235 protein-coding genes, 2 tRNA genes, 1 other RNA gene and 1 pseudogene (2 of these 239 only partly in view) are annotated in these 222004 nt (G+C 63.1%); 138 read left to right on the top strand and 101 right to left on the bottom strand.

The window, feature by feature from the left end; all coding sequences use genetic code 11:
- The 3 genes in view from AB433_RS03785 to AB433_RS03775 are tightly spaced (each overlapping or abutting the next) and all read right to left on the bottom strand, a layout consistent with a single transcriptional unit that may run on beyond the window.
- Positions 1-363, bottom strand: partial view of a RidA family protein gene (locus tag AB433_RS03785; protein ID WP_047819989.1) — the 5' portion only. The gene continues 99 nt to the left of window position 1, outside the view; 363 of the gene's 462 nt are visible here — the first part of the coding sequence; the start codon lies at positions 361-363; its stop codon lies beyond the left edge, outside the window.
- Positions 324-986, bottom strand: coding sequence for a hypothetical protein (locus tag AB433_RS03780; protein WP_047819988.1), 663 nt, complete (start codon positions 984-986; stop codon positions 324-326). Before AB433_RS03780 ends, AB433_RS03785 begins: the two co-directional genes overlap by 40 nt.
- Positions 983-1276, bottom strand: coding sequence for a DUF3572 domain-containing protein (locus AB433_RS03775; protein WP_047819987.1), 294 nt, complete (start codon positions 1274-1276; stop codon positions 983-985). Before AB433_RS03775 ends, AB433_RS03780 begins: the two co-directional genes overlap by 4 nt.
- A 72-nt stretch (positions 1277-1348) precedes the next feature.
- Between AB433_RS03775 and AB433_RS03770 the strand changes: the two genes are divergently transcribed.
- Complete coding sequence (locus tag AB433_RS03770; protein WP_047819986.1) at positions 1349-1729, top strand: response regulator; 381 nt, start codon at positions 1349-1351, stop codon at positions 1727-1729.
- Between the two features lie 3 nt (positions 1730-1732).
- On the opposite strand, the gene AB433_RS03765 is transcribed toward AB433_RS03770, so the two are convergent.
- A complete protein-coding gene (locus tag AB433_RS03765; protein ID WP_047819985.1) occupies positions 1733-2290 on the bottom strand; it encodes a Pycsar system effector family protein in 558 nt (185 codons plus the stop codon).
- Positions 2291-2488: 198 nt separating this feature from the next.
- Between AB433_RS03765 and AB433_RS03760 the strand changes: the two genes are divergently transcribed.
- The 3 genes from AB433_RS03760 (at position 2489) to AB433_RS03750 (ending at position 5660) form a co-directional block, all read left to right on the top strand.
- Complete coding sequence (locus AB433_RS03760) at positions 2489-2728, top strand: acyl carrier protein (protein WP_047823248.1); 240 nt, start codon at positions 2489-2491, stop codon at positions 2726-2728.
- A gap of 2 nt (positions 2729-2730) precedes the next feature.
- Positions 2731-3987 carry a serine palmitoyltransferase gene (gene spt, locus AB433_RS03755; protein ID WP_047819984.1) on the top strand — a complete coding sequence of 419 codons (1257 nt, stop codon included), beginning with the start codon at positions 2731-2733 and terminating at the stop codon, positions 3985-3987.
- Positions 3988-4049: 62 nt separating this feature from the next.
- Positions 4050-5660 (top strand): hypothetical protein, encoded by a 1611-nt coding sequence (locus AB433_RS03750; RefSeq protein ID WP_053058965.1) that lies wholly within the window; start codon positions 4050-4052, stop codon positions 5658-5660.
- Here the strand turns inward: AB433_RS03750 and AB433_RS03745 are convergent.
- Positions 5657-5926 (bottom strand): usg protein, encoded by a 270-nt coding sequence (locus AB433_RS03745; RefSeq protein ID WP_047819983.1) that lies wholly within the window; start codon positions 5924-5926, stop codon positions 5657-5659. The genes AB433_RS03750 and AB433_RS03745 overlap by 4 nt on opposite strands.
- Before the next feature lie 90 nt (positions 5927-6016).
- Complete coding sequence (locus tag AB433_RS03740) at positions 6017-6655, bottom strand: YqaA family protein (protein ID WP_047819982.1); 639 nt, start codon at positions 6653-6655, stop codon at positions 6017-6019.
- A 238-nt stretch (positions 6656-6893) separates the two neighbouring features.
- Between AB433_RS03740 and AB433_RS03735 the strand changes: the two genes are divergently transcribed.
- The 19 genes from AB433_RS03735 (at position 6894) to AB433_RS03650 (ending at position 22434) form a co-directional block, all read left to right on the top strand.
- Complete coding sequence (locus AB433_RS03735; protein ID WP_053058964.1) at positions 6894-7400, top strand: hypothetical protein; 507 nt, start codon at positions 6894-6896, stop codon at positions 7398-7400.
- Positions 7401-7426: 26 nt separating this feature from the next.
- Positions 7427-8728, top strand: a complete 1302-nt coding sequence (locus tag AB433_RS03730; RefSeq protein ID WP_047823242.1) for a DNA-packaging protein — start codon at positions 7427-7429, stop codon at positions 8726-8728.
- Between the two features lie 71 nt (positions 8729-8799).
- Complete coding sequence (locus AB433_RS03725) at positions 8800-10014, top strand: phage portal protein (RefSeq protein ID WP_047819981.1); 1215 nt, start codon at positions 8800-8802, stop codon at positions 10012-10014.
- On the top strand, positions 10011-10319 hold the full coding sequence (locus tag AB433_RS03720; protein ID WP_047819980.1) for a DUF6127 family protein: 309 nt from the start codon (positions 10011-10013) through the stop codon (positions 10317-10319). The genes AB433_RS03725 and AB433_RS03720 overlap by 4 nt, the downstream gene beginning before the upstream one ends.
- The gene (locus AB433_RS03715; RefSeq protein ID WP_245626573.1) at positions 10316-10768 is read left to right on the top strand and encodes an HK97 family phage prohead protease; all 453 of its coding nucleotides are present in this window, start codon (positions 10316-10318) and stop codon (positions 10766-10768) included. Before AB433_RS03720 ends, AB433_RS03715 begins: the two co-directional genes overlap by 4 nt.
- A gap of 118 nt (positions 10769-10886) precedes the next feature.
- Entirely contained in the window at positions 10887-12062 is a 1176-nt protein-coding gene (locus AB433_RS03710) for a phage major capsid protein (RefSeq protein WP_047819978.1), read from the top strand.
- Between the two features lie 190 nt (positions 12063-12252).
- On the top strand, positions 12253-12819 hold the full coding sequence (locus AB433_RS03705; RefSeq protein ID WP_047819977.1) for a head-tail connector protein: 567 nt from the start codon (positions 12253-12255) through the stop codon (positions 12817-12819).
- Positions 12816-12986, top strand: a complete 171-nt coding sequence (locus tag AB433_RS20340) for a hypothetical protein (RefSeq protein ID WP_169749297.1) — start codon at positions 12816-12818, stop codon at positions 12984-12986. Before AB433_RS03705 ends, AB433_RS20340 begins: the two co-directional genes overlap by 4 nt.
- A gap of 5 nt (positions 12987-12991) precedes the next feature.
- Positions 12992-13381, top strand: coding sequence for a DUF3168 domain-containing protein (locus tag AB433_RS03700; protein WP_047819976.1), 390 nt, complete (start codon positions 12992-12994; stop codon positions 13379-13381).
- A 33-nt stretch (positions 13382-13414) separates the two neighbouring features.
- Positions 13415-13828 carry a phage major tail protein, TP901-1 family gene (locus AB433_RS03695; RefSeq protein ID WP_047819975.1) on the top strand — a complete coding sequence of 138 codons (414 nt, stop codon included), beginning with the start codon at positions 13415-13417 and terminating at the stop codon, positions 13826-13828.
- The gene (locus tag AB433_RS03690; protein WP_047819974.1) at positions 13825-14142 is read left to right on the top strand and encodes a gene transfer agent family protein; all 318 of its coding nucleotides are present in this window, start codon (positions 13825-13827) and stop codon (positions 14140-14142) included. The genes AB433_RS03695 and AB433_RS03690 overlap by 4 nt, the downstream gene beginning before the upstream one ends.
- Positions 14135-14344: a phage tail assembly chaperone gene (locus AB433_RS03685; RefSeq protein ID WP_047819973.1), complete on the top strand. Its 210-nt coding sequence runs from the start codon at positions 14135-14137 to the stop codon at positions 14342-14344. Before AB433_RS03690 ends, AB433_RS03685 begins: the two co-directional genes overlap by 8 nt.
- Complete coding sequence (locus AB433_RS03680) at positions 14337-14897, top strand: hypothetical protein (protein WP_047819972.1); 561 nt, start codon at positions 14337-14339, stop codon at positions 14895-14897. The genes AB433_RS03685 and AB433_RS03680 overlap by 8 nt, the downstream gene beginning before the upstream one ends.
- Before the next feature lie 20 nt (positions 14898-14917).
- On the top strand, positions 14918-17251 hold the full coding sequence (locus tag AB433_RS03675; protein WP_047819971.1) for a DUF2460 domain-containing protein: 2334 nt from the start codon (positions 14918-14920) through the stop codon (positions 17249-17251).
- Positions 17248-18066, top strand: a complete 819-nt coding sequence (locus AB433_RS03670; RefSeq protein ID WP_047819970.1) for a DUF2163 domain-containing protein — start codon at positions 17248-17250, stop codon at positions 18064-18066. Before AB433_RS03675 ends, AB433_RS03670 begins: the two co-directional genes overlap by 4 nt.
- On the top strand, positions 18063-18467 hold the full coding sequence (locus tag AB433_RS20335; RefSeq protein WP_156170660.1) for an NlpC/P60 family protein: 405 nt from the start codon (positions 18063-18065) through the stop codon (positions 18465-18467). The genes AB433_RS03670 and AB433_RS20335 overlap by 4 nt, the downstream gene beginning before the upstream one ends.
- 16 nt (positions 18468-18483) lie before the next feature.
- On the top strand, positions 18484-20685 hold the full coding sequence (locus tag AB433_RS03660) for a GTA baseplate fiber-binding domain-containing protein (RefSeq protein WP_047819968.1): 2202 nt from the start codon (positions 18484-18486) through the stop codon (positions 20683-20685).
- Between the two features lie 3 nt (positions 20686-20688).
- Positions 20689-21138: a DUF2793 domain-containing protein gene (locus AB433_RS03655; RefSeq protein ID WP_047819967.1), complete on the top strand. Its 450-nt coding sequence runs from the start codon at positions 20689-20691 to the stop codon at positions 21136-21138.
- Positions 21139-21369: 231 nt separating this feature from the next.
- Positions 21370-22434 carry an OmpA family protein gene (locus AB433_RS03650; RefSeq protein WP_047819966.1) on the top strand — a complete coding sequence of 355 codons (1065 nt, stop codon included), beginning with the start codon at positions 21370-21372 and terminating at the stop codon, positions 22432-22434.
- A 79-nt stretch (positions 22435-22513) separates the two neighbouring features.
- Here the strand turns inward: AB433_RS03650 and queC are convergent, their stop codons facing one another.
- The 5 genes from queC to AB433_RS21510 all read right to left on the bottom strand — a co-directional run bounded on the left by queC (position 22514) and on the right by AB433_RS21510 (position 27161).
- Positions 22514-23200 (bottom strand): 7-cyano-7-deazaguanine synthase QueC, encoded by a 687-nt coding sequence (queC, locus tag AB433_RS03645; protein WP_047819965.1) that lies wholly within the window; start codon positions 23198-23200, stop codon positions 22514-22516.
- A gap of 47 nt (positions 23201-23247) precedes the next feature.
- The gene (hslO, locus tag AB433_RS03640; protein ID WP_047819964.1) at positions 23248-24144 is read right to left on the bottom strand and encodes an Hsp33 family molecular chaperone HslO; all 897 of its coding nucleotides are present in this window, start codon (positions 24142-24144) and stop codon (positions 23248-23250) included.
- 11 nt (positions 24145-24155) lie between these two features.
- A complete protein-coding gene (gene argF / locus AB433_RS03635; protein WP_047819963.1) occupies positions 24156-25085 on the bottom strand; it encodes an ornithine carbamoyltransferase in 930 nt (309 codons plus the stop codon).
- Positions 25082-26260 (bottom strand): aspartate aminotransferase family protein, encoded by a 1179-nt coding sequence (locus AB433_RS03630; RefSeq protein WP_047819962.1) that lies wholly within the window; start codon positions 26258-26260, stop codon positions 25082-25084. The genes argF and AB433_RS03630 overlap by 4 nt, the downstream gene beginning before the upstream one ends.
- A gap of 124 nt (positions 26261-26384) precedes the next feature.
- Positions 26385-27161: a cold-shock protein gene (locus tag AB433_RS21510; protein ID WP_047819961.1), complete on the bottom strand. Its 777-nt coding sequence runs from the start codon at positions 27159-27161 to the stop codon at positions 26385-26387.
- A 419-nt stretch (positions 27162-27580) separates the two neighbouring features.
- Between AB433_RS21510 and AB433_RS03620 the strand changes: the two genes are divergently transcribed.
- Positions 27581-28015, top strand: coding sequence for a protein tyrosine phosphatase family protein (locus AB433_RS03620; RefSeq protein WP_047819960.1), 435 nt, complete (start codon positions 27581-27583; stop codon positions 28013-28015).
- Between the two features lie 76 nt (positions 28016-28091).
- Here the strand turns inward: AB433_RS03620 and AB433_RS03615 are convergent, their stop codons facing one another.
- The 12 genes from AB433_RS03615 to AB433_RS03560 form a co-directional block, all read right to left on the bottom strand.
- Positions 28092-29429 carry an ammonium transporter gene (locus tag AB433_RS03615; RefSeq protein ID WP_047819959.1) on the bottom strand — a complete coding sequence of 446 codons (1338 nt, stop codon included), beginning with the start codon at positions 29427-29429 and terminating at the stop codon, positions 28092-28094.
- A gap of 26 nt (positions 29430-29455) precedes the next feature.
- Positions 29456-29794: a P-II family nitrogen regulator gene (locus tag AB433_RS03610; RefSeq protein ID WP_047819958.1), complete on the bottom strand. Its 339-nt coding sequence runs from the start codon at positions 29792-29794 to the stop codon at positions 29456-29458.
- Positions 29795-30029: 235 nt separating this feature from the next.
- Positions 30030-31361, bottom strand: coding sequence for an ammonium transporter (locus tag AB433_RS03605; RefSeq protein ID WP_047819957.1), 1332 nt, complete (start codon positions 31359-31361; stop codon positions 30030-30032).
- A 17-nt stretch (positions 31362-31378) separates the two neighbouring features.
- Entirely contained in the window at positions 31379-31717 is a 339-nt protein-coding gene (locus AB433_RS03600; RefSeq protein WP_047823241.1) for a P-II family nitrogen regulator, read from the bottom strand.
- 190 nt (positions 31718-31907) lie between these two features.
- A complete protein-coding gene (locus tag AB433_RS03595; protein WP_047823240.1) occupies positions 31908-32603 on the bottom strand; it encodes an endonuclease/exonuclease/phosphatase family protein in 696 nt (231 codons plus the stop codon).
- A 45-nt stretch (positions 32604-32648) separates the two neighbouring features.
- Positions 32649-33128 carry a YtoQ family protein gene (locus AB433_RS03590; RefSeq protein ID WP_047819956.1) on the bottom strand — a complete coding sequence of 160 codons (480 nt, stop codon included), beginning with the start codon at positions 33126-33128 and terminating at the stop codon, positions 32649-32651.
- Positions 33128-34651: a peptide chain release factor 3 gene (locus AB433_RS03585; protein WP_047819955.1), complete on the bottom strand. Its 1524-nt coding sequence runs from the start codon at positions 34649-34651 to the stop codon at positions 33128-33130. Before AB433_RS03585 ends, AB433_RS03590 begins: the two co-directional genes overlap by 1 nt.
- Before the next feature lie 5 nt (positions 34652-34656).
- Complete coding sequence (locus tag AB433_RS03580; RefSeq protein ID WP_047819954.1) at positions 34657-35406, bottom strand: SDR family NAD(P)-dependent oxidoreductase; 750 nt, start codon at positions 35404-35406, stop codon at positions 34657-34659.
- A gap of 4 nt (positions 35407-35410) precedes the next feature.
- Positions 35411-36316 (bottom strand): aldose 1-epimerase family protein, encoded by a 906-nt coding sequence (locus AB433_RS03575; RefSeq protein WP_047819953.1) that lies wholly within the window; start codon positions 36314-36316, stop codon positions 35411-35413.
- A gap of 10 nt (positions 36317-36326) precedes the next feature.
- Positions 36327-38726 carry a phenylalanine--tRNA ligase subunit beta gene (gene pheT / locus AB433_RS03570; RefSeq protein WP_047819952.1) on the bottom strand — a complete coding sequence of 800 codons (2400 nt, stop codon included), beginning with the start codon at positions 38724-38726 and terminating at the stop codon, positions 36327-36329.
- A complete protein-coding gene (pheS, locus tag AB433_RS03565) occupies positions 38723-39823 on the bottom strand; it encodes a phenylalanine--tRNA ligase subunit alpha (protein ID WP_047819951.1) in 1101 nt (366 codons plus the stop codon). The genes pheT and pheS overlap by 4 nt, the downstream gene beginning before the upstream one ends.
- 488 nt (positions 39824-40311) lie before the next feature.
- Positions 40312-41901, bottom strand: coding sequence for a phosphoenolpyruvate carboxykinase (locus tag AB433_RS03560; RefSeq protein ID WP_047819950.1), 1590 nt, complete (start codon positions 41899-41901; stop codon positions 40312-40314).
- Between the two features lie 290 nt (positions 41902-42191).
- Here AB433_RS03560 and AB433_RS19845 point away from each other — a divergent pair.
- The 8 genes from AB433_RS19845 to AB433_RS03515 all read left to right on the top strand — a co-directional run bounded on the left by AB433_RS19845 (position 42192) and on the right by AB433_RS03515 (position 48448).
- A protein-coding gene (locus AB433_RS19845) for an IS5 family transposase (RefSeq protein WP_156170621.1) occupies positions 42192-42964 on the top strand; the annotation gives its coding sequence in 2 pieces (ribosomal slippage) (positions 42192-42510 and positions 42510-42964; 774 coding nt in all).
- A 143-nt stretch (positions 42965-43107) separates the two neighbouring features.
- Positions 43108-43818: a response regulator transcription factor gene (locus AB433_RS03545; protein WP_047823237.1), complete on the top strand. Its 711-nt coding sequence runs from the start codon at positions 43108-43110 to the stop codon at positions 43816-43818.
- Positions 43805-45457, top strand: coding sequence for a sensor histidine kinase (locus AB433_RS03540; protein ID WP_245626572.1), 1653 nt, complete (start codon positions 43805-43807; stop codon positions 45455-45457). The genes AB433_RS03545 and AB433_RS03540 overlap by 14 nt, the downstream gene beginning before the upstream one ends.
- Positions 45454-45876 (top strand): HPr kinase/phosphorylase, encoded by a 423-nt coding sequence (locus AB433_RS03535; protein WP_047819949.1) that lies wholly within the window; start codon positions 45454-45456, stop codon positions 45874-45876. Before AB433_RS03540 ends, AB433_RS03535 begins: the two co-directional genes overlap by 4 nt.
- A 28-nt stretch (positions 45877-45904) precedes the next feature.
- Complete coding sequence (gene rapZ, locus AB433_RS03530; RefSeq protein WP_047819948.1) at positions 45905-46831, top strand: RNase adapter RapZ; 927 nt, start codon at positions 45905-45907, stop codon at positions 46829-46831.
- A 106-nt stretch (positions 46832-46937) separates the two neighbouring features.
- Positions 46938-47342, top strand: a complete 405-nt coding sequence (locus tag AB433_RS03525) for a PTS sugar transporter subunit IIA (protein WP_047819947.1) — start codon at positions 46938-46940, stop codon at positions 47340-47342.
- Positions 47339-47635 carry an HPr family phosphocarrier protein gene (locus AB433_RS03520; protein ID WP_047819946.1) on the top strand — a complete coding sequence of 99 codons (297 nt, stop codon included), beginning with the start codon at positions 47339-47341 and terminating at the stop codon, positions 47633-47635. The genes AB433_RS03525 and AB433_RS03520 overlap by 4 nt, the downstream gene beginning before the upstream one ends.
- 18 nt (positions 47636-47653) lie before the next feature.
- Positions 47654-48448, top strand: a complete 795-nt coding sequence (locus tag AB433_RS03515; RefSeq protein ID WP_047819945.1) for a TrmH family RNA methyltransferase — start codon at positions 47654-47656, stop codon at positions 48446-48448.
- Positions 48449-48451: 3 nt separating this feature from the next.
- On the opposite strand, the gene AB433_RS03510 is transcribed toward AB433_RS03515, so the two are convergent.
- Together AB433_RS03510 and AB433_RS03505 are read right to left on the bottom strand one after the other, a co-directional pair.
- Positions 48452-49132, bottom strand: a complete 681-nt coding sequence (locus tag AB433_RS03510) for a hypothetical protein (protein ID WP_156170658.1) — start codon at positions 49130-49132, stop codon at positions 48452-48454.
- Positions 49133-49163: 31 nt separating this feature from the next.
- Entirely contained in the window at positions 49164-50615 is a 1452-nt protein-coding gene (locus tag AB433_RS03505) for a DNA recombination protein RmuC (protein WP_047819943.1), read from the bottom strand.
- Positions 50616-50719: 104 nt separating this feature from the next.
- Between AB433_RS03505 and AB433_RS03500 the strand changes: the two genes are divergently transcribed.
- Positions 50720-51127, top strand: coding sequence for a four-helix bundle copper-binding protein (locus tag AB433_RS03500; RefSeq protein WP_047819942.1), 408 nt, complete (start codon positions 50720-50722; stop codon positions 51125-51127).
- 144 nt (positions 51128-51271) lie between these two features.
- On the opposite strand, the gene def is transcribed toward AB433_RS03500, so the two are convergent.
- Together def and recR are read right to left on the bottom strand one after the other, a co-directional pair.
- Positions 51272-51835 (bottom strand): peptide deformylase, encoded by a 564-nt coding sequence (def, locus tag AB433_RS03495; protein WP_047819941.1) that lies wholly within the window; start codon positions 51833-51835, stop codon positions 51272-51274.
- A gap of 55 nt (positions 51836-51890) precedes the next feature.
- A complete protein-coding gene (gene recR / locus AB433_RS03490) occupies positions 51891-52499 on the bottom strand; it encodes a recombination mediator RecR (RefSeq protein ID WP_047819940.1) in 609 nt (202 codons plus the stop codon).
- Positions 52500-52559: 60 nt separating this feature from the next.
- On the opposite strand from recR, the gene fmt reads away from it, so the two are divergent.
- Genes fmt through AB433_RS03475 form a run of 3 tightly spaced genes read left to right on the top strand, consistent with a single transcriptional unit; the run spans position 52560 to position 55352 of the window.
- Complete coding sequence (gene fmt, locus AB433_RS03485) at positions 52560-53465, top strand: methionyl-tRNA formyltransferase (RefSeq protein WP_047819939.1); 906 nt, start codon at positions 52560-52562, stop codon at positions 53463-53465.
- A gap of 10 nt (positions 53466-53475) precedes the next feature.
- Positions 53476-54240 (top strand): tRNA pseudouridine(38-40) synthase TruA, encoded by a 765-nt coding sequence (truA, locus tag AB433_RS03480; protein ID WP_047819938.1) that lies wholly within the window; start codon positions 53476-53478, stop codon positions 54238-54240.
- On the top strand, positions 54237-55352 hold the full coding sequence (locus tag AB433_RS03475; RefSeq protein WP_375782397.1) for a zinc-binding dehydrogenase: 1116 nt from the start codon (positions 54237-54239) through the stop codon (positions 55350-55352). Before truA ends, AB433_RS03475 begins: the two co-directional genes overlap by 4 nt.
- A 7-nt stretch (positions 55353-55359) precedes the next feature.
- Here AB433_RS03475 and AB433_RS03470 read toward each other — a convergent pair whose 3' ends face one another.
- The 3 genes from AB433_RS03470 to AB433_RS03460 all read right to left on the bottom strand — a co-directional run bounded on the left by AB433_RS03470 (position 55360) and on the right by AB433_RS03460 (position 57381).
- Positions 55360-55569: a dodecin gene (locus AB433_RS03470; RefSeq protein WP_047819937.1), complete on the bottom strand. Its 210-nt coding sequence runs from the start codon at positions 55567-55569 to the stop codon at positions 55360-55362.
- A gap of 71 nt (positions 55570-55640) precedes the next feature.
- Complete coding sequence (cobS, locus tag AB433_RS03465) at positions 55641-56618, bottom strand: cobaltochelatase subunit CobS (protein ID WP_047819936.1); 978 nt, start codon at positions 56616-56618, stop codon at positions 55641-55643.
- A 52-nt stretch (positions 56619-56670) separates the two neighbouring features.
- Positions 56671-57381: a winged helix-turn-helix transcriptional regulator gene (locus AB433_RS03460; RefSeq protein ID WP_047819935.1), complete on the bottom strand. Its 711-nt coding sequence runs from the start codon at positions 57379-57381 to the stop codon at positions 56671-56673.
- Between the two features lie 89 nt (positions 57382-57470).
- On the opposite strand from AB433_RS03460, the gene AB433_RS03455 reads away from it, so the two are divergent.
- Genes AB433_RS03455 through AB433_RS03410 form a run of 10 tightly spaced genes read left to right on the top strand, consistent with a single transcriptional unit; the run spans position 57471 to position 63155 of the window.
- The gene (locus AB433_RS03455; protein ID WP_311735619.1) at positions 57471-57890 is read left to right on the top strand and encodes a VOC family protein; all 420 of its coding nucleotides are present in this window, start codon (positions 57471-57473) and stop codon (positions 57888-57890) included.
- Positions 57891-57902: 12 nt separating this feature from the next.
- Positions 57903-58580 (top strand): glutathione S-transferase family protein, encoded by a 678-nt coding sequence (locus tag AB433_RS03450; RefSeq protein WP_047819933.1) that lies wholly within the window; start codon positions 57903-57905, stop codon positions 58578-58580.
- Positions 58581-58583: 3 nt separating this feature from the next.
- A complete protein-coding gene (locus AB433_RS03445; protein WP_047819932.1) occupies positions 58584-58931 on the top strand; it encodes a DUF1428 domain-containing protein in 348 nt (115 codons plus the stop codon).
- A 26-nt stretch (positions 58932-58957) separates the two neighbouring features.
- Positions 58958-59776, top strand: coding sequence for a VOC family protein (locus AB433_RS03440; protein ID WP_047819931.1), 819 nt, complete (start codon positions 58958-58960; stop codon positions 59774-59776).
- A 4-nt stretch (positions 59777-59780) separates the two neighbouring features.
- Complete coding sequence (locus AB433_RS03435; RefSeq protein WP_047819930.1) at positions 59781-60398, top strand: glutathione S-transferase family protein; 618 nt, start codon at positions 59781-59783, stop codon at positions 60396-60398.
- Positions 60395-60886, top strand: a complete 492-nt coding sequence (locus tag AB433_RS03430; RefSeq protein WP_047819929.1) for a VOC family protein — start codon at positions 60395-60397, stop codon at positions 60884-60886. The genes AB433_RS03435 and AB433_RS03430 overlap by 4 nt, the downstream gene beginning before the upstream one ends.
- Complete coding sequence (locus tag AB433_RS03425) at positions 60883-61548, top strand: dihydrofolate reductase family protein (protein WP_047819928.1); 666 nt, start codon at positions 60883-60885, stop codon at positions 61546-61548. The genes AB433_RS03430 and AB433_RS03425 overlap by 4 nt, the downstream gene beginning before the upstream one ends.
- The gene (locus AB433_RS03420) at positions 61548-62192 is read left to right on the top strand and encodes a glutathione S-transferase family protein (protein WP_047819927.1); all 645 of its coding nucleotides are present in this window, start codon (positions 61548-61550) and stop codon (positions 62190-62192) included. Before AB433_RS03425 ends, AB433_RS03420 begins: the two co-directional genes overlap by 1 nt.
- 19 nt (positions 62193-62211) lie before the next feature.
- Positions 62212-62658: an SRPBCC domain-containing protein gene (locus AB433_RS03415; protein WP_047819926.1), complete on the top strand. Its 447-nt coding sequence runs from the start codon at positions 62212-62214 to the stop codon at positions 62656-62658.
- A gap of 20 nt (positions 62659-62678) precedes the next feature.
- Positions 62679-63155: a GFA family protein gene (locus AB433_RS03410; RefSeq protein WP_047819925.1), complete on the top strand. Its 477-nt coding sequence runs from the start codon at positions 62679-62681 to the stop codon at positions 63153-63155.
- A 1-nt stretch (position 63156) separates the two neighbouring features.
- Here AB433_RS03410 and AB433_RS03405 read toward each other — a convergent pair whose 3' ends face one another.
- Positions 63157-63753: a J domain-containing protein gene (locus AB433_RS03405; RefSeq protein WP_047819924.1), complete on the bottom strand. Its 597-nt coding sequence runs from the start codon at positions 63751-63753 to the stop codon at positions 63157-63159.
- Between the two features lie 62 nt (positions 63754-63815).
- Between AB433_RS03405 and AB433_RS03400 the strand changes: the two genes are divergently transcribed.
- Positions 63816-64124, top strand: coding sequence for a BolA family protein (locus AB433_RS03400; RefSeq protein ID WP_047819923.1), 309 nt, complete (start codon positions 63816-63818; stop codon positions 64122-64124).
- A 7-nt stretch (positions 64125-64131) separates the two neighbouring features.
- On the opposite strand, the gene AB433_RS03395 is transcribed toward AB433_RS03400, so the two are convergent.
- Positions 64132-65364 carry an MATE family efflux transporter gene (locus tag AB433_RS03395; protein WP_156170657.1) on the bottom strand — a complete coding sequence of 411 codons (1233 nt, stop codon included), beginning with the start codon at positions 65362-65364 and terminating at the stop codon, positions 64132-64134.
- A gap of 56 nt (positions 65365-65420) precedes the next feature.
- Between AB433_RS03395 and AB433_RS03390 the strand changes: the two genes are divergently transcribed.
- Positions 65421-66524, top strand: coding sequence for a glycosyltransferase family 4 protein (locus AB433_RS03390; RefSeq protein WP_047819921.1), 1104 nt, complete (start codon positions 65421-65423; stop codon positions 66522-66524).
- On the opposite strand, the gene AB433_RS03385 is transcribed toward AB433_RS03390, so the two are convergent.
- Positions 66500-67603 (bottom strand): glycosyltransferase family 4 protein, encoded by a 1104-nt coding sequence (locus AB433_RS03385; protein ID WP_047819920.1) that lies wholly within the window; start codon positions 67601-67603, stop codon positions 66500-66502. The two genes, AB433_RS03390 and AB433_RS03385, sit on opposite strands and share 25 nt — an antisense overlap.
- 127 nt (positions 67604-67730) lie before the next feature.
- Here AB433_RS03385 and AB433_RS03380 point away from each other — a divergent pair, with 127 nt between their 5' ends.
- From AB433_RS03380 to AB433_RS03370, 3 genes are all read left to right on the top strand, one after another.
- Entirely contained in the window at positions 67731-67994 is a 264-nt protein-coding gene (locus tag AB433_RS03380; protein WP_047819919.1) for a spike base protein, RCAP_Rcc01079 family, read from the top strand.
- A 5-nt stretch (positions 67995-67999) separates the two neighbouring features.
- On the top strand, positions 68000-69442 hold the full coding sequence (locus AB433_RS03375) for a hypothetical protein (RefSeq protein WP_047819918.1): 1443 nt from the start codon (positions 68000-68002) through the stop codon (positions 69440-69442).
- A gap of 62 nt (positions 69443-69504) precedes the next feature.
- On the top strand, positions 69505-70818 hold the full coding sequence (locus tag AB433_RS03370; protein ID WP_047819917.1) for a hypothetical protein: 1314 nt from the start codon (positions 69505-69507) through the stop codon (positions 70816-70818).
- Here the strand turns inward: AB433_RS03370 and AB433_RS03365 are convergent.
- From AB433_RS03365 to AB433_RS03345, 5 genes are all read right to left on the bottom strand, one after another.
- Positions 70787-71818 carry a hypothetical protein gene (locus AB433_RS03365; RefSeq protein ID WP_047819916.1) on the bottom strand — a complete coding sequence of 344 codons (1032 nt, stop codon included), beginning with the start codon at positions 71816-71818 and terminating at the stop codon, positions 70787-70789. The two genes, AB433_RS03370 and AB433_RS03365, sit on opposite strands and share 32 nt — an antisense overlap.
- 28 nt (positions 71819-71846) lie before the next feature.
- Positions 71847-74030, bottom strand: coding sequence for a GumC family protein (locus tag AB433_RS03360; protein ID WP_053058962.1), 2184 nt, complete (start codon positions 74028-74030; stop codon positions 71847-71849).
- 1 nt (position 74031) lies between these two features.
- Positions 74032-74715 carry a polysaccharide biosynthesis/export family protein gene (locus AB433_RS03355; protein ID WP_218916915.1) on the bottom strand — a complete coding sequence of 228 codons (684 nt, stop codon included), beginning with the start codon at positions 74713-74715 and terminating at the stop codon, positions 74032-74034.
- 4 nt (positions 74716-74719) lie between these two features.
- Positions 74720-76081 (bottom strand): O-antigen ligase family protein, encoded by a 1362-nt coding sequence (locus AB433_RS03350; protein ID WP_047819914.1) that lies wholly within the window; start codon positions 76079-76081, stop codon positions 74720-74722.
- Between the two features lie 78 nt (positions 76082-76159).
- On the bottom strand, positions 76160-76417 hold the full coding sequence (locus AB433_RS03345) for a hypothetical protein (protein WP_047819913.1): 258 nt from the start codon (positions 76415-76417) through the stop codon (positions 76160-76162).
- Between the two features lie 194 nt (positions 76418-76611).
- Here AB433_RS03345 and AB433_RS03340 point away from each other — a divergent pair, with 194 nt between their 5' ends.
- Together AB433_RS03340 and AB433_RS03335 are read left to right on the top strand one after the other, a co-directional pair.
- Positions 76612-77805 (top strand): glycosyltransferase family 4 protein, encoded by a 1194-nt coding sequence (locus AB433_RS03340; RefSeq protein ID WP_053058961.1) that lies wholly within the window; start codon positions 76612-76614, stop codon positions 77803-77805.
- Positions 77806-77807: 2 nt separating this feature from the next.
- Complete coding sequence (locus AB433_RS03335) at positions 77808-78371, top strand: serine O-acetyltransferase (protein ID WP_053058960.1); 564 nt, start codon at positions 77808-77810, stop codon at positions 78369-78371.
- 1 nt (position 78372) lies between these two features.
- On the opposite strand, the gene AB433_RS03330 is transcribed toward AB433_RS03335, so the two are convergent.
- On the bottom strand, positions 78373-79776 hold the full coding sequence (locus tag AB433_RS03330; RefSeq protein WP_053058959.1) for an exopolysaccharide biosynthesis polyprenyl glycosylphosphotransferase: 1404 nt from the start codon (positions 79774-79776) through the stop codon (positions 78373-78375).
- Between the two features lie 200 nt (positions 79777-79976).
- Here AB433_RS03330 and AB433_RS03325 point away from each other — a divergent pair, with 200 nt between their 5' ends.
- The 8 genes from AB433_RS03325 to AB433_RS03290 all read left to right on the top strand — a co-directional run bounded on the left by AB433_RS03325 (position 79977) and on the right by AB433_RS03290 (position 88093).
- Positions 79977-80876, top strand: coding sequence for a pirin family protein (locus AB433_RS03325; RefSeq protein WP_047819912.1), 900 nt, complete (start codon positions 79977-79979; stop codon positions 80874-80876).
- Between the two features lie 63 nt (positions 80877-80939).
- Complete coding sequence (gene hisG / locus AB433_RS03320; RefSeq protein ID WP_047819911.1) at positions 80940-81599, top strand: ATP phosphoribosyltransferase; 660 nt, start codon at positions 80940-80942, stop codon at positions 81597-81599.
- On the top strand, positions 81599-82903 hold the full coding sequence (gene hisD / locus AB433_RS03315) for a histidinol dehydrogenase (RefSeq protein ID WP_047819910.1): 1305 nt from the start codon (positions 81599-81601) through the stop codon (positions 82901-82903). The genes hisG and hisD overlap by 1 nt, the downstream gene beginning before the upstream one ends.
- 4 nt (positions 82904-82907) lie before the next feature.
- Complete coding sequence (locus tag AB433_RS03310; RefSeq protein WP_047819909.1) at positions 82908-83435, top strand: DUF1993 domain-containing protein; 528 nt, start codon at positions 82908-82910, stop codon at positions 83433-83435.
- A complete protein-coding gene (gene nusB, locus AB433_RS03305) occupies positions 83432-83899 on the top strand; it encodes a transcription antitermination factor NusB (protein ID WP_047819908.1) in 468 nt (155 codons plus the stop codon). The genes AB433_RS03310 and nusB overlap by 4 nt, the downstream gene beginning before the upstream one ends.
- Positions 83896-84807: a thiamine-phosphate kinase gene (gene thiL, locus AB433_RS03300; protein ID WP_047819907.1), complete on the top strand. Its 912-nt coding sequence runs from the start codon at positions 83896-83898 to the stop codon at positions 84805-84807. Before nusB ends, thiL begins: the two co-directional genes overlap by 4 nt.
- 106 nt (positions 84808-84913) lie before the next feature.
- Entirely contained in the window at positions 84914-87067 is a 2154-nt protein-coding gene (locus tag AB433_RS03295) for a sodium-translocating pyrophosphatase (RefSeq protein ID WP_047819906.1), read from the top strand.
- Positions 87068-87178: 111 nt separating this feature from the next.
- Entirely contained in the window at positions 87179-88093 is a 915-nt protein-coding gene (locus AB433_RS03290; protein WP_047819905.1) for an acyl-CoA thioesterase, read from the top strand.
- 67 nt (positions 88094-88160) lie between these two features.
- On the opposite strand, the gene AB433_RS03285 is transcribed toward AB433_RS03290, so the two are convergent.
- Genes AB433_RS03285 through AB433_RS03275 form a run of 3 tightly spaced genes read right to left on the bottom strand, consistent with a single transcriptional unit; the run spans position 88161 to position 90990 of the window.
- The gene (locus AB433_RS03285; protein ID WP_156170656.1) at positions 88161-89519 is read right to left on the bottom strand and encodes an SPOR domain-containing protein; all 1359 of its coding nucleotides are present in this window, start codon (positions 89517-89519) and stop codon (positions 88161-88163) included.
- 22 nt (positions 89520-89541) lie between these two features.
- Entirely contained in the window at positions 89542-90258 is a 717-nt protein-coding gene (locus AB433_RS20920) for a hypothetical protein (RefSeq protein ID WP_047819903.1), read from the bottom strand.
- 15 nt (positions 90259-90273) lie between these two features.
- Complete coding sequence (locus AB433_RS03275) at positions 90274-90990, bottom strand: ParA family protein (RefSeq protein WP_047819902.1); 717 nt, start codon at positions 90988-90990, stop codon at positions 90274-90276.
- Between the two features lie 109 nt (positions 90991-91099).
- On the opposite strand from AB433_RS03275, the gene AB433_RS03270 reads away from it, so the two are divergent.
- The 3 genes from AB433_RS03270 (at position 91100) to bfr (ending at position 93212) form a co-directional block, all read left to right on the top strand.
- On the top strand, positions 91100-92359 hold the full coding sequence (locus AB433_RS03270; RefSeq protein ID WP_047823216.1) for a DUF418 domain-containing protein: 1260 nt from the start codon (positions 91100-91102) through the stop codon (positions 92357-92359).
- Positions 92360-92439: 80 nt separating this feature from the next.
- Positions 92440-92613: a (2Fe-2S)-binding protein gene (locus AB433_RS03265; protein ID WP_047819901.1), complete on the top strand. Its 174-nt coding sequence runs from the start codon at positions 92440-92442 to the stop codon at positions 92611-92613.
- A 116-nt stretch (positions 92614-92729) separates the two neighbouring features.
- Positions 92730-93212, top strand: coding sequence for a bacterioferritin (gene bfr, locus AB433_RS03260; protein ID WP_047819900.1), 483 nt, complete (start codon positions 92730-92732; stop codon positions 93210-93212).
- A 20-nt stretch (positions 93213-93232) separates the two neighbouring features.
- Here the strand turns inward: bfr and AB433_RS03255 are convergent, their stop codons facing one another.
- Together AB433_RS03255 and acs are read right to left on the bottom strand one after the other, a co-directional pair.
- Entirely contained in the window at positions 93233-93874 is a 642-nt protein-coding gene (locus AB433_RS03255; RefSeq protein WP_047819899.1) for a response regulator, read from the bottom strand.
- Between the two features lie 54 nt (positions 93875-93928).
- Positions 93929-95881, bottom strand: coding sequence for an acetate--CoA ligase (gene acs, locus AB433_RS03250; protein ID WP_047819898.1), 1953 nt, complete (start codon positions 95879-95881; stop codon positions 93929-93931).
- A 190-nt stretch (positions 95882-96071) separates the two neighbouring features.
- On the opposite strand from acs, the gene AB433_RS03245 reads away from it, so the two are divergent.
- On the top strand, positions 96072-97445 hold the full coding sequence (locus AB433_RS03245; RefSeq protein WP_047819897.1) for a DcaP family trimeric outer membrane transporter: 1374 nt from the start codon (positions 96072-96074) through the stop codon (positions 97443-97445).
- A 138-nt stretch (positions 97446-97583) separates the two neighbouring features.
- A complete protein-coding gene (locus AB433_RS03240; protein ID WP_179944954.1) occupies positions 97584-99455 on the top strand; it encodes an AMP-binding protein in 1872 nt (623 codons plus the stop codon).
- Here AB433_RS03240 and AB433_RS03235 read toward each other — a convergent pair.
- Positions 99440-101983, bottom strand: a complete 2544-nt coding sequence (locus tag AB433_RS03235; RefSeq protein ID WP_047819895.1) for a DUF2339 domain-containing protein — start codon at positions 101981-101983, stop codon at positions 99440-99442. The two genes, AB433_RS03240 and AB433_RS03235, sit on opposite strands and share 16 nt — an antisense overlap.
- A 101-nt stretch (positions 101984-102084) precedes the next feature.
- Here AB433_RS03235 and AB433_RS03230 point away from each other — a divergent pair, with 101 nt between their 5' ends.
- Entirely contained in the window at positions 102085-102693 is a 609-nt protein-coding gene (locus tag AB433_RS03230; protein ID WP_047819894.1) for a TetR/AcrR family transcriptional regulator, read from the top strand.
- Here the strand turns inward: AB433_RS03230 and folE are convergent.
- The 4 genes from folE to AB433_RS03210 form a co-directional block, all read right to left on the bottom strand.
- Entirely contained in the window at positions 102687-103295 is a 609-nt protein-coding gene (gene folE / locus AB433_RS03225) for a GTP cyclohydrolase I FolE (protein ID WP_047819893.1), read from the bottom strand. The genes AB433_RS03230 and folE overlap by 7 nt on opposite strands.
- 80 nt (positions 103296-103375) lie before the next feature.
- A complete protein-coding gene (uvrC, locus tag AB433_RS03220; RefSeq protein WP_047823215.1) occupies positions 103376-105331 on the bottom strand; it encodes an excinuclease ABC subunit UvrC in 1956 nt (651 codons plus the stop codon).
- A gap of 49 nt (positions 105332-105380) precedes the next feature.
- Positions 105381-107678, bottom strand: a complete 2298-nt coding sequence (locus AB433_RS03215; RefSeq protein WP_053059256.1) for a TonB-dependent receptor — start codon at positions 107676-107678, stop codon at positions 105381-105383.
- A gap of 79 nt (positions 107679-107757) precedes the next feature.
- Complete coding sequence (locus AB433_RS03210; RefSeq protein ID WP_169749295.1) at positions 107758-110229, bottom strand: TonB-dependent receptor plug domain-containing protein; 2472 nt, start codon at positions 110227-110229, stop codon at positions 107758-107760.
- 201 nt (positions 110230-110430) lie between these two features.
- On the opposite strand from AB433_RS03210, the gene infA reads away from it, so the two are divergent.
- From infA to AB433_RS03160, 11 genes are all read left to right on the top strand, one after another.
- On the top strand, positions 110431-110676 hold the full coding sequence (gene infA / locus AB433_RS20325) for a translation initiation factor IF-1 (protein ID WP_047819892.1): 246 nt from the start codon (positions 110431-110433) through the stop codon (positions 110674-110676).
- Positions 110677-110682: 6 nt separating this feature from the next.
- On the top strand, positions 110683-111288 hold the full coding sequence (locus AB433_RS03200; RefSeq protein WP_047819891.1) for a Maf family protein: 606 nt from the start codon (positions 110683-110685) through the stop codon (positions 111286-111288).
- Positions 111281-112255, top strand: coding sequence for a ribonuclease E/G family protein (locus tag AB433_RS03195; RefSeq protein WP_047819890.1), 975 nt, complete (start codon positions 111281-111283; stop codon positions 112253-112255). Before AB433_RS03200 ends, AB433_RS03195 begins: the two co-directional genes overlap by 8 nt.
- Entirely contained in the window at positions 112252-112425 is a 174-nt protein-coding gene (gene yacG, locus AB433_RS19840; protein ID WP_082134772.1) for a DNA gyrase inhibitor YacG, read from the top strand. The genes AB433_RS03195 and yacG overlap by 4 nt, the downstream gene beginning before the upstream one ends.
- 112 nt (positions 112426-112537) lie before the next feature.
- Positions 112538-112613: transfer RNA gene (locus AB433_RS03190), tRNA-Phe, on the top strand.
- Between the two features lie 167 nt (positions 112614-112780).
- On the top strand, positions 112781-113563 hold the full coding sequence (gene purC / locus AB433_RS03185) for a phosphoribosylaminoimidazolesuccinocarboxamide synthase (RefSeq protein WP_047819889.1): 783 nt from the start codon (positions 112781-112783) through the stop codon (positions 113561-113563).
- A 17-nt stretch (positions 113564-113580) separates the two neighbouring features.
- The gene (locus tag AB433_RS03180) at positions 113581-116490 is read left to right on the top strand and encodes a M16 family metallopeptidase (protein ID WP_082134771.1); all 2910 of its coding nucleotides are present in this window, start codon (positions 113581-113583) and stop codon (positions 116488-116490) included.
- Between the two features lie 280 nt (positions 116491-116770).
- Entirely contained in the window at positions 116771-117211 is a 441-nt protein-coding gene (locus tag AB433_RS03175) for a DUF4168 domain-containing protein (protein ID WP_053058955.1), read from the top strand.
- Positions 117212-117379: 168 nt separating this feature from the next.
- Positions 117380-117613: a phosphoribosylformylglycinamidine synthase subunit PurS gene (gene purS / locus AB433_RS03170; protein WP_047819887.1), complete on the top strand. Its 234-nt coding sequence runs from the start codon at positions 117380-117382 to the stop codon at positions 117611-117613.
- A 1-nt stretch (position 117614) separates the two neighbouring features.
- Positions 117615-118292 carry a phosphoribosylformylglycinamidine synthase subunit PurQ gene (purQ, locus tag AB433_RS03165; RefSeq protein ID WP_047819886.1) on the top strand — a complete coding sequence of 226 codons (678 nt, stop codon included), beginning with the start codon at positions 117615-117617 and terminating at the stop codon, positions 118290-118292.
- Positions 118293-118396: 104 nt separating this feature from the next.
- Positions 118397-119428 (top strand): calcium:cation antiporter, encoded by a 1032-nt coding sequence (locus tag AB433_RS03160; protein WP_245626571.1) that lies wholly within the window; start codon positions 118397-118399, stop codon positions 119426-119428.
- Between the two features lie 14 nt (positions 119429-119442).
- On the opposite strand, the gene AB433_RS03155 is transcribed toward AB433_RS03160, so the two are convergent.
- The 4 genes from AB433_RS03155 to glmU form a co-directional block, all read right to left on the bottom strand.
- Positions 119443-121839, bottom strand: a complete 2397-nt coding sequence (locus AB433_RS03155; RefSeq protein WP_245626570.1) for a putative bifunctional diguanylate cyclase/phosphodiesterase — start codon at positions 121837-121839, stop codon at positions 119443-119445.
- 73 nt (positions 121840-121912) lie between these two features.
- Positions 121913-123736, bottom strand: a complete 1824-nt coding sequence (gene glmS / locus AB433_RS03150; RefSeq protein WP_047819885.1) for a glutamine--fructose-6-phosphate transaminase (isomerizing) — start codon at positions 123734-123736, stop codon at positions 121913-121915.
- 24 nt (positions 123737-123760) lie between these two features.
- Positions 123761-124072, bottom strand: coding sequence for a hypothetical protein (locus AB433_RS03145; protein WP_047819884.1), 312 nt, complete (start codon positions 124070-124072; stop codon positions 123761-123763).
- On the bottom strand, positions 124069-125421 hold the full coding sequence (gene glmU / locus AB433_RS03140) for a bifunctional UDP-N-acetylglucosamine diphosphorylase/glucosamine-1-phosphate N-acetyltransferase GlmU (protein WP_047819883.1): 1353 nt from the start codon (positions 125419-125421) through the stop codon (positions 124069-124071). The genes AB433_RS03145 and glmU overlap by 4 nt, the downstream gene beginning before the upstream one ends.
- Before the next feature lie 91 nt (positions 125422-125512).
- On the opposite strand from glmU, the gene AB433_RS03135 reads away from it, so the two are divergent.
- From AB433_RS03135 to AB433_RS03125, 3 genes are all read left to right on the top strand, one after another.
- A complete protein-coding gene (locus AB433_RS03135; RefSeq protein WP_082134770.1) occupies positions 125513-126262 on the top strand; it encodes an HAD-IA family hydrolase in 750 nt (249 codons plus the stop codon).
- A gap of 147 nt (positions 126263-126409) precedes the next feature.
- Entirely contained in the window at positions 126410-127213 is an 804-nt protein-coding gene (locus AB433_RS03130) for a lysozyme (protein ID WP_245626569.1), read from the top strand.
- Between the two features lie 61 nt (positions 127214-127274).
- On the top strand, positions 127275-128330 hold the full coding sequence (locus AB433_RS03125; RefSeq protein WP_047819882.1) for a hypothetical protein: 1056 nt from the start codon (positions 127275-127277) through the stop codon (positions 128328-128330).
- Here AB433_RS03125 and AB433_RS03120 read toward each other — a convergent pair.
- From AB433_RS03120 to AB433_RS03105, 4 genes are all read right to left on the bottom strand, one after another.
- The gene (locus AB433_RS03120; RefSeq protein ID WP_047819881.1) at positions 128317-128661 is read right to left on the bottom strand and encodes a DUF2794 domain-containing protein; all 345 of its coding nucleotides are present in this window, start codon (positions 128659-128661) and stop codon (positions 128317-128319) included. The genes AB433_RS03125 and AB433_RS03120 overlap by 14 nt on opposite strands.
- 10 nt (positions 128662-128671) lie before the next feature.
- Complete coding sequence (gene epsC / locus AB433_RS03115; protein WP_047819880.1) at positions 128672-129397, bottom strand: serine O-acetyltransferase EpsC; 726 nt, start codon at positions 129395-129397, stop codon at positions 128672-128674.
- Between the two features lie 67 nt (positions 129398-129464).
- Positions 129465-130097 (bottom strand): P-loop NTPase family protein, encoded by a 633-nt coding sequence (locus AB433_RS03110; RefSeq protein ID WP_047819879.1) that lies wholly within the window; start codon positions 130095-130097, stop codon positions 129465-129467.
- 12 nt (positions 130098-130109) lie between these two features.
- Positions 130110-131405 carry a hypothetical protein gene (locus AB433_RS03105; protein WP_047819878.1) on the bottom strand — a complete coding sequence of 432 codons (1296 nt, stop codon included), beginning with the start codon at positions 131403-131405 and terminating at the stop codon, positions 130110-130112.
- A gap of 121 nt (positions 131406-131526) precedes the next feature.
- Between AB433_RS03105 and purM the strand changes: the two genes are divergently transcribed.
- Entirely contained in the window at positions 131527-132648 is a 1122-nt protein-coding gene (purM, locus tag AB433_RS03100; protein WP_047819877.1) for a phosphoribosylformylglycinamidine cyclo-ligase, read from the top strand.
- Between the two features lie 23 nt (positions 132649-132671).
- On the opposite strand, the gene AB433_RS03095 is transcribed toward purM, so the two are convergent.
- Positions 132672-133817: an AI-2E family transporter gene (locus tag AB433_RS03095; protein ID WP_169749294.1), complete on the bottom strand. Its 1146-nt coding sequence runs from the start codon at positions 133815-133817 to the stop codon at positions 132672-132674.
- Positions 133818-133885: 68 nt separating this feature from the next.
- Here AB433_RS03095 and purN point away from each other — a divergent pair, with 68 nt between their 5' ends.
- Positions 133886-134848 carry a phosphoribosylglycinamide formyltransferase gene (gene purN, locus AB433_RS03090; RefSeq protein ID WP_047823200.1) on the top strand — a complete coding sequence of 321 codons (963 nt, stop codon included), beginning with the start codon at positions 133886-133888 and terminating at the stop codon, positions 134846-134848.
- Positions 134849-134852: 4 nt separating this feature from the next.
- Here purN and AB433_RS03085 read toward each other — a convergent pair whose 3' ends face one another.
- From AB433_RS03085 to AB433_RS03055, 7 genes are all read right to left on the bottom strand, one after another.
- A complete protein-coding gene (locus tag AB433_RS03085; protein WP_047819875.1) occupies positions 134853-135098 on the bottom strand; it encodes a hypothetical protein in 246 nt (81 codons plus the stop codon).
- A gap of 11 nt (positions 135099-135109) precedes the next feature.
- Entirely contained in the window at positions 135110-135811 is a 702-nt protein-coding gene (locus AB433_RS03080; protein ID WP_053058953.1) for an MliC family protein, read from the bottom strand.
- 5 nt (positions 135812-135816) lie between these two features.
- Entirely contained in the window at positions 135817-136074 is a 258-nt protein-coding gene (locus AB433_RS03075) for an SCO4225 family membrane protein (protein WP_047819874.1), read from the bottom strand.
- 117 nt (positions 136075-136191) lie between these two features.
- Complete coding sequence (gene ndk, locus AB433_RS03070; RefSeq protein ID WP_047819873.1) at positions 136192-136614, bottom strand: nucleoside-diphosphate kinase; 423 nt, start codon at positions 136612-136614, stop codon at positions 136192-136194.
- A gap of 143 nt (positions 136615-136757) precedes the next feature.
- A complete protein-coding gene (locus tag AB433_RS03065; protein WP_053058952.1) occupies positions 136758-137255 on the bottom strand; it encodes a hypothetical protein in 498 nt (165 codons plus the stop codon).
- A gap of 39 nt (positions 137256-137294) precedes the next feature.
- Positions 137295-137729, bottom strand: a complete 435-nt coding sequence (locus tag AB433_RS03060; RefSeq protein WP_047819872.1) for a DNA polymerase III subunit chi — start codon at positions 137727-137729, stop codon at positions 137295-137297.
- 42 nt (positions 137730-137771) lie between these two features.
- Positions 137772-139232, bottom strand: coding sequence for a leucyl aminopeptidase (locus tag AB433_RS03055; protein ID WP_047819871.1), 1461 nt, complete (start codon positions 139230-139232; stop codon positions 137772-137774).
- Between the two features lie 174 nt (positions 139233-139406).
- Here AB433_RS03055 and AB433_RS03050 point away from each other — a divergent pair, with 174 nt between their 5' ends.
- The 4 genes from AB433_RS03050 to rsmA all read left to right on the top strand — a co-directional run bounded on the left by AB433_RS03050 (position 139407) and on the right by rsmA (position 145225).
- A complete protein-coding gene (locus AB433_RS03050; RefSeq protein ID WP_053058951.1) occupies positions 139407-141761 on the top strand; it encodes an LPS-assembly protein LptD in 2355 nt (784 codons plus the stop codon).
- Between the two features lie 233 nt (positions 141762-141994).
- Positions 141995-143383 (top strand): peptidylprolyl isomerase, encoded by a 1389-nt coding sequence (locus AB433_RS03045; RefSeq protein WP_047823187.1) that lies wholly within the window; start codon positions 141995-141997, stop codon positions 143381-143383.
- 4 nt (positions 143384-143387) lie between these two features.
- A complete protein-coding gene (gene pdxA / locus AB433_RS03040; protein WP_047819870.1) occupies positions 143388-144389 on the top strand; it encodes a 4-hydroxythreonine-4-phosphate dehydrogenase PdxA in 1002 nt (333 codons plus the stop codon).
- Entirely contained in the window at positions 144386-145225 is an 840-nt protein-coding gene (rsmA, locus tag AB433_RS03035; protein ID WP_375782398.1) for a 16S rRNA (adenine(1518)-N(6)/adenine(1519)-N(6))-dimethyltransferase RsmA, read from the top strand. The genes pdxA and rsmA overlap by 4 nt, the downstream gene beginning before the upstream one ends.
- Here rsmA and AB433_RS03030 read toward each other — a convergent pair whose 3' ends face one another.
- On the bottom strand, positions 145226-146236 hold the full coding sequence (locus AB433_RS03030; RefSeq protein WP_047819869.1) for a sensor histidine kinase: 1011 nt from the start codon (positions 146234-146236) through the stop codon (positions 145226-145228).
- Positions 146237-146365: 129 nt separating this feature from the next.
- A complete protein-coding gene (locus tag AB433_RS03025; protein WP_047819868.1) occupies positions 146366-148468 on the bottom strand; it encodes a malate synthase G in 2103 nt (700 codons plus the stop codon).
- 205 nt (positions 148469-148673) lie between these two features.
- Here AB433_RS03025 and AB433_RS03020 point away from each other — a divergent pair, with 205 nt between their 5' ends.
- From AB433_RS03020 to AB433_RS03005, 4 genes are all read left to right on the top strand, one after another.
- A complete protein-coding gene (locus AB433_RS03020; RefSeq protein WP_053059252.1) occupies positions 148674-149888 on the top strand; it encodes a hydrolase in 1215 nt (404 codons plus the stop codon).
- Between the two features lie 17 nt (positions 149889-149905).
- Positions 149906-150922, top strand: a complete 1017-nt coding sequence (locus tag AB433_RS03015; RefSeq protein WP_047819867.1) for an arginine N-succinyltransferase — start codon at positions 149906-149908, stop codon at positions 150920-150922.
- Positions 150922-152166 carry an N-succinylarginine dihydrolase gene (locus tag AB433_RS03010; protein WP_047819866.1) on the top strand — a complete coding sequence of 415 codons (1245 nt, stop codon included), beginning with the start codon at positions 150922-150924 and terminating at the stop codon, positions 152164-152166. The genes AB433_RS03015 and AB433_RS03010 overlap by 1 nt, the downstream gene beginning before the upstream one ends.
- A 170-nt stretch (positions 152167-152336) precedes the next feature.
- Positions 152337-152531, top strand: a complete 195-nt coding sequence (locus tag AB433_RS03005; protein ID WP_047823182.1) for a hypothetical protein — start codon at positions 152337-152339, stop codon at positions 152529-152531.
- An 82-nt stretch (positions 152532-152613) separates the two neighbouring features.
- On the opposite strand, the gene AB433_RS03000 is transcribed toward AB433_RS03005, so the two are convergent.
- From AB433_RS03000 to mscL, 3 genes are all read right to left on the bottom strand, one after another.
- Positions 152614-152817 (bottom strand): hypothetical protein, encoded by a 204-nt coding sequence (locus AB433_RS03000; protein WP_047819865.1) that lies wholly within the window; start codon positions 152815-152817, stop codon positions 152614-152616.
- Between the two features lie 192 nt (positions 152818-153009).
- Positions 153010-153353: a transfer-messenger RNA gene (ssrA, locus tag AB433_RS19835) on the bottom strand.
- Positions 153354-153359: 6 nt separating this feature from the next.
- Positions 153360-153800: a large conductance mechanosensitive channel protein MscL gene (mscL, locus tag AB433_RS02995; RefSeq protein WP_047819864.1), complete on the bottom strand. Its 441-nt coding sequence runs from the start codon at positions 153798-153800 to the stop codon at positions 153360-153362.
- 210 nt (positions 153801-154010) lie between these two features.
- Between mscL and AB433_RS02990 the strand changes: the two genes are divergently transcribed.
- From AB433_RS02990 to AB433_RS02975, 4 genes are read left to right on the top strand one after another with little or no spacing between them, the layout of a single operon-like run.
- Complete coding sequence (locus AB433_RS02990; RefSeq protein ID WP_047819863.1) at positions 154011-154685, top strand: LemA family protein; 675 nt, start codon at positions 154011-154013, stop codon at positions 154683-154685.
- A gap of 14 nt (positions 154686-154699) precedes the next feature.
- Positions 154700-155539 carry a TPM domain-containing protein gene (locus tag AB433_RS02985; RefSeq protein WP_047819862.1) on the top strand — a complete coding sequence of 280 codons (840 nt, stop codon included), beginning with the start codon at positions 154700-154702 and terminating at the stop codon, positions 155537-155539.
- Positions 155539-156222, top strand: coding sequence for a TPM domain-containing protein (locus tag AB433_RS02980; protein ID WP_047819861.1), 684 nt, complete (start codon positions 155539-155541; stop codon positions 156220-156222). The genes AB433_RS02985 and AB433_RS02980 overlap by 1 nt, the downstream gene beginning before the upstream one ends.
- Entirely contained in the window at positions 156219-156767 is a 549-nt protein-coding gene (locus AB433_RS02975; RefSeq protein WP_047819860.1) for an NUDIX hydrolase, read from the top strand. Before AB433_RS02980 ends, AB433_RS02975 begins: the two co-directional genes overlap by 4 nt.
- Here the strand turns inward: AB433_RS02975 and AB433_RS02970 are convergent.
- Together AB433_RS02970 and AB433_RS02965 are read right to left on the bottom strand one after the other, a co-directional pair.
- Positions 156764-157324: a YqgE/AlgH family protein gene (locus tag AB433_RS02970; protein ID WP_047819859.1), complete on the bottom strand. Its 561-nt coding sequence runs from the start codon at positions 157322-157324 to the stop codon at positions 156764-156766. The genes AB433_RS02975 and AB433_RS02970 overlap by 4 nt on opposite strands.
- Positions 157325-157368: 44 nt before the next feature.
- Entirely contained in the window at positions 157369-158310 is a 942-nt protein-coding gene (locus AB433_RS02965; protein ID WP_375782399.1) for an ABC transporter ATP-binding protein, read from the bottom strand.
- Positions 158311-158402: 92 nt separating this feature from the next.
- Here AB433_RS02965 and AB433_RS02960 point away from each other — a divergent pair, with 92 nt between their 5' ends.
- The 3 genes from AB433_RS02960 (at position 158403) to AB433_RS02950 (ending at position 160615) form a co-directional block, all read left to right on the top strand.
- On the top strand, positions 158403-158639 hold the full coding sequence (locus AB433_RS02960) for a zinc-finger domain-containing protein (RefSeq protein ID WP_047819857.1): 237 nt from the start codon (positions 158403-158405) through the stop codon (positions 158637-158639).
- Between the two features lie 79 nt (positions 158640-158718).
- Positions 158719-160152, top strand: coding sequence for a metalloprotease TldD (gene tldD, locus AB433_RS02955; RefSeq protein ID WP_375782400.1), 1434 nt, complete (start codon positions 158719-158721; stop codon positions 160150-160152).
- 73 nt (positions 160153-160225) lie between these two features.
- Entirely contained in the window at positions 160226-160615 is a 390-nt protein-coding gene (locus tag AB433_RS02950) for a hypothetical protein (protein ID WP_047819856.1), read from the top strand.
- 24 nt (positions 160616-160639) lie between these two features.
- Here AB433_RS02950 and AB433_RS02945 read toward each other — a convergent pair whose 3' ends face one another.
- A complete protein-coding gene (locus AB433_RS02945) occupies positions 160640-161554 on the bottom strand; it encodes a hypothetical protein (RefSeq protein WP_047819855.1) in 915 nt (304 codons plus the stop codon).
- A 7-nt stretch (positions 161555-161561) separates the two neighbouring features.
- Positions 161562-162611 (bottom strand): diacylglycerol/lipid kinase family protein, encoded by a 1050-nt coding sequence (locus tag AB433_RS02940; protein WP_053058950.1) that lies wholly within the window; start codon positions 162609-162611, stop codon positions 161562-161564.
- Positions 162612-162781: 170 nt separating this feature from the next.
- Between AB433_RS02940 and AB433_RS02935 the strand changes: the two genes are divergently transcribed.
- From AB433_RS02935 to AB433_RS02875, 13 genes are all read left to right on the top strand, one after another.
- On the top strand, positions 162782-163198 hold the full coding sequence (locus AB433_RS02935) for a secondary thiamine-phosphate synthase enzyme YjbQ (protein WP_047823175.1): 417 nt from the start codon (positions 162782-162784) through the stop codon (positions 163196-163198).
- A gap of 95 nt (positions 163199-163293) precedes the next feature.
- A complete protein-coding gene (locus AB433_RS02930; protein WP_047819854.1) occupies positions 163294-164094 on the top strand; it encodes a transglutaminase-like domain-containing protein in 801 nt (266 codons plus the stop codon).
- A gap of 202 nt (positions 164095-164296) precedes the next feature.
- Positions 164297-165760, top strand: a complete 1464-nt coding sequence (gene zwf / locus AB433_RS02925; RefSeq protein WP_047823174.1) for a glucose-6-phosphate dehydrogenase — start codon at positions 164297-164299, stop codon at positions 165758-165760.
- Positions 165761-165884: 124 nt separating this feature from the next.
- Positions 165885-167714: a phosphogluconate dehydratase gene (gene edd / locus AB433_RS02920; protein WP_047819853.1), complete on the top strand. Its 1830-nt coding sequence runs from the start codon at positions 165885-165887 to the stop codon at positions 167712-167714.
- Between the two features lie 9 nt (positions 167715-167723).
- Positions 167724-168332 carry a bifunctional 4-hydroxy-2-oxoglutarate aldolase/2-dehydro-3-deoxy-phosphogluconate aldolase gene (gene eda, locus AB433_RS02915; RefSeq protein WP_047819852.1) on the top strand — a complete coding sequence of 203 codons (609 nt, stop codon included), beginning with the start codon at positions 167724-167726 and terminating at the stop codon, positions 168330-168332.
- Between the two features lie 10 nt (positions 168333-168342).
- Positions 168343-171126 carry a phosphoenolpyruvate carboxylase gene (locus AB433_RS02910; protein ID WP_047819851.1) on the top strand — a complete coding sequence of 928 codons (2784 nt, stop codon included), beginning with the start codon at positions 168343-168345 and terminating at the stop codon, positions 171124-171126.
- A 32-nt stretch (positions 171127-171158) separates the two neighbouring features.
- Positions 171159-172139: a bile acid:sodium symporter family protein gene (locus AB433_RS02905; RefSeq protein WP_047819850.1), complete on the top strand. Its 981-nt coding sequence runs from the start codon at positions 171159-171161 to the stop codon at positions 172137-172139.
- Between the two features lie 20 nt (positions 172140-172159).
- Positions 172160-173083, top strand: coding sequence for an acetylglutamate kinase (argB, locus tag AB433_RS02900; protein WP_047819849.1), 924 nt, complete (start codon positions 172160-172162; stop codon positions 173081-173083).
- Entirely contained in the window at positions 173083-173577 is a 495-nt protein-coding gene (locus AB433_RS02895; RefSeq protein ID WP_053058949.1) for a hypothetical protein, read from the top strand. Before argB ends, AB433_RS02895 begins: the two co-directional genes overlap by 1 nt.
- 98 nt (positions 173578-173675) lie before the next feature.
- Positions 173676-173969 (top strand): YggT family protein, encoded by a 294-nt coding sequence (locus tag AB433_RS02890; protein ID WP_047819848.1) that lies wholly within the window; start codon positions 173676-173678, stop codon positions 173967-173969.
- Between the two features lies 1 nt (position 173970).
- A complete protein-coding gene (gene folD / locus AB433_RS02885) occupies positions 173971-174843 on the top strand; it encodes a bifunctional methylenetetrahydrofolate dehydrogenase/methenyltetrahydrofolate cyclohydrolase FolD (protein ID WP_047819847.1) in 873 nt (290 codons plus the stop codon).
- A complete protein-coding gene (locus AB433_RS02880) occupies positions 174843-175538 on the top strand; it encodes a Cif family virulence factor (RefSeq protein ID WP_053058948.1) in 696 nt (231 codons plus the stop codon). The genes folD and AB433_RS02880 overlap by 1 nt, the downstream gene beginning before the upstream one ends.
- A 5-nt stretch (positions 175539-175543) precedes the next feature.
- Entirely contained in the window at positions 175544-176167 is a 624-nt protein-coding gene (locus AB433_RS02875) for a MarC family protein (protein ID WP_047823171.1), read from the top strand.
- Between the two features lie 4 nt (positions 176168-176171).
- On the opposite strand, the gene AB433_RS02870 is transcribed toward AB433_RS02875, so the two are convergent.
- Both AB433_RS02870 and AB433_RS02865 read right to left on the bottom strand, forming a co-directional pair.
- Positions 176172-176798 (bottom strand): LON peptidase substrate-binding domain-containing protein, encoded by a 627-nt coding sequence (locus tag AB433_RS02870; RefSeq protein WP_047819845.1) that lies wholly within the window; start codon positions 176796-176798, stop codon positions 176172-176174.
- Between the two features lie 7 nt (positions 176799-176805).
- Positions 176806-177714: a tetratricopeptide repeat protein gene (locus tag AB433_RS02865; RefSeq protein WP_047819844.1), complete on the bottom strand. Its 909-nt coding sequence runs from the start codon at positions 177712-177714 to the stop codon at positions 176806-176808.
- 233 nt (positions 177715-177947) lie between these two features.
- Here AB433_RS02865 and AB433_RS02860 point away from each other — a divergent pair.
- From AB433_RS02860 to AB433_RS02845, 4 genes are all read left to right on the top strand, one after another.
- Positions 177948-178022 (top strand) — tRNA-Gly (locus AB433_RS02860).
- A gap of 471 nt (positions 178023-178493) precedes the next feature.
- Positions 178494-178949, top strand: coding sequence for a DUF6932 family protein (locus AB433_RS02855; RefSeq protein WP_218916913.1), 456 nt, complete (start codon positions 178494-178496; stop codon positions 178947-178949).
- Positions 178946-180211: an XRE family transcriptional regulator gene (locus AB433_RS02850; RefSeq protein ID WP_047819842.1), complete on the top strand. Its 1266-nt coding sequence runs from the start codon at positions 178946-178948 to the stop codon at positions 180209-180211. The genes AB433_RS02855 and AB433_RS02850 overlap by 4 nt, the downstream gene beginning before the upstream one ends.
- Positions 180212-180222: 11 nt before the next feature.
- The gene (locus AB433_RS02845; protein ID WP_047819841.1) at positions 180223-181305 is read left to right on the top strand and encodes a beta family protein; all 1083 of its coding nucleotides are present in this window, start codon (positions 180223-180225) and stop codon (positions 181303-181305) included.
- On the opposite strand, the gene AB433_RS02840 is transcribed toward AB433_RS02845, so the two are convergent.
- The 4 genes from AB433_RS02840 to AB433_RS02825 form a co-directional block, all read right to left on the bottom strand.
- Positions 181262-181858 (bottom strand): sce7726 family protein, encoded by a 597-nt coding sequence (locus AB433_RS02840; protein ID WP_047819840.1) that lies wholly within the window; start codon positions 181856-181858, stop codon positions 181262-181264. The genes AB433_RS02845 and AB433_RS02840 overlap by 44 nt on opposite strands.
- 66 nt (positions 181859-181924) lie before the next feature.
- A complete protein-coding gene (locus AB433_RS02835; protein WP_047819839.1) occupies positions 181925-182761 on the bottom strand; it encodes a TIGR02391 family protein in 837 nt (278 codons plus the stop codon).
- Positions 182722-184137, bottom strand: a complete 1416-nt coding sequence (locus AB433_RS02830) for a competence protein CoiA family protein (RefSeq protein ID WP_156170654.1) — start codon at positions 184135-184137, stop codon at positions 182722-182724. Before AB433_RS02830 ends, AB433_RS02835 begins: the two co-directional genes overlap by 40 nt.
- Positions 184138-184286: 149 nt before the next feature.
- Complete coding sequence (locus AB433_RS02825) at positions 184287-185072, bottom strand: sulfite exporter TauE/SafE family protein (protein WP_047819837.1); 786 nt, start codon at positions 185070-185072, stop codon at positions 184287-184289.
- A 179-nt stretch (positions 185073-185251) separates the two neighbouring features.
- On the opposite strand from AB433_RS02825, the gene AB433_RS02820 reads away from it, so the two are divergent.
- From AB433_RS02820 to arsB, 3 genes are read left to right on the top strand one after another with little or no spacing between them, the layout of a single operon-like run.
- Positions 185252-185596 (top strand): ArsR/SmtB family transcription factor, encoded by a 345-nt coding sequence (locus tag AB433_RS02820; protein WP_047819836.1) that lies wholly within the window; start codon positions 185252-185254, stop codon positions 185594-185596.
- Positions 185597-185614: 18 nt separating this feature from the next.
- Positions 185615-186115, top strand: a complete 501-nt coding sequence (locus AB433_RS02815; protein WP_047819835.1) for an arsenate reductase ArsC — start codon at positions 185615-185617, stop codon at positions 186113-186115.
- Positions 186112-187182: an ACR3 family arsenite efflux transporter gene (gene arsB / locus AB433_RS02810; protein ID WP_047819834.1), complete on the top strand. Its 1071-nt coding sequence runs from the start codon at positions 186112-186114 to the stop codon at positions 187180-187182. The genes AB433_RS02815 and arsB overlap by 4 nt, the downstream gene beginning before the upstream one ends.
- A 279-nt stretch (positions 187183-187461) precedes the next feature.
- On the opposite strand, the gene AB433_RS02805 is transcribed toward arsB, so the two are convergent.
- Positions 187462-188831, bottom strand: a protein-coding gene (locus AB433_RS02805) for an IS3 family transposase (protein ID WP_148650901.1) whose coding sequence is annotated in 2 segments (ribosomal slippage) — positions 187462-188481 and positions 188484-188831 — 1368 coding nt in all. Because the reading frame shifts where the segments join, the coding sequence is not laid out codon by codon here.
- A 94-nt stretch (positions 188832-188925) separates the two neighbouring features.
- Between AB433_RS02805 and AB433_RS02795 the strand changes: the two genes are divergently transcribed.
- The 4 genes from AB433_RS02795 to AB433_RS02780 all read left to right on the top strand — a co-directional run bounded on the left by AB433_RS02795 (position 188926) and on the right by AB433_RS02780 (position 190757).
- Complete coding sequence (locus tag AB433_RS02795) at positions 188926-189330, top strand: MarR family winged helix-turn-helix transcriptional regulator (RefSeq protein ID WP_047819833.1); 405 nt, start codon at positions 188926-188928, stop codon at positions 189328-189330.
- A 57-nt stretch (positions 189331-189387) separates the two neighbouring features.
- Positions 189388-190110, top strand: coding sequence for an aquaporin Z (gene aqpZ, locus AB433_RS02790; protein WP_047819832.1), 723 nt, complete (start codon positions 189388-189390; stop codon positions 190108-190110).
- 94 nt (positions 190111-190204) lie between these two features.
- On the top strand, positions 190205-190528 hold the full coding sequence (locus AB433_RS02785) for a hypothetical protein (RefSeq protein ID WP_047819831.1): 324 nt from the start codon (positions 190205-190207) through the stop codon (positions 190526-190528).
- 52 nt (positions 190529-190580) lie between these two features.
- Entirely contained in the window at positions 190581-190757 is a 177-nt protein-coding gene (locus tag AB433_RS02780; RefSeq protein ID WP_082135014.1) for a YegP family protein, read from the top strand.
- 106 nt (positions 190758-190863) lie between these two features.
- Here the strand turns inward: AB433_RS02780 and AB433_RS02775 are convergent, their stop codons facing one another.
- Positions 190864-191403 carry a helix-turn-helix transcriptional regulator gene (locus tag AB433_RS02775; RefSeq protein WP_082134769.1) on the bottom strand — a complete coding sequence of 180 codons (540 nt, stop codon included), beginning with the start codon at positions 191401-191403 and terminating at the stop codon, positions 190864-190866.
- Positions 191404-192025: 622 nt separating this feature from the next.
- Between AB433_RS02775 and ccoN the strand changes: the two genes are divergently transcribed.
- The 8 genes from ccoN to AB433_RS02735 all read left to right on the top strand — a co-directional run bounded on the left by ccoN (position 192026) and on the right by AB433_RS02735 (position 199301).
- Complete coding sequence (gene ccoN / locus AB433_RS02770; RefSeq protein WP_047819828.1) at positions 192026-193672, top strand: cytochrome-c oxidase, cbb3-type subunit I; 1647 nt, start codon at positions 192026-192028, stop codon at positions 193670-193672.
- Positions 193673-193678: 6 nt separating this feature from the next.
- Positions 193679-194398, top strand: coding sequence for a cytochrome-c oxidase, cbb3-type subunit II (gene ccoO / locus AB433_RS02765; RefSeq protein ID WP_047819827.1), 720 nt, complete (start codon positions 193679-193681; stop codon positions 194396-194398).
- Positions 194399-194403: 5 nt separating this feature from the next.
- Positions 194404-194574, top strand: a complete 171-nt coding sequence (locus AB433_RS02760; RefSeq protein ID WP_047819826.1) for a cbb3-type cytochrome c oxidase subunit 3 — start codon at positions 194404-194406, stop codon at positions 194572-194574.
- A 26-nt stretch (positions 194575-194600) separates the two neighbouring features.
- Positions 194601-195443, top strand: a complete 843-nt coding sequence (ccoP, locus tag AB433_RS02755; RefSeq protein ID WP_221403604.1) for a cytochrome-c oxidase, cbb3-type subunit III — start codon at positions 194601-194603, stop codon at positions 195441-195443.
- A gap of 203 nt (positions 195444-195646) precedes the next feature.
- Entirely contained in the window at positions 195647-196429 is a 783-nt protein-coding gene (locus tag AB433_RS02750) for a DUF2189 domain-containing protein (RefSeq protein ID WP_047819824.1), read from the top strand.
- Complete coding sequence (locus AB433_RS02745) at positions 196407-198638, top strand: heavy metal translocating P-type ATPase (protein ID WP_179944953.1); 2232 nt, start codon at positions 196407-196409, stop codon at positions 198636-198638. The genes AB433_RS02750 and AB433_RS02745 overlap by 23 nt, the downstream gene beginning before the upstream one ends.
- Complete coding sequence (gene ccoS / locus AB433_RS02740; protein WP_047819823.1) at positions 198635-198784, top strand: cbb3-type cytochrome oxidase assembly protein CcoS; 150 nt, start codon at positions 198635-198637, stop codon at positions 198782-198784. Before AB433_RS02745 ends, ccoS begins: the two co-directional genes overlap by 4 nt.
- Before the next feature lie 73 nt (positions 198785-198857).
- Entirely contained in the window at positions 198858-199301 is a 444-nt protein-coding gene (locus AB433_RS02735) for an Rrf2 family transcriptional regulator (RefSeq protein ID WP_047823167.1), read from the top strand.
- 359 nt (positions 199302-199660) lie between these two features.
- On the opposite strand, the pseudogene AB433_RS19825 reads toward AB433_RS02735, so the two are convergent.
- From AB433_RS19825 to AB433_RS21155, 5 genes and pseudogenes are all read right to left on the bottom strand, one after another.
- A pseudogene (locus AB433_RS19825) lies at positions 199661-199867 on the bottom strand (DUF983 domain-containing protein); the annotation flags it as partial.
- Positions 199868-199898: 31 nt separating this feature from the next.
- Positions 199899-201563 carry an IS66 family transposase gene (gene tnpC / locus AB433_RS02730; protein ID WP_047819822.1) on the bottom strand — a complete coding sequence of 555 codons (1665 nt, stop codon included), beginning with the start codon at positions 201561-201563 and terminating at the stop codon, positions 199899-199901.
- 61 nt (positions 201564-201624) lie between these two features.
- Positions 201625-201966: an IS66 family insertion sequence element accessory protein TnpB gene (tnpB, locus tag AB433_RS02725; protein ID WP_047819821.1), complete on the bottom strand. Its 342-nt coding sequence runs from the start codon at positions 201964-201966 to the stop codon at positions 201625-201627.
- Positions 201963-202331: an IS66-like element accessory protein TnpA gene (gene tnpA, locus AB433_RS02720; RefSeq protein ID WP_047819820.1), complete on the bottom strand. Its 369-nt coding sequence runs from the start codon at positions 202329-202331 to the stop codon at positions 201963-201965. The genes tnpB and tnpA overlap by 4 nt, the downstream gene beginning before the upstream one ends.
- Positions 202332-202386: 55 nt before the next feature.
- The gene (locus AB433_RS21155; protein ID WP_245626712.1) at positions 202387-202506 is read right to left on the bottom strand and encodes a DUF983 domain-containing protein; all 120 of its coding nucleotides are present in this window, start codon (positions 202504-202506) and stop codon (positions 202387-202389) included.
- Here AB433_RS21155 and AB433_RS21150 point away from each other — a divergent pair.
- On the top strand, positions 202453-202629 hold the full coding sequence (locus tag AB433_RS21150) for a hypothetical protein (protein WP_245626740.1): 177 nt from the start codon (positions 202453-202455) through the stop codon (positions 202627-202629). The genes AB433_RS21155 and AB433_RS21150 overlap by 54 nt on opposite strands.
- A gap of 88 nt (positions 202630-202717) precedes the next feature.
- Here AB433_RS21150 and AB433_RS02715 read toward each other — a convergent pair whose 3' ends face one another.
- Positions 202718-204316 (bottom strand): phosphoenolpyruvate carboxykinase, encoded by a 1599-nt coding sequence (locus tag AB433_RS02715; protein WP_047819819.1) that lies wholly within the window; start codon positions 204314-204316, stop codon positions 202718-202720.
- Between the two features lie 141 nt (positions 204317-204457).
- On the opposite strand from AB433_RS02715, the gene AB433_RS02710 reads away from it, so the two are divergent.
- From AB433_RS02710 to AB433_RS02700, 3 genes are read left to right on the top strand one after another with little or no spacing between them, the layout of a single operon-like run.
- On the top strand, positions 204458-204778 hold the full coding sequence (locus tag AB433_RS02710) for a helix-turn-helix domain-containing protein (RefSeq protein WP_047819818.1): 321 nt from the start codon (positions 204458-204460) through the stop codon (positions 204776-204778).
- Positions 204775-206448, top strand: a complete 1674-nt coding sequence (locus AB433_RS02705) for a SulP family inorganic anion transporter (RefSeq protein ID WP_047819817.1) — start codon at positions 204775-204777, stop codon at positions 206446-206448. The genes AB433_RS02710 and AB433_RS02705 overlap by 4 nt, the downstream gene beginning before the upstream one ends.
- Before the next feature lie 44 nt (positions 206449-206492).
- Entirely contained in the window at positions 206493-206798 is a 306-nt protein-coding gene (locus AB433_RS02700; RefSeq protein ID WP_047819816.1) for an alkylphosphonate utilization protein, read from the top strand.
- 189 nt (positions 206799-206987) lie between these two features.
- Here AB433_RS02700 and AB433_RS02690 read toward each other — a convergent pair whose 3' ends face one another.
- The 12 genes from AB433_RS02690 to AB433_RS02635 all read right to left on the bottom strand — a co-directional run bounded on the left by AB433_RS02690 (position 206988) and on the right by AB433_RS02635 (position 217219).
- Positions 206988-207452, bottom strand: a complete 465-nt coding sequence (locus AB433_RS02690) for a hypothetical protein (RefSeq protein WP_047819815.1) — start codon at positions 207450-207452, stop codon at positions 206988-206990.
- A gap of 8 nt (positions 207453-207460) precedes the next feature.
- The gene (gene hmpA / locus AB433_RS02685; protein ID WP_047819814.1) at positions 207461-208672 is read right to left on the bottom strand and encodes an NO-inducible flavohemoprotein; all 1212 of its coding nucleotides are present in this window, start codon (positions 208670-208672) and stop codon (positions 207461-207463) included.
- A gap of 13 nt (positions 208673-208685) precedes the next feature.
- Positions 208686-208994 carry a TehB family protein gene (locus AB433_RS02680; protein ID WP_047819813.1) on the bottom strand — a complete coding sequence of 103 codons (309 nt, stop codon included), beginning with the start codon at positions 208992-208994 and terminating at the stop codon, positions 208686-208688.
- On the bottom strand, positions 208991-209389 hold the full coding sequence (locus AB433_RS02675; protein ID WP_047819812.1) for a group III truncated hemoglobin: 399 nt from the start codon (positions 209387-209389) through the stop codon (positions 208991-208993). The genes AB433_RS02680 and AB433_RS02675 overlap by 4 nt, the downstream gene beginning before the upstream one ends.
- Before the next feature lie 374 nt (positions 209390-209763).
- Entirely contained in the window at positions 209764-210150 is a 387-nt protein-coding gene (locus AB433_RS02670) for a DUF488 domain-containing protein (RefSeq protein WP_047819811.1), read from the bottom strand.
- On the bottom strand, positions 210150-210629 hold the full coding sequence (locus AB433_RS02665) for a redoxin domain-containing protein (RefSeq protein WP_047819810.1): 480 nt from the start codon (positions 210627-210629) through the stop codon (positions 210150-210152). The genes AB433_RS02670 and AB433_RS02665 overlap by 1 nt, the downstream gene beginning before the upstream one ends.
- Before the next feature lie 9 nt (positions 210630-210638).
- Positions 210639-210872, bottom strand: a complete 234-nt coding sequence (locus tag AB433_RS02660; RefSeq protein ID WP_156170653.1) for a hypothetical protein — start codon at positions 210870-210872, stop codon at positions 210639-210641.
- A 34-nt stretch (positions 210873-210906) separates the two neighbouring features.
- Positions 210907-212079: a cystathionine gamma-synthase gene (gene metB / locus AB433_RS02655; RefSeq protein ID WP_047819808.1), complete on the bottom strand. Its 1173-nt coding sequence runs from the start codon at positions 212077-212079 to the stop codon at positions 210907-210909.
- Positions 212072-213787, bottom strand: coding sequence for an NADPH-dependent assimilatory sulfite reductase hemoprotein subunit (locus tag AB433_RS02650; protein WP_047819807.1), 1716 nt, complete (start codon positions 213785-213787; stop codon positions 212072-212074). The genes metB and AB433_RS02650 overlap by 8 nt, the downstream gene beginning before the upstream one ends.
- Before the next feature lie 11 nt (positions 213788-213798).
- Complete coding sequence (locus AB433_RS02645) at positions 213799-215595, bottom strand: assimilatory sulfite reductase (NADPH) flavoprotein subunit (RefSeq protein WP_047819806.1); 1797 nt, start codon at positions 215593-215595, stop codon at positions 213799-213801.
- Between the two features lie 290 nt (positions 215596-215885).
- On the bottom strand, positions 215886-216374 hold the full coding sequence (locus AB433_RS02640; protein ID WP_047819805.1) for a DUF6306 domain-containing protein: 489 nt from the start codon (positions 216372-216374) through the stop codon (positions 215886-215888).
- The gene (locus AB433_RS02635) at positions 216371-217219 is read right to left on the bottom strand and encodes a LysR family transcriptional regulator (RefSeq protein WP_047819804.1); all 849 of its coding nucleotides are present in this window, start codon (positions 217217-217219) and stop codon (positions 216371-216373) included. Before AB433_RS02635 ends, AB433_RS02640 begins: the two co-directional genes overlap by 4 nt.
- Before the next feature lie 270 nt (positions 217220-217489).
- Between AB433_RS02635 and AB433_RS02630 the strand changes: the two genes are divergently transcribed.
- Positions 217490-218131 (top strand): peroxiredoxin, encoded by a 642-nt coding sequence (locus AB433_RS02630; RefSeq protein ID WP_047819803.1) that lies wholly within the window; start codon positions 217490-217492, stop codon positions 218129-218131.
- 49 nt (positions 218132-218180) lie between these two features.
- On the top strand, positions 218181-218600 hold the full coding sequence (locus tag AB433_RS02625; RefSeq protein WP_245626567.1) for a hypothetical protein: 420 nt from the start codon (positions 218181-218183) through the stop codon (positions 218598-218600).
- Between the two features lie 87 nt (positions 218601-218687).
- Here the strand turns inward: AB433_RS02625 and AB433_RS02620 are convergent, their stop codons facing one another.
- Positions 218688-219773, bottom strand: coding sequence for a hypothetical protein (locus tag AB433_RS02620; RefSeq protein WP_245626566.1), 1086 nt, complete (start codon positions 219771-219773; stop codon positions 218688-218690).
- Between the two features lie 153 nt (positions 219774-219926).
- On the opposite strand from AB433_RS02620, the gene AB433_RS02615 reads away from it, so the two are divergent.
- Both AB433_RS02615 and AB433_RS02610 read left to right on the top strand, forming a co-directional pair.
- Positions 219927-221171, top strand: a complete 1245-nt coding sequence (locus AB433_RS02615; RefSeq protein WP_082134766.1) for a surface lipoprotein assembly modifier — start codon at positions 219927-219929, stop codon at positions 221169-221171.
- A 14-nt stretch (positions 221172-221185) separates the two neighbouring features.
- Positions 221186-222004, top strand: partial view of a hypothetical protein gene (locus tag AB433_RS02610; RefSeq protein WP_047819801.1) — the beginning only. It continues 4095 nt past the right edge of the window; the window shows 819 of its 4914 coding nt (coding positions 1-819); the start codon lies at positions 221186-221188; its stop codon lies beyond the right edge, outside the window.

Genomic DNA, 222004 nt, shown 5'->3' with positions numbered 1-222004 from the left:
GAACACTGCCAGCATCAGGTCCGACGCACCGTTCACCACCTTTGGCTGATCGGTGAAGGCGCCGGTCGAATTGACGAACCCGCCCAGCTTTACGACCCGGGCCACGCGGTCCAGCGAACCCAGTGCCTGTTTCGCCTGCGCAAGGATCATCACGCCGCAGGCCTGCGCCGCTTCGATCCCCAGTTCCAGCGAAACGTCCTCGCCCAGCCGCCCGGTCACCAGCTTGCCGCCGATAAAGGGAAGCTGGCCGGAAATGTGCAGCAGGCCACCTGCTTCTACTGCCGGGACATAGCTGGCCACCGGCGCGGCGGGTTCGGGAAGGGTTAGGCCCAGTTCTGAAAGCCGGGCTTCGATCGCACACATTTCTCTACTCCAAGACGGTCTAACAGCCAGGGCACCGCCTCTGGCCAGTGGTCGATACGGGCATGTGCGTGCCCCGCGACCAAAGCGCAAGGTGCATGGGGCGCGACACCGGGCTCTCCGACGAAATGCAGACGTCCGACGTGCGGTGCTTCGTCCGCCACCGAGCCGATATGCACTGCCAGATCGTCGATGAAGATCGCAGGCCGGTCCGCGCCGCGCTCGTCCAGAATTCGCCTTAGCGCGGGCCCTTTCGGCCCCTGATTGGTATAGACCGGCAGGTCGAGACCAAAGCCGCGCAGCTGCGCCACGCGGTCGTCGCGGCGGTGGTCCTCCAGATTTGTCAAAACCACGACATCGGCATGTTCAGCCAGCCGCCCCATCGCCTCGACCGCGCCGGGGATCGGGTCTTGCCGATGCATCTCGGCATCGAAGAACAGGCCGAGCAGTCGCCACATCTCGCGCACACTCATCGGTTTGTTCTCGCCCCGACGGCGCATTCCTTCGGCAAAGCCCTGCGACAGTTCCAGTTCGACATCGTGCGCCTCGCCCAGCCAGTCACGGAAATGCACGACCATGCGCAGTAGCACTTCGTCACAATCGGTGATGATCAGGGGGCGGGTCATAGCCATTCATTCCTGCCGAAAAGGTTGTCGCGGGCCGCCACGATCCGCTCTGGCGCAAGGCCCAACGTATCGGCGGCGGCAATCAGGTCGCCCTCATTCCCGGCAAGGAAATCGAGCACCGCCCCCTGTACTTCTCGGGTGCCGATTCCGGTTCGAAGCGAGTGGGGCGAAAAGCCGGTCAGCGCCAGAAACCGATCCGCAAGCGATTGATCTTGCAGGATCCACGACAGTGCCATCAATGCCACAGTGGCATCGTCCGGTTCGGGCGAATTAGCGAAGCCTGTTGTCAAATCTGAAACCAACTTTATACCCAATTGCAATTGGCGGGGTAACGGGAAGACCACGCCAGGGGGTAGATTGCAGTGACTGAACGTGTGCTCGTTGTCGAGGACAACGATCTCAATCGGAAGCTTTTTTGCGACCTGCTGCGCGCCAACGGGCTCGTTGTGGAACCCTGCTCCGACGGCCGCGAATTCATCGAAATCGCCCTGCGCTTCGATCCGCAAGTCGTCGTCATGGACATTCAGCTGCCGCACGTTTCGGGCCTTTCGCTGATCGAAGCGATGAAGGGCAACGACCTGCTGCGGCATATCCCGATCCTTGCGGTCACCGCCTATGCGGGCAAAGGTGACGAGGAACGGATTCGCGACGCCGGGGCAGAGGGGTACCTGTCCAAGCCGGTGTCGATCCAGCCGTTCATGGCAGCGGTCAACGCGCTGCTAGATCGCCGCGCCGCAGCCTGATCGTCAGCCCGACCCCAGAACGAACCGTTCCAATACGAACACCGCAGACGTGGTGCAAAGCCCGCCAATGAACAGGCGATAGGCATAGCCCAGAAACCGATACTTCTTGCGTTGCAAAACCTGCCCGTTCTGGTGAATATCGCGCAGCATCGTGCGATAAACCGTCTCGTCCGTGGCCAGCCGGTCGAGCATCCGCTCGGTCCACTCGTCCTCCGACAGGCCCGAGAAATTCCCGAAAAACAGGTCGTTGGTATGGGCATCCGGCCGCTGGTGCTTGCCCCGCGTCGACGGCAGCACGGCCATCACCGCGCAGATCGCCGAGGCGAAAGCGAAGATTGCAAGGATCGTCAGCGAAATCGGCAGCACGCCGCGCCCCGCCTGTCCAACCGCGATGGTAAATACCACGAATGTCGCACCCATCAGGATCGAGGCCTTCTGGTCCGCCATCTGCGAGAGCGCGAGATTGTTGGTTTGCGACGTGCGGACAAGGTGGATCGCCTGTGGTGAAAAATGGCGCTCGGTCGGAGCAGCCTCACCCGCGTTCACCCCCCGATCTTCCATATCTTCAGCCCCCACCAGTCACCCGAACGGGATGACACGTTGCCCAGCCGCTGACAAGCGTACGAAACCGATGCGCGCGGTCCACAATCCGCCGTCATGCACAGGCCCCCTACCCCGCAAAACTTGACAGCGCCGCCCCACCCCGCTTTGCCCCGCAACAGCAATATCGCCAGTTTCGCGAAGGACGAAGGCACCCCGATGGACCGTGACGACACCAAGGCCCGGATCGACACCCTGATCGAGCCGTTCAACAAGAAGGGCGTCGCAATTACCGAAAGCACGACCTTTGCGGGCGACCTTGAATGGGACAGCCTGACCGTCATGGACTTCGTCGCCGCGATCGAGGACGAATTCGACATCATCATCAGCATGAACCAGCAGGCCGAGATCGAAACCTATGGCCAGCTGATCGACGCCGTAACGAAGCTGCGCGCCTGACCATGAGCGAAGGCATCGAAACGCCGGACAAGCCCGGAACGCCCCCCGTCGGCCACAACTCCGGCGACCTTTTCAGCAAGTTCGACGGCATCATCAAACAGCGGCAGGACCTGCTCGACAGCGGTCTGGAAGATCCGTTCGGGCTGGTGATGGAAAAGGTTCTCAGCCCCGTCACCGCGGTGTGCAACGGGCGTGAGACGATCCTGCTTGGCACCTATAACTACATGGGCATGACCTTCGATCCCGACGTGGTCGAAGCGGGCAAGCAGGCGCTGGACGACTTCGGTTCGGGCACCACCGGCAGCCGCGTGCTGAACGGCACATATGCCGGGCACAGGGACGTAGAGGCCGCACTGCGCGAATTCTACGGCACCAAGCACGCGATGGTGTTTTCGACCGGGTATCAGGCGAACCTCGGCATCATTTCGACGATCGCGGGCAAGGGCGACTATATCGTCCTCGACATCGACAGCCACGCCAGCATCTGGGACGGCTGCGCGATGGGCAATGCCGAAGTCGTGCCGTTCAAGCACAACGACCTCGAGGCGATGGAAAAGCGCCTGAAGCGCATTCCGGAAGGCGCGGGCAAGCTGGTCGTGCTGGAGGGCGTCTACTCGATGCTGGGCGACATCGCCCCGCTGAAGGAGATGATCGCGATTGCCAAGCGCCATGGCGCGATGGTGCTGGTGGACGAAGCGCATTCGATGGGCTTCATCGGCCCCAACGGTCGCGGCGTTGCCGAGGATCAGGGCGTGATGGACGATGTCGATTTCATCATCGGCACGTTCTCCAAATCGGTCGGCACCGTCGGCGGCTTCTGCGTGTCGAACCACCCCAAGTTCGAAGTGATGCGGCTTGTCTGCCGCCCTTATGTCTTCACCGCCAGCCTGCCGCCCAGTGTGGTCGCGACCGCCGCCACCTCCATCCGAAAGCTGATCCACGCTGGCAACAAGCGCGAACACCTGTGGGAGAATTCCAAGCGGCTCCACGCGGGGCTCAAGGAACTGGGCTTCGACCTTGGCACCGATACGCCGCAAAGCGCGATCATCGCGGTTCTGATGCCCGATCTGGAACGCGGTGCTGCGATGTGGGAGGCGCTGCTGAAGGAAGGGCTATACGTGAACCTGGCCCGCCCGCCCGCAACGCCTGCGAACATGACCCTGCTGCGCTGCTCGCTCTGTGCCGAACATAGCGAAGAACAAGTCGGTCAGATCCTGCAGATGTTCGAGAACGCCGGGAAGGCCGTCGGCATAATCTGATCGGGGCTTGCCTTCACGGGCTGGCGGACTGACAATGCGGCCCTCGCATCATGGGGGCTGTCATGCGGTACGTTTCGTTCATAACTGCCATTTCGCTCGCGCTGATCGGCGCGCCAGCTTTCGCGCAGGAAAGTGACGGCGCGGGAACCGTGCCCGATGGATCGCATTCCGAAGCAGGCGTTAGCGCGTCCGAAGAACCGAGTGCTGGTCATGCAATGCATGGGGAACGGGCCGACGGCCCGCCTGACTTGCTCCCGCATGTCGGAAACGGCGGCTTCCCGATCGCGACCGAGGTGCCCGAGGCGCAGGCCTTCTTCGACAACGGCATGGCGCTCTACATGGCGTTCTCGCACGACGAAGCCACGGCGGCGATGGCTGAGGCGGTTCGACTCGATCCGGCCTGCGCGATGTGTCGGTGGGGTCACGCGCTTTCGCTGGGGCCGACGCTGAATTATGGGCGCGATGCGGATGCGCGTGTTGCTGCCTATGCAGAGGTGGTCGAAGGGCAAAAGCTTGCCAAATCGGGCGGCGATGCGTTTGAGGCCGCGATGCTCGATACGCTGGCCATGCGGTTCAAGCCCAAAGGCGACGTCGAGCAGCGCGACAAGGCCTATGCCCAAGCGATGACCGCGCTGGCCGCGCGCTGGCCGGATCGCGATACGCTGCAGGTTCTGGCCGCCGATGCCCTGATGGTCGCGACCGATTGGGACGATCCCGACATGAGCCAGCCGATCGCGCTGATCGAGCCTGTGCTGGCGCGCAACCCGGACGATACCGGGGCAATCCACTTCTATATCCACGCCACCGAAATTGCAGGCACGCCCGAACTGGCCGCACCCTATGCCGACCGGCTGGATGCGATGCGCCTGAACGCAAGTCACCTGGTCCATATGCCGTCGCACACGTGGTATTGGATCGGGCGTTATCAGGACGCCGCCGACGCCAATCGCCGCGCGGTTATGATTGGGGAACATCAGGCGATGACCCTGCCGCCCGATACCGAGGGCGGGGTCTGGACCATCCCCTATCACGCCCACAACGTGATCTTCGGGCTGGGCGGCGCAATGATGGCCGGGGATTCGCGCACCGCGCTGATGCTGGGCCGCCCGCTTGTCGAGTATTCGCAGGGGCAGGAAAAGGGCAGCCCTGTGCGTCAATTGCTCTCGGCCGCAGGCTATTTCGCGCTGGGCCGGTTTGAAGACCCCAAGGTCGTTCTCTCCTTGCCGGAGCCAAAACTGCCATATCTGGCCGCCGCCCGCCACTATGCGCGAGGCGAGGCTTATGCGTTTTTGAACGACCTTGCTGGGATGCGGACCGAGATCGCCGCAATTCCTCCGATCGTGAAAGAGCGTGAGAGCGATGAAGAGTTGTCTGCACCAGAGCAGATGTTGACCATTACGCGGGCGGTGCTGATGGGGCGACTTGCCATGTTGGAGGGCCGTTATCGCGACGCGGCGGCGGCCTTTGCCGAAGCTGCGATAGTCGAAGAGACCGAGGACTTCAGCCAGTTCAGCGACCCGCCCGCGTTTTGGTATCCGGTGCGGCGCGATCTGGCGCTTGCCTTGCAGGCGGCGGGCGACAGTGATGGCGCAATCCGAGAGGCGAGGAAAACGCTGGAAATCCGACCGCTCGATCCGGTCGCAACCGAATTGCTGGCTGATTTGGGTGGTTAGTTGATCGTGATAACCCCATCGACGGCGTGCCACTCGGTCGGTCCGATGAGCTGGTTGTGCGCGACGCTGACGGAATGAAGAACCGCCTCGATATCGGTGCGCCAGAAATCCAGGAATTGGCTTAACCGCGGATAGCGCGGGGCGACATCGTACTGCTGAAATAGGAATTGCTGAAGCAGCGACCGGTGATCGGGCATCCAGAAATGCACCATAACGGTCGTCAGACCGTACCCTTGCATCTGCAACTGAAAATCACTGTCCGCCATCGCTCCTCCGAAGCGCTGCCTTCACTCAATGACAGTGCCATAATTCGGTAAAGAAACGCTTTCGTCAATGAAAATTGTGCGGCGCAGCAATCAGGCTGCGGCGACCGTTGTGGCAAGGTCGCAAGCGGACTTCGCCTCGTCCCCGTGCCCGCCAAGGAACGTCAAGACCACGAACCCGGCCACGACCAGTAGGATAAACGCCGTCGTTACCAAGCCGAGATAGCGGTCGATGAAAGACTTTATCGGCGCGCCGAACAGGCGGAACAGGATGCCCACCGTCATGAAGATCAAGCCGCGCCCGGCAATGCTGGCAAGGATGAACGGCACCAACGCCATGTGGATGAACCCGGCGGTGATGGTGAGCAGCTTGAACGGTACCGGCGTAGACCCGGCAACAAGAATGACCTCCACATCGAATTCGCGCAGGTAACAGGCCGCCTTTGGGAATGCCTCTTGCAAGCCGAGCGCGCCGATCAGCCACTGCCCGATCGTGTCGTAAAGGAAATAGCCGATCGCATAGCCGAACAGCCCGCCCAGCACCGAAGCGATCGTCGTAATCAGGGCATAGCGCACCGCCTTCTTGGGGTTGGCGAGGCACATCAGACCCAGCAACGGGTGCGGTGGAATCGGAAAGAACGACGATTCGACGAAAGAGATGCCCGCCAGCCACCGTTCGGCATGGCGGTGCTGCGCCTTTTCCATCGTCCAGTCGTACAGCTTGCGAAGCATCGATGCGTCCCTTCATGTGCCCACGCGAAATGGGCAATGACCGCGCTTGTGGCTGCAGTCGCGACGTTACGCAAGCGCTCACAAACTCCAATACAATTAACCTATTTGGTAATTATATATTGACATCGTCACGCTCTTTGGTTAGACGAGTTGAACATCGCGATAGAGCGAGTCGCCGCCCCGAGATGCGGCGGAGGCGCTCTCGCGATGTCATGTTCGAAAAATCAGGGAGGTAAGCATGGCGAAGGGTCGCTCGCAGGACGACATGCCCCCGCCCGACAACTGGCGTGAGGTGTTTCTTGAACATCTTGCCCAGACGTCGAATGTTTCCGGCGCTGCGCGGGCAGCGAAGATAAAGCCGGGAACGATCTATCGAGCGCGCCGCAACGATCCCGAATTCGCGCAGGCCTGGTTCGAAGCGCTTTGCGAAGGGTACGATCTTCTGGAGCTGGATCTGCTCCGCCGCTTGCGGATGGGTGATAACGACAGCCCGACTGCGAAGCGCAAGCGCAAATACGACAACGCCACCTCTTTTCGTCTGCTGTCGGCCCACCGCGCGACGGTCAGCCAGATGCGCGCCGATCAGCAGCAGCTTAGCGAGGACGAGGTTATCGCCTCGATCAATGACAAGCTCGACCGGATGCGCGAACGGATGCGCGCCGCTGAAGAGGAAGCACCACCGGTCCTGCCCGCGCCGACAGACTCGAGTAACGACGACGAACACGAACCCGGCGAACAGACGTGACGACCGACGCACGGCTTGCCTGGCTGATGGCGCTGGGCGAAGTGGAGCGCAGTGCGATACTGGCAGGCTTCAGCAAGGCAGAGCGCGACGGACTTCGTTATCATTGGGAGCTTTGGGCACGAACGCGGCAACTGCCGCCACCGGGGGACTGGCGGGTTTGGCTGATCTGCGCCGGTCGCGGTTTCGGCAAAACGAGGGCGGGTTCGGAATGGGTGCGGCACATTGCGCGCAGCGATCCGAATGCGCGGATCGCGCTGATCGGCGCATCGTTGGCCGAAACGCGGGCGGTCATGGTCGAGGGCGAGAGTGGCATCCTCGCCTGTTGCCCGCCGCGCAACAAGCCGCGCTACGAACCGTCGTTACGCCGCCTTACCTTTCCGAACGGAGCAAGCGCAACGCTCTATTCGGCCAGTGAGCCGGACAGTTTGCGGGGGCCGCAACATAGCCACGCGTGGTGCGATGAAGCCGCGAAATGGGAAGTAGCGGGCGAACGCGCGGGCAAGGCGTGGGACAATATGCTGATGGGCCTGCGCCTTGGCGAAATGCCGCGCGTGCTCGTCACGACGACGCCGCGCGCAGTGCCGCTGATGCGCAAACTGATGGCAGGTGATGCTGACGGTAAAACAGTCATCGTGCGTGGTCAGAGCAAGGACAACGCCAGCAACCTGCCCACGCGGTTCCTGCACGATATGGAGCGCGACTATGGCGGCACTGCGCTCGGGCGTCAGGAACTGGACGGAGAATTGCTGTTGGATGTCGACGGCGCGCTATGGACGCGCAGCCTGATCGAGAGGTGCCGCGCCAAGGACGAGGGCGGCGATCTCAGCCGTGTGGTCGTCGGCGTCGATCCCCCTGCCAGCGCGCGGGGCGATGCCTGCGGGATCGTCGTCGCGGCGCTTGGGTCGGATGGCGTGGCACGGGTCATGGCGGATTGCTCGGTCACGAAACCGACGCCGGAACGCTGGGCCCGCGCGGCGGCTGCCGCTGCGGCGGCCTGGCATGCGGATCGAATCGTTGCCGAGGCGAACCAGGGCGGTGCGATGGTGGAATCCGTCCTGCGCGCAGTCGACGTGAACTTGCCGGTCAGGCTGGTACACGCCAGCCGTGGCAAGGTCGCGCGGGCCGAACCGGTCGCCGCGCTCTACGAAGCGGGACGCGTCCTGCATGTCGGGGCTTTCCCCGAACTGGAGGACGAGCTTGCCGGACTTAGCATCGGCGGCGAATACAACGGCCCCGGACGTTCGCCCGACAGGGCCGATGCGCTGGTCTGGGCGCTAACCGAACTGATGCTGGGTGCGCAGGGTCGTCCCCGCGTCTGGATGCAGTAATCCGCTGCACCTGAAGCCAACCGCGTGCCTTGCGGCACCGACGCGCAATTGCGTGACTACAGGAGAACAAGATGTCGTTTCTCGAAACGCTGGGCGCCGCCTTCAAGGGCAGCGCCCCGGCGGAGCGACCGCCGCTCGCGCGTCCCTTCGCCTCGCCGTGGCTGTTTGCCGATGGCGGGATCGGCGCCCTACCCTATGAATACCGCGGTGCGGTAGGGCGCGCCTATCTCGACAACCCGGTTGCCCAGCGCGCGGTGCGCATGGTGGCAGAAGGCGTGGCCAGCGCGCCGCTGAAGCCGTGCGATCCCGATCTGGTCAAGCTGGTGACGGCGACCAGCGCCGGGCAGTCGCTGCTAGAGACGTTGGCTGCGCAGGTCCTGCTGCACGGCAATGGTTATATCCAGATCATCAAGGATGCATCGGGGAAGCCGGTTGAACTCTTCGCCCTGCGCCCCGAACGTATCAGTGTCGATCCCGGCCCCGATGGTTGGCCCGCTGCCTATCGCTATCGCGTTGGCGAGAGCGTTATCACGCTGCCTATCGAGGACGATGCGCAGTACCCGAACATCGTTCACATCAAGGGTTTCCACCCCGGTGACGACCACTACGGTGCCGGATGCCTGTCCGCCGCGAACGAGTCGGTCGCGATCCACAACGCGGCGGCGCGCTGGAACCGGGTGTTGCTGGAAAACGCCGCGCGGCCTTCGGGTGCCCTTGTTTACGAGGCGGGCGACGGCGCGACGCTGACCAATGACCAGTTCGAGCGGCTGAAGGCCGAATTGGCTACCGCGTTTCAAGGGTCTGGCAATGCCGGACGCCCGATGCTGCTGGAAGGTGGGCTGAAGTGGCAATCGCTGTCGATGTCGCCCGCCGACATGGACTTCGCTACGTTGAAATCCGCCGCTGCGCGCGACATCGCGCTGGCCTTTGGCGTGCCTCCGATGCTGCTGGGCCTGCCGGGGGACAACACCTATTCGAATTACCGCGAGGCGAACCGCGCTTTGTGGCGACTGACGCTGTTGCCGCTTGCGGGCAAGATCCTGTCGGCGCTGACCGAGGGACTGGCGATCTGGTTCCGCGAGGCCAACCTTACCGTCGATCTCGACCGGGTGCCCGCGCTGGCCGAGGACCGTGAAAAGCTGTGGTCGCAGCTCAGCGACGCCGACTTCCTGTCCGACGACGAAAAGCGCGCAATGCTCGGCTTGCCGCCGCGTCCAAAGCCGGAACCGGAAACAAAACCCGAAGACAAACCGGTGAAGGTCAAACCCAAGGAGAAGCGCCCATGAGCCGCGAAGACCTTCTTGCCCGACTACTGGCCCAGGCCGAAGACGGTGGTGGCGATTTCGTCACCCTGCGCGCCATCGTTGAAGAGGCAAGCGAACTGGGCGCGGCGCGCGTCCTGAGCCGCATGGGCCTCGACGACGATAACGCGCACGATGACGTAGCCGAACTGCGCGAACTGCTCCGCGCGTGGCGCGATGCCAAGCGCAGCGCTTGGAAGGCGGCGATCGACTGGATGGTCCGTGGCCTGCTCGCCCTGCTGATTTTCGCAATCGCCCTACGCTTCGGTTTCGGAGACCTCGTACGATGAAAATGGAAAACAAGTTCAAGACCGGCTTCGATGCCGTCCACTTTGCCGGATACGCCGCGCTGTTCGACCAGCCGGACGCTGGCCGCGACGTAATCCGCCCCGGCGCTTTCGACGCATCCTTGCGGGAAAAGCGCGTCGCCAACGAAGCCATCCCACTGCTGTGGCAGCATCGCCCGGAACAGCAGATCGGCTGGGTCGAACGCGTCGGCGAGGACGAGCGCGGCCTGCGCGTGATCGCCCGCATCGACAACCCGGACAGCGCCGCAGCCCGCCTGTTGAAAGACGGCAAGCTCTCCGGCCTGTCGTTTGGTTACCGCGCCCGCGCTTCCAAGCCGGTGACGCTGACGGACGGCCGACAGGGCCGCGAACTGGCGCAGGTCGACCTGTTCGAAGTCAGCCTCGTCCACCGCCCGATGCAGAACGGCGCACGCGTCCACTTCGTGCGTTGAACCACCCCATTTGTCGCGCTTCGCAAGAGGGGCGCGTGCAAGACGGCTGCCCCTGGCAGCATTCGAACGGCCGCCTGGATGGGGCGGCCTTTTTCATGTGTGAAAGGTAAATTGCCCCATGAATATGGAAACCAAGATGGAAGGTCTCGACGCTTCCTTCGATATCGTAGCGCGCCAGGACGCCGCCGATGAGGCGATCAAGGGCCTGCGTCGCGACGTCGAAGAGGTGAAGGGCCGCCTCGAAAAAGTCAGCCGCGCCGCATCCCGCCCGGTAATCGACGGCGGACAGTCGGCGATGGGAGCGCTTAACGGTTCGCTGTCCAGCCCGATGATGAGTGCGGAGGTCAAGGGCTTCGTCAACGGATATCTGCGTCAGGGCCGCGAGACTGAGCTGAAGTCGATCAGCGGCGCGGTCGCCAGCGACGGCGGCTATGCGGTGCCCCGCGAACTCGACGCGATGATCGCCCGTTCGCTGAAGGACATCAGCCCAATTCGCCAGATCGCGCAGGTCGTCCAGACCGGCAGCGCCGGCTATCGCAAGCTGGTGACCGGCGCGGGCACCTCCTCCGGCTGGGTCAGTGATGCTGCCGCCCGTCCGGAAACCGCGACGCCGACCTTCCACGAGATCGCCCCGCCGACCGGTGAGCTTTACGCCAACCCGGCGGCAAGCCAGGCGATGCTGGATGATGCAGGCTTCGATCTGGAAGCATGGCTGGCCGAGGAAATCGCGACCGAGTTCGCCCGCGCCGAGGGCAGCGCCTTTGTCAACGGAACCGGCGTGAACCAGCCGCTCGGCTTCCTGCAGACGTCGCAGTCCACCGCCGATGACGGCGCGCGCACCTTCGGTTCGCTGCAATATGTCGGTTCGGGCAATGCCAGCGGCTTCGACACCGCGCCCGAGGCGAAGCTGATCGATCTCGTCCACACGCTCAAGTCTTCGCATCGTCAGGGCGCAAGCTGGGTGATGAATTCTGCCACGATGGCTTCGGTTCGCAAGCTGAAGACCAGCGACGGCGCGTTCCTGTGGCAGCCGGGCCTGATCGAAGGCCAGCCGGATCGTCTGCTTGGCTATCCGATTATCGAGGCCGAGGACATGCCCGACATCGCCGCGGGCACGACCCCGATCGCCTTCGGCAACTTCCGCGCCGGGTATCTGATCGCGGAACGATCGGCAACGTCGATCCTGCGCGATCCGTTCACCAACAAGCCCTTCGTCCACTTCTACGCGACGAAGCGGATCGGCGGCCAGGTGCTCGACAGCGACGCGATCAAGCTCCTCAAGATCGAGGCCTGATCCGCACCTGAAAAAGCCGGGATCCGCCCCGCCCTAAGCGTTTGGCGCAGGGCAGGTTGGCCTCCCGCCGGGACGCGCGCTTTCGCCCCTCGGCGCGCGTCCCGCCCTTTGGCGCGTCAGCATCGGTCTTCTCTGCCGATGCGGACGCGCCCCCTTGTTCACGGCATCTGACAGGAAAGGCAGCATAACGATGAAGCGCGCCGTCCTTGCCCCAGCCGACCTTCCCGCTTCGGCCATTGCCGAGCTGAAGGTATGGCTGGGCATCAATACCACGCGCGAAGACGCGCTGCTGGGTTCCCTCCTTTCCGCCTCGCTCGACATTTGCGAGGCTTATACCGGCGTCAGGCCGATCCTTGCCACCTGCGAGGAAGTCTGGCCCGTTCGCCCGATCGCATTCACCGTCACCGGCTGGCAAAGCCTGTCCACCCGGCCTATCGAAACTATCGAAGCGGTGGATGCCATCGCCCTTGACGGCACGCGCACCGCGCTTTCGGAAGAAGCCTATGAGATCGACCTAGACGCCGACGGCACGGGCCGGTTTCGCATGGTCGATGTCGGGTCTGCCAGACGCGTCGCCGTCCGCTTTACCGCTGGCCTTGCGAACGACTGGGACAGCCTGCCCGACGCGATCCGGCAAGGCGTGATGCGGCTTGCCGCGCATCATCACCGGATGCGCGACACGGGCGGTGGCGATACGGTTCCTCCGCGCGCGGTCGTCGCCCTGTGGCAACCGTGGCGCCGGATGCGCATCGCATGATCGAGGCGCGCGTAACCGGCACCGGCTTTGCCGCCCGCATGGCTGCGGCAATCGACCGCAAGCTTTCGATCCGGCGGAGGCGCACCCGCGTCGATGCCGACCCATCCGCGAACTGGCGCCGAGCCGACTGGCTCTGGCCCGACTTCGCGCCCCGTTTCAAGGACTGACCGAAATGGAAATCGCCCTTCGCGCCGCGCTGCTCGGCTACCTAAGCAACCACCCTCGACTTAGCACCGAACTGAACGCCATCAGCGAAGAGGCCCCCCTGCGCGCAAGCCTGCCATGGCTTGCCATCGTTGCCAGCGCGAGTTCGGACTGGAGCCACAAGACCGGATCGGGCCGAGAGGTCCGCATCGCGATAGAGCTTCAGGCGCGCGGCGACGATCCCGAAACAGCCGGACAGCTCGTTGCGGAGATCGAGAAAGCGGTCGAGGACCTGCCGCACGATCAGACCGGCTTTCGCATCGCCAATATCCAGTTTCTGCGCGCCCGCACCGAACAGCGCGGCGGCACGATCCGTGCCGTCCTCCTCGAATACCGGTTCCGCATCCTTGCGAACTGAACGCCCTCAACCTGACAATCGGAGACTCCCCCAATGAGCGCCCAGAAAGGCAGTGCCTTCCTCCTCAAGATCGGTGACGGCGGGTCGCCGGCCACTTTCAGCACGGTTGCCGGTCTACGCACGACGCAAATGTCGATCACTGGCGATGCCGTCGTCGTGACCACCAAGGAATCAGGCGGCTGGCGCGAACTGTTGTCGGGCGCAGGCGTTCGGCAGGTGTCGGTCAGCGCGGCTGGCATCTTCCTTGGTTCAGCGGCAGAAACCGGAATTCGCGCCCATGCGCTGGCTGGCACGATTGCCGAATACGAGCTCAGCTTTGAAGATGGCGAACGGATGCGCGGCCAATTTCTGGTTCAGCGGCTCGACTACGCCGGGGATTTCAATGGTGAGCGCAATTACACGCTGACGCTGGAAAGCTCCGGCCCGGTCGCTCCGGTGGTGGCATGAGCGAAGGTCTAGCCAACCCGGCACGGGGCGAGGCCGCGATCCAGATCGGCGACCGCAAACGTCGTCTGCGTCCGACTTTTGCCGCCCTTGTCGCGGCCGAGGAGGAACTGGGCTCGCTGTTCACACTGGTCGAGCGTGCGGGCGCGGGCCGCCTGAAATTGTCGGAAATGACGGCGCTATTCTGGCACTGTCTTGCCGACCGGGCCGACTTGACTCGCGACGACGTAGGCGAGGCGGTTGCGGCGCAGGGTCTTGCCGCCAGCGCGCCTTCCTTGCGGGCCGTCCTTCGACAGGTGCTGCAGGGGCATGAATAACGATCGACCAGACAGCTTTACGACTGACGCAGCACGCCTTTGTGGGCAGTGCGCGCTGATAATGGGGTGGCGACCGGACGAGTTCTGGGCTGCCACCCCAGCGGAAATCGCGTCGATTTTCAACGCATTCCAAGCCCCGAAGCAAAACGCGAGCGTCAGCCGCGCCGATCTAGACCGATTGATGGAGCAGGATCATGGATAGCGAAATCGAAACCCTGATGATCGAGGTGCGCGCCAGCACCGACGGCTTTGCGGCAGACATCCAGCAAATGCGCGACCAGTTCGACACGACGCTGGTCGACGGATTTTCGAAGGCGGGCAACATTCTTGAAACCAGCCTGCTGGGCGCGGTGCGGCGCGGCAGCCTTGGGTTCGAGGATCTGAAACGAACCGCACTGCGTGTGTTGGACGAGATTGCATCATCAGCCCTGAAAGGCGGCATCGTGCAGATGGGCGGCCTGCTCGGCGGCGGCGGAATTGGCGGGATGATCGGCGGCCTGTTCGGCCTTCCGGGGCGAGCGACGGGCGGCAATGTCGCGCCGGGATCGCCTTATATCGTCGGTGAAAGCGGTCCCGAATTGTTCGTTCCGACTAGCGCGGGCCGCGTAGAAACCGGGCTTGGCGGATCGGGCCCACGCGACGTTCGCGTGTCGATAAACCTGCACGTGCCGCCGGGCAGTTCCTCTGCTGAAAGCCTGCAACGATCCAGCCGCCAGGTCGCCAGCGCCGTGCGCCGCGCGCTCAACAGCCACTGACAGCATACGGGATAGCCAAAATGGCCTACTGGCTCGCCAAGACCCGCAAGGGACAGCGAAGCGACTGGATTCAGCGCTTCGATCCGCGTTTCTGGACCGTGAATTTCCCGCGCCCGATGATGGCGGCTGTTACGACAACCGCCCCGGATGCGCTGCGGGTGGATTGTGTCTTTTATCGCCACAACGATCTGGCCGGGTTGATCTGGGATAGCACCGACAGGCTCGATCACCCGCTTACCTCATACGAGACAAATCGCGACTATCGCCGCCTGACCGTGAAGTTCCGATGGAGGTCAGGCGGTGTAATCGCGCTGGATGCGGTGAACGGCCCGACCCTGACTATTGAGGGCCGCGATGCCGACGGCAATCCGCGCACCTGGTACGTCCGGCTTTGGAACTATGCCGAAGGGTCGCCGAACGACGCTGTCGTGGAACTGCCCTTCTCAAGCCTCGATGGGGGATATTTCCTGCCTTACGAAGCCGATCCGGTCTATGCCGGGGACGTCGATCGGATGTTCGTCTCGATCGTTCCGCCCGGCTACAGCGGATCGGATACCGCATTGAATGCGCCTGCTGAAGGGTGGGTCGAACTGCGCGATATCAAGGCCGATGGACAGGGCGCGATGCTTGCTGTCGGCGATGTGCTGGTCCCGCCGCATGGCGTCGGAATGTGCACGGCCTTCGACGATAGCGGCACACAAACCCCCGCCCGCCTGCTGCGGAATATTCGTGCGCTGGGCTACCGTGGAGAGATCGTCCACTATCTCGGCATGAGCCACTATTATTCGCTGCGCTCGGAAGGTGAAGACTTTGTCGTCGACAAGAATGCCCCCGCCTTCAACGTAGCGGCAGAGGCATGGCATCGCGACTATTTTAGTAAGTGTCGCGAGATGGGTTTCGAGCCCATTGCCTCGCTATCCTACGAATTGCTGGCCATGCATTGCCCGCAAGATTGGACTCAGCGCGACCTGCAAGGCCAACCGGCCCTGACAGGATGGGATCCGCCTTCCAACTTGCTGTCTCCGGCCAATGCGGAAGCCATGGCGTACCTTCAGAAGATCGGTCGCGCCTCTATAGGCCTGATGCGGGATGCAGGGGTCGCGGCCAGGTTCCAGATCGGCGAGCCGTGGTGGTGGACTTATCAGGACGGACGAATTTGCCTCTACGACGATGCAGCGAGGGAGGCGTTTGGCGGCAGTCCGGTTGCGATCCCGTCTCTGCGCGATGCACTCGATACGTCCCAGACCAACCTATTGAGTCTGGCTGGAACGATTTTGGCGCAATCGACGCTCAGCTTGCGCGATGCCGTTCGGGATCAGGCATTGCCGGAGGCTTGCGATGTTAGACTACTGGCGTTTCTTCCGACGTTGCTCGATCCGGCGACACCGGAAGCGCGCCGCGCCAACCTGCCGATGGAATGGTCGGCACCGGCTTTCGACCGCCTGCAAGTCGAAGACTACGACTGGCTGACCGGCGGGCAAGATGGCGCGCGAATGTCGGCCTATGCCGCCGTGAACGATCGGCTCGCCTATCCCATCGAAGCGCAGGACTATCTGTCCGGCTTCGTCCTGCGACCCCAAGACGCATCCGAGTTCTGGTCGCGCATCGACAAGGGTCTGGATGAGGCGGGTCGTCGCGGCGTGCCCCGCCGGTTCGTGTGGGCCAGTCCGCATGTGATGCGCGACGGTTATGTCCGTTTGCCGCAACCCGATGAAGAGGACACCATGCAATCTTTCGACGACGTTTCCTACCCGCTTGCCCTCGGACGCGGATCGGCGGTCGTTCCTGAATTTTCGACGACGATCGTCATCACTGCCTCGGGCCACGAACATCGCAATTCAGTCTGGTCGGACGCGCGCCTGAGATTTGACGTCGGGCCCGGTATCCGGTCGGAAGCCGAATTGGGTGTCCTGCTCGCCTTCTTCAGGGCGCGGCGAGGCGCGGCGCGTGGGTTCAGACTGCGCGACACCAATGACTTCAGCTCAAACGGAATGATCGAAGAGCCAACACCCTTTGATCAGCTGTTGGGTATCGGCGATGGCGCGACTGTGGCCTACCCGCTGGTCAAGCACTACGGTTCCGGCGGCGACGCTCAGCGAAGGCGTATCACCCGGCCCGATCCTGCGAGTATCAAGGTCTCGGTCGATGGTATTGAAACCGCCGACTGGTCGTTTGAGGAATATGGCGTCATTCGCTTGAGCGATGCCCCAATACAAGGAGCGGACATCAGGGCCGGTTTCCTCTTCGATGTGCCGGTCCGGTTTGCCGAAGATCGCCTAGAAATCTCGAGCGCAGTTTTTGCGGCTGGTGAAGCCCCCAGCGTACCCTTGATCGAATTGAGAGAAGATCGATGAGCCGGGACTGGTTCACCGAAGAGCTGGAGACGGTCGCAACATGGTGGCGCGTATATCGCCGCGACGGAGTGACGGTGGGGCTAACCAGCCACGACCGCGACCTGGTTTTTGACGACATTCGTCATCAAACGGCGCCTGGCATGGTGCCATCCGCGATCCGGCTCAGCGCAGATTTTGAACCGGACAGCGCCGAAGTGACAGGTGCTTTCGATCACCATGCCATAACCGCCGAGGATTTGGCCGCAGGCCGGTTCGACGGCGCGCGGGTAGAGATGGGCGTCGTGGACTGGGAAACGCGCGAGACCGAAATGATCTATTCCGGTACGATCGGCCGGGTGGAAGAGGACGGACCCAGCTTTTCCGCAGAATTGCAGTCGGAAAAGGCGCGCCTTTCGGTAGATCTGATACCGCGCACCAGCCCTACCTGTCGCGCCGATTTCTGCGGCCCGGAATGTGGACTTTCTTCAGCGCTGTTCACTCATGAAACAACGGTCTCGAAGATCGATTTCGAGGACAATGCCATCACGCTTTCAGCAGGGCCGTCTGCGGCCGACCTGCTGGACGGATCCGTGACATGGATCGACGGGAAGACCGCAGGCTTGTCGCACCGAATTGCGGCAGTCGACGGCAACCGCCTGATACTCGACCCTTTCATTCGAAACTTTGAGAATGTCGACGCGCGCGTGTCAGTGCGCCAGGGTTGCGATCATCGCTGGCAGACCTGCGCGGATCGGTTCGACAATGCCGTGAACTTCAGGGGCGAACCGTTCTTACCCGGCAATGATCTGCTGACCCGGTACCCCAAGGCGAAATGATCGGAGATCGCATTGCCGCAGCGGCATCCGACCTAATCGGCGCTCCCTTTCGACTGCACGGCAGGGACGCAAATACAGGGCTCGATTGTCTGGGCCTGATCGGCTTGGCCCTCGAACGGGTGGGTCGAGAATGCCGGTTGCCCCAGAGGTACGCCCTGCGCAATCGTGACATTGCGCAGCCTCTGCACTTCGCCACGCTCAACGGTTTTATCCCCTGTACAGGACTTTGGAAGGCTGGCGATTTGCTGCTTTTCACTTTGCCAGGCGCCCAAAACCACATGGCAATCGCATGCGATCGAAACGTGATCGTCCACGCCCATGCAGGACTAGGCCGCGTCGTTCGCGGGCCTGCCGAGGGCGATTGGTCAGAGACTGCGCATTGGCGCTGCTCCGAAGAATGAATGGAGGGACTTAAGAATGGCTACCCTCGTCCTATCTGCTGTCGGTACAGCTTTGGGCGGTCCGCTTGGCGGCGCGCTGGGTTCGTTTGCCGGACGCATGATCGACGGCAAGATCATAGGCACGCCCAGTCAAAAGGGGCCTCGGCTCAAGGAACTGGATGTCACTACCTCCAGCTATGGCACACCGCTGCCTCGGCACTACGGACAGGTCCGTTCCGCTGGCAGCGTGATCTGGGCGACCGACCTGAAGGAACACAAAAAGAAGTCTGGTGGCGGTAAGGGGAAGCCCAAGGTCACGACTTACACCTATTCAATGTCCTTTGCCGTTGCTCTGGCCAGCAGGCCGATTCAAGGGATCGGACGCATCTGGGCCGATGGCAATCTTCTAATGGGCTCAGAAGGCGACCTGAAGGCAGGCGGCAAGTATCGGCTTTACACCGGCACTGAGGATCAGCGACCCGATCGTCTAATCGCTTCAGATATCGGTCCGAGCGCACCCGCGTTTCGCGGAATCGCCTACATCGTCTTCGAGAGTCTTCAGCTAGCCGATTTCGGCAATCGCATCCCCGCGCTGACCTTCGAAATCTTTGCCGATGAAAGCCAACCGCGCCTTGTCGATATCCTAGACATGGTGCCCGATGTCGCCACCGGAATGGAATTGGACGGCCTGTTGGGCTTTACGCATGATGCGGGGAGTCAGATCGACGTTCTTGCCATCATCGATGAAGCCTACCCAATGGCTTGCGACGGCAGCACGGGGAATCTCTCGATAACTGCAGGCCAGCCAGCCTCCGGTATGCCCGTCACCGATCTGCCGCCTGCCGTAACCGGGACCGACGGCGAATTTGCCCGAATGATAGGCACCAGCCGTTCTCGCAGCGCGGGCGAGAAGAGCGCAACAGTCAGCTTGCGGTACTACGACCTAGACCGGGATTATCAGCCCGGTCTGCAAAGGAGCCGAGCCCGCCCCGGACCCGGATCGGTCGACGGGGTCGAGTTTCCGGCAAGCCTGCGCGCGTCGGATGCACGACTGTTGGCTGAAAAGATCGCCACGAGGCGCGAGAGCAACAGAGATACGCTGTCATATCGCGTAGCGTCACTTTCGCGGCGCTATCGCCCGGGCGCACTCGTCCGACCAGCGGGCGAGCGCGGCGTGTTTCAGGTTCGAAGCTGGGAGTGGCGCGCCAAGGGCGTGGAACTTGAGCTACAGGCGATCAGCCCATCTCTTTCGATTGGCTTGGCATCGCCCGGCGATCCTGGCACCGCCAACCCACCTGTCGACCGACAAAACGGCCCGACCATCATCAAAGCATTCGAACTGCCTTGGGATGGAATAGGCAGCGGAAACGAACGCCTCATCTATGCGGCGGCCTCATCTGCTGCGGATGGATGGGATGGCGCAAGCCTATATGTCGACCGTGGGGATGGCATGCTGATCGATGCCGGGGTCGCCGACCGGGACCGGGCGACCATCGGCACCGCCGCGTCGACTCTCCCCCCCGCCAGTCCGCATGTCGTCGACCGCTCGAGCACAGTCATCGTTCAACTTGCGAACGCTTCCGATGCGCTGCTTCCAACAGACGTCAACGGACTTCTCCAGGGCGCGAACCAGGCCCGCCTCGGATCGGAGATCATCCAGTTCACAGAAGCCAAGGCGCTGGGCGGCGGTCGGTGGCAATTATCCGGCTTGCTGAGGGGGCGTGGTGGGACCGAATTCGCAATCGGCCTTCACGGAATTGGCGAAAGCTTCACGCTGCTCGACGAACAGCTGACGCCAATCGATATCGCTGCCATCGGAAATGCGACCAAGCCGTCGATAGTCGCACTTGGCAATGCCGATATCGATCCGGCAGTCGCGATTCTGGAGGATGTAGGAGCCAGCCTACGCCCCCTTACTCCGGTTTGCGCGAAGGTCGCGCACGATCAGAATGGCGCGCTCGATATCCAGTGGATCAGGCGCGCCCGTGGTGCATGGCTTTGGGCCGAAGGCGTCGACGCGCCGCTGGTAGAACCAGCCGAAACTTACGAAGTGCGCTTTATCGACGCATCTGGCGATCAGACTATCTGGAACGTGAACAGCGCGAAACTCACGATATCGCCCGCACAATGGGCAAGCCTCACCATGCGACCCGGTCCGGCACGATTTGAAATCCGGCAAATAGGGTCCGGCGCTGTCTCTCTTCCACTCAGCCTGCCAATCCAAGACATTCTGGAGTAGCCAATGACCGAACCCGTCACCTTTAGCGACAGCACGCCGCGCTTTGCCATTCCCATGCTTTACGTGGCGCAAGCACAAAAGGAGATCAGCCTGAATGAAGCGCATTCACGCATTGACGCCCTGTTGCATCCCGTTGTCGAGGGCATGTTGAGTGCTGAACCTTCCGCACCGGAAAATGGCCAGAGCTGGATTGTCGGGCCCGATGGCTCTGACGCATTTTCCGGCCGATCCGATTGCCTCGCAAGCTTTCAGGAAGGGCAATGGCAATTTTTCGAACCGCGAGCGGGCATGACCGTATTTGACCTGTCCACGGGCCTTTCGACGATGTTCTTCAACGGCTGGATGCAGCCGGTCACCGTTAGTGAGCCGGCAGGTGGACCGGTCGTCGATCAGCAAGCCCGCGACGCCATAGCCGGCATACTCGCGGCTCTGAAAATTGCCGGTCTGCAATAGCTGCGAACTTTTTCCATCTAATTGTAACCAGACGGGAACCTAGCCACCCCACATGAGTTAAGGCAGGAACGTGAGGGAAATATATTTGCGAATTCTACGAAAGCTCGGACATCATTGATGCAATTTGGCAACAATGTCTGCGCCCTTCCGCGCTTGCGCGGGTGTAGGACAAGGGATAGAACTCACCTCCGTGGCCTCGATCAATAGAATGGAAAGTAAGGGGAAACGCTAATGCGTAAACTGGTGATTGGAATGGCGATGGCCTCTACGGTCCTCGCTACACCTGCACTGGCACGCGACGACACGTGGTACATCGAACTCGACGGCGGCGTCATGCTGGCCGAAGACGCTGATGTAGATATCGCTGACGTCGAAGATGCCGCTCAGATCGATTGGGATTACGGGTACGATTTCGGTGGCCTCGTCGGCTACGATTTCGGCGCGTTCCGTCTGGAAGCTGAAGCTGCCTACAAGGGCACTGATGACGACGGTCTGACCCTGTTCGACGAATCGTTCGAAGATGAAGACGTCAAGGCGAAGTTCAACACGCTTAGCTTCATGCTCAACGGTCTTCTCGACTTCGGTCCTGACGATGGTCTTCAGGGCTTTGTCGGTGGCGGTGTCGGCGTTGCCCGCACCAAGACCGAAGTTGATGATATCCTCGACGATTCCGACACCGGCTTCGCTTGGCAGGTTCTTGCGGGTATCCGCGCGCCGCTGACCGACAACTGGGACGTCGGTCTGAAGTATCGCTACTTCCGTCATGATGATGTGGATCTGGTTTCGGCCGATGGCTTCGATGTGTCGCACGACGTGCGGACGCACTCGCTGATGGGTACGATTGCGTACAACTTCGGTGCTGCTCCGCCGCCGCCCCCGCCGCCGCCGCCGCCGCCGCCTCCGCCCCCGCCGCCGCCTCCGCCGCCCCCGCCGCCGGAAGCAGTCTGCAACACGGGTCCGTACATCGTGTTCTTCGACTGGGATTCGGCAGAAATCACGCCGGAAGCAGCGAGCATTCTCGACAGCGCCATCGCGGCATATGCCGATTGCGACAGCGTTCCGATCATGCTGGCCGGTTACACGGACCGTTCGGGTTCGGTGCAGTACAACATGGGCCTGTCGGAGCGTCGCAACGACTCGGTCACTGCGTACCTCACGGCCCGCAGCATCCCCGCCTCGGCGATCACGAGCGAAGCTTTCGGCGAAAGCAACCCGCGCGTGCCCACCGCAGACGGTGTCCGCGAACTCCAGAACCGCCGGGTGGAAATCACCTACGGTCCGGGTTCGGGCATGTAAGCTTCGGCTTCAGGCAATACGAAAAGGGGGGTCGGAGAAATCCGGCCCCTTTTTTGTTTTAGGCGATCAGGTGCCCAACTCAGGTTTGTCTATAGCTCACTGGATCGGTGTGCTGAGCAGCCGCGAACCCTGCCAAACGCAGGCGACAGCTATCGCATAGGCCGCATGCGGATCCGTCCAACTCCGGATCGTAGCACGACCAGCTCATCCCCGGGTCGAGGTCCAATCGGTAGGCTTCCTTGACGATCTCCGCCTTGCCCAGATGCTGGAGCGGAGCGTGGATCGTGAATTGATGCCCTTCCGCTCCTGCTTTCGTCGCCAATCGAGCCAATTCCTGAAAGGCCTCGATGAATTCGGGCCTACAGTCAGGATATCCAGAATAATCGAGCGCATTGACGCCAATGAAGATGTCCCGCGCACCGATCGCTTCGGCCCAGCTGAGCGTCAGTGAGAGAAAAACCAGGTTCCGCGCTGGTACGTAGGTAACCGGAATGTCATTCCCTACCCCCCCCTTCGGCACATCGATGGAATCTGTTAGCGCCGACCCGCCGAATGCGCGCAGATCAAGCGGCAAGAGCAGATGCCTATCGACCTCGAGTGCAACAGCAATAGTCTTGGCACTTTGAATTTCCCGCGCGTGACGCTGATTATAGTCGATGGTCAGCGCGTTCAGCGCATATCCCTTCTCGCGCGCGATCCCGGCAGTAACCATCGAATCGAGCCCACCGGAGAGCAGGACAACGGCCTTCTTCTGCGATTTTTCCATATCGGTGCGTTAAGACTAGCGCGAGACGCTGGCAAGCGCGGCCAAAGCTACATGTCGAGTTCGAACACCTTCGAACAGAACGCGCAATCCACGTGGACCAAGCCATCTGGCTGGCGCATCTCCAATCGATCGTTTTCGGAAAAGCGCGACAGCACTTCGCGATAGTGCTCCACCGAGCAACGACACCCACGGAAAACTGGTTCGCCTTGCGCAACGCGGAGCTCGTCTTCTTCGTGGAATAGCCGCCAGAGCATCGCCTCAAGCGTCAGGGATGGATCGATCAGTTCGCCGTGCCGCACGCTTCCGCCCATGACCGCGACATGTTCCCAATCCGGGTCGTCATAGCGGACATGGAGGCGTTCGCGCCCTTCCTCTCCATCCGGCAGATGCTGAATCAACATCCCACCCGCGATCGTGTGCGGCCCATCCGACGATATTGCGACGCGCAAGATCGATGGCACTTGCTCGGACTGGCGGAAATAATGTTCGCACGCTTCGCTTAGCGTGGCGCCGTCGAACGGCACGATTCCCTGATATCGCTGACCGGTGACGGACAAGTCGAAAGTCACTGCAAGAAAAGCATCTTCACCAAACAGCGCCCCTAGTTGCGGGTTGGCGCCCAAACCCTCGACGCGCTCCGTGTTGTGGCGCACGTAGCCCCTCAACTCCCCGCCGCGATAATCGCAGACCAAGAGCTCAATCGGCCCCGCATTGGACTGCGCCTGCATCGTGAGCTGACCCTCGTCCTTTACGAGAGAACCCATGAGCGTGCACAGCACCAACGCTTCCGACAGCAGATTGCGAACTGCGGCTGGATATTCGTGAGCCGAAAGAATCGTATCGAGCGTCGGCCCCAATCGGACGCATCGCCCACGAGCATCTCGATCGGGAATCGTAAACGACAGAACCCGGTCGAAGCCCGTCTCGCCGATCGCCTCGGGCATTTGCGCGTCGCTCACAACTGGCCGAATGCCCAGCGAAGGACGGACTTTTGCGCGTGGATGCGGTTCTCGGCTTCGTCCCAAACGACGGACTGCGCGCTCTCGAACACTCCTTCGCTCACCTCGTCCCCGACATGGGCCGGAAGGCAGTGCAGGAAAAGCGCGTCCGGGTTGGCGAACGTCATCAGGGCTTCATTGACTTGATAGGGACGCATTGCGGCGAGCTTACCGGCCGCCTCGGGCTGTCCCATCGAAACCCAGGTGTCCGTCACCAGCACGTCGGCCCCCTCAGCCGCCTCTTCCGCGCTGCGGGTCAGCGTGACTTTCACACCCCCCGCTTCCGCAAAACGTACGAATTCCGGCTCCGGCTCGTACCCATCGGGTACGGCATAGCGCACGTTGAACTTCAGCAATGCCGCCGCCTCAAGGAACGAATGCAGCACGTTATTGCCATCGCCGAACCACGCGACCTCCAGCCCCGGCAGCGCCTTGCCGTGTTCGACCAAAGTCAAAAGATCGGCAACGATCTGGCAAGGGTGCGAACGGTCTGTCAGGCCATTGATCACCGGGACCGTCGCGTGATGTGCCAGTTCCTCGATCTTCGAATGATCGTCGGTCCGGATCATGATCGCATCGACCATCCTCGAAAGAACGCGCGCGGTATCGGCAACGCTTTCCCCACGACCAAGCTGCATGGTGCCGGCTTGCATCACCATCGCGTTACCGCCGAGTTGACGCATCGCCATGTCGAACGAAACACGGGTCCTGGTCGAATTCTTTTCGAAGATCATCGCCAGCGTCCGCCCCGCCAGTGGAGCGTCGGCATCGACCAAGCCTTTCGGTTGACCCTTGCGAGCCTCCTTGCGGTCGATCGCATCGCCGATCATAGCCGCCAGCGCATCGCCTCCCGCGTCGGACAGGTCCAGGAAATGCCGCACAGTCATGGCGCGTAGTCTGCGGCACCAGCCGACAGCTTCGTCATGAATTCCTCGACATGCTCCGGCTCAATCACCAGCGGCGGCAGAATGCGCAGGACATTGTCGCCCGCTGCTACAGCCAACAGTCCGTGATGATCGCGCAAGTGCGCGACGAAAGGCCGACTTTCGACCTTCATCTTCACGCCCAACATCAGGCCCATGCCCCGGACTTCTTCGAAAAGGTCGGGGTAATTGCCGATGAACTGTTCCAGCCGGCCGCGGATCATGTCCCCCATCTCACGCACATGCGCCAGAAACGCATCATTCGCGACCGCATCCAGCACAGCATTACCTGCGGCCATGGCCAGCGGGTTGCCGCCATAGGTGCTGCCATGCGTACCGGCGACCATACCGCGCGCTGCCCTCTCGGTAGCGAGACAGGCGCCCATCGGGAATCCGCCGCCGATGCCCTTGGCGGTCGCAAGAATGTCCGGTTCGATCCCGAACTGTTCATAGGCATAGAGCGTGCCGGTGCGGGCAACGCCGCATTGCACTTCGTCTAGGATGAGCATCAGGTCATGCTCATCGGCAAGATCGCGCAGACCCTGCATGAACTCCTGAGTAGCAACGCGAATGCCGCCCTCGCCCTGGACCGGTTCGACCATAAAGCCTGCGGTGTGCGGCCCGATTGCCGCCTTCGCGCCTTCAAGGTCGTTGAACTCGACGTACTTGAACCCCTCCAGCATGGGCATGAAGCCCTTGTGCATCTTCTCTTGGCTCGACGCGCTGATCGTCGCCATCGTGCGGCCGTGGAATGCGTTGTTGAAGGTAATGATCTCGTACCGGGTCGTGTCGCCTTGATGCTGGTGATAGGCGCGCGCGGTTTTCATTGCCGCCTCGACAGCCTCTGCGCCAGAGTTCGTGAAGAACACCGTATCCGCAAAAGTCTTGTCGACCAGGCGCTGCGCCAAAACCTCGCCCTGCGGGCTGCCGTAAAGGTTCGAGACGTGCATCAATGTCTCGGCCTGCTTCTGGATCGCGTCGATCAGACCCGCGTGCGAGTGGCCCAACAGGTTCACCGCGATGCCGCTGGCGAAGTCCAGGAATCGACGACCGTCCTCCGACACCAAGTGGCAATTTTCGCCACGCACCGGCCGCACGTCGCAGCGCGGGTAAACGGGCATCAGGGGGGTTATCGACATCGTCAGGTCCTTTAACGGAAATTCAAAACGAGAAATGGCGGCCCCACGGGGAGCCGCCATTTGTGCCCATGTATGGCAAGTGCGAGGCCGGGTCAATCGACCGGCCGCGCCCCTGCTCCGCTGGTCAGCCCTGTACGGGCACGAGGTTGACCGCGGAATATTTGCCGCGTCGGTCCACCTCTAGATCGAATTCAAGCCGGTCGCCTTCGTTCAGGCCAGACAGGCCGGAACGTTCGACCGCGCTGAGGTGCACGAACGCATCCTGTTCGCCATCGTCGCGGGTGATGAAGCCAAAGCCCTTCATCGAATTGAAGAACTTCACCGTGCCGACAGCCTTCTCACCAGTCAGCTCGCGCTGCGGCGTTTCGCGCTTTTTCTCGGCAGGGACGATGTCACCCACGACCTGAAGGTCGCTGGCCGAAATCTTGCCGCCGCGATCGACGAGGTTGAATTCCAGTTCCTGACCTTCGCCAAGGCTTTCTAGCCCGGCGCGTTCCACGGCGCTGATGTGAACGAAAACGTCTTCGCCGCCGTCATCACGCTGAATGAAGCCGAAACCCTTGTTGGCGTTGAAGAACTTTACGACTCCCTTGCCGGTTCCGACGACCTGCGGGGGCATACGGCCACCTCCGCCGCCACCGCCGCGGAAACCGCCGCCGCCACCGCCACTGCGGAAACCACCGCCGCCGCCACGGTCATCGCCGCCAAAGCCGCCGCCGCGGTTATAACCACCGCCGCCGCCACCGCCGCGATTGTAGCCACCGCCACCACCGCCGCCGCGATCGTCGAATCCACCCTGTTCGTAGCCGAATCCGCCCTGCGAGAAGGGATCGTAGCCTTCTTCGCCAAAACCATCGCGCTTGTCGCGGCCCCGACCGCGCCGACCTCTGTCATAACCCATAAAACGAAGCGTACCTTAACTCTCGCCCTTCACTAGATCGTCGCGGCCTGCGGGCGGACAGTTACCTGACGAATCCGGGCGCAGAAGTCTGCCGCCACGCCCGATTACAGAGGGCGTTATAGAAGATTTGAGTCGGCTTGGCGAATTATTTACGCGAGACGCAGGATTTTGCAGTCGGGCGTGGCACTCTTGCCATGCCCGGACCATGAAATGTTAATGGCAATCCCGCCATTTCGGACGCCCTGTAGATGTTACAAGGTACCATGACCAGCGGCCATTGTGGCTTTTCCGCACGATTTTCAAATGACCGGATCAGCCATAAGGGCTGCGGTGCGTAGCCCTTTACCGGCGACGCCGAACGTCTAAATGGGTGCCAGCGCATATGCCGCGACAGTCGCGGCGCAGGTGGAGCACGAGCCATGAGCGACTTTCGGCAAATCGACGACAATCTCTATGCCAGCCCTCAGATCACCGTTGCCGACGTCGCAACCGCGAAGGACCTTGGCGTAACGCTGATCGTCAACAACCGTCCCGAAGACGAAAGCCCGGACCAGACGCCGGGCTCGGAAATCGAGACCGCGGCCAAGGCGGCCGGGATCGATTACGTCGCAATTCCCATCACGCACGCCGGGTTCGGCCCTGGTCAGGTCGACGCCATGCGCGCTGCCATCGACAACTCGGAAGGCCCGATCCTCGCCTATTGCCGGTCGGGCACGCGGTCCACTTTGCTCTGGGCGCTGGCTGAGGCCAAGGCGGGCAAGAACCCATCGGTCATCGCATCCAAAGCGGCTGGCGGCGGATACGACATCTCGCCGATCCGCCAGATGGTCGAGATGTTGAGCGCGGGCGGCTGACCCTGTTGCCATTTCGAACCAAAGAAAAAGGCCGGGATCATTCCCGGCCTTTCTCGTTTCACGCTGTCCGATAGGATCAGTCGTTGTAGGCGCGTTCGCCGTGTTCGCCGATGTCCAGACCGGCAAGCTCGGTCTCTTCGGAGACGCGCAGGCCGACGGTGAACTTGACGATCAGGCCGACGATCAGGGTGCCGATGGCAGCCCATGCGATCGCGACCAGAACCGCGACGACTTGGATGCCAACCTGATCCATCATCGATGCCGCGTCGCCATTGCCCGGTCCGTTGAACATGGTGTTCACGAAACCGGTGCCGACTGCGCCGATGATGCCGCCGATGCCGTGGATGCCGAAAGCGTCCAGCGAATCGTCGTAGCCCATCGCAGGCTTGATCTTCGCCACCATGAAATAGCAAACCAGCGAGGCGACGATGCCCAGCACGACCGCACCGAACGGGCCGGAGTTACCCGCCGCAGGCGTAACCGCGACAAGACCGGCAATGATGCCCGAGCAGAAGCCCAGCGCCGACCCCTTGTGACCGGCGATCTTTTCCATGACCATCCAGGCCAGGCCACCCGCCGCCGTGGCGACGAAGGTGTTGATCATCGCAAGGCCCGCAAAACCGTCGGCTTCCAGTTCCGAACCGGCGTTGAAGCCGAACCAGCCCACCCACAGCAGGCCAGTGCCGACCATCGTCAGCGTCAGCGAGTGCGGCGGCATCGGCTCGGTCGGGTAACCCTTGCGCTTGCCCAGCAGGTAGGCGAGCACCAGGCCCGAGACGCCGGCGTTGATGTGAACGACGGTACCGCCCGCAAAGTCCAGAGCACCCATCTCGAACAGGAGGCCGCCACCGGCCCACACCATATGCGCAATCGGGAAGTAGACCACCGTCAGCCACAGCACGGTAAACAGCATCGTGGCCGAGAACTTCATACGCTCCGCCGTCGCACCCAGAACCAGCGCGGCGGTGATCGCCGCGAAAGTCATCTGGAAGCTGACGAAGACATATTCGCTGATCACTTCATCAGAGAAGGTCGCAGCGGTCGTATCCGGTGTAACGCTCGACAGGAAGTAGCTGCCGGTCGAGACGAAAGCCTCTAGCCCGCCGACCGCTTCCGGTCCGAACGCCATCGAATAGCCCCACATGATCCACACCAGCATCGCCAGCGCGGCGGTCGCGCCGATCTGGGTCATGGTGGAGAGCATGTTCTTCGACCGGGTCAGACCGCCATAGAACAGCGCGAGGCCCGGCAGGATCATCATCATGACCAGCACGGTGGCCGTCATCATCCATGCGTTGTTGCCGGGATTGGCGACAGGCGCAGCCGCCTCGGCAGCCTCCTGCGCAAAGGCGACGGCGGGAAGCAGCAGCGAAGCTGCCACGGTTCCGGCGCCGCAAAGAACCTTGCGGATCATTGAATTTCCCCTTTTCAAAGACCGCCTTAAAGGGCGGTATCGCCCGTTTCGCCGGTACGGATGCGGACCGCCGATGCCAGATCGAGGACGAAGACCTTACCGTCGCCGATCGCATCGCTGTTTGCGGAGTTCTGGATCGTTTCCACGATCTGCGGCGCAAGCGCGTCGCTGGCCGCGATCTCGATCTTTACCTTGGGAACCATGTTTACCGAGTATTCTGCACCACGGTAGATTTCGGTCTGTCCCTTCTGCCGCCCAAAGCCCTTGACCTCGGACGCCGTCATTCCCGCCACGCCAAGCGAACCCAGTGCCTCTCGCACTTCGTCCAGCTTGTGCGGCTTTATGATCGCGATGATATATTTCATCGAAAAAGCCCCTCCTGATGACAATTTCCGGGAACATTCCGGACGGCGCAGTGATGCATGATTTGCTGCACTGCGCAAGAGAATGGTCGGCAATATGTCGCAAAAGCGAAAAAAAGGGACCGGAAAGCGGCTGGCTTTCCGGTCCCCTAAAGTCACGTTCGCAGGAGGAACGCTGGTTTGGCGGGGTGGGGAGAGGAGAGGAGGAACCACCCCGCCAAATTGGGTGTGGAAGTCGTCAGGTGTTGACGAATTCCGGATAGGCTTCGACGCCGACCTCGACCTTGTCGAGACCCGTCAGTTCGTCCTCGGCCGACGGGCGCAGGCCCATGACCATCTTCAGGATGAACCAGACGATGCCAGCGGCGATCGAAACGAAGACGCCCGTGGCGATCACGCCGGTCAGCTGTGCGATGAACGGAACGTCGCCGTTGGTCAGGCAGACCGCGAGGGTGCCCCAGATACCCGCGAACAGGTGGACCGGGATCGCGCCGACAACGTCGTCGATCTTCAGCTTGTCGAGCATCGGGACCGCAAAGACCACGATCACGCCGCCGATGCCGCCGATCAGCATCGCCATCGGGACCGACGGGGTCAGCGGCTCAGCCGTGATCGAGACGAGGCCGGCCAGTGCGCCATTCAGCGCCATGGTCACGTCGACCTTCTTGTAGATGATCTGCGTCAGGATGATCGCGACGACCACGCCGGCGCAAGCCGCCATGTTCGTGTTCACGAAAATCTTCGACACGTCCGAAACGTCGCCCACGGTGCCCATCGCCAGCTGCGAAGCGCCGTTGAAACCGAACCAGCCGAGCCACAGGATGAAAGTACCCAGCGTGGCGAGCGGAATGTTCGTGCCCGGGAAGACGTTGACGCGGCCATCGGGACCATAGCGGCCCGCACGAGCGCCGAGGATGATCGCACCGACAAGCGCGGCCCAGCCACCGGTCGAGTGGACCAGCGTCGAACCCGCGAAGTCGGAGAAGCCCATCTGGTCAAGGAAGCCAGCGCCCCATTCCCAGCTGACCACAACCGGGTAAATCACGCCGGTAAGGACAACGGTGAAGATGAGGAACGGCCAAAGCTTGATGCGCTCTGCCAAGGTGCCCGAAACGATTGAGGCGGTGGTGGCGCAGAAGACCATCTGGAAGAACCAGTCCGACGCGACCGAATAGCCGGTGTCGGTGTCCGCTTCGCCAACGCCCTGCATCGGGTAAGTGATACCCGACAGACCGAAATAGCCGTTGAAGTCGCCCGGATAGGCGATGTTGTAGCCGATGACCCAGAACATGATGCCCGCGATCGAGTAGAGCGCGATATTCTTCAGGCACTGCATCGACACGTTCTTGGAACGGACGAGGCCTGCTTCCAACATGGCGAAGCCCGCCGCCATCCACATGACGAGGAAGCCGCCGATGAGGAACAGCAGGGTGTTGAGAATGTAGGCCGTGCCGCCGCCGACCATTTCGGCAGCTGCGGGTGCCTCGTCCTGAGCGAAAGCCGCGACGGGCGCGACCAGGGCGGCCGTGGCAATGGCCCGGGCGCCCCATTTAATGGTGTTACGATCCATTTTCAGATCCCCCTTAATCAAAGCGCCGTGTCGCCGGCTTCGCCGGTGCGGATGCGCACCGCGCTGGCCAAGTCCATCACGAAGATCTTGCCGTCACCGATGGCTTCGGTGCTGGCCGTCTGCTGGATGGATTCGATGATCTGCGGCGCAAGCGCGTCGCTTGCGGCGATCTCGATCTTCACCTTCGGCAGCATGTTGGTGGAATATTCCGCACCGCGGTAAATTTCGGTCTGGCCCTTCTGGCGTCCGAAACCCTTAACCTCGGTAACCGTCATGCCGGCCACGCCCAGCGTGCCCAGGGCATCGCGAACTTCGTCCAGCTTGAACGGCTTTATAATGGCGATGATGAACTTCATCTCAGCCCCCTTTTGCCTACCGGCCCGTCTGCCGGTCGTCAGCATACAAGCAAAGGGCGTGCCAATTTGATGAGACGAGCCAGAATCGCGGAAAAGCGCCGAGTCGCATTCGTAACGAAGCGTTAGGACTTACGCTTCGATTCTGTGCAGGTGCAGCATCGTGCCTAATTTTTAGGCACCGAGAATGCCTCTATCGAAGCACCAGCGATGCCCAGACGGGCAGATGATCCGACGCGCGCGATGCCAGAAAGCTGTGATGCACGCCGCTATCCGCATGGTGCCAATCGCGGCTGGCGAAGATGCGGTCGAGCCGTGCGAGCGGACGCCGCGTGGGAAAACTGGGGCCGCATTCGGCGCAGTTCCAATCGTCGCGGAACACGCGGAGCATACCCCCGGTGCGTGACCATTCGTTGGTATCGCCCATGACGACCGTCGGGCAAGTGCCATCGCAGGCGTCCAGATGCTTTAACAGCGCCACGGCCTGTTCCCGCCGCCGAAAGCCTGACAGGTCGAGGTGCATACCCACCGCCCGCACCCGCTTCCCTTCATGCTCGATATCGAGGCGCACCGCACCGCGCGGCTCCAGCGTGGGCAGGCTCAGCGGCTCGGCCTCGATGATGTCGAGGTGCTTTTTCACGAGGAACGTGTTCCCGTGCCAGCCAAGGCTGCCTGGCCGGATGCCTAGCGTGATGGGGCGATATGCCGAATCCTCGATCCGCGCGCGGGGCAAGACGCTTTCGCGCTGGCCGAAGCGGCGGTCGCATTCCTGCAACGCCACCACGTCCGCATCGATTTCGTGCAAGACAGACAGGATACGGTCGGGATCGCGGCGTCGGTCGAGGCCGACTGCCTTGTGAATGTTGTAGCTGGCGAACTTCAGTTCCACGAACAACCTAACCCCGAAACGCGATCCGGTTCCGCGCGTATGGTGTCAGCGGTCGGTATATCCGGCAAGCCGACCCGTGATTGCGTAATCCAGTATGTCCACGATCTGGGCCGGGGTTTCGGCAACCGCCATCGCAGCGGCATCCACTTCCTTCAACGGGTGAACGATGCTGTCGTCATGGTTGACGATGATCGGCTTACCCAGCGCGGCGGCATAGCCCGCGTCGAAGGCGGCGTTCCATTGCTTGTACTTGTCGCCAAAGCGGACGACGACGATGTCGGCATCCTTGATCAGCGTCTGAGTGCGGATCGCGTTAACCTGCGCCCCCTTGCGATCGTGCCAGAACTTGTTCTCCTCCGCACCAAGGATCGCGACACCGCAATCGTCGGATGCGGGGTGGTCGGTCACGGGGGCAGAGAACCGGATCGGCAAGCCTCGATGCTTCGCCGCGTCCATGATCTCTACGCGCCAGTTCGTGTGGATCTCGCCAGACAGATAGACGGTCCAGATGCGTTCGCTGGTCATTATCGCTCCTTGGTCGCGCCGAAGGTCAGGTCAGGGTTCTTTTCCTGCTGATAGCCGACATCCCACGGCGACTTGGCGAGGAACACCGAGTCCCCGTCGCGGTCTTTCGCCATGTTGGCGCGGTTGAACCCGGCGAATTCCTCGATCTTCTTGTCGTCACCTTTTACCCACCGCGCGGTGGCAAAGGGCGCGGGTTCAAGGTTCGCCTCGACCTTGTATTCCGCCGCAAGCCGGCTGATCAGCACATCGAGCTGAAGCTGACCGACCACGCCGATTACCCACTGGCTGCCGATTTCGGGGTAGAACACCTGGATCACGCCTTCTTCCGACAGGTCGTCCAGCGCCTTGCGCAGTTGCTTGGTCTTGGTCGGATCGACCAACGCCACACGGCGCAGGATTTCGGGCGCGAAGTTGGGCAGGCCGGTAAACCGGATGTCGTTCCGCTCTGACAGGCTGTCCCCCACGCGCAGGGTGCCATGGTTCGGAATGCCGATGATATCGCCGGGTTCGGCGGTATCGGCAATCTCTCGATCCTGTGCGAAGAACATGATCGGCGAATGCACAGCAATCGGCTTCCCAAGGCCCGATGGCGTCAGCTTCATGCCGCGCTTGAACGTGCCCGACACCAGCCGCATGAAGGCGATGCGGTCGCGGTGCTGCGGATCCATATTGGCCTGCACCTTGAAGATGAAGCCCGATACTTCGTCCTTGCCCGGCTCGACCGGACCGCTCTCGCTCGGCTGCGGGCGCGGCGGCGGGGCGTGCTGGGCAATCGCCTCGATCAGTTGCACCACGCCAAAGTTCTTGAGCGCCGACCCGAAATAGACCGGCGTCAGGTCGCCGCCGCGATAGGCTTCGACGTCGAATTCCGGATAGCCCGCCTGCGCCAGTTCGGCCTGCTCTGAAAACTCATCGGGGATCGTCGCATTTTCATCGACTTTACCGAGAAACTCCTTCGACCTACCTTCGGGCCGGGCGACGGCACCGGTGGCGAGGTCGAGAATACCCTCGAACCGTCCGCCCATGCCGACCGGCCAAGTCATCGGGCAGACGTCCAGCGCCAGCATGTCGGCCACTTCGTCCAGCAGTTCGAACGGTTCGCGCCCTTCGCGGTCTACCTTGTTGACGAAAGTGATAATCGGCACGCTGCGCAACCGACAGACCTCGAACAGCTTGCGGGTCTGCGGTTCGATACCCTTGGCGGCGTCGATCACCATGATCGCGGAATCGACCGCTGTCAGCGTGCGATAGGTATCTTCGGAAAAATCCTCGTGCCCCGGCGTGTCGAGCAGGTTGAACGTCATGCCATCGCGCTCGAACGTCATCACGCTGGAGGTGACGGAGATGCCGCGCTGCTGCTCAATCTTCATCCAGTCCGACCGGGCACGCCGCGCCTGCCCGCGCGCCTTCACCTCCCCAGCCAGGTGAATCGCGCCGCCGGTCAACAGCAGCTTTTCGGTCAGCGTGGTCTTACCCGCGTCGGGGTGCGAGATGATCGCGAATGTACGGCGTTCGGATGACATGCGGGTCAGTCTTGTTGGCGGGCAACCTGAAATCCGGCAAAGCTCTGGCTTACCGGCATCAGTTCCAGCGTGTTGATGTTGAGGTGCGGCGGCAAAGTCGCAACCCACAGGATGGTTTCGGCGATATCCTCTCCGGTCATCGGGTTCGATCCGGCGTAGAGATTGTCGCTCGCCTGCTGGTTGCCGCCGGTGCGGATGACGGTGAACTCTGTCTCGACCATGCCCGGTTCTATCGAGGTGACGCGCACGCCGGTGCCTTGCAGGTCGGATCGGAGGCCAAGACTGAACTGGCGCACGAACGCCTTGGTCCCGCCGTAGACGTTGCCGCCGGTATAGGGATAAGTCGCCGCGACCGAAGACAGGTTGATGATCGCGCCCTTTGCCTCGATCAGCGCGGGCAAGAGCTTGCGCGTCAGCGAAACCAGCGCGACGACGTTGGTGTCGATCATCGTCTTCCACTGATCGATATCGGCTTCCTGCGCGGGCGACGTACCCAGCGCCAGTCCCGCATTGTTCACCAGGCAATCGATCTGCGCGAAAGGCCCCTCCAACGCATTTAGCGCCGCATCGCGGGCATCCTCGTCGCAAACGTCGAACGCTGCGGGGCAGAACCGTTCACCCAGTTCCTTACGCAGCGCATCCAGCCGGTCCACGCGGCGGCCGGTGCCGACGACGTGCCAGCCAGCCGCCACGAATTCGCGCGCACAGGCCGCGCCAATGCCCGAAGTCGCTCCGGTTACGAGTGCTGTCGGCATGATCTCAGTCTCCTGTCTGCGCGGGGCGAATGGCGATGGTCACGCGGAACGCACGTTCGGCACCGGGTTCGAGTTCCATCACGCCCGGTTTGTCGCGAAAGTCGCCGTCGAACCCGACCGGATCGGCATGTCCCGCCCACGGTTCGAGGCAGATAAAGTCCGCCCCCGGTTTTTGCCAGATGCCCAGCATCGGGCAATCGGGAAAGGCGATGTCGATAGCGGCGGGGCTGCCCTCACCCTCCGGCATTTCCCCTTCGTAGCGCAAGCCGCGGCTGTTCAATTGATCCCAGATCAACGCATCGGCCCGGAACAGGCCCGAATGCAGCGCAATGCGGCGATCGACGACGGGCGTGTCTTCGAAAAAGCACAGCAGACCGTCGCCGTTAAGCCTGCGGATCGGTCCGGCCTCGCGCTCCATAAAGCGCACCGCGTGCGCCTGCTTTTCACCCCCGCCAGGCAGCGGCCATGCGAAACCGGGGTGAAAACCGATGCTGAACGGCATCGCGCCATCGCCGGTGTTGCGGACCGTGGCGGTCATCGTCAGCATCGCATCCCGGGCCGCGTAGTGGAGGTCGAGTTCGAAGGCGAAGGGATAGACCGCCCGCGTCTCGGCATCGTCGGACAGGCGAAACAGCGCGGTTTCGGCATCGTGCGCGACGCAATCGAACGCGCGCTTGCGGGCAAACCCGTGCCGCGCGAGATCGTATTCCGCGCCGTCCAGCCGCATCTTGCCCTCGGCCAGTTCGCCCACGATCGGGAACAGGATCGGCGAACGGCCCGACCAAACCGCTGGATCGCCATCGGTCATCCACTCGGCACCCTTGGCATCGGCGATCGAGACCAGCTCGGCCCCAAGCGACGCGATGCGCGCGGTCAGTGCACCCGATCCGATGGTAATGCTGTCGCTCATCCCCGCCCGATCATCCGCGCAGCGTTGCGCCCTGCTTGGCCGCGGCGGCGGTGACCGCATCGCTGACCGCTTTCAGGTCCGCATCGGTGAACGTCGCCTCGATGGGCTGCATCGTCACTTCGATGGCCAGCGACTTCTGCCCCTCTGGCACGCCCTGCCCGGTGAATACGTCGAACAGGCGGGCATCGACGATCCGCTTCTTGTCCGCACCCTTGACCACGCGGACAAGGTCGCCAGCGGGAAGGTCTGCGGGAACGAGAAACGCGAAGTCACGTGATACGGCCTGAAGCGAGGGCGGCGTATAGCTGGCCCGCGTGAACGTGGCCGCGCCCTTCTTGGCCGGGATGGCTTCCAGATCGATTTCGGCCACGACGACGGGGCCATCGATGTCGAACTGCTTGGCAACCGCCGGGTGCAGCGTGCCGAAGCGTGCCAGCACGTTTTTCGGCCCAAGCCGCAGCGTCGCCGACTGGCCGGGGTGATACTGTGCGCCCGCTTCGTTCATCACCATCAGGTTGCCGACCGGCGCTCCGGCAGCTTCCAACAGCGCCATAACCTCGGCCTTGGCGTCGAACGCATCGAAGCCCTGCGCCTTGCCCTGCTGCCACGAACGCGGCGTGCGCTCGCCCGCCAGCACGACGCCCAGCGTCAGGCGCTCGTCGCTCGCACCGCCCTTGCCACGCAGATAGCGCCGGCCAAGCTCGAACAGCCGAACCGAGGATGCCCCGCGTGCCATGTTGCGCTGGGCGGCCATCAACAGGCCGGGGATAAGCGAGGGGCGCATGGCCTTCATGTCCTCGCTGATCGGATTGGCCAAAACCCACAGCGGTTCGTCGGCGAAGGCTTCAGCCTCGGCCATCGGCAGGAACGACCACGTGATCGCCTCGTGCAGCCCCCGCGCGGCGGCGGCGCGGCGCACGCGGCGCTCGCGGCTCTGCAACGGGGTCGCGGTCGGCTTGGCAACGCCTTCGGCGCGCGGCAATGCGACCGAGGGCACGTCGTCCAGCCCGTGGATGCGGATCACTTCCTCAACGATGTCGGGCGCGCCGTCGACGTCGGGACGCCAGCTTGGCACGGTGACCGCCCAGTGGTCCTCGACCTCGGCAATCTCGAAGCCCAGCGCGGCCAGAATGCGCTTCTGCTCATCCTCGCGCACGGAAACACCGCCTAGGGTTTCGGCCAGCGCGGGTTCGTAACGTACGACCTTGCCACCTGCTGGCGGCGCGCCGACGTGCACGGCCTCGCTGGCCTCGCCACCGCAGATGTCGAGGATCAGACCGGTCAGGATTTCGAGACCGGTACCAAGGAAATCGGTATCCACCCCGCGTTCGAACCGGCTGCGCGCATCACTGGTCAGCGTCAGGGCGCGGCCCGTGTGGGCGATGCGTTCGGGGTCGAAATAGGCAACCTCCAGCAGGACATCGGTCGTATCCGCGCCGCAGCCCGAATGCTCCCCGCCCATGATGCCCGCGATGTCGTGCACACCATTGTCGTCGGCGATAACGGTCATGCTGTCGTCGAGCAGGTAGTGCTTTTCATTAAGCGCAGTCACGCCCTCGCCCGGCTTGGCCCGCCGCGCGACGATCGCGCCGGCCAGCTTGGCGATGTCATAGGCATGGCTGGGGCGGCCATAAGTCAGCATCACGTAGTTGGTGATGTCGACAAGAGCCGAGATCGGACGTTGGCCCGCCGACTTCAGCCGAGCCTGCATCCACGCGGGACTTTCGCCGTTGGTCACGCCCTTGATGACGCGCCCGAAGAACGCAGGACAACCTTCGCGGTCGTCGCTGCGGATCTCGACCGGACAGGGGTAGCTGCCCGCGTGGACCGCATCGGCAACCGGCTTCAAGGTGCCAAGCCCAGCCGCCGCCAGATCGCGGGCGATGCCATAGACGCCCATGCAATCCGGGCGGTTCGGGGTGATCGAGAGGTCGAAGACCGGATCGTCGAGGTCGGCGAAAGTCGCAAACTCGGTGCCGATCGGCGCATCGGCGGGAAGCTCGATGATGCCATCGTGGTCGTCGCCAAGGTCCAGCTCGCGGCTGGAGCACATCATGCCGTTCGATTCGACGCCGCGGATCGCCGCCTTGCGCATTTCCATCCCGTTCGACGGCACGACCGCGCCCGGCGTTCCCAGCACGCCGACAAGGCCCGCCCGCGCGTTCGGCGCGCCGCAGACGACCTGCAGCGGCTGTCCGTCACCCAGATCGACCGACAGCACTTGCAGCTTGTCCGCATCGGGATGCCTTTGCGCCGTCAGCACTTTCGCCACGCGGAAACCAGCAAGCGCCTCCGCCGGGTTCTCCATGCCTTCGACCTCAAGCCCGATAGCATTCAGCTTCGCCGCGATTTCCGTGGACGTAGCTTCGGTGTCGAGGTGGTCCTTCAACCAGGAGAGCGAGAGCTTCATGCGCCCACTCCCACGCCGCCCGACAGGGTGGGCACGTCGAGCGCCGCGAATCCATAATGCTTCATCCAGCGCAGATCGCCGTCGAAGAAGGCGCGCAAGTCGTCCATGCCGTATTTCAGCATGGCAAGCCGGTCCACGCCGGTGCCGAAGGCAAAGCCCTGCCACTCGTCGGGGTCCAGCCCGCCGAATTCGATCACCTTGCGATTGACCATGCCGCTGCCCAGCACTTCCATCCACGCGTGACCTTCATCGTCGCCCGATCCGCCGACGACACGGCGTCCCTTTTCCATCGAATACCCGACGTCGACTTCGACAGAAGGTTCGGTGAAGGGGAAATAGCTGGGACGCAGGCGCAGGACGATGTCGTCCCGCTCAAAAAAAGCTTTCAGGAACGTCTCGAGCGTCCATTTCAGGCGGCCAAGGTGAATGCCCTTGTCGATGACGAGACCCTCGATCTGGTGGAACATCGGCGTGTGCGTCGCGTCGCTGTCGCTGCGATAGACCCGCCCCGGCGCGATGATGCGCAGCGGTGCGCCTTCGTTCAACATCGAACGGATTTGCACCGGCGAGGTATGAGTCCTGAGCAACATGGACCGGCCATGCTCATCGGTATCGGGAAAATAGAACGTATCGTGCATCGCGCGCGCCGGATGGCTTTCCGGCATGTTGAGCGCGGTGAAGTTGTGCCAATCGTCCTCGATCTCCGGGCCGGTCGCGACGGCAAAACCCATGTCTGCGAAAATCTCGGCCAGTTCGTCCATCACTTGGCTAACCGGATGAACCGACCCGGTCGGCGCATCTGGCGCGGGGAGCGAAAGGTCGAGCGTTTCCGACGCCAGCTTCGCCTCCAGCGCAGCAGCCTCCAGACCCGCCTTGCGCGTTGCCAGCGCTTCGGCAACCTCGTTCCGCAATGCGTTGAACTTCGCGCCCGCCTCGGACCGTTCCTCCGGGCTCATTCCGCCCAGCGTCTTCATCAGGCCCGAAATACTGCCCTTCTTGCCCAGAAACGCGACCCGGTGCTGCTCCAGCGTGTCGAGCGTGTCGGCCTCGGCAATGCGCGCGAGGGCATCGGCGCGGAGCGAATCGGTATCGGGCATGGGTCCTTGGCGTTCCTGAAAATCTGAAAGTTGTGCGGTCTTTTCCGGCTGGATGCGCTCTCTAGGCAGGACAGGGCATAACCGCAATGCCCCGGCGCGGCACAGCTTTGGATCGGTTCCATGACAAGGTCGTCAAGGTTATTACAAACCTTGTTCGAATCTGAACAAAAGCTTGCAGATGGCGCGATCGCGGGCAAGGCTGTGCGCGAAATCACTGCCAGTCGCTGCCCACCCTGGCAATCAGGAGCGGCACCGACCAAGCAGTCGGGAATACACCGGGTGGGTCGCAGACCCGGTGAAGCTCGGAAAGTCGGGCCGTCGGTTGGGGGACTGTGCGGACTGGCAATTCGGGGGCAATGAAGGCGCGGGAGGAAACTCTCGCGCCTTTTTGTATGCCGGCAGGACCAGTCGCAAAGCAAAACGCCCCGAACCGCGAAGGTCCGGGGCGTTCTTATATGCGGTAGATTCGCGGGTTAGGCCCGCTGAAATCACGCAGAAGTCGGAGCCGCTTGCCGAACGCCTTCATCGACGTGTTCTTCGAAGACCGCGAAATTGTCGACGAACAGCTGCACCAGCTTCTGCGCCGTGCGGTCGAACTCTTCCTTGTCGGCCCACGTCGCACGCGGATCGAGGATCGTGCTGTCGACACCCGGCACCGCCACCGGGACCTCGAAACCGAAGTTCGCGTCCTTGCGGAACTCGACATTGTTCAGCGAACCGTCGAGCGCGGCGTTCAGCAGCGCGCGGGTCACCTTGATCGGCATGCGGCTGCCGGTGCCGTACTGGCCGCCGGTCCAGCCGGTGTTGACCAGCCAGCACTGCGCGCCGCCTTGTGCGATGCGTTCTTTAAGAAGATTGCCGTAGACGCTGGGGTGACGCGGCATGAAGGGCGCACCGAAGCAGGTCGAGAACGTCGCCTGCGGCTCGGTCACGCCGATCTCGGTTCCGGCAACTTTCGCTGTGTAACCGGATAGGAAATAATACATCGCCTGATCGGGCGTAAGGCGCGCGATCGGGGGCAGAACGCCGAACGCGTCGGCGGTCAGCATGATGACGTTCGACGGAACCGGACCAAGGTTCTTTTCCGAGGTGTTCGGGATGAACTCAATCGGATAGGCGCCGCGGGTGTTTTCGGTCTTCGAGGTATCGGTAAAGTCGATCTCGCGCGTTTCCTCGTCCATGGCGACATTTTCGAGGATGGTGCCGAACATCTTGGTCGTGGCGTAGATTTCGGGCTCTCCCTCTGCCGAGAGGTCGATCATCTTGGCATAGCAGCCGCCTTCGAAGTTGAAGACTGCCGAATCCGACCAGCCATGTTCATCGTCGCCGATCAGCGTGCGGCTGGCATCGGCCGAAAGCGTGGTCTTGCCGGTGCCCGACAGACCGAAGAAGATCGCGGTCTTGCCGTCTGCGCCGACATTGGCCGAGCAGTGCATCGGCATCACGCCTTGTTCGGGCAGGAGATAGTTCAGAAGGCCGAAAACGCCCTTCTTCATCTCGCCCGAATATTCGGTGTTGGCAATCAGGATCAGCTTCTCGCTGAAGCTTACCGCGATTATCGTATCCGAAACACTTCCGTGGCGGGCCGGATCGGCCTTGAAGCTGGGCAGGTTGATGATGGTGTATTCGGGCACGAAATCCGCCAGCTCTTCAGCGGTCGGGCGGACCAACAGGGTGCGGATGAACAGATTGTGCCATGCCATCTGGTTGATGACGCGTACGTTGACGCGATACTCGGGCTGAGAACCCCCGAACAGGTCGGCGACGTAAAGCTCGTCCTGACTTTTTAACGCTTCCATGAAGTCAGCCTTGAGATTTGCGAAATGCTCTTCGCTCATCGGCTGGTTGATCTTGCCCCAGTTGATCGTGTCGGCCGTGATCGCATCCTTGACGACGAACTTGTCCTTGACGCTGCGACCGGTGAACCGGCCGGTGTCGACAACCAGCGGGCCATGCGCGGCGAGGCGGCCTTCGCCACGGGCCAGCGCCTGTTCGACAAGGGCGGCGGTTCCAAGATTTGCGTGAATTTTTGCCCCGGTCTCAATCCCTTGGGCGGCAAGCGGCGTGTTGAGCGACACATTACTCTCCTGTCAGCGCCCCGGTCACGCGCGGACTTCGCGTTTCCCATAGGCGGCGCCACTTTCGCGGCGGCTTTAAAGTCCTCGAACCATCGAGCGGGATGATCGGCCAATCGCGCTCCCAGCGATTGGCCGCCCTGCCGGTTTTACACCGGAACCGGTGCCGCGCATAGTCGAGCGCGCAATTTGCGTCAAACCGACAAGGAGATGACTATACTAGGCCGTAAACTCATAAACTGACTTGCGCGGCGCGGGCGCGGTTGATTCAAGGCTTCGGGAAGGAGCTTTGGATGACGCGTCGTAGATTTGAACTGACCGATGATGAGTGGCTGGTGATCGAGCCGTTGTTGCCGAACAAGCCTCGCGGGGTTCCGCGTGTGGATGACCGGCGGGTCATCGACGGGATATTGTGGCGCTTTCGCACGGGCAGTCCTTGGGCTGATATTCCCGAGCGCTATGGCCCACATACCACCTGCTACAACCGTTTCGTGCGCTGGCGCAAAGCCGGTGTGTGGGACCGCCTTCTCGAAGCGGTGAGCCAAGCCTTCGACGGCGAGTTGGTCATGATCGACAGTTCTTCCATCCGGGTCCACCAGCACGGTGCGACCCTAAAAAGGGGGACCCAAATCGCTGCATGGGACGTTCCCGGGGCGGTTTGACAACCAAGATCCATGCCCTGGTTGATGGTCGCGGCCTGCCGATCCAACTGCATCTGTCCGAAGGCCAGGCGAGCGATTGCCGTGAGGCCGAGAGGCTGCTGGCCGCCGTGCCGAACGCCACCACCTTTCTCGCCGATAAGGCTTATGACAGCGATGCCATTCGCAGTCAGATCACCGCGCAGGGTGGCTTCGCCAACATCCCAGTCAAGCGCAATCGTCGCAAAGGCTTCGCGTTCAGCAGCTTCCTGTATCGCTACCGTAATCTGGTCGAGCGTTTCTTCGGGAAACTCAAAAACGCCAGAGGCTTGGCCACCAGATACGACAAACGAAGCGATAACTTCCTCGCTGCCATCAAGCTCTTCTGCACACGCCTATGGATCGCCGCTAATGAGTCTACGCCCTAAATCGCTAATCTAGACCGCCGCGCAGCAATTTACCGCACCTGCACGGGGGACGGATGCGCCGTTGGATTGGCGAATCCATCGACTATTGTCTAAGCGATGGGGATAAATCCGGGCGGCATGGCCGCTCCGCCGAAAGGAAATCTATGGCGCAGGTGATCGCGCTGGTCGACGATGACCGCAATATTCTGACAGGCCTGTCGATCGCGTTGCAGGCCGAAGGGTTCGACACGCGGGTCTATTCCGACGGCTCCGCCGCGCTGGAGGCACTGGTGGAAAATCCGCCGGACCTCGCCGTGTGCGACATCAAGATGCCGAAGATGGACGGGCTGGAACTGCTGCGCCGCTTGCGGGAAAAGAGCGCGCTGCCGGTGATTTTCCTGACCAGCAAGACCGACGAGCAGGACGAGGCGATCGGCCTTGCCATGGGCGCGGACGACTATATCGCAAAGCCGTTCAGCCAGCGCCTGCTGGTCGCCCGCATCCGCGCGCTCTTGCGGCGTGAGGAAATGGTGCGCAATCGCCTGTCGGGCACCGGCGACGAACCGCCCGCGCAGATCGTCACGCGCGGTCGCCTGACGATGGAGCCCGAACGCCACCGTGTAACGTGGGACGGGCAGCCCGTGTCGTTGACCGTGACCGAGTTCCTGATCCTTGAGGCTCTCGCCCAGCGTCCCGGCGTGGTGAAGACGCGCAACCAGTTGATGGACGCCGCCTATCAGGACGACGTCTTCGTCGACGACCGCACGATCGACAGTCACATCAAGCGCCTGCGCCGCAAATTCCGCGAAACCGATCGCACATTCTCTGGCATCTCCACGCTCTATGGCGCGGGCTACAGCTTTGCCGGAGACTGACCCGGACCGGCGCGACGACTCTCGCGATCAGGATTTGATCGAGACCGAGACCGTCGCCGCCGATCCGGTTGCCGATGCGCCCGACCGCCTGTTCTGGACGCGGGGCTTTTCGCTGACCACGCGCATCCTTGCGGTCAACGTGCTTCTGGTCGGCCTCGTGCTGGGCGGGCTGTTCTTTCTCGACACCTATCGCAAGCAGCTGATCGCAGAGCGGTTCAAGCTGGCCCGCTCGGAAGTGGAGATCATCGCCAACGCGCTGGCCGAAGCACCGTCGAGCGAACACGCCGCATTGTTAGCGCGCATCGGCGCGGAACAGCGGTTGCGGCTCCGCACTTTCAACGCGGTGGGCAAGTTGCAAACCGACAGCTTCGTAGTCGGCCAGCCCGCCTTCACCTTCGTCGATCCGGAAAGCGAGACATGGGTGCAGGATTTCGCCCGCTGGCTCGACCGCAGCGTCGACTTCCTCGTGGGTGCGCCGCCTGTGCCGCCCTACAATCCCGCCGATGACGAGGAGCCGGCGGTGAAATCGGAATGGCCCGAAATATTCGTGTCAGAACAGGCGGGGCAAGGTGCGGTCATGCTGCGCTATGCACCCGACAGGACCCCGGTTATCACCGCTGCCGCGCCCTATGGGCCGCAAGGCGAAACCTTGATGACGATGCGCAACGCGGTCGACATCACGCAATCGGTCCGCTCGGCGCGGACCTCGCTACTGGTTCTGCTGACGCTGGGCATACTTATATCGATCCAGGTTTCGCTGTTCCTTGCCCGCACCATCGTGCTGCCCTTGCGCCTGCTGTCGCGCGCTGCCGCCCGCGTCCGACTGGGTCGTGACCGCGAGGTTGTCGTCCCCCGCCTGCCGGAGCGTGGTGACGAGATCGGCACGCTGGCCCGCGCCCTGTCGGACATGACCGCCGCCCTGCGCGACCGGATCGACGCGGGCGAGGCCTTTGCCGCCGACGTCAGTCACGAGTTGAAGAACCCCCTCGCATCCTTGCGCACCGCGCTCGATACGATGGAAACGGTCGACGATCCGAAGCTGCGCGACCAGCTGCTCGACATCGCCAAGGCCGACGTGCGGCGGTTGGACCGGCTGGTGACAGAGATCGCCGAAATCACCCGTGTCGATGCCGAACTGTCGCGCACCGCGTTCAAGCCCGTCGATCTCTACGCGCTGGCCGAGGGCGTGATCGGCGGGCGCACGATGGCCGCGCGGATCGGGGAAGAACGCGACCTGCACTTCACCGTCGAAAGCGCGCCTACGTCCGCCACGATGATTGCGGGTGACGCGGCGCAGCTGGAGCGCGTGCTGGAAAACCTGATCGACAATGCCGCCAGCTTCTCCCCCCACGGGGGATACGTCACTATCGGATTCGCCGACCTTGGCGACAACACGGTCGAGATGACCGTGACCGACGACGGCCCCGGCATCCCGGAAGATCAGCGCGACAAGGTGTTCCAGCGCTTCCATTCGGACCGCCCAGAGGCCGATTTCGGATCGCACAGCGGCCTTGGCCTTGCCATCGCGCGCTCCATCGTCAGCGGGCATGATGGCAAACTGACCGTGCGCGAACGCGCCGACGGCAAGTCGGGCGCGGTCATGGCGATCACCCTGCCCGCGCTGGATTCGGCAGCATGACCGCCACCACGCATCAGGCCACCTGCGTCGCCATTGATGGGCGCGCCATCCTGATCGAGGGCGAACCGGGCATCGGCAAGACCAGCCTCGCTCTCGCGCTGATCGACCGGGGGGCCAGCCTTGTCGGCGACGATGGCGTCCTGCTCGAACAGCGCGACGGACGGCTTTGGGCTATGCCACACCCCAACACACGCGGCTTGATCGAAGTGCGCAACCTCGGCCTGCTCACCATGCCTTGCATAGAGGCCCCCGTCGCATTGGTGCTGGACCTGACACACAGCGCCCCGCGCCATGTCGAGAGCGCCAACACGATCCAGCGCGCCGGCGTCGCCCTGCCCTGCCTTGCCTTCTGGCCCGACAGCCCGGTCGCCGCGATCCGTGCCGAATTGGCGCTGTCTCTACACGGGCTGGCCAGTTGAAGGCACCCGCGCCTAGAAGGGCCGTCCAATGCTGAGCGACTCGCCCGATCGTCCGACCCGTGTCTTGCTCGTCACCGGCTTGTCGGGTGCCGGGAAAACCACCGCCCTGCGCGCGCTGGAAGATCTGGGGTGGGAGCCGGTCGACAATTTTCCTGTCCGCTTGATCGGTCGCCTGCTGCACACCGCCCCCGGCGCTGGGCAGGACGGCGACAGCGGGCCGCTTGCCATCGGTTTCGATTCGCGCACCCGCGGCTTCGATCCGCACGCGGTGATGGCGGAGATCGAGGGACTGGCCAAGGCCGAGGACTTCGCCTTTTCCACCCTGTTCCTCGACTGCGGCGCGGAAGAGCTTGAGCGGCGCTACAACGAAACCCGCCGCCGCCACCCACTGGCCGCCGACCGCCCCGCCGCCGCCGGCATCGCGGCAGAGCGCGAGTTGATGGAACCGCTGCGCCGCTGGGCCGACGTGGTCATTTCCACCACCGATTTTTCGAGCAACGATCTGCTGCGCACGATTCGCGAGCTGTTCGCGCCGACCGCGCCGCAGGACATGACGGTCACCGTGTCCAGCTTCGGCTTTGCGCGCGGCATGGTGCCGACAGCGGACCTCGTCTTCGACATGCGCTTCCTCGACAACCCGCATTGGGACGAGAACCTGCGCCCGTTGACAGGCCGCGATGCGCCGGTTGCAGAGCGTATTCAGGGCGACCCGGCCTGGGCCGAAGCCTTTGAACGCATTCGCGATCTCGTGATCTTCCTGCTCCCCCGGTACGAGGCGCAGGGCAAGGCCTATGTGAACATCGCGTTCGGGTGCACCGGGGGCAAACACCGTTCGGTCTTCGCGGCGGAAGCACTGGCCGCGGCGCTTCGCGGATTGGGACACAATCCCACCCTTCTGCATCGCAACCTTGACTCGAACGCCGCCGATGGTGTGGAAGGCGCGGCCCGCGCATGACCTGCGGCGAGTCTTCCCCCACGGACCGTCAGCAGCCTGAACGGCAGAGCCACCTGTGGTTCATCCCGAATATTGCAGCGTGGGTCGGACGAAACTTGGGAACCTCATGATCGGCCTCATCCTCGTTACCCACGGCAATCTTGCGGAAGAATTCGTTCGCGCGATGGAACACGTCGTCGGCCCGCAAGAAGACGTGATCCCCGTCTGCATCGGCCCGAACGACGACATGGAACAGCGTCGTACGGAGATCAGCGACGCGATCGCCAAGGCGAATTCGGGCAAGGGGGTCATTGTCCTGACCGACCTGTTCGGCGGCACGCCCTCCAACCTTGCCATCTCGCTGCTGCGCGCGGGCGAGGTCGAGGTGATTGCGGGGATCAACCTGCCAATGCTGATCCGTCTTGCGGGTGCGCGGACGGAAATGTCGGTCACGCAGGCGGTGTCCGCTGCGCGCGATGCGGGTCGCAACTATATCACCGTGGCATCCGAATTTCTGGGGCAGGACGCATGAGCGGGACCGAAGTGAGCGACACCTTTGCCCGCACGGTCCTGATCACCAACCAGCGCGGACTGCACGCGCGGGCCAGCGCGAAGTTCGTCGGGCTTGTCGCCGGATTGCCGGAAGGCAACAAGGTCCGCGTGGTGCGCGAAGGGTCCGAAGCCGCAGGCGGCTCGATCCTCGGCCTGATGATGTTGGGCGCTGCCAAGGGCGACGAGATCCAGATCGCCGTGACCGGCCCCGATGCTGCCAGCGCGCTGGATCAGCTTTGTGCTTTGGTAGAGGACAAGTTCGGCGAGGAGTGATCCTTTTCGGGCTATTCGATGCGCCAGATAACCGGCCTTTCCAATCCGACCGTCAAATACCTGCGCTCGCTGCGCGACAAGAAGCACCGTCGGCGTGAGCAACGCTTTATGGCGGAAGGCCTGCGGCTGCTGACCGATGCGCGCGAAACCGGGCACCTGCCCGAAATTCTGGCGATGGCAGAGGGGCGCGAACGGCATCCGCTACTCGATGAGTTGGTAGCCGCGACCGAAGCGGCAGGCGGCGACGTGATCGAGGTGTCGCAAGACGCGCTGACCAAGATTACCGGTAAAGACAATCCGCAGGCCGTCTGCGGCGTGTTTGCCGAACTTGATACGGCCCTGACGCGGATCAGCCGCGATGGCGCGCCGCTGGTTCTGGTGGCGCAGGCAATGCGCGATCCGGGCAACCTCGGCACGATGCTGCGCACCGCCGATGCGGTTGGCGCGGGCGGGCTGGTGCTGATCGACGATTGCGCCGATCCGTTCAGTGTCGAAGCGGTGCGGGCCAGCATGGGTGCGATCTTCACCGTACCGCTGGCGCAAGCACGGTGGGAGGAGTTTCGCAAATGGCTGCGCGAAGGGCCGGGGCAATTGGTCGCCGCATCCTTGCGCGATCCGCATGATTATCGCGATGCGCCCTATGCCGCGCCGTGCTTCGTGATGGTCGGCAACGAGTCGCGGGGGCTGCCCGAAGAGTACGAGGCAGAGTGCGACTTGCGCGTCACGATCCCGATGCTGGGCCGCGCTGACAGTTTGAATGCTTCGATTGCCGGGGCGGTGCTGGCGTACGAGGTGCTGGCCAAGCTGCGCTAACGGTCAGCCGTCGGCCAGAAACATGTCGATGGACCAGCCGTTCGGTCCGCGCGTCATGAACAACCGGTAATCACCCAGTTCGCGCAGATCGGCGGCTTTAACATAACCGATCTGTCCGGATTGGGTCGCAATCTTGCGAAATCCCTTGGTGTCACCGCCCATCATCTCTACCAGATCGCGATCGAGCTTGGCGAGTTGCGGCGCGTTGTCCGTGCCCGAAACGCGCAGCGGGACGGAGTTGTCCGTTACCCAGAACGTCGTATCGGGATCGTGATCGGACCCGCTTCTCGCGGCGATCCACGGCATCACGGCGTCGGTCCCGCCGTCGCTGGCACAGCCCAGTTCCTTCAACTCTGCCAGTTCGAGCCAGAGCGTGTCGTCAGCGTCCAGCCGTCGCCGAAATTCGTCGATTCCCGCCCCGCCATCCATGTCGAGTTCGATGCCGGGGTGCGACAAGGCGATCAGTTGATCGGCATCGCGCGCGTCGATTGCCGTCATCAGCGCGGACCGGAATGCTGCGAAGCCAGGCAGATAGGCGCATTCGTCTTTGGGCGCATAAGGACCGGTCGCCACCGTGCCATCGACCATGACCGGTTCGGCCCTGATCGCCGCGGGTTCCTCTGCCTCTGCCGGACCGCGCGAAAATCCCATCAGGGCCACGCCCGCGAGCGCAATAGCCGCCACGCCGGGGATCATGGCCCCGATGCGGCTACTATCAGCCTGTCTTGCGCGTCTCCGTCTGATCATCGCTTATGGAAAGCCGCGCAACGTCCTTCGGTTCCCCGGCGGCTGTATCGTCCGACCCATAACGCGGTGCGGCTTCGACCAGCGGCACGTCCTCGATCTCGCGCTTGCCGATTTCGATGCCCTTTTCGGCCAGCCGCTTGCCCGAAGACAGCACGTTGCGTTCGAAGCTGCCGACGAACTTGTTGTAGTTGTTGACCGCCGTTTCCAACCCGCCGCCAACGCGCTTCAAATGCTCCGCCGCAACGGCAAGCCGGTCGTAGAGTTCGGATCCAGCCTTGCCAATCGCAACGGCTTCGCGCGCGATGGTGTCCTGCCGCCACACCTGCGCAACCGTCCGCGCGATGGCGACAAGGTTCGTGGGCGTCGCCAGCAGCACCTTGTTGCGGAAGGCAAAATCCCACAGCTCCGGATCATGCTCCAGCGCGGCGGCGACAAAATGCTCGCCCGGCACGAACATCACCACATAATCCGGCGCATCCTCGAACTGGCTCTGATAGCCCTTGGACCCCAGCGTCTGGACATGGTTGCGCATCGACCGCGCATGCAGGTCCATATGCCGCTGCCGCTCTTCGCCATCCTCGGCCTCGAACGCGGCCTGATAGGCGTTCAAAGACACCTTGGCGTCGATGACCAGCTTCTTCTGGCCCGGCACGTTGACGATCGCATCGGGGCGCAACCGCCCTTCGCTGGTATCCATCGAATGTTCGAGGTGGAAATCGGTATGCTCGGCAAGGCCGCACTGTTCGAGGACGTTCTGCAACGCCCGCTCGCCCCAGCGACCGCGGGCCTTCGGCGCATTGGTCAGCGAGTTGCCCAGCCGCTGCGCCTCGCGCCGAACCTCTTCCTGACCCAGCCGCATCTGTTCGATCACGCCGGCAAGGCTGCCGAAGTCCTTGACCCGCTTTTCCTCCAGCGCGGCGACCTGCTCCTCATAGGCTTTCAGCCGCGAACCCACCGGTTCCAGCAAGGCCTTGATCCGCGCCGCATTGGTCTTCTCGCTCTCGGAAAACCGCTCGTTCGCGCGTTCCAGAAAGCGGGCCTGCGCGCCTTCCAGCGCCTTGTTGCCCATCGCCTCGAACTGCTTGCCCAGCTCCTCGCGCGCTTCCTTCAGCAGAACCTCGCGCTCGGCAAGATTGGCGCGGTCCTTGTTCAGTTCCGCCACCGACACCCGCAGCGCCTCGACCTGCGCACGCGATTCGCGCAACTGATCCTCGATCGCTCCGGCCCGGTCGGCCCGCTCGCTCATCGTCGCGAGTTCGGCGATGGCAGCGCGGAATTTCTCGTCCTTCTCTTTGAGATCGGCCTCAACCCCGGAGTGCCGCGCACGCCAGTCGGCGACGGGCCGCGATCCGAAGAACCATCCGGCAACAAGGCCGACGACAAGCGCGACCACGGCGAAAACAAGCGCAAGGATATCCATTCGCAAGAACATACATCGAACATCGTGCAGGGCAAGCGCCCTGTCGGACCGTTTCGGAACTTCTCCCCAGTGCCGACCGTCAGTCGGGTAGAAGGAGTTTCAAAATGTCTATCCAGAAGATGATTTCCGAGCATCCCGCCGTAGGTTCCGACTACAACGAGACCCTCGGCCTTGCGGTCAAGCACGCCATGTATTGCGCGGCGATCTGCAATTCCTGCGTCGATGCCTGCGCCGCCGAGGACATGGACATGAGCCGGTGCATGCGCCTGTGCAGCGATTGCAGCGACATCTGCACCGCCACCTATCGCGTGGCCAGCCGCCGAACGGATGAAAACCGATCGGTCATCCGCGCGATGCTGGCACTATGCGTCAAGGCCTGCGAGACTTGTGCCGAGGAATGCGAGAAGCACGACAACCCGCACTGCAAACGCTGTGCCCAGATGTGCCGCGAATGTGCGCGCGACTGCAAGGCCGCCATGGAAGACCTGCATGACGAGGCCGTAGCAGCGTAAGGCAAGCTAACGCCGGGGACCCGGGGCGCGAAGCGACACCCGCAAGCGCGAACGCGCGCCCGAGCTTATGCGAGGAAGCCAAGCCGGGCGGATGCCCGGCGCCCGGCGTCTGAGGGGTCCGGCTCAAGGAGCCGGACCAACAAACTACGCAGCCCGCAGCTTCTGCAGCTTTTTCAGCGCCATGTTGCGCTTCAGCCGCGACAGGTGGTCGATAAACACAACGCCGTTCAGGTGGTCCATCTCGTGCTGGATCACCACCGCCATCAGGTCGTCCATGGCCTCTTCGTGGGTGTTTCCGTCGAGATCCTGATACCGCACGCGGCAGGTGGCGGGGCGGTCGACCTCTGCATAGATGTCGGGGACCGAGAGGCAGCCTTCCTGATAGGCCTTGGTCTCTTCCGAAGGATCCAGAATTTCCGGGTTCACATAAACCCGCGGTTCCTTCTTCGTCGGCTGGTGATGGTGATCGTGCCCGTCGTGATTGCACGCCACCGGCTCTGCATCGGGGTCTTCAGGCTGAAGGTCGATCACCAGCACGCGCAGCGGCACGCCGACCTGAATCGCGGCAAGGCCGATGCCGGGGGCGTCGTACATCGTCTCGAACATATCTTCGACAAGCGTTTTCAGCTCGTCGTCGAACGTCTCGACGGGCTTTGATACCTGCTTCAGCAGCGGATCGGGAACTTCGATGATTTCGCGGATAGCCATGCGCCCCATTTAGGGATGCCGCGCGATTCCGGCAAGCTGCGTCAGGATGCCCGGATCAGGACACTGGCCTGCGCGCCCGCAAAGCCTGCGCCAAGGTGCCTTCGTCCATGTAGTCCAGCTCTCCGCCCACCGGCAGACCGTGGGCAAGCTGTGTGACGCGGACGGGCATGCCCTCCAGCCGCTCTGCGATGTAGTGCGAAGTCGTCTGCCCCTCCAGCGTGGCGTTCATCGCGAGGACGACCTCGTCCACGCCCGCCTCAACCCGCGTCAGCAATTGGCCGATCGTCAGATCCTCCGGCCCCACGCCGTCGAGCGCCGACAAGCGCCCGCCCAGCACGTGGTAACGTCCGTTATACAGCTTGGCCCGATCCAGCGCCCAAAGGTCCGCCACGTCCTCTACCACGCAGATCGAGCGGGCATCGCGGCGCGGATCGGTGCAGACATGGCAGGGGTTGGCGGTATCGACGTTGCCGCAAGTCTCGCACTCGACAAGACTGTCTCGCACCGCGGTCAGAGAAGCGAGCAATTCGACCAGAGCGTCCTCTCGCCGCTTCACCAGCCACAGCACCGCGCGCCGGGCCGAACGGGGGCCAAGCCCCGGCAAGCGGGCCAGCGCCGAAGCCAGCCGCTCTATTTCGTTTCCACCTGAACCTTGTGAAGCCATCGGGGCGAAGATAGGGACTGGCGCGCCGCTCAGGAAGAGCGAAGGCAGGATGATAAACAGATGCGCGTGATCTTCATGGGAACCCCCGACTTCGCGGTGCCGACGCTGCGCGCGATCGTCGATGCGGGGCACGAAGTCGTCGCCGCATACTCGCAGCCGCCACGTCCGGCAGGCCGGGGCAAGAAATTGCAGCCCTCTCCCGTGCATCTCGCCGCCCAGGAATTGGGGATCGAGGTGCGCACCCCGCCCAGCCTTAAGCCGCAGGAGGAGAAGGACGCCTTCGCCGCGCTGAATGCCGATGTCGGTGTGGTCGCGGCCTATGGCCTGCTGCTGCCGGTCGCAGTGCTGGAGGCACCGACGCACGGTTGCCTCAACGTCCACGGGTCGATCCTGCCGCGTTGGCGTGGGGCGGCGCCGGTGCAGCGCGCGATCCTTGCAGGCGATGCGACGACGGGCGTGACGATCATGCAGATGGAGAAGGGCCTCGATACCGGGCCGATGCTGCTCAAACGCACCACCCGGATCGAACGCAAGACCGCTGGCGAACTGACCGACGAAATCGCCGCGATGGGGGCTGAGGCGATGGTCGAAGTGCTATCTCGCCTGCCCCACGTTCGCCCCGAAAAACAGCCGCTGGAGGGCGTGACCTATGCCCACAAGATCGACAAGGCCGAAGCGCGGATCGACTTCACCAAGGGCGCGGAATTCATCGAACGGCAGGTCCGCGCCTTCGCCCCGCGCCCCGGCGCGTTCTTCGAACTGGAGGGCGAACGCATCCGCGTGCTGGATGCCGACGTAATCGGGCGCGAGGGCGCGACCGCTACGGTTCTGGACGACGAACTGACCATCGCCTGCGGTTATGGCGCGATCCGGCCCACCTTGGTGCAGCGCGCGGGCAAGCCAGCCATGGCGACCGAGGCGATGCTGCGCGGCAAACCGATCCCGGCGGGCACCGAGATCCGGTGAACCCCCCAAGATGACCCGATTTGCGCTGACCCTGGAATTCGACGGCGGCCCGTTCATGGGCCTGCAACGGCAGGACCATGGCCCATCGGTTCAACAGTCGGTCGAGGAAGCGGTCGAGGCCATCACTGGCGAAGCGGTGCGGATGCACGCCGCCGGGCGCACCGACACCGGCGTCCATGCCTTGGCCATGCGGGCCCATGTAGATATCGAGAAAGACATCGATGCCTTCCGCCTGATGGAGGGCGTCAACGCCAAGCTGCGCCCCGACCCCATCGCGGTGACCGCGTGCGAAGTCGTGCCGGACGACTGGCACGCCCGCTTTTCCTGCGTCGGTCGCGCCTATGTCTATCGCATCGCCAACCGCCGCGCGCCGCTGACGCTGGAGCGAGGGCGTATGTGGCAGGTCGCCGCGCCACTGGATGCAGCGGCGATGCATAGCGCGGCGCAGCACCTTGTTGGTTGCCACGATTTCACCACCTTCCGCTCTGCCCATTGCCAGGCACAATCACCATTGAAGACGCTGGATCGGCTGGACGTGGAACGCGCCGAGGGAACCGGGGGCAGCGAAGTCCGTATCCATGCCGAGGCGCGCAGCTTCCTGCACCACCAGGTCCGCTCGATGGTCGGCTGCCTTGCGCTGGTCGGGATGGGCCGGTGGAGCGAGGACGATATGCGGCAGGCGCTGGAGGCGTGCGACAGACAAGCGCTGGGTTTGAATGCGCCGCCCGACGGGCTCTATTTCGTAAAGGCCCGCTATGAAGGAGAGGCACCGTGACCGAATTCGCCAACGAAATGATAACTTCGACCGCGCACGCGGATGGCAGGTTGGTGGTCGAACTGGTCAAATCCACGATGCGCGATCCGGGCCCCAACGAAGTCGTCATCGAGATAGAGGCGGCCCCGATCAACCCGTCAGACCTTGGCCTGCTGTTCGGCGCAGCCGACGTTGCGAATGCCGAATATTCGGACCGCAAGATCGTCGCGTCTATATCGCAAGGGGTCGTCGCATCAATGGGAAAGCGGCTCGGCCAAGCGATGCCCGTCGGCAACGAGGGCGCTGGCCGGGTCGTCGCAGCGGGGGATAGCGAGGCGGCGCAAGCCTTGCTCGGTAAACGGGTCGCCTGTCTGGCGTTCGGAACCTACGCCCGCTATTGTATAGCGCCGGTCGGCGCCTGTATGCCGCTGTCCGACGACATCAATGCAGAGGAAGGCGCCGCCGCTTTCGTCAATCCGCTGACCGCGCTGGGCTTTGTGGAAACGATGAAGCGCGATGGGGCCAAGGCGATCATCCATACCGCCGCCGCGTCGAACCTTGGCCAAATGCTGCTGCGCATCTGTCAGGAAGACGGGATCGACATCGTCAACATCGTTCGTTCCGACGAACAGGTCGCCCTGCTGCGCGGGCTTGGCGCGAAGCATGCGCTGAACATGAAAGACGACGATTACGAGGCGCAACTGGTCGCCGCGATTGCGGAGACCGAAGCCTATGTCGCCTTCGATCCGATCAGCGGCGGCAACCAGTTAGGCCGCATCCTGAACGCGATGGAAACGGTCGCCTCGCGCGATGAAGGCTTCACCCCCTATGGGTCGAATACGATGAAGCGCGGCTATATTTACGGGTTGCTCGATACAGGGCCGGTCGTCATCGACCGCTTCTTCGGGTTCAGCTGGCAGGTCGGCGGGTGGCTACTGTTTCCATTCCTGCAATCCGCCGAACCGGGAATGCGCGAACGGCTTCAGGCGCGGATCATGGCCGGGCTGAAAACCACGTTCGCCAGCCATTATTCACAGCGCGTAACCCTGCGCGAAATGCTCAGCCGCGATGCGGTAATGGCCTATAACGCGCGGCGGACGGGGGAGAAATTCCTCGTCACGCCGCAGGGCTGAACTTCGCTCAATCGTCGAGTGCGAAACCGACCTTGATCACCACCTGGTGCTGCACGGTGCCGTCATCTTCGACGAAGCCACGCTGGCTGACGACTTCGTACCATTTCACGTTGCGGATAGTCGATTGCGCGCGCTTTAGCGCGGCGCGGATCGCGGCGTCGCTGCCTTCGTGAGATGTGCCCACGATTTCGCTTAGCTTGAATACATGATCGGTCATGGCATCCTCCTATTCCTGACTATACAGGAAAACGGGAGAAACGACGCATGTGTTCCGATAAAGTCTGGCCTTCAGGCTTTACCGACGACGCTCTCGGGTAAGTCGGTGCCGAACACGCGCTGGTAGTATTCTGCCACCAGCATCCGTTCCGTCTCGTCACACTTGTTCAGGAACGAGAGGCGGAAGGCGAAGCCGATGTCGTGCAGGATCTGTGTGTTCTGCGCCCAACTGATCACCGTGCGGGGGCTCATGACCGTGGAAATATCGCCGTTGATGAAGCCCTGTCGCGACAGGTCTGCGGTGCGGACCATCTTGGTGATCGTCGCCTCGTCCATCTCGGGCACCTTTGCCTTGACGATCTCGACCTCGGTCGCCTCTGGTAGATAGTTCAGGCCGACGACGATGTTCCAGCGGTCCATCTGGCCCTGGTTGATCGCCTGAGTTCCGTGATAAAGCCCGCTGGTATCGCCAAGGCCGACCGTATTGGCCGTCGCGAACAGGCGGAAATACGGGTTCGGGCGAATAACGCGGTTCTGGTCCAGCAGGGTCAGCTTGCCTGCAGTTTCCAGAACGCGCTGAATCACGAACATCACATCGGGGCGGCCCGCGTCGTATTCGTCGAACACCAGCGCAGTCGGCGTCTGCAGCGCCCACGGCAGCAGGCCTTCGCGGAATTCGGTCACCTGCAACCCGTCGCGCAGCACGATCGCGTCACGACCGACAAGGTCGATTCGGCTGATATGCGCGTCAAGGTTGATGCGCACACAAGGCCAGTTCAGCCGCGCGGCGACCTGTTCGATATGGGTCGACTTACCCGTTCCGTGATAGCCCTGCACCATCACGCGGCGGTTGTGGGCAAAACCGGCCAGAATCGCCAGCGTCGTATCCGGGTCAAACACGTAGGCGGGATCGACGTCGGGCACGCGCTCGTCCGCCTTCGAAAAGGCCGGTACCTTCATGTCGATATCGATCCCGAAGGTTTCGCGCACGTCGACTTCGGTATCGGGCGCGGCAAGGACGGTCTGGTGGCTGTTGGTCATGTCGTTCATCGTGTGCGGTCGGTAAACGCCGAGGCGCTGCGCTGCAACAGCCTAATGCGGATCAACTGACCTTGGGCGGCAGGGCGAAGAGCGAGCAGAACCGGTCGGCCAGATCGCGGTCGCCAAAGACCGAGAGGCCGAAGTCGCGTTCCACATCGGCCAGCGGACGCTTGCCGTAGAAATATGGCAGGACCGCATTGGGCGACGCCGCCGCGAACGTAAGGTCGGCAGTACCGTCCGGTTCGACCAGACGCTGAAACGTCAGTTCCCCGTTCTTCAGCGTTCCGCGAAACTGGTCGGTGGCGAACAGAAAATCGACGGTTGCGTCAAAATCCGCCCGAACCCGCAACATTGTCCGCAGAGACAGCATCGCCGATACCGGCGTCAACGGCAGAGTCGGATCGTGCGCCCGCGACCGGACCGACCAACGCCCAAGCGCCTTCATCACCTCCTCCGCCTCGTACCCCCAAGGCGTCAGTTCGTAGACCTGCACAGAGGCAGGCGGCGGCAACATGCGGCGGACGACAACGCCAGCCTGCCCCAGCTTTTCCAGTCGCTCGGTCAGAACCTTGGCGCTGATGCCGGGCAGGTTCGCGCGGATCTGCGAAAAGCGCAGCGGCCCCATCATCAGCTCGCGCATTACATGCAGCGACCAGCGTTCGCCCATCAGCTCCATGGCAAACGACGCGCCGCAGGCGTCGCCATACCACCGTCCGTGCAGAGGCTCTTGGGCTCGGTCCGTCGCCTCTATAGTTCCATTTAGAGACTTCATGGTTGCATTTTGTAACCACTCTGCGCACGAATCGCAAGCGAGAGGCGACTCGAGTCGTTCGATCGAAGTGGAGAAGTGCGTTGCAGAAGATGATTTTCATAAACCTGCCGGTCGCCGATTTGCCGCGGTCGATGGCGTTCTATGCCGCGCTTGGATTTACGAACGAGCCGAAGTTCACAGACGAAACTGCTGCCTGCATGGTCTGGTCCGAAACGATCTACGTCATGCTGCTGACCCACGCGAAGTGGCAGAGCTTTACCGATCGCCCGATCACGACGGACGGTTCGTCCGCCCTGCGCCTCTGCCTCAGCCTGGAATCGCGCGAAGCGGTGGAAACGATGAACCGCGTTGCCGGGGAAAGTGGCGGAACCGCCGATGCCGATCCGGCGACCGATTATGGGTTCATGACGACGCGTTCCTTTGCCGACCCTGACGGTCACATCTGGGAACCCATGTGGATGGATCCCGCCGCCGCAGAGCAAGGCCCGCCCGCCGAAGTCAACGCCTGAAGGAGAGCAACGATGCCGCAAGTTTCCGACAGTGAAATCGTCATCACCGGTTTCGAATGGGTGCCGCCCTTCGCCAAGGGTTTCGTCCGCGACCTGCGCGCCCGATGGGCGTGCGAGGAAGGCGGGATCGATTATTCCACCCGCCTGATCAGCGCAATGAAGCGCCCCGAATGGTTCTATGCCGAACAGCCTTGGGGCCAGGTGCCCGTGCTGCAGGATGGCGAACTGACCCTGTTTGAAAGCGGCGCGATCCTTGTCCACCTTGGCGAGAAATGCGGCCTGCTGCCAGCATCGGGTCAGGCACGGGCCGATGCGCTATCGTGGACCTTTGCCGGTCTCAACTCGATCGAACCGACGATCTTCGAACTGAGCAACGTGAACACGTTTTCCAAGGGCGAGGAATGGGCCGACCTGCGCCGCCCTTCGCTGGAGGAAAACGCCGCCAAACGGTTCGACCGTCTGGCGACCGCGATGGAGGGGCGCGAATGGCTGGCGGGGGACTTTTCCATCGCCGACATTACCATCGCCACCGTGCTGAGAGAGGCCGATGGGAACGGATTGGTGCAGTCCCGCCCCGTTCTTTCCGCCTATCTCGACCGCGCGGTGTCGCGCCCTGCCTTCAAGGCCGCGCTGGATGCGCAACTGGCCGATTTCGACGACACCCTTGCACCCCAGAAAACGGAGGCCTGAACGATGTATATTCAAGGTTTTTTGATCCCCGTCCCCGCCGACAAGAAAGAGGCCTATCGCGACATGGCAGCCGAGGCAGCCGATTATTTCAAGTCGCTGGGCGCGACCGAGATCGTGGAGGCCTGGGAGGACAATGTCGCCGACGGCAAGACCACCGATTTCCGCATGGCCGTAAAGGCGACCGCTGACGAGAAGATCGTTTTTTCGTGGATCGTCTGGCCAGACCGGGCGACCTGCGACGCAGCATCCGAGAAAATGGAGGCCGAAATGGAAATGCCCGAAGAGATGCCGTTCGATGGCAAGCGGATGATCTTCGGCGGGTTCGAGCCGATTTTTACGATGGGCCGCTAATCGAGCCGATTGCCGGGAGAAAGAGGATGGCAAATCAGGCGGGCGAACCGATCTGGTATGAATTGTTGAGCGACGACTTGTCGAAGGTTGCGCCATTTTACGAGGCGGTCGTCGGGTGGTCGATTGAAAAGGCCCACATGGCAGCCGAAGGCGGCACCGATTATTACTTTCTGAAACGCGCTGACAACGATGCGACCGGCGGCGCCATGACGCTGGCCGACAGCATGAAATCCTGCGGGATGAAGCCCCGCTGGCTGGCCTATTTCGCGACGCCCGATGTCGATACCTCTGTCGCGAAACTCAAAGAGCTTGGCGGATCGGTAACAATGGACCCGTTCGACCTGCCCGGCGTGGGCCGCATGGCCTATGTCGCCGATCCGCAGGGCATTCCATTTTATCTGATGACCGGTGCTAGCCCCGAGCGCAGCGAGGTGTTCGCCGGCGAGGACCGTAACGATTTCGGCAAGTGCGGCTGGAACGAATTGCTGACCAGCGATGCCGAGGGCGCGATCGCATTCTATGGGGCCTTGACGGGTATGGCAGTCAACGAACGCATGCCTATGGGCGAAATGGGCGACTACTCCTTTCTGGACGTCAACGACCTGCGCATCGGTGCGGTCATGAAAGCCGTGCCGGAAGGTCCGATGGCGCAGTTCCCGATCGGACCGCACTGCTGGCACTTCTATTTCCGCGTACCCAACGTCACCGCCGCGAAGGCCGCGATAGAAAGCAACGGAGGCACCGTCCTGATGGGTCCGATGGAGGTGCCGGGCGGCGAGCATATCGTCGTCGCGCTCGATCCGGACGGGGCCAATTTCGGCCTTGTCGGACCCTTGGGAGAATAAATCGATGGCCGAAATCACGTTCTTTCACAACTCGATGAGCCGGGGTCAGATCGTCCGCTGGGCGCTTGAGGAGGTCGGTGCAGATTACGATGTCTTGCCAGTCGCCTGGGATGCCAAGCCTCAAGCGCTGCTTGATGCGAACCCGATGGGCAAAATCCCGACGATCATCCATCACACCACGTCTGGCGACCGGGTGGTAACCGAAGTTCCAGCTATCTCTCACTACCTTGCCGAGATCCATCCTGACGCCGAGCTCTTGCCGAGAGAGGGGGAAAAGGCAGATTATTTTCGCTGGCTGTTCTTTGCCGCAGGGCCGGTCGAACAGGCGATCATGAGCAGAACGTTGAACTTCGAACCCGACAAGGACCAGCAACGCACGGTCGGTTTTGGCAGCGTCGAGCGCACCGTCGATACACTCGATGGCTGGTTGAAAGAACACGCCTTCGTATGCGGCGACCGTTTCACCATGGCCGATGTCTATGTCGGAAGCCACGTGGACTGGGGCATCACGTTCGAAATGCTGCCCTATCGAGACAGCTTCAAGGATTACGCGAACCGTCTGCGCACGCGTCCCGCCTATCGCAAGAGCAAGCAAATGGATGGCGTCGAGGTTCCCGCATGAGCAATCCCGTCACCTTATGCCTTTGGTACGACGGCGCGGCAGAGGAAGCGGCGCGGTTCTATGCCGATACATTCCCGGACAGCACCGTCGGCACGGTTTACCGCGTCCCCTCCGACTATCCCGACGGCAAGGAAGGCGATGCGCTGACGGTGGAATTCACCGTGCTGGGCCTGTCCTGCATCGGCCTTAACGGCGGCGATCAGTTCAAACCGAACGAAAGCTTTTCGTTTCAGGTGCAGACCAACTCGCAGGAAGAAACCGACCGTTTCTGGAACGCCATCGTCGGCAACGGCGGGCAGGAATCGGCCTGCGGCTGGTGCAAGGACAAATGGGGCCATTCGTGGCAGATCACGCCCAGGCAGCTGGCCGACGGCATGGCCGATCCCGATCCAGCCGCCCGAAAGCGCGTGTTCGAGGCGATGATGACGATGGGCAAGATCGACATCGCCGCGATCGAAGCGGCACGCGCAGGGTCGGGCGGGGAATGAGCCGTGAGATCATTGGCGGCGCCTTCGTCTCGCTCGACGGGGTGATGCAGGCGCCGGGCGCGGCGGAAGAGGATCGCAGCGGCGGCTTCGCCCACGGCGGCTGGATCGCGGCGGTGGGCGACGAGGGGCTGGGCAACCAGATCAACGCCCTGCTCAACCCGCCGTTCGACCTGCTTCTGGGGCGGCGGACATATGACATCTTCGCCGCCTACTGGCCCTATATGCCCGAAAGCGATTCCATCTCCGCCCGCTTTGCCGCGTGCCGCAAATACGTGATGACGCACGGCGACCAGCCGCTCGACTGGGTGGGCAGCGAACGGGTGGACAGCATGGACGCCCTGCGCGCGATCAAGCAAGGCGACGGCCCGCCGCTGGTCATTCAGGGCAGCACCACGCTCTATCCGCAACTGCTGGCAGAGAGGTTGCTGGACAAGCTGGTGCTGATGATGGCGCCGGTGGTGCTGGGCAAGGGCAAGCGCATGTTTGCGGATGGTACACCGCCGCTCGCCATGCGACAGGTAGAGGCGCGAGTCACTTCGGGCGGATTCGTCCTGGCCACTTACGTGCCGGACGGGCCCGCACAGGTCGGCTCGTTCGGGCCGGATAATCCGAGCGAGGCCGAAAAGGTCCGCCGGCGGCGCGTATTGGAGGATACCTGGTAATGCTCGAACTCTACGGTCACCCGTTTTCGTCCTACACGTGGAAGGCGCAGATCGCGCTTCATGCCGCGGATCTCGACTACAAGCTGCACGTCATCGATCCGGGGCACCCCGACAACATGGCATTCGTTGCCAAGCATGGCGGGCCGTTCGGGAAATTCCCGGTGCTGGACGACGACGGAACCGTGGTGTTCGAAGCGACCTCGATCATCGAGCATCTGGCCGCACATCACCAGCGCGCATCGGGCCTGATCCCTTCGGGCCGGGCGGAAAAGCTGCGTAATCTGGACCGGGTGTTCGACAACTATGTCATGAACGTGATGAACATCGCGGTTTATGAGCAAATGCGGGCACCCGATGCGCCCGACACCGCACGTCAGGACGAGGCACGCGCGCAATTGCGCACCGTCTATGCATGGCTGGAATCGCGCGCCGATGCGCTGTGCCGCGAACATATCACCTTGGTCGACTGCGCCGCCGCGCCCTCGCTGTTCTACGCGGACTGGGTGGAACCGATCGGTGACGATTGCCCCGACCTTCAGGCCCTGCGCGCCCGCCTTCTGGCCCTGCCCGAAGTCGTGAAGTGCGTCGACGCCGCCTACCCCTATCGCCAATACTTCCCGCTCGGCGCGCCCGACCGGGACTGACATCCAAGGAGTCGCAATCATGTACGAACTGACGATCACTCGCCTGATCGACGCGCCGGTCGAAAAATGCTGGGATGTCCTCGCCAACCGTCAGGAGGAGTGGTGGTGCCCCGCCCCGTGGCGCATCGAAATGGTCGCGCAGGAACGCCACGCCGGTGGCCGCAGTGCGATGGTCATGAAGGGACCGGAGGGCGAGGAAATGCCGCAGGAAGGCGTGTTCCTCAGCTGGGAAGACGGCACGCGCTTCGTCACCACCGATGCCGTGTCGCTGGCCGATGGTATCTATACCCCAAGCGACCCCTTCATGATCGGCATCTGGGAAGTCGTGCCAGAGGGCGACGGCACCCGCTATAGCGCCAGCGCGCGGCACTGGACCGAAGAGGCGATGTTGCAGCATAAGGAGATAGGGTTCGAACAGGGCTGGGGCGCGGTTGCCGACCAGTTCGTCGCGCTTTGCGAAGGATAGATAACAACGGAGAGGCAGGAATGGGCTATCAGGGCGGATGCGAGTGCGGCGCGGTGCGTTATCGGCTGGAGGACAGGCCATTCGCGGTCCATTGCTGCCACTGCCGATCCTGTCAGCGCGAAAGCGGCGCGGCCTTTGCCCTGAACGGCCTGATCGAGGCGGAGAAGGTCACCATCCTGCAAGGCGAGCCGGAACGGGTACAGACCCCGTCAGACAGCGGCAAGGGCCAGTCGGTCGCCCGCTGCCCGACCTGCAAGGTCGCGGTATGGAGCCATTATGGCGGCATGGGCGAGAAAGGCAGTTTCGTGCGGATCGGCACGCTGGACGATCCGAATTCCTGCCCGCCCGACCTACATATCTTTACCCGCAGCAAGCAGGACTGGGTCAACCTGTCGGACGGTGCGCCTGCTTACGATGTCTATTACAGCAAGTCCGAATACGACACGCTGTTCGGCCCCGACCGCGCCGCGCGGTATCGGAAGCTACGCGGGGTTTAGCCTAGGCAAAGCGCTGTGCTTTGCGCAGGTGCTGGTAGGCATCGACAACGCGCTGCAGGCGATGTTCGTGCGTCCGGTCGCCGCCATTACGGTCGGGGTGATAGCGGCGCACCAGTGCCGAGTACCGCTGGCGAAGCGCCTTGCGGTCGGCGTCGTAACCAAGCCCCAGCTCGTCCAGCGCACGGCGATCCTCTGATCCAAGCCCGCGTTGCCGCGCCTCGGCGTCCTGCTGCCATTGCCGTTCCCGTTCGCCCCGGATGTTGCGCGCGCGGGCGGAAATCGCATCGAGCGGATCTTCGAAATCGGCCCAGCGCGGACCGTCGTTCCCCATACCCGAATAGACCCGCGCGGTGTTGCGCCAGCCGTGAACCGGGCTCTGCGCGTCCAAGATTTCCTCCGCGCTCATCCCTTCGAAGAAATCGTAGCCCGCGTTGAAGGCGCGGACATGGTCGAGGCAGAACCAGCGCCAGTCGCCCGGCCCGTCGAAACTGGGTCCGCGCGAACCGGGCGCGCGGAATTCTCCCGCCTCGTCGCATCCCGGCGCCTCGCACCCGCGCCCCGTGCTTTCGAACCGTCCGTGAAACCTGTCATGCCGCATTGCGCCCCAAAGGATAGGGATCGACTTTGCAATTGGAACCCCCGTGACCCATATGGCGGCGCATGGACAGCACTTCTCACCCCGCCCCCGAATCCGATACCGGCCCGGTCGAGGCCGAAATCCGTTCGATCCTGCAGGTCACGTTTTCGCCGGAACTGCTGGACGTCAGCAACGACAGCGCGATGCACCGCGGCCATTCGGGCGATGACGGCACAGGCGAATCGCACTTCACGGTGACCATCGTGGCCGATGCCTTTCGCGGCGTTTCGCGGCTGGAGAGGCAGCGGATGGTGAACCGCGCGCTGGGCGACCTGCCGGGCCAACGCGTTCACGCGCTGGCGATCAAGGCGAAAGCGCCGGGCGAAGTTTAAGCTGGACCTAAACGCGGACGACGGCGCGGACTTTCAACGCGTCGAAGACCAGCGCGACGATCAGGCTGGCGACGACTGCGCCGATGACACCGCCGGTCAATGCCCCTATCAGCACGCCCAGCATCAGCACCCCGGCAAACGCGATGTTCAGCGTGGAATAAGCCCGAACCGCCCCGGCGCTGTTGAGCACGGTCGACAGGTAATCGCCGCAATAGATCGCCAGTATCGCCGCGAAGATCGCCACGGCAAGCGGGCCGTCCCAAGGGAAGTCGCCCTGCGGCACATAGGCGTGTCCGGCCCAGACGAACGCCAGCATTCCCGCCGAAGCTGTCGCCCCCACCAGCGGTATCGCGATGCCCAGCCGCCGTGCGGCGGCCAGCCAGCTTGCCCTGTCGACCCGGTTCAATTCGATCAGGCGCGGCAAGGCCGGGGTGACCACCGATGACTGCATCAGCGTCCTGATCATGTTGGCGAAGGTCCAGAAAAAGACATAGGCGCCCAATGCCGCTTCACCGACAATTGCCGCAAGAATGAAACGGTCGCCGTAGGAAATCAGGACGAGGGCCACGTCGCTGGGCCATATCTGCACCGCGCCTTTCCGCGTTCTGCCCAGCCAGCCGGTCGGCGGGTCGTCGCGCCAGCGGGGCCAAAGCCCGCGCGCATGCAAAGTGCGGTACAGCAGCGCGAAATTGGCGACATGCCCGCCCAGCCAGCAGGCATAGACGAAGTCCAGCGTCCGCAAGTCGGGCGCCAGCCAGCCGCCCGCGATGGCAATAGGCACCCACGCCGCCGTGCGCAGCAGAACGCCGACGTTCGCCAGAACGTTCATGCGCAGCCCGGTCAGCGCAAGATACGCATCCATCGCCAGCGCCTCCGCCCAAAGGATCGCCACGACGACAAGGACGATCCAGTCGGGCCGACCGAGGACCAGCCACCATCCCCCCAGCCCCAGGGTGGCGGCCAGCGCCGCCATACGCATCGACCAAGCCAGACGGTCGCGAACGATTGCGATGCGGCCGGCCGGATCGCCGCCCACGACATCGCGGCACATGTGAAAGTTGTACCCCATCCCGATCACCGCCGGGACTAAGGCGCTAAGGCCCTGAACGATGCCCAGCCTGCCCATGTCGGCAAGGCCGAGCAGCGCCGTGACGTAAACGGCAAGCGCAAAGCGCAAGCCGAGCGTCGCAATACGCAATCCGAAAATGGTCCCGCCCGTCAGCCACATGGCAAGTGCCACCGATATGGAGCCTGCTTTGCTTGATCGAACACCGCGGGCTGCCTAACCCCTTGCCTATGTTTGGCAATATCGCCAACCACATTGGGGGCCGCTTGATCCATCTGAATGCCCGTTTCACCGGCCAGCCGATGACCGGCGTCCAGCGCGTCGCCTATGAACTTGGGCGTCGGCTGATCACGACGCGCACCGATGCGGTGACGGTCGCGCCAGAACCGCCACGACCCGATTACGCGATGCCGGTAGAGGTCGTGCCCGGCCTTTCGGGGCACTTGTGGGAACAGGTGACGCTGCGTCGCCATCTCGGCCCGCAGGACGTTCTTGTCGGGTTGGGCGGTACCGGACCGGTCGGGCTGCGGCGGCAGATCGTGATGATCCACGATGTGAACTATCTGCTCGGCCCGGATGGATTTTCGCGGCGCTTTCGCGTTGCCTATCGCGTGTTGCAAGGCGCGCTGGCGCGGCAGGCGACGATCTGCACCGTCTCGCATTGGTCGGCAAGAGAGATCGCGCGGGCCTTCGGCATCGACGCCAGCCGGATCGAGGTGATTTACAACGCCGCCGATCATATCCTTGAGGTCGAACCCGACCGCAGCGCCCCAGAACGCCTTGGCATCGCGGCACGGCCCTATGCGCTGTGCGTCGGCAGCGCGAACCCGAACAAAAATTTCGCCACCGCGCTTGCCGCCTATGCCGCGCTGGACAATCCCGCGTTCGACCTCGTCATTGTCGGCGGCGGCGATCCGCGCATTTTCGGCGATGAGATCGGTATGGCCAAGCACCCGCGCCTGCACCGACTGTCGCGCATCAATGACGCCGAACTGCGCGCGGTGATTGAAGGGGCGGCGGCATTTCTGATGCCCTCGCTGCTCGAAGGGTTCGGCATTCCAGCGATTGAGGCAATGGCGCTGGGCACCCCGGTGATCGCCGCAAAAGCCTCCGCCCTGCCCGAAGTTTGCGGCGAGGCCGCGTTGCTGGTCGACCCGCTCGATGTAGGGGAGATGGGGTGCGCAATGCTGGCGGTCACCGGCGATGCGCAATTGGCCCAACGGATGATCGCCAAGGGTCGGTTGCAGGCCGCCAGCTATGCCTGGGATCGGTCCGCGCGGCGACTTTCGGGACTGGTCGACCGGGTCGCTCAAGGCGCAACGACCTCTCGATAGACATCCCAGATTTCGCGCACCATGCGATCATGGCGAAAATCGCACTCGATCCGCGCCCGACCCGCCGCGCCCATCCGCACCAGATCGGCGCGTGTGACCCCCTCCAGCGCTCGGGCGAGGAAACCGGGCCGGTCGATATCCAGCCGCAAACCGCTCACCCCATGCTCGACAATGGACCGGAACGCACTCCGGTCGCTGGACAGCACGGCCCGCCCCGCCCGCATCGCCTCCAGCGCGGCAAGCGGCATACCCTCCCACCGAGAAGGCATGATCAGCGCATCGGCCCATCCCAGCTGGCGTTGCACCTCTGCATGATCGACCCAGCCGAGGAATTCGACATTGGGCAGCGGGCGATACCCGGCTCCACCGCCGCCCTTCATCGCCGTTCCTGCCACGCGCACATGCAGGTTGCCCGGCGCAGCCTCGACCAGTTCGGGCCACAGCAGATCGAAGCCCTTTTGCGGATCGAGCCTGCCGACGAATAACAGCCGCAACGGCCCATCGCCGCCGACGGGCGCTGGCGAAGTTCGCATCGCGGCATTCCCAAGACCCGTCAGCACCAGCCGCATCCGATCCGCCGGAAACCCCATCTCGCCCAAAAACGCCATCTCGTGCGGAGAGATATTGATCACCGCATCGCACCGCCGCGCCAAGGCCCGCTCGGTCGCGATCATCGCGGGGCGAAACCGCGCTGGCCGGTCGGGATCGATGGCCCAACCATGCGCGGTGTACACCGTCGCCACCCCGGTGCCGATCAGCCGCCCGACCAGCCCCGCAAAGCTGCTGTGCAAGTGAACGACATCGGGCCGAAACTCCAACACCGTTCGCCGCAAGGCCCGCGCCAGCGATGCCAGCCCTCCAACTCCGCGCTGCGCCTGCCGATAGCCGAAATACCGCACCGCCGGATCGGGCGCCATCGTATCCAGCTGCCCCTCCGGCCCCAGCACCGCCACTTGCCCCGGCCCGGCGTCTGCCGCCTGCGCCCGCGACAACTCGTCGATATAGCGCCCGACCCCGCCGGGCAGCACCTCGCTGACATGCAGCACGCGCGGCCAATGTTCCTGCTCGTCCCGAACCATGGCCGGCGACCCTGAAACCGATGCGTCAACCAAACCGGTATGGGCATTTAGGTGAATTCGCATAATCCACTTTCCTACAAGCTGCGATCCTGCATAAGAGGCTGGCTCCATAGAACGGAGCAAGAACATGGATCGATTCGAATCCTTTCAGGACAGCGCGAATTCGCCGTCCCGTGCGCCCTTCGCGATTCAACCCGACGACAATGCCAGCCTGCCCGCGATTCCCAAGGGCATCTACGTCGGAAGCGGAGGGGACGTGACCCTGCGCGGCATGGATAGCGATGCCGATGTGACCTATCGCAACCTTCCCGACGCCAGCTACATCGCCGTGCGCGCCAGCCATGTGCGCGCGACCGGGACGACGGCGACTGACCTGATCGCGGAGGGCTGAGCAAAATGCACCATTCCGGATCAATCGGCGGCGTCAGCCGCTCCGCCCTTGCCGGTTTCGGCGTCGCGATGGACGAAGCCGTGCGCGCGGACATCCCCGCCGACTGGCGCGCGGCGTGGACCGTCGCCGAGTGGGAACCAAACGTCGCGCTGTCCAGCCATGCCGACGGCACCGTCGCCACGCTGGACAAGTCGCCTGCCGAGATTTTCGACCTGTTCTCGACCGCGCGCTCGGCCCCGGCAAACACCTATTACGTCTCTCCCACGGGCAGCGACAACGACGGCCAAGGCACCGAATCGCTGCCATGGCGCTCAATCTGGAAAGCGGTCGAGGCGGCGAACGCCAGCGGGCAACCGGCCAAGGTGATCGTCCGCGCGGGCGAGTACGGCAAGCCCACGAACCCTTCGATGTTCATCGCCATGCGCCCCACCGTGGACATCGCCTTTATCGCCAAGGGCGGACGGGTGGTGACGGGCACTTGGGACGATTACGCCAACCCGCCGAAGGATGGCACGCAGACCAATTGCTACGGCTGGTCAGTGGCGACGGTGGACCGGGTGATCGACCTGTCGCGCCACGATGCCGATGGCTTTCACCCCGATCTGCTGCGCGTCGACACCGCCGCGATCTGCAATCGCACGCCGGGCAGCTGGGCCTTTGTAAACGGCAAGATCTACGTCAACCGGCACGACGGCAAGGCGGTGACCAACCGCAACGTCCGCGTCCTGCGTTCAGGCGGCGGCACATGGCGGTTCGATGCCCCGACCAGCGTGTATCTGGGCGCGGACGACACGATTTCGGGCTTCGATACGATCGGCGGCAGCGCCTCTGCCGGCTTTCATTATCAGCCGACCGCAAAGCCCGGATCGATGAAGGCAGTCGTGGTTGAGCGCAGCACCTTCAACTATTGCGGCAGCGATGCGATCAATGCCAACGGCACCATCATCGGCGACCTGCACGGACTGGCGCTGTTCGTCGATTGCGACGCCAGCAACAATGCGAAGGACGGCTTTTCGGGCAGCAATTATGGCGGGCTGGATACCGATTGCCACCTTGTCACCGTCAACTGCCGGTCCATCCTGTGCGGACGCAATGCGGCGCTCAGCTGCAACAGCTTTACCCTGCACGAGGACGTCGTCGGCGCGGATTTCGCGGGTGAGTTCGGGCGGACCAACGGCGGCACGATCCGCTGTGTCGCGCAATCGCTGACATGGCTGGCGGGCACTCGGATTTTTGCCGACCGTGGTGACATCGTGTTGGGCGGTACGACCCCGCCGGGCGCGATCGTGGCGAACGAGTCGGCGCAGATCTGGGCCGACCGGGTGCGTATCGCGATGCCGCCCGCCACCACCCATGCCCACGCCGACAACGCCGCCGCCGTCCACTTGCGCGCGATGCCGCCACTGCGGTCCGCGCCGCAAGGAACCGGTTTGGTGGACAATTGGTAATTGCATCGGGGCCGGATCAACCTGATCTGGCCCCGCTTTTCCCGCGATGATAACCCTTTGGCATGGGACAGTTTCAGGGGGCCTTGCCCGCCGCCGCGCGGTGGGATCGGGCCGAGACACCATCGCTGGATACCGTTCGCCTGATCGGTCTTGTCGCCGGGGCGGCGCACCTGCTGCGCGATGCCTTTGCCGCACCGGTGCGGTGGTGGCTCGATCTGGGCGGGCTGGGTCTTGCCTGGTTCGCGGTCGATCTGATCGGGGTCGTCGCGCTGGCTGCCTTCGCGTGGGAATTCGGACTGCGGCGGAGGGCTCCGTTTGCACTCTATGCGCTGGCGCTCTTGCCGATTTCCTTGTTCATTGCCGCTGCGACCGTGGGGCCGGCCCCGGCCTTTCTGGGCGCGGCATTCAAGATGTTCGTGCCGATCTATGCCGGCTGGCTGCTGGCCGGGGTCGATCTGCCCGCCTTGTCGCGGATGCGCAGGCTGTTGGTTATGGTCTGCCTATTGACCATCGCGGGTGTCGTGATCGACCAGTTCGTGACCTATCCGTGGTCCGGCCTTGCCATCGAACAGTTTGGGCAGGAAAAGACGGTCGACCGCGTCTGGTGGATTCAATCGGTCACGCGGTTCGGCGGGTTTTCCGGGGAATCGACGACGGCGGCGATGATCGCTTTGCTCACGCTGCTGCTCGTCCACCGCAAGCTGAGCCCTACCGCCGCCATCGCGCTGGGGCTGGGCGTGATCGCGACGTGCTGGATCGCGACGAGCCGGACGGCACTGGTCGTTTCGATCATGGCGACGGTGTTTATCGCGGTGCAGGCCTATTTCCTTGCCCCTTTGCGGACACGCGAAGCGCATCGCGTGCTGGCGGTGGGGTCGTTCCTGCTGGTACTCGTGCCGCTGGTGATGGTGGTTGCGGCATCGTCGATCCGGTTTGAGGAAATCAGTCCGAACCTTGCCAGCTTTCAACAGCGCGTGCGCGAAAGCTGGCAATTTCCCTTCGTTTTTCTGGCCGATCGGTCGCCCCAATCGCTGGTGTTCGGGTGCGGACTTGGCTGCCTGACCTTTCCGGCGCGCTATTCGGAATGGGCATCGCTGTTGCGGCCTATCGACAATTTCTATCTTACCAGCTTCGCGATGTTCGGCCTGTGTTTCGTGCCGCTGGTCGCCGGGATGGTGCTGGCCGCACTGAAAGAGCAGGACCGGACCAAGCTGCTGCTGATCGCGGCGATCAATCTCTACGTCCTGTCGGTAGAGGCCTATTCGCCGGCTTTCGCGCTGTTCGTCATCGGCTATGCGACCAGCGGGATGCACCTGATCCGGCTGGGCAGAGAGGAAGCGCCCGTCAGTCGATCCGCTCTATCGATGGCTGGCTGAGCCAGCTCTGGCTCGGCCCGGATGACGGCGCGAATACACGAATCCGGACTGCGCGGCAGTCTTCAGGCACGGTGATTGTGCGCGCGAATTCATCGGCATGTTGCTGGATGCGCGCGTTTTCCAGCGCACGGGCGGGAAATGCACAGACCGCGTGCAACGACAATGGTTCATTGCCCGAAGCATGCCAGGTCAGACGGTATCTGCCCGGTGCGACCACGGCGGTTATGGCAGCGACATGGGCGGGTGTGTGGGCGGTTCGCTTTACGTTCAGCCGCCCCTTGGCGCTGGACAGCGCAACACCCGCAGCTGGCATTCGCGCCCATTCGAAAGGGGTGACCTGATCGCGCGGCAATTTCACTGCGGCGAACGCCGCATCCCACAGTCCGGTGCGAGCCAGATCGCGCGGCCCTGCCAAGGCGGCGAGCAGGTCTTGTCCAAGCGCCGGATCGCGCTGAGCCGCCCTACCGACCGCATCGACCAACCCTGCGCGCGCGGGCAGGTAGCCGGATCGGCGGGCTTCTCGAGCTAACGGCACCAACCCCGGCGAACCCTGCTCCGCCAACATCGGCAGCACGGCATCGCTCCACGGCTCGCCAATGGTCATCCGTTTCGCCAAGGCCCGGCGTGCGTCGCCATCTGCCGTCACGCTTGCCAACACCGGCGCGGCCAAGGCGCTTTCAGGTGCTGCCCGCAGCAGCGCCTCCATCCGCTCCGCCGCGATGTTCGGATGCCCCGACACGAGCGCCTGCTGCACCGCCCAGCTTTGCGCCAGCGGATCGCGCCAGCCCTGCATCGCGGCGGCCCGTATCACTAGGCCCGACGCCGCCTCTCGACCCTCCGCCTGCAGAGCCAAGGCGGCCAGCGCCATCGCCCCCGGTTGCAACGGACGGGCCAGCGCGGCCTCAACCGGGTCGCGCTGAAATATTTTGGCCCGCTCAGCGCCGGACCCACCGGTCAGAACCGCCAGTCCCGCCAGCACCCCGGTTGCGGCAAGCCGCACCGGTCTGCCCCAGGGCCGGGGCACCCGATCAGGCACCGTAGTTGTAATAGGTGTACCCCCGCCCATATTCGTGGCCCAGCCCAAGGCGACGTGCCTCTGCAAAGTCGAAGCGGGACATGACCGCGCCGATCACGTCGGCATTGGTATCGCGCAGCCGCGCCAGCGCGCTTTTTGCCGCAGCCCGGTGCGTTCTTCCGGCCTCAACCACGAACAATGTCGCAACGCCCGGCAAGTTGGCAAGGATCGGCGCATCGGCCAGCCCCAGCACCGGTGGGGCATCCAAAACGATCGTGTCAAACCGTTCGCCAAACCGCGACAACAGCGCCATCATCTGGGCCGATCCGATTAAATCGGTCGGCACAGCGGGCCGCGCGCCGCTGGTCATCACGAACAGGTTCGCGATTTCGCTCTGTTCGATGGCGCTGCCGACCGCCCCCGGCGTCGCCAGCGCTCCGGTCAGGCCCACGGTGTTCCGAACACCTGTGATGTCGGCGATAGCCGGGCGGCGCAGATCGCAATCGATCAACAACACGCGCGCGCCGCCGTCCGCGACCGAACGCGCAATACCGTATGCGGTGGACGACTTCCCTTCTGCAGCCTCGGTAGAAGTAAGCATCAACAGGCGCGGAAGGCCGACAGGTGTCGCGAACTGCAAGGCGGTGCGTAGCGATGCAAACGATTCGGCCAGCGGCGAGGCAGGCTCGGCCAGCACCGCCACCGGATCGGCATCGCCCTTCAGCTTTGGGGTAATGCCCAGCAGTTTCAGCCCCAGCCTCTCGGCAATATCCGATGGACGGCGCAGCCGATCGTCGCCCTGCTCGCGCAGGAACACGACCACCGCCGCCACGGCCAGTCCCAGCAGGCCGGCCAGCGCAAGGTTCAGCAACAGGCGCGGCGACGATGGCCGCACCGGCGGCATCGCGCGGTCGATCTGCTGCACGTTGTTGCTGGTGATGTTCGCCTCTGCGCTCGTCTCGCGATAACGCTGCAACAATGCGTCATAGAGCTGGCGGCTGGTGTCCACCTCGCGCATCAGGGTGTTGAGCTGCACGCTCTCGTCCCGTTCCTGCTGCGTCGCGGTTTTGAGGCCGTTGACGCGGCCCTGCAGTTCCTGCTCGCGCTGAACCGCCATCAGGTAATCGTCGCGCACCGAACGGCGAATACCTTCGGCCAGCGAAGCGATCTGCGCATCGTATTCTTCCAGCTGATTGCGCAAGGGTGCGACCGCCGGATGCGCGGCCTGCTTGTTGGCCAGTTGCGCCTGAAGTTGCGCATGTACGGCGGCGCGCGCTGCGATCAGTTGCTGCATCGCCTGGTTCGAGATCGCATCGCCGATGGCGATATCGGGCGCACCCGCCACGCGGTTCCACTTGCTCTGCGCCGCGATCCGCTCTGTCCGCGCCTCTGCCAGCGCGCCGTTATAGGCCCCCAGATCGACGGCGGTCAGAGTCGATTCGGGCAGGCCCGGCGCAGTAGAGGGTGTGCGGACCAGCCCGACGGTGCGGGCATAGTTGTTGGCATCCTGCTCGGCGCGTTCCAATCGGTCGCGCGCTTCGGACAGCTGGCGCGACAGGAAGTCGCGGGCGTATTCGGTATTCTCCACCCGCCGGTCCACATTGTACCGCGCATAGCTGTCGGCAAAAGTATTGGCGAAACGCGCGGCGAATTGCGGATCGGGGCTGGTGAAGGCGATGCTCACCACCCGCGAATCGCCGGGCAGGTGAATGTCGAGATTGTCGGCGATCACGCGCAGCACTTTCTCGCGCCTGGCCAGATCGGGATCGCCCAGCCCGGCCTTGGGCGGGTCGACCTGCATCGTGGCAAAAAACGCGTCGGCATCGTCGAACAGGTCCAGCTCGCCCGCAACGCGTTCGGCCATGCGGCGGCTGCGCAGCACGTCGACGTGGGTTTGCAGGAACCGGTCGGCATCCTGCCACGCGCTGCTGGACGCCTCGTCCTGCGAATCGAGGATGCGTTGCGCTTCCTGATCGATCTGCAAACTGGCGCTGGCGGTATATTCCGGCGTCAGAAGCATCGTGATGGCCAGACCCAGCAGCAATGCGCCAAGGAACAGGCCCGCGATCAGCAGGCGATAGTGCCAGACGATCCCGCCGACGCGGCCCATGTTCAGGACCGGAGCGTTCTCGATCGGATCGGGCGCAAAGTCGGGTCGATAAGTGCCGATGGCGGCGATGGACGAATGCCTGTTCATATCAGAACGCCTGAAACACGTTGAAGAACGGCGCGGTCAGCAGGAAGTCGCGGAACGCGCCCTTCACCGCCGAATTGCCGACGACGACGATATCGCCGCCGCGCAGCGCGGGGTTGTCCGCCGCGCCGCGCCGGATTTCGGCAAGGTTGAAGACCGCGCCCATGCGCTGGCCATCCTCCATGCGGAACACCATCACCTGGTCCAGCTTGGCCGTACGCGTCGGGCTTTTCGCCTGCGCGATCATTTCCAGCAGGGTCGCGCGGCCGTTGGGCAGTTGATAGCGGCCCGGTTCGGTCACAGACCCTTCGACCGTCACGAACTGGCTGGCAGAGCTGTTGACGAAGACCGTGACGCGCGCGTCGTTATAGAACGCGTCATCGAGACGGCCCTTGATCTGCCGCGTCAGTTCGCCGCTGGTAAGGCCCGCGGCGGTAACCGTGCCGATCAACGGATATTCGAACTGCCCCTCGGCATCGACGGGCAGGTCGGTGTAGGACAGCGAGGGATCGTCGTAAACAGAGATCGTCAGCCGGTCGAACGGGCCGATGCGATAGGCGCCCATCGACTGTGCGTCCTGCGGCGCGAGTACCTGATAGGCGGCGGGTCCACGCGCCATCGATGCGTCCGGCACCGACTGGCAGCCGCCTAGCGCGGCTGCGACGAAGATGGCTGCGCCAACGCGCATCCCGTTAAACCTGAGCATGAGCGCGACCCCCCGGCTTTTGTCCGAAATATCCAAGCGCAATGGCCGTCACCACTGCCAGCGAAATGGAGCGAAGTGGATAATCCACGAGCGAATGCGTGGCGACGAGCGCCATGATCGAGACCATCGACGAATCTCCGTACATGAAGCCTTCGCGCCATTTGCGAAGCGTGGTGCGAACCAGAAAAGCGCCCAGCCCCGCCAACAGCAGGATCGCCGGAAGCCCGCCCTCGATCGCGAATTCCAGCCAGTCGCAGTGGGCACGGTTGGCGAGGGTCGTGTCGACGACCGATAACCGTTCGACCATGGGGAAAACCTGCGGGAAAGTGCCGATCCCGGTGCCGAAGGGGAACGCGACCCCGGCAAGGTGAAGGGCATCGGGCCAGATCGCGGTCAGCCGCCCGTCTGCGCCCAATGCAAAACGGTCCAGCACGGTGGCAATGGCGGTTGCATCACGGGCCAGGGCAAGGAAGGTCGCCAGCGCGGCAATCGGCAGCATGGCGAAGGTGATTGACCGGCGGGACAGGCCCACGCGCAAGTTCAAGATCGCGTAGAGCCCCAGCGGAACCGCCAACAGCGCAATCGCGGCGCGCGAGCCGGTTAGCAAGACGCAGAGCGCCAGAAACGCCACGATCAGCAGCACAAGCGGGCGAAACCATGCGAGCGCAGCATCCTTGGGAGACGAAAGAAAGATCGCCGCGATCATGCCGATCAGCAGGAAATCGCCCTGCGAGTTCTGGTTCGCGAACAAGCCGCCGGAGCCGGTCCCGGCAGAGCGCGCATAGATGGCAAAGGTCGCGCCGCCCACACGCTCCAAACCCGCCAGCACCCCGGATAGAACCGCAAGCGCGACCAGCGCCAGCATGATCCGCATCACCCCCTGCCGATCAAGTCGCGATGCCAGAACCAGCGCGACCAAGGGCGGGATCAATGACAACAGACCCCACCGCGTGGCCGCCGGGTCCATCGTCAACGGATGCAGCACGGGCGACACGCCCAGCGCATCGTAGGCCGCAGCCAGCGGCGCGCGCAGCGGCAGCGCAAAGACCGCCGATGCTGGCAAGGGCAATAATTGCAAAAGGGCCAGCCCCGGCAAAGCGACCGCCAGCATCAGCAGACCGGACGCTAATCCGGCAGCCTTGTCACGCATTCGCAAAAGAGCCCAGGCGCCTGCGGCCAAGGCGCAAAGGATTGCCATGGTTTCGCCCAAGGGCGCGGGCGTGCCGCCTCCGCCGAAAAAGATCGCTCCGCCCAGCAAGAGCATCAGCGGACGCTCCGCACCGACCGCCGGTAAGGCCGGCCGAACCGCCGGATCGGCCGGAAAAGCAAGGCGAAGCGGATTGGGCACGTGTGGTTGGCGAACCTTCAGAATGTTAGGAAAAAGGCTGCGGATGCGCGTGGCGGTCGCAATGCCGCAAGCGGGCGGCTAGCCGTTGCTATCGGACGATCCGGAAGCAACCACTGTAGCTGCGACTACCGCCCCGCCGACGGCGATGACCGCCAGCACCGTGCCAAGCCCGACGATCTGCGATTCGTCCTCTGGCTTGGCCGAAGCACGTTTCGGAAGTTCCTGCCCAGCAGGCGCCCTTACCGGAGCTGCGACACTGATCGACGTCAACATCGGTGACACGGCCAGCGCCAAGGCTCCGGTCACGGCAAGCGGATTGGCAATTTTAGATTTCATAGTCCGGTATCTCCTGCTCGATCTGTGACACGACGTTCGCCATGGTCATGTCAGCGTTCAGCGATGGCAGGGAGGGGGTTTCGGAACCGTTCCGGTGCTGCTCCGGGAAAACCCCTCCAATATGGATCAGAAACGCGGAAAATCAGCGTATTCGCGCGTGACTGGTTCGGCGCATTGCCGCATTCACGGCCGCAATGCGGATCGCGATTCTCAACACGCTTTATCCACCCTCCACCGTCGGCGGTGCGGAGCGTAGCGTTGCCGTGCTGGCCCAAGGGCTGGTCGCAGCGGGGCATCAGGTGGACGCCATCGTGCTGCACGATGGCGCTGAGATGACGACCGAGAGCGTAGATGGCGTGACCGTGCATCGGCTGCCCCATGCGCAAACCTATTGGCCCTATGACGGGCAGGAACGCGGCGCGGCTTCACGGCTGGGCTGGCACTGGCGGGCGCGGGGACTCTGGGCCGGGATGGATGGTCTGGCGCGCCTTTTGGAAAGTATTGCGCCCGATGCGGTGCATACCAACAACCTGACGGGCTTTGGATCCGACGTAATCCCTATGCTGCGCGCGATGAACCTGCCAGTCGTGCATACGCTGCGCGATTTCGGGCTGGTCTGCGCGCGGGCCGGATTGTTCCGCGATGGCAAGGATTGCACACCGCGCTGCCTGTCTTGCCGCGTATTGACCCGCCGCCGAATAAAGAACGCAGGTGGCGTGGGCATGGTGGTCGGCAACAGCCAGTTCATGATCGACCGGCACCGACAGGAAGGCCTGTTCGCCGATACGCCGTCGCGCACGATCTTCAACGCGGTACCGGGGATCGGGGTGCCGCCCGAACCCACTCCGCGCAAAGCGGGACAGCCCCTACGGATCGGATTTGCCGGGATGGTAAAGGCGGAAAAGGGGATCGAGACTTTGCTCTCGGCTTGCCGCCCGCTGCCAAACGACGCTTGGACGCTGACCGTCGCCGGACGGGGTGAGCAATCCTATGTCGAGGGGCTGAAAGCCGCAAGCGCCGACCTGCCGGTCGCGTGGCCGGGGTTCGTGCCGATCGACCGGTTTTTTGCGGAACTGGACCTGATCGTCATCCCCTCGATCTGGCCCGAACCGATGCCGCGCGTCTTGATAGAGGCGATGGCCGCCGGGCTGCCGGTGATCGTTTCCGACGCCGGGGGATCGGCGGAAGTGGCGGGGCTTTACCCCCATGCCCGATTGTACGATCGCGGCGATGTCGGTGCGCTGACCGGTGCGTTGCAGGACGCAATCCGGCAGGGCCCGAAACGGCATCGGCCCAGCAAGGCCCTGCTGGCACGGTTCTCGGTCGAGCGGCTGGTTGACGATTACCTCGATGCCTATCGCACCGTGATCGCGGCGCAGGGGGCATAGGGTTGGCGGATTGCGAGCCAGTTACGAGCGGCGGCCTGCGCGCCCTGATCGCCGCCGATGTCGCCGCCTATGCGCAGAGAATAGGCAAGCATCCCGGTTGGGGCTTTTGGCTGCGGCATCTGGCGTTGATGCCGGGGTTCAATTTCGTGCTGGGCCATCGGCTGGTGCGCGCCGTTTGCAAAGTGCCGATCATTGGCCGTCCGATGGCGCGGATTGGGCTGTTCATGCTGGAAATGAGCTATTCGAGCGAAGTCGCGATTTCGGCGAAAATCGGCGGCGGGTTCTATGTGCCGCATCCGTTTGGAATCGTGATCGGGTCGGACATTGCGATCGGACGCAATGTCATGATCCTGCAGAACGTAACGCTGGGCCGCCGCGCATCCGGCGATACGCGCACGCCGACGATTGGCGATGGCGTCACCATTGGGGCGGGTGCGGTGGTCGTCGGGCCGATAGCGATTGGCAACAATGCGACCGTCGCCGCCAACGCGCTGGTGCTGGACGATGTGCCGAAAGGCGGACGCGCCATCGGCAATCCCGCGCGCATCCTTCCGCCGAAAGACTAGGTCAGAACGCCTGCGGGTGGACCAGCACTTTGGCTGTCGCCGCGACGATGCGGAGATCGCGCCAGATCGACCAGCCGTTCAGATACTCCAGATCCGCCTGAAGCCGATTGCGCAAGTGATCCTCATGATCGGTCGCACCACGATGGCCGCGCACTTGCGCCAGCCCTGTCAGCCCCGGCTTTAATGCGTGGCGTTCCCAGTATCGCCGGTCGACTTGCCAGTAGAGCTTGTCCCCCGCCTTCGCCATGGCCGCGTGGGGGCGCGGGCCAACGATGCTCATCTGGCCCAGCAGGACGTTAACCAGTTGGGGCAGTTCGTCGATTGAGGTCGCGCGGATAAACCGCCCCACGCGCGTGACGCGCGGATCGCCACGCTGGGTCAGGCGGTTCGCGGCATCATCGCACTGGGCCAGGCGCATGGAGCGGAACTTGAGCATCCGAAAGCTGCGGTTCCCTTGCCCTACGCGGTTTTGGCGAAAGAACACCGGGCCGCGATCCTCGACCACGATGGCTAGTGCGACCACGGCGAAGATCGGCAGCGCCGCGATCAACGCCGCAGCTGCAAAGGCAATGTCGAACCCGCGCTTCAAAACCTGATTATACAGCGCCAGCGGATGCGCCGCGACGATCAGCGTGCCATGCGCCCCGGCGCGACCGGCACCGATAACGCCCAGCCGATCGACCGTCTCGTCGACGATCTCTGCCTGAACGTCGAAGCCCTTCAAGACGCGTGCCCACGCGGTGCGCCGGTCCGGCTGGCAACAAACGATCACCCGGTCCATCCGGTGGACCAGCGTACCGATCCGGTCCAGCATGTCCGGGCTATCGCCATCGGGTACGATCCCCATGTGCATCGCATCGGCATGGCGCGCCCACGCGATGTCGCGGCTGGGGCGACCATCCTCGATCACCAGAATGCGCTCGACTTGCCCCCGCGTTGCGGAACGCACCTGCATTGCCAGAAACATCCGCGCCGCGGCGATCGCCGCCAGCGCAAGGATCACCCAGAGCAGCGAGGCGATGCGCGACACTTCGTCGCTTTCCTTGATGACGAACAGCACCAGCATGATCGTGGCCGCCGCATAGAGCAAAGCCCGCCCGCCCCGCGCCGCCGAAACGACCGGCCGCAACAGGATCGAGCGGTCATAGGCCCCGGTGAACAGCGCCAGCACCACGCAGAGCGGCGGCAAGAGCACCGCAAAATCCATTGTCCGGTGATCCAAGGGAATGCCATGCAACCCACAGGCGATCACCGCCGCAGCATAAACGAACACCGCGTCGATCAGCGCCATGCCGCCTTGCACGATCAGGCGTTCACCCTGACCCAGTCCGGCCCGCCGCTGCCGATGGCAAACGGGATCGGCGGCAATGGCCGGATCCGCGATAATCGTGCTGAAAGCGTTCATGTCTACGCGTCGCAGCCCCGGCATTCGTCGTCGGCGGCAGCGTCCTCTGTATGGTTAAGGCGTGACGCAGTCCTGTCGCTTGCCGCGTGTAAGTCCGCAGAAGTTGCCACTAGGGATTTTCCCGTGGATCGCGCAGAGTAAGGTCGGAATCGGAACCAAATCCCGTCCGAAACATCCGGTCTGGAGGAAGCGAGTTTGCCATGACCCAAGAAACCCCCTTCACCACCACCGTCGTCCCGGTCAGCCACGACCTTGGCGGATTTGCCGTCCGACGCGCGGTGCCCAGCGCGCAATGCCGCATGGTCGGCCCTTTCGTATTCGTTGACGAGTTCGGCCCGGCGCGGCTGGATGCGGGATCGGCGATGGACGTGCGCCCGCACCCGCATATCGGTCTGGCGACAGTGACTTATCTGGTCGAGGGCGCGATCGATCACCGCGATTCCCTGGGCACCTTCGCGACGATCCGGCCCGGTGCGGTGAACCTGATGACGGCAGGCAGCGGGATCGTCCATTCCGAACGCACGCCGCAGCGGGAGCGTGAGACTGGCTTCGACCTGTTCGGGATGCAGACATGGCTCGCCCTGCCCGAACGGCTGGAAGAGACCGACCCCGCGTTCGAGAGCGTCGCGGCTCAGGACTTGCCGGTTTTGACCGATAACGGGGCAGAGGCGCGGGTCATCATGGGCACTCTGTGGGGCAAGACCGCCCCGACGACCTGCCATGCAGAGACGATCTATGCCGATGTCGCGCTGGCTGCGGGCGGTTCGGTGCCCATGGATGCCGATGCCGACGAACGCGCGGTCATGCTGATCGCGGGCGAGGCGAGCGCCGATGGCGAGCCGCTGGAGCTATACGCACTGCATGTCCTGAAACCGGGCCGCGCCGCGACCCTGACCAGCGCCAATGGCGGGCGGGTCATGCTGCTTGGCGGAGAGACGATGGGGCCGCGCCGGGTGTGGTGGAACTTCGTGTCCAGCCGCATGGAGCGTATCGAACAGGCCAAGGAAGACTGGCGCGAAGGCCGCTTTCCGGTGGTTCCCGGCGACGAGGAGGAGTTCATTCCGATCCCCGAAAAGCCCAAAACGGTCAGCTACCCCTGATTCCTTGGCCGTCAACATTTGGCCTAGCCTTGCGGGCCGGTGCGGCCTATCTGCCCGCCTGTCATGACCGCCAAGCTAACCTTCGCCGTGCCCAAGGGCCGCATCCTGGAAGAGGCGCTGCCCCTGATGGCGCGCGCCGGCATCGTTCCGGATGCCGGTTTCCACGACAAGAAGAACCGCTCGCTTTCGTTCGATTGTGAGGACGGGCAGACCCGCGTGATCCGCGTGCGCGCCTTCGACGTCGCCACTTTCGTCGCGCACGGCGCGGCGCAGGCCGGGATCGTCGGGTCCGACGTGATCGAGGAATTCGACTACCCCGATCTCTATGCGCCGGTCGATCTGGACATCGGGCACTGCCGCCTATCCATCGCAGAGCCGAAGGATGCTGCAGAGAACGAGGATAAAGCCAGCCACCTGCGCGTCGCGACGAAGTACCCGAACCTCACCCGCCGCTGGTTTGAGGCGCGCGGTATTCAGGCCGAGTGTGTGAAGCTGAACGGCGCGATGGAACTGGCCCCTTCGCTGGGCCTCGCCACGCGGATCGTCGATCTGGTTTCCACCGGCACGACGCTGCGCGAGAACGGGCTTGTCGAAACCGCCAAGTTGCTGCCGGTATCGGCGCGCCTGATCGTCAACCGTGCCGCGCTGAAGACCGATCCGGAACGGCTGGGCAATCTGATCGAACAGTTCCGCGCGCTCGCCGCCGAAGCCAAGGCGGCCTGATGAAGCGGCTGGTCTCCTCCGACCCGGGCTTTGCCAAGGCCTTCGCCCGCGTGGTCGCCGACCGGCGCGAGGCGGACGACGATGTCAGCCGCGATGTGCGCCGCATCCTCGAACGCGTGAAGGCAGAGGGCGACGAGGCCATCGCCGACTATACCGAGCGGTTCGATCACTGGAAACTGGCCGACGATGCCGACTGGCGCATCGGGGCGGAAACGTGCGAAGCCGCCTACCACGCACTCGACGGCGTGCTGCGCGATGCGCTGGAATTGGCAGCAGAGCGCGTGCGCAGATACCATCAGGCGCAGCTGCCCGAACGCCGCGACTATCGCGACGAACAGGGCGTGCGTCTGGGCGCGATCTGGCGGCCGGTCGATGCCGCCGGGCTTTACGTGCCGGGCGGACGCGCGGCCTATCCGTCATCGCTGCTGATGAACGCGATTCCCGCCAAGGTCGCAGGTGTAGAGCGGCTGGCCGTCGTTACGCCCACGCCGCGCGGCGATACCAATCCGCTGGTCCTTGCCGCCGCGCATATCGCGGGCGTGGACGAAATCTGGCGCATTGGCGGCGCGCAGGCCGTTGCCGCCCTTGCCTATGGCACCGACCGCATCGCGCCGGTCGATGTCATCACCGGCCCCGGCAATGCCTGGGTGGCCGAAGCCAAGCGCCAGCTTTACGGCACCGTCGGGATCGACATGGTCGCGGGGCCGAGCGAAATTCTGGTTATCGCCGACAAGGACAATGACGCCGGATTCATTGCCGCCGACTTGCTGTCTCAGGCAGAGCACGACCCCGATGCGCAATCGATCCTTATCACGGACGATCCCGAATTCGCCGACCTTGTCGCCGATCGCGTCGGGGTGGAACTGGCAACGCTTGCCACGCGCAAGGTGGCGGAACAATCGTGGAAGGACCACGGGTTGATCATCGAAGTCGGCTCGCTGGACGAGGTGCCTGCGCTGGCCAATGCTCTGGCGGCTGAACACGTAGAACTGGCCGTCGCGAACCCCGAACCGCTACTGGAATCGATCCGCCATGCCGGGTCGGTCTTCATCGGACGCCACGCTCCAGAGGCGGTGGGCGATTACGTTGCGGGACCGAACCACGTCCTGCCCACCGGGCGCCGCGCGCGGTTTGCCAGCGGCTTGTCGGTGCTCGATTTCATGAAACGCACCAGCTTTATAGAGCTGGATGCCGATGCGCTGACCGCCATCGGCCCCGCCGCCGTCGCGCTGGCAGAGGCAGAGGGGCTGCCCGCCCATGCCCGCTCGGTCGCCGTACGGCTCAACCGCCGTAGAGAGGATTAACTCCATGCCGATTTCGCTCCACGCCGCTTTCGTGCCCAGCTGCCTGCAACTGATTGCGGCAACCGGCACCCTGATCGACAAAGCCGCAGCGGCATGCGCCGAACAGGGCAAGGATTTCAGCAGCGTCGCCGATGCGCGCCTTGCGCCCGACATGTTCGATTTCTGCTATCAGGTGAAATCGATGCGTGTCCATTCGATCGGCGCGATCGAAGGCGTGCGGGCCGGTACGTTCTCACCTGATCTCAGCGAAGCGCCGCGTGATGCCGACGGCCTGAAGCAGGTGCTCGACGATGCGCGCCAAAAGCTTGAAGCGGTGACTGTCGAAGAGATGGAGAGCTTCGTCGGTGCGCCCGCAGAGTTCCGCTTCAAGGACTTCGTCATGCCGTTCAAGGCGGAGGACTTTCTGCTCTCGTTCTCTCAGCCCAACTTCTATTTTCACGCGACGACCGCCTATGACCTGGTCCGCGCACAGGGTATTGCCATCGGAAAGCGCGACTACTTGGGCACGCCCCGCATGACGGCGCCGCAATGACCGCACGATCCCAATCCCGCTCCGCCGCCCGCCTTGCCGCGGTGCAGGCGCTTTACCAGATGGACATGGAAAAGACGCCGCTGGCGCGCCTGCTCGATGAATTCCACCAGCATCGCCTCGGTCGAGAGATCGAGGACGCGCAATATGCAGAGGCCGAGGTCGCATTTTTCGACGACATCGTGTCGGGCGTCGATGCCCGGCGTGAGGAAATCGACACGCTGATCGCGAACAAGCTGGCCGAGGGGTGGTCGCTGTCGCGGCTGGACCGCACGATGCTGCAGATCCTGCGTTGCGGCACGTACGAACTGCTGGCACGGGTCGATGTGCCCAAGAACGCGGCGATCAGCGAATATGTCGACGTCGCCCACGCCTTTTTCGAGGCGCGCGAGGCGAAGTTCGTGAACGGGCTGCTCGACGCGATTTCGAAGGCGGGACGAGACCCGAAGGCGCAAACCCCCGAATGACGGGCCAAAGCGCGGAGGAAGGCTTTATCGCCGCCCTGCGCGCCATTGCCCGCGATCCCGGCGCACGCGGTCTGACCGACGATGCGGCGGAACTGAGCGTCAGCGCATCGACGCTGGTCATCACTCACGACATGATGGTGGAGGGCGTGCATTGGCTGCCCCGACAGGACCCCGCCGACGTGGCGTGGAAACTGGTGGCGGCGAACCTGTCGGATCTTGCCGCCAAAGGCGCGCAGCCGCTGGCGCTGGTCATGGGCTATATGCTGGGCGATGCCGCGTGGAATGCGCGGTTTGTCGAGGGACTGGACGAGGCGGTGGTTCGGTTCGGCGTGGCCTTGCTGGGCGGCGACACGGTGAGCACGCCGCAAGGGTCGGCCCGCTCCATCGGGATCACCGCTATCGGTCAGCCACAGGTCGTGCCCTCTCCTTCCCGCGCCGACGCGAAGCCGGGACAAGCGCTGTGGATCACCGGCACTGTGGGCGGGGCGCTTGCCGGGTTCGAGGCCCTGCGAGCGGGCAGCACCGATGAAGCCCTGACCGCTCCGTTCCGCCGCCCCGAACCGCATGTCGCGGCGGGTGAGGCACTGGCGAAGCATGTCGGCGCGATGATGGACGTATCGGACGGGTTGCTGCTCGACGCGACCCGCATGGCGCAGGCCAGCGGCACGACCATCGCCATCGACAGCAGCGCCGTACCCGTCGTGCCCGCCCTTGCCGACCGCCGTGACGAGGCGATGCGCTGGGGCGACGATTACAACCTGCTGTTCACCCTGTCCGAAGGGTCGACTCCGCCGGTCGCGGCGACCCGCATCGGCACGGTAATGGCCGGGAGCGATCGCCCACTGCTGATCGACGGTACCCCGCCAGACAGTCCTGACAAGCTCGGCTACCTGCACCGTCAACCCTGAATTCCACCCTGTGCACAGCGCGCTTGCGCCGCGCCCGATACCGTGTAGCTTCCCCGCCACGACATCCCGGAAAATAGGGGTGCGAGACATAGGAGGGGATTCCAACGTGGATCTAGTTACGATCGCCATCGTGCTGGGGCTGCTTGCCGTCGTGTACGGTTTCGTCACCAGTCGCCAGGTTCTGGGCGCTGCCGCGGGCAGCGAAAGAATGCAGGAAATCGCCGCCGCTGTTCAGGAAGGGGCTCAGGCCTACTTGAAGCGGCAATATACCACCATCGCCATCGTCGGCGTCATCGTCGCCATTCTGGTCGCGGTCTTCCTTGGCCCGATCAGCGCAGTCGGCTTTGCCATCGGCGCGATCCTTTCGGGCGTCGCGGGCTTTATCGGGATGAACATCTCGGTCCGCGCCAATGTAAGGACGGCAGCTGCGGCGCAGACGGGTTTGCAGGAGGGCCTGACGCTGGCTTTCCGCGCAGGCGCGATTACCGGCATGCTGGTGGCGGGTCTCGCCCTGCTGGCGATTGCGGTGTTCTACTACTACCTGACGGCAATCGCCGGGTACGAAGTGGGCGGTGAGAACCGCACGGTGGTTGACGCACTCATCGCGCTGGCCTTCGGCGCCTCGCTGATCTCGATCTTCGCGCGTCTGGGCGGCGGGATCTTTACCAAGGCTGCCGATGTCGGCGCCGACCTTGTCGGCAAGGTCGAGGCCGGTATCCCCGAGGACGATCCGCGCAACCCCGCCGTGATCGCGGACAATGTGGGCGACAACGTCGGCGACTGCGCAGGCATGGCCGCCGACTTGTTCGAGACTTACGTCGTGACCGTCGGTGCCACGATGGTGCTGACCGCGCTGCTGCTGTCGCAAGTGCCGCAACTGGAAGGCCTGATGGCCCTACCGCTGCTGATCGGCGGGGCTTGCGTCGTTACCTCGATCATCGGCACCTACTTCGTCCGTCTCGGCGCGAAGCAGTCGATCATGGGCGCGATGTACAAGGGCTTCCTCGTCACCGCGATCCTGTCGATCCCGGCGATCTACTTCGTCACGCAGCTCGCGCTGGGCGACATGAACGCACCCATCGGCGGTATGGTCGAGAACGTCGATCCGGGCATGCCCCTGTCGGAAGAAGGTACCTCGACGCAAGTCGGCGGCTTTACCGGCATGGACCTGTTCTATTGCTCGCTGCTGGGCCTTGCCATCACCGGCCTGATCATCTGGATCACAGAGTACTACACCGGCACGAACTTCCGACCGGTAAAGTCTATCGCCAAGTCGTCGGAAACCGGCCACGGCACCAACGTGATCCAGGGCCTTGCCATCAGCATGGAGGCGACCGCGCTTCCCACCCTGGTCATCGTGGCAGGCATCATCATCGCGTACCAGTTGGCTGGCCTGATCGGCATCGCCTATGGCGCGACCGCGATGCTGGCGTTGGCCGGTATGGTCGTGGCCCTCGATGCGTACGGTCCGGTGACGGACAACGCGGGCGGCATTGCCGAAATGGCCGACATGGACGCATCGGTGCGTGAAAAGACCGATGCATTGGACGCCGTGGGCAATACGACCAAGGCGGTGACGAAGGGTTACGCGATCGGATCGGCGGGCCTTGCCGCGCTGGTCCTGTTCGCCGCCTATACGACCGACCTTGCCCACTTCTTCCCCAAACTCGACGTCGATTTCAGTCTTGAAAATCCATACGTCATCGTAGGGCTGCTGCTCGGCGCGTTGCTACCCTACCTGTTCGGGTCGATGGGCATGACGGCGGTGGGCCGCGCGGCGGGCGACGTGGTGAAAGACGTGCGCGATCAGTTCGCCAAGGATCCGGGCATCATGGCCGGCACAAGCAAGCCGGACTATGCCCGCACGGTCGACCTTGTGACCAAGGCCGCCATCAAGGAAATGATCATCCCGTCGCTGCTGCCGGTGCTGGCGCCGATCGTGGTGTACTTCGTGATCACCCTGATTGCCGGGCAGCAGAACGGCTTTGCGGCGCTGGGCGCGCTGCTGCTTGGCGTGATCGTCGGCGGGCTGTTCGTCGCGCTTTCCATGACCGCCGGTGGCGGTGCGTGGGACAACGCCAAGAAGTACATCGAAGACGGCAACCACGGCGGCAAGGGCTCTGACGCCCACCACGCCGCGGTAACGGGCGATACCGTGGGCGATCCGTATAAGGATACAGCGGGTCCGGCCGTGAACCCGATGATCAAGATCACCAACATCGTGGCGCTTCTGCTGCTGGCGGCTCTCGCCGCAGGCTGAGGTTTCACGAGCATGGGGGGAAAGGCCCTGCCCGCACCGCCGGGCGGGGCCTTTTGCTATGCGGGCCGTAGCGGAATTGACGCGGACGGGATCGGGCTGCATGGCCGGTGCATGACTGAATCGCGCCGCTCCCTTGTCGAAGGGTCCGATCGGGACCGCGTAGACATCCTCAGCCGCCTGCTCCGGGTCGATCCCGTTGCCCATGACATCTTCATCGCATCGCGCATGCCCGACGGTAATGGCCGCATCTTCGGCGGGCAGGTCGTGGCGCAGGCGTTGGCGGCGGCGCAGGCGACTGTGGACGATGGGCGCAATCCGCACTCGCTTCACGCCTATTTCCTGCGCGGCGGGAACGAGGAATTTCCGATCGAGCTGCGGGTAGAGCGCGACTTCGACGGCGGCAGTTTTTCCAACCGCCGCGTCATCGCCTCGCAGAACGGCACCCCGATCCTGAATCTGACCGCGTCGTTTCAGCGCAAGTCCGCCGCGCCGCACTGGCCGATCAAAATGCCCGACGTGCCCGGACCGGAAGAACTGATCGACGAACTGGACGTGCCAGAGCGCTATCAGGCGATCGATAGGGACCGCCCGGTGCCCGCGCTGTTGCGCCACCGCGCGTTCGAAATGCGGGCAAGCGAAGCGCAGTGGCGCAAACAGGTCGATCCGGCGACGCCAAGCGTTTACTGGTTCCGGCTCGTTGCCACACTTGGCGATGACATGGCGCTGCACCGCTTGGCGCTCACGTATCTCAGCGACTACGGCCTGCTCGGCACGGCTCTACTGCGGCGCGGGTTGCAAATGGCGTTTCACGAGGCGCGGATTGCCAGCCTGGACCATGCGCTCTGGTTTCACAGCGATGCTCGGGTCGACGAATGGTTCGCCTTCGTCACCGATTCGCCGTTTCTGGGCGGCGGGCGTGGGCTAACGCAGGGGTATTTCTTCACCCGCGACGGTCGCCTGTTCGCCACGGCTTCGCAGGAAGGCATGATCCGCCTGCCCGAAGGCAGCTATACCCCGCCCTCGTAACGAGAAGGGGCGGCGCCCTGCGGCACCGCCCCTCTACCCCCTCCGCTGCGACGGAGCGTTTGTTTCGTCAGTCGGCCTTGGCGACGCGGACCTTGGCATCGGCCTTTGCCGTGCTCTTGGCGATGGGGAGACAGCCGTGGCCACCGGCCTTCACCGCCGCGCACATTGCGTTCGCACCCTTGGCGTCAAAACCACCGGCGGCGACGCGCCAGTAATCCTTGCCATCGACATTGGCCTTGGTGATGACCGGGCTCTGCCCCTTCAGGTTGGCATAGCGCGACTGGAACACCTTCCAACCGGCCTGCGCCTGCGATTCCGATCCGTATGAGCCGAGCTGGGCGATGTGCGTGCCCGCAGCGCCTGGCGTCGGCAGCGCCGGGGCCGCCTTCTTGACCGGGACGGGCTTGGCCGAAGTCGTAACCGCAGCGGCCTTGACCGGCGTGGCCTTGGCCTCTGCCTTTTTCGCAGGGGTCGGCTGGATCACCGCCATCTGCATCGTCTGGGGCGCAGCGTTCGATGCCGGAACTGCGGCGGTCTTTACCGGGGCAGGTTCGGCCAGCGCGGCAACGACGACGGGCTTGGCAGCAGGCTTTTCAGGCGCCGCGACAACAGCGGGCTTGACCGAGGCGGTTTGGGCCGGAGCGACCGGCTCTGCCTTCGCCATCTGGACCGGCGCGGCGGGCTTTGCCGCCGGGGCCGGAGCCGGGAAGTTCGACAGGGCCAGTGCACGCGGCATGCCCTGATCGTCCGCCAGTTCGGTGCCGACCAGCGCGGCAACGCGTTGCCCGACCTGATCGGGGCGCGATGTCGTCGCCCATTCGGTGATCCGCTGATCAAGCATGTTGGCCGGAACGTCCTGCGCCGCCATCAGGCGCGCCTCGCGCCAGCGACCGTCAAGGGCGAAGGCATAGGCAAGGTTCTGGCGATTCTTGGGCGTGTTGTTGCCAATGCGGATATCGGCAGAAATGATTTCCACGCCGCGCGCAGTTTCACCGGCCAGCGCAAAGGCAAGGCCGCGGTCCGCCGCCGGGATCGCATTGCCCTGCATGGCCAGCGCCGAAACACCGGCGCGCGGATTGCCCGCACCGATTTCGGCCAGCGCCAGCATCAGCGCGGTGCGCGGGCTGTTGTCGCCAAGGCTCACCGCTTCTGCCAGCGCAGACCGCGCAGAATAGATGCGGCCGGCGCGCAGGTAAGTACGGCCCAGCAGCGCACGACGCGCGGCATCGCGCGGCTCGCTCTCAACCGCATCTTCGGCATAGCGCACGGCCTTGCCCAGTTCGTTTTCCTGAAGCGCCTCGGCCGCCTTGGCCACCGATCCGTCACCCGCCATCGCAGGCTGAACGGCAACGACACCCGCCATCATCGAACCGGCAAGCATCATGGCCGCCAGGCCCTTGCGATTCGCGAAAAGGTTCTTGCTCATCGGTTGCATCCCTTGCTCTCGATTAGGACCACGACGAAGATGTCGCGGAGTTAGCACCTTTTGACGCCAGCGCGCCAAGATATTGTTCGATCGCCCTTTCCGCGACGATCGCATCGTCCACACCCTGCCGATAGGCGGCATTGCGAAGCTGTTCGCGCAGCGCCGGGTCGAGGTGCAGCACGGTTACCGGGCCGCGACCCACGATCAGAGAAACGAAGCGAGCCCAAGCCGCGCGGATCGAGCCGAACAGGCCGACGGGGATCTCGTCCGCCGCCTCAAGTTCCAGCGGTTCTTCGGCATAGGCTTCGGCGGGAGCGGCAGTCGCGGCCTGAAGCCGTTCCTGCATCGCGCCGACCGGATTGGCTGCAGGTGCTGGCGTTACCGGGGCGGTCCATGCCGCCGGTGCGTTCCAGTCGCCCGCATCGTCGTCGTAACTATCCGCTTCGTCCCAGTCGGCATCGTCGGGCGATGCGTTGACATAGAGCGATTCGGGCGAATTGGTCATGGCCGTGAGGCCGATGGCGCTGCGCGTGCCGTAATTCGGCTTTGCACCCTCGCCCATGTCGTTCCAGCCGCAGTCGTCTTCCGCGCCGGTCAGCCAGCCCGAAAGGGCACCGCCGCCGCCGTTGCCGCCAAAGCCGGTCTGCTGGATCTGGGACTGGCGACGCATGGCGGGACGCGCCGCGCCCTTCTTGGCCAGCAAGCCGCCTGTGTCCGGTCCGATCGATGTACCTGCCATCACAGCCAAGCCTCCTTATGCGCCAGTGGCGCGGCGGCCGAAGCCTCCGCTGGGGCGAGTGCCGACACCGGCACCGGCCTGCTTGGAACCGGCAAAGACGTTGCGGCGGAAGTTCTTTTCAAGACGCTCTGCCAGATAGGCCCAGAGCTGCTCCATCTCTTGCGCGGAGCGGCCGTAGGGATCGATCTCCATCACGGTGCGACCGTCGATCATCGAAGCGGCAAAGTCGGTGCGGTGATGCAGCACGACCGGGGCGACCGTGCCGTACTGGGCCAGCGCGGCTGCGGCTTCTGACGTGATGCGCGCCTTCGACAGCGCAGAGTTCACCACGAAGACCAGCGGCTTGTTGGCGCGGGCGCAGATGTCCACGGTGGCGCCGACAGCGCGAAGATCGTGGGGCGAAGGACGCGTCGGCACAACGACAAGGTCGGCCACGCTGATGACCGACTGGATCGCCATGGTGATCGCGGGCGGCGTGTCGATGACCGCCATCTTGAAGCCCTGTTCACGCAGCGTCACGAGGTCCTGCGCCAGACGCGCGACGGCGGTCTGGGCAAATGCGGGAAATTCGTCCTCACGCTCGTTCCACCAGTCGGCGAGCGAGCCCTGCGGGTCGATGTCGATAAGTACGACCGGCCCCGCGCCGGCGCGCTGGGCCTGAACGGCCAAGTGGCCAGACAGCGTGGTCTTCCCCGATCCACCCTTCTGTGAAGCCAATGCGAGTACGCGCACCGATGATCCCCTTCGCGTCACACTAAAATGCTGTGCGCCACTCTTGCGGGACAACCCTAATTTTGCGTTAAGCCTGCCCTTCGAACCCGAGAAAAAGGCGATTTTTCCGATGGCGGATGACCCGCTTTCCCCGCAAGCGACTGAACGAACAGGCCGAATCGCCACGCTGGATCTGGCACGCGGGTTCGCGGTCTTGGGTATTCTGGCGATTAACGTGACGACGATCGCCGGTCCGGGCCTCGCGACGGCCAATCCGGATTGGCACGGCCAGGCTCAATCTGCGGACTGGGTGGCCTTTGGCGTTTCGTGGATCGTCTTCGAAGGCAAGATGCGCGCGATGTTCGCGACGCTGTTCGGGGTCAGCCTCGTGCTGTTCCTGTCGCGCGGGGAAGAAGTTTCGCGGGTGGTGGAGCAAGTGCGGCGACTGCTGTGGCTGGCGGTGTTCGGGTATCTGCACTTCGCGCTGTTCTGGTGGGGGGACATCCTGCTCACTTATGCCATTGCGGGCATGATTGCGCTGTTCTTCAAGGATTTGCGGGCGGGAAGCCTGTTCGTGCTCGGCCTTGGCGGGCTGGCCTATCTGTCGGTCGCCGGGGCACTGGAAGGCGCATGGGGCATGCATCTTGGCGCGGTTAGCGCGAGCGGTGTCGGTAGCCCCTCCGACCTCGCCGCTGCTGCCGAGACCGAGGCCGCCATTCAGGCGCGCGTTGCCGAGAAGATGGCTGAATACGCGATGGGGTTCTGGGAAGCGATCCGCTACCGCCTGACCGTCACGCCAGATGCGCCCTTGCGGATGGCGGCCTTTGCCGTGCTGGAGGCGCTGCCGCTGATGTTGTGCGGCATGGGATTGGGCAAGAGCGGGTTCTTTACCGGCGGCTGGTCGCGCCGGGCGCTGTTGTGGGCCGCTGGCTGCGGGCTGGTGATTGGCGTAGCGTGGTATGGCGCGATGCTGGCCTATGCCGCGTCGGTCCAGTTCTCGTCGATTACCACGGAATTGCTCCCCTATCGCTATGGCATCGTGGGGCGCGTGGCGATGGTGGCGGGGTATCTGGCTCTGCTCGCGCTGTTCGGCGCGGCGATCGCGCGGTCGGGGCCGGGCGCGCGGATTGCGGCGGCGGGGCGGATGGCGTTCAGCAACTATCTCGGCACCACCGTCGTGATGACGTTCATTTTCCACGGATGGGGATTGAACCTCGGCGCGTACGAATATGGGCAGGCGACGCTCGTACTGTTCGTGCTGCTAGGCTGGACGCTGATGCTCGGCTGGTCACGGCCATGGTTGGCGCGGTTCGGGATCGGGCCGCTGGAATGGCTGTGGCGCAAGCTGGCCGGGATGGGCATCAGGCGGGCCGCACTAGTTGCACGGTAGGACGACATATTGCGGGGTTTGCTTTTGCAAGCAATTCGCATTAACAAGAGCGAAGAGGCAACGAGAGGGCCGATTCGAGCATGTACCTGTGCATCTGCAATGCGATCCGCGAAAAGGATTTCCGCGCTCTGGCGCCGGTCTGCGCGGGCACGGCCGAACACATCTACGCCGAACTGGGCCACCAGCCGCAATGCCGCCAGTGTCTGGACGAGGCTGAGGAAATCCTCGACGAATTTCGCTGCTGCGCGGCCTGATTACCAGCGCCGCTGCCCAGCGTCCTGCAAGGCATTAGCAACTACTCGAAATTCCTTGCCCCGGCGCGCTGCGTGCCCCTAGGTGGGCGTGCAATCCCAGCGACAGGAGGCCTGCGATGAAGGGCGACGCGAAAGTCATCGAGTACCTGAACAAGGCGCTCACCAACGAACTGACCGCCGTCAACCAATACTGGCTGCACTATCGCATGCTGGACAACTGGGGCGTGGCCAAGCTGGCCGAGTTCGAGCGGCACGAATCCATCGACGAGATGAAGCATGCCGATAAGCTGGCGGACCGCATCCTGTTCCTTGACGGGCTTCCCAATTTTCAGGCGCTGCACAAGCTGAAGATCGGCGAGAATGTCGAGGAAATCCTGAGGGCCGACCTCGCGCTGGAGGAAGAGGCCATTCCGCTGCTGCGCGACGCGATCGCCCATTGCGAAACCGTGCGCGATTACATCAGCCGCGAATTGTTCGAGAGCATCCTCGAAAGCGAGGAAGAGCATGTCGACCACCTTGAAAAGCAGTTCGACCTGATCGCCCGCATGGGGATCGAGAACTACATCCAGCTCAATTCAAAGTCGGTCCACGACGAATAAGTCTGGCTGTTCGCCGCTTGTCACACCTCGGCAGGCGGCAATCCGGCGGCGTCCAGTTCCTTCGCAATCAGCACCGCCTGAGTCCGGTTGACGACGCCCAGGCGCCGGAAAATTGCCGTCATGTGCGCCTTCACCGTCGCTTCCGATATATCCATCTCATGCGCGATCTGCTTGTTGAGCTTACCCTCGGACACCAGCGTCAGGATGCGGCGCTGAGCCGGGGTCAGCCGAGCCAGCTTCTCGATATTGCCTTCGTCCTCGGCCTCGTCCTCAACACCGTTCGGAAACCAGACATCTCCCTCTGCCACGGCGGTCAGAGCCGCGCGCATTTCGGGTAGCGGTGCACTTTTTGGGATGAATGCCGCGGCGCCCAGTTCCTGCGCGCCGCGCCGAATCCGCGACTCCTCGCTAGCCGAAACGATGGCGACGGGCATGTCGGGAAAATCCTGACGGAACGCCATCAATGTCTGCAATCCGTTGCTGTCCGCCATATGCAGGTCGAGCGTCAGCAGCTCTACTCCGCCCTTCGCCGCCTCGGCGCGGGCAGAGGCGGCATCGGCCACCTCCACCACTTCGCGGCCGGGCCACGCCTGTTCAACACAGCCGCGAATGGCCGCGCGCAGCAGCGGGTGATCATCGGCAATAACGACACGTCCGGACATAAGGGGACTCCCTTCCCCAAAAACCGACCCTTGGATAAGGCTTTAGCGGTGACCTTAGCGATTCAGGCGCCCTTCGATAAGCCCGTCAACCAACGAAGGATCGGCCAGCGTCGAAGTATCGCCCAGCGAACCGAAGTCGTTCTCTGCAATCTTGCGCAGGATGCGGCGCATGATCTTGCCCGAACGGGTCTTGGGCAGGCCGGGCGTAAAGTGCAGGTGATCGGGCGTTGCGATCGGCCCGATCTCTGTCCGCACCCACTGGCGCAGGGTCTTGGCCAGATCGTCGTTCGCCTCAATCCCCGCATTCAGCGTGACGTAGCAATAGATGCCCTGCCCCTTGATGTCGTGCGGGAACCCGACGACCGCGGCCTCTGCCACCATCTCGTGCAGCACCAGAGCCGATTCGACCTCAGCCGTGCCCATGCGGTGGCCCGATACGTTGATAACGTCGTCGACGCGGCCGGTGATCCAGTAATAGTCATCGGCATCGCGGCGACAGCCATCGCCGGTGAAATACTTGCCCTTGTAGTTGGAGAAGTACGTCTGGATGAACCGCTCGTGGTCGCCATAAACTGTGCGTGACTGACCGGGCCAGCTGGCGGTAATGCACAGATTGCCCTCGGTCGCGCCGTTCAGAACCGCGCCGTCGTTGTCGACCAGCTGCGGGCAGACGCCGAAGAACGGTTTGCCCGCGCTGCCCGGCTTCATGTCGTGCGCGCCCGGCAGGGTGGTGATCATGATACCGCCGGTCTCGGTCTGCCACCACGTATCAACGATGGGCATCGCACCCTTGCCAACTGTGTCGTGGTACCAGCGCCATGCCTCCGGGTTGATCGGCTCGCCCACGCTGCCCAGCAGGCGCAGGCTCGACAGGTCGTGCTTGGTCACATGCGCGTCGCCTTCGCGCATCAAGGCGCGGATCGCGGTGGGCGCGGTGTAGAAGATATTGACCTTGTGCTTGTCGACCACGGCCCAGAACCGGTCATGGTCGGGATAGTTCGGCACGCCTTCGAACATCAGCGCGGTCGCGCCGTTCTGCAGCGGACCATAGACGATGTAGCTGTGGCCCGTGACCCAGCCGATGTCGGCGGTGCACCAGTACACCTCGCCCGGACGGTAATCGAACACATAGCGGAACGTCGTCTCGGTCCAGACCGAATAGCCGCCAATCGTGTGGACCACGCCCTTCGGCTTACCGGTGGAGCCGGAGGTGTAGAGGATAAACAGCGGGTCTTCCGCATTCATCACTTCGCATTCGCACGTGTCTGGAACGCCTTCGGACAGTTCGTGATACCAGTGATCGCGCCCCTCGGTCATGGCGACATCGCCGCCGGTGTGGCGCACGACCAGCACGGCCCTGGCCGAAACCTTCTTCAATGCCTCGTCCACGTTGCTCTTCAGCGGTACGCGCTTCGAACCGCGCAGGCCTTCGTCGGCGCAGATCACCCAGTCGGACAGGCAATCCTCGATCCGGCCCGCGATCGCGTCGGGGCTGAATCCGCCGAACACGACCGAATGCACCGCGCCGATGCGCGCGCAGGCCAGCATCGCCACCGCACCTTCGGGAATCATCGGCATGTAGATCGTGACCCGGTCGCCCTTTTGCACGCCCATCTTTTTCAGCGTGCCCGCCATCTTGATCGTTTCGGCCAACAATTCGGCATACGTGATCTTGCGGACCGGCGTATCGGGGCTGTCCGGTTCGAAGATCAGCGCGGTGACATCGCCCTTGCCGGCCGCGACATGGCGGTCGAGCGCGTTGTGGCAGATGTTCAGCTGGCCATCGGTGAACCACTTGATATCGACTGGATCGAACGACCAATCGGCAATCGTGGTGGGCGCGCGAAACCAGTCGAGTCGCGATGCCTGATCGGCCCAGAACCCGTCGCTGTCGTCGATGGAGCGTTGATACATCGCCTGATAGTCGGCCAGCGTGCAATGCGTGCCCTGCTTCGCCGATTCCGGCACGGTGACCACTTCGGCCTGACGATCGATTGTTTCCTGCATGACACTCCCCCGAGGTCTGGTGTTGTTCGCCCGCCTTGCTGCAAATGCGAAATGTTGCGCATTTCCCTAGCGTTTCGCGGGCCGGTTTGCTTCTCGACCTTAGTCTAATAGACGTATTGCCGATAGTGGAACGCCCCTGAAACTGCGATTTTTTGCCCCACAACCACGACAGATGGAGAGGGGAGTTTCCATGGAGTGTTCACGTATAACCGCCGCTTTGCTGGCCGCCAGCGCTCTAGTGCCGACAAGCGCCCTTGCGCAGGATTCGGTAGAGGACAGGCTCGACAAGCTTGAGGCAATGATCATGGCGCTGGAAGCGCGGATGGATGCGCAGCAGCCGACCGGGGCAGATGCCGCCGCCGTTTCCGAAATGCGCGCGGCCGTCGCCGAAACCCGCGCCGTCGCCGCCAAGCAGGATGCTCTCGAAACCCGTGTCGCTGCGGTCGAGACTTCGGATCGCTCCGGCTTCCACGTCGGCGATACGCAGATCAAGATAGGCGGTTACGTCAAACTGGATGCGATCAGCGCACGCACCAATGCAGGACAGTATGCCAACGACAACATCGTTCGCGACTTCCTGATCCCCGGCACGATCCCGGTGGGTGGCGGAGAATCGAGTGGCTGGGACACCGATTTCAGCGCACGCCAGACGCGCTTCAACATTTCGACCAGCACCCCCATCATGGGCAAGCCGCTGAATTCCATGATCGAGCTTGATTTCATGGCCACCCCGGGTGACGGCGAACGCACGACCAATTCCTATACCCCGCGCATCCGCCAAGCATTTCTGACCTACGACGGTTGGACGGTGGGTCAGACCTGGTCGACTTTCTTCAACGTCGGTGCCCTGCCCGATACGCTGGACTTTATCGGCACCACGCCGGGCACGGTCTTCATCCGCCAGCCGCTGATCCGCTATACGTCGAAGGGCGGACTGTCCTTCGCGGTTGAAAACCCGGAGGCAACGATTACGCCCTTTGGCGGCGGTCGCATCACGCCGGGTGACGATGCAATGCCCGATGTCGTGGTCCGTTTCGACAAGACGGCAGGCAAGAACGCCTTTTCCATCGCCGCCATCGGTCGCCAACTGAAGGTTACCGACAACGACACCGGCGGCAATGGGTCGGACAGCGCGATCGGCTATGGCGTCTCCGCCTCTGCCAAGATCGGGGTGGGCGAGAAGGACGACCTGCGCTTCATGGTCAACGCGGGCGACGGTCTGGGTCGCTATATCGGGCTCAACATCGTCAACGGTGCGGCATTGGATGCCGACGGCAGTCTTGAAACCATCGCCAGCTATTCGGGCTTTGCCGCGTTCCGCCACGTGTGGAACGACAAGGCGCGCTCGACGATCGCTGGCAGCTATTTCAAGGCGGACAACCCGGTCGACCTGACCGGCGGCGGCGCGACCGACACGGTGTGGAACGCGCTGGCGAACTTCATCTACTCGCCGGTGCCGAAGCTCGATCTGGGGATCGAGTACATGTACGCCGAGCGGGAGACCGAAGCCGGGCTCGACGGCAATCTGCAGAAGGTGCAGGTTTCGGCGAAATACAGCTTCTAGGCCGATGGGGTCACAGCCAAGCGGGAAGATCCGCTAGCATGGTGATCTGTTGCTTGGCGAGAGGGGGGGCATCCGTAACCCGGATGCCCCTTCGGTCGTGATTTCGTCTTGAGGGAGACGACCATAGGAGGGTGCGAAGTGGGTTACGAAAAGGCTTTCCAGACCGCGCAGGACGATCCTAAAGGGTTCTGGCTGGATGCGGCGCAAGACCTCGAATGGCTGAAGGCCCCGACGGTCGCCCATGATGCCGCCACCGACGGCTGGTTCCCCGATGGAAAGATCAATACCTGCATCAACGCTGTCGACCGCCACGTCGCGGCGGGGCGTGGGGATCAGGCGGCGCTGATCTACGAAAGCCCGATTACCGGCAAGTCTGCGACCTACACCTATTCCGAACTGCTGGAACGCGTATCGCGCACCGCGGGGATGCTGGCCGCATCCGGCGTGAAAAAGGGCGACCGCGTCGTCATCTATATGCCGATGGTGCCCGAAGCCGTGTTCGGCATGCTGGCCTGCGCGCGGATCGGCGCGATCCACTCGGTCGTGTTCGGCGGATTCGCGGCACCCGAATTGGCCAAGCGGATCGAGGATTCGAAGCCGGTCGCCGTGCTCTCCGCCTCCTGCGGGTTGGAGCCCAATCGGACGATTGCCTACAAGCCGCTGCTCGACAAGGCGATCGAGCTGTCTTCGCACAAGCCCGATGCGTGCTTCATCCTGCAACGCGAAGAACTGCGCTGCGAACTGGTGCCGAACCGCGATCTGGACTGGAACGCTGCCTACGATGCCGCCACTGCCGTCGATCCGGTGCCTGTGGCCAGCACCGATCCGCTCTACATCCTCTATACCTCCGGCACGACCGGCACGCCCAAGGGCGTGGTGCGCGACAACGGCGGACACGCCACCGCGCTGTCATGGTCGATGAAGGCGATCTACGGCGTCGAAGCGGGCGACGTTTATTGGGCAGCGTCGGACATCGGCTGGGTCGTGGGCCACAGCTACATCGTTTACGGCCCGCTGCTCGCCGGGGCGACATCAGTCCTGTTCGAGGGCAAGCCGATCGGCACCCCCGATGCGGGCATCTTCTGGACCCTGATCGACAAGCACAATGTGAAGGTGCTGTTCACCGCCCCCACCGCGATCCGCGCCATCCGCCGCGCCGATCCCGATGGCGAGTTCATCGCCAAGGCCAGCCTCGACAGCCTGACAGCCCTGTTCCTTGCGGGCGAACGCGCCGATCCCGACACGCTGCTGTGGATCGCGGACCAGCTCAAGAAGCCCGTTATCGATCACTGGTGGCAGACCGAACTGGGCTGGCCCGCCATCGCCACCTGCTTCGGTATGGGCGAAACGCAAATCAAGCCGGGCAGCGCGGGCCGCGCCGTGCCGGGATACCGTTTCAAGGTGAAAGATGAAGCGGGGCACGACGCGGATGCCGGAACCGTCGGCACGCTGCTGATCGAACAGCCGCTGCCGCCGGGCAACTTCCGCGCGTTGTGGAACAATCCCGAACGGTTTCAGCAAGGCTTCGTCGACTTCGCAGGGCACTACACCAGTGGCGATGCGGGCATGATTGACGCCGATGGCTTCATCCACATCATGGGCCGCACCGATGACATCATCAACGTCGCGGGACATCGCCTGTCGACCGGCCAGATGGAGGAAGTCGTCGCCAATCACCCGGCGGTCGTCGAATGTGCCGTGGTCGGCGCGGCGGACGAGTTGAAGGGCGAGATGGCCGTGGCCTTCGTCGTCACCCGCGCCGGGGTCGGCGATCTGGACTCGGTAAAGAAGGACATCGTGCGCACCATTCGCGAGGATATCGGCGCCATCGCCTCCCCCCGCGACGTGTTCTTCGCCGATGCCCTGCCCAAGACGCGCTCTGGCAAAGTCCTGCGCAACCTGCTGCGCGCGATCCTGAACGGTCAGGAGATCGTCGTGCCCCAGACTATCGAGGACGCAAGCGTGATCGACGCGCTGGTCGACCTTGCCGCGCCTCAGCCCGCTGCCTGAGCGGGCTGAGGGCGCGACAGGATCCGAGAGTAAAACCAGCCGATCCCGATCAGGCTGAAGCCCAGCGCGAGGAAACTGGCGATCCGGGCGAGGCCTTCGAGCACCGAGGCATCGAGCACGAAGACCTTGCCGACTGCCAGCAGCATCAGCACCAGCGACCCGATCCGCCAAGTGCGGTCGCCCGTGCGCGCACCCCACAACAGGTAGCCAACGGCCAACAAGATTCCGGCTAGTGAGCGCAGCAGGTCCTCCGCCTGTCCCAGCGGCGTATCGATCAGGATCGTCCCGCTGAACGCCTGCCGCAGCAGCGTGATTGCCAGAATCGGCAACAGCGCCATGATCCCGACCTCGAACACGTCCCGCCACTTGGCAGGCACCAACCGCGACAACAGCGCCAGCGCACCAACCGGCACGGCATAGGCCGCCAGCCCAAGGTTCGCGACCACCACCGGCCCGACTGCCTGCGCGCTCCAAAGCGGGTTGTGCATCAGCAGCGTGAATACCGCGAAATGTGCCAGCGACGTTCCCGCCAGATCCATCGCGATCCTGCGCCCGTGCGGAAGCCGGTCGCCCGCCCACACCGCCGCCATCGCCGCGCCCAGCAACAATGCTTCCCACACGGTCCGCTCGGCCAAGCCCAGCGCCTCGAACCCGACGGGACCGATTATGCCGAACACCAGCTTGTAGAGGCTGTGCACCGCGACCAGCGCGCCGATACCTGCCGCCACCGCGATGCCCCGCGTGACATATTTCGACCCGATCCCGGCCTGTCGCCACGCCAGCACCAACCCCGCCGCGACACCCGGCACCAGATAGCGCAGCGTATCCTGCCAGCTGACAAGGTCGCTCTTGTAGAACGGTTCGGTCGCCATGGCATTCAGGCCCGCCTCCCACCACTCGGCGAGAGGATAGATCGCGAACAGGGTCGCCATCGCCGCGAACGTGCGGGCGGTCGCCACACGGCGGGGTAGCACAACGGCAAACCCGATCGCAGAGATGGCCATCGCGATCGCACCCCAGTCATCGTGCAGGACCTGCGCAAAGGCGAAGAACGTCGTCAACGCCGCCGAAAACTCCAGCAAGTGACCGCGCCAGTCGAGGCTTTCCTCGCCCAATCGCCACGCCGCGACTGCCGGGAGAGCAGCCAACACCAGCGCCGCCGCTCCCACCAAAAGCTTCAGGTCGTTGAACATCGCGCCAAAGTGCCACATCGTCGTCAGCGTCAGCAGCGGCGCGAATCCGGCGAGTTGTACAATATCGGCATGACGCGCATCCCCGCGCCAGATATGCGCCAGCGGAACGGCGGCGAAAATCGTGGCGAAGACGAAGGCCACGCCCGCGAACACCGCCGCATCTGGATTGTACCAATCGATCAACAACCATAGCAGCACCGCCGCCGCCAGCGCCCGGGCATCGCGCAACTCGCTCTCTCGCCACGCAAGAAAGCTGAGCGCCCCGGCGAGCACCGCGTAGAGCCCCCACGTCAGCATCTCGAACCCGCCTTCGTCGACGATCTCTGCCATCTGCAACGCCGCGAACGCGCCCGCCCCGGCCCGCAGCCAGCGGCGATGCGGCACATCGCCCAGCATCGCGGGCAGGGCCGCGCCGATGCCGATTACATAAAGACCTACAAACAGCCGATCCGCCGCGCCGAAATCCTGCGCATAGAGCATTGCAAAGCCCCACAGGATGCCGCCCGCCAGCGCCGCCATGCCCAGCCACGGGCGCTGCTGGCGATTGCCGGTCAACACCAAGCCGCCCGACACCAGCGCAAGGTATATCGAGAGCACCGGCAAGTTCGCCTGATCGGTACTGACCATCATCGGCGCGGCAAATCCGCCGACAAGGCCGAGGATTGCAGAGGGCAGCCCGAACCTGAACGAAAGCCAGATCGCACCGGCGGTCACCGCCGCCAATCCGGCAAAGGCAATGCCGCTGCCGATCAAGCCGTACTGCGTTCCGGCAAGGTAGAAGCAGGCATAAAGCGTCGCCAGCCCCGCCCCGGCCAAGGCCTGCGGCACGCGGTCGTCGGCAATGCGCGCCTTCATCCGCTCTGCGAAAAACGCACCGTTGAGCAACAAGGCACCAAACGCAAAACCAAGCAACACGCGGACCAGGGGCGACAACAGCCCAAGGTCGATGGCGTACATGACCAGGAAAAAGCCCGCGATGGCCAGCGTGATGCCGCCCGCCCAGATCGGCAGCTGACGCCCGAACAGGTCTTCGAAGTTGAACGAAAACGAACGGGGGACGCTGGTCGCGCGCGGCTGTGCGACAGACCCGTCGCTGACGACGGCGCGCGCAATCTTGCGGACCTGCGGCACAACTGATGCGACGGATCGTGCGGGCCTTGGCGCCGGGTCCGGCACGGGTTCGGGAACGGCAGGTTCAGGCGCAAATGGCGCAGGGTCGGCAACCGGCGCAGCCAACCGCTGTTCGTGCCAGGCAACGGTCCGCTCCAACTGCTCCAGCCGCCGCCATAGCTGATACAGCGCGACGCCCATGCCGATGATGACGATCCATTCCATTGCCGCTCTTCCCCAAGTTGGACCGCGACTCGGTACGCGATAAATGAACGGTGTTCAATATTTTATTGGACAGTGTTTATTTGTTTGCATAAAGCGACCGGATGGGACGCCGATCGGATCATACGCGCGGGGAATTGCGCGCACTTTTCGTCGAACATGGCCACGCGCATCTGGGCGAGGTGGGCCTCGCCCGCTTTTCCGGGCGCGAAGTGGCCAAACGGGCGGGCTATTCGGTCGGCACCATCGCCAACCTCTTCGGGTCGGTCGACGGCCTGATCGCGGCGATCAATTCGCGCAGCTTCGAACGCTGGGCGGAATTATTGGACGAGCAACTGTCGCAAGCGAGAGACGACCGCATCGCCGCGCTGGTCGCCGGTTATTTCGCCTTTGCTGAACAGCACCCGGAACTGTGGTCGGCAATCTATGCCCACCGCCTGCCCGAAGGCATCGAACTTCCCGAGGACGATCGCGACCGCCGCGCAGGGCTGACTCGCATCGTCGAGGAAGAAGTCCGCACCGCCCTTCCCGCCGACACACAGGCCGACGTGGTCCGCCTGTCACGCTCGCTGGTCGCGGTCGTGCACGGACATTGCAGTTTCGTCGTTTCGGGCAGCTTCGCCCTGCTGGAAGAGCCGGACCCGAAGGCCGCTGCCCTCGCCCGTGTGCGCGAAAGTCTTGGCGCACACGGGTATCGCGCTGAGGGTCAATAACACATCAGACTCAGCACTTCCTTACGGGTGCGATCATCCTCAAGGAACGTGCCCATCATCCGACTGGTCGTCATGGCCACCCCGGGCGTGCGAACGCCGCGCGCGGTCATACAGGCGTGGCTCGCCTCGATCACCACGGCAACGCCGTGCGGCTTCAGGTGGTCCCAGATGCACTGAGCCACTTCCGCCGTCAGCCGTTCCTGAATCTGCAGCCGCCGCGCAAAACCGTGCAGCACACGCGCCAGCTTTGAAATGCCGACAACGTGATCGCGCGGCAGATAGGCGATGGCCGCCTTGCCGATGATCGGGGCCATGTGGTGTTCGCAGTGCGACTGGAACGGGATATCTTTCAGCAAGACGACCTCGTCATAGCCGCCCACTTCCTCGAAAATGCGGGACAGGTGGATCGCCGGATCTTCGGTGTAGCCTTGGCAATATTCCTTCCACGCACGCGCCACGCGCTTGGGCGTATCGAGCAGACCTTCCCGCTCTGGATCGTCGCCCGCCCAGCGGATCAGCGTGCGGATTGCGTCCTGCACGTCCTCGGGCACGGGCGGTTTGCCCAGCGGATTGTCTTCGTCCGGGCCGACCAGGCTGCTCATATCGGTATGCTCCCTCAAAAATCGTCACGCTCACTAGGGCAGAGCGCCGCCGCGTTACCATTGCCGTACCGGCAAGGTAGTCATCCAGACGGGTGATAGAAGTCATAAATCTGCCGCGCGACCGCATCGGATACGCCGGGCACGCGTTGCAGGTCTTCCAAAGCTGCCGCCCGCACTTTGCCGGCCGTGCCGAAATGCAGCAGCAACGCGCGCTTCCTGGCAGGGCCGATACCGGGGATTTCGTCCAGCGGGCTGGCGGTAATCGCCCGGCTGCGCTTTGCGCGGTGCGCGCCGATGGCAAAGCGGTGCACCTCGTCGCGCAGGCGTTGCAGATAAAACAGGACCGGCGAATTGGTCGGCAGCGTCTTTTCGCGCCCGTCGGGGAAGTGGAACACCTCGCGCCCTTCGCGCCCATGGTGCGGACCCTTGGCGACACCGACGACGTTCACGTCCTCGATGCCCAGTTCCTCCAGCGTGTCCATCACGGCAGAGACCTGCCCCTTGCCGCCGTCCACAAGAACGAGGTCGGGCCACATCCCGTCGCCCTTGCCCTGCGTGGCGCGATCCGGGTCTTCCTTCAGCGCGCGGGCAAAGCGGCGTTCCATCACTTCGCGCATCATGCCGAAATCGTCGTTGGTCTGCGCCTTGCGGATGTTGAACTTGCGGTACTGGCCTTTCAGAAATCCCTCCGGCCCAGCGACGACCATCGCGCCGACGCTGTTGGTGCCCTGGATATGGCTGTTATCGTAAACCTCGATCCGCTGCGGCAGGTCTGGCAGGTCGAGAAATTCCGCCGTTTCGCGCAGGGTTTTCGCCTGCGTGCTGGTCTCGGCCAGCCGCCGTTCCAGCGCCTCTACCGCGTTGCGGGTCGCCTGTTCCAACAGACGGCGCCGGTCGCCGCGTTGCGGAACGCTGATGCTGACAGCACGGCCTGCGCTTTCCGCGAACGCCTCTTCCAGCAATTCCCGCTCTGGCAGATCACGGTCGATCAGAATGGTCTTGGCGGGCGGTACTTCCTCGTAGAACTGGGCGAGGAAGGCGGACATGACGTCGGCCTCTTCCAAACCATCGGTATGACGCGGGAAGAAGGCGCGGTGGCCCCAGTTCTGGCCGCCCCGGATAAAGAACGCCTGAATGCCTACGTGCCCGCCCTTCGTGGCCATCGCGAAAACATCGGCGTCGCCAACACCTGCCGCGTTGATCCCCTGCGAACCTTGAATGAACGTCGCCGCGCGCAGACGGTCGCGCAGCATGGCGGCGCGCTCGAAATCCAGCGCCTCGGCCGCCTCGGCCATCTGGGCTTCTATTTTCGATTGCACCGCGCTGGATTTGCCGGCGAGGAAATCCTTCGCCTCACCCACCAGTTCGGCATAGCCCGCTTTGTCGATGCGATCGACGCAGGGCGCGGAACAGCGCTTGATCTGATAGAGCAGGCAGGGCCGGTCGCGGCGGCTGAAAAAGCTGTCGGTGCAGGATCGCAGCAGGAACAGTTTCTGCAACGCGTTGATCGTCGTGTTGACCGAACCGGCGCTGGCAAAGGGGCCATAGTAATTGCCCTTGGCCTTGCGGGCGCCGCGATGTTTCATGATGCGCGGAAAATCGTGATCGGCGCGCAGCAAGATGAAAGGGAAGCTTTTGTCGTCGCGCAACAGAACATTGTACGGCGGGCGATAGCGCTTGATCAGCTGCGCCTCTAGCAGCAGCGCCTCCGCCTCGGAATTGGTCGTCACGATCGTCATCGACCGCGTCTGCGCGACCATGCGTTGCAGGCGCAGCGGCAGGCGTTCGACCTGCGTATAGTTCGCCACCCGGTTCTTCAGCGCGCGCGCCTTGCCGACATAAAGCACGTCGCCGCGCGCGTCCTGCATCCGGTAAACGCCGGGCTTGGGCTTTAGCGTGCGCAGAACTTCGCGGATCGCGCCGACGCCCGCCTCTATGTCCGGCTGCGAACCGCGAACGGTATAGGTCGCCTTCTCTTCCAGAAAGCGATCGCTGCCCTTCGGGTTGGGCGGGGTTCCGGCTTCGGTCCGCGACATCTGCGAATGCAGATAGGTTCGACGCAGCCCGAATGGAACTGCAAAGACGTCAGAACCTTGCGCGCACCCCCAGCGTCCACCGACGGGGCGCACCGGGGCCGTAGGCACGCGGGTCGGATGCGTCAGGCGATTCTTCCAGTTCCACCTCGTCGACTTCGCTGAAGGTGCCGAAAGTCGCATTGTCGCGGTCGAACACATTGCGCAGTTCGCCGAACAGGGAAATGCCGCGCGTCAGGTCGAGGCTGCCGCGCAAGTTGAAAAGGAGATAACCCGGCACCGGGGCGTTCTGGTCTGCCTCATCGCCGATCAGGCCTTGGCTGCCGCGCGCCACCATGTCGCCGCCCAGCGTGAACCCACGGCCTTGGAAATCGGCGCTGAACGTGCCGCTATGCTGCGGCAGACCGGGAAGGCGGTCGCCGGGCGCTACGTAGATTTCGCCATCGTCGTCAGCCTCCGGGTTGGCAGGGCTGCTTAGCGTGAGCGGCGAACGGTAGGTCGCGTCGATGAATGCATAGCTGGCCGACAGGCGCAGCCCGCCGCGCCGCGCCTGAAGGGTCGCCTCCACACCCTGACGCCGCGTGCTGCCCACATTCTGGAAATAGGCGCGCCCGCGTATCGCGCTGGCGATGTACTGGATGTCGTTGGTGTTGGTGGTGCGATAGCCGGAGAGCAGCCAGTCTACATCCCACGCACCCGCCGCGATCTCGCCCGTCGCGCCCAGTTCGAAGGTCTTGGCGACGACCTGCTCCAGCGGTGGATCGGCGATGAAGAAGTTGGTCAGACTGCACGGTGCATCCTCGTCCGCGCAGGACAGTTCCGCCGGGGTCGGCACGCGGTTCGTCTCCGAATAGCCCGCACGCAGCGACACTGTGGGCGATAGCGCCCAGTCCAGTTCGATGCCGGGGTTGAGACGGCTGAAACGGTGCTTGCCATTCAGTGCCGTGCCGATCTGGTCGACCAGCCGCACCTTGGCATGGTTATAGCGAAGCCCGATTTCCGCCGTCAGCGCGCCGCCCAATGGCAGGCTGTTGCCGACGAAGGCACTCCAGTACCGGGTGCGAGTTTTCAGGCCGACCGGCGCGATCGCACCGTCCGGCTGGTCGATGAAGATGGCCAGCCCATTGACGCTGCGCGTGTCGGTCAGTTCGCCCAGTTCGGTCGAAGTGCTGAAGGCACTCTCGCTGGAATCGTAGCTGAAACCCGCCGCCAGCCGGTTGGTCCGCGCGCCCATCGGCGTTTCCGCGATCAACTGTGCCAGGATGCCTTCGGAACGGGTCTTGATGCGCCCCCGGTTGAACACGCCATATTCTCCGTCATCCAGCAAATCGGCAATGGCATTGCCCTCTCTGTCCGTAAGAACGGTCTGTGCCTCATCATCATCGTCACCCACGCTTTCGAGGCAGAGCAAGCCCTCGAATTCTTCTTCCTCGCATTCCTCGATATCCGCAGCGTCGCCATTCGCGGTATCGGCCTTGCGGCGCTGGCGATAGAGCGTCGCCTCCAGCCGCATTCCATCGGACAGCGCCAGCCAAGGGTGCAGGCTGAAGCGGCCATAGCGGTTGTTCGTCCGGTCGGGCCATGTGAACACCGACTGCCGCCGCGCGGCAAGCAGTTCGACCGGGGCCACGCCGTTGCCGGTCAGGTTCGTTTCCGCACCGATAAACTTCAAGTGCGCCCCGCCGCGCTCCCCTTCGAAGCCGACATCGACATAGCCGTTGAGCAGGTCCGAAGGGCTGTAGTCGCGCCAGCCATCCTCCTCGCGATATTGCACCGCGCCGAATGCGCTGAACCGTCCGAATGCGCTACCGGCAGAAGCGCTGAGGTCGCGCTCTCCGTACGAACCGATGGCGGCGGCGGCCTCGACGCCGGGATCGTCGCGCCCGGTCATCGTTTCCATCACCAGCACCCCGCCCAAAGCATTCAGGCCATAGACCGGCCCCGCATCGCGCATGGTCAGCGCGCGGATCGCGGCATCGGGAATCAGGTCGAAATTGACGGTATCGCCAAAGGGCTGGTTGAACCGCGCGCCATCCAGATAGACCGCGATACCCTGCGCCTGCCCCTGCAAGGGCGAGGCGACATAGCCGCGATCGACAAGGTTCGGCTGCCACGGGTTGTTCTGCGCATCCTGCAACGTGACGCCCGCGAAATTGCGCGTCATTGCGCCCAGCACATCGGGCACGCCCGCCACCGCGATGTCGGCGCGCTCCAGCGCCAGTGCATCGTCCAGATCGAAGGCCCCGCCGGGGGCGGTGACGACGATGGTCTGCCCAGCATCCTGCGCCAAGGCCGGAGCGGTAATCACGACCCCGGCAATACAGATAACGGTTGCAGGTACGGCTCTCACGGTCACCCCTCCCAAGGCGATCGTCAGGCTAGGGGGCCCGCCTGCGCTGTCCTATTGGCCGAAGGGACAATGCGCCAATTCAGAACCGCTTGCGGAAATCGATCTCGAAAAATCTGCCCTTGGGGTCGGTAAAGTCGGGCAGGTAGGCGAAGGGCACCGTGCCGGTATCGTCCGTCACCCGCTGCTGCACGTTGAAGATGTTGTCGACGCGCAGTGAAACCCGGCTGCCTTTCAGGAAATCAACGTCCTGAAACTGCCGCTCCAGATCGACGAACATGCGCGCATCGAAGGTGGCATAGGGGTGGAAATCCAGCCCGCTGGCCCCTGTCGCCGTGCTGCCGTCGATGGAGCTTCCGCCAATGTAATTGCCCGACAGGCGCAGGCCGAAACCGTTGTAGTAAAGCCCGCCGCGCATCTCGATCCCGTGCTGCGCAGTCGGGCTGTTCACCAGCGAATCGCCGTCGAGCAGGTCCAGCAACGGACCGTTGTCGCTGATCAGCACTTCGTCCTGCAGGCGATAGGTGTGGAACAGCGACAGGCTCCAACGCCCGCCCCGACGATCGCGACCGCCCATACCGGGCATGCCGCCGCCCCGGCCACCGCGACCAGCGCCGCGTTCACCCCGCTCCTGCTCTCCGCCCGAAATCTCGTCCGACACGTCCAGACCCCAACGGATGCGGCGGCCGCGTTCCTCGGCGAACGTCACCGGGCGTTGGTCGACAAGGATCAGGTTGCCTGCCGTATCGCGTACGAACAGTTCGGGGAATGCCGCCTCGATCTCCGGCGTCAGGGCAGAGAATGAGCCGGACGTATTGGTCGAGGTCTCGTCATAGTATTCGGCGATGAACCGCGACCGGTCGAGGAACGGCAAGTCCCAGTTCAGCGCGATCTTCCAGTCCTTCTGCTTTTCCGCAACCAGGTTCGGATTGCCACCCGACAGCACGTCGACCAGTACGTTCTGGCCGGTCGTGAAGTCATAAACCGTGGACCCGCTGGTCAGCACTTGCGGCGCGCCAAGCTGGGTCAGCGTAGGCGCGGCCTGGCGGTAGATATAGCTGGCCTGCAGATCGAGCTTGTCGGTGATGCCCCAAGTCAGACCGAAGCTGCCGTCGTACAGCGTGCCGAAATCCGACAAGTGACTTACCCCGCCCGAAAGGTCGAGCGAGAGGTCGCCAATGGCATCAAGCGTACCCGTGCGGCGGCTGGCGATGGGAATGCCCAGCGTGACGCCGCCGTTGAGATCGCCGCGCGTCAGGTTCAGGCGGCTCTCGGGATTGCGGCTGTCTGCACTGTCGATGTTGTTCCAGTCGTACCCGGCCTTCAGCACGACCGATACCTCGCCCGCAGGCAAGGTGATCGGCTGGCCACTGGCCGTGACGAGGGTCGAAACATCTTCAGTGTTAGAGGTCGCGCGATAAGTCGGGCGCGCAGTCACACCATTCGCCAGCAAGGTCGCGACCGGCGCGTCATAGGCGACATCGCCGTTCTGCACCGCCAGTTCCAGCGCATCGGTATTCGCGCTGCCGTCGGTCAGGGTCCGGCTCTCGCCATGGGCCCAGTTGGCGGTGGCGTTCAGCTGCCAGTCGCCAATCCGCGTGTCGTATGCGGTGCCAAGCTCGAACGTCTCGCTCTTGGTATCACGCAACCGCGGACCGAACCCGGATGCGGGGTCATAAAGCGTGCGATAGACGCTGCTCCCCTCACCATCGTCCAACAGCACCGCATCGGGCCCGCGATACGACAGGCTGTCAGAGCGGGTGAACGTCCCGCTTAGCGACAGTGACGCGCCTATGCCATCCTCGCCCAATCCGCGCGACCAGTTGGTGTTCAGCGTGATGTCGCGGCTATCCGCGATCAGAGACCGATAGGCCGACGGATCGGCATCGCCCGCCAGCGGCGTGCCGTCGATAGAGGAGACGCCCCGCTCCGCCTCCGTCAGCATCGAGCTGTCTTCATTTTCCAGCGCGATGTTCAGCCGGTTCGCACCATTGATCCGCAGCAGGGACACTTCCTGCTCGTTGGTGGAATAGCCGCCGTCGGTGGGAAATCCATATTCAAGCTCGGCCGTGACAGACGAGAAGTTGTCCTTCAGGATGAAATTCACCACCCGCTGGTCTGGGCGGAAGCCGAAGCGCAAGGCAACTTCTTCGGGCAGGACTTCGACCCGGCGGATCGCCTCTGGCGGATAGTTGCGCATTTCGCGAAAGCCGTTGACCCGCCGACCGTTCACCAGAATCGCCGGCCGTCCGCCGCCGCGCCCACGGGCAGAGCTGGTCTGCGGGGCCAGTTCCTCGATCAGTTCGGCCAGCGACGCCGCGCCATAACTGGCGATCTCTTCCTCATCGATCACGGCCACCGGGGGATAGGGCGTATCAACCTGCCCGCGCATACGCTGCGCGGTGACGACGATCTCGTTTTCAGTAGGATCGGCCATCGGCTCGCTCTCGTCCTGCGCGTAGGAGGGAGCGGCCATTGTCAGGGCCAAGGCGGATACGGCGGTGCCGGCGATCAGGTGAAAGCGGGGCAGGCTAAAGGGGGCTTCGCGTCTCATCGCACGATAGCTGGCGACACGCTGCATTCGCAACAAGCATCGTTGCGTATCGGTTTGTCGCAAAAGCCAAAACGCGCGATGAACCGTGCCGAAAATTGAATAATCCGCACGGGCTTCCCATTTACGCGTTGTGCGGGTAAAGGCCCGCGCACCTGTTTTTCCTAAGAGATCGAGTGAAAGGATGGGCCGCAAGGCCCGGATATGGCGAAAGAAGAACTTCTCGAAATGCGCGGCCATGTGGTCGAACTGCTGCCCAATGCGATGTTCCGCGTCAGGCTGGAGAACGATCACGAGATCCTTGGCCATACCGCCGGCAAGATGCGCAAGAACCGCATCCGCGTGCTGGTGGGCGACGAGGTTCTGGTGGAACTGACGCCGTACGACCTGACCAAGGGCCGCATCACCTATCGCTTTATGCCCGGCCGGGGCGGCCCGGGGCCGCAGTAACCGGCGATGGCGGCTGACGCCACGCATCTACCCACAATTCAGAACGGGCGCCTCATCCTCGCATCGGCCAGCCCGCGCCGACGCGACCTGCTCAAACGGATCGGCATCGCGCCCGACGCGGTTGCCCCCGCAGATATCGACGAAACGCCGCTAAAGGCCGAGCTGCCGCGCGTCTATGCCGTGCGCATGGCCCGCGAAAAGGCAGAAGCCGCCGCGCGCGACGATGCCTTTGTGCTGGCGGGCGACACCGTGGTGGCCGTGGGTCGCCGAATCCTGCCCAAGGCGGAGGACGAAGCCACCGCGCGCCAGTGCCTGACGCTGATGAGCGGACGGCGGCATCGCGTTCTGTCCGCCATTGCCTTGCGCGCGCCGGACGGTTCGATCCGCGAACGGCTGAGCGAAACCGAGGTGCGCTTCAAGGCGCTGCATCCAACCGAGATCGACGCCTACATCGCCAGCGGCGAGTGGCACGGCAAGGCGGGCGGCTATGCGATCCAGGGCCGCGCCGAGGGGCTGATCGCGTGGATCGGCGGCAGCCATTCGGGCGTCGTCGGCCTGCCGCTTTTCGAGACCCGCGCCCTGTTGCGCGCCGCGGGATTTCCTGTTGGCTGATTGGCTGATCGAGGACGGGATCGGCGAGACCCGCGCGATCCGCATCGAAGGCGACCGCATCGTCGCCGCAAAAATCGCATGGCCGGGCGAACTGGTCGCGGGGGCCGTCGTTTCGGCAAAGCTCGCCTCGCGCCGCTCGGGCTCTGCCCGTGGCACGGCGCGGCTGGACGATGGCACCGAAGTGCTGGTCGACCGCCTGCCCCGCGACGCGAGCGAGGGGGCGGACATCACGTTGGAAGTCACCCGCGCCGCAATTGGCGAGGGCCACCGAACCAAGCGCGCGCAAGCCCGCCCGACCAGCGCCACGCCGTCGCCGGCCCCGAAATTGGCGCAACAATTGGCAGCAGCGGGCCATTCGGTCCGCACCGCGCATCGCTTCCCGGTCGATGGCTGGGACGAGATTTGCGAAGAGGCCCAGGCGGGCACCATCGACTTCGCGGGCGGTTCGCTGCTGTTTTCGCCGACCCCGGCGATGACCCTGATCGACATCGACGGCACGCTGCGGCCGCGCGCGCTGGCGCTCGCCGCCGTGCCCGCAATTGCCGAGGCGCTGCCGCGACTCGACATAGGCGGTTCGATCGGCATCGACTTTCCCACTTTGAACGAAAAGGCCGATCGCCGGGCCGTCGACACCGCGCTGGCCGAGGCACTGTACCGCCTGCCTCACGAACGCACCGCCATGAACGGCTTCGGCTTCGTTCAGATCGTTACACGGCTGACCGGTCCTTCGATCGTGCATCGCTTCGCCCGCGATTCCCTTGGCGCAGCGGCACGCCAATTGCTCCGCCGCGCCGAATCCGTGGGCGGCGCAGGCCCGATCCTGATGACCTGCCACCCATTGGTAGAGGCCCGCATCAGCCCCGAATGGCGCGCCGAGCTTTCCCGCCGCACGGGCCGGGAAATCCGCGTCGAGGCCGATCCCACCCTTGATCCCTCGGGCGGATTCGCGCAGGCGGTGTCGGCATGACCAAAGGCAAATCCTGCCCCATCTGCGGCAAGCCCCGCAGCACCGAACACACCCCGTTCTGCTCATCACGATGCCGCGACCGCGACCTGGTGAAATGGCTGGACAATGGCTATGCGATTCCCGGCGAACCGGCGAAGGTGCCCACCGGGGACGACGAAGAAGACCTCTGATCGCCAAGCCATAAATTGGGGCTGGACAGGCGCGGCGGGTTTGGCCATAGGCGGCGCTCCCGTCGCCGGGCGGCTTCTTGCAACGCGGTGATGGGCCCTGCCTTTATGGCGTGCCCGGGTAGCTCAGTTGGTAGAGCATGCGACTGAAAATCGCAGTGTCGGTGGTTCGATCCCGCCCCCGGGCACCACTTTTTCCAGACCGAAAACGCCAATGATCGCGCAGCGTCAGGCTGCTTTGCTTTTCGGCGCGCTTCGCCTATAGGACCGGCAAGGACGCCCCGGCATCGTCAGGCAGGCCCCACCGGGGCGCGGCTGGCAGGTCGGGGCTTGGTATTTGACGAAGAAAGAAACGCCCATGTCGCGTCGCCGCCAGATCTACGAAGGCAAGGCCAAGATCCTGTACGAAGGTCCGGAGCCGGGCACCATCATCCAGTATTTCAAGGACGATGCCACCGCCTTCAACGCCCAGAAAAAAGGCACGATCAACGGCAAGGGCGTGATCAACAACCGCATCAGCGAGTTCGTGTTCACGCGCCTGTCGCACATCGGCATTCCCACGCACTTCATCCGCCGGCTGAACATGCGCGAACAGCTGGTCCGGCAGGTGGAAATCATTCCGCTGGAAGTCGTGGTGCGCAACGTCGCCGCCGGTTCGCTGTCGAAACGATTGGGCATCGAAGAGGGTGAGCCGCTGCCCCACACCCTGATCGAGTACTATTACAAGGACGACGCGCTGGGCGATCCGCTGATCGCGGAAGAACACATCGCCTGCTTCGGCTGGGCATCGAATGAAGAGATGCAGGATATGTCCGCGATGGCGATCCGCATCAACGACTTCATGGTCGGCATGTTCGCCGCCGTCGGCATCCGCCTTGTCGACTTCAAGCTGGAATTCGGCCGCATCTGGGATGGCGATTACAGCCGCGTGATCCTGGCCGACGAAATCAGCCCCGACGGTTGCCGCCTGTGGGACATCGCCAGCGGCGAAAAGCTGGACAAGGACCGGTTCCGCCGCGACCTTGGCGGTGAAGAAGACGCCTATCAGGAAGTCGCCCGCCGCCTTGGCGTATTGCAGGAAGACGGGCCGAGCGAGGTTGCCGACATCAACCTGCACCGTAAATTGCGGGGCAAGAAGTAATCACTACAAAGGGTCGCATGAACATCAGGGCAAAGGCCATCGGCGCAGCGCTGGGCGCGCTGCTCCTCTCTTCGTGCGCAACCGTTCCGCAAGGCATCGATCCGGCAACGCCGGTCGCTGCCGCGGCAACCCATGCCAAGCCATCGCAATCGGGATTACCCCCGTTCGAACAGATGCTGGCGCAAAGCGACCTGCCGCCCGATCCTGCAATGCGCTTCGGGCGGCTGCCTAATGGCCTGTCCTATGTGATCCGCCCCAATGCGACACCCGCAGGAACGGCGGAGGTGCGGTTGCGGTTCGACGTCGGGTCGCTGGATGAAAGCGCCGAAGAACAGGGCTATGCCCACTTTGTAGAGCACATGGCGTTCAACGGATCGACCAATGTGCCCGAAGGCGAGATGATCGCCCTGTTGGAGCGTAAGGGTCTGGCCTTTGGCGCGGACACCAACGCATCGACCGGGTTTGTTTCCACGACTTATAAGCTGAGCCTGCCGCGCAATGACGCGGACTTGCTCGATACCGCGCTGATGCTGATGCGCGAAACCGCGAGCGAGCTGACCTTCAACGACGCGGCAGTGGACCGCGAACGCGGCATCGTCCTATCCGAACGGCGCGAGGGCAACACTTATGGCTTCGTCAATTTCGTCGACAAGATCGCCTTCGAATCGCCCGATGCCAGCTACCCGGATCGCCTGCCGATCGGCACGCTGGAAACGCTCAATGCCGCGAACGGGACCAACCTGAAGGCGTTCTGGCAACGGAACTATCGCCCGGAAATGGCGCAGCTGATGGTCATCGGCGACTTCGCGCCGGACGCGGTCGAGGCGGAAATTCGTAAGCGCTTCGCCAGTTGGCAGGCACCCGATGCGCCGGTGACGCAGCGGTCCTATGGCACCGTAGACCTGGCGCGCGAACCGGCGGTCGACATTCACCTGAACCCCGCGCTGCCCGAGAACGTCACCGTCACGCGCCAAGGCGCGTTCGATCCTGCGCCCGATACGCTGGAAAAGCGCAAGCAGGACGTTCTGGCCTATCTCGGCCACGCGATCATCAACCGCAGGCTGGTCCGGCTGGCGCGGCAGGAAGAGCCACCGTTCAAGTCCGCCTCTATCGGCAGCGAGGATGTCTTCCGCATCGGCCGGATCACGCGGTTGAGCGTCAACACCACCGAAGGCGGCTGGGAACGCGGGCTGACCGCCGCAGCGACCGAATATCGCCGCGCGATGGCTGGCGGCTTCAGCCAGGCGGAAGTGGCCGAACAGGTCGCGAAATTCCGCACGTCGCTGGAAGACGCCGCCGCCGGGGAAGCCACGCGCAGCAATCGCGCGCTGATCGCCGTGCTTGAGGATTTCTTCGACGAGGGCAAAGTGCCGACCCTGCCCAGCACCGGGCTGGACCGGTTCAACGAACTTTCGTCGGAAATCACGCCGGAAAACGTGCTGGCCGCGCTGAAGAAAGTGTCGGTCCCGCTCGACAACGGGATGCTGCGCTTTTCGGGCAAGACAGAACCGACCGGCGGCGCGGGCGCGATCCGCGCCGCGTGGGTGAATGCGATGCAAGCCCCGATGACCGACGTCTCGCCGCCAGAGGCAGAGAGCTTCGCCTATGGCGATTTCGGCCCCGCCGGCACGGTCGTCAGCGATGTGCGCGAACCGATTTACGGCATCCGCACGATTACCTTTGCAAACAACGTCCGGCTGAACCTGAAAACCAACGACTTGTCCAAGGACCGCGTTTTCGTGCGCGTTTCGCTCGACGGCGGCTACCTGCTTTCGACGCGCGACAATCCCCGTGCCGTCGAACTTGTTCCGTGGATGCCGCGCGGCGGCCTGGGCAAGCACAGCGCCGACGAACTCGATTCGATCCTTGCAGGCAAGAGCGTCGCGCTCGATTTCGGACCCGCGGGCGACAGCTTCGTCAGTACCCGCGTTACAACGCCGCGCGATCTCGACCTGCAACTGCAGTTGCTGACCGCCTTCGTCACCGATCCCGGTTGGCGGCCAGAGGCGATCAGCGCCTATCGCAACAGCCTGCCCGACCGTTTCGCCCGGATGGAGGCGACCCCCAGCGCCGCGATGTCGACACACCAGTTGGCGGTGATCGCCGACGGCGACCCGCGCTTTACGACCGCGCCGATCGAATTCTATCAGGCGCTGGACTTTTCCGACGGACGCGAGGCGATCACCGACAGGCTGGATCATGGCGCCATCGAAATCGCGCTTGTCGGCGACTTTGACGAGGACGCGGCCATCGCCGACGTTGCGCGCACCTTTGGCGCCCTGCCCGAAAGAGAGGCGGAATTCCGGGACCGGACTGCGGCCCGCGAACGCAGCTTTACCGCAAGGCGCGGCCCCGTATTCCTGCGCCACGATGGCGAGCCCGATCAGGCCCTGATCCGCGTATTCTTTCCCACCACCGACGATGCCGACCCCGAACTGACAGCCACGCTGGAACTGCTGGAAGCCGTCACGCAGATCGAGCTGAATCAGGAAATACGCGAGAAACTGGGCCAGACCTATTCGCCCGGCGTCGGCAGTTCGATGAGCCGGACTTACGACGATTTCGGGTTCTTCCTGCTGAACATCGGCGTCGACATGTCGCAAGTACCCGCCACGATGGCCGAGGTGGACAGCACTCTGGCCACCATGCGCGACGCGCCGGTGCCGGACGACATTCTGCAACGCGCGCGTCAGCCTCTGCTGGAAAAGTACGACAACGCCCTGAAGACCAACGGCACCTGGCTGAACCTTGCCGATCGCGCGCAAAGCCAGCCCGACCGGGTCGAACGGTTTGCGCAATATCGCACGCGAATCATGTCGATCACGGCCGAAGATCTGCAAGCCGCGGCAAGACGCTGGTTGCCGGAAGGCGGCTCGGTGGACCTGATCGCCATTCCTCGTGCCGCTGCGGAACCGGACCTGCCCTGAAACCGATCAAGTTCTGGCCAAGTGGTGACGAAGTAAGATCGCGTATTATTGTCATCTCGAATTTTGATATGATGCAAGTCAAACAAGTATCAATCTGATTACTTTGATAACTGTGTTTGTACGGTTCTTTTGACTACTTGATATTTGGTTTTATTAAGATATCATTCAGGACCATCCAACGACTCATCGTATGTCAGGCACGGTTCATGGTGCGATCGGTTGATCACTTCGGCCATGGCCGCGAAAAGCTAGCTCCCTTTTGGACGGAGCAAGCCTAATCATGAAGAAACTGCTGACCACCGCCGCGATCGTCGCCGGCTTGGCCGCAACCCCGGCGCTGGCCCAGGCTGAAGCCGCTGCCGATACCGCCGCGCCCGAAGCGACTACCGCAGAAGCCCCCGCCGTCGCCCCGGCGAAGGAAGCTGCTGCCGAAGCCGCAGCCCCGATTTCCGACGCCGAACTGGACCAGTTCGCCATCGCCGCCACGAAGGTGAACGAAATCGCGCAGGACGCGACCCTGACTGCAGAGCAGAAGCAAGCCGCCATGGTCGAAGCCGTGAACGGCAGCGGCCTCGACGCCACGAAGTTCAACGAAATCGCCACCAAGTCGCAGAGCGACGAAGCGCTGAAGGACCGTCTGGCCGAAGCGTTCGCCCGCCGCCCGGCCCCCGCCGCTTCGCCTGAAGCTGCCGAGGCTTCGGAAGAGCAGGCTGGCGGCTGATCGCCTGATCGCGATGCACGCAAAGAAGGGCCTCGATCCGCTGGATCGGGGCCTTTTTTGTGCGTGGATGCCGGTTCGCGGGCGGGCGTGCCTTGTGCCCGCGCGGCGCTTTCGGCATAGGCGGCGCGAATTCCTCTGATTCCAGCGATTTTCGAAAGGCCCCTTCCCATGAAGGTCAACGTCCACGTCAGCCTGAAGCCCGGTGTGCTCGATCCGCAAGGCCGCGCGATCCATCATGCGCTGGAAGGGCTGGGCTTTGCGGGCGTGAATGACGTGCGCGCCGGCCGCCTGATCGCGCTCGACGTGGCCGACGACACGAGTGACGAGGCGCTGGACGACATGTGCCGCAAACTGCTCGCCAACATGGTCATCGAAAACTACCGCATCGAAAAGGTCGGCTGAGATGAGCTTCACCGCCGGCGTCATCACTTTCCCCGGCTCCAACTGCGACCGCGACATGGCCGTCGCGATAGAGGCGGTATCGGGCAAGCCCGCCACGCGCATCTGGCACGGCGACGCCGCCCTGCCCGATGGACTCGATTTCATCGCGGTACCTGGCGGTTTTTCCTACGGCGACTACCTGCGTTCGGGCGCTATGGCGGCGAACAGCCGGGTGATGCGCGCGGTGGCAGAGGCTGCAGGACGCGGCGTGCCCGTGCTGGGCGTGTGCAACGGGTTCCAGATCCTGACCGAAACAGGCCTGCTGCCCGGCGCATTGATGCGCAATGCGGGCATCCACTTCGTCTGCCGCGACGTGCCGCTGATCGTCGGCAACGACAGTTCGCTGTTCACCGCGAAGTATCAGGCCGGAGAGGAAATCCTGATCCCCGTCGCGCATCATGACGGCAACTATTATGCCGATGAAGATACGCTGGACCGGTTGGAGGGCGAAGGCCAGGTGGCGTTCCGCTATGCGCAGAACCCCAACGGTTCGGCCCGCGATATCGCCGGCGTGCTGAACGCCAAAGGCAACGTGCTGGGCATGATGCCGCACCCCGAACGCATGATCGAAGCCGCGCAAGGCGGTGACGATGGCCGCGCGCTGTTCGAGAGCGTGTTCGAGGGGTTGAGTGTCGGGTGATCCCGGCCCGCGAAACCAACTCGGATCCCGGAAGGGATAACGCGCTAGCGTCGCGCCTCATCATACATTTGTCGTGGCTGGTCCCCCTGATCGCTTTGTTTACGGTGGCAGCGACCTTTTTTGTATCTCCACCTGTATTGCTGACCGGCTTCGTCCTCGCCGGCACGATCATGGCTGCTGTCCACCACGCCGAAGTGATTGCTCACAAGGTTGGTGAACCATTGGGAACACTGGTGCTGGCCTTGGCCGTTACAGTTCTCGAGGTAGGATTGATTGTGACGCTGATGCTAGGATCGGCGGAAGGCGCGGCGACGCTTGCGCGCGATACCGTTATCGCAGCGGTCATGATCATCCTTAACCTGCTGGTTGGTCTGTGCCTTTTGATCGGAGGGCTCAGACACCGGGAACAATCGTTTCGCCAGACCGGCGTCAGCGCGGCTCTCGCGACTCTCTCGGCCCTCACCGTACTCAGCTTGGTCCTGCCGAACTACACCATAAGTGAGCCGGGGCCCGCCTACTCGACGTCTCAGCTGGCATTCGTCGCCACAGTTTCGTTGATTCTCTACGTGACCTTCGTGACGGTCCAGACGGTCAGGCACAGGGAGTATTTCCTTCGCCCGTCGAGCGCCAAGACCATTTCGAGCCAGGGAGAAGCGGAATCGGCAACCGATCCGATCTCTTCCCCTCAGGCTTTAGTTTCGGCGGGCCTCTTGGTCGTGAGCCTGGGGTCAGTGGTCCTGCTTGCAAAGGCGCTTTCCGGCCCCTTGGACGCTGCATTCGAAGGGGCAGGCCTTCCGCGGGCCCTTGTCGGCGTAACAATCGCTGCGCTCGTTCTTGCGCCCGAAGGGATCGCCGCAACACGCGCAGCGCTGGCGAACCGCCTTCAAACCAGCCTGAACCTCGCGCTTGGATCGGCACTTGCTACAATCGGCCTGACAATCCCCGCGGTCGCGGTCGTTTCGATCATGATCGACCTTCCCATCGCTCTGGGTCTGAGCGCGAAGGGAATCGTACTGCTTTTGTTGACATTACTGGTGACGACCCAATCGCTTGCCACCGGACGGACTACCATTCTGCAAGGCATGGTCCATTTGGTGATCTTTGGCGTTTATTTGTTCACCACGATCGTGCCCTGAGGGCGTTAGCCGGTTTAAGCAATCTTGCGATCCGCATCGCGCGCCAGCAGCGCCTGCGCTTCCATAGCCCCCATCGGACGACCGAACAGGAAGCCCTGGATCTTGGTGCAGCCCAGTTGGCGGATACGGTCCAGCTCGCGTTCGCTTTCCACGCCTTCCGCCGTGGTGGTCATGTCCAGCGCATCGGCCATGGCGACGACGGCGCGGATGATGGCCAGCGATTCGGGGCTGTCCTTGGCCGCTCCCGTTACGAAGGAACGGTCGATCTTGATCGTGGTGAAGCGGTTGTTGCGCAAATATCCCAGCGACGAATAACCGGTCCCGAAATCGTCGAGCGCGATACCGCAGCCCAGTGACTGGATCTGGCTCAGCGTATTCTGCGCCGCGCCCCCATCACGCAGGAAGATCGATTCGGTCACCTCCAGCTCCAGCCGTTCCGCGGCCAACCCACTGCTGGCCAAGGCCGAAACGACAGTGCTGGCAAAGCTGGCGTCGAGCATTTGCTCCGCCGAAACATTCACCGCAATGCGGATATGGCTGGGCCAGCGCGCCGCTTCCTCACACGCGCGGCGCAGTGCCCATTCGCCGATGGGAACGATCAGGCGCGTGTCTTCAGCAATCGGGATAAACTTGGCCGGACTGACCGGGCCGAATTCGGCGGAGTTCCAGCGGAGCAGCGCCTCGAAGCTCATGATCTGCTCGGTCGTCGCATCGACCACCGGCTGGAACGCCAACGTCAGTTCATCCCGCTCCAACGAGTGGCGCAGCGCAAATTCCAGCTTGCGGCGTTCCTCGGCATGGGCGTGCATCTGCGGTTCGTAGGCAAAGTGGCTGCCGCCGCCTTCGTCCTTGGACCGATAGAGCGCGAGGTCGGCGTTGCGCATCAGCGTTTCGACCGTGCGCGCATCGCGCGGTCCAACGGCGGAGCCTACCGACGCCCCGACGTAAAGCGTGTGATGATCGACGTCGTAGGGTTTCGACAGCACATCGATAATCGCGTGCGCCATCCGGTCGACTGCGTTGCGGTCGTTGACATCGGCCATCACGACCGCGAATTCGTCACCGCCCAGGCGCCCACACGTATCGTGCTGGCCCATCAGGACTCGCAGACGGCGCGATACCTGCGCCAGAAGTTCATCGCCGATCTGGTGGCCAAGCGTATCGTTCACCGCCTTGAACCGGTCGAGGTCGATCATCAGAAACGCGCAGCGCGTGCGCCACTGTTCGGCCCGCTGCAAAGCGGTGCCCAGCGCCTCTGTCAGCATCATGCGATTGGGCAGGCCGGTCAGCTGGTCATAGCGGGCGAGTTGCGCGATCTTTTCGGCGGATTCGCGTTGTTCGGTCACATCGGACCCGACTCCGCGAAAGCCTGAGAACTGGCCGTGCTCGTCATGCTTTGGCGTGCCCGATAGTTCCCACCAGCGGCTGCGCCCACCGACGTTGACGCGCACCATAAGGTTCGAAAACGATTCGCGGCGCTTCAGCCGCTCGGCCAGATCGCGCAGCGACGACGGCAGCGAGCCGGATTCCCAACCCTCACCCGCGATCAGGCGCAGGATCGGTTGGCCGTCAGCCTCGTGCGGGTGCATCTGCAAGGCATGGGCAAAGCGGGGCGAAACGCCGCGCACCCGGCGGGACGAATCGACGCTCCACAGCCAGTCGGCGCTGTTTTCCTCGAACTCGTGCAGCAGCAGCGAGACTGTCTCGGCCTTTTCGGCAAGGCTCGCTTCGGTCAGGCGCAGGCGCAGGTAGAGCCGCGACAGCGCCAGCGCACCGCCCGCGATCACACCGCTGAACGCGAACTGCGCCGCAGCCGCCATGAAATCGCCGTTGACGACCGGACCGATCGCCCCGCCAACACCGAAGATGCCGATGAACACCAGCGCCGCCGTCGGCACGACCGACAGCGACAGCACGAAGACGCCAACCAACATCACCATCACCGCATATTGCGGCGCGCTGCCCGAGGTGAGCGCATCGGAGAACAGGATCATCGGCGCAGCCCAAAGCCCGCCCGCAAGGCCAACCATCGCCAAGTGGGTGCGCAATTCGTCGGCGGATAGCTGACGGCGTTCGGCATCGCCGAACGTCCGTTCCGTCCGCATCAGGGCCAGCGCCATCATCACGACCAGCACGAACCAGCCGCCCGCGATCATCGGTCCGGCTGTGGCCTTCCAGATCGCGACCGCCGGAAGCGAAGCCGCGACGAAGACCGCGAATCGCAGCCACGCGCCGCGTGCCAGCGCCCCGTATTGCAGGCCGACAAGCCGTCCGGGCCGCTCGTCAGAGGGCTTTATCTTGCCCATCATGCGCGCTGCCATGCCTTGGCGCGGAGCGGCCATCGCGATATCCTCGCTGACAGCGTGCTGCTGAGGGGCGTTCGATCCGCCCGCTTTCCTAGACCCGAACATGGCTCCCTGCTTAGTCAAACAGGGTTGATGCTTGGTAAACGCGCAGCCGGGAAAGCGACCCCGGATGCGCGTACTATTCGACGGTGACGCTTTTCGCCAGATTGCGCGGCTGATCCACGTCCGTGCCCTTCACGCAGGCGACGTGATAGGCGAGGAGTTGCACCGGCACCGCATAGACCAACGGCGCGATCAGCGGATGGACCTTGGGCATCTCGATCGTCGCCATGCAGCCTTCTCCCGCCTCGGCAATGCCCTCGGCATCGGAAATGAGCACGATCTTGCCGCCGCGCGCGCGCACCTCCTGCATGTTGGACACGGTCTTTTCGAACAACGGGCCCGACGGGGCCAGCACGATGACCGGCACATTGTCGTCGATCAGCGCGATGGGGCCGTGCTTCATCTCGCCGCTGGCATAACCCTCGGCATGGATATAGCTGATTTCCTTGAGCTTCAGCGCGCCTTCCAGCGCCAACGGAAAGTCCGGACCGCGGCCCAGATAGAGGACGTCGCGCGCGGGCGCGATAAGGTGCGCCATCGCCTTGATATCCTCGTCATGATCCAGCGCGGCATTCAGGCAGGCGGGGGCCTCCAACAGGTGGTCGACGACGCTTCGCTCTTCGCCCTCGTCCATCTTGCCTTTCTTCACCGCCAAATGCGCGGCCAGTGCGGCCAGCACGGCCAGCTGGCAGGTGAACGCCTTGGTCGAGGCAACGCCGATTTCCGGCCCGGCATGGGTGGGCAACAACAAGTCCGCCTCACGCGCCATCGAACTGGTCGGCACGTTGACGACGACCGCGATGGTCTGCCCCGCCTCTCGGCAATGGCGCAGCGCGGCCAGCGTATCGGCGGTTTCACCGCTCTGCGAGATGAACAGCGCGAGGCCGCAGTAGGGCAGCACCGGGTCGCGGTAACGGAACTCGCTCGCCACATCGATGTCGACGGGCACGCGGGCAAACTTCTCGAACCAGTATTTCGCGACCATCCCGGCGTAATAGCTGGTGCCACAGGCGACGATGGTCACACGGTCGATCTTGCTGAGGTCGAAGTCGATCTGCGGCAGGGCGACGGTGCGCTCCAGCTGGCGAACATAACTGCGCAGGGTCTGCGCCACCACGGTCGGCTGCTCGAAGATCTCCTTCTGCATGAAGTGGTGGTAGTTGCCCTTCTCGGTCGCGGCGGCGGTCGCGCCCGAGTGGACCACCGCGCGTTCGACGCGGTTGTTGTCCTTGTCATAGATCGTCGCACCTTCGCGGGTGACGACGACCCAGTCCCCTTCCTCAAGGTAGCTGATCTTTTGCGTCAGCGGGGCCAGCGCCAACGCGTCTGAGCCGAGATAGGTCTCACCCTCGCCATACCCAACCACCAGCGGCGAACCGAGCCGCGCGCCGATCAGCAGGTCGGGCTGGCTGCGGAAAGCGACCGCCAGCGCGAAGGCACCGCGCAAGCGGGGGAGGACGATCTCCATCGCTTCCTCCGGCGTCTTCCCTTCCTCGATGCGGCGCGAAATCAGGTGGACGACGACTTCGGTATCGGTCTCGCTCTCGAACTTGCGACCGTCGGCAATCAGCTCGTCGCGCAGCTGCTTGAAGTTCTCGATAATGCCGTTGTGCACCAGCGCGACTTCACCGGTGGCATGCGGGTGGGCATTCGCTTCGGTCGGCGCGCCGTGGGTTGCCCAGCGGGTATGCGCGATGCCGACAGTGCCCTCGGCCGGGTTCTTCTTCAATTCGCCGACGAGGTTCGCCAGCTTGCCCTCTGCCCGGCGGCGGACCAGCTTGCCGTCGTCGATCGTGCAGATTCCCGCGCTGTCATAGCCGCGATATTCCATCCGCTTCAGGCCGTCGACAAGGCGCTCTGCAACCGGTTCTGCGCCAACGATGCCGATGATTCCGCACATTCGGTAAAAGTCTCCTGCTGCCGCCTAGTGCGGGAAATTGGTGTCGACGAACTGGTGGGTGAAGGCCACGGGATCGGGCGCTTCGCCCGAAGTCTGCAAAAAGCGCACCCGGCCCTTGTCCCAGACTTCGCGGATCGAACCGGCCATGCCGTCGGGAAAGCGCATTTCCGCCGCGACGATGTCCTGCCACGCGCCATCGCGGCCATAAGTATGGCGCAAGTTCGGCTCCATCGCGGTCAGCCAATCCCGATTCGCCGTGTCGAGCGCGCCGATGGCATCCAGCACATAGGAATCGACCAGCCGCAGGAACGGCTTGCCAGCGTAACGGTCGCTCACTTCTTCTCGGCTTTCTTCTTTTTCATCGCGTCATGAAACCGGTCGGCCCAGCCGGGTTTGACCAGCTGTTCGGCGCGCACCATGCGCATTTCGCCATCGGCCACGTCGCGGCTGACCGCGCTGCCCGCGGCAACGATGGCATCTGCGCCGATCCGCACCGGGGCGATCAGGGCGGAGTTCGATCCGATGAAGGCGCGGTCGCCGATCTCGGTCTTGTGCTTGAAGTACCCGTCGTAATTACAGGTGATCGTGCCTGCGCCGATATTCGCCGCAGCGCCGACCGTCGCATCGCCGAGATACGTCAGGTGGTTCGCCTTCGCGCCCTCACCCAGCGTGGCGTTCTTGATCTCGACGAAATTGCCGACCTTGCTCTTCGCTTCCAGCACCGCGCCAGGGCGCAGGCGGGCATAGGGGCCGACTTCGCAACCTTCGCCAACGGTCGCACCCTCCAGATGGCTGAACGCGCGGATGCGGGTGTTGCTGGCGACCTTTACGCCGGGGCCGAACACGACGTTCGGCTCGATCGTCACGTCCTCACCGATTTCCGTATCCCAGCTGAAGAACACCGTGTCGGGGGCTTTCAGCGTCGCGCCGCCGTCCATCACTTCGGCGCGCTTGAACTCCTGCCATTCGCGCTCTGCACCGGCGAGTTCGGCGCGGCTGTTTACCCCGGTCACTTCGCGGTGATCCTCGCACTCGACGACGGCCGAATTACGCCCGTCGGCGGTGGCAAGGTTGACGATGTCGGTCAGGTAGTATTCGCCCTGCGAATTCTGGTTGCCGACGCGGGACAGCAGTTCGAACAGCTCGCTGCCCTTTACCGCCATCACGCCCGAATTGCACAGGGTGCAGGCACGCTCGGCCTCGTTTGCGTCCTTGTGCTCGACCATCTTCTCGATCCGGCCGAAACGGTCCGCGATGACGCGGCCATAGCGAAGCGTATCGGGCGGGCGAAAACCCAGCACGACGACGGCGGGGGCGTCCGCCTGATGCAACCGTTCCAGCATGGCGCGCATTGTGGCGGCCTTTACGAAGGGCACGTCGCCGTAAAGGATCAGGACATCGCCCTGAAAATCGCGCAGCTCCTCCTGCGCCTGTTGCACCGCGTGGCCGGTGCCCAGCTGCGGTTCCTGCACCGCATAGGCCACTCTGTCGCCCAACGCGTCCTGCACCTGTTCGCGATATTCGCCGACGATGACGACGGTCTTTTCGGGCGCAAGTTCTGCCGTCGCGTCGATCAGGTGATGGATCATTGCGCGGCCGGCAACGGGGTGCAGCACCTTGTGAAGCCCGCTTTTCAGGCGCGTGCCCTTACCGGCGGCAAGGATGACGGTGGCAACGTTCTTCATGATACTCCCAAAGACACACGCGGCAGGGCAGCAACGGCCTTGCCAGCTTTCGTTTGCGCTTTCCAGAGGATGCGGTCAAAGCCCCCAGCCCATGAGCAGGCAGCACGAAACCGGCAGGTCCCCCATCGAACAGACCCCAAAGACACAGAGTTATGACCCGAACCCCGCATCGACACTCCGGTTCCGCACCGTGGGTTTCGATCTGGACGGAACGCTGCTGGAAACCGCGCCTGATATCGCCAATGCCCTGAATCACGCGCTGAAGCTGGCGGGCCTACCGTCCTTCGCGTTCGAGGAAGTGCGCCCCATGATCGGTGGCGGGGCGAAACGCCTGCTGGTCCGCGCGCTGGCCGATCGGCACGGCAGCACGGTGCCCGATGACGTGATCGACCCGCTCTACGCCGAATTGCTGAATCACTACGCCGCCAATATCGCGGTGGAATCGTTCGCTTTCGACGGGTTGCTGCCCGCGCTCGATGCGCTGGCAGATCAGGGCATCACGCTGGGCGTGGCGACCAACAAACTGGAATCGCTGGCCCGCAGCCTGCTCGACGAAATCGGCCTTGCCGATCGCTTCGCTTGCGTGATTGGCGGGGACACATTGGGCACCGCTAACGCAAAGCCCAAGCCCGACATGCTGCACGAACTGGAACGGCGCTGCGGCGGCGGACCGACGGCATTCGTCGGCGATTCCATCTACGACACCAGCGCCGCCCGCGCCGCCGGACAGCCATGCGTTGCAGTCAGCTTCGGCTATCGGTCCGAACCGATCGAGGACCTGCGCGCTGACGCGGTAATCGATCATTTCGACCAATTGGTGCCGGTCCTGGCTACGCTTTGAGTAGAGAGCGCGCTGCGGCGAACCGAGGAACGCGAATCGGAACACATCCGTTGAAATGGCAGGGGAACGGGCAAGGCGGGCGATGCATGTGGCGTGCCCGGCCTGATCGCGGGGTCGCAGATGCGAAGAAGCCGCGAAAGGAACACCTTGCACCACGAAGCCGACCTCCAGATTTCGAAGTTGATCGACGGGTTCAATACCGCGCCCATCGCTCCCTATCGCCCAAAGACCGACATCGTGCAGACCGCCCGGCGCAAATTGCGTGTGCGCGAGATCATTCAGGCGATGCACGCCCGCTATGCCGCCGCCGCCATGACCCGCCGCAGGGGTTTGCGGCGCAAACGGATCGCGATGGCCCTGTCGGCAGGCGTCGTCGGATTTGGCGCGGCGGGCATGACCGTACCGCCCGATCAGACCGGCGAGAGCTATCAGGCCGACTACTTGCGATATGGCAGTCGCCTCCACGCCAGCGAACTTTCGGCCAGTGCCGACCTGCGCGAAGCGATGATCGAGGAAGAAGGCGTGCGCCAGCGCGTCTATCGCGACGTGGCAGGATACCTGACCGTGGGCATCGGGCACCTGATCCGCGCGTCGGATAAATTGCAACTGGGTGACCGGATTTCGAAGGAACAGGTGCTCGACTTCTTTGAAGACGATTTGTCGCGAGCAGAGGCAGCAGCCGCGCGATTGGCGGGCGATACACCGCTGTATCAGCACGAATTCGATGCGCTGGTCGATCTGGTCTACAACGTTGGCGAAGGCAATGTTTCGCCCACGAAAAGCCCGCGGCTGAATGCCGCGTTGCAGGGCGCCGACTATGACGCGATTGCCGCCGAATTGCACTATACGACGGCGGGTGGATCGGTCGCCAAAGGGCTCGTCAACCGAAGCGAGCGGCGCGCGAATATCTTCGAAAACGCCGAATACGCCGACCCCCGACACACCGCCTGATCGCGGGTTGACCCCCGCCGCACGCCACGCCTAGCTTGCCGCCGGCAAAGGGGGCGCCTTCATGTACAGCGACGAAGACCTGAATTCCGCCGTAGCGTCCGGCGCGATCACGCTCGATGCGGCACAGGCGCTGCGCGATCATGTCGCGCAATTGCGTTCGGTTCCGCATGGGGATGAAGAAAGCTTTCGGCTTCTCACCAGCTTCAACGATATCTTCGTGACCGTCGCGGCGATCCTGCTGATCATCGCGGTGGGCACGCTGTCCGGTCTGGCCACCCCGCCGCTGTCGCCCCTGATTGTCGCGGCGACCGCGCTGGTGCTGACCGAATATTTCGCGCTCAAACGGCGCATGGCCCTGCCCTCGGTCGTGCTGACGATCATCGCCATCGGGGCGATCATCGTGCTGCCGGTGCTGGTGATCAAGGAAGTGCTCGGGCTGTTCGACATGGAAGGCATCGGCCTGATTATCGGCGGCGTCTGCGCTACGATCGCATCGTGGCTGCACTGGCGACGTTATCGCGTGCCGATTGCGGTGGCGGCGGGCGCCGCAGGGGCGGCAATCGCGGCCAGCGCGCTGGTTCTCGTGCTGATCGGCGTGGCTGTCGAAGACGCAGCGGATCGCTTCATCCGCCCCGTCGTATTGCTAGGCGGTCTGACCGTGTTCGCCTGGGCGATGTGGTGGGACATGACCGATCGCACCCGTACCACCCGGCGCAGCGACGTCGCGTTCTGGCTGCACCTGCTGGCCGCGCCGATGATCGCGCACCCGCTGTTCTCGTGGTTCGGAGTATTTTCCTATGGCGCGCTGGCCCCGGCAGGGGCGATGGCCATCGTCGCGATTTATGTGCTGTTCGGCCTGATCGCGCTGGCCATCGACCGGCGGGCGCTGCTCGTCTCGGCGCTGGCATACGTGCTGGCGGCCATTGGGGAGCTGGTGGATACGTTCGGCAAGGTAGAGGCGGGGTTTGCGATCACGATGCTGATCATCGGGTCGGCACTGCTGCTGCTCTCCGCGGCATGGTCGCGGATTCGCAGCCATGTGGTCGCGATATTGCCGCCGTCGGTGCGGGATCGCCTGCCGCCCACCGAGACCGTGGCCAGCGTCAGACAAGCTTGACCAGCCGCCGCTCTATGGGTGCCAATACGCCTGCCAGTTCGTGCCCGCGCTTCAGGACCTGACCGGCTTCGCCGAACAGGGTCCACATGCCCTGCCGTTGGCGTAGTGCCGGGCGCTTTTCCAGCCGCACTTCGGGCCGCTCCGCCGTGCGGCGAAAGGCTGCGAAAAAGGCCGCATCCTTGTGAAAGTCCATCGCATAGTCACGCCACTGTCCGGCAGCGACCATGCGGCCGTAGAGATCGAGAATGCGGAGCAGTTCGGCGCGTTCGAACCCCACCTGCTGCGGCTGACCCCGGTTCGGACCGAGCGGCAGCGGCACCACGTTGTTCATGCGCAGACCTTCAAGCGCCGCCCTTTGCTGTATCGGGCGTTCCGTCTCTGTCCTGACGCGCGGTCAGCGGCTCGGGCTCTCCGGAAAAGGCCCGCAGGCGTTCAAGTTCCGCCTTCAGCTGCGCGATCTGGTCTTCCAGATCGTCGAGCCGGGGCGAGGGCTCGCACGGATCTTTGCAGGGCGTGCCATAGGGCACGAACTTCTGCTGATACGTTTCTGCCGAGACAAGTGTCGAACGCGCCTTTACGCCAACCATCGTCGCGCCATCAGGCACGTCTTCGGTCACCACCGCAGCTGCGCCGATACGCGCACGCTTGCCTACGGTGACCGGGCCGAGGATCTGCGCGCCAGACCCTACAATGGCCCCGTCCAGCAGGGTCGGATGCCGCTTGCCCGCGATGCCGTTGGTGGGATTCGTGCCGCCCAGCGTCACGCACTGATAGATCGTGACATCGTCGCCGATGATCGCGGTTTCGCCGATGACGGTGAAGCCGTGGTCGATGAACAGGTTCCGCCCGATTGTGGCACCGGGGTGGATGTCGATGGCGGTCAGCCAGCGTGACAAGTGGTTCACAAAACGGGCGGGTAAATACAGTTCCGCCTCGAAAAGCCAGTGCGCCACGCGGTGCATGCCCACGGCGAGAACACCCGGATAGAGCAGGATTTCCCAGCGCGAACGCGGCGCGGGATCGCGCGCGCGGATGCTGTCGAGATAGGCTGTCAGTTGCTCGAACATGGTCCGATAATCCCATGTGCCCCGGTTCTTGGCAAGTTTTGCAGCAAGATCAGGGCCGTTTCGCTTGTCAGTTCAGGTCGCCCTGTTCTGGCGCTTCGCCCCGTCCTGCCAGCCGTTCCAGCGCCTCTCGCCAGATCGCCTGCCGGGCCGGAGCCTTGCGTTCAAGGCTCAGGCGGTCGATCTCGGCCACCAGCGCCTCTACCGCGGCAAAGCTGCGCTCCACCCGCGGAACCAGATAAGTGGTGGCCCCGTCTTCCAATGCAAGACCGCGCCCGGCGGCATGGGTCTCTATCAGTGCGGACAGCATTGCATCGTCTGGCGTGCCGATGGTCAGCGGAAGCGCCGCGCCCAAGCGGGATCGCAGGTCGGGCAGCGTAATCTGCCACACCGCCGGAACCGGGGGACCGACCAAAAGCAAGGGCCGCCCGCCTTCCTGCGCGCGGTTCCATGCGTGGAACAGCTCCGCCTCGTCCTGCATGTCGGCATCGTCGATGGCAGTGCCCATGCCGCTCTGCGCGAACCAGCGGGCGAGCAGCGATTTGCCCGAACGAGGCGGGCCAGACAGGATCGCGGTGCGGAACGGCCAGTTCGCCGCATCCTCGAACGCGCGGATCACCGGTTCGATGGCCGCGCCCAGCACGATGGATTGCTCGCGCGCGGGGCCGGACAGCGGCAGGACGATCTGGGTCGGACGGGCCATGTGCCCGCCTGGTCAGCGCGCGATACGCAGCGCGTCGGCGCCCTGCGTCACTTGCCACCCGCGCTGGCGCAAGGCGGCGGCCAAGGCGGAAATGTCGCCTGCATAGCCGACCTGCAGCACCGATGTGCCGCCGATGGCAAGGCTCGACATCGTTGCGCTCGATACCCCCGGCGTTGCATTCAGCGCCCGCAAGGCCGCATCGACCGATGCCGGGTCGGGCGTCGTTACCTGAACCGTCAGCGAAATGCCCTGCGGCGCGGCGGTCTGCAATGGTGCGGGCGTGCCGCTGTCGGGCGCTTCCGCCGCCGGGGCATCGCCTGTATCCGCATCGCCACCCGCCGCAGCGGTCAGCGCCGCCAGCAGGTCGGGATCGATACCCTGCTGCTCTATATCCAGCGTCTTGTCCGCGCCCAGCTTCCCGTCGATGAACGCCTGCGCATAGATCGAATTCAACCGTCCGACGGCCTGGGTCAGCATCTGCGGCAGGGCATCGTCGCTCTCCGCCCGCATCGTAAAGCTGCCGAGGTAGGTATTATCTGCACCGTACCGCGCCGTGAACGTGCCGACGACCGGACCACCCGGCCATTGACGTTCCAGCCGCGCGACCGGGAACACGACGTTGGCCGCGCCGAATTCGTCGAGGATCGTGCGCCACCATGCGCGGCTGCGGCGGCTCATCTGCCCAGCCGTCAGCAACAGCGATTCGCCACCGCCGCCATAGGGCCGAACGTAATCGACCGGACTTTCGGAATTGCGATACTCTGCCCACGCGCGCTGCCACGGGGTGCGCATTTCATAGAGCTGGCCCACGCCGCCCTGAAACACGATGGGGATCACCAACATCGGGGCCGACCGCGTGACGCTGCTCGATTCGCCGAAAGTCTGCCCGGTGCGGGCGCGGTCGAAGATCACGCCCAGCGTCGCGACATAGCGGCGCGGGCCGATGGCCTCTTTTTCAACCACCACGGCGGAAATCATCGATTCGAGCTGCGAATCGGAGATGTTGGGGGCTTTCTCGCCATCGTGGGTGCGTTCGTAGAGAATCTCCCACGCCTTGCGCTGCGCCTCTCGCCAGCCGTTCTCGCGCGCGTCCTGCGCGTCGTCTCCGGTGACGTTGACCTCTATCCCGCCAACCTCGAAATCGCCGGTGCTGGCCAACGGCGCAATCCCGCGCTCTCCCTCTACCTGCGCGACAACGCGCCATGCGATCATGGCGAGAATCGCCAGCGCCAGCGCAACCGCGATGGGTTTCCAGCGGATGCTGCGCAGGGCCTCGACCGGGCCGGAAAGGGCGTGTGCAGAGTGCATTGGCAAGGGATCAGCCGGGGATATCGTACCGGAAGGCGGTCATCATTGGTCTCTTTGCCGAATGAGGCGTGGAAATCCAAGCGCGAAAGCGATAACTGCCCCGCAGATTGCGAGAGACCGAATGACCGATACGCCTGAAACTGCCCCCGAAAGCTATACCTACGCCAAGGCCGGCGTCTCTATCGAGGCCGGAAACGCACTGGTGAAAGCGATCGGCCCGCTGGCCAAAAGCACCGCCCGCCCCGGCGCGACGAGCGAGCTGGGCGGCTTTGGCGGCTTCTTCGATCCCAAGGCGGCAGGGTATACCGATCCGCTGCTGGTCGCCGCGAACGACGGTGTCGGCACCAAGGTGAAGCTGGCCATCGACCACGACCGACACGACGCCATCGGCATCGACCTTGTCGCGATGTGCGTGAACGACCTGATCGTGCAGGGCGCAGAGCCGTTGTTCTTCCTCGACTACTTCGCCACCGGCAAGCTGGAGAACGGGGTCGCCACCCGCGTCGTTGCGGGCATTGCCGATGGCTGCAAGCTGGCCGGATGCGCGCTGATCGGTGGCGAGACGGCTGAAATGCCGGGCATGTATCAAGCGGGCGATTACGACCTTGCGGGCTTCTGCGTCGGCGCGGTGGAGCGCGGAGAGCAGCTGACCGGAGAAAAGGTGGCAGAGGGCGATGTCCTGCTGGGCCTTGCGTCCTCTGGCGTGCATTCCAACGGGTATTCGCTTGTTCGCAGGCTGGCGGCGGACAAGGGCTGGAAGCTCGACCGCCCCGCCCTGTTCGATCAGGACGTGCTGCTGATCGACGCACTGATCGCGCCGACGAAGATTTACGTGAAGAGCCTGCTCGGCCCGATCCGCGCCGGGCGCATCCATGCACTGGCGCACATTACCGGTGGCGGCTTGCTGGAAAACGTGCCGCGCGTTCTGCCCGATGGGCTGCATGCGCATATCGACGTCGGCGGCTGGCTGCTGCCGCGTCTGATGGCGTTCCTGCAGGCGCAGGGAAATATCGAGCCGGAGGAAATGGCCCGCACCTTCAACTGCGGCATCGGCATGGTGCTGGCGGTCGCGGCTGACGAGGTCGAGAGCCTGAAGGCCGACCTTGAAGCGGCGGGCGAGGAAGTCCACGTTATCGGCGCGATCCGTGCGGGCGAGGACAGCGGCGGAAAGGGCTGCACCGTCGCGGGCCGCGCGGGCGAATGGTCGGCGCGAGAGGACTGGAGTGCGACGCATCTGGGCTAAAGCTCAGGCCTCTTTGGCCCCGCCTATTCGGCCATGTCCTTTTTAACGTCGCGCGGCACGCCGTCGATATCTTCGCCCAGCGTGTCCCGGATATAGAGTTCGCGCACGCCGACATAGGCGACGACCAGCAGCGCGCCCGCAAAGAACACGCCATAGATCCCGAACACCGCGCCCGCGCCAAGAATGACGAACAGCGTCAGCGCGGGCGGAATGTTCACCACCTGCCGATTGACCAACGGCGTGATCAGCCACGCCTCTATCACGCGCGTCGCCAGATAGGCGATCAGAGTGTAAGTCAGCACGTCGCCGCCCTGCGTCGCGGCAATGCCGACTGCGGGCAGCATCGCGACGGCGGGGCCGACATAGGGCACGAACTCGCTGATCCCGCCCAGCAGGCCCAGCGCCATCCAGTGCTCGACACCCGCCAGCCACAGCGACCCGCCGATCAGCACCGTCATCGCGGTCATCGAGATCAGCTTCGCCTTCAGCCAAAGACGCAGCGCAATGCCCACTTCGCCCAGCGCGCGATCCATCGTCGGACGCCCAGCCCTTGGCGTCAGCAAGATCATCGCCCGGCGGTACGGCCCCGGATTGGCGGCAATGAACATCGCGCCGATCACGACGATGACGAAATTGAGCAGGACTTCACCCGTCCCGGCCACAAGTTGCCCCAACCGGTCGGCAATCGCGCTGCCCGATACGGCGGCGCGCACGGCCTTGACCACCGCCGCGCCGACCGGGTTCGATCCCACGGCGTTTTCTATGGCGGCAATCGTTTCGGGCAGGTTGTCGATCAGGTTGGCGATCTGCACCCCGAACTGCACGGTCAGCAGGTACCCCATCACGCCCAGCACGCAAAGGCAGAGCAGGATGCCCAGTCCCAGCGACAAGTCCTTGTTCTTCAGGCCGATCCGCTGAAACAGATCGCCCGCGCTGCGGAACACCACCGCGCCCAGCACCGACCCGAAGGCCAGCAACAACAGGTCCGACGCACGCCAGACAACGATCAGAACCGCGGCAATGGCAATGGTATAGAGCAGGCGGCGCAGGTAGGGCGCGTCCTCCTCTCTTGGGCGGAACGGCACGCGCATCAGGGCATTGCCTGCGTGGTGTGCCGCGCGTAGGGGAAAGCCAGCGGAAACCTCCGCCGTGGCCGGTATAGGTCGCAAGTCATTGCCCCAAGAACCACCGGGGCCGCCGCCCTGTTCCCCATCGAAAAGGTTTGCCAGTCCCGATGATGCCAGAACGCGCCAAGGTAGCCGTCCTGATCAGTGGTACCGGATCGAACATGGCCGCGCTGCTCTATGCCAGCCGCCGTGAGGATTGCCCGTACGAAATCGTGCTGGTGGGATCGAACGATCCGGCGGCGAAGGGGCTTAAGCTTGCCGAGGCGGAGGGCGTCGCGACCTTCGCCCTGCCGCACAAGGGCATGAAGCGCGCCGAACACGATGCGGCGATGGAAGCGGCGGTGCTGAAGGCCGGTGCAGACTATATCGCGCTAGCCGGATACATGCGCATCCTCAGCCCCGAATTCGTCTCGCGGTGGGAGGGGCATATGCTCAACATCCATCCCTCGCTGCTACCCAAGTACAAGGGGCTGGACACCCACGCCCGCGCGATGGAGGCGGGGGACAGCCACGCGGGCTGTTCGGTGCATCTCGTGACGGCTGAGTTGGACGACGGGCCGGTCCTGGGCCAAACGCCGGTGGCGATCCTGCCCGGCGATACGCCTGAAACCTTGGCGGGCCGGGTGCTCTATGCAGAGCATCAGCTCTATTCGCGGACGCTGGAGGACCTTGTCTCCCGCCCGTTCAGCGCCGACTGGCTGCTGGAAAAGGTCGGCGCGCTGGCGCTATCCTTGCCCGAGGCGGAAGCGCGCGAAAGCCACGGCAGCCCCGGCTGGCGCACCGGCGGCAAAAACGGGAAGTTCTTCGCCTATTTCTCCAACCGGCATCACGGCGAACCGCATATCGCGGTGCTGGTGAAGACAGACGGGCCGGACGAGCTGGCCGCGCTGATCGAACGCGATCCCGACATCTGGTTCCGCCCTGCCTATTATGGCGCAAGCGGCTGGGCCGGGCTGATCCTGAACCGTCCGGGTGTGGATTGGGACCATGTGCGCCAGTGGTTGGAACGCAGCTGGCGCACGGTCGCGCCGAAACGGCTGACCGCGCTGATGAATGCGGCGGACGAGTTTTAACGTTTCACGCGATCTGATCGGCGGTGACCAGCGGACGATCTTCGCGGCTGGCGCGATAGACTTCGCCGTCGTTCCTACCTTCCAGGTCCGTGGTCAGCACGACATGCCGATCATGCACTTCCAGCAAGCGTCCGGCAAAGGGGAATCCGTCCATGCCTTCCACGCGATAGCTGACCGTATCGCCAACCATGAAGGTCTGCGGGTCGGTGTTGAACGTGAACGGGCAATCGCCCGATCCCATGCCCTGCATGGACTCTCTCCCTATCCGATTTCCTCGACCCGGCAGGTCATTTCCGTGCCGCCGGGCGGGGTAAACATGGCGTCGTCGCCCTTGGCAAACAACTGGGCTGCCCCGGCATAATTGCTGCCTTCGTACTTCACGCCCGACCCACTGGGCACTTGGACCAGCGCGACCGACTGGTCCAGCCATTGCAGGAACGCCACGCCGGGGTCGGCCTGAATGAACGTGACCGACACGCCATAATCCGCGCCAACGCAGGCCAGCGCCAGCGGGCCGTTGGAAATGCCCTTCTCGTCCTGCTGGCGGCTGTCGAAGAACCCCTGGCGCAGTTCATGGATACGCATCGCATAGCTGGCCGTCACGCATTGCATCAGGTCGTCTGCCTTCCAGCAATCGTCGCGGCCCTTGATCCAGCCGCGCTGCATCGCGGTCAGTTCCTGCAAGCGATCCTCGGACGTGTAGGTGCCGCTCTCGGCCAGGGCATAGAGCCGCTGCAACTCGTTATCCATGCGCGCCAGCATCGGCGTATCGCAGACGAGGTCGGTCGCCTTGCTGTCGGATTGCGCGCAATCGAAGCTGGGTGCGACGGTAGCCTCATCGTCGGCGGGCGCCGCGCTTTCCGCCGCTTCGCTTTCCTGCATCGCCGGGTCATCGCCCGCGCCTGCCGAACATCCCGCCAGTGCACCGGCCAGAACCGCAATCGCCCAATACCGCATCGTCATCCCCTCTACTTCAAATGCGCCGCGATCCAGCGCAGCAGACCGAAATTGACCAGCACCGCCGCCACACAGAACCCCAGTGCCAGCTGACCGCTTTCATCGGTCCACGGCATGTAGTCGATCAGCAAGCTCCACGGCAGGGCGACGAGAAACGGGAAGATGCCGCTCAACGGATCGGGTTCGCCCATATAGCCATTGGCGTTCAGCCAGGGGACTGCGCAGGCGATCAGCCCCAACGCCAGATAGACCCACGATACGATCCGCATCGACACCCCCGTCTTGCCGCGACGGCCCGATGATGCCTTACTTCGCCATCGCCACAAAGCAAAAAGGCCGCCCCTTGCGGGACGACCTTTCGCAAAATCAGCAATGTGCCGTGGCGATCAGCCGACGATTTCTTCGGGCTTGAAGAAGAAGTCGATCTCGATCTTGGCGTTCTCTTCGCTGTCCGAACCGTGGACGGTGTTCTCACCGATCGAAAGCGCGTGTTCCTTGCGGATCGTGCCCGGTGCGGCATCGGCCGGGTTGGTCGCGCCCATGATGTCGCGGTTGCGGGTGACGGCGTCTTCGCCTTCCAGAACCTGCACGACGACCGGCTCGCTCATCATGAAATCGCACAGTTCGCCGAAGAACGGGCGTTCGGAGTGCACCGCGTAAAAGCCTTCGGCCTGTTCGCGGGTCATGTGGATGCGCTTGCTGGCGACGACGCGCAGGCCGGCTTCTTCCAGCATCTTGGTGACGGCGCCGGTCAGGTTGCGACGGGTGGCGTCGGGCTTGATGATCGAAAAGGTGCGGGTAACCGCCATGGGTATTTCCTTAAGACTGGATTGGCAAAATAACGGGCCCGATCGGGCGTTGCGCGCGCACCTAGCCGCGCAAGCGCGCGGGCACAAGCCTTGCCGCACAGGCCCAGCCCATTAGCTCAGCTACGATGGCTCAGCCCAAAGGCTCAATTGGGCAGGCCAACCCCCGCGATCAGTTGCACCGTCGTATTGCCGCCCTTGTCGGACGCGGTCAGGCTGAATTCGCGGCCATCGGCGGCCTTGCCGCCCAGCATGTGCAGGTCGCCCTGATGCACCTCGGCCTCTATCGCGAAGCTGCGTTTGCGCGCCTCGGCCTTGTACCAATCGACCACCTTTTGCGCGCTGTCCGGCGTTTCCATCGACACCATCGCCCCGTTGCCGCCACCAACCGCAACGTTGGTTACGTTCGAGATAGTCGCCCCCGGATAGGCGACCACGCCTTCGGGCAAATCGGGATCGACATTCGTGCCGCTATCGACCGTCATGTCGCCGTCAGGGCCGCTCAGCGTGACTTGTCCAGCCTCGCCATCGCCGGTGACGGTATAATCGATATCGCCGTCCTCGGTCGGGATCTTGCCCTCGTCGGGCGATCCGCAGGCGGTCAGCGCCAGCGTGGCGAGCGGTGCCAGAATCCATCGGTTCATTGCGGCAATCTCCTCCGTCTACGCCCCGCTTGCCCTGTCTTACGGCCCTTCGACCCAGCGGCCGCCGACCTGTTTCCAGTAATGCCGCGCCACCCCGTCGCGTTCCCCAAGCGCGCGCCACGCGGCCCGCGCGCCGTCGATCGTGGCCGCGTCGAAGAAGTAGAAGGTGCGGCTATACTCCAGCGCCTCGTCCCGCCAGCGCCCATCGGCCAGCGCGACGAAGGCCGCATCGTTGGCGGCAGGCGCGGCGCTTTCGCCGATCAGCACCGGCTGCGCCGCCGCGCCATGTTCGTCCACCGCGCCATTGGCGAGGAATCCGACCGCCGCCCAAAGGGCATCGGACAGCGCACCTCTCTGCTGCGCATCGTCGCTGACCACCATCATCCGGCCGCCGGTACCCAGCGCCTTTGCCGCGATGCGGGCCAGCGCCGCCGGCACCGGATCATCGGTCAGGTGATAGAAATCGACACGCATCTTTTGCTGCCTACCGCTTCGCTACTTGAGGCGGGAGCGACATCAGCTCTGGATCGTGGTCCGCACCAGATCGTCGAGAAGACGTACGCCGAAGCCCGATGCGCCCTTCTCCCACGTCGCACCCGGCTTGTCGGTCCAGACCGTGCCCGCGATGTCGAGGTGCGCCCAAGGCGTGTCGGTCTCGATAAACCGCTTCAGGAACTGCGCCGCGGTGATCGATCCGGCCAGACGTCCGCCGATGTTCTTCATGTCCGCGATCGGGCTGTCGAGCATCTTGTCATAGGCCGCGCCCAGCGGGAAACGCCAGACGGTGTCGCCGGTCCGCTTGCCCGCATCGTCGATGTCGCCTGCCAGCGTATCGTCGTTGGTGAACATGCCCGCGTGTTCGTGGCCCAGCGAGATCAGGATCGCGCCGGTCAGCGTGGCAAGATCGATGATCCGCGCGGGCTTGAAAGTCTGCTGCGTCCAGGTCAGCGCATCGCAGAGGACAAGGCGGCCCTCGGCGTCGGTGTTGATCACCTCGATCGTCTGGCCCGACATGCTGGTCACCACGTCACCGGGGCGCTGCGCATTGCCGTCCGGCATATTCTCGACCAACCCGACCACGCCGACGACGTTGGCCTTGGCCTTGCGCGTGGCGAGCGTCAGCATCGTGCCCGCGACCGCCGCGGCGCCGCCCATGTCGAACTTCATGTCCTCCATGCCCGCGCCCGGCTTGATGCTGATGCCGCCCGAATCGAAGGTCACGCCCTTACCCACCAGCGCCAGCGGCGCATCGTGATCGTTGCCGCCCTTCCAGTGCATGGCCAGCAAGCGCGACGGACGGGTCGAACCCTGTCCAACGCCCAGCAGCGCGCCCATGCCCAGCTTCTCCATCTCGGCCACGTCGAGTACGGTGATCTCCACGCCCAGCCCGTCAAGCCGCGCCTTGCAGCGTTCGACAAAGCTTTCGGGGAAGATCACGTTGCCCGGTTCCGACACCAGTTCGCGCGCATATTCGACGCCCAGCGCCACGGCCGCGGCATCGTCCCACGCGGCTTCGGTGCCATCGGGCGCACCCACTGCAACCACTTCCGTCAGGGTCGGCTTCTGCTCGTCCTTCAGGCGGGTGCGATAGGTATCGATGCGCCAGCTGCGCAGCCGCGCGCCCATCAGGACGGCGGCGGCTTCGCGGGTGGACAGGCCGGTATCGGTGAAATCGATGGTCAGGCTGCTTTCGCCAGATGTCAGGTACTTGGCGGTCAGCGTCGCGCCCGCTTTTTCAAGGTTGGCCAGACGCCCCTCGGCATCGGCCTTGCCCGCACCGGCCAGCGCCAGCCGGCGGACTTTGCCGTCGACTTCGCCGAACCCGTCGAAGACCTGACCCGGCTTTCCGGCGAAGCGCGATGCGGCCGCGCCCTCGGTCACGGTGGCGGGCAATCCGGCGGGCATGGCGTCGAGGTTGACGATGCGGGCAACGATCCCGGCATCTGCGGGGGCGGAGGGGGCGAAACGGATCTTCATTGGGCGCAATGCTCCTGGCAAATCATGGCGGTTGGGGAATGGCGTGCGGGCCGCCCTGAACGGAGGCAAATGACCGGCACGCCGAAAAGCCGCTGCATTGCCGTTGCAGTTAGGCAAGAGCGGTGCGATAGGCAAGCCATGCCGCCCGGATCGCAGAGCTCGGACCTTCGAAAAATGGTTTCCCGCGTAACCGCATTGCGGCATTCACGCGCGGTTTTCCTGTGTACGGCGGCCACGTTCGCCATCGCGCTGACTGCCCCCGCCCGGGCGCAGGACAGCGCGCTGGAGAATCGCGGCGGCGGCGATACTTTCGTCAACGGCAACACCGGCACCGTTCGCGGCGAGGATTACTTCTGGACCGGCGGCAAGAATCCGGAGCCTGAGCCGAAAACCGAATTCCGCATCCCCGCCGCCGAAGATCCCGATTCGATCGCGTTCGAGGCGGACGACATCGGCTTCGATACCGATACCGACATCGTGACAGCATCGGGCGACGTCGTGCTGCGCCGTGCCGACCAGCAATTGGTCGCCGACCAGATCCGCTGGGACCGCAACACCGGCGAAATCGTCGCCAGCGGAAACATCGCGTTGACCGATGTGGACGGCAACACGCTCTATACCGACCGGATCGAATTGACCGACGAATTGCGCGCGGGCGCGATGGAAAACATGCTGCTGGTCATGGGCGAAGGCGCGCGCATGGCCGCGCGTACGGGCACGCGGGCAGAGGATGGCACCATCGCGCTGACCGACGTGGCCTATAGCCCGTGCCCGGTCGAAACGCCCGACGGTTGCCCGCGCGATCCCACGTGGCGGATCACCGCGAACAGCGTGCGGTACAATCCCGATACGCAAAAGATCAATTTCAAGGGCGCGCGGCTGGAACTGTTCGGTCTGCCGCTGATCCCGCTGTTCGGGTTGAGCGTGCGGGCGGACGACAAGCCGCAGTCGGGGTTCACCACGCCGAACCTGCGCTTTTCAAACTCCAACGGCGTCGAATTGCTGGGCGAATATTACTGGCGTCTGGCGGAAAACCGCGAACTGACGCTGGGCGCCAATCTCTATTCCAAAGTCGCGCCGATGGTATCGGCCCGCTATGCCGCGCTGACGGAAGACGGGGCCTATCAGGTCACCGGCTATGCCACGAACAGCTCGCGCATTCCGACATCGGGAGAGACGGTCAGCGACGATTCGCAGCGCGACCTGCGCGGCTATCTCAATACCAACGGCCGGTTTCAGCTCGATCCTTACTGGTCGATCACCGGATCGATCCGCGTTACCACCGACCGCACGTTCCTGCGCCGCTACGACATCAGCCGCAGCGACCGTCTGCGTTCGCTAATCTCGGCGGAACGGATCGACGACAACAGTTATCTGGCCATCACGGGCTGGGCCACGCAGACGCTGGTCGCGGGTGAGGATCAAGGGCTGGTCCCCTATGCCCTGCCGCTGGTCGACTATCGCCGCCGGATCGGCGATCCGCTGCTGGGCGGCAAGATCACGCTTCAGGCGAACAGCCTGTTCCTCGAACGCAGCGACGGGCAGGACACCCGCCGCGCCTTTGCCGGCGCGACGTGGAGCCGCCGCGAACTGACCGGCATGGGGCAGGAAATCACCTTTACCGGGTTGGTGCGCGGCGACGTCTATCATTCTGACAACAACGAGCTGACGACCGTCGATTTCTATCGCGGCGAAAGCGGGTGGCAAACGCGCGGCGTGGCGACTGGTGCGATCGACGTGAAATGGCCGCTGGTCGGCGGCTTCCTCGGCGGCACGCAAGTGCTGACTCCGCGGGTGCAGATCGTGGCGACGCCGCAGATCGACAACCTGGCAATCCCCAATGAAGACGCCCGCGCAGTCGATCTGGAGGATTCGAACCTCTTCGCGCTGAACCGCTTTCCCGGGTACGACCGGGTAGAGGACGGCGCGCGCATCACCTACGGCTATGACTGGCGCTGGGATGCGCCGGGCTGGCGGCTGACATCGACACTGGGGCAAAGCTATCGCCTGTCTAGCCAGAGCGACATCCTGCCCGATGGCACCGGGCTTACCTCGCGCACGTCGGACATCGTCGGGCGCAACACGGTGCGCTTCCGCGATTTCCTGTCCTTCACGCACCGCTTCCGCATCGACAAGGACGAGCTGGTCTTCCGCCGCAACGAGTTTGACGTAGCCCTGGGTACGCGCAAGACTTATGTCGAGGCAGGCTACCTGAAGCTGGACCGCAACATCCCCGACAGGCTGGAGGATTTGCGCGACCGCGAGGAACTGCGCCTTGCGGGCCGGGTCGCCTTTGCCAACTACTGGTCCATCTTCGGATCGACGGTGATCAACCTGACGGATGAGAGCGAGGACCCGTCACTGACATCGGACGGGTTCGATACGCTGCGCACGCGGCTGGGCCTGTCGTACGACGACGATTGCCTCTCCGCCTCCATCGTATGGCGGCGCGACACCATCGGCACGGGCGATGCGAAAGAGGGCAATACCTTCTTGTTGAAGTTCCGCCTGCGCAATCTGGGCTTCTGAAATCGGAGCTTGTGATTGGGCGTGCGGTTGATCCGGTTTACGGTTGATCCTAAAGGCCGGTTTGCCGCCCATCGGGACGGTTATCGGGGGATAGGGGCCGTTTCGCATATCCCGCCCGGCTCAGCTATGGTTAAGCCGGGGGTCGCCAAGGGCGATCGGTGCGAAGCGTGAAGAATGCGCGGATTCGCGAACTATTTGTAGGGATGTCTGACTTGATCGGAACCGTGGGCAAGATGAAGAGCAACTGGTGGACCATCGCGGGCCGCGCTGCGCTGGCCGTTGGCGCGGGCGCTATGCTGACCGCGCCGCTGGCCGCCCAGACGGCTGCGCCGACCCCGGCTGCACAGGCCGCGAACGCGGAAGATCCGGGTAACACGGATGCGCTGAACCTGCCCGCCAACCCGGCGGTGTATGGCGCGCCTGCGCCAACCGCGTTTCGCGGGGCAACCGCCATCGTCAACGGCACGATCATCACCGGCACCGACATCGATCAACGCCTCGCGCTCGTCCTTGCGGCCAATCGGAACGAGATCGCGGGCGAAGACCTTGAACGCCTGCGCGCGCAGGTGCTGAACAACCTGATCGACGAGACACTGCAGATTCAGGAGGCGGTGGCATCCGAAGTCGCGGTGACCGATGCGGAGGTCGATGCGACCTACAACCGCGTGTCGCAGCAGAATTTCGGGATGACCCCGGCGAAGCTCAACGAGTATCTCTATTCGATCAAGTCCTCGCCCAATTCGATGAAGCAGCAGATTCGCGGCGAGCTTTCGTGGCAGCGCATCCTGCGCCGCAATATCGCGCCCTTCATCAACGTGTCGGAAGAAGAGGTTCAGGAAAGGCTGGACCGCCTGAAGGCCGATCGCGGGACCGAGGAATACCGGCTGGGCGAAATCTTCCTGTCGGCCACGGCGGAAACCAAGCCACAGGCGCGGCAGCAGGCCGAGCAGATCATGCAACAATTGCGGCAGGGCGGCAGCTTCGTCGCCTATGCGCGGCAGTTCAGTCAGGCCTCGACCGCGGCGGTCGGAGGCGATCTGGGCTGGGTACGCCTTGCCCAGCTTCCGCCCGAACTTGCCGAAGCGGCTACTTCGATGCAGGCCGGCCAGCTGGTCGGCCCGGTCGAACTACGCGGCGGTTATTCGCTGCTTTATCTGATCGACACGCGCAAGGTGCTGATGGCCGACCCGCGTGAAGCGGTGCTTAGCCTGAAGCAGATTTCGATCAGCTTCCCCGAAGGCACGACCCCGGAACAGGCATCGGCGCGCGCGCAGAAGTTCGCCGCCGACGTGCAGACCATCGCCGGATGCGGCGCGGCGGAAACCGGCGCGGCGGCCATCGGGGCCGAAGTGGTCAGCAACGACAACGTCCGCATCAAGGACCTGCCCGCGCAATTGCAGGATACGCTCCTCGCGCTGCCGCAAGGCGGGATCACGCAGCCGTTCGGATCGGCGGCAGAGGGCGTTCGCGTCCTGATGCTTTGCGGCCGAACAGACCCTGCGATGGCCGGCGGCCCGACGTTCGACGAACTGATGGCTCAGGTTGAGGACGAACGCGTCGGCAAGCGCGCCCAGATCTATCTGCGCGACCTGCGCCGCGACGCGGTGATCGAGTACAACTGAGCCGATGGGCACGCCGCCTCTCCCGCTGGTCGCCGCGATCGGCGACCCGGCGGGCGTTGGGCCGGAACTGTTCCTGAAGGCATGGGTCGCACGGCGTGAGAAAGGCCTTGCGCCATTTGCGCTGATCGGATCGCTGTCGCTGATGCAAGCGGTGACGGATCGCTGCGGCGGCGCGGTTCGCGCGGTCGATACGCCTGCCGCTGTGGCGGACGTTTTTGGCGAGGCGTTGCCGGTGATCGACCTTGGTCCGATGGCCGATACACCGGGCAAGCCATCGCAAGAGGGCGCACGGCTGGCGCTGCACGCGCTGGAGACCGCGGCGGGCCTGACTATCGACGGCAAGGCATCCGCACTGGTCACCGGCCCCATCGCCAAGGCTGCGTTGCAGGACATCGGATTCCCCCACCCCGGCCAGACCGAGTTCTGCGCGGCCGCCTGCGGCGTGGCGGCGGACGATGCGGTGATGATGCTGGCGGGGCCGTCATTGCGGGTCGTGCCGATAACGGTGCACGTGCCGCTGGCCGATGTGCCATCGCTGCTTTCCATCGACCTGATCGTGCGGCGCGTGCGGATCGCGGCGGCGGCCTTGCAGCGCGACTTCGGCCTTGCCGCACCGCGCATCGCCATCGCGGGTCTGAACCCCCACGCGGGCGAACAGGGACGGCTGGGCGACGAGGATATCGCGATCATCGCCCCGGCGGTCGAGGCTTTGCGGGCCAAGGGGCTGGACACCACTGGGCCTACGCCGGGCGACGCGATGTTCCATGCGGAGGCGCGCGCGACCTATGACCTTGCCGTCTGCATGTACCACGATCAGGCGCTGATCCCGTTGAAGGCGCTCGATTTCGACCGAGGGGTCAACGTCACGCTGGGCCTGCCGATCATCCGCACCTCGCCCGATCACGGCACCGCCTTCGCTCTTGCCGGAACCGGGCGGGCCAGCGCGGGGCCGACCATCGCCGCGCTGCGCATGGCCGCCGATTGCGCGGGCCGCCGCGCCACATGATCAAGCCGCTGACGCCCCTGCCCCCGATCCGCGAGGTTATCGCGCGCCATGGCCTGTCGGCCAGCAAGGCGCTGGGCCAGAACTTCCTGCTGGACGAACAGTTGCTGGACCGCATCGCCGCCGTGCCGGGCGACCTGAAGGGGCGCGATGTGCTGGAAGTCGGCCCGGGTCCCGGTGGCCTGACCCGCGCCCTGCTGCGCGCCGGTGCCAAGGTCACCGCCATAGAGATGGACCCGCGCTGCCTGCCCGCGCTGGCCGAACTGGATGCGGCGTTTCCCAATCAGTTGCGCGTTATTCAGGGCAACGCGATGGCCATCGATCCGGCGCGGCTGTTCTTCGGCCCCTATTCGGTCGTCGCCAACCTGCCCTATAATGTCGGCACCGCGCTGTTTACCGGCTGGCTGGGCGGAGAGGCATGGCCCCCGCAATGGCAATCGCTGACCCTGATGTTCCAGCAGGAAGTGGCCCAGCGCATCGTCGCCGAACCCGGCACCGGTGCCTATGGCCGCCTTGCCATTCTTGCCCAGTGGCGCGCGCGGGCAAAGCTGGCGATGAAAGTACATCGCAGCGCCTTTACCCCCCCGCCCAAGGTGATGAGCGCCATCGTCCATGTCACCCCCGTGCCCGCCCCGCCGGGCATATCGGCCCGAATGCTGGAACGCGTTACAGAGGCGGCTTTCGGCCAGCGCCGCAAGATGCTGCGCCAGAGCATGAAAGGGCTTCCCGGCGCGCTGGATGCGCTGGCCACGCTGGGCATCGACGAGACGCGACGGGCCGAAACCCTGTCGGTTTACGAATTTACCGCGATCGCCCGCTTGCTGACCCCGCAGGGCTGATCAGGCCCCGCTCGCCAGGCGGACGCAATGGCCGCCTTCCTGCGGTTCAACCGAATATTGTCCCATCGCCTGCCGCGCAAAGGCCTGCATCAGGCCCGCGCCCATGCCGCCCTTGCCGTCGGATGTGGGCGCGCCGCCCGCACCGATCCCGTTGTCGCGGATGGTCAGCGACCATGTATCGGCATCCGAACTAGTGAAACGGATTTCAACCCGCCCTTCGCGCCCATCCGGGAACGCGTATTTCGCGCAATTGGTCAGCGCCTCGTTCACGAACAGGCCGATGGCGACCGCGACCTGCCGCCGCAAGGTGCACGAATCGACTTCCCACGTGACATCCACGCGGTCGTGAAACGCACCTTCGGTCACCCGGGCGCAGACATCGCTGAGATAGCCATCCATCTCGACGCTGCTGCCCTCGCCCTGAGTGTCGACAAGGTTGGAATAGGCGCGCGCGAAAGTGTGAACCCGACCCGTCGCCTGATCCAGTGCCTGAACCACGGCCTCGTCCGCGCTGCGGCGTTTTTGCAGTTCCAGCAGGCTGGCGACCAGGGCGAAGTTGTTCTTGGTGCGATGCTCCAATTCAACCATCAGCATGCCGCGCCGCTCGATCTCCGCCTCTCGCGCAGCGGCCCCGGTTTGTACCGCGCGGCGGAAAGCCTCTGCCAGCACCGCGATGATGGCGACGGCCAAAGCATTGATCGCAACGCGCGCTGGGTCGGTCGGCACTTCGAACTGGAACGATCCGACCGTGGGCAGCACGAACCACCACGCCCAGAATAAGCTGAACAAATAGGCGACCATCCCGCCGCGCCAGTGCCCGAACAGGGTGGCGATCAGCACGGTCGGATAGACCAGCGCAAAGGGACCCGACGTCGGCGCAAACGTGTCGAGACCCGACCGCACCGCAATCATGATCCGCGCACAAAGCAGCCCGAACAGCGCCTGCGCGCCCAGCCGGGCGGCGGGCGATTCGAAACTGGAACTGACATCAAACGTAGCCAGACGATGCATGGCGCGACCCCTCGCATCAGGGGCGCTGCCTGTCGGCCCGCCCCTTCGCCATACCATCCCTGATTTGGCCAAGTCCGATAGTTATAGACTAAACATCGGATCAGGCGAACGAATTAATCCCAAATTTGTTCAGGCCTCTACGGACGCCCGCTCCTTCTTCACCTGCCGCCAGCTATGCAGCAGCGGTTCGGTATAGCCGGACGGCTGCTCGACGCCCTTGAACACAAGGTCCCGGGCCGCCTGGAACGCGGGTCCATCCTCGTTCCCGACAAGCGGTTCATAGGCCGGATCGTCGGCGTTCTGCGCGTCGACCTTGGCGGCCATGCGTCGCATCGCGTCCATCACCTGATCTTCGGTCACGACGCCGTGCAGCAGCCAGTTGGCCATGTGCTGCGAAGATATGCGCAGCGTTGCGCGGTCTTCCATCAACCCGATGTCGTTGATGTCGGGCACCTTGGAACAACCCACGCCCTGATCGATCCAGCGCACGACATAGCCGAGCAGGCCCTGTGCATTGTTGTCCAGTTCCTCGCGCAGTTCCTCTTCCGACCAGTTCAAGCCTTGCGCCAGCGGCACGGTCAGCAGGCGGTCGAGCGAGGGCACACCCTCTGCCGCGACTTCCTTCTGGCGATCGAACACGTCGATCTGGTGATAGTGCAGCGCGTGCAGCGTCGCTGCGGTCGGCGATGGCACCCATGCGGTGTTCGCGCCGGTCTTGGGGTGGCCGATCTTCTCGACCAGCATCTGGCCCATGCGATCGGGCGCGGCCCACATGCCCTTGCCGATCTGCGCCTTGCCGGAAAGTCCATGCTTCAGCCCGATGGCGACGTTGCGCTTTTCATAGGCGTCGATCCAGTCACTGCCCTTCATCGCGCCTTTGCGGATCATCGGCCCGGCCTGCATCGAGGTGTGCATCTCGTCGCCCGTACGATCGAGGAAGCCGGTGTTGATGAAGACGATCCGGTTCTTCACCGCGTGAATGCAGGCGGCAAGGTTCGCGCTGGTCCGGCGTTCCTCGTCCATCACGCCAACCTTGATCGTGTGGCGGGCAAGGCCCAGCAGGTCTTCCACCGCGTCGAACAGGTCGTTGGTAAAGGCACACTCTTCCGGCCCGTGCATCTTGGGCTTCACGATATAAATCGATCCGGTGCGGCTGTTCTTCAGCTTGCCCAGACCTTCCAGATCGTGACGCGCACAGGCGCTGGTGATCACCGCATCCATGATGCCTTCGGGGATCTCGCTGCCATCGGGCAGAAGGATCGCCGGGTTGGTCATCAGGTGGCCGACGTTGCGCACGAACAGCAGGCTGCGGCCCGGCAGGTCGAAGGTCTTGCCGCCCGGCATTTCGTAGGTCCGGTCGGGCTCCAGCGCGCGGGTCATCGTCTTGCCGCCCTTCTGGAAGCTTGCCTCCAGCGTGCCGCGCATCAGGCCCAGCCAGTTGGCATAGGCTTCGCGCTTGTCCTCGGCATCGACGGCGGCGACCGAGTCTTCCATGTCGACGATACTGGTCAGCGCCGATTCCAGTACGATGTCGCTGATCCCCAGATCGTCGGTCGATCCGACGGGGTGGTTACGATCGACGTGAACTTCGATGTGCAGGCCGTTGTGCTTGAACATCACGCCCTCGGCCCCGCCAGTCAGCTTGGCATAGGCATGCGGGCAATCGCCGCCGGTCAGCGCCGCTTCCCAGCCGGGCAGCGCATCGTCCATGAACCCGCGCCCCGCCGCGATCACCGCCGCGCCGCGTGCCGGGTCATAGCCCTTTACCGTGGCTTCGGGCGCATCGGGCAGCGCGTCGGTCCCGTAGAACGCATCGTAGAGGCTGCCCCAGCGCGCATTGGCGGCGTTGAGCACGAAGCGGGCGTTGAGCACCGGCACGACCAGTTGCGGCCCGGCCATCGTCGCGATTTCCTCGTCGACGTTCTCGGTTCCGATCTCGAACGCGCCCGGTTCGGGGACGAGGTAGCCGATCTCGAACAGGAAAGCCTTGTACTCGGCCATATCGATCGGCTTGCCCGCGCGTTTCTTGTGCCACGCGTCGATCTTGGCCTGCAACGCGTCTCGCTTGGCCAGCAGGTCGCGGTTCACCGGTGCATACTTCGCCAGCAGGTCGGCAAAGCCCTGCCAAAAGGCCCGCGCATCCATGCCCAGCGGGGCCAGCACGTCGCCTTCGACGAACTTCGCCAGTTCGCTTTCGACCTGAAGGCCCGCTTTTTCAATGCGCTCAACCATGCTTCTCTACCTGCTTTCGTTTGCGTTGGTCACGATCCGACATGCACGCCTAGCCACGGGCCATGCGCACCATACGGAGAGGGAGTTTCCAGATTCGCCGTCGCGGCTCATGCCAACCACTGGCCGATCTGGCAAGCGAGACCATGATCCCGGCGGACCAAGCGCTGCGCTGGCCAAGCGCATTTCGGATCGCTATCGGTTGCGAATGAAACGGAATGACCTGACCGATAGCGAACGCGCGATGCTGGAAGGCGCGGACGCGGCGACCATGCTGCGCAATGCGACGGAGTGGAGCGCGATGCAGACCGGGACCGGCAATCTGGCGGGCTTGCAGCAGCAGGCGGCGGTGCTGGCCGATGCCTTTTCGGCGCTGCCCGGCACGGTGGACCTGATTGATCCCGCGCCGGTTTCCGCCATCGATGCCGAAGGGCACGAATTCGAGGTCCAGCGCGGCCGGCACATGGTGGCCAGCGTGCGCCCCGATGCGCCGCGCCGGTTCCTGCTGACCGGTCATATGGATACCGTGTTCCCCGCCGACACCGACTTCACCGGCATTACCGAACTGGAACCCGGCGTGCTGAACGGCCCCGGCCTTGCGGATATGAAGGGCGGCATCGCGGTCATTCTGGAGGCTTTGCGCCTGTTCGAGCAGACCGAGGCGGCGGCGGGTGTCGGCTATGACGTGATGATCAATTCCGACGAGGAGACCGGCAGCGGGGCCAGCGCCGGGCTGATCGAGACACTGGCGCGCGGCAAGATCGCGGCGCTGACCTACGAACCTTCGACCGAGCCGGACGGCACCTTGGCGGGCGCGCGCGGCGGATCGGGCAATTACAGTCTGATCGTCACGGGCCGCTCGGCCCATGCGGGTCGCAATCCTCACGACGGGCGCAACGCTGTGTTGGCCGCCGCCGACCTGGCATTGCGCATCGCGGATCTGGGTCACGACCAGCTTTCGGTGAACCCGGCCAGGATCGAGGGCGGCGCTGCCAACAACGTCGTGCCCGATCACGCGGTGCTGCGCTTCAACATCCGGCCCAAATCGCACGAAGCAGCGAAAGACTTCCTCGCCGCGCTCGACACCGCGATGGAAGCAGTGATCCGCAAACGCGACGTCGCGATCCGCATGCACGGCGGCATCACCCGCCCGCCCAAGCCGATCGATGCGCGGGCGGAGCAACTTTACGCCACCGTCGCCGATTGTTCTGGGGCACTGGGGCTGCACTATGCGCGCAAGGACACAGGGGGGGTCTGCGACGGCAACAACATCGCGGCCTGCGGTGTGCCGGTGGTCGATACGATGGGCGTGCGGGGCGGGTCGATCCACTCGCCTCAGGAATTCATGATCGTCGAATCGCTGGCCGAACGGGCGAAACTGTCGGCGCTGGTGCTGCACCGGCTTGCGCTTGGCGCGATGTAAGCGAAAGACTGCACTTCATGACATATGTAATGCGCCCCGCGCGCCCCGACGATCTTGAAGCGATGTACGAAATGGCGAAGCTGACCGGGGGCGGGTTCACCAATCTGCCGGCCAACCGGCCCGCGCTGGAGGCGAAGCTGGCCCGATCGGCGGAGGCGATTTCGCGCACGAGCGACGAACTGGCGGACGACCTGTTCGTGCTGGTGCTGGAAGATGCCGAGACCGGCGCAATCCGCGGTACGTGCCAGATTTTCAGCCGCGTCGGCATGTCATGGCCGTTTTATTCGTATCGCATCACCAGCCACACCGCGTATTCGCGCGAACTGGACCGCACGTTCCGCAACCAGAGCCTGCAATTCGTCACCGACCTTGAAGGGTCGAGCGAGGTCGGCGGGTTGTTCCTGCACCCCTCGGCCCGCGCAGGCGGGCTCGGCCTCTTGCTGGCGCGCAGCCGGTACCTTTTCATCGCCATGCACCGCGCGCGCTTTGCCGATCGCTTGCTCGCCGAATTGCGCGGCATCGTCGACGGCCATGGCAATTCGCCGTTCTGGGACGGCGTCGCTGGCCGGTTCTTCGGCATGAGCTTTCGCGAGGCGGACGATTTCAACGCACTCAACGGCAACCAGTTCATCGCCGACCTGATGCCGCGCCACCCGATCTATACCGCGATGATTTCCGATGACGCCCGCGCCGCCATCGGCGTTCCACACGAAAGCGGCAGGCCCGCGATGCGGATGCTGGAGGATGAAGGCTTCGCTTGGGAAAACTATATCGACATCTTCGACGGCGGCCCGACGATGACGATCCGCACAGACTCGGTAAAGACAATCGCCGCGTCCCAGCGGGCCACGGTCGACAGCGTCGACCCGGCGAACGGTCGCAAGGGTATCGTCGCGACCGGCCATCTGGCGGACTTCCGCTGCTGCCTCTCACGCATACAGGCGAACGAGGATGGATCGGTGGCCATCGAGGCGAGGGCGCGTCAGGCACTGTGCGTAGCGGCTGACGACTCCGTTTGCTGGGCGACGCGCTGATGGCGCTGGTAGAGATCAACTTCGACGGGATCGTCGGTCCAAGCCACAACTATTCTGGCCTCAGCCTCGGCAACCTTGCCGCGACCAGCAACGCGGGCAAGGTCGCATATCCGCGCGCCGCTGCGCTGCAGGGCCTTGCCAAGATGCGGCACAACATGGCGCTGGGGCTGACGCAGGGCTTCTTCCTGCCCCTGCCCCGGCCCAATCCCGCGTTTCTCGAAAACGTCTCCTTCGACGAGACCGCCGATCCGGCACTGCAGGCGATGGCATGGTCGGCCAGTTCGATGTGGACCGCCAACGCCGCGACGGTCAGCCCAGCGCCCGATACCTCCGATGGGCGTTGCCACCTGACGGTCGCGAATCTTGTATCGATGCCGCATCGGTCGATCGAATGGCCCGCTACGCTGGCGCAACTGCGGCTCGCTTTCGCGAACGAGGACGCCTTCGCCGTCCACGGCCCGGTGCCGGGAACCTTCGGTGACGAGGGCGCAGCCAACCACATGCGGATGGGCAAGGCGCACGATGCGGCCTGCACCGAGATTTTCGTTTACGGCCGCCCGGGCGGCCGCTTCCCCGCGCGCCAGCACGAACAGGCCAGCCGTGCCATCGCCCGCCGCCACGGTCTGCATAATGCGCTGTTCATCGAACAGGCCCCCGAAGCCATCGCCGCTGGCGCGTTTCATAACGACGTGGTCGCCGTAGCAAACGAACATGTCCTGTTCTGCCACGAACAGGCCTTTGCCGACCGCGAGGGTGCATACACCGCGATCCGCAACGCCGTGCCGGGTGCCGAGATCGTCGAAGTTCCGGCCAGCGCCGTCAGCCTTGAAGATGCGATCACCAGCTATCTCTTCAACGCGCAGCTCGTCACCCTTCCCTCAGACGGTATGGCCCTGATCGTACCCAGCGAGTGTCAGGACAATCCCGCCGTCTGGGGTTGGCTCGAAACGATGCTGGCGGGTAACGGCCCGATCAGGCAGGTGCTGCCCGTCGACGTACGGCAATCGATGGCCAATGGCGGCGGCCCCGCGTGCCTTCGCCTGCGCGTCGTCGCCGATCCGGCAACCGTCGATCAACGCTTCCTGCTGACCGAGGACAAGGCCGCACAAATCGAATCCGTTATCGCAGATTCCTGGCCCGAGTCTCTGCCCCCGCAAGACATCGGCAGGCCCGAAACCGCCGCCCAAGTCATCCGCGCACGCGAATTATTGCTGGAATCTCTGAATCTTAAGGATCTTGGTTAACGTCTTTGCCTCGGAACTTCTCAAGAGTTACTGTTTTCTTAACGTGAACGCCCGCCACTTTACGGCGAGCCGCAACGGAAGCGAGAAAGGACGGTAGGTCAGCTGTGATCGGCGCCAGGCTCAAGAAGGTGAAACGGCTGTTTGTCATCAAGACGCGATTGGAAGCGTTCATGGTGATATACGCACTCGCCCTTGGTGCCGCAGAGCGTGGAACAGCCTATATCGGTCAGTATCCGGGCATCGGTGGCAAGCTGCTTTTTCTGGCCTGCACCGGTTCCGTATTTCTGGCCGGGGCCAAGATCCTCGATTGCATCCGGCACGAAAAGACTCTCGATCAGGCCAAGGCTGTGCCCGCCGACGCCTGACGCATTTGAAGAACTGCTAGCCAAGCCTAACGGGGCGCTGCCTTTACGGGGAGCGCCCCTTTTTTTGCGCCGTGCCGCTCGCTCAGCCGCCCAGCGCGTGCTCGTCCGCCGACACCGGCCAGCCATCGGCAGGGGCTTGCTGCCACGCGCCGAACATCCAGACGGCTGACAGCAGGATGATCGCAAGCAACAGGCTGAACATCAGGACATAGCGCATGACGTGCGGCGTATCGCCGCCGCGTGCCTCGTCGGTGCTGACGTGGATTTCTTCGCCGATCTTTCGCATCGAACAAGTCTCCCGATACAGGCCGGGCTTCGGCGGGCCGTTCGCGCCGGCTGCCGGGACATCGTGCGCATCGGGGTCGTACCCGTCGCGCGGCGTCGGATCAGCCGGGGCAGGATACCACTTCCAACCGAGCCGACCAAATCTCTAGGGAATAGGTGGGGAGATTCTGTTGCTAGCCTCTCCCCGGGGCCCCGGTATCCCTTCTGTTGCCCGGTGGGTCCAACCGCGCTTTAGCTTTGTAAGATCAGGCCGTTAGGCCGTCAGGTTACGCAGCGAGAGCGAGTGCTTCGTTATCGTTGGCACTTGTGTGTTTTGAGCCTTGAACGGGTTACTCAGCCCGGGCGAAAACAGTGCCTTTCAACACACGTCGATCCTGGTTCGGCCCCATGATCCAGCCCCCGACAACGGAGCATTTGGTGGAGCCGCCGGGTACTGCCCCCGGGTCCGCTGTGCCTATTGCACACCGCAATTTATCGCCATAGCCGGCCGAAACCGGCACGACTCCATATAGCGATGGATCGCTTAATGTGAAGTGAGCGCCGTTACGGGCGCTTCTTCAGCTCTTCCAGAATCTCTTTCAGCAGGTCGGTTTCGCTCGGGCCCTGAGGCGGAGCGGCGGCCGTTTCCTCTTCCTTCGTTGCTTCCATGATCTTGTTCGCGGTGCGCACCAGCATGAAGATGATGAAGGCAAGGATCACGAAATTGACGACCGCCGTGATGAACGCGCCGTACCCGATCATCGCCGCCCCGGCCTCTTTCAGCGCGAGGTAGTTGTCGAGCGGGCCTTCGTAGCCCTCTGGCGTGTCGAGCAAGATGAAATAGTTGGAGAAATCCGCCCCGCCGAAGATCGCGCCGACAACCGGCATGATCACTTCGTCGGTTAGCGATTTCACGATGGCGCCGAACGCCGCGCCGATGATGACCGCCACGGCAAGATCCATGACATTGCCCTTGGCGATGAATTTCTTGAATTCGGACAGCATGTCTTCCCCGCTTCCTTGTCAGCCTGCTATCGTACGACCCGACCGCATCCTGCCCATTGCGCCCCCGGGTGCAAGCGTCCGCGTATGACAATCCCCGTCAGGTTGCGCCCTTCTCCCTGTTGCAGCCTTCCGAAACCGCCTTATATTGCTAACACACCTTGTGAGGTACGGGCCCGCCATGCGGCCTTTTGACGAGAGGGATTTCGCCAGATGACCACCGGTTCCATTTCCCGCGCGATGCGCTTTGCCATTGCCGGGCTTGCCGCGATGACGCTTGCCGCATGCGGTATCAATTCCGTCCCGACGCAGGAGGAGAACGTGAAGGCGCGCTGGGCCGATGTGCAGAGCGACTATCAGCGCCGCGCCGATCTCGTCCCCAATCTGGTCAGCACGGTGCAGGCCGCCGCCGCTTCCGAAACGCAGATCCTGACCAACGTCACCAATGCCCGTGCTGCTGCGACGAGCATCAACATCACGACCGACGACTTGTCGAACCCGGAAGAACTGCGCCGCTTTTCAGAGGCGCAGAACCAGCTGACGCAGGCGCTGGGCCAGCTGCGCACCGTAGTGGAAAACTATCCGCAGTTGCAGAGCCAGGCGCGCTTCGCCGACCTGATGACGGCGCTAGAGGGTGCGGAGAACCGTATTTCCAACTCGCGCCAGCGGTACAACCAGGCGGTGCAGGACTATAACACCACGATCCGCACCTTCCCCGACATCATCGGAGCCAAGATCATCCATGGTGCAAAGCCGATGGTCCCGTTCGAGGCCGATGCCGCCGCACAGGGCGGCGCGCCGACCGTCGATTTCGGCACCATGGGCGCCCCTGCGCCTGCCGCGAACGACAATGCCGTGGCCGACGAACCGGCGGCGGCCGCCAACTGATCGCACGCATCGCAATGCCCGATTGGAAGCCTTTTCTGCGCCTGCTGGCAGCCGTGATGCTGCTGGCGGGCCTGATCGCGGCGCCGGCCCGCGCAGCCATGCCCGAACGGCCAGAGGGGCCGGTCGCGGACTATGCCGACCTGCTGCCGCCCGATCAGGAGGCCGCGCTGGATCAGAAGCTGCGCGCCTATAACGAGAGCACCGGCCGGGCGGTGATCGTCCTGACCGCGCCCTCGCTGGAAGGTCAACCGATCGAGACTTATGCGAACGCGGTCGCGCGGGACTGGGACATCGGCGGGGCAGAGACCGAGAACGGCCTGCTCTTCGTCGTCGCGCCCAAGGAGCGCGAATTGCGCATCGAGGTTGCCCGCGGGCTACAAGGCCGGATGACCGACATCATGAGCGGGCGGATCATCCGCGATACGGTCGTTCCGCAATTCAAGGCGGGCGACATGGCGGGCGGCATCGTCGCCGGGGTCGATGGGATCATCGCCCAGCTCGACATGGACCCGGCAGAAGCCCGCGCCATTGAGGAGGCAGAGGCCGCGCGGCGCGAAGCCATCGGGCGCGAGATGACGACCGCCAGCATTCCGGCAGTGTTCTTCTGGATCATGATGATCGTCCTGTTCGCCGCAATGTTCGGACGGCGGGGTCGCGGTCGGCGCTATCGCCGAGGCGGCGGGATCAGCCCGTGGGTCGTGATGTGGGGTGCCAGCGAACTGGCCCGCCACGCATCGGGCCGAGGCGGCGGATGGTCGTCCGGCGGAGGCGGCTTTTCCAGCGGCGGAGGGTTTGGCGGCTTCGGCGGCGGAGGCGGCGGCTTCAACGGCGGCGGCGCGAGCGGGAGCTGGTGATGAGCACGCCTGTCTACCTTTCCGAAGCAGAGCATCGCCAGATCACCGACGCGGTAGCCGCAGCGGAACTGACGACGTCTGGCGAGATCGTCACCGTGCTGGCGCGCCGGTCCGATGGGTATTCGGACATTGCGCTGGCTTGGGCGGCCCTTGCCGCCTTCACCGCGATCACGGTGCTGGCGATTTTCCCGGATTTCTATTTAGGTTTGCTGGCCGACCTGACCGGCCAGTGGAACGCCGAATGGAGCCCTGCTACGCTGTTCGGCATCGCGGCGGCATTCGGCATCCTGAAGTTTCTTGGCACGTGGGCGGTGCAGCTGTGGCCGCCGCTGAAATACCTGTTGATCCCCCGTCCGGTGAAGACCCGTCGCACGCATGACCGCGCGGTGAACCTGTTCAAGGTCGGCGCAGAGCGGCGCACGCATGGCCGCACCGGCATCCTGATCTACCTGTCCATGCAAGAACACCGGGCAGAGATCGTCGCCGATTCAGCCATTGCCGAAAAGGTCGAGGCCGAGGTCTGGGGCGAGGCGATGGCGCAGATGATCGGCCATGTCCGCGAAGGCCGCGTGGCCGACGGCATGATCGCGGCGGTGGAGGAAGTCGGCAAAGTGCTGGCGCAACACTTCCCGCGTGAGGAAGACGATCAAAACGAATTGCCGGACAGGTTGATCGAACTTTGAACCATCATGATCTGGACCAGCCCGAGGAGATCGCTTGGGAAGGCAAGTGGATCGTCGCGAAAAAGCGGGGCCGCTGGGAATACGTCAGCCGCGCCCGCCAAATTCGCGCGGCGGTCATCCTCGCAATACACGATGGACACGTTCTGCTGGTCGAACAGGTCCGCACGCCGTTGGGCCGCGCGTGTATCGAACTGCCCGCAGGCCTGATCGGCGACGATGACGAAAAAGATGACGAACACGCGCTGGATGCCGCCGGGCGCGAGCTTGAGGAAGAAACCGGCTACCGCGCCGCAGAACTGATCGACGCGGGCGAATTCCAGTCCAGCCCCGGCATGGTCAGTGAAAGCTTCACGCTGGTAATCGCCAAAGGCCTGACGAAAGTCGGCGACGGCGGCGGCGTGCATGGCGAGGACATTACTGTCCACCGCGTACCACTTGGCGATATTGGCGCGTTTCTCGATGCCCAACGCGCAGCGGGCAAGGCGGTCGATGTACGCATGCTCTTGCTCTTGGCTGCTGACATCCTGAGCCGCGCGACCGGCTAGGCCGTTCCGGTCTGCCCCACCAGCAGCGCCGGATCGACACCCTCTGCCGCCCAGGTCGCGGCCCAGCGGTCGTGCCATGCGGTTTCGAACAGCAATTCCGGTTTCCCGTCCGCCGCATACCAGCCGTGGCGGTGCATCTCTTCGTCCAGCTGCCCCTCGCCCCAGCCTGCATAGCCGAGCGCGATCAGCCACTGGCGCGGCCCCTTACCCTCTGCAATCGCGCGCAGGATCGCCACCGAACTGGACAGCGCGCCCAGTGGCCCGCCCGGCATCGTGCTGTCGTCTTCATAATCGGTGCCGTGTAGCACGAAGCCGCGCCCCGGCTCGACCGGTCCGCCGTGGTGGACTTCGCAATCGGGGGCCTGCCCCGGCTCGATGTCCAGTTCTTCCAGGATTCGATGCAGCGTGATGCCCTCGCGCAGCGCGCCCACGCCAACGCCGAAGGCGCCGTTTGCGTCGTGCATGAAGATCGGGATGACCGCGTGATCGAAATTGGGGTCGCCCATGCCGGGCATCGCCAGCAGGATGCGGCCTTTCAGGTACTCGCCTTCGCTCATGCCCTCAACATAGGGTCGAGCGCGAGAAGCGGAAGGGGCAAGGTTCAGGTCGCGCGGTCGCTCGTCATCTGGACGAACACGTCCTCAAGGTCCGCCTCACGCGTGGTCACGTCCACTATGGAATAGCCTTGGTTGTTCAGCAGGGTCAGCACGTCGCCCGCGTTCATCCGGTCCATGTCATAGGTGATCGCAACCGACCGCTCGCCGGTAATCTCGCTCTTGCGGAACGCCTCGTGGCTCGGGGCTTCGGTCAGGTCGCGGTCCAGCGTCAGTTCGACGACCTTTTCGCGCGCCATCGCGATCAGGTCGCGCGTGGGCTTGTCGGCGATCAGCTTGCCGTGGTTGATGATCGCGATGCGGTCGCAAAGCTGTTCCGCTTCCTCAAGGTAATGCGTGGTCAGCACCACGGTGACGCCTTTGCGGTTGAGGTCGACAACCAGCTCCCAAAGCTGCCGCCGCAGGTCGACGTCGACGCCCGCAGTCGGTTCGTCCAGCACGAGGATCGGCGGCGAATGGACCATAGCCTTGGCCACCAGCAGCCGCCGCTTCATCCCGCCCGATAGCGACCGCGCATAGGCATCGGCCTTGTCCGAAAGGTGCACCGCGCGCAACAGTTCGTCCGTCCGCCGCTTCGCCTTTGGCACGCCATAATATCCGGCGGTGTTGTCCAGCACTTCGGCGGGCGTGAAGAACGGGTCGAACACGATTTCCTGCGGCACGATGCCGATCGACGCCTTGGCATTGCGCCGGTCGCGGTCGATGTCGAAGCCCCAGATGTCGACCGACCCGCTTGTCTTGCCGACCAGCCCCGCCATGATGTTGATCAGCGTCGACTTGCCCGCGCCATTGGGGCCGAGCAGGCCGAATATCCCGCCGCGCGGCACGTCAAAGCTGACGTCGTTCAGCGCAAGCTTGCCCTCCTCCTGCCGTCCGGTGGGGGCATAGCGTTTGGTCAGGTTGCGAATGGAGATGGCTGCTTCGGTCACGCGCGGCCTCATGCGCCAGCTATGCGACGGGCGCAAGCATCGCGTTTATGCCCGCTTGCGGCAAGGCAGCACCGTTGGTAACAGCGCCGACGATGACTCAGGCACCCGAAACCATTCATGTCGAGAGCGCCCGCGTGAAGTGCGATGGCGCCAGCGACATTCGCGCCCGCGACGGGTTCCAATCCGCCGCGCTGGGCCACCCGCGCGTCTGGCTGGAAATCGACGAGAAGGGCTACGTCGACTGCGGCTATTGCGACCGTCGCTTCGTGCTGAAAGGCGGACCGGCCCACGACGTGACCGGCGCGCCCATCCCCGACGGGGCCGCCTGAACGCCAACGTTCGCGCCCTGCCAGGGGCAAATGTCGTTTCAACTTCCGATCCGGTTTCATTTGTGCCTATATGGCGATGATGGAGTCCCCCGCCGATCCCCGCTCGCTGCTTTATCGCGGCGATATGCTCGATCCTGAAACTGCGCGTAGATTGACGGCGAATGCGTTGTCCTCTTGCGACGATGGTGAGCTTTTCCTGCAATTTACCACGTCCGAATCGCTGGTATTCGACGATGGCCGGTTGAAGACCGCCGACTATTCGCGCGAAGGCGGCTTTGGCCTGCGCGGTATATCGGGCGAAACGACGGGCTTTGCCCACGCCAACGAGATTTCGGCAGACGCGATCCGTCGGGCGAGCGAGACACTGAGCCTGCTGGACCCGACCGACCGGCCCTTGGCCGCGCCGCCGCGCCCGACCAACCGGCATCTCTACACCGACGAAAGCCCGCTCGATGCGATCTCCTTTGCCGAGAAGGTAAAGCTGCTGGAGACGATCGACGCCGCCGCCCGCGCCCGCGATCCTCGCGTGAAGCAGGTGACGGCCTCGCTGGTCGGCAACTGGTCAGTGGTGGAAATCGTGCGGCCCGACGGGTTTACCGCGCTCGACGTGCGTCCGCTGGTGCGGCTCAACATCGCCATCGTCGCTGAGGTGAACGGGCGGCGCGAAACCGGCACGTTCGGCATGGGCGGGCGGCGGATGTACGACGACCTGTTTGATCCGGCGGTATGGGGCCGCGGGCTGGACCGCGCGCTGGAACAGGCGATGACCAACCTGGAGAGTGTGGCTGCTCCGGCTGGCATCTGCCCCGTGCTGCTTGCCCCCGGCTGGCCCGGCGTGCTGTTGCACGAGGCTGTGGGACACGGGCTGGAAGGCGACTTCAACCGCAAGAAGACCAGCGTTTTCACGGGCCGCATCGGAGAGCGCGTGGCCGCCCCCGGCGTGACGGTGGTGGACGACGGATCGATTGCCGGGCGGCGCGGATCGCTGACCATCGATGACGAAGGCACGCCGACGCGCGAAAACGTGCTGATCGAGGATGGCATCCTTAAAGGCTATATGCAGGACCGGTTGAATGCCCGCCTTATGGGCGTGGAACCCACCGGCAACGGCCGCCGCCAGTCCTATGCCCACGCCCCGATGCCGCGCATGACCAATACCTTCATGACCGCGGGCGAGGACGAGCCAGAGGAACTGCTTTCGCGCATGAAGACCGGCATCTGGGCCAAGAACTTCGGCGGGGGGCAGGTCGACATCGTATCGGGCAAATTCGTGTTCTCCTGTACCGAGGCGTGGAAGGTCGAGAACGGCAAAGCCGTGGCCCCGATCAAGGGCGCGACGCTGATCGGCGACGGGGTAACCGCGCTGACCAGGATTGTCGGCATCGGCAACGATTTCGCGCTGGATGAAGGTGTCGGCGTATGCGGCAAGGCCGGTCAGGGCGTGCCCGTCGGCATCGGTCAGCCCACGCTTTTGATCGAGGGTCTGACCGTCGGCGGCACCGACGGCGGCTGATACACGCCGCTACAGCGGGTCAGCGACGGTTCAGCGGTATTGTGCTACGACTCGGCCCTGAAGGAGCGAGACAATGAAAACCGCCAAGATCCTTGTCGCCGCTGCCATGGCCGCGCTGATCGCGTCGCCCGCAGCCGCCGCCAAGAAAGACCCCGAAACCCGTCTGGCCGAAAAGCTGGAAGGGCGCGTTGCCGGTGATCCGGTGAAGTGCATCGACCTGAACCGCGTGCGCAGCAGCACGATTTACGAAGACACCGCCATCGTGTTCGACATGGGATCGACGCTGTACGTGAACCGGCCCGAAAACGGCACGCGTTCGCTGGACCGTAACGACATCATGGTCATGACGCCGTTCAACCACCGGCTCTGCGATATCGATACCGTGCAGATGCACGATTCGTCCGGTTTCTGGAGCGGGGTCGTCTTCCTTGGCGATTTCGTACCTTACAAGAAGGCTTCGTAAAATAGCTCGAACGGGCGGATGCGGTTAGCGTCCGCCCTTTGCGGCGCGCCTGCGCGCCCGCAGGTAATTCGTGATCAGAACCGGGGCGCTGACCAGCGGGTGGCGTTCCTGAAACGGCGTTAGCGGAACCGCGACGCCGGTATGCCGCTCCACCTTCCACGCCAGATAGCGCGCACCGCCCTCAAACGTCGTCGCCGCGCGCAGCAGGCGCACGACGTTCAGCGGCTTGCCCGCCCTGCGCCGACGGTGCCAGCGGGTCAGGATGCGTTTGCGTTCGGGCTCGCTCAGGTCCGGCTGCAAGGTTTCACCGTCACGCGCGAAAGCGACGCCACCTGCCTGCCATGCGGCGGGGATCAGGCCTTCGAAATGCTCGGCGCCAAAGTTCAGGATCTGCTGTTCCCGCCCCGGCTTTTCGACACGCAGCTCGGCGCGATAGGTTGCGCGGAAAAGCGCTTGCCAATAGTCGCGCTCCGCACCGCGTTCCGGCCCCAGCGCGGCGGCAAAGCGCCCTGCCGTCACCGCCGCCGCCCTGATCGCGCTGGCCACCGCATCGCGTGCGGCATCATCGGCAGCCCAAGCGATCGTCGCGGGTTGGACGAAGCGCGCCCAGATCGTGGTATCGAGATGCTGTCCCGATGCGGCGTGGGCGAAGGTCGTCAGCCGCATCTCCGCCACCTTGGCGCGCAGCGTTTCGCCGCCCTCGGTTTCCATCTCGTGATAGCCGACGCGCGGCCACAGGCCCCGTTCGCGCGGCCCCCATGTCAGGACGTAGAAGTCGAGCACACCCTCCAGCGAGCCGCTACGCAAGTTCGAGCCATAGAACAGGACCGCCCGCGCATTCGCCTCTTTCGCCAAGCGCGCCGCGAAGGCCGCGATCTCGGACCGGACAGGAACCGACAGGGCGCTATCCACCCGTTCGGCAAGCGGTTCGACAGGCATCGTGCGATCAGGGGGTGACGAAAGCGATGGGCTTGCCTTCGCTCAAGACATAGGCGCCTTCGGGGAACACTTCTCCATCCAGCACAAAGCCGCCTTCGACTTCGAGATCGATCGACGAAGCATCGACGCGGTGGACGCCATCGCGCTCCATCCGTTCATCATCCCGGCCGCGCAGCAGACGGATCAGATTGCGCAGGAACCGGCGCGGTGGGGCATCGACGACCAGCGTCTTTAGGCCCGCGCGGGTCGGGCCAAAGGCGCACAGGTCCATCGGCATCTTGTGCATTGTGGACGCCATGAACAGAAAGCGATGGCCCACGCTGTGCGTCGCAGCGCCGTGGCGGGGTTTCGCATCCTGGCCATAGCGGATCGCGATTCGCTTGCCCGCGCGCCACGGCGACTTGTCGCTGCCCATGATCGTGCTGATCGCACCCGCCACCATCGAGAGGGCAACGGCCAGATTGTTGACCGCTCCAAATCGGTGCGTCGTCTGCGCCATCTGCGTCGCATCGACAAATGTGCCCGCGCCGAACAGGAAACCCAGCACCGGCCTGCTGTCGCCCGGACGATTGACGAGCAGCGGCGGACGCGGGGTAATCCGGTTCGCGCGCCAACCGTCGACCATCTCTGCCACGCCGCAATCGTCGGCGATGCCAAGGTCGATCGCCAGCGCATTGGTCTTGCCGCAGGGCAATACGCCGATGTCGGGCAGCGCGCCCTTGAACACCTCGTCCCCGCAGGTCAGCACGTCGCGCACGGTACCGTCGCCACCGGCGATGATCAGCAGTTCAACGCCATCCTGCGCCAGCTTTGCCAGCGTGCGGCGCAATTCGGGCCGCGTACCCGGTTCGGCCAGCACGACACCATCGGGAACGGTCAGCGGTTGGCGGGTGTTGCGGTGGCTGCGCGGGTTGGAAATAACCGCGATCTTGCCCGCGCCGCCCCACGGCACGCGCCGACGCGGCGGCCGACCGGCCCAGTCGCCGGGGCCGGAATCGTCAACCCCCTCGAACGCCAGGAGAGGTGCGTCGCAATCCTGGTAGATCGTGCCATCCATTCCCCGGCATATAGCGATCCATCGCTAAAAAATCATCGTAAAAAAATTGAAACATCCGCACCCTGTGGCCATTGTGCAACGCGGCATCGCAAACGGATTCGAATTGAATCCCAACGGGATGGCCGATCCGGTTGCCGGTGCGACGGATGGGATGACGGGATATGGCGACGATGCGACAGGCAAGCGACAGGCTGGTCATCGAAACGGGCGGACGCGGCCTGACGGAGATCACACGCAGGATCGGCGGTTTCGTGCGCGATAGCGGGATGGAGAGCGGCTTGCTGACCGTGTTCTGCCGCCACACCTCCGCCTCTTTGACGATTCAGGAGAACGCCGCGCCCGAAGTGCAGGACGATATCGTCGATTGGCTGGACCGGATCGCGCCCGAAAACGGCGGATGGCTGCACGATTGCGAAGGGCCGGACGATATGCCCGCGCATCTGAAGTCGGTGCTGACCGGCGTTTCGCTGTCGATACCGGTTGCGGGCGGTGCGCCGGTACTGGGTACGTGGCAGGGCGTCTACCTGGTTGAACACCGCGCCCGCCCGCATCGACGCGAGGTAGCCCTCCACCTGATGGGCGAATAATCGCGCCAACCTCGAATAATCGACCGGGCTTCGGATAGAAGCGCGATCCAACGCGTTAGGGGCCTGAACGCCAACACCCAGCACAAAAGAGATTTATGCCCATCTCCGTCACCGCCCGGATTGCCTATCGCTTTGCCAAGCCGACCGACTTCCTGTTGCAGATGGAAGGCGCGGCCATTCCCGAACAGATCCTGTCCGGCCCCGGCCTGACGATGTCTGCGACAGAGCACTGTGCACGCGTCGCGGGGGAGGACGCGATCGGCGAACGCATCTGGCTGCGCACGCAGGGCGACTTCACCGCCGAATATGCGATAGAGGCGGACATCACCCGCACCCTGCCCGACATTGCCAGTCTGCCCAATCTTGCCCCGCACGACCTGCCGGGCGAAACGGTGCCCTATCTGTTCGACAGCCGTTTCTGCCCCGGAGACCGGTTCCAGTCCTTTGTCGAGGCGGAGTTCGGCGACACCACCGGCGGCGGACGGATCGCCGCGATCCGCGACTGGGTGGCGGGCAAGTTCAGTTATGAACCGGGATCGAGCGTCGCGACAACTACCGCGCTCGACAGCTTCGTCGAACGGCGCGGCGTGTGCCGCGATTACGCGCACGTGGTCATCACCCTTGCCCGCGCGTCGGCGATCCCGGCCCGCTATGTCAGCGGCTATGCCCCGAACGTGGATCCGCAAGACTTTCACGCGCTGGCGGAAGTGTTTCTGGCCGATCTCGACGGTCCTGCCGGCACCGGCAGCTGGCACCTTGTCGATGCGACCGGCATGGCCGACCCGGCGGAGGTGGTGAAGATCGGCGTGGGTCGCGATGCCGCAGAGGTAAGCTTCCTGACGTCCTACGGCATGGCGGAAATGCTGGATAAGCAGATTACCGTGCAGGCTACCTAAGGACGGACGAAAGCCGCAGGATTGCTATATTGTGAACGTTATCATATACGGCCGTCCATAGACCTCGATGACGGACCGGCAATCCTGCGTTGAACGGTTCGCAACTACTGGCCTTGGCGTGCTGCGCTTGCTAACGGTGCCGCGCTCAACCCAAGTGGAGACGATTTGCGGCCATGACCTTTTCTGCATCGCGGCTTCGCGCATGACGTTTTCGGCCAGCAAGCTCCTGCTCTTCGGCGCGACCGGCGATCTGTCGCAGCGCATGTTGCTCCCCTCGCTCTGCGCGCTGACGTCGGACGGGTTGCTGCCCGCGAATATAGAGGTGATCGGCACCGCGCGGTCGGAACATACGGACGAGAGCTTTCGCAATTTCGCCGCCGCAGCGCTCGAAAAGTTCCTGCCCTCGGGCCGGCAGATAGAGATCGACCCGTTCCTGTCGCGTCTGCGCTATCAGGACCTCGACGCATCGACCCCCGAAGGCTTCGACGCGCTGGCAAAATGCGTTGGCCTGGTCGGCACGAACGAGGATGAGGGTCTGTCGATCTTCCTTTCGACCGCGCCCTCGCTTTTCGAGCCGACGATCAAGGGGCTGGCCGCCAACGGGCTGGCCCCAAACGAAACTGGCGGCAACGTCCGCATCGGGCTGGAAAAACCGCTGGGCACCGACCTGGCCACGTCGTGCCAGATCAACGACGCGGTGGCCGGGGCCTTCCCGGAAAACCGCATTTTCCGCATCGACCATTATCTCGGTAAGGAGACGGTGCAGAACCTGCTGGCGCTGCGCTTCGCCAACATCCTGTTCGAACCGCTTTGGAACGCCGCGCACATCGACCACGTGCAGATCACCGTGGCCGAGACCGTGGGCCTTGAATCGCGGGCCGGATATTACGACGGCAGCGGCGCGCTGCGCGACATGGTGCAGAACCACATGCTCCAGCTCCTCGCTCTTGTCGCGATGGAGCCGCCGACCAGCTTCGACGCCACTGCCGTACGCGATGAGAAGGTGAAAGTCCTGCGCGCCCTGCGCCATGTCGCCGCGAACGAGACCGTCACCGGCCAATACAAGGCAGGCGCGATCAACGGTGGCGCGGTGCCGGGGTACGACGAGGAGCTGGGCCGCGACAGCGACACCGAGACGTTCGTCGCGATCAAGGCGCATATCGACAACTGGCGCTGGAAGGGCGTGCCGTTCTATCTGCGCACCGGCAAGCGCCTACCCGAACGCACCACCGAAATCATCGTGAAGTTCCGCAACGTGCCGTTCTCCATCTTCGAAGGTCGCGGCGCGAAAACCCTGCCCAACACGCTGGTCATCGGCATCCAGCCGCGTGAGAACATCCGCCTCTCGCTCATGGCCAAGGTGCCGGGGCTGGATCGTGGCGGCATTCGCCTGCGGCAGGTTCCGCTGGATATCGCCATGCCCGATGCCTTCGCCGGGCCGGAACGGCGCATCGCTTACGAACGGCTGCTGCTCGATCTTGTCGAGGGCGACCAGACCCTGTTCGTCCGGCGTGACGAGGTGGAGGCCCAGTGGCACTGGATCGACGCGATCCGGGAGACTTGGGCCGAGGAAGGCATGACGCCGAAAACGTACACCGCCGGAAGCTGGGGCCCCTCTGCGTCCATCGCGCTGGCCGAACGCGATGGCGTGACCTGGCACGAATAAGGCACAACGCGGCTGCACTTTCCGGGCCCGCCCCCGGTTGCAGTGCAGCGAACATTCGTTATGCTGCACCGCGAAAACGGGAAGAGGGAGCCCCGGATTCGCCTGAAAGCCGAAAAGGATTATCGTGGCCGATCTGCACCCTACCCTTGCCCGGGTAACCGCCCGTATTGTCGAAAGAAGCCGTGACAGTCGGCAACGCTATCTCGACCTGATGGATCGCGAAGCGGATCGGCACCCCGACCGCACCGCGCTGTCCTGCTCCAACCTTGCTCATGGCTATGCCGCGATGGGGGACGACAAGGCCAGCATCGGCGGCGGCAAGGCCCCGAACCTCGCCATCGTCACCGCCTACAACGACATGCTGTCCGCGCATCAGCCCTATGGCCGATACCCTGAGGCGATGAAGCTCTATGCCCGCGAAGTCGGTGCGACCATGCAGGTGGCTGGCGGCGTGCCTGCCATGTGCGACGGTGTGACGCAGGGGCAGGACGGCATGGACCTGTCGCTATTCAGCCGCGACACCATTGCCCTGTCGACGGCGGTGGCGCTGTCCCACGAAATGTACGACGGCATGGCCCTGCTTGGCATCTGCGACAAGATCGTGCCGGGCCTGCTGATCGGCGCCTTGCGGTTTGGCCACCTTGCGGGCGTGTTCGTGCCCAGCGGGCCGATGCCCAGCGGCATCGCCAACAAGGAAAAGCAGAAGACCCGCCAGCTCTATGCAGAGGGCAAGGTCGGGCGCGACGAATTGCTGGCCAGCGAGAGCGCCAGCTATCACGCGCCGGGCACATGCACGTTCTATGGCACCGCCAACTCCAACCAGATGATGATGGAGATGATGGGCCTGCACATGCCGGGCGCGGCCTTCGTGCCGCCGAACACGCCCCTGCGTAGCGCCCTGACCCGCGCCGCCGTCCAGCAGCTGGCCACGATCTCGACCCGCGGTTCCAATCCGCGCCCGTTGGCAAGATGCGTGGACGAAAAGGCAATCGTCAACGCCATCGTCGGCCTGCTGGCAACGGGCGGATCGACCAATCACGCGCTGCATATCCCCGCCTTCGCACGCGCGGCGGGTGTGCTCGTGGACTGGAGCGATTTCGACGAACTGTCGAAAGACGTGCCGCTGCTGGCCCGCGTCTATCCCAACGGTTCGGGCGACGTGAACCATTTCCAAGCGGCGGGCGGTATGGGCTATGTCATTCGCGAATTGCTCGATGCGGGGTTGGCGCACGACGATATCGTCACCGTCGGCGGGCAGAGCCTGTCCGACTATGCGCAAGAGCCGGTCCTTAACGACAAGGATCTGTCGTGGCAGGCCGCGCCCGCCGATCCGCTCGACCCGACGATGCTGTCGCCCGTTTCGGATCCGTTCCAGCCCGATGGCGGCATGCGGCTGCTCACCGGCAACCTCGGCCGCGCGACGATCAAGACCAGCGCGGTCGATAACGAACGCTATGTGATAGAGGCCCCCGCCCGGGTGTTCGAGACGCAAGAGGCTGTCGCCAAGGCGTTCAAGGCCGGCGAACTCGACCGTGACGTTGTCGTCGTCGTCCGCTTTCAGGGGCCGCGCGCCAACGGCATGCCCGAATTGCACAAGCTGACTCCGCCGCTGGGCGTGTTGCAGGACCGCGGGTTCAAGGTCGCGCTCGTCACCGACGGGCGCATGTCCGGCGCATCGGGCAAAGTCCCCGCCGCGATCCACTGCACGCCAGAGGCTCTGGCAGACGTGAGCGGCGTCAGCGGGCCGCTCGCCTATCTTCAGGACGGCGACCTGATCCGCGTCGACGCGCATGCTGGCACGCTTTCAACCACAGCCGACCTATCCGCCCGGCAACCCGCCGCCGCCCCGCCCGCCGCGATGGGCGTGGGCCGCGAACTGTTCGCGATGATGCGCGCCGGGGCAGACGGCGCGGAAAAAGGCGGCTCGGCGATGCTGGCGCTTGCGGGCCTTTAAGGACAAGACATGACCGATATCTATTCCATCATGACCAAGGCACCCGTGATCCCGGTGCTGGTGATCGACGACCTCGACGATGCCATCCCGGTGGCAAAGGCGCTGGTCGCAGGCGGCCTGCCCTGCCTCGAAGTCACGCTGCGCACGCCCTGCGCGCTGGACGCGATCGAGGCGATGAAGACCGTGCCCGGCGCCATCGTCGGCGCGGGCACCGTGCTTTCGACCAAGGATCTTGAGGCGGTGCTGCGCGCGGGCGTGGAATTCGTCGTCTCGCCCGGTTTGACCGAAAGCCTTGGCCGCGCCGCCAAGGATGCTGCCGTGCCCTTCCTGCCCGGCGTCGCCACCAGTGCAGAGATCATGCGCGGGCTGGACATGGGCCTGTCGCACTTCAAGTTCTTCCCGGCAGAGGCGAACGGCGGGCTGCCGGCGCTAAAGGCCATCGCCGCCCCGTTCGGCATGGCGAAATTCTGCCCCACCGGCGGCGTTTCGCTGAAATCCGCGCCCGACTGGCTGGCCCACCCGCAAGTGCTGTGCGTCGGTGGAAGCTGGGTTGCGCCCAAGGGGGCCGATGCCGCCACGATAGAGGCGCTTGCCGCCGAAGCCGCCGCGCTATCCTAGGGGGAACCGCATGAATCCGAAGATTGCCGCCCTGCACGACCGCCTTCGCGACCTTCATGGCAGGACGCGGGAAACCCCGCTGTTCAATCCGGTGTTCCAGCTGGGTCTGGAATTTTCGCGCGATCTGGAATCGGGCGATAGCTCTCTGGCCGACATCGATGCACTGGTCAGCGCGCTGGAGTGTGAAGGCCTGCTGGCCCGCGCGCAAAAGCTGGACCGGATGCTGGCCCCAATGGCCGCGGCGGAGAACCTTGCCTCGTTCGAGAGCGACGAGGATGAATTCGAAGCCTTCGCCGCGCGCTGGTCGAACCCGATGCTGCACGTGGTCTTCACCGCGCACCCGACTTTCCTGCTGACTCCGGCACAGGCGGCCAGCGTGGCAGAAGGCGCGACCGAGGGGCGCGTTGACGGCGATCACGTCTGCTCCGCCCCGTACGAACGCACGCAGATCACGCTGGACAGCGAGCACGATGCGGCGATGGCGGCGATGAGCCGCGCGCAGGGTGCACGCGACCGCATCGTGCGCGGCCTCTTTGAAACCGCACAGAGCAAGTGGCCGGGCGCGTGGAAGCAGTTCGCGCCGGTGCCGGTGCGGCTGGCAACCTGGGTCGGTTACGACATGGACGGGCGGACCGACATCGGCTGGAACACCTCCATCCGCTATCGCTTGGCCGAAAAGAGCGAGCGTCTGGCCAGCTATGCCGCGATGCTGGCCGAGGACGCGCCGGATGTCGCCGCGCGCCTTGCCGCCGCTGCCGAGCATACCGGCGAAATGGCCGCGAATTTCGCGAAAGACCTGTCGGACCCGGCGCTGCTGGGCCACGCGGCGAATTCGCTGACCGCCGATCACCCGGACAAGCTGACCGGCCTTGCCCCGATCATCGACGAGCTGGCGAAACTGGCAGCAGACGCCGACGATGCGACCGCGACCACCCTGCTGACCGCCGCTGCGGCGATGCGCGCTGACGGCCTCGGCATGGGCTGGATCCACTTCCGGGTGAACTCCAGCCAATTGCAGAACGCGATCCGCCGCCGGGTCGACCCGGAATCAAGGCTCGACCTGTCGAGCCAGGCCGCGCTGTCGGCCATCCGCACGGCCCTGCGCGAAGCGGTGCCGCTGAAGGCCAACTTCGCCGCGCTGGCCATCGAATCCAGCACCGCGATCCGGCAATTTTTGGCGATGCAGCAGATCCTGAAGCATATCGACGCCGACGCGCCGATCCGCATGCTGATCGCCGAATGCGAACAGCCGCAGACGGTGCTCGCCGCGCTCTATTTCGCGAAGCTGTTCGGCATCGACGACAAAGTTGACGTCTCACCCCTGTTTGAGACGGAAACCGCGCTGGAACACGGCGGCCGTTTCCTCGACGCGCTGCTGGCAGAGGAAGACTATCGCGATTACGCGCGCGTTCGCGGCCGGGTCGCGATCCAGACCGGCTTTTCCGACGCAGGCCGCTTCGTCGGGCAAATCCCGGCCAGCCTTGCCATCGAACGCCTGCAGGGCCGCCTTGCCGATGCGATGAAGGCCAACGGGCTGACGGACGTGGCCGCGCTGATCTTCAACACCCACGGCGAATCGATGGGCCGCGGTGCGCATCCGGCCAGCATGAAAGACCGGATGGAATGGCCGCTGTCCCCCTGGGCGCGCCGCCGCTTCGTGCGCGCAGGGATCAGGCTGGAGCCGGAGGTCAGCTTTCAGGGCGGCGACGGATACCTGTGGTTCGGCACCCCCGAACTGGCACTGGCAACGCTGACCCGCATTGCCGAAAATGCGCCGGGGGTCACCGATCCAGATGCGCCGACGGACCAGTTCTATCGCCGCACCGACCTTTCCCTCGATTTCTATCGCGCGATCCGGCGCGTGCAGAACATGCACCTCGTCTCCGCCACCTACAGCCGCGCGATTACTGCATTCGGGCTCGGCCTGCTGAACGATACCGGCAGCCGCCGTTCGCGCCGCCAGTCCGACCTGTCGGCGGATCGCAAGATGTCCTTGCGGCAGATTCGCGCGATCCCGCATAACGCGATCCTGCAGCAACTGGGCTATCCGGTTAACGTGATCGCCGGGTTCGGCACCGCGGCGGAAAACAACGTCGAGGAAATCGCCAACCTGCTGGCGACAAGCGCGCGGGGGCAGCAGTTGCTCCGCCTCGTCCGCGCCGCCGATGCGTTGGCCAGCATCAAGACGGTGGCTGCCTATGGCGAACTGTTCAACTCCGCCTACTGGGCCAGCCGGCCCTATCGCGGCACCGAAAAGCACCTGACCGATGCCTGCCTGACACTGGCGGCATACCTCACCAAGGACGACCGGGTCGGCGTCTTTCGCCGGCTTGCCAGCCGCTTGCGCGTCGATGCGATGCACTTGCACAAGCTGCTGGATGCGATCCCCGGCGGGAAAGAGGAATGGGGCCTTCCGCTGCCGGATCGGGAGCATAAGCGCCGGTCCATCGGCGTGCTTCAGGCGCTGCGCCTAGCGCTGTTGCAGCACATGTTCCTGAAGGCCGTGCAAGTCCCGGTCTTCTCGCGCAGCAACGACGTCAGCCGCGAAGACGTGTTGGAAATGGTCTTCACCCTGAGGATCGATGACGCGCTGTCACAGTTGCGCCGCGCCTTCCCGACCAGCTTCCCCGGCATCGACGATTTCGACGTGGACGAGGCCAGCGATTATCCGGACGGCGGCGACAGCGGCTATCTGGCGATCCGGCGCGACTTCATTGATCCGATCGAACAGGCCTATGCACTCGTCCTGCGCATCGGTACGGCCATCGCCAACGAGTTCGGCGCGCACGGCTGACCGGCAGCAAGGGGCGAGAGGCAGGGGGGATCATGTTGAAACGGCTGAAGCCCGATCCCTTCGTCCTGTCGCTGTTCGGCGCAATCGTGCTCGCATCGCTGCTGCCGCCGCGCGGAGGGTTTGCGACGCTGGCTGCGTGGGTCGCCGATGCGGGCATCGTGCTGCTGTTCTTCCTGCATGGTGCGCGGCTATCACGGGCCGCGATCATCGGCGGGCTGACCCACTGGCGGCTACATCTGGTGATTGCGGCGGCGACATTTGTGCTATTTCCGCTGGTGACACTGGCGCTAGCCTATACGCCGGGGCTGAATGCCGATCTGGCGAGGGGCATGACCTTCATCGGGGCCGTGCCCTCCACGATGCAGAGCGCGGTGGCCTTTACCGCGATGGCCGGCGGCAATGTCGCGGGCGCGGTTTGCGCGGCGGCGATTTCGAACATGGCGGCAGTTATCGTGACCCCGGCGCTATCGGCACTGATGGCCGGGGGCAGCGGCGGGGCGGAGATTTCGGGCGGCGCGGCGCTGCGCATTATCATGCAACTGCTGCTGCCCTTCGTCCTCGGCCACCTGCTGCGCCCGGTGATCGGCACGACGATAGACCGACACAAGCGTTTCATCGGGCTGGCCGACAAAGGCGTGATCGTGATGATCGTCTACGTCGCGTTCGGCGCGTCGGTGGCCGAAGGGCTGTGGCTGCGCACCGGGATCGGCGAGCTTTTGCTGGTGCTTGCGCTCTGTCTCGTACTGCTGGGCGTCGTCTTTGCCGCGAATGCACTGGCGGGGCGGTTACTGACATTCTCTCGCGAGGACCGGATCACCATCCAGTTCGCCGGGTCGAAGAAGAGCCTTGCCGCCGGTGTCGCCTTTGCCGGGGTGCTGTTCCCGCCCGCCAGCGTCGGTGCAGTTCTATTGCCGCTGATGGTCTATCACCAGATGCAGATGATCGTTTCCGCGCTGCTGGCGGCACGCTGGGCGAAACAGGCGCAGGACCCTTCTGGCGCGCAAAGCGATTGATCGCGGGGCGCGCGCGTGCAATGGCCCCCGGCACTATGGTCGATCCGCTGAACCCCCACGACAAGGCCGTGCTGGCCAAGGCCGAAACGCTGGTAGAGGCGCTGCCCTATATCAAGCGATATGCGGGCCGCACGTTCGTCATCAAGTATGGCGGCCATGCAATGGGCGACCCGGAAGCGGCGCAGGACTTTGCCGAGGATGTCGTGCTGCTTGGTGCCGTCGGCATCAACGTCGTCGTCGTCCACGGCGGCGGGCCGCAGATCGGCGCGATGCTGAAAAAGCTGGGCGTCGAATCGAGCTTCGTCGACGGGCTGCGCGTGACCGACAAGCAGACTGCGGAAATCGCGGAGATGGTCCTGTCGGGCCGGATCAACAAGGAACTGGTCAGCTGGATCGCCAATGCCGGGGGCCGCGCCGTCGGCATTTCGGGCAAGGACGGCGGGCTGGTCACCGCCAGCAAGGTTACCCGCACGCGCAAGGACCCCGAAAGCGCGATAGAGCAGGTCGTCGACCTTGGCTTTGTGGGAGAGCCAAAGAAAGTCGACACCCGTATCATCGACACCTCTGTCGCGGCGGGCCTGATCCCGGTGATCGCACCGATTGGCGTGGGTGAGGACGGGCATACCTACAACATCAACGCCGATACCATGGCGGGCGCGATTGCCGCGGCAATGGGGGCGGCGCGGCTCTTCCTGCTGACCGACGTGTCGGGCGTGCTGGACAAGCAGGGCGGGTTGCTGACCGATCTGACGCCACAGGGTATCGCGAAACTGCGCGAAGATGGAACCATCAGCGGCGGTATGATACCTAAGCTGGAAACCTGCGTACAAGCGGTAGAGGCCGGTTGCGACGCGGCGGTCGTCCTTGATGGACGGGTGCCGCATGCGATGCTGCTGGAAATCTTTACCGAACGCGGGGCGGGCACGTTGATAAGGAACGACTGATGTACAGGACCCTCGCCGCCGCTGCCGCGCTCAGCCTGCTGGGCGCTTGCGGGACGAGCGAGGCCCCTGCCCCCGCCCCGACGGACACCGCGACAGTTGCCCCCACGCCGACCCCGACGCCCACGTTCGATGCCAAGCTGCCGAACGAAACGGTTGCCGATCCGCAGGCCCTGCTCGATTACTGGAAACAGGCGGTAGAGGCCGGAGAGCGCGAAGCCGCGCGCCGCGCTTGGCGTAAGGAAGTGCGCGCGGGCGGCATGGCCCCGCGCTGGGAAGTGCTGGCCAATCCTGTGGTCACATTCGGCGAAGGCCGGCAGGAAGGCGCAGCCGGATCGCTCTATTACGAAGTGCCCGTCACCGTCATGGGCAGCAACGCCGATGGCGCGGGGCAGAGCCTGACCGGCAAGATGGTGCTGCGCCGCGTCAACGGCGTGGACGGCGCGACGCCCGAACAACTCAGCTGGCGGATCGAACGGATCGAGTGGGAAGGGTAAGGCCCCGACAAACTCCGTCCAGCGTATTAGGCGGTTGATACACCGCACGTCCCTCGGCTAGATGGCGCTTTCCGAAAGCCCCCCAAGGAACCGCCCGCGTGCTTGTGCAAACCCTTATCCAGATCATCGACCTGCTGGTCTCCGTCGTCGTTTTCCTGGTCATCGTGCAGTTCGTTCTGTCGCTGCTGATCGCGTTCAACGTCGTCAACACATCGAACCAGTTCGTCGCGGCGATCTACACCGCGATCAACGCCCTGTTGGACCCGTTATTACGCCCGATCCGGCGTATCATGCCCAATACCGGAGCGATCGACTTTTCGCCGCTGGTGCTGATCGTGGGATTGAACGTGCTACAGATCATCCTGCGCAACCTTGCCGTCGCGGGGTACTGACATGGCAACCCGGATTGATGGCAAGGCCTTTGCCGCATCGCTGCGCGAAAAGGTGGCAGAGGGCGTTGCCACCTTCGTGGCCAAAGCCGGTCGCAAGCCGGGCCTTGCCGTGGTGCTGGTGGGCGAGGATCCGGCCAGCCAGGTCTATGTGCGCAACAAGCACAAGATGACCGTGGCGGCGGGGATGGAAAGCTTTGAGCACCGCCTGCCCGCCGATACCTCGCAAGAAGCGCTGCTGGCGCTGGTCGATCAGTTGAACGCCGATCCGGCGGTTGACGGGATCCTTGTGCAATTGCCGCTGCCCAAGGGGTTGGATGAGAATGCGGTGATTCAGGCCATCGATCCGGACAAGGACGTCGACGGCTTCACCACCGCCAGCGCGGGACGGCTGGCCACCGGGTTGCCGGGCTTCGTCGCCTGCACGCCGCTGGGCTGCCTGATGCTGTTGAAGGATCAGTTGGGCGACCTGTCGGGCAAGAACGCCGTCGTCATCGGGCGGTCTAACATCGTCGGCAAGCCGATGGCCCAGCTGCTTTTGCAGGAAAGCTGCACCGTCACCATCGCGCATAGCCGCACGGTCGATCTGCCCGCCGTGGTGCGCGGCGCGGATATCGTCGTGGCCGCCGTAGGCCGCCCAGAAATGGTCAAAGGCGACTGGATCAAGCCGGGCGCAACCGTGATCGACGTGGGCATCAATCGCGTGCCCGCCGCCGAAGAAGGCAAGACCAAGCTGGTCGGCGATGTCGACTTTGCCGGGGCCGAAGCGACCGCCGGTGCGATTACCCCGGTGCCGGGCGGCGTCGGGCCGATGACTATCGCCTGCCTGCTCTACAACACGCTGGAAGCCGCGAACCGGCGCGAGGGGCTGGCCTGATGCGGATCGCCGTCGCCCTTGCTGCTGCGCTGGCTCTGGCAGGCTGCGCCGCTGGCGGGCAGCGCGGTCCGGATCGCGGTCCGGCTCTGAAACCGATTGCCGAACCGGGCAAGGTCGTCGCGACCGAGATTGCCTTTGCCCAGATGGCGCAAGAGGAAGGCCAGTGGACGGCCTTTGCCGAATATGCCGCCGACGATGGCGTGATGTTCGTGCCGGAAAAAGTGAATGCGCAGGATTGGCTGAAAAAGCGCCCTAATCCGGCGCAGTCGGTCGCATGGCAACCGCATGAGGTCTGGTCGAGCTGTGACGGGTCCATCGGCGTGACCCGCGGCGCGTGGCAGCGGCCCGATGGTTCGGTCGGCTGGTTCACCACCGTCTGGCATCGGCAGAAGGACGGGGAATATCGCTGGGTCATGGATCACGGCGACGCGGCGGCCAAGCCGCTGGCGGAACCGGAGATGATCGAGGCGCACGTCGCCGAATGCCCGACGCAGCCTTGGGCCCCGTCAGAAGACCTGCTGGAAGGCGTGCCGGGCAATGGTGAGTTCTTCGGCGGCGCGTCGGACGATGGCACGCTGCGCTGGGGTGGGCGCGTGGATCGCTGGGGTGGCCGGATCGTGACCATCGATGTCTGGGACGGTGCGGAATTTCAGCGCGTGCTGCACCAGACGATCGCGCCTCCTCAACAACCCTGACCGTGATGCTCGACCTGTTCGTCTCTGCGTTCGTCACCCTGTTCGTGGTGATCGACCCGCCGGGCTGCGCGCCGATCTACGCGGGGCTGACCAGCGAGGCGAGCGCCGCACAGCGCCGCGCCATGGCCATTCGCGCCAGCGTAATCGCGCTGGTCATCCTGCTGATCTTCGCGCTGTTCGGCGAAACGTTACTGGGCGCGCTGCATATAGAGCTGGACGCGTTTCGCATCGCGGGCGGCATCATGCTGTTTGCCATCGCCATCGACATGGTCTTCGAAAAGCGCACCGAGCGCCGTCAGGATCGTGCAGACAAAGTGCGCGCCACCCCCGAGATTGAAGACGTATCGGTATTCCCCATGGCCATGCCGATGCTTGCCGGACCGGGGGCGATTGCTTCGATCATGCTGCTGATGGCACGGGCCGAGGGGGCGGGCGAAACGCTGGCCGTGCTGGGCGCGTTGGGGCTGGTGATGATGCTGACGCTGATCGCGCTGCTTGCCGCCGCGCCGTTGATGCGGCTCTTCGGTGATCAGGTCGAATCGGTCGTGACGCGCTTGCTGGGCGTCGTACTGGCCGCCTTGGCCGCCCAGTTCGTGATCGACGGATTGAGGGGCAGCTTCAACCTTTAGGCGATTACTGCAAAGTCGCGCCGTCTTCGTCACCGTCGTGGCGGCCATAGAACTGCATCAACTGCACCAACAAATCGCAGCGCGCGTTCAGCCCGTCCGCTTCCAGCAAGGCCTGCTTCGACGCCGGATCGAACGGCGCGACCTGGCTGACCCCGTTGATCAGCGCGATGTCGTCCAGCCGCGTCACCTGTTCCCAATCGACCGCATAGCCCTGATGGTCGGCAAAACGCCGCGCTTCCTGCTCCAGCGAAGCCCGCTCCACCGGCAGAAGGACGGCATCCTCGTCCTCTTCCAGCAATTGCGCCTCAACCTGCCGGAACGGCGTGGTGACGTCCAGTTCGCGCAAGACACGGAACCGCGACAATCCGTCGAGGATGATGTTGTAGCGCCCGTCTTCCAGCGCCTCGACCTCCTCGATCCGGCCAAGGCAGCCGATCTCGAACAACTTTGCGCCCTCTGACGGGCGCACCGGCTGGATCATGCCGATCAGGCGATCGCGCGCCAGCGAATCGCTGATCATCGCACGATAGCGCGGCTCGAAGATATGCAGCGGCAATTGCAGTCCGGGAAACAACAGCGCACCCGAAAGCGGGAAGATCGATATGCGCGTGGTTTCGACGACGGACCCCATGCGCGCCTCAGCCGAACAAAATCAGCGAGAGTTTACGGCGCGTGGCGGAAACCCACGGGTCTTCCATCCCGACCGCTTCGAATATCTGCAACAGCTTGGCCCTGGCCGCGCCCTCGTTCCATTCCGGCTCGGTGCGGATCATGGTCAGCAGCGTGTCCGCCGCCTCGTCACGCTGACCCGCGGCGAACGCAGCGTTCGCAAAGGCCAGCTGCGCATCCATGTCGGCGGGACGCTCCGCCGCAGCCATGCGCATGTTTTCCAGCTCGCTGTCGTCTGGCTTGTCCTTGGCGAGTTCAAGCGACGCGATGGCGCGTTCGATCGCCGGATCGGCCTTCGTCTCTTCGGGCAGAGCGGCAATCGCCTGTTCCGCCTCTGCCACGTGGCCCGCCTCGATCATCGCGCGAATCAGGCCTGCTTGCGCGATCGCATTGTCGGGCGCCATTTCGATGATCTGGGCAAAGATGCCCATCGCCCGCTCGGCATCGCCACCGGACAACACTTCCTCACCCATCGCCAGCAAAGGCTCAAGGTCGGGTGCGGCTTCTTCGCCCGCCGCACCGGGCTGAACCGGCAATTGTGAAAGAAGCTGGTCCAGCACCTGCTTCAGCTGCGATTCGCTGCGCGCCTGCGTCAGGTCGGCGACCGGCTGACCCTGGAACATCGCATAGACCGTGGGGATAGAGCGCACCTGGAACTGCGCGGCGATGAATTGGTCCTCGTCAACGTTCACCTTGGCCAGAATCACGCCCTTGTCGGCGTATTCGGCGGCGACCTTTTCCAGCACAGGGGTCAGCGCCTTGCACGGCCCGCACCATTCCGCCCAGAAATCGAGGATGACGAGCTTTGTCTTCGACGGTTCGACCACCGCGTCGCGAAAGCGTTCGACCGCCTTCTGCTCATCCATGTTCAGGCCCATGCTTGCCAAGGGTGACGTCTCCTGTCGTAACTCGCCCGCAACGATCGGGCATTCTGTCCGTTTGTGTGGCAATGTGGGGCAAGGCGTTGCGAATTCCAAGGGCGCGCGGCAGTCGAGGCACGTTCTTGCAAGTCAGGCGAATTTTCCGGTTGCGGACCCCATGGCCCGTTGCTAAAGGCGCGCCTCACCCCGACCGGAAGGGCATTTTCGCCACCCGGTATCAGGCGTTCAGAGCGGGCGTAGCTCAGGGGTAGAGCACAACCTTGCCAAGGTTGGGGTCGAGGGTTCGAATCCCTTCGCCCGCTCCATGTTTCTCCTAGAAAATCAATGCGTTAAGTGACATCAGCAGGTCACTTTTGGCGCTTACACGGTGCCAGAAATAGCAAACGTAAGCGCTACGTAAGCACAAAAATTCGTAGAATCGGCGGCAATTGGCCCCCTCTCCACCGAGGACACATGCCATTCGGGGGCTTCAAACCGTTTCCGCCAGAGCCTCATCGCTTCATATTGCATCATGCGAGCCCGGTTGTGGTGCCTCAACGCTTGCTTACGCGGTTTCAGAATCCGCTTACACCGGCTCAAATTCTGCTTATCAGACAGAACCGAGCGCGCCCTCCGAAGCAGTGAGCATATGATAGGCGCGCTGCCTTAGCCGCCCTATCCTCGTAGACAGTCTTCTGGTCGCAGGTACGGATTTTTGCCGAACATTCCGCGTAAGGAACAAACCGGACTCGACAAAATTATAACACAACTATATTGTTGTGTTTATGATACCGGACTTGATCGAACCAGGATCGCCTTGCCCATGGGCTGTGTTGCCACCCGGCATCCACGACACGACCCTTGATGAGGTAGAGACTCGTTTCGCAACGACCCCGCATCGCAGATGGCTGTTCGATGGCTTCGTCCGCATGACTCAAGCACTGGCCGTAGCCGGATGTCGATCCGTTTATCTCGACGGAAGCTTCGTAACCGCAAAACCGCACCCAACCGATTTCGATGGCTGCTGGGACCACATCGGTGTTGACCCCACGAAGCTCGATCCTGTCCTCCTTGATTTCAGCAAAAAGAGAGCGGCACAGAAAGCAAAGTACCAGGGCGAACTCTTCATTGCCGGGATGCCCAACGGTGATGGCGGCCCTTTCCTCGACTTTTTCCAGGTCGAAAAGTCGTCCGGCCTGCCTAAAGGCATCCTCCGCATTTCACTCGCGCCGCCGAAAGGAGCGAGGCCATGATCACTAACGAAAAGCAGTACAAGTCGACCAAGGCGTCGATCGAGAAGCTAACGGCCGCATTTACCACTCTGGCAACGCCAACCGACGACCTGCCCAAGGTGTTGGTGAACGCGCAGCGATCCGCACTTCGCAGCCAGATTGACGAACTCGAAGAAGAGATACGCTTCTATGAAAACTTGCGTGCCGGCAGGATTTCGGAGTTGTCGGCCGAGAGCCTGCATGACTTGCCGGATATCCTTATACAAGCGCGTATTGCGCGCGGCATGAGTCAAAAGGACCTGGGCGATTTCCTCGGGGTCGCGGAACAGCAGATCCAGCGCTATGAAGCCGACCGCTATCGCGCCGCCAGTCTAGACCGACTGACCGAAGTCGCAGACGCCTTGAACGTGCGCATCGCGGAGCGAGCACACCTGATCGGAAGCCCCAAGCTCGACAATGTCGACCCATCTGCCTGGCAAGCATTCCCACTTGCCGAAATGTACAAGCGTGGATGGTTCGAGGATTTCGCAGGCTCGCTCTCCCAGGCGCGCAAGGCCGCCAGCGATCTGATCCCGGCATTTCTGCAAGGCGCTCATTCGCAGTTTGTACCGACGGCACTTCATCGCAAGTCAGTGCGGTCGAGCGGACATGTGCATGAAGCGGCGATTGCTGCGTGGGAAGCGCGCGTACGTACTCTGGCGGACCGCAATCCGCCAGAACGGAAGTTTGATCGAGACTGTCTCACGGATGATTGGGTTCGCGGGCTGGTTACCCTGAGTCTTGACGAGAAGGGTCCACGGATTGCAGTCGATTACTTGCGCGACGCAGGCATATCCCTTGTGATTGAACGGCATTTGCCCGGCACGTTGCTGGACGGCGCCGCGCTGGCGTCATCTAACCATCACGCGATCGTCGCCATGACACTCCGGCATGACCGGCTCGACAACTTCTGGTTCACGCTCTTGCATGAGATCGGGCACCTGAAGCTGCATATCCAGTCTGGCGAATATACAGCCATTTTCGATGACAACGACTCGCCAGCTGCCGACAAGGTCGAACAGGACGCTGACTATTTCGCCCAGGAAGCCCTGCTTCCAGAAGCATGCTGGAGCCTTGCTGTCTCGCGCTTCACCCGAAATGAGAAGGCCGTGTTGACCGATGCCAAGCGCTTCGGTGTGGCGCCGGCGATTATCGCCGGCCGGGTGCGGCGAGATGCGAATGACTACACCCTGCTTCGGACGATGGTCGGTTCCGGAGAAGTTCGCCGGCAATTTGGGCTGTAGGGGAGCGGTTTATGGCCATACCGAACTACTATGTTCCGCTCCTTCGCTGGCGTGCCGGCGAATACCGGGCTATCAAACGATTGAGCGATCCCTGTCGGCAGCGCACAGTGCCGCTGATCGAAGTGCTTCCGCCTGATTATGATTTCGCCTTGCGGCAACCGAAGAAACATATCGACGAGCAACTCAAGCCGTTCGGAAAGCAGATCGAAGATCATTGGCCCAGCCGCCCGGCACTCGTCGACGCGGTGCAAATCGACGCGCCGACCAGAATGAGCGATGGGCGCCATCCGCTCACCTTCATCTTCGATGATGCGCGCGCAAGAGAACTGGCCCTGGTTCCGGTAACTGCGCTCGATCGCGATACTGCCTACCAACACAGTGTTGCAGGAATTGTAGCGGCGGATGGTCGCGGAATCGGCCTGAGGTGCGGCCTCGAAGAGGCACTCGATCCTGATTTCGAAATGCACGTAAGCGCCTTGACGGCGCACGTTGGCTGTCCAGCAGATGCCGTCGACATTCTCCTCGATCTCGGAAGCCCGCAATTCGACCCGCAGAACCCTCTGATTGCCATCGTCGCCTCGGCTCTGGCGAGCGGAGGAATCTTCTTGTCTGCCCGGTCCGTGACCATCCTGGCCACCTCGTTTCCGGACAGCCTGACCAGCCTGCAGTTTGGGCTCGATGTCCTGCCACGACGCGAATGGCTCTTGTACAAGGCACTGATGGCGGCCCTACCCGCTGTGGCACGTCGTCCCGGCTTTGGCGACTATGCTGTAGCAGCCGTCGAATTCCCGAAGGGCGACATGCGCTTCATGCGCGGCTCGCCAAACGTCCGTTACGCAATCGACGATGCATGGCTCATTGCAAAGGCCAAACGACAGAAGTCAAACAACAACCACGCCTACCCAGGTCTGTGCGGAGCCATCATTGCTTCTGGCCGTTTCGCCGGAGCTGCTTTTTCCGAAGGATCGCGCTACATTGATGGCTGCTGCCTCGGTACCGAGAAAATGGGTAATCCAACCACATGGAAGTGGGTGGCCACCAACCATCACATCACGAAAGTGGTTGCGGACCTCGCCACGTTGTCCGGGACTTGAGAGCAAGCCTCACCGTGGCCGCCAACTTGCGAAGCGGAAGCTCGGACACGATGCGCTGGTAAAGCGTCTCTCTTGGTGCGCGCAAATCGCGCTCCGGGACGCCCAGATCCCTCAGGACTGCCTGCGCTTCTGGACGCCACAACAGGCGCGCCAGGACCAGCGGGTCGACGTTCCTGTTCGCCCTCTCCGGACGAATCCGGCGGAACTTTATGCCTTGGTTCATTCCTCGCTCGACAACCATAATGCCCCACCAGTCAGGCACTATCGTCATAGCCAGTTCGACATGCTTGGGGGCAGCGATCAACAAAGCCTTGTCGACCACGTCGCCATAGGCAGCGACCTGCCTTGGCAGGCGCTCGAGATTGTCAGCCTCGGCCTTGATTTCTACCCCGCGGATGTGACCGTTGATTACGGCAATATCGATCCGGCAGCTGCCATGATCGAGACCGAGTTCGTCGATGACAAGGGTATCCGGGCAGGCCTGGGCATGCACCAGCAACCGCCGGTAGGCGGCTTGCCGTACGTCACTATCCCGGAGCGGTCTCGGAGCCATGCCGAATCGATAGCCGCCGGACTGCCGACGGTGCAACGACCAATATGCCCCCAGGAATACTCCAGACTACCCGCGCGCCGGCATATGGCTGGCATCCAGACGGCGATGAATCAGCGAAACCAACGTCATAAGATCCTGCGCATCTGTTTTCGACATCGGCCAATGAATGCGGGGCTCATGAGCAGTCGGGTTGCGAAACATCCCGAAAGTTCCTCTCACAAGATTGGCAAACCCTCGCTGCTCGCCCCGTTCGCTTTCGCTGGAGAGCGGATTGATCGCGATCATTGGCGGGCTGCCACCCAGCGCACGATCCACCAGGACTGCGCCGTCATCGGTCAGGCCGGTCCGAACCCGCAATTTCGCGGCGACACTCTTCACAGCCTCCTGGACCGCATGGAAATAATCATCAGCCACGAGTTCGGCCCGACAAAATGCAAGAACGTCCGTATGGACGCCCCGGGTTTCCAGGTCGCACCGTAACTCCCTTGCCCGACGCTGTGCCTCGGAAAGCGTCGTTGCCACGGTAACGGACTGGATGGCCCCGGCCTCCGTTACGACAAGCCCGGCAAACGCCAGCGCGAAGTTGAGATTGGCCCGCAGGGGCTCGTACCGTCCGGGATCACGCACATATCGTGCCGGTTTCATCGCGTGTCGGATGAAACCCAATATGCGGGTGCGATCACCCCTCTGGTTCTGGCTAGCAGCAAAAGCCTGATACAGACGCTTGGCCTTGGTAATCGGTCCGGGATCGGCCATTCCGCATGCGGCGATAAGCAGTTCAATCTCCGAACCCTTCAATCCGACTTCGGTATTGCCAAGGGCACCTGCAATCGCTTCCAGTTCCGCCTGAGCGAATAAAGGCTTCACCGCGCTGTCTCCGTGCCGCTGATCGGTGATGCCCATCGAGGGATCTGCCCCAGATCATCAAGTTCCGCTCTCACCAGGCCATCCAGAACTTCGGGAAACAGGCGCGCCATAGCCTGCCATAGCGGATGATCCTCTTCGATCTGTTCGTCAGTCTCCCGAGCCTCTTTTACGATCCGCTTGAGCGACGGTTTCTCCAACAAATCGGACAGCGGCGTCGATGCAACAAAGGTTTCGATGAGATGCGCACAGTGTTTGAAATCCGCACCGCTCAGTTTGCTGTTCAACATCGAAAGCACCGCGCTGTCATCCGAAAAACGGGTAATAAAGAGGATTGGACGTCCGGTATCAGCACTTCGCGCGATCGAACACAGAATCGCGTAGAGCATTGCTGCATGGGCCCGGCCTCGGTCGGACCGGGCCGCCCAGAATTCCTGCTCCCAAAGGGCGAGGCCCGGAACATCATCCTTCAGCGCGGTCCAGACAGTTTCGTATGTGTCGCTGTAAAAGGGTGAGTGTGGACGCGCCTCGCGTGCCGCCTTCATGGCATTCCACCAACATGCACGCTGCTGCTTGCAACGCCTTTTCAACACCTCTGACCGACAATCCTCGACAAATACGGCTCGACCGACGTCCGTTCGCAGATCGTCAAGAACGACCAATCGGGGCGTGCGCCACCCGCCGACCCCGTCTTCCATGTAGCATTTGAGAACAAGCGTTGCGCGTTCAAGCGAGGCCGCTTCCGCCTCGTCGTCGAAAACGAAGGCATTGCCGCGCTGCATCGCCACAACATCGTGAAAACCTTGGGGCATGGGATCCTCAAGTGCGTTGAAGATCCAAACCAGTGCGACCCCTTCATCGTCGTAATGGACGTGCCGCGCAGCAATTTCGGGCGCGAACGGCTTCGAAAGTTGCACTTCGAGGGCAAAGCGACGCAACCCGGAAAGGTCCGCATAAACATCCGGCCAGCGACCTCGCTTGTGAATTGCAGGTCGCAAATAGGTATTCACTGCACTGTGCGTACAACGCGGGTCAGCTTTGACAAGTTGCTCGATCACGTCGCAAATTCGGCGATGCAGCGCGGATTCCTGGTGCCCCTGATATTGCGCCGCCCGCGCATCGTCGGGTCGCAGAGTGTTGCCTTCGTGCCAGGGGCATTCCCTGCTTGCTTCAGGGTAATGTGCATACATCGGAATGTGATCGTCACGAGTCGCCTGAGCCCTGATGAACACACCTCCTTCACAAAGTCTGCATCGCGCGACCGGTCTGGTGCGATCCTCACGTCGCCGCATGTTGATCTGGGCTCGCAAATGCTCCCATCCGGCACGGGGCATCGCCATCAGCGTCTCAATCGAAATTGCTCCCCGTGGCAATTCGAAGTCGGCGATCTGGATGGTCCGCTGATGATCTCTCAAGGTCAGGTCATTCCGGCAATTTGCTATCCTGTCGATACTGCGCCGACAGGTTATGCAGGCATCCTAGAGCGTCAACGGAACATGGCAAACAGACGGGGAACATAACTGAGCAATCAGGCGAACGTTTTCCCCTGCAACCTGCGTTGCGATCAAAGCAATCCCGCTGCCAGCCCCGATCCGAGAACGATCATCGCGCAGGCCACCACGAACTGCACAGCCCGCAGCGTTACTTTGTGCATGAGGCGGGCGCCGACGAAAGCACCGAGAAATGCACAGACCGTGGCGATGCCAACGACCGCCCAGGTGTTGGCAGGCAGGACGCCAAAGTTCTCGGTAAAATGCGATACGCCGTAGACTGACAGGCGTGAGACATCGACGATGACGGCTGCGACAACGCCAGTTGCGATAAAGCCCTCTTTCGTAAGGCCTGCCTTGATGAGAAATGCCGATCGCAGCGCGCCCTGATTGCCCGAGAGACCGCCGAAGAAACCCGATAGGATGCCCCCGAGCGGAAGAAATCGAGCAGGGAATGACAGGAGAGCAAAGGCCGGACTCAGTTCAAGCAGGGCAAATACGACAATCAGCACGCCGATGACCAATGGCAGCGCTTCCACCGTGTGTTCGCTGCCGAAGGCATCGTAGCGCGCGATCACCGACGCGGACGACAACTGGACCAAGAGCCATGCCCCAATGAGCGCGGCCAGTGCTGCCGGAACCGCAAAGCGGACCAGTGCCTGCCGGTCGGCCATCCTGCCAACAAGCGCGAGCTTGAAGAGGTTATTGGCAAGGTGCACGACCGCCGTTGCCGCAACGGCGACTTCCGCAGGCATGATGAGTGCGAAAGCGGGCAGCAGGATCGTGCCGAGGCCAAAGCCCGAGAAGAGCGTCAGTCCCGACGCCAGGAAGGCAAGTGCCGCAATGAGGATGATTTCCATCCCTGATCCCTCCCACTGAGTGTCCGGCCCTACCGACAGATTGGCGTGTTTGGCTAGCCAATACCCATTCACGCCCTGCGCGGACTGCCTGCAAGCCAAATCCATAATTCGATAATACTAGAAAGATCGATCTACATCGAGTAAGTTTTGAGTCGAAGTGACACAACGCGAGGAATGAGATGTCCGACATTGACCAGCAGGCATGGGCCGTGAGCGCACTCAATGCGCTCGCTCACGATACGCGCCTGTCTGTTTTTCGGATGCTGGTGCAAGCAGGACCGGAAGGCCTGATTGCAGGCGAAATCGCCCAGCGTGCCGATGTGCCTCCTTCCACGATGTCACATCATCTGGCGATTCTGGAGCGCGCAGGGCTCTCGCAGTCCGAGCGTGAAAGCAGGCTCATCCACTATCGCGCCGATTATGACGGGATGCGCCGCCTCATGTCTTTCCTGATGCAGGATTGTTGTCAGGGCGACCCGCAGCTTTGCGGTGACCTTGCCGAGCTTGCCAGCTGCAACCGTTAAACCTGCGAAAGCCCGAACATGACTGACAAGCCGTTCAACGCACTCTTTCTCTGCACCGGAAACTCCGCCCGATCCATTCTGGCGGAAGCCATTCTCAATACAGACGGCGCGGGGCGCTTCAACGCCTACAGCGCAGGCAGCCAGCCCACGGGCAAGGTCAATCCCTGGGCGATCAAGACGCTTGAGAACCTCGGATATCCGAGCGAGGGCTATCGCTCGAAAAGCTGGAGCGAATTTTCTGACGGACCGGAGCTCGATTTCATATTCACCGTTTGCGATAGCGCTGCTGCGGAAACCTGCCCTGTCTGGCCAGGAAAGCCCGCGACCGCTCATTGGGGCATTCCCGATCCGGCAGCGGTAGACGGCAGCGATGCCGAAAAGGCCGCAGCCTTCCTTGATGCCTTCCGTACGCTCAAGCGGCGCATTGACCTGCTACTCGCCCTTCCGATCAATAGTCTGGATCATCTCAGCCTGCGCCATCACCTTCATGAGATCGGTAAGGAGGCTGACAGCCAATGAGTACGCTTCCTGCTGAAAGGGAGCCGCTAGCGGCTGGGCTCGGGCTCTTCGAGAAATGGCTTTCGGTCTGGGTAGGTGCGGCCATCATCGCGGGCATTTTGCTTGGCAACACGATGCCGAGCCTGTTCGCGAGCCTCGCTGCCATCGAATACGCCTCGGTCAATCTTGTCGTCGCCGTCCTGATCTGGGCGATGATCTTCCCGATGATGGTGGCGGTCGATTTTTCGGCAGTCCGCCATATTGGCGATAAGCCCAAAGGCCTTGTCATCACGCTTGTTGTCAACTGGCTGATTAAGCCCTTCACGATGGCAGCGCTCGGCGTGCTCTTCTTCGAAGTCTTCTTCGCCCACCTGATCACACCAGCCGATGCGCAGCAATATATCGCAGGGCTTATCCTGCTCGGCGCTGCGCCGTGTACGGCAATGGTGTTTGTCTGGTCGCAGCTTACGCGCGGTGATCCGGCCTACACGCTTGTGCAAGTCGCGGTGAATGACCTTGTCATGATTGTCGCTTTTGCGCCGATTGTCGCGCTGCTTCTGGGCGTGACCGATATTTCCGTTCCGTGGGAGACGCTGCTTCTTTCAGTCGCGCTCTACGTTGTCGTACCGCTTGCAGCGGGCGCTTTCGTGCGTCACCGATTGCTCGCCACACACGGCGGTGTCGAAGTGGCAGTGAGCGATTTCACGGGTCGCATGAAGCCGCTTTCCGTCATTGGCCTGCTGCTAACTGTTCTTTTGCTGTTCGGCTTCCAGGCCGAGACGATCGTGTCGCGTCCGGTTCTCATCGTCCTCATTGCAGCCCCGATCATCGTGCAGAGCTACGGCATCTTCTTTGTGGCCTATGGGGCAGCGAAGCTATGGCGAGTTCCCCACGCGGTTGCCGCGCCTTGTGCGCTGATCGGAACGTCAAATTTCTTCGAGCTCGCTGTTGCGGTTGCTATCGGGCTATTCGGCCTCGGCAGTGGCGCTGCCTTGGCAACCGTTGTGGGCGTGCTCGTTGAGGTTCCGGTCATGCTTTCGCTTGTCGCCATTGCGAACCGGACGCGATCGAAATTTTCGACGGATTGAAGCCCGTTCTCGTACAGCATGTGGCACTGACGCTGTTCTCGATCGCCACAAGATCACTTCGGCTGCGACGTAATAGTACTGCGGCTTATCGCTGGCAAACTTGACGCAGTGGCCATCTCCCAATGGTTGACTGACGATCGAGCCTGGTCGAAACTCGCTTTCACCGCCCAGCGGATCCAGTGGGTTTGCCACAGTCCCTTCACCCTGTTCGTCGTCAGAACATTCGGCACAACTCGCGGCGTAGATTAGCGGAGTGCGGGCCTCGTCTGGGGGTTGATGTTAGGCGGCGAGCTTGCGGTGCTGCAAGCGCCGATATTCGATGGTCTGTCGCTTGATCCTTTCTCGTCGTTCGATGATGGCCGGGGCCCTGCCGAAGTAGGCGTCGGCGGGCGTCACGTTATTTAGGCTCTCGTGATAGCGCTGGTGATTGTAATGTTCGACGAAGGCCTCGATCTGGGCTTCGAGGTCGCCGGGCAGGAAGTAGTTCTCCAGCAGGATGCGGTTTTTCAGGGTCTGGTGCCAGCGCTCGATCTTGCCCTGGGTTTGCGGGTGCATGGGAGCGCCGCGGACATGGCTCATTTTGTTGGCCTCGATATATTCGGCCAGTTCGCCGGCGATGTAGCTGGGGCCGTTATCGCTGAGCAGCCGGGGCTTGTGCAGCACCGTGGCGCTGTCACAGCCGGAAGCCGCCAAGGCGAGGTCCAGCGTTTCGGTTACATCCTCGGCACGCATGTTGGTGCACAACTTCCAGGCAATGATATAGCGCGAGAAGTCGTCGAGCACGGTCGAGAGGTACATCCAGCCCCACCCGATGATCTTGAAGTAGGTGAAGTCGGTCTGCCACATCTCGTTCGGGCGGGTAGTCTTGGTGTGGAACTGATCGGCGGCCTTTATCACGACATAGGCCGGACTGGTGATCAGATCGTGCGCCTTGAGCAGGCGGTAAACCGTGGATTCCGATACGAAGTAGCGCTTCTCGTCGGTGAAGCGCACCGCCAGTTCGCGGGGGCTGAGATTGGTCGCGTCGGCTTCCAGCGCCATTTCGATGATCTGGTTCTGGATGTCGTCACCGATGCGGTTCCACACGCGGCTCGGCGCCGATGGCCGATCCTGTAACGCTTCCGGCCCGCCCCCAAGATAACGGTCATACCAACGGTAGAACGTCCGGCGGGCGATGCCGAGCTTGTCCAGCGTGCGTTTGGCGGGCAGGTGCGACTGCTCGACGATCCGGATGATCTCGAGCTTTTCGGATGCGGGATACCTCATTCGTCGTCGCCCCCATCCGCGATCATGCTTTTTTTCAGCAGACGGTTTTCGAGTGTCAGGTCGGCCACGCATTCCTTCAGGGCACGCGCTTCGCGGCGCAGATCCTGCACCTCGCCGGTGGTCGCGGCACGGGCAGTGTCGCCCGCCAGGCGGCGCTTGCCCGCTTCCATGAACTCCTTCGACCAGGTGTAGTACAGGCTTTGCGCGATGCCTTCCTTGCGGCACAGCTCGGCAATGCTGTCCTCGCCGCGAAGGCCTTCAAGCACGATGCGGATCTTGTCCTCGGCAGAGAAGTGCCGCCGGGTCTGCCGCCGGATATCCTTCACCACCTGCTCCGCAGGGGCCTTCGACGGCGATTTTGAATAGGAGGATTTGGGCTTCATCTTCGTTCCTTCGTCACTACGACGAAGCCCAAATCCTCCTTAAATCACAACCTCAAATCTGTGCCATTGGTGCTGACGGCGGACAGACCGGCGCATGCGAGCCTATGTGCTGACCGCCAAGGCCAAAGACGTTCTGGATACGGAACTTGGATTCTTGAAGCAGTGGCCAAAGAGCGGAAATCCGCGCGATCTCGATATCTTTCTCGGTCAGATCGTACATCATCTGAAGCTGAAAATATTCAGTCCGGAGTACACCCTCCTGCTTGGGCTCTTTTCGAACGGCCATATGTCCGGCACGGAATTAAAGGACTGGTCGAATCTGCCGCATGCGTCGTTCTATATCAAGCTCAAGCGGCTCATCAGTGAGGGCCACGTTTGCGATGTTGGCGATTCGTCGGATCATCGAAAGGCACGCCTCGCCTTGTCCGACACAACCCGTCAATTGATCAGCGATGTACATGGCGAGCTCGAAGCCTGGGCTGGTAAGCTTCCGGCATGAACGTCTAAAAAATGAGCATTGAACCGCGTCAGACAAGCATTGGGGAGGAACACTTTCATGAACAAGCTCTTTGCTGAATTCTTTGGCACGTTCTGGCTGGTGTTTGGCGGATGCGGTTCGGCCGTTCTGGCCGCTGCATTTCCAGAACTGGGTATCGGTTTCGCAGGCGTTGCACTTGCATTCGGCCTGACGGTCCTCACCATGGCCTATGCCGTCGGGGGAATTTCAGGAGGCCACTTCAATCCCGCCGTCTCGTTGGGATTGGCCATTGCGAACCGGTTTTCCTGGAAAGACCTGATCCCCTACTGGATAGCACAGGTCGTGGGCGGCATTGCCGCTGCAGGAACTCTTTACATCATTGCAACCGGCAAGCCTGGGTTTGAGGTAGGTGCTTTCGCTTCCAATGGCTTTGATGCCCTCTCGCCCGGCGGTTATTCATTCCAGTCGGCGATGTGGATCGAAATAATCCTGACGGCCGGATTCCTGATAGTCATCCTTGGCTCAACATCGCGTGCCGTACCCGGTGGCTTCGCCCCGATCGCTATCGGGTTGGCGCTTACGCTCATCCATCTCATATCCATACCGGTCACCAACACGTCAGTGAATCCCGCGCGATCGACTGCTGCTGCCCTGTTTGCCGAAACAGGAGCCATGGGTCAGTTATGGCTTTTCTGGGTTGCGCCCCTTCTCGGCGGTGCAATCGGCGCGCTGATCTGGCGTCTGTTCCTTGGCCCTGAAGAAAGTCTGGCCAATGTGGGTGGTGAAGCCATCGACGATTGAACGTCACTTCCTCTCTGAACTATGATCACCGTCATAGATCAGTGCATCTGATATACACGTTCAATGTCGGACCAAACCAAAAGGAGTCCCAGAAATGAGCCTGTTTGATGGAATATTGAAGAGCATCGCCGGTTCCCCCGATGACGTCGCAAACCTGGCAAGTTCGCTCGGCATCGACCCCAAAATGGCCGAAACCGCAATTTCCGCTTTGGCCAAAGCGCACCCTATGCAGGGGGATACCGTCGAACTGGCGGCCGCAAACACAGGCATGGATACAGCCGTCCTCGGTAAGATCGTCAGCGCGATCGGCGGGGAAGGTTCACTCGGCAATTTCGCCAACATGCTCGATCTCGATGGCGATGGGAGCCCCCTCAATGATATCGCTGGCATGGCAGGAAAGCTGTTCGGGAAAAACTAGAACGGCGGCGACAACGAGCGGCGCTCGCTAACGCATTACAATGGAGGAAGATTTGGCACACTACTTCGAGATCAAGAAAAACAAGGCCGGTGAGTTCGTCGCCTATTTCAAATACAATAATGAATCGATTTTCTGGACCGAAGGTTACTCATCGAAGGCCTCGGCCAGGAATGCTATCGAATCGATTCAGAAGAACGGTCCGAACGCAGAGCTTCGCGAGAGCGAATGAAACACCCATTCGGGTCCAAAGAATGGAGCCGAATGGCGGGCTTTCATCATGGCCTGCAATGCAGCTATTGGCCACAGTCGCAAGCGAGTATTTAGAGACGTTACGTTTAAGGTGAAATCAGCGAAAGCAGGATGCTGCGCGCGCAAGCATGGGCCCGATTTGATGCATGCAATTTGCGCGTCGCCTTGGATATGTACTCGTTGACCGTCCGATCAGCCAGGCTCAACTGATCGGCGATCTGTTGCGTGGTATGCCCCGCAGACACCCAGAGCAGGCATTCGCGTTCCCTTTCCGAAAGCGCGGGGATCTCTCCGTTACGATAGAGGTTCTTGATGATCAGCTCTTCGTTGAAAAAGATCAGCGCACTGCGAATATGCCCGCCAAACGTGTCGTAAATCTCGGTGATATCCTGCTTGGACGATCGGGACGAGGTCAAAAAGGCGGAAAAGCGTTTGCGCTTCCTGTCGTGGAACGAGGTGGAAAAGCCACCCTTGAAACCGAATGACAGCATGGCATCCCAGGCAGCCGGGCTGAAATCCGGTACGTCACTATCAGGATGGTCAGCGATCGTGGGAGCCAGTGAATCGCGGGAAGCCAACCGCTGGGGCGTTGAATGGCCCCGAACGATTTCGGGATGGGCGCGCATCAGCTGTTGGCGAGTAGGGCTGGATTAGCTGCTGAATCTGAATTGCCGATGCGCCTACACTTTCATGTCCATAAGCTACATCGTCGTAACTGACCGCAATCAATGAGGCTTGCGCCTTCCAGGTCTATCGAAAACGCAATCCACACGAGCGCATGGAAATAGGGCCGGGTTTTTCTTCCACCTGCACCCGGCAGCAGGTCGACGGGATGGGGAGGGATCGGTCCCGGAAGAGAAGACGACAGATTGTTCCCCCAATGCTGCCGTCTCTTGTGCAGTTTCCAATGCATCACCACCGAATAAAAGTATAAAATTGAGCCTGTATGGCAGAACCATTCCATTGTTATCGGCGAGCGTTTGCGATGGGTTGAACAGCCACAGGCGCAGCATCCGATATATCTTTCTTTGCATTGTTCATGCTGGCACCGATCAGAGCGCGACGGGCCTCGAGGTAGGATGCCTTCCTTGTCAGTTAGCCACCGCCTGCAAAACAGGTGTCGCCGTGGTCGGACCAGTGTCGGCGGGGAAATTTCCGGGGTTTGTGGATGCACCAGAAATAGAGGTATTAATTATATATCTTTCTTGCTAGTCCGTCATAAACGCAGGGGAAGCAGAAATTCGAATCATGGTTGCGCAACTCACCCTGGCCGAACGACACCTGAGCATGGCAATCTTGGGAGCGCTTGCCTTTCTCGGGCTGATCATGGCTGCGGCCGGTGCTGGTCGGGCCGATCCGATGGAAACCCACGGCTTCCTGATCATGCTGTTCAGCCTTGGCGTTTTCTGCATTGTGGCCAATGGCTATTTCGAGCCGGAGCCTCCTTCTTCCAGGCACGAAACTTACTATGACGACCCGAGTAAGGTGGGGATCGTCATTGCTATGCTCTGGGCCGTGTTCGGTATGTTCATCGGCGACTGGGTTGCCTGGCTGCTGGCGTTCCCCGACCTCACCTTCGATTCTGCCTGGTCGAGCTTCGGGCGCTTGCGGCCCGCACATACCACCGGCGTTATCTTCGGCTTCGGCGGTAATGCCCTGATCGCGACGTCCTTCCACGTCATGCAGCGCACATCCCGCGCGCGGATGCCTGACCAGTTCAGCCCCTGGTTCGTGCTTGTCGGCTACAACCTGTTCTGCCTCCTGGCGGTCTCCGGATACTTTCTCGGGATCACCCAGTCCAAGGAATATGCCGAACCGGAATGGTATGCCGATATCTGGCTGGTCATCGTCTGGGTAACCTATCTCTCACTCTATCTGCGAACGCTCGCGCGCCGCAAAGAGCCGCACATCTACGTAGCCAACTGGTATTACATGGCCTTCATTCTGGTTGTTGCGCTGCTCCATGTCGTGAACAATCTTGCGGTTCCGGCCTCGCTGGGCGGTGTGAAGAGCTATTCGCTGTTCTCGGGTGTGCAGGATGCGATGACACAGTGGTGGTACGGCCACAACGCAGTCGCATTCTTCCTGACCGCCGGCTTCCTCGGCATGATGTATTATTATCTGCCCAAGCGTGCCGGACGACCGATCTATTCCTACCGGATGTCGATCATCGGCTTCTGGGGGATCACCTTCTTCTACATGTGGGCGGGGTCGCATCACCTCCACTACACCGCGCTGCCGCAGTGGGTGCAGACGCTCGGCATGACCTTCTCGGTCATGCTGCTGGTACCCTCTTGGATCGCCGCCGCCAATGCGCTCCTCACGCTCAATGGCGCATGGGACAAGGTGCGCGACGATGCAACCCTGCGCTTCATGATGATGGCCGCGATCTTTTACGGACTTTCGACCTTCGAGGGTTCGTTCATGGCGATCCGCTCGGTCAACGCGTTGTCGCACTATACCGACTGGACGATCGGTCATGTCCATGCAGGAGCAATGGGCTGGGTCGCGCTCATCACCTTCGGTTCGATCTATGCCGTCGTCCCGTGGCTATGGAAACGCGAGCGGATGTATTCGCCCGCGCTTGTCGAGGTCCACTTCTGGCTCGCGCTTGCCGGAACGCTCATCTACGTCTTTGCAATGTGGAATTCAGGCATCATCCAGGGCCTGATGTGGCGCACCTACAATGACAGCGGAACGCTGACCTATTCGTTCCTCGACAGCATGGTCGCGATGCACCCCTATTATGTGGCGCGCGCGATCGGCGGGCTGCTCTTCCTGATCGGCGCCATCGTGGGTTGCTACAACATCTGGATGACAATCCGCCGTCCGTCGTCCGCTCAGGATGCCGCAGACGACCAGCCCCTTCCCATTCAACTCCAGCCTGCGGAATAAGTGCCGATGTTCGGAACCCACTACCGCATCGAACGCAAATCGGTTGCTCTGGCCGTGGCGATCATGGTCGTTGCAAGCATTGGCGGCCTGATCGAAATCGCGCCGCTCTTCACGATCGATGAAACGGTCGAGAGCGATCCCGACATGCGGGTCTACACCCCGCTCGAGCTCGCCGGCCGCAACATCTATATGCGCGAAGGGTGCTATGCCTGCCACTCGCAGATGGTCCGCACGCTGCAGGACGAGGTGGAGCGTTACGGTCCCTATTCGTTGGCGGTCGAATCCAGATACGACCACCCGATGCTTTGGGGGTCGAAGCGAACAGGCCCGGACCTCGCGCGCGTTGGCGGGAAATATTCCGATCAATGGCACACCGCGCACCTCAACAATCCGCGCGATGTCGTCCCCCAGTCGATCATGCCGCGATACCATTGGTTGAGCGAAACAGGCTTGCAGACGAAGCATCTCGGTGACGATTTGCGTGCGCTGAAGGCTGTCGGCGTTCCCTATACCGATGATATGATCGCCAATGCACCCTCTGACGCGCTGGCTCAGGCCTCACCGGACTCCGATACCGACGAACTGGTTGCCCGCTACGGCGATGCAACGCAGGTTCGTCTGTTCGATGGGGACCAGCGCACGGTCTCCGAGATGGATGCGCTCGTCGCTTACCTCCAGGTACTCGGCAAGCTCAGCAACGCCGCACAGCCGGCGCCGAAGGAGTAGGCCGCATGGAAATCGACCATCACACGCTGGTTGGCTTCGCCAAGTCGTTCGGCCTATTCTACCTGCTCGCGATGGCCGCGGCCGCGATCATCTATGCATGCTGGCCGGCAAACCGAGCGCGTTTCGACAAGGCGGCGCGCGACATCATCGACGATGAGGATACGCCGTGGCGGTAAACGAACGCGATCCCCATAGCGGGCATATGACGACCGGCCACGAGTGGAACGGGATCAAGGAACTCAATACGCCGGTTCCCAAAGCGGTCTGGTTCTTCCTCATCGTGACCGCGCTCTTCTCGTTCGGATACTGGATTCTCATGCCGGCCTGGCCGACCGGCAAGACCTACACCCGCGGACTACTCGGCAATGATGAGAAGGAGATCGTGACCAGGCGCGTCGATGCCGCAGTCGACGCGCGTTCTGCCTGGACGCAGCAGATTGCCGCAAGCAGCTATGACCGGATCATGGCCGATCCGGGCCTCATGGCGCATGTGCGCGAGGATGGACATCGTCTGTTTGGCGACAATTGCGCGGCCTGTCACGGCATGGACGCAACCGGGAATCCCGGATTTCCCGATCTCACCGACAGAGACTGGTTGTGGGGCGGCACGCCTGATGCAATCGCACATACGATTGCGGTCGGGGTGAACAGTCCGGCAAGCAAGGAAACCCGCGTCAGTCAGATGATGGCGTTTGGCAAGGATGGAATTCTCGACAACGATGCGGTCCTTGCCGTTGGCGATTATGTGAAAAGTCTTTCCGATCCCGCAATGAGAGTGGAACGGGCCGAATCTGTAGCGAAGGGGAAGGAAATCTTTGCTGCGAACTGTGTGATTTGTCACGGTGACCAAGGTCGCGGAAGCCTCGAAGTGGGCGCTCCTGACCTGACAGACCAGACCTGGTTGTATGGTGGGAGCACCGCACTGATCTACACGACGGTCTATGGAGGTCGGCAAGGCGAAATGCCGGCATGGGAGCACCGGCTTGACCCGGTCGATCGCAAGATTCTCACCCTCTATCTGCTCGACAAGGGCGGCAAGCGATGAGGCTTCCACGCTCGCGCCTCTTATACGTCACGCTGACGATCACAGCCCTGGCGGCGGTTCTTCTTGCCAATGCTCACCTCGTCTACATCGCCTCGACCTCGCAACCCGATTGCGTTGCACACACAAGAGGCGACGCAAATGGGAAGGCGCCAGGAGTGTTCGGCGCCGCCAAATCGTCATGCTGAACTGATCGGAAAAAGACGATGACCACGATACCACCTGTCGTTCCTCCGCTTCCGATCAAGCAACGCTATGCTCGCGATTTGCCGCTGGGAGCGGCATTTGAATGGTTGCGTCTGGGTTGGCGCGACCTGACCACTCATCCGGCACCGAGCCTGCTCTACGGGTTGTTCGTATTCCTGCTGTCGGCTTCCCTTGTCGTCGGGCTGGTCTGGCTCGCATGGGATTTTGCTCTCTTCCCTGCAATCGCCGGCTTTCTGGTATTCGCACCAGCGCTGGCAATCGGCCTCTATGACAAGAGCCGGGCGCTCGAACTCGGCGAAACGGTTTCGCTGCGACGCATGCTGCTGCCCCATGCACGTGCTGGCGGCCAGGTTCTCTTCACCGGTGCCCTTCTATGCGGAGTGATGCTGCTCTGGATGCGCGCTGCAGTCATCATCTACGCGTTGTTCTTCGGCGTGCGCTCCTTTCCTGGTCTCGATCACATCATGCCGATGCTGTTCTCGACGCCAACCGGTGTTGCGATGCTTGTCGTGGGAACACTCATCGGCGGGCTGTTTGCTGCGTTCTCCTTCGCGATATCGGCATTTTCCCTGCCGATGATGCTCGACAAACGGCTCGATGCCCTGACCGCCATGGGAACGAGCCTGGCGCTGGTCTGGAACAATCTTGCGACCATGCTGGTCTGGGGCGCAGTGGTCCTGGCACTGTTCCTGCTCTCGGTGGCGACCGGCTTCATTGGCCTGATCGTTATCTTCCCCTGGCTTGGCCACGCAACCTGGCATGCCTATCGCGCGGTTCGCTGAGGGCGTGACGGCACCATCGGTTCTACCGCGGCTGTCGGCCGACGAAATTCTTCTGGCGAGCCGACAGCTCGATGCCGAACTGCGGCATACGGATTTGTCAGTCCCAGGCATCAGTTGCGGCGGATGTATTCGCAAGATCGAGGATGCACTGGCGGGCCTGCCGGGCGTGGCACGCGCACGGGTCAATCTGTCGACCCGTCGGGTCGCCGTGGAATGGCGAGAGCAGGAAGGACCACCACCTCTTGGCGAAACGCTGACCGGCCTCGGCTACGATGCTTTTCTCCACGAAGCACAAGCCGATGCGAAGGATCCCCAACTCGCCCGGCTGATCCGGGCAATGGCGGTCGCGGGATTCGCTGCGATGAACATCATGGGGCTCTCGATCTCGGTCTGGTCGGGCGCTGCCGGTGAAACGCGGGACCTGTTCCACTGGGTTTCGGCGGCGATTGCTCTACCGACGCTTGCCTACTCAGGACGGATTTTCTTCCAGTCGGCCTGGCAGGCGTTACGGCGAGGCCGGACCAACATGGACGTGCCGATCTCGCTCGGCGTACTCCTCGCCTTCGCGATGAGCCTTTACGACACGGTCCATCGCCTGCCTCATGCCTATTTCGATGCGGCGGTCTCATTGCTCTTTTTCCTGCTCATCGGCCGGACGCTTGATCATGTCATGCGCGAGAAGGCACGAACCGCTGTGACCGGGCTCGGGCGGCTCGCCGCCTACGGCGCCACTGTCATCGCACCAGACGGAAGTCAGGCCTATCGTGCGGTCGAAGAGCTTGAGCCAGGCATGACCATTCTCTTGCGTCCAGGCGATCGCATACCCGTCGACGCCGTGGTGATAGAGGGACGCTCGGACATCGATGCCGCGCTGGTAACCGGTGAAAGCCGGCCAGAACCGGTTGGTGCTGGCAACCCGCTGCGTTCAGGCACGCTCAATCTGACCGGCCCGCTCACTATTCTGGCCACCGCTTCATCCAGAGACAGCTTCCTTGCCGTCATGGCAGGGCTTATGGAAGCGGCCGAAGGAGGGCGATCCCATTTCCGGCGTATCGCGGACCGAGCCGCCAGCCTTTACGCTCCACTGGTTCACACCACGGCGTTCCTGAGCTTTTTCGGATGGATGCTGGCGACAGGCGACTGGCACCAATCGCTCACGACCGCGGTCGCAGTCCTGATCATCACATGCCCTTGTGCGCTGGGCCTCGCGGTCCCCATGGTGCAGGTGGTAGCCGCAAGAGCCCTTTTCGAGCGCGGCATCATGGTCAAGGATGGCTCCGCGATGGAGCGCCTTGTCGAAGTCGATACTGTCGTGTTCGACAAAACCGGCACGTTAACTGTTGGTCAGCCGCGATTGCGCCGCGAGGCCGCTGCCAATTCCGACTATCTGACCCATCTGACTATCGCAGCCCAGATCGCCAGAAATTCCTCTCATCCTTATGCCCAGGCGCTTGCTGCGGCAGCCCAACCCATGAATATCATCTTCGACAGCATGGCCGAGCACGCAGGGCTCGGTCTCGAAGCCGAAGTCGGCGGCGACACATGGCGGTTAGGCCGAGGCGATTGGGCAATTGGCGAGGATGCGACTACCCGTCTCGGAACCGTTCTGGCCTGCAATGGTGTGTTCGCGCAGGCTTTTTCCTTCGAAGACGAGCTGCGCCCAGGCACAATGGACGCTATCAACGCATTGCGCGCCCGTGGTTTTACGCTCGAGATCATGTCTGGCGACAGGGTCGACGCGGTTGCGTCCATTGCAACCGACCTTGGAATTGCAAAGTACCAGGCAGAAAGAACTCCTGTTCAGAAGACTGATTACCTTGCATCGCTCGCAGCAACCGGACGCAAGGCGTTGATGGTCGGCGACGGGCTCAACGATGCACCGGCCCTCGTTGCCGCGCACGTCTCAATGGCGCCCGGCACTGCAGCTGATATCGGACGACAGGCGGCGGATTTCGTGTTCCTTCATTCTGATCTCGGGAGCATCTCCTACGCGATCGAGGTCGCGCGTGTCTCCGATCGTTTGATCCGTCAGAATTTCACATTTGCCGGTCTGTACAATCTTGTCGCTCTGCCGCTTGCGATAGGGGGATATGTTACCCCTCTCATGGCGGCGCTCGCCATGTCGGGTTCGTCAATCGTCGTCGTCGTCAATGCGCTACGGTTGAGCCCAATTGTGACGCGAAGATCACGGTCGACCGGGGCAAGATGAACGTTCTCTGGTTTCTGATCCCGATTTCGCTCGCTCTGGGAAGTCTGGCGCTTTCCCTGTTCTTCTGGGCGCTCAAGAACGGACAATATGAAGATGTGGCGGGTGCCGCCGAACGCATCCTGGACGATGAGGACAAGCCTCTCTGAATTTATCCATCCTCTTAACATGTTTCATGAATACAGGTATGTGTGAGGCTGGCACAAAATTCGGGAGATGTGTGTGCGGCTGACCCGCTACACAGATTACTCACTTCGGGTGTTGATCCACCTAGCCCTCAACGACGATCGCATTTGCTCGATCGGCGAGATTTCCCGCACGTACGATGTGTCCCACAATCATATGATGAAAGTCGTCAACGCACTGGCGCACGCTGGCTTTATCGAAACGGTCCGAGGTCGTGCAGGCGGCACGCGCCTTGCGCGTCCTGCCGAAGAGATCAGCGTTGGAGAGGTCGTTCGCCACACAGAAGAAGGATTTCAACTCGCGGATTGTTCGGGTTGTACACTTTCGCCCGCCTGTGGATTGACCGGTGTCCTCGCCAAGGGAATGGAGGCAATGATGGCGGTCTTCGATTCATACACGATCACCGATCTTCTGAACGACAAGGATGCCATGCGCCGTCTGATCAATCGTCAGTCCCCGATCGGTATCGGCACATCTTGACCGCACACGCGAGATGCGAAGCACATTGGAAACACCGAATATCTCCATAATAAAGATTTGGTGATTCCGAAAATGCTTAATGCCTTCTCGCCATCCGCATAATTCCGTATCAGATATATACTTGATGCATGTGTGAATTTCACCACACTAAGCCCATATATGAAATTGATAATTCGGGCTTGGCATGACCTGATTTTCCTGTTCGATGATCTGGAGCGCACAACCTGAAATTAACACTATCTGGCTAGGTTGCCTCTTCAAGCTAGCCATGACTGCCGGTTGCGAGACACACCCTGCCCGCAACCGGCATTTTTTCATATGGCGGTACATATGGTGACCTATTCCGACCAGGGAAGTCGCTAAGCTTCCTCCTCACGCGTTTCGTTCCCAGCCTCCGCCAGCAACAGGTTGGGCGCGAACCGTTCAAATCCATGCATTTCGAACCACCATTGCAAAGCGATGATCGCGCCTTTCGCAGGCTGCAGTGTCCCGATCATGAGAAATGTCGCCAGTGCCAGCACGGTTGCCGTCAAAGCCCAGAATGGCAGGCTTCCGCTTTGGAGTAGCCATCCGGTGAGGGCCGCAGCCTAGCTTGGATCAGGCGGCGATGGCGGCCTGTCGGGGCTGCCAGTTCCAAGGTAGCAGCTCATCGAGCCGGCTGACAGGATGCTCTGCGATGCGGGCGAGGACATCGGCGAGCCAAGCCTGCGGATCGACGTTGTTGAGGCGCGCGGTCTGGATAAGTGTGTAGAGGATCGCGGCACGCTGGCCGCCGCGATCGGAGCCGCAGAACAGCCAGGCCTTCCGGCCGAGCGGAACACAGCGCAGAGCGCGTTCGGCGGCATTGTTGGTCAGGCAGACCCGGCCATCGTCGAGGAAGTGGGTGAACGCATGCCAACGCCGGAGCATGTAGTTGATGGCCTTGGCGAGGTCGTGGCTTCGTGACAGCCTGGCAAGTTGGGTCGTCAGCCACTTGTGCAACTCGGCCATCAGCGGTGCGCTGAGTTCCTGGCGCACGGCGAACCGCTCGGCGGCGCTCTTGCCGCCCAAGGTACGCTCGATATCGAACAGGGCATCGATCCGCTGCACCGCCTCGAGCGCGATCGGGTAGATCATGGCGGTTCGCGCTCCCCGGCTCTTCCTGCGGGCCGTGCCCACGACATCGGCCAGCTCGAAGAACTTGCGCCGCGCATGGGCGAAGCAGCCGGCTTCGCGCACGGGAGCAGGCTCGCGTCCCTCGCGATAGAGCTCGCCGTAACCGCCATAGGCGTCGGCCTGCAGGATCCCTGACCAGGAGGCGAGATGCGTCCTGGGATGTTCGCCGCGCCGATCACGCGAGTAATGGAACAGCGCGGCCGGTGGATCGGTGCCGGCGAACGGCCGGTCGTCGCGCACGTAAACCCACAATCGGGCGGTATCGGTCTTGCCCTTGGCCATGACCGGCACGGTGGTGTCGTCGCCATGCAATCGCTCGGCGGCCAGGACATGGGCTTCGATACGCCGATAGAGCGGCATCAGCGCGAATGACGCGGCGCCGACCTGGTCGGCGAGCGTCGATGTGCTGAGCGGGATACCCTCGCGGGCAAAGCGCTCGGCCTGACGGTTGAGAGGCTGATGCTGGCCGTACTTCTCGAAGAGTAGCATGGCGAGGAAGCTCGGGCCGGCCCAGCCACGCGGGACGACGTGGAACGGCGCCGGAGGCTGGGTGATCTTCTCGCAGTCCCGGCATGAGAACTTCTCGCGCACCGTCTCGATGACTTTCCACGAACGGGGGATCACCTCGAGCGTCTCGGTCACGTCCTCGCCGAGCTTTGACAGGCGGCCGCCGCCGCAAGCCGGGCACGAGCACGGTGCGGGGACGACGATGCGCTCACGCGGCAAGTGCTCGGGAAATGGCTTCCTGGCCGGCTTCCTGCGCTCGAACGCGGCGACGGTGGCCGTCTTCGCGGCAGTATCTACGGCCACCAGATCGTCTTCGGCTGCATCGCCTTCGAGATCTTCGAGCTGCAGCTCCATCTGGTCGAGCAGCCGGCGGGTGCGTTCGGCGCTGGCGCCGTACTGCTCGCGCCTGAGCTTGGCGATCTGCAGCTTGAGATGCGCGATCAGCGCCTCGGTCGCGCTCTCCCGGGCGCGGGCGTTGGCCAACTGGGCCTCGACAGTCACCGCACGCTGCTCGGCTTCGTTAGCCCGCTGAGTCGTCGCCGCCAGCAGCGCCTTGAGCACTTCGACGTCGTCTGGGAGGGGCGAAACGGCAGCTTCCACAAGGGAGAGTGAATCAGCATCCACCCGCAGCCGCAAGATCAAAATGGCAAACCGGTTGCGATTATCCAGCGCTTGCCGGGCGCCAGGAATACTGCGGATTACGCCAGTCGATGCCTTCCAGCAGGCAGGCCAGTTGCGAACTGGTCAGCGACACGACCCCGTCCCTGGCCGAAGGCCACACGAAGCGGCCCTTCTCGAGCCGCTTGGCGTAAAGCGACATGCCGATCCCGTCGTGCCAGATGATCTTCACCAGCGAGCCGGCCCGCCCCCGGAACACGAACAGGTCGCCGCCGTGGGGATCGCGCTTGAGGCTTTGCTGGACCAGCAGCGCCAATCCCGGCATCCCCTTCCTCATGTCGGTGTGGCCCATCGCGATCCACACCCGCACGCCCGAAGGGATCATCGTAGCGCCTTCAGGGCTGCGGTCACCTGTCCTGGCGATGCCGCCGCGAAGATGCTCACCCGCTTGCCGCGCGCAAGATCGACAACCATCGTGGGATGTACACCGGTGCGCGCGGTCCCTTCGTCCTCGGCCATCATGGCCTCTGCGAAGCCTGGTTCAGGCAATGCCTCCGGCATCGGTTCGGCGTTCGCTTCGCGAAGCTTGCGGCGCCAGGTATAGATCAGCCCCGTCGAGACGTCGTGCCGCCGTGCAACATCGGTCACACTGGCTCCTGGCGAAAACGCTTCGGTCAGGATCCGCAGCCGCTCTTCCTCGCTCCACCGCCGCCGACGCTCCGGCCCCGAAAACACCGTAATCTGGCCCATCAATCGCTCCTAAGCGCGCTCACAAGAGCGTCCTTAAGACCGGTCCCTCAACGCCTCAGCAAGGCGGGGCTCGCCGGATGCTTACGCTTTGGACGAGGGCGATGATGATGGGAGCCATGACATGACCGGTCACGAAAATCGAAACATAGGCCGGGAAATCGTCAGCACGCTGCAACGTCCAGTCTTGTTGGCAGACAGGACATTGATCGATTGGTTTCAGATAGGCGCGAAAGAGCTTGGTAGCCCCGCATCTGGGACATTTACCCATGATACCGCGACCTATCGCCTGCCAAGCTGAAGTGGGCTCCGTGTAGGTGACATCTGGGTTCGGAGGTTCACATTGCGACACTGTGCGTTCGATAGCGCGATCAAGCATAGTGTTCATTTCAGGCATCGAAGATGCCCGGCGGACCGGCTGCCCGAATGGCTTCGTCGACGTGCGGCGCGAATTGTGTGAAGTTGCGACGGAAGCGATCGGCGAGATCTCTGGCGGATGCATCATAGGCATCTCCATCATCCCATGTGGCACGAGGATCGAGGATTTGCGGGTCCACGCCGGGTGCGGCGAAGGGAACGGCAAAGCCGAAATTGGGATCGATCCTGAACTCTGCGTCCTTCAGACTTCCTGACAGGGCTGCATCGAGCAAGGCGCGCGTTACCCTGATCGGCATCCGCGATCCAATGCCATAGGCACCGCCCGTCCAGCCAGTATTGACCAACCAGCAATTGACGCCGCCATGCGCGATCCGCTCGCGCAGCAGCTTGCCATAGACACTCGGATGCCGTGGCATGAAGGGCGCGCCAAAGCAGGTCGAGAATGTCGCTTCGGGCTCGGTAACGCCCAGCTCGGTACCGGCGACCTTGGCGGTGTACCCTGACAGAAAATGATACATGGCCTGCTCAGGCGTAAGCTTCGCGATCGGGGGGAGCACGCCGAAGGCGTCCGCGGTCAGCATGATAATGTTCTTCGGCACCGGTCCCATGTTGAGCTCGGATGCGTTGGGAATGAAATCGATCGGATAGGCCCCTCGGCTGTTCTCGGCGAGGGACGCGTCGTCCAGATCCAGCAGCCGGGTTTCGGGGTCCATGACGACGTTCTCGAGGATCGTTCCGAAACGGCGGGTCGTCGCAAAGATTTCCGGTTCCGCTTCGGCCGAGAGACGGATCATCTTTGCATAGCATCCGCCCTCGAAATTGAAGACTGCCGTATCCGACCATCCATGCTCATCGTCGCCGATCAGGGTACGCGATGCATCCGCCGAAAGCGTGGTCTTGCCCGTCCCCGATAGCCCGAAGAAGATCGCGGTATCGCCTGAAGGGCCGATGTTCGCCGAGCAGTGCATGGGCATGACGCCGCGACCTGGCAGCACGTAATTGAGGACCGTGAAGACGGCCTTCTTCATTTCACCGGCGTAACCCGTGCCGCCGATCAGGATGAGGCCGCGCGTAAAGTCGATGGCAATAACGGTTTCGGAACGACACCCGTGGCGCTCCGGATCGGCCCTGAAGCTGGGCAAGTCGATGATCGTGTAATCAGGCGCAAAATGCAGCAGTTCGTCTGCCGTTGGCCGCACCAACATGGTGCGGACGAACGCGGAATGCCAGGCCAGTTCGGTCACGACGTTGACGCTGACCCGATGCTCTGGCTGCGATCCGCCAAACAGACCTTGCACGAAGACTTCGTCCAGAGTCCTGAGGTGTCCCATAAAATCACCCAGCAGTACGTCGAATTGCGCGGGTGAGATCGGCTTGTTGGATGGTCCCCACCAAACGGCATCGGACGTGCTGTCGTCCTGCACGATAAACTTGTCCTGCGCCGAACGCCCCGTGTGCTTGCCAGTTTCGACGACCAGGGCGCCATGAGCCGACAGGCGGCCTTCGCTTCGCTGGAGAGCAAGCTCGATCAGATGGGCCGTATCGAGATTGGAGTGCAGCTCGGCGCCGGGTTTGAGGAATGCCTCTGCTGTGTCGAGCTTTAGTGCCATCGTTTTTCGTTTCTCTTCGGTCTGAATTGCAAGCGGGTCTTTTGGGCAGATGCTGGCCCCAGATTGGAGAATACATATATACAGATACATTATACATTGATAAGACTCATATTTGATGTTTTATACATCATGGAGCCTTGAATGATCACCTCGCAACAGATGCGGGCAGCCCGCGCCCTTCTCGGCATCGACCAACGTCGATTGGCGGAACTGGCCGGACTTTCCTTGCCAACCATTCAGCGAATGGAAGCCTCCGATGGCCAGGTGCGGGGAGTGGTCGATACACTCGTGAAGGTCATTACGGCCATTGAGGCCGCCGGGATCGAGCTGCTGGGGGAGAATGCTCCGAGTTCCGGCTTGGGCCGAGGCGTCCGATTGCGCGAGTCCGCAGCCGGGAAGCCGGGAGCTCCGGCCGGTTCGCTCCTCTACGACAAGGCGGCCTCCGAGGAACCCGTGCGGTGACCACCGCCACATTTACCCCCAAGCTCATCACGACGCTACGCGAGGGGTATGACAGGGACAATTTTCGGGCCGACGCTCTTGCCGGTCTTACCGTGGCAGTGGTTGCCTTACCGCTTTCGATGGCCCTTGCAATCGCCAGCGGTGCTTCGCCTGACAAGGGGCTGGTGACGGCCGTCGTTGCGGGCTTTCTGATCTCCGCTCTCGGAGGCTCGCGTGTACAGGTAGGCGGACCGACCGGCGCGTTCGTTGTTGTCGTTTTCAACGTCATCGCCCTGCACGGCTATGACGGACTACTCATTGCCACACTGCTCGCGGGTCTGATCCTGATCGCGGCGGGATTGGCCCGGTTCGGGCAACTGATCAAGTACATCCCCCATCCTGTCGTGACAGGATTTACGGCAGGCATCGCCGTGATCATTGCATCGAGCCAGGTGAAGGATTTTCTCGGCCTTTCCATCGAGACGCTACCAGCAGACTTCATTCCGAAGTGGCAGGCTTACTGGGCTGCACTGTCCACGATCAATTGGGTCAACGTGGCAGTTGCAGCGGGATCGCTCGCGGTCATTGTCGGACTGCGGCGGTTTGCACCCAGACTGCCGGGTTTCCTGATTGCGGTGGTGCTGAGCGCGGCGCTGGTCGCAATTCTGGGACTTCCGGTGGATACCATTGGGTCCCGCTTTCCCGATATTCCTGCCGGATTGCCCACGCCCTCACTGCCTGACATTTCCATAGCGAAGGTCGGAGAGGTTTTGCCTTCCGCATTCACGATCGCCTTCCTTGCCGGGATCGAGGCCTTGCTCTCCGCAGTCGTGGCAGATGGCATGGCTGGTACGCGGCACCGTTCCAATCAGGAACTGATAGGTCAAGGCATCGCCAATATCGGCTCTGCCCTGTTTGCCGGCCTACCCGCCACCGGAGCAATCGCCCGTACGGCAACCAATATCCGTTCGGGTGCGAGAACCCCCGTCGCGGGCATCATGCATGCGCTTTTTCTGCTACTGTTCATGCTATTTGCGACGGACCTGATGGCCTTCGTGCCGATGGCTGCGCTGGCAGCAATCCTGTTCATGGTTGCCTGGGGCATGAGCGAGTACGAGCGGTTTTTTGTTTTGCTCCGCATGCCGAATGGCGATCGAGCTGTCCTGCTCATCACCTTCGCCTTGACCGTGCTTGTCGACCTGACCGTCGCCATCGGGGTCGGCGTGACCTTGGCTTCGCTGATGTTCATGGCCCGGATGGCGGAAACCGTGCATGTCGACGCGAGCGGCAAGCAAGACGCGGAACTCGATGCAGAAGACCTACAGCAACGCGATGACCTTCCTGCAGGTGTCGAAGTCTTTCGCATAACCGGACCGTTCTTCTTCGGAGTAGCTGGCGAACTTCTCGAAACCCTGCGCCGGATGGGCCAGTCTCCCAGGGTCATCATTCTGCGGATGCGGCTTGTGCCCTTGCTCGATGCCAGCGGAGTTCAGGCCTTGCAGGAATTTGCCAAGCATGCACGCCTTGCTGGCGCAAGCGTGGTGCTTTCAGGCGTTCAGGCTCAGCCAAAGTCCATGCTGACCCGGCTCCAGTCGACGAGAGATGCAGGGCTCTTTCAATTTGCGGACAATTTTGTCGAGGCACAGGCGCTGGCCGTGCGCCTGGTCGAAGGACAATCACAGGATGGGTGAAGCACGTCGGCAGACTTTCGACGGCGTTTCTTCAGGAGAATACGATGAATGGCGATGAATATGTGTACGATGAAGAAACCGGCGAATGGATGCCAGCGTCAGAATTCGCTCAGCGGCAAGCCCTTTCCGAGACAATCGAAGTGCGCGATGCTGTGGGCAACATTCTCGAGGACGGCGATCAGGTCACTCTGATCAAGGACCTGAACGTGAAGGGTGCGAACCAGACCCTCAAGCGAGGGACGTTGATCAAGTCCATTCGCCTGACCGGAGACCCTCAGGAAATTGATTGCCGTTTCGAGGGCATCAAGGGACTCGTGCTTAGATCTGAGTTCGTGCGCAAGAGGTCCTAGGCGTTCGGGTTCGTGTGCATTCCCCTATCTTGCGACATGGAGCAGGTGGCTGAAATCGCCCTTCTTCGCGAGAACATCGGCCAGCGAATAACGACCGAGTACGGCCAGAAACGCAACTAGCGCCTCGTCCAGCACGCTGGTTAGACCGCAGGCAGGCGCAGTGATGCATTTGTCGCATTCGACGAGGTCTCAGAACAGACCGTGACTGCCGCCGACGGCACCGACGAGCGCGACGAGGGAAGCTGTGAGCAACACCCGATGCATCCGCTCCATCAGCGCAAAACCCTGCGCGGGCCGTGTCGAACTTGCCATTCTGCGGTGGAGGAATAGCGGCTCGATGACGAAGAGCATCAGCGCGAAGACGAGCCAGACCGCGACCATGGCGTGCATCCACCAGAAACGGGGATCGACAAACCGATCCCACATCTCCGCACGCCAGGTCATCCAGAAACCGCTCGCCCCGGCAAGTGCGACCCAGATTCTGGCCTGCGGGGCAAAGCGGCCTTCAATGCGATGAAACGCCTTGAGGCGTTCATCGGGCGGATGACCCATGCGCACCGACGGCATCACCACCAGCGTCACGAAAGCCACGCCGCCGATCCAGAACAGGACCGAGACGACATGGATGACGCGCGCGATGGTGAAGTCGTCCATCACGAATGTCAGGCAGCAAGCAGTTCGTCGGCCGGACCGAAGAACTCATAGTGAATGCGGTCCGATGGCACGCCGGCAAGCGACAATGTCGAAACCGCATGACGCAGGAACGGCCGCGGACCACAAATGTAGTAATCGGCCTCGGAGACGGGCGTGTTGGCGACAAGCCATTCGTCGGTGATGATGCCGGCTTCATCATAGTCGAGCCCTTTCACCTCGTCGGCCAGTGGCGTCTGGTGAAAATCGACGACATGTATCGCCTCGTTGTTCTCCGCCAGAACGCGGACATGACCGCGCATAGCGTGCGTTTCCCGATCATGCGTTCCGTGGATATAGTGCACGGATTGAACGACATCGCGTGCGGCAAGCGCTTCGAGCATTGCGACCATCGGAGTGAGGCCTACCCCTCCGGACAGCAGTATGACGGGTCGCTCGACTTTCTCCTGCAGGAAAAATTCGCCGGCAGGTGCGGCGACCTTGAGCAAAGTCCCCGCCTTGGCGTTGTCGTGAAGCCATCCGGAGGCAAGTCCCTGCGGTTCGCGCTTGACCGAAATGCGATAGGTCTCGCCATTGGCCGCCGACGAGATCGAGTAGTTGCGCTTCACCGGCGGGTGTCCGGGAATCTCGAACCAGAAGGTCAGGTACTGGCCGGGCTTGTGCGCCATGACCGGACCACCATCGACGGGGCGCAGGATGAAGGACGTGATGACGCTGCTCTCCCGAACGACGTCATCCACTTGAAAATCGCGCCATCCATTCCATCCGCCATCGGACTCTTTCTGATCGGTATAAATGCGATCTTCGCGCGCGATCAGGATATTGGCGAGGAACCAGTAAGCTTCACCCCAGGCCGCGAGAATCTCCTCTGTCGCGGCATCGCCCAGCACCGCCTTGATCGCACCGAGCAGCGCTTCGGCGACGTGGGGATAATGCTCGGGCAGGATCTGCAAGCCGACATGCTTTTGCGCGATGCGCTCAACCGCAGGCGCCAGCGCACCCAGATTCTCGATATTGCTGGCATAAGCGAGGATGGCTCCTGTCAGCGCACGCGGCTGCGACCCGGCATTGCCATGGTGGGACTGGTTGAAGAGGTCGCGGATGTCCGGATTTTCGAACATGCGCGAATACATTTCGTGGACAATATCGAGGCCATGCGCCTCGAGCGCCGGTACGGTAGCCTTGACGAGCGCGATCGTCTGATCGCTTAGCGGCTGCGACATTCTGGTACTCCTGTCAGTTGGGATCTCGGGTCGATTGGGGAGACGCGGCAAGCGCCGGATGCTGGTCATAGAAATCGACCTGCATTTTCATGGGTCCGCGAGGCGTCACGAAGTGCGGCTGTTGCGGAAGGATCAACCCGGAATGGCCAGGCGTCAGTACGACTTTTGATTGCGGATCAAGATAGGTCAATTCGAGTTCGCCTTCGATAACCCGGATCAGGCCCCAGACACCCGCCTTGGTGTCATGGCGTGCACGCAGCGCCGCGGGCAGCGTGTCCTGGTCGAACACCGGTGTTGAGCGATAGGGACGTGGCGCGCTCATGCATCCAACTCATTTTCAGCCCGTTCTCCGAGACGGAAGAACATGGCGAGCTGCAGGCTTTCTGCGATCCTTGCGGCTTTGGCCTGGAGCGCCGCAGCAGCGGCAGGCTCCATCATCGCATTGGTCGTATCGGCCCAGAGCGCCAGCCAACGCTCGAACAGCTCCGGCGTGATCCGCGTCTTGTGCTTCATATGGGCGGGAACCGGCTGCCCCTTATAGCGACCACTGGTCAGCATGACCGACGACCAGAAAGCACTGAGCTTTTCGAGATGCTCCGGCCAGTCATGCACCGCGTCGTTGAAGATCGGCCCCAGTTCAGCATCGGCGCGCACACGTGCGTAGAAGGCATCGACCACTCGGCTCAGCCCTGTTTCATCGAGCGCCAGACCAGCCATTCGACTCACTCCAAACATGCATTTGAAATACATTTATGGAGGTGGTGCAAAGCATGCAAGAAAAATACAGGTTTTATTTGCAGCAGGGAGAAGAACCAGGATTAAGCGCAAATTTACTGCAGTCATCCTTCAAAAACATTCATTTGTGCGGACTCGCGTCAAGCGCGCATTGTGTCTCAGGTTGCCATGATGATAGTCGGCGAATGCCCCCATCCTGGAGAGGATGCATCTTGAAGGGACAGCCGCCGCAGCCGCCCAGTGCGGGATTCCTTGTCTTGCATTGGTCCGACAGGCTCTGTCGTCATGGCAGCCAACAACGGTTGCCGTGGCGCATCGGGTTACATCCTGGGCGTACTGCCGAGGCGCCCGCAAGTTCAGTTCCCGATAATGACCTCATAGCCTCGCGCAGCGAGGTAATTTGCCAGTACAATGGCATGATTGCACTGCGGATCATGTGCCGCATACAGCAGCGTGACATCGCCTTTCTCGAGAAGGGCGCAAAGCTGCGCGACGGCTTCGGGGTTTGCGTCCAGTTCGCGGCGATAGCGCTCACCGAACACGCCAAAACGCTCAGGGTCGTGCCCGAACCATTTCCGCAAATCAGAACTGGGCGCGCAGGATTTCAGCCAATCATCGAGCGCGGCAGCCTCGCGGGTCAGCCCGCGTGGCCATAACCGATCCACCAGGACCCGTGTTCCGTCAGCAGCCGTCCTCGGCTCGTAAACACGCTTGATGCGGACCTTCCCGGCATGTTCGTGCATCACCTCATTTCACCCAGCAGAAGGGCAATATCGGCGCCGACGCGCATGTCGTCCTCGGCACCCAGCGTCTGCTTCCGCAAACGTCCCCGATGATCGATCAGAATGAGCGAAGGTGTCCCTTGCAAGGCATAGGCCGCCATGGTCTGCGGGATCGGCCCCGACGAAGACGCCCTGTCGACCCCGATCGGAAAGGTCAGGCGATATTCGTGGATGAAGGCGGCAAGCGTATTCGGCGCCATCGCATCGTGATGCTCGAAAACGGTATGAAGCCCGATGACCGCCACCTGCGCTGGATCGAAAGTACGGGCAATGCGCTGAGCCTGGGGAATGCCGGCCTGTACGCAGCCCGGGCAAAGCATCTGGAAGGCGTGAAGCACAATGATCCGCCCGCGCAGATCGCCAAGCGTCAGCGGACAATCGCTGTTGAACCATTGCGAAACCTGCCATTCAGGGGCGGGCTTGAACGAGGCATTGTCCATGGCGCGGGCCTAGCTACCGCTGAAGAGTGTGAAGAATGTGAACATACCTCCGATGGCGACACCGAATGCCATCAACATGATACCGGCGATACGCAGGATGTAGGTTATTGGGTCATCCCGATGGCGCGCTGATACAGCAGGCCGGGACCGCCACCCGAAAATGCGTCGGATCAGGTCCTGGCGAAAAGCCATGCAAAAGCCGATCACGACAAGGACAAGGCCGAGCAGATCGATAATCAGCACATATGCAGGCACATCCTCCTCCTTGCATTTGCGTCTAGGCGGCGCACGCCGCCAGTCCGCATTCAAGCCCGGCGATCAGATCCTGTTCGGCTTCGAGCCCGACCGACAGGCGCAGCAGACTGTCACTGATGCCTGCAACCGCTCTTGCTTCCGCTCCCATGTCGGCATGGGTCATGGTTGCCGGGTGCGCGACAAGACTTTCAACGCCGCCGAGCGATTCCGCGAGCGTGAAGCATCTCACACCGGCGACCAGGCGGCGAACCGCTTCCACTCCGCCAGTCAGTTCAAAACTCAGCATTGCGCCAAAACCATTCTGCTGACGCGAGGCAATCGCGTGCCCGGGGTGATCTGGCAATCCGGGATAGTGAACCTTGTCGACGGCCGGATGCCGGTCGAGCCAGCGCGCAATCGCCATCGCATTGCTCTGCTGGATCTGCAGACGGGCGAACAATGTGCGCAGGCCGCGCAGAGTGAGCCATGAATCGAAGGGCGCGCCTGCCGTTCCCACGACGTTGGCCCAATGGCGCAGGTCCTGCGCGTCTGCACGATCTGCAGCGACAACAGCTCCGCCGATCACGTCGGAATGGCCGTTCAGGTATTTGGTGGTGGAGTGAAGGACATAGTCGGCACCCAGTGACAGCGGCTTCTGAATCGCGGGCGACAGGAAGGTATTGTCGACGGCCACCGCTGCCCCCGCTTCCTTCGCCTTTGCAGAAAGCGCTGCAATATCGACAACGCGCATCAACGGATTGCTGGGCGTCTCTATCAGCACGAGTGCGGGCACTTCCTCCAGCCCGGCCGCGAAGGCCGCATCATCCGATTGATCGACGAAGCGCACCGAACAGTGGCCACGTTCGGAGCGTGCCTTGAGGAGGCGCATCGTGCCTCCGTAACAATCGTGCGGCGCGAGGATGAGATCGTCCGGTTGAAGGCGACCTACCAGCAGATCGATCGCGGCCATGCCGCTTGACGTTATGACAGCACCAGTCCCGCATTCCAGTTCGGCAAGGGCCTCTCCCAGGAGATCCCGGGTTGGATTGCCGCCCCGGCCATAATCATAGAACCGGGGCTGATCGTAGCCTGCAAACTCGTAGGTGCTCGACATGTAAAGCGGCGGGGCCACGGCCCCGTGGGCAATGTCCGCCGCTACCCCGAAGGCCGCGGCGACCGTCGCAGGATCAGGTCTCGTTTCTTCCCGATCACTCATTGAACAATCGTCCTTCAGTAACCGCGCGCACAATGCCGGCGCGGACCGTGAAATCTCCGAAACGTTCGCCCGGTTCGCGTTCGCGAGCGTAGCGGCCTAGAGTCTCGTCGAGAACTTCGAGGATTTCGCCTACGTTGATATTCTCGCGGATCATCCGGTTCAGGCGCTCCCCATGGAAGCCACCGCCGAGATAGAGATTGTATTTGCCTGGCGCGCGACCCGTCAGTCCTATCTCGGCAATATAGGGCCGCGAACAGCCATTGGGGCAACCGCTCATCCTCAGCGTAATCGGTTCATCGGCCAACCCATGCCGGTCGAGGATTTCCTCGACGTTCTCCATCAGAGCCGGCAGATAGCGCTCACTCTCGGCCATCGCGAGACCACAGGTCGGGAAGGCAACGCACGAGATGGCATTGCGTCGAAACGGCGAGACATTTTCCGCACCAAGCCCGTATTCTGCCAGCAAGGCATCGATCGCGGCGCGATCGTCCGTTCGAACGCCGGCGATGATGACATTCTGGTTGGGTGTCATGCGGAACGTTCCACGATGAATACGCGCAATATCGCGGAAGGCATCGAGCAGCTTCAGATCAAGCCGTCCGCTCCGGATGAAGACTGTCCGGTGATGGCGCCCGTCCGGTGTGGAATTCCAGCCATAGCTGTCGCCGTTCGACGCAAACTCGAAGGGACGCGCCTCATCAAAGTGGGTGCCCATCCTCTCTTCAATGCATGCCTTGATCCAGTCCAGACCCTTGTCGTCGATGGTGTATTTGAATCGTGCACGCAGACGATCCTTGCGGTCGCCATAATCGCGCTGGACGGCCATAACGGCGTCGGCGCAGGCAATGACCCGATCCACCGGAACGAAGCCGACAAGGCTGGCGAGCCGCGGATAGGTTTCGGGTGCCTGATCGGTGCGCCCCATGCCGCCGCCGATGACGACGTTGAAGCCTTCCAGACCACCCGGGCCGCCAATGGCGATAAAACCGAGATCCTGCGTGTAGACATCAATGTCGTTGGATGGCGGCAGCGCGAAGCCGATCTTGAATTTGCGCGGCATATAGGTCCGGCCGTAGAAAGGCTCTTCCGGCTCCGAGGAAGCCACGCGCTCGTCGCCATACCAGATTTCATGATAGGCGCGCGTCTTCGGAATCACATGATCGCTGACACGCTTGGCCATTGCCGCCACGTCTGCATGGAATTGCGAGCTCTGCGGATCGACCGTGCACATCACCCCGCGGCTGTCATCGCCGCAGGCGGCGACCGTATCCAGCAAGGTGTCGTGCAGGCCCTGAATGATCGGTCGCAAGCTGTCCTTGAGAACCCAGTGAAACTGGAAAGTCTGACGGGTGGTGATGCGCAAGGTTTCGCCGCCATGGGCACGCGCAAGCTCATCGAGCTTCAGCCATTGCGCCGGACTGCAGACTCCGCCCGGCAGTCGCACACGGATCATGAACTGGTAAGCAGGCTCCAGCTTCTGGCGGCGACGCTCGTCACGCACATCGCGGTCGTCCTGCTGATAGATCCCATGAAACTTCATCAGCTTGACATCATCGTCCGATGGCACCGCACCGGTTATCCGGTCGAGCAACCCCTCACAGATACTACCGCGCAGATAATCGCTCCTGTCTTTCATGCTCTCATCCGGCCCAAGCCGGTCGAGGGGTTGGGACAGGTCGCGGCTACGATCGATGGTCTCGTTGGTCATGGGGCACACTTTCAGTAAACGTCGCGCTGATAGCGGTGGTCGGATTGGAGCGAGCGGACATAGTCCTCCGCCGCCTCGCGGCCCGTTCGTGCTTCGCTTGCGACAATATCTGTCAGGGCTTCGTGAACATCAGGGGCAAGATTGCTCGCATCGCCGCAAACATAGACGTGTGCGCCCTCTTCCAGCCACGCGAAGATGTCCCGGCTCTGCTCTTTCATGCGCTGCTGGACATAGACCTTCTCATTGCCATCGCGCGAAAAGGCGACATCCATCCGACCGAGCGTCCCATCCTTCAGCCAGCCCTGCCATTCGGTCTGATAAAGAAAGTCGCTGCGAAAATTGCGCTCGCCGAAGAAAAGCCAGCTCTTGCCTGCCGCACCCCTGACCTCGCGTTCCTGCAGGAAGGCGCGATAGGGCGCGACACCTGTGCCGGCACCGATCATGATAATCGGTGCATCGTCTCCCGGGAGGCGGAAATGCGGATTGCTCTGGATATAGACCGGCAGCACCGTGTCAGGTTCCGCGCGATCCGCAAGCAGGCCAGATACTACGCCGCAGCGCGCCTCGTCATGCAGATCATAGCGCACTGGCGCCACGGTCAGGTGTGCTTCCTCGGGGACCGCGGCATGACTCGATGCAAGAGAGTAGAGACGCGGTTGCAAGGGACGAAGTGCGGAGACGAGACCCTGCGGCATGATATCCGCCACGGGGAAACGGCGGACGATGTCGATGATATGGTGTGTATGCAAAAAGACCGAACGTTCACCCGACCGGTCTTCGTGCAGCAATTGCTTGAGGGCATCGGCTTCGCTCAGCAGCGCCCAGTAGTCGAGAAAACGCGGTGTGGCCGTGGTGATCTCGAAACGGTGCGTGAGCGCTTCCGCCAACTTCGCGGCCTGACCCTTGTGTTCGAACTCGGCATCGGGTTGCAGCGCCAGCGCGTCGATCAGCGCGGATACGACGCCGGGATCGTTACTCGCGGCGATTCCCAGCGCATCGCCCGGCTCGTAGACCAGCCCCGATCCTTCGAGCGAGAACTCGATATGGCGAGTCTCCTTGGTCGAGCCGCGTCCGACGATAGCGATATTGTCGATGACGGTCGCCGAGAACGGATTGCGCTTGTCATGAACTGTTGCAGGCGCAGTAGGCGAAGACACGCCTGCTGCGGGGCTAGCGCCCGATCCCGCCTCAGCGGCGATCTTGTCGATGATCGTCGCCATCCACGCTTCGGCCGCATCCTCGTAGTCGATATCACAATCGATACGGGGAATGAGTCTTTCCGCGCCAAGTTCCTCGAACCTGCGGTCGAGCCGTTTGCCGGCCTCGCAGTAGAACTCATAGGTCGAATCGCCCAGCGCCAGGAGGGCAAAGCGTTTCCCGTCGAGCTTGGGCGCCTTGCGGCCTTCGACAAACTCGAAGAAGCCCGTCGCCGGTTGCGGGGGATCGCCTTCGCCATATGTGCTGACGATAATCAGCAGGTCGTCTTCCTGGGCGAGTTGCCTCACCTTGTAATCGGCCATGTCGGACAGGCTGCATTCGATCCCTTTTGCGCCAACCGCCGCGGCGAGGCCACGCGCCAGTTCGGCTGCATTGCCGGTTTCGGTGCCATAGAGGATCGTAAGCTTCCGACCCACGTCTGCCATGAACGAACCGGCCTGCGACGAGGGTAATCGCAGGCCGGCGTCCAGCCCGGCAAAATAGGCACCGAGCCAACCCGCTTGCGCCGGTTTGAGCGATTGGGCGAGCTGGTTCACCAATCGCCATTGCTCCGGGGTCAACGGACCCCCGGGCGCCTCATTCGTCTTCATTGCTGTTCTGCCCTCGAAGCCGCACATTCCTCGCAACGCAGCGGCTTGATCGACAAGACCTTCCAGGAGCGCCGTCAGAAGCGTTTCAGTTCACACTGACCGTTGTCCCGCTTGCAGGATCATAAGGCAAACGAGTATTATTGCTATTTCAACGCAATTATATTCATATCATTCCCGGCTCTGGGCCTGCAGCCAAAGCAAATGGTTGGCCACCGTGAGTGCAATTCCGGGAATGGTCCACGTTCGTGTGACTGGCGAGATGGCCGATGGTTCGCTTGAGTTTAAACAAATCAGGCGTCGTGCCCCCGACCGCCGAGAAGCGCATCGGCAAGTTCGACATTTTCCCGGTGCTTGTCCGCCATTGCCTTGAGGTCTGCATGGAGCGCGTCATCGCGGACGCGCGGCATCAGCGTTTCGAGCTTGCGGATCACCCATGCCTGGCCGCGATTGAGGAACGCAAGTCGCTCAAACGGCTCCGGTATCGCCATCGCCTTGCCGAGAAACGCACCTGTCTTGCGCGAAGGAACACCATCGAGGCGTCGGATTTGCCGTGTCAGCATGGCGCACCAATGCGCTTCGTCCTTCTGGACGTCCTGCATCAATCGGGAATAGTCAGCCGGTGCTGCCTTGCTGCTTTTCAGTGCCACACGAGCACCGGCCCGTTCAGCTTCGAGAAGTTCGTTCAGCGCCTCCAGGATCTCGTCGCGATCGGCATATCCCATATAGGTATCGGAGGCTTCCGCCGCATAGCAAACCGGAGAAGATGGTTGTTTCGTCATACCGCGATCCTCGCCGCATCGTGCAGGCCGGCACGAACGCGATCCATGACGCCCGGATCCGCCTTCGTCGAATGCACCGCATAGGCCGAATAGGAAAACTCCGGACTGCCGGGAACCAGCGCCAGACGCCCTTCTTCAAGGTAGGTGCGGATAAAGCCTTTGCGGAAATAACCGCTGCCACCCGTCGCCAGAATATATTCCAGGGCCAGCGGCCCATAGCTGATCGACAGCACCGCATTGGGCTGATCGGGAAAGGCAGCCTGATAGCTGGCGGCGAACTCATCCCCCCAATCGATCTGCACATGATCTTGCGGCGTCAGTTCGGTAGTGGTCGGCGTGGTTCTGGCGAGGACCAGTTTTTCCTCGAACAGCAATTCGGCAATGACGCCGGGCCGGCTCGGCGCCGCATAGATGACCGCAAGGTCGAGAGACCCGTCCTGTACCTGCCCCATCAGGCGCTCCGATGTATCGATCTGGGTGCGGATTGCGATCTCGGCGCACTCGCGCCGCATCCACAGCAGCCAGTGCCTCAGGAGGGGATTCCACAGACTGAGTTCGGCGCCTACGGATACAACCGTCTCGCGACCCGGCGGCAGCGCAACCGCGCGCTGCGCGCGCGCCCAGACCTGCACGAGCGTAGTGGCAAAGCGTTGGAATTGCTCGCCGGCAGGCGTCAGCTTCGCTCCTGCCTTGTTGCGTATAAAGACCTGTTGATCGAGTTGTTCTTCAAGAACGCGAATGCGGGCGCTGACAGCGGTTTGCGTGAGATTGAGATTGGCAGCGGCACCGACAAAACTGCCCGTTTTCACCACTTCCAGAAATGTCCGGGCGATCGCGACATCCACGCAGCATAATCCTTGCGGTAAAAAGAGTAATACATTCAAAATCTGCATGGATCATAGGCAAGCGACCCTGAAGGGGCAAGGTTGCAGGCAATACGGAGGTGGTTTCGGAGCGCGCTGCATGTATGCAGGCCAACCCGACGATATCGCAACGCAGATCCCCAGGATGTCCTCCCTCTATCCAGTAAAAATATTGCTTTCATTCATATATAATATTCGTTTGTTTGCGAACCGTGATTGATCCACGTTGTAACCGAGATAACGGAGGAATCGATGGCCATCCAGCTCGGGCAGATTGCACCAGACTTTGAACAGGACAGCACGCACGGTCGCATCCATTTTCACGACTGGCTCGGATCGAGCTGGGGGGTGCTGTTCAGCCATCCCAAGAATTTCACTCCAGTCTGCACCACTGAGCTTGGAGAAGTGGCGAAGCTGCGTGCCGAATGGGAAAAGCGCAACGTCAAGCCTATCGGGCTCTCGGTCGATCCGCTCGAAGCGCACCGCAAATGGGAACTCGATATCGAGGAGACCCAGGGCACCGCGTTGAACTTCCCGATGATCGCGGATCCGGACAGCTTTGTCTCCACACTTTACGGCATGATCCACCCCCAAAGCGATCCTACCCTTACCGTGCGCTCGGTCTTCGTCATCGATCCTTCAAAAAAGGTCCGGCTCATCCTCACCTATCCGCCCAGCACCGGGCGCAATTTCGCAGAGATTCTACGCGCCATCGACAGCTTGCAGCTGACGGATGCGCGCAGCATCGCGACTCCGGTCAACTGGTCTCCGGGTGACGAGGTCGTTATATCGCCAAAACTCTCAGACGAGGAAGCACAGCGTCAGTTCCCGCAAGGGTTCAGGACTCTGAAGCCCTATCTGCGAATGGTTGATCTGCAAGCATCCGAGAGATGAGACCGGACAACGACGGGCCACAACCTGGCGCAGCCGCCCAGGATGTTCCGTGACCATCGTGACCGACGATTGCAACCGGACAATCCGGAAACTCCCAAGTCACCACAGCATGCTGGCGCAAGCGATCGCGGCTTGTCGCGGTGCGCGTTCGACAAGTCGCGAGCTCGATGCAACGATCGCCTTTGCAGTTTTTCCTGCGCTCAATGAACTTCGCAACCTGGAGCCCGGCATCTGGCAAGCCGCCGACGGCTCGCATGTTCGCGCACTGCGCTATTCCGACACCTGGCGCGCCGCCGCGACACTGCCTCCGGCAGGACATTGGATCGACATAGAGGGAGGAATTGTCAGCGTGACTGGCCCCGAAGGCTTCTGGACCGCCCAACATCAAAGCCTCACAATTGCCCTGTGCATCGCCAGTCTGAAGGCGAAGGTTGCAGAACTGCGCCCGCAAATCAATCTGAAGCGATGAACCGCTGCGGCAACCATGTTGAAGCCATCGACGCTTACCGCCCTGACATCGTTCCGCCCGGACCCGAATGAATCAAGGAGCCGGCCATCAGCGCAAGCTGACAAGCGCGTCAGTCATCACATCGTTGGCCCGTGTTGCTGCCATCGCTGCGCCTTCTTCGTAGTTTCCCGGCTTGGCATTGAAGGCATATTTGCGCGTTTTACCAATCATCGGGGTGCCGATGCCCATGGCAGCCGCAAGCCCTCCGCCAACATTGGCCGCAGCTTGAGCGGTCTTCTCGGTATTGCCTGTGGCGTCGGCTTGCTCGATGAAATCGCCATCGACCGATACTGCCTGGTTCAAGACGATCTCACTCTGTCCCTTCGAGCCAATCACTGTGATCCGCGAGAACTTGGGAGCAACCGAGAGATTTGCATTCACCTTCAGCCCGTTCAGGCTGAACGCTCCGGGCCGCTTCTGGTCCGAAAAGTCGATCAGATACACCACGCTGACGAGCGGGATGCCGCTTTCCTTCACATAGGTCCTGATCGCCGCTTGCCGCCCGCTTTCACTGAAACCACGTCCGAATGAACCGAGGCTTTGCCGCTCATTCAGATCGCCCTGCAAGGTAATCTGCCCGGGAAGTGCCGAAGGCTTGACCACTGTGGCAACGCCGGTGCTTTTCTTTTCAAGCTCGATCCTGATCTCGCGCGGGCCAGTCCCGTTGATCGCCTTAAGGATATTCGCATCCGCAAACAGACTGTCGACGGGAACCGTGGTGATGTTCCGTGCTGCCAGCTTCGCCATGAAGTCGACGTAAGCAGCGTCAGCAACAGCCTGCATAATCTCGGGCGTGACCCCGACAAGTTCGCTCTTGGCTTTCGTCACGCCTCCAAAAGCGCCCATGAGGCCGCCGGTCTTCTGGATCTGATCTGTCGATTCAAAGATAAATGCGACATTGAATGCAGCGACCGCCACCTCGGTCTGGCCATTGAGAACCTTTCGGTCCCTGATCTTCACCGCGCCATCATCAGCGAACGCAGGCTGTGCGGCCAAACCAAAAACGACAAGCAGGGAGCAAAGAAAGCGACGAACAGGTTTCATCATAATTCCAGTTGATGTCTCGGACGTGTCGGGATTGCGAAAAATCCGCGATCCCGGCCCATTCTCATTCAGATTATCGGCAACCACCATCCCGCAAACGCGGGATACCTCTGGCCGGTGGGCGTGAGTAGGCATGCTGCAGGTAAAAAGGTCATTCTGCACAGGGGGTTATTGGTGGTTAAACGATTGCTGTTGAGTTCGGCAGGGCTGGCGTTGATTGCAGCTCACCCCGCCCATGCGGAAATGGATGATCTGGTCGGCCAGGCCCTGCAACTGCAGAATACCGGGCAATCCGATGCTGCCTATCGAACGCTGAAGCCGCAGCTGGAGGCGCGCAGCAGCGATCCGGACTTCAACTACATCTTTGGACTTGCAGCCGCCGATTCCGGGCACAAGGCCGAGGCCATACTCGCCTTTCAGCGTGTCCTCGCCGCCAACCCCGAGCATACTCAGGCTCGTGCGGAACTGGCGCGTGTCTATGCCATGGCCGGCGATATCGATACGGCGCGCGAGCAATTCGATACGGTGGTGAACGACCCAAGCCTGCCCGATCCCGTGCGCCAACGGTTCGATCGTATCGTGCGCGACTATGACAAGCAGATTACCGGCGGTGGCAGCAGCGTCAGCGGCTTTGTTGACGTGTCTGGTGGTTATGACAGCAATATCAATGCCGCGACCGATCACGATACGATCGTGATCCCGCTTTTTGCAGCATTCGGTCCAGGCACCCTGGGTACGGGGGCGCGTGAACAGGGCAAGGCGTTTCACGAAGTGCTCGGCGGTCTCTCGGGAGTTACCGCGGTTTCCAGGCAAACCCGGCTGTTCGCTTCAATGCTGGGCAACTGGCGCGAAAACTACGACAGCAGTGCGTTTGACCAGGCGGCAGTGACCGGAACAGCCGGCGTCGGCCACACACTGGCGAACCGCGACGTTCTTTCCCTCTCTGTACAAGCACAACAATTCTGGTTGGGCGGTGATAGCTATCGTCTCAGCCTGGGGGGCATCGGACAATACACAAAGCGCCTGGGTAATGGTGAGGCCCTGAGTTTTTCGGCCGAGTATTTCCGATTGAACTTCGATGGCGATCCCTTGCGCGATGCCGACCGATACGGAGTGGGCGCGTCCTATGCCGGCCGCACTTTTATCGCGAGCATCTCCGGTGGACACGAAGAGACCCGCCGTGATGCGGGCGATCACCTGTCCTTCGACTTTGCGCGGGTCAATCTCGGCATCGAGCAACCCGTCGCGAGCAAGCTTGCCCTGGTCGCCGGGATCGCCGGTGAAGTGCGGCGATACGATCGCGCCGATCCGCTGTTTCTTGCCAGGCGCAAGGACGAACAGCTCGATGTCTCTCTGGGACTGAAGGCGTTGCTGAGCGATGACATCTATGTCCGTCCGCGCCTGACCTATTCCCGCAACTGGAGCAATTTCGCACTCAACGACTACGACCGCATGACGGCCAGCATGGCCGTCCGCTACGAATTCTGATTGGAGCAAGATCGATGTTCAACAAGACACTCCTGCTTGCGACAGCGTCCATTCTTGCCGTCGCACACCCCGCCGAAGCGGCGGACTATATTTTCGGATCCAACGGTTCCGTGCCGGAACGCAGCTGGCAAACCCGAAGCTCGGGCGTAACCCAGATCAGGCTGAACAGCGGCGCGCTTGTCAGTCTTGTCGGCAAATCCCGTTACTTCATTGACGGGGAGCGTCTCACAATTGGTGAAGGCGCGATCACGATCATATCAGACGACAAGTCGGACATCGTCATCTTCTTCGAAAGCGGCGGCAGTGCGCGTATCAGCGGCTCTGCAAGCCTGACAGTGCGTGACGGTGCGGTTCGCGGGCATGTCCTTGACGGCACCACAACCCTTGCCCGCGAAGGCAAGACCAACAAGTTTTCCGCCGGGTCCGCTTGGACGATGGCGGTCGGCGAACAGGCCCGGCGCGTCTTTGCCAATCCGGCGCAGCAGACACCTGACAGCAAACGCCTGGCTTCCGTCGCATCGCTGAAGCAGGAAGGAATTCGTGGCGCAGCACTGAATGGCCTGCCCGTCACGCTGGGTTTTGCCCTCAGCGCGATCGGCGCGTCCGGCGACATTCAACAGGCGGCGCGGACGGTCGATGCACGCGCTCTGGAATGGCCGCCGCGCGCGCTGCCTTCGGGCGATATCGAGCGCCTGCTGGACTACTCAGCGCGCCTCGCAGCGGCTCTGGCGATTGTGCACGATGGGGACGCGCAAGCCCTGTCGCCCGCCCTGATCGAAGCCTATCTGCGCTATCTCGCCGATAGCGGCAATGCGGCCCAGTTCCAGGCCGCC

It is taken from the genome of Croceicoccus naphthovorans (genome assembly GCF_001028705.1).
Taxonomy (GTDB): domain Bacteria; phylum Pseudomonadota; class Alphaproteobacteria; order Sphingomonadales; family Sphingomonadaceae; genus Croceicoccus; species Croceicoccus naphthovorans.
This window is presented reverse-complemented; position numbering and strand designations above follow the sequence as displayed.

Bases quoted from the DNA above. Each gene is read 5' to 3' on its own strand.
- AB433_RS03780 (WP_047819988.1), bottom strand. From the start codon at position 986: ATGACCCGCCCCCTGATCATCACCGATTGTGACGAAGTGCTACTGCGC.
- AB433_RS03765 (WP_047819985.1), bottom strand. From the start codon at position 2,290: ATGGAAGATCGGGGGGTGAACGCGGGTGAGGCTGCTCCGACCGAGCGC.
- AB433_RS03760 (WP_047823248.1), top strand. From the start codon at position 2,489: ATGGACCGTGACGACACCAAGGCCCGGATCGACACCCTGATCGAGCCG.
- spt (WP_047819984.1), top strand. From the start codon at position 2,731: ATGAGCGAAGGCATCGAAACGCCGGACAAGCCCGGAACGCCCCCCGTC.
- AB433_RS03750 (WP_053058965.1), top strand. From the start codon at position 4,050: ATGCGGTACGTTTCGTTCATAACTGCCATTTCGCTCGCGCTGATCGGC.
- AB433_RS03745 (WP_047819983.1), bottom strand. From the start codon at position 5,926: ATGGCGGACAGTGATTTTCAGTTGCAGATGCAAGGGTACGGTCTGACG.
- AB433_RS03740 (WP_047819982.1), bottom strand. From the start codon at position 6,655: ATGCTTCGCAAGCTGTACGACTGGACGATGGAAAAGGCGCAGCACCGC.
- AB433_RS03735 (WP_053058964.1), top strand. From the start codon at position 6,894: ATGGCGAAGGGTCGCTCGCAGGACGACATGCCCCCGCCCGACAACTGG.
- AB433_RS03730 (WP_047823242.1), top strand. From the start codon at position 7,427: ATGGCGCTGGGCGAAGTGGAGCGCAGTGCGATACTGGCAGGCTTCAGC.
- AB433_RS03725 (WP_047819981.1), top strand. From the start codon at position 8,800: ATGTCGTTTCTCGAAACGCTGGGCGCCGCCTTCAAGGGCAGCGCCCCG.
- AB433_RS03720 (WP_047819980.1), top strand. From the start codon at position 10,011: ATGAGCCGCGAAGACCTTCTTGCCCGACTACTGGCCCAGGCCGAAGAC.
- AB433_RS03715 (WP_245626573.1), top strand. From the start codon at position 10,316: ATGAAAATGGAAAACAAGTTCAAGACCGGCTTCGATGCCGTCCACTTT.
- AB433_RS03710 (WP_047819978.1), top strand. From the start codon at position 10,887: ATGAATATGGAAACCAAGATGGAAGGTCTCGACGCTTCCTTCGATATC.
- AB433_RS03705 (WP_047819977.1), top strand. From the start codon at position 12,253: ATGAAGCGCGCCGTCCTTGCCCCAGCCGACCTTCCCGCTTCGGCCATT.
- AB433_RS20340 (WP_169749297.1), top strand. From the start codon at position 12,816: ATGATCGAGGCGCGCGTAACCGGCACCGGCTTTGCCGCCCGCATGGCT.
- AB433_RS03700 (WP_047819976.1), top strand. From the start codon at position 12,992: ATGGAAATCGCCCTTCGCGCCGCGCTGCTCGGCTACCTAAGCAACCAC.
- AB433_RS03695 (WP_047819975.1), top strand. From the start codon at position 13,415: ATGAGCGCCCAGAAAGGCAGTGCCTTCCTCCTCAAGATCGGTGACGGC.
- AB433_RS03690 (WP_047819974.1), top strand. From the start codon at position 13,825: ATGAGCGAAGGTCTAGCCAACCCGGCACGGGGCGAGGCCGCGATCCAG.
- AB433_RS03685 (WP_047819973.1), top strand. From the start codon at position 14,135: ATGAATAACGATCGACCAGACAGCTTTACGACTGACGCAGCACGCCTT.
- AB433_RS03680 (WP_047819972.1), top strand. From the start codon at position 14,337: ATGGATAGCGAAATCGAAACCCTGATGATCGAGGTGCGCGCCAGCACC.
- AB433_RS03675 (WP_047819971.1), top strand. From the start codon at position 14,918: ATGGCCTACTGGCTCGCCAAGACCCGCAAGGGACAGCGAAGCGACTGG.
- AB433_RS03670 (WP_047819970.1), top strand. From the start codon at position 17,248: ATGAGCCGGGACTGGTTCACCGAAGAGCTGGAGACGGTCGCAACATGG.
- AB433_RS20335 (WP_156170660.1), top strand. From the start codon at position 18,063: ATGATCGGAGATCGCATTGCCGCAGCGGCATCCGACCTAATCGGCGCT.
- AB433_RS03660 (WP_047819968.1), top strand. From the start codon at position 18,484: ATGGCTACCCTCGTCCTATCTGCTGTCGGTACAGCTTTGGGCGGTCCG.
- AB433_RS03655 (WP_047819967.1), top strand. From the start codon at position 20,689: ATGACCGAACCCGTCACCTTTAGCGACAGCACGCCGCGCTTTGCCATT.
- AB433_RS03650 (WP_047819966.1), top strand. From the start codon at position 21,370: ATGCGTAAACTGGTGATTGGAATGGCGATGGCCTCTACGGTCCTCGCT.
- queC (WP_047819965.1), bottom strand. From the start codon at position 23,200: ATGGAAAAATCGCAGAAGAAGGCCGTTGTCCTGCTCTCCGGTGGGCTC.
- hslO (WP_047819964.1), bottom strand. From the start codon at position 24,144: ATGCCCGAGGCGATCGGCGAGACGGGCTTCGACCGGGTTCTGTCGTTT.
- argF (WP_047819963.1), bottom strand. From the start codon at position 25,085: ATGACTGTGCGGCATTTCCTGGACCTGTCCGACGCGGGAGGCGATGCG.
- AB433_RS03630 (WP_047819962.1), bottom strand. From the start codon at position 26,260: ATGTCGATAACCCCCCTGATGCCCGTTTACCCGCGCTGCGACGTGCGG.
- AB433_RS21510 (WP_047819961.1), bottom strand. From the start codon at position 27,161: ATGGGTTATGACAGAGGTCGGCGCGGTCGGGGCCGCGACAAGCGCGAT.
- AB433_RS03620 (WP_047819960.1), top strand. From the start codon at position 27,581: ATGAGCGACTTTCGGCAAATCGACGACAATCTCTATGCCAGCCCTCAG.
- AB433_RS03615 (WP_047819959.1), bottom strand. From the start codon at position 29,429: ATGATCCGCAAGGTTCTTTGCGGCGCCGGAACCGTGGCAGCTTCGCTG.
- AB433_RS03610 (WP_047819958.1), bottom strand. From the start codon at position 29,794: ATGAAATATATCATCGCGATCATAAAGCCGCACAAGCTGGACGAAGTG.
- AB433_RS03605 (WP_047819957.1), bottom strand. From the start codon at position 31,361: ATGGATCGTAACACCATTAAATGGGGCGCCCGGGCCATTGCCACGGCC.
- AB433_RS03600 (WP_047823241.1), bottom strand. From the start codon at position 31,717: ATGAAGTTCATCATCGCCATTATAAAGCCGTTCAAGCTGGACGAAGTT.
- AB433_RS03590 (WP_047819956.1), bottom strand. From the start codon at position 33,128: ATGACCAGCGAACGCATCTGGACCGTCTATCTGTCTGGCGAGATCCAC.
- AB433_RS03585 (WP_047819955.1), bottom strand. From the start codon at position 34,651: ATGTCATCCGAACGCCGTACATTCGCGATCATCTCGCACCCCGACGCG.
- AB433_RS03580 (WP_047819954.1), bottom strand. From the start codon at position 35,406: ATGCCGACAGCACTCGTAACCGGAGCGACTTCGGGCATTGGCGCGGCC.
- AB433_RS03575 (WP_047819953.1), bottom strand. From the start codon at position 36,316: ATGAGCGACAGCATTACCATCGGATCGGGTGCACTGACCGCGCGCATC.
- pheT (WP_047819952.1), bottom strand. From the start codon at position 38,726: ATGAAGCTCTCGCTCTCCTGGTTGAAGGACCACCTCGACACCGAAGCT.
- pheS (WP_047819951.1), bottom strand. From the start codon at position 39,823: ATGCCCGATACCGATTCGCTCCGCGCCGATGCCCTCGCGCGCATTGCC.
- AB433_RS03545 (WP_047823237.1), top strand. From the start codon at position 43,108: ATGGCGCAGGTGATCGCGCTGGTCGACGATGACCGCAATATTCTGACA.
- AB433_RS03535 (WP_047819949.1), top strand. From the start codon at position 45,454: ATGACCGCCACCACGCATCAGGCCACCTGCGTCGCCATTGATGGGCGC.
- rapZ (WP_047819948.1), top strand. From the start codon at position 45,905: ATGCTGAGCGACTCGCCCGATCGTCCGACCCGTGTCTTGCTCGTCACC.
- AB433_RS03525 (WP_047819947.1), top strand. From the start codon at position 46,938: ATGATCGGCCTCATCCTCGTTACCCACGGCAATCTTGCGGAAGAATTC.
- AB433_RS03520 (WP_047819946.1), top strand. From the start codon at position 47,339: ATGAGCGGGACCGAAGTGAGCGACACCTTTGCCCGCACGGTCCTGATC.
- AB433_RS03515 (WP_047819945.1), top strand. From the start codon at position 47,654: ATGCGCCAGATAACCGGCCTTTCCAATCCGACCGTCAAATACCTGCGC.
- AB433_RS03505 (WP_047819943.1), bottom strand. From the start codon at position 50,615: ATGGATATCCTTGCGCTTGTTTTCGCCGTGGTCGCGCTTGTCGTCGGC.
- AB433_RS03500 (WP_047819942.1), top strand. From the start codon at position 50,720: ATGTCTATCCAGAAGATGATTTCCGAGCATCCCGCCGTAGGTTCCGAC.
- def (WP_047819941.1), bottom strand. From the start codon at position 51,835: ATGGCTATCCGCGAAATCATCGAAGTTCCCGATCCGCTGCTGAAGCAG.
- recR (WP_047819940.1), bottom strand. From the start codon at position 52,499: ATGGCTTCACAAGGTTCAGGTGGAAACGAAATAGAGCGGCTGGCTTCG.
- fmt (WP_047819939.1), top strand. From the start codon at position 52,560: ATGCGCGTGATCTTCATGGGAACCCCCGACTTCGCGGTGCCGACGCTG.
- truA (WP_047819938.1), top strand. From the start codon at position 53,476: ATGACCCGATTTGCGCTGACCCTGGAATTCGACGGCGGCCCGTTCATG.
- AB433_RS03470 (WP_047819937.1), bottom strand. From the start codon at position 55,569: ATGACCGATCATGTATTCAAGCTAAGCGAAATCGTGGGCACATCTCAC.
- cobS (WP_047819936.1), bottom strand. From the start codon at position 56,618: ATGAACGACATGACCAACAGCCACCAGACCGTCCTTGCCGCGCCCGAT.
- AB433_RS03460 (WP_047819935.1), bottom strand. From the start codon at position 57,381: ATGAAGTCTCTAAATGGAACTATAGAGGCGACGGACCGAGCCCAAGAG.
- AB433_RS03455 (WP_311735619.1), top strand. From the start codon at position 57,471: ATGATTTTCATAAACCTGCCGGTCGCCGATTTGCCGCGGTCGATGGCG.
- AB433_RS03450 (WP_047819933.1), top strand. From the start codon at position 57,903: ATGCCGCAAGTTTCCGACAGTGAAATCGTCATCACCGGTTTCGAATGG.
- AB433_RS03445 (WP_047819932.1), top strand. From the start codon at position 58,584: ATGTATATTCAAGGTTTTTTGATCCCCGTCCCCGCCGACAAGAAAGAG.
- AB433_RS03440 (WP_047819931.1), top strand. From the start codon at position 58,958: ATGGCAAATCAGGCGGGCGAACCGATCTGGTATGAATTGTTGAGCGAC.
- AB433_RS03435 (WP_047819930.1), top strand. From the start codon at position 59,781: ATGGCCGAAATCACGTTCTTTCACAACTCGATGAGCCGGGGTCAGATC.
- AB433_RS03430 (WP_047819929.1), top strand. From the start codon at position 60,395: ATGAGCAATCCCGTCACCTTATGCCTTTGGTACGACGGCGCGGCAGAG.
- AB433_RS03425 (WP_047819928.1), top strand. From the start codon at position 60,883: ATGAGCCGTGAGATCATTGGCGGCGCCTTCGTCTCGCTCGACGGGGTG.
- AB433_RS03420 (WP_047819927.1), top strand. From the start codon at position 61,548: ATGCTCGAACTCTACGGTCACCCGTTTTCGTCCTACACGTGGAAGGCG.
- AB433_RS03415 (WP_047819926.1), top strand. From the start codon at position 62,212: ATGTACGAACTGACGATCACTCGCCTGATCGACGCGCCGGTCGAAAAA.
- AB433_RS03410 (WP_047819925.1), top strand. From the start codon at position 62,679: ATGGGCTATCAGGGCGGATGCGAGTGCGGCGCGGTGCGTTATCGGCTG.
- AB433_RS03405 (WP_047819924.1), bottom strand. From the start codon at position 63,753: ATGCGGCATGACAGGTTTCACGGACGGTTCGAAAGCACGGGGCGCGGG.
- AB433_RS03400 (WP_047819923.1), top strand. From the start codon at position 63,816: ATGGACAGCACTTCTCACCCCGCCCCCGAATCCGATACCGGCCCGGTC.
- AB433_RS03390 (WP_047819921.1), top strand. From the start codon at position 65,421: ATGTTTGGCAATATCGCCAACCACATTGGGGGCCGCTTGATCCATCTG.
- AB433_RS03385 (WP_047819920.1), bottom strand. From the start codon at position 67,603: ATGGTTCGGGACGAGCAGGAACATTGGCCGCGCGTGCTGCATGTCAGC.
- AB433_RS03380 (WP_047819919.1), top strand. From the start codon at position 67,731: ATGGATCGATTCGAATCCTTTCAGGACAGCGCGAATTCGCCGTCCCGT.
- AB433_RS03375 (WP_047819918.1), top strand. From the start codon at position 68,000: ATGCACCATTCCGGATCAATCGGCGGCGTCAGCCGCTCCGCCCTTGCC.
- AB433_RS03370 (WP_047819917.1), top strand. From the start codon at position 69,505: ATGGGACAGTTTCAGGGGGCCTTGCCCGCCGCCGCGCGGTGGGATCGG.
- AB433_RS03360 (WP_053058962.1), bottom strand. From the start codon at position 74,030: ATGAACAGGCATTCGTCCATCGCCGCCATCGGCACTTATCGACCCGAC.
- AB433_RS03355 (WP_218916915.1), bottom strand. From the start codon at position 74,715: ATGCGCGTTGGCGCAGCCATCTTCGTCGCAGCCGCGCTAGGCGGCTGC.
- AB433_RS03345 (WP_047819913.1), bottom strand. From the start codon at position 76,417: ATGAAATCTAAAATTGCCAATCCGCTTGCCGTGACCGGAGCCTTGGCG.
- AB433_RS03340 (WP_053058961.1), top strand. From the start codon at position 76,612: ATGCGGATCGCGATTCTCAACACGCTTTATCCACCCTCCACCGTCGGC.
- AB433_RS03330 (WP_053058959.1), bottom strand. From the start codon at position 79,776: ATGAACGCTTTCAGCACGATTATCGCGGATCCGGCCATTGCCGCCGAT.
- AB433_RS03325 (WP_047819912.1), top strand. From the start codon at position 79,977: ATGACCCAAGAAACCCCCTTCACCACCACCGTCGTCCCGGTCAGCCAC.
- hisG (WP_047819911.1), top strand. From the start codon at position 80,940: ATGACCGCCAAGCTAACCTTCGCCGTGCCCAAGGGCCGCATCCTGGAA.
- hisD (WP_047819910.1), top strand. From the start codon at position 81,599: ATGAAGCGGCTGGTCTCCTCCGACCCGGGCTTTGCCAAGGCCTTCGCC.
- AB433_RS03310 (WP_047819909.1), top strand. From the start codon at position 82,908: ATGCCGATTTCGCTCCACGCCGCTTTCGTGCCCAGCTGCCTGCAACTG.
- nusB (WP_047819908.1), top strand. From the start codon at position 83,432: ATGACCGCACGATCCCAATCCCGCTCCGCCGCCCGCCTTGCCGCGGTG.
- thiL (WP_047819907.1), top strand. From the start codon at position 83,896: ATGACGGGCCAAAGCGCGGAGGAAGGCTTTATCGCCGCCCTGCGCGCC.
- AB433_RS03290 (WP_047819905.1), top strand. From the start codon at position 87,179: ATGACTGAATCGCGCCGCTCCCTTGTCGAAGGGTCCGATCGGGACCGC.
- AB433_RS03285 (WP_156170656.1), bottom strand. From the start codon at position 89,519: ATGAGCAAGAACCTTTTCGCGAATCGCAAGGGCCTGGCGGCCATGATG.
- AB433_RS20920 (WP_047819903.1), bottom strand. From the start codon at position 90,258: ATGGCAGGTACATCGATCGGACCGGACACAGGCGGCTTGCTGGCCAAG.
- AB433_RS03270 (WP_047823216.1), top strand. From the start codon at position 91,100: ATGGCGGATGACCCGCTTTCCCCGCAAGCGACTGAACGAACAGGCCGA.
- AB433_RS03265 (WP_047819901.1), top strand. From the start codon at position 92,440: ATGTACCTGTGCATCTGCAATGCGATCCGCGAAAAGGATTTCCGCGCT.
- bfr (WP_047819900.1), top strand. From the start codon at position 92,730: ATGAAGGGCGACGCGAAAGTCATCGAGTACCTGAACAAGGCGCTCACC.
- AB433_RS03255 (WP_047819899.1), bottom strand. From the start codon at position 93,874: ATGTCCGGACGTGTCGTTATTGCCGATGATCACCCGCTGCTGCGCGCG.
- acs (WP_047819898.1), bottom strand. From the start codon at position 95,881: ATGCAGGAAACAATCGATCGTCAGGCCGAAGTGGTCACCGTGCCGGAA.
- AB433_RS03245 (WP_047819897.1), top strand. From the start codon at position 96,072: ATGGAGTGTTCACGTATAACCGCCGCTTTGCTGGCCGCCAGCGCTCTA.
- AB433_RS03235 (WP_047819895.1), bottom strand. From the start codon at position 101,983: ATGGAATGGATCGTCATCATCGGCATGGGCGTCGCGCTGTATCAGCTA.
- AB433_RS03230 (WP_047819894.1), top strand. From the start codon at position 102,085: ATGGGACGCCGATCGGATCATACGCGCGGGGAATTGCGCGCACTTTTC.
- folE (WP_047819893.1), bottom strand. From the start codon at position 103,295: ATGAGCAGCCTGGTCGGCCCGGACGAAGACAATCCGCTGGGCAAACCG.
- uvrC (WP_047823215.1), bottom strand. From the start codon at position 105,331: ATGTCGCGGACCGAAGCCGGAACCCCGCCCAACCCGAAGGGCAGCGAT.
- AB433_RS03210 (WP_169749295.1), bottom strand. From the start codon at position 110,229: ATGAGACGCGAAGCCCCCTTTAGCCTGCCCCGCTTTCACCTGATCGCC.
- infA (WP_047819892.1), top strand. From the start codon at position 110,431: ATGGCGAAAGAAGAACTTCTCGAAATGCGCGGCCATGTGGTCGAACTG.
- AB433_RS03200 (WP_047819891.1), top strand. From the start codon at position 110,683: ATGGCGGCTGACGCCACGCATCTACCCACAATTCAGAACGGGCGCCTC.
- yacG (WP_082134772.1), top strand. From the start codon at position 112,252: ATGACCAAAGGCAAATCCTGCCCCATCTGCGGCAAGCCCCGCAGCACC.
- purC (WP_047819889.1), top strand. From the start codon at position 112,781: ATGTCGCGTCGCCGCCAGATCTACGAAGGCAAGGCCAAGATCCTGTAC.
- AB433_RS03180 (WP_082134771.1), top strand. From the start codon at position 113,581: ATGAACATCAGGGCAAAGGCCATCGGCGCAGCGCTGGGCGCGCTGCTC.
- AB433_RS03175 (WP_053058955.1), top strand. From the start codon at position 116,771: ATGAAGAAACTGCTGACCACCGCCGCGATCGTCGCCGGCTTGGCCGCA.
- purS (WP_047819887.1), top strand. From the start codon at position 117,380: ATGAAGGTCAACGTCCACGTCAGCCTGAAGCCCGGTGTGCTCGATCCG.
- purQ (WP_047819886.1), top strand. From the start codon at position 117,615: ATGAGCTTCACCGCCGGCGTCATCACTTTCCCCGGCTCCAACTGCGAC.
- AB433_RS03155 (WP_245626570.1), bottom strand. From the start codon at position 121,839: ATGTTCGGGTCTAGGAAAGCGGGCGGATCGAACGCCCCTCAGCAGCAC.
- glmS (WP_047819885.1), bottom strand. From the start codon at position 123,736: ATGTGCGGAATCATCGGCATCGTTGGCGCAGAACCGGTTGCAGAGCGC.
- glmU (WP_047819883.1), bottom strand. From the start codon at position 125,421: ATGAAGAACGTTGCCACCGTCATCCTTGCCGCCGGTAAGGGCACGCGC.
- AB433_RS03135 (WP_082134770.1), top strand. From the start codon at position 125,513: ATGAGCAGGCAGCACGAAACCGGCAGGTCCCCCATCGAACAGACCCCA.
- AB433_RS03125 (WP_047819882.1), top strand. From the start codon at position 127,275: ATGTACAGCGACGAAGACCTGAATTCCGCCGTAGCGTCCGGCGCGATC.
- AB433_RS03120 (WP_047819881.1), bottom strand. From the start codon at position 128,661: ATGAACAACGTGGTGCCGCTGCCGCTCGGTCCGAACCGGGGTCAGCCG.
- epsC (WP_047819880.1), bottom strand. From the start codon at position 129,397: ATGTTCGAGCAACTGACAGCCTATCTCGACAGCATCCGCGCGCGCGAT.
- AB433_RS03110 (WP_047819879.1), bottom strand. From the start codon at position 130,097: ATGGCCCGTCCGACCCAGATCGTCCTGCCGCTGTCCGGCCCCGCGCGC.
- AB433_RS03105 (WP_047819878.1), bottom strand. From the start codon at position 131,405: ATGCACTCTGCACACGCCCTTTCCGGCCCGGTCGAGGCCCTGCGCAGC.
- purM (WP_047819877.1), top strand. From the start codon at position 131,527: ATGACCGATACGCCTGAAACTGCCCCCGAAAGCTATACCTACGCCAAG.
- purN (WP_047823200.1), top strand. From the start codon at position 133,886: ATGCCAGAACGCGCCAAGGTAGCCGTCCTGATCAGTGGTACCGGATCG.
- AB433_RS03085 (WP_047819875.1), bottom strand. From the start codon at position 135,098: ATGCAGGGCATGGGATCGGGCGATTGCCCGTTCACGTTCAACACCGAC.
- AB433_RS03080 (WP_053058953.1), bottom strand. From the start codon at position 135,811: ATGACGATGCGGTATTGGGCGATTGCGGTTCTGGCCGGTGCACTGGCG.
- AB433_RS03075 (WP_047819874.1), bottom strand. From the start codon at position 136,074: ATGCGGATCGTATCGTGGGTCTATCTGGCGTTGGGGCTGATCGCCTGC.
- ndk (WP_047819873.1), bottom strand. From the start codon at position 136,614: ATGGCGGTTACCCGCACCTTTTCGATCATCAAGCCCGACGCCACCCGT.
- AB433_RS03065 (WP_053058952.1), bottom strand. From the start codon at position 137,255: ATGAACCGATGGATTCTGGCACCGCTCGCCACGCTGGCGCTGACCGCC.
- AB433_RS03060 (WP_047819872.1), bottom strand. From the start codon at position 137,729: ATGCGTGTCGATTTCTATCACCTGACCGATGATCCGGTGCCGGCGGCG.
- AB433_RS03055 (WP_047819871.1), bottom strand. From the start codon at position 139,232: ATGAAGATCCGTTTCGCCCCCTCCGCCCCCGCAGATGCCGGGATCGTT.
- AB433_RS03050 (WP_053058951.1), top strand. From the start codon at position 139,407: ATGGTTTCCCGCGTAACCGCATTGCGGCATTCACGCGCGGTTTTCCTG.
- AB433_RS03045 (WP_047823187.1), top strand. From the start codon at position 141,995: ATGAAGAGCAACTGGTGGACCATCGCGGGCCGCGCTGCGCTGGCCGTT.
- pdxA (WP_047819870.1), top strand. From the start codon at position 143,388: ATGGGCACGCCGCCTCTCCCGCTGGTCGCCGCGATCGGCGACCCGGCG.
- rsmA (WP_375782398.1), top strand. From the start codon at position 144,386: ATGATCAAGCCGCTGACGCCCCTGCCCCCGATCCGCGAGGTTATCGCG.
- AB433_RS03030 (WP_047819869.1), bottom strand. From the start codon at position 146,236: ATGCATCGTCTGGCTACGTTTGATGTCAGTTCCAGTTTCGAATCGCCC.
- AB433_RS03025 (WP_047819868.1), bottom strand. From the start codon at position 148,468: ATGGTTGAGCGCATTGAAAAAGCGGGCCTTCAGGTCGAAAGCGAACTG.
- AB433_RS03020 (WP_053059252.1), top strand. From the start codon at position 148,674: ATGAAACGGAATGACCTGACCGATAGCGAACGCGCGATGCTGGAAGGC.
- AB433_RS03015 (WP_047819867.1), top strand. From the start codon at position 149,906: ATGACATATGTAATGCGCCCCGCGCGCCCCGACGATCTTGAAGCGATG.
- AB433_RS03010 (WP_047819866.1), top strand. From the start codon at position 150,922: ATGGCGCTGGTAGAGATCAACTTCGACGGGATCGTCGGTCCAAGCCAC.
- AB433_RS03005 (WP_047823182.1), top strand. From the start codon at position 152,337: ATGGTGATATACGCACTCGCCCTTGGTGCCGCAGAGCGTGGAACAGCC.
- AB433_RS03000 (WP_047819865.1), bottom strand. From the start codon at position 152,817: ATGCGAAAGATCGGCGAAGAAATCCACGTCAGCACCGACGAGGCACGC.
- mscL (WP_047819864.1), bottom strand. From the start codon at position 153,800: ATGCTGTCCGAATTCAAGAAATTCATCGCCAAGGGCAATGTCATGGAT.
- AB433_RS02990 (WP_047819863.1), top strand. From the start codon at position 154,011: ATGACCACCGGTTCCATTTCCCGCGCGATGCGCTTTGCCATTGCCGGG.
- AB433_RS02985 (WP_047819862.1), top strand. From the start codon at position 154,700: ATGCCCGATTGGAAGCCTTTTCTGCGCCTGCTGGCAGCCGTGATGCTG.
- AB433_RS02980 (WP_047819861.1), top strand. From the start codon at position 155,539: ATGAGCACGCCTGTCTACCTTTCCGAAGCAGAGCATCGCCAGATCACC.
- AB433_RS02970 (WP_047819859.1), bottom strand. From the start codon at position 157,324: ATGAGCGAAGGCGAGTACCTGAAAGGCCGCATCCTGCTGGCGATGCCC.
- AB433_RS02960 (WP_047819857.1), top strand. From the start codon at position 158,403: ATGACTCAGGCACCCGAAACCATTCATGTCGAGAGCGCCCGCGTGAAG.
- tldD (WP_375782400.1), top strand. From the start codon at position 158,719: ATGGAGTCCCCCGCCGATCCCCGCTCGCTGCTTTATCGCGGCGATATG.
- AB433_RS02950 (WP_047819856.1), top strand. From the start codon at position 160,226: ATGAAAACCGCCAAGATCCTTGTCGCCGCTGCCATGGCCGCGCTGATC.
- AB433_RS02945 (WP_047819855.1), bottom strand. From the start codon at position 161,554: ATGCCTGTCGAACCGCTTGCCGAACGGGTGGATAGCGCCCTGTCGGTT.
- AB433_RS02940 (WP_053058950.1), bottom strand. From the start codon at position 162,611: ATGGATGGCACGATCTACCAGGATTGCGACGCACCTCTCCTGGCGTTC.
- AB433_RS02935 (WP_047823175.1), top strand. From the start codon at position 162,782: ATGCGACAGGCAAGCGACAGGCTGGTCATCGAAACGGGCGGACGCGGC.
- AB433_RS02930 (WP_047819854.1), top strand. From the start codon at position 163,294: ATGCCCATCTCCGTCACCGCCCGGATTGCCTATCGCTTTGCCAAGCCG.
- zwf (WP_047823174.1), top strand. From the start codon at position 164,297: ATGACGTTTTCGGCCAGCAAGCTCCTGCTCTTCGGCGCGACCGGCGAT.
- eda (WP_047819852.1), top strand. From the start codon at position 167,724: ATGACCGATATCTATTCCATCATGACCAAGGCACCCGTGATCCCGGTG.
- AB433_RS02910 (WP_047819851.1), top strand. From the start codon at position 168,343: ATGAATCCGAAGATTGCCGCCCTGCACGACCGCCTTCGCGACCTTCAT.
- AB433_RS02905 (WP_047819850.1), top strand. From the start codon at position 171,159: ATGTTGAAACGGCTGAAGCCCGATCCCTTCGTCCTGTCGCTGTTCGGC.
- argB (WP_047819849.1), top strand. From the start codon at position 172,160: ATGGCCCCCGGCACTATGGTCGATCCGCTGAACCCCCACGACAAGGCC.
- AB433_RS02895 (WP_053058949.1), top strand. From the start codon at position 173,083: ATGTACAGGACCCTCGCCGCCGCTGCCGCGCTCAGCCTGCTGGGCGCT.
- folD (WP_047819847.1), top strand. From the start codon at position 173,971: ATGGCAACCCGGATTGATGGCAAGGCCTTTGCCGCATCGCTGCGCGAA.
- AB433_RS02880 (WP_053058948.1), top strand. From the start codon at position 174,843: ATGCGGATCGCCGTCGCCCTTGCTGCTGCGCTGGCTCTGGCAGGCTGC.
- AB433_RS02875 (WP_047823171.1), top strand. From the start codon at position 175,544: ATGCTCGACCTGTTCGTCTCTGCGTTCGTCACCCTGTTCGTGGTGATC.
- AB433_RS02870 (WP_047819845.1), bottom strand. From the start codon at position 176,798: ATGGGGTCCGTCGTCGAAACCACGCGCATATCGATCTTCCCGCTTTCG.
- AB433_RS02865 (WP_047819844.1), bottom strand. From the start codon at position 177,714: ATGGGCCTGAACATGGATGAGCAGAAGGCGGTCGAACGCTTTCGCGAC.
- AB433_RS02850 (WP_047819842.1), top strand. From the start codon at position 178,946: ATGATCACTAACGAAAAGCAGTACAAGTCGACCAAGGCGTCGATCGAG.
- AB433_RS02845 (WP_047819841.1), top strand. From the start codon at position 180,223: ATGGCCATACCGAACTACTATGTTCCGCTCCTTCGCTGGCGTGCCGGC.
- AB433_RS02840 (WP_047819840.1), bottom strand. From the start codon at position 181,858: ATGGCTCCGAGACCGCTCCGGGATAGTGACGTACGGCAAGCCGCCTAC.
- AB433_RS02835 (WP_047819839.1), bottom strand. From the start codon at position 182,761: ATGGGCATCACCGATCAGCGGCACGGAGACAGCGCGGTGAAGCCTTTA.
- AB433_RS02825 (WP_047819837.1), bottom strand. From the start codon at position 185,072: ATGGAAATCATCCTCATTGCGGCACTTGCCTTCCTGGCGTCGGGACTG.
- AB433_RS02820 (WP_047819836.1), top strand. From the start codon at position 185,252: ATGTCCGACATTGACCAGCAGGCATGGGCCGTGAGCGCACTCAATGCG.
- AB433_RS02815 (WP_047819835.1), top strand. From the start codon at position 185,615: ATGACTGACAAGCCGTTCAACGCACTCTTTCTCTGCACCGGAAACTCC.
- arsB (WP_047819834.1), top strand. From the start codon at position 186,112: ATGAGTACGCTTCCTGCTGAAAGGGAGCCGCTAGCGGCTGGGCTCGGG.
- AB433_RS02795 (WP_047819833.1), top strand. From the start codon at position 188,926: ATGCGAGCCTATGTGCTGACCGCCAAGGCCAAAGACGTTCTGGATACG.
- aqpZ (WP_047819832.1), top strand. From the start codon at position 189,388: ATGAACAAGCTCTTTGCTGAATTCTTTGGCACGTTCTGGCTGGTGTTT.
- AB433_RS02785 (WP_047819831.1), top strand. From the start codon at position 190,205: ATGAGCCTGTTTGATGGAATATTGAAGAGCATCGCCGGTTCCCCCGAT.
- AB433_RS02775 (WP_082134769.1), bottom strand. From the start codon at position 191,403: ATGCGCGCCCATCCCGAAATCGTTCGGGGCCATTCAACGCCCCAGCGG.
- ccoN (WP_047819828.1), top strand. From the start codon at position 192,026: ATGGTTGCGCAACTCACCCTGGCCGAACGACACCTGAGCATGGCAATC.
- ccoO (WP_047819827.1), top strand. From the start codon at position 193,679: ATGTTCGGAACCCACTACCGCATCGAACGCAAATCGGTTGCTCTGGCC.
- AB433_RS02760 (WP_047819826.1), top strand. From the start codon at position 194,404: ATGGAAATCGACCATCACACGCTGGTTGGCTTCGCCAAGTCGTTCGGC.
- ccoP (WP_221403604.1), top strand. From the start codon at position 194,601: ATGACGACCGGCCACGAGTGGAACGGGATCAAGGAACTCAATACGCCG.
- AB433_RS02750 (WP_047819824.1), top strand. From the start codon at position 195,647: ATGACCACGATACCACCTGTCGTTCCTCCGCTTCCGATCAAGCAACGC.
- AB433_RS02745 (WP_179944953.1), top strand. From the start codon at position 196,407: ATGCCTATCGCGCGGTTCGCTGAGGGCGTGACGGCACCATCGGTTCTA.
- ccoS (WP_047819823.1), top strand. From the start codon at position 198,635: ATGAACGTTCTCTGGTTTCTGATCCCGATTTCGCTCGCTCTGGGAAGT.
- tnpB (WP_047819821.1), bottom strand. From the start codon at position 201,966: ATGATCCCTTCGGGCGTGCGGGTGTGGATCGCGATGGGCCACACCGAC.
- tnpA (WP_047819820.1), bottom strand. From the start codon at position 202,331: ATGGGCCAGATTACGGTGTTTTCGGGGCCGGAGCGTCGGCGGCGGTGG.
- AB433_RS21150 (WP_245626740.1), top strand. From the start codon at position 202,453: ATGACCGGTCACGAAAATCGAAACATAGGCCGGGAAATCGTCAGCACG.
- AB433_RS02715 (WP_047819819.1), bottom strand. From the start codon at position 204,316: ATGGCACTAAAGCTCGACACAGCAGAGGCATTCCTCAAACCCGGCGCC.
- AB433_RS02710 (WP_047819818.1), top strand. From the start codon at position 204,458: ATGATCACCTCGCAACAGATGCGGGCAGCCCGCGCCCTTCTCGGCATC.
- AB433_RS02700 (WP_047819816.1), top strand. From the start codon at position 206,493: ATGAATGGCGATGAATATGTGTACGATGAAGAAACCGGCGAATGGATG.
- AB433_RS02690 (WP_047819815.1), bottom strand. From the start codon at position 207,452: ATGGACGACTTCACCATCGCGCGCGTCATCCATGTCGTCTCGGTCCTG.
- hmpA (WP_047819814.1), bottom strand. From the start codon at position 208,672: ATGTCGCAGCCGCTAAGCGATCAGACGATCGCGCTCGTCAAGGCTACC.
- AB433_RS02680 (WP_047819813.1), bottom strand. From the start codon at position 208,994: ATGAGCGCGCCACGTCCCTATCGCTCAACACCGGTGTTCGACCAGGAC.
- AB433_RS02675 (WP_047819812.1), bottom strand. From the start codon at position 209,389: ATGGCTGGTCTGGCGCTCGATGAAACAGGGCTGAGCCGAGTGGTCGAT.
- AB433_RS02670 (WP_047819811.1), bottom strand. From the start codon at position 210,150: ATGCACGAACATGCCGGGAAGGTCCGCATCAAGCGTGTTTACGAGCCG.
- AB433_RS02665 (WP_047819810.1), bottom strand. From the start codon at position 210,629: ATGGACAATGCCTCGTTCAAGCCCGCCCCTGAATGGCAGGTTTCGCAA.
- metB (WP_047819808.1), bottom strand. From the start codon at position 212,079: ATGAGTGATCGGGAAGAAACGAGACCTGATCCTGCGACGGTCGCCGCG.
- AB433_RS02650 (WP_047819807.1), bottom strand. From the start codon at position 213,787: ATGACCAACGAGACCATCGATCGTAGCCGCGACCTGTCCCAACCCCTC.
- AB433_RS02645 (WP_047819806.1), bottom strand. From the start codon at position 215,595: ATGAAGACGAATGAGGCGCCCGGGGGTCCGTTGACCCCGGAGCAATGG.
- AB433_RS02640 (WP_047819805.1), bottom strand. From the start codon at position 216,374: ATGACGAAACAACCATCTTCTCCGGTTTGCTATGCGGCGGAAGCCTCC.
- AB433_RS02630 (WP_047819803.1), top strand. From the start codon at position 217,490: ATGGCCATCCAGCTCGGGCAGATTGCACCAGACTTTGAACAGGACAGC.
- AB433_RS02620 (WP_245626566.1), bottom strand. From the start codon at position 219,773: ATGGTGGTTGCCGATAATCTGAATGAGAATGGGCCGGGATCGCGGATT.
- AB433_RS02615 (WP_082134766.1), top strand. From the start codon at position 219,927: ATGGATGATCTGGTCGGCCAGGCCCTGCAACTGCAGAATACCGGGCAA.